The organism is Archangium violaceum, assembly GCF_016859125.1.
GTDB classification, from domain to species: domain Bacteria; phylum Myxococcota; class Myxococcia; order Myxococcales; family Myxococcaceae; genus Archangium; species Archangium violaceum_A.
The window spans coordinates 6659011-6889696 of record NZ_CP069338.1 but is presented as its reverse complement, the minus strand read 5'-3'; the positions used below and the strand labels follow the sequence as shown (position 1 = coordinate 6889696).

At 68.0% G+C, this 230686-nt stretch carries 195 protein-coding genes, 1 other RNA gene and 3 pseudogenes (2 of these 199 running past the window's edge); 99 read left to right on the top strand and 100 right to left on the bottom strand.

All coding sequences use genetic code 11. The features are described 5' to 3' along the window. Nucleotides 1-168, top strand: the end of a protein-coding gene (gene dsrP / locus JQX13_RS29560; RefSeq protein WP_203402828.1) for a sulfate reduction electron transfer complex DsrMKJOP subunit DsrP. 1119 nt of this gene lie to the left of the window's left edge; the window shows 168 of its 1287 coding nt (coding positions 1120-1287); its start codon lies off the left edge, out of view; its stop codon occupies nt 166-168. A 162-nt stretch (nt 169-330) separates the two neighbouring features. Here the strand turns inward: dsrP and JQX13_RS29555 are convergent, their stop codons facing one another. Next, nucleotides 331-1401, bottom strand: coding sequence for a patatin-like phospholipase family protein (locus JQX13_RS29555; protein WP_203402827.1), 1071 nt, complete (start codon nt 1399-1401; stop codon nt 331-333). A gap of 169 nt (nt 1402-1570) precedes the next feature. Between JQX13_RS29555 and JQX13_RS29550 the strand changes: the two genes are divergently transcribed. Beyond that, a complete protein-coding gene (locus tag JQX13_RS29550; protein ID WP_203402826.1) occupies nt 1571-2566 on the top strand; it encodes a fatty acid desaturase in 996 nt (331 codons plus the stop codon). A 54-nt stretch (nt 2567-2620) separates the two neighbouring features. Here the strand turns inward: JQX13_RS29550 and JQX13_RS29545 are convergent, their stop codons facing one another. Continuing rightward, nucleotides 2621-3292 carry an HAD family hydrolase gene (locus tag JQX13_RS29545; RefSeq protein ID WP_203402825.1) on the bottom strand — a complete coding sequence of 224 codons (672 nt, stop codon included), beginning with the start codon at nt 3290-3292 and terminating at the stop codon, nt 2621-2623. Between the two features lie 349 nt (nt 3293-3641). On the opposite strand from JQX13_RS29545, the gene JQX13_RS29540 reads away from it, so the two are divergent. From JQX13_RS29540 to JQX13_RS29520, 5 genes are all read left to right on the top strand, one after another. Continuing rightward, a complete protein-coding gene (locus tag JQX13_RS29540) occupies nt 3642-8921 on the top strand; it encodes a hypothetical protein (RefSeq protein ID WP_203402824.1) in 5280 nt (1759 codons plus the stop codon). Beyond that, on the top strand, nt 8921-14671 hold the full coding sequence (locus JQX13_RS29535; RefSeq protein WP_239015376.1) for an alpha-2-macroglobulin: 5751 nt from the start codon (nt 8921-8923) through the stop codon (nt 14669-14671). Before JQX13_RS29540 ends, JQX13_RS29535 begins: the two co-directional genes overlap by 1 nt. After that, a complete protein-coding gene (pbpC, locus tag JQX13_RS29530; protein WP_203402822.1) occupies nt 14661-17024 on the top strand; it encodes a penicillin-binding protein 1C in 2364 nt (787 codons plus the stop codon). Before JQX13_RS29535 ends, pbpC begins: the two co-directional genes overlap by 11 nt. A gap of 190 nt (nt 17025-17214) precedes the next feature. Beyond that, a complete protein-coding gene (locus JQX13_RS29525) occupies nt 17215-17529 on the top strand; it encodes a hypothetical protein (protein WP_203402821.1) in 315 nt (104 codons plus the stop codon). Nucleotides 17530-17685: 156 nt separating this feature from the next. After that, the gene (locus tag JQX13_RS29520; protein WP_203402820.1) at nt 17686-18462 is read left to right on the top strand and encodes a thioesterase II family protein; all 777 of its coding nucleotides are present in this window, start codon (nt 17686-17688) and stop codon (nt 18460-18462) included. A 70-nt stretch (nt 18463-18532) separates the two neighbouring features. Here the strand turns inward: JQX13_RS29520 and JQX13_RS29515 are convergent, their stop codons facing one another. Further along, entirely contained in the window at nt 18533-19342 is an 810-nt protein-coding gene (locus tag JQX13_RS29515; RefSeq protein ID WP_203402819.1) for an SDR family NAD(P)-dependent oxidoreductase, read from the bottom strand. 96 nt (nt 19343-19438) lie between these two features. Between JQX13_RS29515 and JQX13_RS29510 the strand changes: the two genes are divergently transcribed. From JQX13_RS29510 to JQX13_RS29500, 3 genes are all read left to right on the top strand, one after another. Further along, nucleotides 19439-20326: a LysR substrate-binding domain-containing protein gene (locus JQX13_RS29510; protein WP_203402818.1), complete on the top strand. Its 888-nt coding sequence runs from the start codon at nt 19439-19441 to the stop codon at nt 20324-20326. Nucleotides 20327-20529: 203 nt separating this feature from the next. Continuing rightward, the gene (locus JQX13_RS29505) at nt 20530-21162 is read left to right on the top strand and encodes a hypothetical protein (RefSeq protein WP_203402817.1); all 633 of its coding nucleotides are present in this window, start codon (nt 20530-20532) and stop codon (nt 21160-21162) included. Between the two features lie 866 nt (nt 21163-22028). Next, a complete protein-coding gene (locus JQX13_RS29500) occupies nt 22029-22991 on the top strand; it encodes a hypothetical protein (RefSeq protein ID WP_239013928.1) in 963 nt (320 codons plus the stop codon). A 62-nt stretch (nt 22992-23053) separates the two neighbouring features. Here JQX13_RS29500 and JQX13_RS29495 read toward each other — a convergent pair whose 3' ends face one another. Both JQX13_RS29495 and JQX13_RS29490 read right to left on the bottom strand, forming a co-directional pair. Continuing rightward, the gene (locus tag JQX13_RS29495) at nt 23054-25267 is read right to left on the bottom strand and encodes a M4 family metallopeptidase (RefSeq protein WP_343211020.1); all 2214 of its coding nucleotides are present in this window, start codon (nt 25265-25267) and stop codon (nt 23054-23056) included. A 118-nt stretch (nt 25268-25385) separates the two neighbouring features. Beyond that, the gene (locus JQX13_RS29490; protein WP_239013927.1) at nt 25386-27473 is read right to left on the bottom strand and encodes a M4 family metallopeptidase; all 2088 of its coding nucleotides are present in this window, start codon (nt 27471-27473) and stop codon (nt 25386-25388) included. 276 nt (nt 27474-27749) lie between these two features. Between JQX13_RS29490 and JQX13_RS29485 the strand changes: the two genes are divergently transcribed. Next, entirely contained in the window at nt 27750-29042 is a 1293-nt protein-coding gene (locus JQX13_RS29485) for an AAA family ATPase (RefSeq protein WP_203402814.1), read from the top strand. A gap of 1 nt (nt 29043) precedes the next feature. Here JQX13_RS29485 and JQX13_RS29480 read toward each other — a convergent pair whose 3' ends face one another. Further along, nucleotides 29044-29922, bottom strand: coding sequence for an alpha-ketoglutarate-dependent dioxygenase AlkB (locus JQX13_RS29480; protein WP_203402813.1), 879 nt, complete (start codon nt 29920-29922; stop codon nt 29044-29046). A gap of 126 nt (nt 29923-30048) precedes the next feature. Here JQX13_RS29480 and JQX13_RS29475 point away from each other — a divergent pair, with 126 nt between their 5' ends. Beyond that, nucleotides 30049-30870 (top strand): methyltransferase domain-containing protein, encoded by an 822-nt coding sequence (locus tag JQX13_RS29475; RefSeq protein WP_203402812.1) that lies wholly within the window; start codon nt 30049-30051, stop codon nt 30868-30870. A 47-nt stretch (nt 30871-30917) separates the two neighbouring features. Further along, on the top strand, nt 30918-31769 hold the full coding sequence (locus tag JQX13_RS29470; protein ID WP_203402811.1) for an alpha/beta hydrolase: 852 nt from the start codon (nt 30918-30920) through the stop codon (nt 31767-31769). Between the two features lie 3 nt (nt 31770-31772). Here JQX13_RS29470 and JQX13_RS29465 read toward each other — a convergent pair whose 3' ends face one another. Both JQX13_RS29465 and JQX13_RS29460 read right to left on the bottom strand, forming a co-directional pair. Continuing rightward, a complete protein-coding gene (locus JQX13_RS29465; protein ID WP_203402810.1) occupies nt 31773-32432 on the bottom strand; it encodes a hypothetical protein in 660 nt (219 codons plus the stop codon). Then, nucleotides 32429-33037 (bottom strand): RNA polymerase sigma factor, encoded by a 609-nt coding sequence (locus JQX13_RS29460; protein ID WP_203402809.1) that lies wholly within the window; start codon nt 33035-33037, stop codon nt 32429-32431. The genes JQX13_RS29465 and JQX13_RS29460 overlap by 4 nt, the downstream gene beginning before the upstream one ends. A gap of 346 nt (nt 33038-33383) precedes the next feature. Here JQX13_RS29460 and JQX13_RS29455 point away from each other — a divergent pair, with 346 nt between their 5' ends. Genes JQX13_RS29455 through JQX13_RS29440 form a run of 4 tightly spaced genes read left to right on the top strand, consistent with a single transcriptional unit; the run spans nt 33384 to nt 41363 of the window. Continuing rightward, nucleotides 33384-35030 (top strand): SulP family inorganic anion transporter, encoded by a 1647-nt coding sequence (locus JQX13_RS29455; RefSeq protein ID WP_203402808.1) that lies wholly within the window; start codon nt 33384-33386, stop codon nt 35028-35030. A 27-nt stretch (nt 35031-35057) separates the two neighbouring features. Next, nucleotides 35058-38444 (top strand): YbcC family protein, encoded by a 3387-nt coding sequence (locus JQX13_RS29450; protein WP_203402807.1) that lies wholly within the window; start codon nt 35058-35060, stop codon nt 38442-38444. Further along, nucleotides 38431-39855, top strand: a complete 1425-nt coding sequence (locus JQX13_RS29445; RefSeq protein WP_203402806.1) for an NADH-quinone oxidoreductase subunit 5 family protein — start codon at nt 38431-38433, stop codon at nt 39853-39855. The genes JQX13_RS29450 and JQX13_RS29445 overlap by 14 nt, the downstream gene beginning before the upstream one ends. Next, nucleotides 39855-41363, top strand: a complete 1509-nt coding sequence (locus tag JQX13_RS29440) for a complex I subunit 4 family protein (protein ID WP_203402805.1) — start codon at nt 39855-39857, stop codon at nt 41361-41363. Before JQX13_RS29445 ends, JQX13_RS29440 begins: the two co-directional genes overlap by 1 nt. A 27-nt stretch (nt 41364-41390) precedes the next feature. Here JQX13_RS29440 and JQX13_RS29435 read toward each other — a convergent pair whose 3' ends face one another. After that, complete coding sequence (locus JQX13_RS29435) at nt 41391-42347, bottom strand: bifunctional 5,10-methylenetetrahydrofolate dehydrogenase/5,10-methenyltetrahydrofolate cyclohydrolase (protein WP_203402804.1); 957 nt, start codon at nt 42345-42347, stop codon at nt 41391-41393. A gap of 157 nt (nt 42348-42504) precedes the next feature. Here JQX13_RS29435 and JQX13_RS29430 point away from each other — a divergent pair, with 157 nt between their 5' ends. Further along, nucleotides 42505-44130: a carboxylesterase/lipase family protein gene (locus JQX13_RS29430; protein ID WP_203402803.1), complete on the top strand. Its 1626-nt coding sequence runs from the start codon at nt 42505-42507 to the stop codon at nt 44128-44130. A 72-nt stretch (nt 44131-44202) separates the two neighbouring features. Here the strand turns inward: JQX13_RS29430 and JQX13_RS29425 are convergent, their stop codons facing one another. Continuing rightward, on the bottom strand, nt 44203-45924 hold the full coding sequence (locus JQX13_RS29425) for a bifunctional metallophosphatase/5'-nucleotidase (RefSeq protein ID WP_203402802.1): 1722 nt from the start codon (nt 45922-45924) through the stop codon (nt 44203-44205). A 167-nt stretch (nt 45925-46091) separates the two neighbouring features. On the opposite strand from JQX13_RS29425, the gene JQX13_RS29420 reads away from it, so the two are divergent. Together JQX13_RS29420 and JQX13_RS29415 are read left to right on the top strand one after the other, a co-directional pair. Next, complete coding sequence (locus JQX13_RS29420) at nt 46092-46592, top strand: SixA phosphatase family protein (protein ID WP_203402801.1); 501 nt, start codon at nt 46092-46094, stop codon at nt 46590-46592. Between the two features lie 118 nt (nt 46593-46710). Then, entirely contained in the window at nt 46711-47838 is a 1128-nt protein-coding gene (locus JQX13_RS29415) for a Na/Pi cotransporter family protein (protein WP_239013926.1), read from the top strand. On the opposite strand, the gene JQX13_RS29410 is transcribed toward JQX13_RS29415, so the two are convergent. After that, on the bottom strand, nt 47805-48914 hold the full coding sequence (locus tag JQX13_RS29410; protein ID WP_239013925.1) for a glycosyl hydrolase: 1110 nt from the start codon (nt 48912-48914) through the stop codon (nt 47805-47807). The genes JQX13_RS29415 and JQX13_RS29410 overlap by 34 nt on opposite strands. Nucleotides 48915-49328: 414 nt before the next feature. Here JQX13_RS29410 and JQX13_RS29405 point away from each other — a divergent pair, with 414 nt between their 5' ends. Continuing rightward, nucleotides 49329-49775 (top strand): STAS/SEC14 domain-containing protein, encoded by a 447-nt coding sequence (locus JQX13_RS29405; RefSeq protein WP_203402799.1) that lies wholly within the window; start codon nt 49329-49331, stop codon nt 49773-49775. Nucleotides 49776-49844: 69 nt separating this feature from the next. On the opposite strand, the gene JQX13_RS29400 is transcribed toward JQX13_RS29405, so the two are convergent. Continuing rightward, nucleotides 49845-50717 carry an NAD(P)H-binding protein gene (locus JQX13_RS29400; RefSeq protein ID WP_203402798.1) on the bottom strand — a complete coding sequence of 291 codons (873 nt, stop codon included), beginning with the start codon at nt 50715-50717 and terminating at the stop codon, nt 49845-49847. After that, nucleotides 50714-51163: a nuclear transport factor 2 family protein gene (locus JQX13_RS29395; protein WP_203402797.1), complete on the bottom strand. Its 450-nt coding sequence runs from the start codon at nt 51161-51163 to the stop codon at nt 50714-50716. Before JQX13_RS29395 ends, JQX13_RS29400 begins: the two co-directional genes overlap by 4 nt. Nucleotides 51164-51289: 126 nt before the next feature. On the opposite strand from JQX13_RS29395, the gene JQX13_RS29390 reads away from it, so the two are divergent. The 5 genes from JQX13_RS29390 to JQX13_RS29370 all read left to right on the top strand — a co-directional run bounded on the left by JQX13_RS29390 (nt 51290) and on the right by JQX13_RS29370 (nt 56384). Further along, nucleotides 51290-52252, top strand: coding sequence for an AraC family transcriptional regulator (locus JQX13_RS29390; RefSeq protein ID WP_239013924.1), 963 nt, complete (start codon nt 51290-51292; stop codon nt 52250-52252). 16 nt (nt 52253-52268) lie between these two features. Further along, nucleotides 52269-53360, top strand: a complete 1092-nt coding sequence (locus JQX13_RS29385; RefSeq protein ID WP_203402795.1) for a hypothetical protein — start codon at nt 52269-52271, stop codon at nt 53358-53360. 126 nt (nt 53361-53486) lie between these two features. After that, complete coding sequence (locus tag JQX13_RS29380; RefSeq protein WP_203402794.1) at nt 53487-53912, top strand: hypothetical protein; 426 nt, start codon at nt 53487-53489, stop codon at nt 53910-53912. Between the two features lie 72 nt (nt 53913-53984). Then, nucleotides 53985-55103, top strand: a complete 1119-nt coding sequence (locus tag JQX13_RS29375) for an isopenicillin N synthase family dioxygenase (protein WP_203402793.1) — start codon at nt 53985-53987, stop codon at nt 55101-55103. A 60-nt stretch (nt 55104-55163) separates the two neighbouring features. Then, on the top strand, nt 55164-56384 hold the full coding sequence (locus tag JQX13_RS29370; protein WP_203402792.1) for a BMP family lipoprotein: 1221 nt from the start codon (nt 55164-55166) through the stop codon (nt 56382-56384). Nucleotides 56385-56397: 13 nt separating this feature from the next. Here JQX13_RS29370 and JQX13_RS29365 read toward each other — a convergent pair whose 3' ends face one another. Continuing rightward, entirely contained in the window at nt 56398-57264 is an 867-nt protein-coding gene (locus JQX13_RS29365; RefSeq protein ID WP_203402791.1) for a tetratricopeptide repeat protein, read from the bottom strand. Between the two features lie 83 nt (nt 57265-57347). After that, the gene (locus JQX13_RS29360; protein WP_239013923.1) at nt 57348-57842 is read right to left on the bottom strand and encodes a MarR family winged helix-turn-helix transcriptional regulator; all 495 of its coding nucleotides are present in this window, start codon (nt 57840-57842) and stop codon (nt 57348-57350) included. Nucleotides 57843-57909: 67 nt separating this feature from the next. Here JQX13_RS29360 and JQX13_RS29355 point away from each other — a divergent pair, with 67 nt between their 5' ends. After that, nucleotides 57910-58308: a nuclear transport factor 2 family protein gene (locus tag JQX13_RS29355; protein ID WP_203402790.1), complete on the top strand. Its 399-nt coding sequence runs from the start codon at nt 57910-57912 to the stop codon at nt 58306-58308. Nucleotides 58309-58320: 12 nt separating this feature from the next. Here JQX13_RS29355 and JQX13_RS29350 read toward each other — a convergent pair whose 3' ends face one another. The 6 genes from JQX13_RS29350 to JQX13_RS29325 all read right to left on the bottom strand — a co-directional run bounded on the left by JQX13_RS29350 (nt 58321) and on the right by JQX13_RS29325 (nt 62955). Beyond that, nucleotides 58321-58524, bottom strand: a complete 204-nt coding sequence (locus tag JQX13_RS29350) for a YbdD/YjiX family protein (RefSeq protein WP_203402789.1) — start codon at nt 58522-58524, stop codon at nt 58321-58323. Between the two features lies 1 nt (nt 58525). Next, on the bottom strand, nt 58526-60589 hold the full coding sequence (locus JQX13_RS29345) for a carbon starvation CstA family protein (RefSeq protein ID WP_203402788.1): 2064 nt from the start codon (nt 60587-60589) through the stop codon (nt 58526-58528). Between the two features lie 87 nt (nt 60590-60676). Further along, the gene (locus tag JQX13_RS29340; protein WP_203402787.1) at nt 60677-61243 is read right to left on the bottom strand and encodes a hypothetical protein; all 567 of its coding nucleotides are present in this window, start codon (nt 61241-61243) and stop codon (nt 60677-60679) included. Nucleotides 61244-61278: 35 nt separating this feature from the next. Further along, a complete protein-coding gene (locus tag JQX13_RS29335; protein ID WP_203402786.1) occupies nt 61279-61515 on the bottom strand; it encodes a hypothetical protein in 237 nt (78 codons plus the stop codon). A 134-nt stretch (nt 61516-61649) separates the two neighbouring features. Further along, nucleotides 61650-62279: a DUF2267 domain-containing protein gene (locus tag JQX13_RS29330; RefSeq protein WP_203402785.1), complete on the bottom strand. Its 630-nt coding sequence runs from the start codon at nt 62277-62279 to the stop codon at nt 61650-61652. A gap of 88 nt (nt 62280-62367) precedes the next feature. Further along, complete coding sequence (locus tag JQX13_RS29325; protein WP_203402784.1) at nt 62368-62955, bottom strand: TIGR02265 family protein; 588 nt, start codon at nt 62953-62955, stop codon at nt 62368-62370. Between the two features lie 208 nt (nt 62956-63163). On the opposite strand from JQX13_RS29325, the gene pheA reads away from it, so the two are divergent. From pheA to JQX13_RS29300, 5 genes are all read left to right on the top strand, one after another. Further along, entirely contained in the window at nt 63164-64030 is an 867-nt protein-coding gene (gene pheA, locus JQX13_RS29320) for a prephenate dehydratase (RefSeq protein ID WP_203402783.1), read from the top strand. Next, on the top strand, nt 64027-64998 hold the full coding sequence (locus tag JQX13_RS29315; protein ID WP_203402782.1) for a pirin family protein: 972 nt from the start codon (nt 64027-64029) through the stop codon (nt 64996-64998). The genes pheA and JQX13_RS29315 overlap by 4 nt, the downstream gene beginning before the upstream one ends. Nucleotides 64999-65074: 76 nt before the next feature. Further along, complete coding sequence (locus tag JQX13_RS29310) at nt 65075-65302, top strand: hypothetical protein (protein WP_203402781.1); 228 nt, start codon at nt 65075-65077, stop codon at nt 65300-65302. Nucleotides 65303-65407: 105 nt separating this feature from the next. Beyond that, a complete protein-coding gene (locus JQX13_RS29305; RefSeq protein WP_239013922.1) occupies nt 65408-66571 on the top strand; it encodes a glycerophosphodiester phosphodiesterase in 1164 nt (387 codons plus the stop codon). A gap of 189 nt (nt 66572-66760) precedes the next feature. Next, nucleotides 66761-68572, top strand: coding sequence for an AAA family ATPase (locus JQX13_RS29300; RefSeq protein WP_203402780.1), 1812 nt, complete (start codon nt 66761-66763; stop codon nt 68570-68572). Here JQX13_RS29300 and JQX13_RS29295 read toward each other — a convergent pair. The 7 genes and pseudogenes from JQX13_RS29295 to JQX13_RS29265 form a co-directional block, all read right to left on the bottom strand. Continuing rightward, a pseudogene (locus tag JQX13_RS29295) lies at nt 68472-68972 on the bottom strand (M24 family metallopeptidase); the annotation flags it as partial. The gene JQX13_RS29300 and the pseudogene JQX13_RS29295 sit on opposite strands and share 101 nt — an antisense overlap. A 49-nt stretch (nt 68973-69021) precedes the next feature. After that, nucleotides 69022-71211, bottom strand: a complete 2190-nt coding sequence (locus JQX13_RS29290; protein WP_203412257.1) for an ATP-binding protein — start codon at nt 71209-71211, stop codon at nt 69022-69024. A gap of 165 nt (nt 71212-71376) precedes the next feature. After that, nucleotides 71377-72411 carry a prenyltransferase gene (locus JQX13_RS29285; RefSeq protein ID WP_203402779.1) on the bottom strand — a complete coding sequence of 345 codons (1035 nt, stop codon included), beginning with the start codon at nt 72409-72411 and terminating at the stop codon, nt 71377-71379. 157 nt (nt 72412-72568) lie between these two features. After that, nucleotides 72569-72820 (bottom strand): hypothetical protein, encoded by a 252-nt coding sequence (locus JQX13_RS29280; RefSeq protein WP_203402778.1) that lies wholly within the window; start codon nt 72818-72820, stop codon nt 72569-72571. A gap of 255 nt (nt 72821-73075) precedes the next feature. Then, nucleotides 73076-73936, bottom strand: coding sequence for a hypothetical protein (locus JQX13_RS29275; RefSeq protein WP_203402777.1), 861 nt, complete (start codon nt 73934-73936; stop codon nt 73076-73078). Nucleotides 73937-73978: 42 nt separating this feature from the next. Continuing rightward, nucleotides 73979-75607, bottom strand: coding sequence for a serine/threonine-protein kinase (locus JQX13_RS29270; RefSeq protein ID WP_203402776.1), 1629 nt, complete (start codon nt 75605-75607; stop codon nt 73979-73981). 554 nt (nt 75608-76161) lie between these two features. Further along, complete coding sequence (locus JQX13_RS29265) at nt 76162-76572, bottom strand: trypsin-like serine protease (RefSeq protein WP_239013921.1); 411 nt, start codon at nt 76570-76572, stop codon at nt 76162-76164. Nucleotides 76573-76712: 140 nt separating this feature from the next. On the opposite strand from JQX13_RS29265, the gene JQX13_RS29260 reads away from it, so the two are divergent. Next, the gene (locus JQX13_RS29260) at nt 76713-77729 is read left to right on the top strand and encodes a hypothetical protein (RefSeq protein ID WP_203402774.1); all 1017 of its coding nucleotides are present in this window, start codon (nt 76713-76715) and stop codon (nt 77727-77729) included. 83 nt (nt 77730-77812) lie between these two features. Here the strand turns inward: JQX13_RS29260 and JQX13_RS29255 are convergent, their stop codons facing one another. From JQX13_RS29255 to JQX13_RS55560, 5 genes are all read right to left on the bottom strand, one after another. After that, the gene (locus JQX13_RS29255) at nt 77813-78427 is read right to left on the bottom strand and encodes a hypothetical protein (RefSeq protein ID WP_203402773.1); all 615 of its coding nucleotides are present in this window, start codon (nt 78425-78427) and stop codon (nt 77813-77815) included. Nucleotides 78428-78717: 290 nt separating this feature from the next. Beyond that, nucleotides 78718-79746, bottom strand: a complete 1029-nt coding sequence (locus JQX13_RS29250) for an Rpn family recombination-promoting nuclease/putative transposase (RefSeq protein WP_203402772.1) — start codon at nt 79744-79746, stop codon at nt 78718-78720. Between the two features lie 177 nt (nt 79747-79923). Then, nucleotides 79924-80592 (bottom strand): hypothetical protein, encoded by a 669-nt coding sequence (locus JQX13_RS29245; protein WP_203402771.1) that lies wholly within the window; start codon nt 80590-80592, stop codon nt 79924-79926. Nucleotides 80593-80657: 65 nt separating this feature from the next. Then, nucleotides 80658-80957: a hypothetical protein gene (locus JQX13_RS29240; protein WP_203402770.1), complete on the bottom strand. Its 300-nt coding sequence runs from the start codon at nt 80955-80957 to the stop codon at nt 80658-80660. Between the two features lie 113 nt (nt 80958-81070). Beyond that, a complete protein-coding gene (locus JQX13_RS55560; protein ID WP_203402769.1) occupies nt 81071-82003 on the bottom strand; it encodes an AraC family transcriptional regulator in 933 nt (310 codons plus the stop codon). Nucleotides 82004-82330: 327 nt separating this feature from the next. Here JQX13_RS55560 and JQX13_RS29230 point away from each other — a divergent pair, with 327 nt between their 5' ends. Then, on the top strand, nt 82331-83014 hold the full coding sequence (locus JQX13_RS29230; RefSeq protein WP_203402768.1) for a hypothetical protein: 684 nt from the start codon (nt 82331-82333) through the stop codon (nt 83012-83014). Nucleotides 83015-83155: 141 nt separating this feature from the next. Here JQX13_RS29230 and JQX13_RS29225 read toward each other — a convergent pair whose 3' ends face one another. After that, a complete protein-coding gene (locus JQX13_RS29225) occupies nt 83156-84676 on the bottom strand; it encodes a multicopper oxidase family protein (protein ID WP_203402767.1) in 1521 nt (506 codons plus the stop codon). A gap of 476 nt (nt 84677-85152) precedes the next feature. Between JQX13_RS29225 and JQX13_RS29220 the strand changes: the two genes are divergently transcribed. After that, the gene (locus JQX13_RS29220; RefSeq protein WP_203402766.1) at nt 85153-86031 is read left to right on the top strand and encodes a phosphatase PAP2 family protein; all 879 of its coding nucleotides are present in this window, start codon (nt 85153-85155) and stop codon (nt 86029-86031) included. Nucleotides 86032-86590: 559 nt separating this feature from the next. On the opposite strand, the gene JQX13_RS29215 is transcribed toward JQX13_RS29220, so the two are convergent. Further along, complete coding sequence (locus tag JQX13_RS29215) at nt 86591-87157, bottom strand: VOC family protein (protein ID WP_203402765.1); 567 nt, start codon at nt 87155-87157, stop codon at nt 86591-86593. A gap of 133 nt (nt 87158-87290) precedes the next feature. Beyond that, complete coding sequence (locus JQX13_RS29210; RefSeq protein WP_203402764.1) at nt 87291-87956, bottom strand: TetR/AcrR family transcriptional regulator; 666 nt, start codon at nt 87954-87956, stop codon at nt 87291-87293. A gap of 301 nt (nt 87957-88257) precedes the next feature. Between JQX13_RS29210 and JQX13_RS29205 the strand changes: the two genes are divergently transcribed. Next, entirely contained in the window at nt 88258-89190 is a 933-nt protein-coding gene (locus JQX13_RS29205; protein WP_239013920.1) for a glycoside hydrolase family 19 protein, read from the top strand. On the opposite strand, the gene JQX13_RS29200 is transcribed toward JQX13_RS29205, so the two are convergent. The 3 genes from JQX13_RS29200 to JQX13_RS29190 form a co-directional block, all read right to left on the bottom strand. After that, nucleotides 89133-90290 (bottom strand): peptidylprolyl isomerase, encoded by a 1158-nt coding sequence (locus JQX13_RS29200; RefSeq protein WP_203402762.1) that lies wholly within the window; start codon nt 90288-90290, stop codon nt 89133-89135. The genes JQX13_RS29205 and JQX13_RS29200 overlap by 58 nt on opposite strands. A 41-nt stretch (nt 90291-90331) precedes the next feature. Then, nucleotides 90332-91549: a hypothetical protein gene (locus JQX13_RS29195; RefSeq protein WP_203402761.1), complete on the bottom strand. Its 1218-nt coding sequence runs from the start codon at nt 91547-91549 to the stop codon at nt 90332-90334. A gap of 159 nt (nt 91550-91708) precedes the next feature. Continuing rightward, nucleotides 91709-92611 (bottom strand): LysR family transcriptional regulator, encoded by a 903-nt coding sequence (locus JQX13_RS29190; RefSeq protein ID WP_239013919.1) that lies wholly within the window; start codon nt 92609-92611, stop codon nt 91709-91711. A 101-nt stretch (nt 92612-92712) separates the two neighbouring features. Between JQX13_RS29190 and JQX13_RS29185 the strand changes: the two genes are divergently transcribed. Together JQX13_RS29185 and JQX13_RS29180 are read left to right on the top strand one after the other, a co-directional pair. Next, entirely contained in the window at nt 92713-93348 is a 636-nt protein-coding gene (locus JQX13_RS29185) for a glutathione S-transferase family protein (protein WP_203402759.1), read from the top strand. A 126-nt stretch (nt 93349-93474) separates the two neighbouring features. After that, on the top strand, nt 93475-94377 hold the full coding sequence (locus JQX13_RS29180) for a pyridoxamine 5'-phosphate oxidase family protein (protein ID WP_203402758.1): 903 nt from the start codon (nt 93475-93477) through the stop codon (nt 94375-94377). A 19-nt stretch (nt 94378-94396) separates the two neighbouring features. Here the strand turns inward: JQX13_RS29180 and JQX13_RS29175 are convergent, their stop codons facing one another. Together JQX13_RS29175 and JQX13_RS29170 are read right to left on the bottom strand one after the other, a co-directional pair. Next, a complete protein-coding gene (locus JQX13_RS29175) occupies nt 94397-94600 on the bottom strand; it encodes a hypothetical protein (RefSeq protein WP_203402757.1) in 204 nt (67 codons plus the stop codon). Nucleotides 94601-94678: 78 nt separating this feature from the next. Beyond that, nucleotides 94679-95293: an HD domain-containing protein gene (locus tag JQX13_RS29170; RefSeq protein ID WP_239013918.1), complete on the bottom strand. Its 615-nt coding sequence runs from the start codon at nt 95291-95293 to the stop codon at nt 94679-94681. A 1049-nt stretch (nt 95294-96342) separates the two neighbouring features. Here JQX13_RS29170 and JQX13_RS29165 point away from each other — a divergent pair. The 8 genes from JQX13_RS29165 (at nt 96343) to upp (ending at nt 105084) form a co-directional block, all read left to right on the top strand. After that, nucleotides 96343-100326, top strand: a complete 3984-nt coding sequence (locus tag JQX13_RS29165) for an amino acid adenylation domain-containing protein (protein ID WP_203402756.1) — start codon at nt 96343-96345, stop codon at nt 100324-100326. Nucleotides 100327-100354: 28 nt separating this feature from the next. Beyond that, the gene (locus JQX13_RS29160; protein ID WP_203402755.1) at nt 100355-100579 is read left to right on the top strand and encodes a tautomerase family protein; all 225 of its coding nucleotides are present in this window, start codon (nt 100355-100357) and stop codon (nt 100577-100579) included. 20 nt (nt 100580-100599) lie between these two features. Beyond that, nucleotides 100600-101556, top strand: coding sequence for a pseudouridine-5'-phosphate glycosidase (locus tag JQX13_RS29155; protein WP_203402754.1), 957 nt, complete (start codon nt 100600-100602; stop codon nt 101554-101556). 63 nt (nt 101557-101619) lie between these two features. Then, nucleotides 101620-102258, top strand: coding sequence for an HAD family hydrolase (locus JQX13_RS29150; protein WP_203402753.1), 639 nt, complete (start codon nt 101620-101622; stop codon nt 102256-102258). Next, complete coding sequence (locus JQX13_RS29145) at nt 102255-102725, top strand: DMT family transporter (protein ID WP_203402752.1); 471 nt, start codon at nt 102255-102257, stop codon at nt 102723-102725. Before JQX13_RS29150 ends, JQX13_RS29145 begins: the two co-directional genes overlap by 4 nt. 3 nt (nt 102726-102728) lie before the next feature. Next, on the top strand, nt 102729-103178 hold the full coding sequence (locus tag JQX13_RS29140; protein ID WP_203402751.1) for a DMT family transporter: 450 nt from the start codon (nt 102729-102731) through the stop codon (nt 103176-103178). Beyond that, a complete protein-coding gene (locus tag JQX13_RS29135) occupies nt 103175-104374 on the top strand; it encodes a questin oxidase family protein (protein WP_203402750.1) in 1200 nt (399 codons plus the stop codon). The genes JQX13_RS29140 and JQX13_RS29135 overlap by 4 nt, the downstream gene beginning before the upstream one ends. A gap of 26 nt (nt 104375-104400) precedes the next feature. Continuing rightward, a complete protein-coding gene (upp, locus tag JQX13_RS29130) occupies nt 104401-105084 on the top strand; it encodes a uracil phosphoribosyltransferase (protein ID WP_203402749.1) in 684 nt (227 codons plus the stop codon). A gap of 378 nt (nt 105085-105462) precedes the next feature. Here upp and JQX13_RS29125 read toward each other — a convergent pair whose 3' ends face one another. Beyond that, nucleotides 105463-105813, bottom strand: coding sequence for a DUF1428 domain-containing protein (locus JQX13_RS29125; protein ID WP_203402748.1), 351 nt, complete (start codon nt 105811-105813; stop codon nt 105463-105465). A 386-nt stretch (nt 105814-106199) separates the two neighbouring features. Here JQX13_RS29125 and JQX13_RS29120 point away from each other — a divergent pair, with 386 nt between their 5' ends. Next, nucleotides 106200-106457, top strand: a complete 258-nt coding sequence (locus JQX13_RS29120) for an amphi-Trp domain-containing protein (protein WP_203402747.1) — start codon at nt 106200-106202, stop codon at nt 106455-106457. A 29-nt stretch (nt 106458-106486) separates the two neighbouring features. Here the strand turns inward: JQX13_RS29120 and JQX13_RS29115 are convergent, their stop codons facing one another. Further along, entirely contained in the window at nt 106487-109369 is a 2883-nt protein-coding gene (locus JQX13_RS29115; RefSeq protein ID WP_203402746.1) for a YncE family protein, read from the bottom strand. Nucleotides 109370-109702: 333 nt separating this feature from the next. On the opposite strand from JQX13_RS29115, the gene JQX13_RS29110 reads away from it, so the two are divergent. The 5 genes from JQX13_RS29110 to JQX13_RS29090 all read left to right on the top strand — a co-directional run bounded on the left by JQX13_RS29110 (nt 109703) and on the right by JQX13_RS29090 (nt 118741). Beyond that, entirely contained in the window at nt 109703-112450 is a 2748-nt protein-coding gene (locus JQX13_RS29110; RefSeq protein ID WP_203402745.1) for a LuxR C-terminal-related transcriptional regulator, read from the top strand. A gap of 221 nt (nt 112451-112671) precedes the next feature. Next, a complete protein-coding gene (locus JQX13_RS29105) occupies nt 112672-113196 on the top strand; it encodes a glycine cleavage system protein R (RefSeq protein WP_203402744.1) in 525 nt (174 codons plus the stop codon). Nucleotides 113197-113564: 368 nt separating this feature from the next. Next, nucleotides 113565-113690: a YgaP-like transmembrane domain gene (locus tag JQX13_RS29100; RefSeq protein WP_203402743.1), complete on the top strand. Its 126-nt coding sequence runs from the start codon at nt 113565-113567 to the stop codon at nt 113688-113690. Between the two features lie 557 nt (nt 113691-114247). Further along, nucleotides 114248-115819 (top strand): CocE/NonD family hydrolase, encoded by a 1572-nt coding sequence (locus tag JQX13_RS29095; RefSeq protein WP_203402742.1) that lies wholly within the window; start codon nt 114248-114250, stop codon nt 115817-115819. A 273-nt stretch (nt 115820-116092) separates the two neighbouring features. Then, the gene (locus JQX13_RS29090; protein ID WP_203402741.1) at nt 116093-118741 is read left to right on the top strand and encodes a glycoside hydrolase family 97 catalytic domain-containing protein; all 2649 of its coding nucleotides are present in this window, start codon (nt 116093-116095) and stop codon (nt 118739-118741) included. A 42-nt stretch (nt 118742-118783) separates the two neighbouring features. Here the strand turns inward: JQX13_RS29090 and JQX13_RS29085 are convergent, their stop codons facing one another. Next, complete coding sequence (locus JQX13_RS29085; RefSeq protein ID WP_203402740.1) at nt 118784-119218, bottom strand: Lrp/AsnC family transcriptional regulator; 435 nt, start codon at nt 119216-119218, stop codon at nt 118784-118786. Nucleotides 119219-119354: 136 nt separating this feature from the next. On the opposite strand from JQX13_RS29085, the gene JQX13_RS29080 reads away from it, so the two are divergent. The 3 genes from JQX13_RS29080 (at nt 119355) to JQX13_RS29070 (ending at nt 121329) form a co-directional block, all read left to right on the top strand. Further along, the gene (locus JQX13_RS29080) at nt 119355-119918 is read left to right on the top strand and encodes a cysteine hydrolase family protein (RefSeq protein WP_203402739.1); all 564 of its coding nucleotides are present in this window, start codon (nt 119355-119357) and stop codon (nt 119916-119918) included. 83 nt (nt 119919-120001) lie between these two features. Next, nucleotides 120002-120619: an ArsR/SmtB family transcription factor gene (locus tag JQX13_RS29075; RefSeq protein WP_203402738.1), complete on the top strand. Its 618-nt coding sequence runs from the start codon at nt 120002-120004 to the stop codon at nt 120617-120619. Beyond that, the gene (locus tag JQX13_RS29070; RefSeq protein ID WP_203402737.1) at nt 120616-121329 is read left to right on the top strand and encodes a CPBP family intramembrane glutamic endopeptidase; all 714 of its coding nucleotides are present in this window, start codon (nt 120616-120618) and stop codon (nt 121327-121329) included. The genes JQX13_RS29075 and JQX13_RS29070 overlap by 4 nt, the downstream gene beginning before the upstream one ends. Before the next feature lie 15 nt (nt 121330-121344). On the opposite strand, the gene JQX13_RS29065 is transcribed toward JQX13_RS29070, so the two are convergent. The 3 genes from JQX13_RS29065 to JQX13_RS29055 all read right to left on the bottom strand — a co-directional run bounded on the left by JQX13_RS29065 (nt 121345) and on the right by JQX13_RS29055 (nt 123923). Beyond that, complete coding sequence (locus JQX13_RS29065; RefSeq protein ID WP_239013917.1) at nt 121345-122130, bottom strand: acyl-CoA desaturase; 786 nt, start codon at nt 122128-122130, stop codon at nt 121345-121347. A 74-nt stretch (nt 122131-122204) separates the two neighbouring features. Continuing rightward, a complete protein-coding gene (locus tag JQX13_RS29060; RefSeq protein ID WP_203402736.1) occupies nt 122205-123614 on the bottom strand; it encodes an acyl-CoA dehydrogenase family protein in 1410 nt (469 codons plus the stop codon). Between the two features lie 159 nt (nt 123615-123773). Then, entirely contained in the window at nt 123774-123923 is a 150-nt protein-coding gene (locus JQX13_RS29055) for a hypothetical protein (protein ID WP_203402735.1), read from the bottom strand. 69 nt (nt 123924-123992) lie between these two features. Between JQX13_RS29055 and JQX13_RS29050 the strand changes: the two are divergent. The 3 genes and pseudogenes from JQX13_RS29050 to JQX13_RS29040 form a co-directional block, all read left to right on the top strand. Continuing rightward, nucleotides 123993-124886, top strand: a pseudogene (locus JQX13_RS29050) (glycosyltransferase); the annotation flags it as partial. Between the two features lie 63 nt (nt 124887-124949). After that, on the top strand, nt 124950-126494 hold the full coding sequence (locus JQX13_RS29045) for a substrate-binding periplasmic protein (protein ID WP_203402734.1): 1545 nt from the start codon (nt 124950-124952) through the stop codon (nt 126492-126494). A 105-nt stretch (nt 126495-126599) separates the two neighbouring features. Continuing rightward, entirely contained in the window at nt 126600-126878 is a 279-nt protein-coding gene (locus tag JQX13_RS29040; RefSeq protein WP_203402733.1) for a hypothetical protein, read from the top strand. A gap of 88 nt (nt 126879-126966) precedes the next feature. Here the strand turns inward: JQX13_RS29040 and JQX13_RS29035 are convergent, their stop codons facing one another. Both JQX13_RS29035 and JQX13_RS29030 read right to left on the bottom strand, forming a co-directional pair. Further along, nucleotides 126967-129120 carry a putative metal-binding motif-containing protein gene (locus tag JQX13_RS29035; RefSeq protein WP_203402732.1) on the bottom strand — a complete coding sequence of 718 codons (2154 nt, stop codon included), beginning with the start codon at nt 129118-129120 and terminating at the stop codon, nt 126967-126969. A 346-nt stretch (nt 129121-129466) separates the two neighbouring features. After that, entirely contained in the window at nt 129467-129967 is a 501-nt protein-coding gene (locus tag JQX13_RS29030; RefSeq protein ID WP_239013916.1) for a MarR family winged helix-turn-helix transcriptional regulator, read from the bottom strand. A gap of 123 nt (nt 129968-130090) precedes the next feature. Here JQX13_RS29030 and JQX13_RS56510 point away from each other — a divergent pair. Further along, nucleotides 130091-131013: pseudogene (locus JQX13_RS56510) on the top strand (alpha/beta fold hydrolase). 13 nt (nt 131014-131026) lie between these two features. Here the strand turns inward: JQX13_RS56510 and JQX13_RS29020 are convergent. Next, nucleotides 131027-131275 carry a hypothetical protein gene (locus JQX13_RS29020; protein WP_239013915.1) on the bottom strand — a complete coding sequence of 83 codons (249 nt, stop codon included), beginning with the start codon at nt 131273-131275 and terminating at the stop codon, nt 131027-131029. A gap of 70 nt (nt 131276-131345) precedes the next feature. Here JQX13_RS29020 and JQX13_RS29015 point away from each other — a divergent pair, with 70 nt between their 5' ends. Continuing rightward, nucleotides 131346-132365 (top strand): SRPBCC domain-containing protein, encoded by a 1020-nt coding sequence (locus JQX13_RS29015; protein ID WP_239013914.1) that lies wholly within the window; start codon nt 131346-131348, stop codon nt 132363-132365. 123 nt (nt 132366-132488) lie between these two features. Here the strand turns inward: JQX13_RS29015 and JQX13_RS29010 are convergent, their stop codons facing one another. The 3 genes from JQX13_RS29010 to JQX13_RS29000 form a co-directional block, all read right to left on the bottom strand. Further along, complete coding sequence (locus JQX13_RS29010; RefSeq protein ID WP_203402729.1) at nt 132489-132770, bottom strand: hypothetical protein; 282 nt, start codon at nt 132768-132770, stop codon at nt 132489-132491. A gap of 81 nt (nt 132771-132851) precedes the next feature. After that, a complete protein-coding gene (locus JQX13_RS29005; RefSeq protein WP_203402728.1) occupies nt 132852-134000 on the bottom strand; it encodes a DNA glycosylase AlkZ-like family protein in 1149 nt (382 codons plus the stop codon). A gap of 27 nt (nt 134001-134027) precedes the next feature. Next, nucleotides 134028-134615 carry an adenylate/guanylate cyclase domain-containing protein gene (locus JQX13_RS29000; protein WP_203402727.1) on the bottom strand — a complete coding sequence of 196 codons (588 nt, stop codon included), beginning with the start codon at nt 134613-134615 and terminating at the stop codon, nt 134028-134030. A gap of 825 nt (nt 134616-135440) precedes the next feature. On the opposite strand from JQX13_RS29000, the gene JQX13_RS28995 reads away from it, so the two are divergent. Beyond that, complete coding sequence (locus JQX13_RS28995) at nt 135441-135686, top strand: hypothetical protein (RefSeq protein WP_203402726.1); 246 nt, start codon at nt 135441-135443, stop codon at nt 135684-135686. A gap of 38 nt (nt 135687-135724) precedes the next feature. Here JQX13_RS28995 and JQX13_RS28990 read toward each other — a convergent pair whose 3' ends face one another. Continuing rightward, nucleotides 135725-137605 (bottom strand): hypothetical protein, encoded by a 1881-nt coding sequence (locus JQX13_RS28990; protein WP_203402725.1) that lies wholly within the window; start codon nt 137603-137605, stop codon nt 135725-135727. Nucleotides 137606-137714: 109 nt separating this feature from the next. On the opposite strand from JQX13_RS28990, the gene JQX13_RS28985 reads away from it, so the two are divergent. Beyond that, nucleotides 137715-138131, top strand: a complete 417-nt coding sequence (locus JQX13_RS28985; RefSeq protein WP_203402724.1) for a hypothetical protein — start codon at nt 137715-137717, stop codon at nt 138129-138131. Between the two features lie 142 nt (nt 138132-138273). Beyond that, the gene (locus JQX13_RS28980) at nt 138274-138993 is read left to right on the top strand and encodes a dienelactone hydrolase family protein (protein ID WP_203402723.1); all 720 of its coding nucleotides are present in this window, start codon (nt 138274-138276) and stop codon (nt 138991-138993) included. 140 nt (nt 138994-139133) lie between these two features. Here the strand turns inward: JQX13_RS28980 and JQX13_RS28975 are convergent, their stop codons facing one another. Further along, the gene (locus JQX13_RS28975) at nt 139134-139928 is read right to left on the bottom strand and encodes an AAC(3) family N-acetyltransferase (protein ID WP_203402722.1); all 795 of its coding nucleotides are present in this window, start codon (nt 139926-139928) and stop codon (nt 139134-139136) included. A 330-nt stretch (nt 139929-140258) separates the two neighbouring features. Between JQX13_RS28975 and JQX13_RS28970 the strand changes: the two genes are divergently transcribed. Together JQX13_RS28970 and JQX13_RS28965 are read left to right on the top strand one after the other, a co-directional pair. Then, nucleotides 140259-141053, top strand: a complete 795-nt coding sequence (locus JQX13_RS28970) for a siderophore-interacting protein (protein ID WP_343211018.1) — start codon at nt 140259-140261, stop codon at nt 141051-141053. A gap of 166 nt (nt 141054-141219) precedes the next feature. Further along, nucleotides 141220-141804: a hypothetical protein gene (locus JQX13_RS28965; RefSeq protein ID WP_203402720.1), complete on the top strand. Its 585-nt coding sequence runs from the start codon at nt 141220-141222 to the stop codon at nt 141802-141804. A 718-nt stretch (nt 141805-142522) separates the two neighbouring features. Here the strand turns inward: JQX13_RS28965 and JQX13_RS28960 are convergent. From JQX13_RS28960 to cml, 4 genes are all read right to left on the bottom strand, one after another. Beyond that, the gene (locus tag JQX13_RS28960; protein WP_203402719.1) at nt 142523-142981 is read right to left on the bottom strand and encodes an EVE domain-containing protein; all 459 of its coding nucleotides are present in this window, start codon (nt 142979-142981) and stop codon (nt 142523-142525) included. After that, nucleotides 142978-143322, bottom strand: a complete 345-nt coding sequence (locus JQX13_RS28955) for an antibiotic biosynthesis monooxygenase family protein (RefSeq protein WP_203402718.1) — start codon at nt 143320-143322, stop codon at nt 142978-142980. Before JQX13_RS28955 ends, JQX13_RS28960 begins: the two co-directional genes overlap by 4 nt. Before the next feature lie 39 nt (nt 143323-143361). Then, nucleotides 143362-143868: a MarR family winged helix-turn-helix transcriptional regulator gene (locus tag JQX13_RS28950; RefSeq protein ID WP_203402717.1), complete on the bottom strand. Its 507-nt coding sequence runs from the start codon at nt 143866-143868 to the stop codon at nt 143362-143364. Between the two features lie 176 nt (nt 143869-144044). Beyond that, entirely contained in the window at nt 144045-145298 is a 1254-nt protein-coding gene (cml, locus tag JQX13_RS28945) for a CmlA/FloR family chloramphenicol efflux MFS transporter (protein ID WP_203402716.1), read from the bottom strand. Nucleotides 145299-145645: 347 nt separating this feature from the next. Between cml and JQX13_RS28940 the strand changes: the two genes are divergently transcribed. Next, nucleotides 145646-146878 carry a cytochrome P450 gene (locus tag JQX13_RS28940; protein ID WP_203402715.1) on the top strand — a complete coding sequence of 411 codons (1233 nt, stop codon included), beginning with the start codon at nt 145646-145648 and terminating at the stop codon, nt 146876-146878. Nucleotides 146879-147137: 259 nt separating this feature from the next. Here the strand turns inward: JQX13_RS28940 and JQX13_RS28935 are convergent, their stop codons facing one another. Then, the gene (locus tag JQX13_RS28935; RefSeq protein ID WP_203402714.1) at nt 147138-148724 is read right to left on the bottom strand and encodes a Kelch repeat-containing protein; all 1587 of its coding nucleotides are present in this window, start codon (nt 148722-148724) and stop codon (nt 147138-147140) included. 533 nt (nt 148725-149257) lie between these two features. Between JQX13_RS28935 and JQX13_RS28930 the strand changes: the two genes are divergently transcribed. Together JQX13_RS28930 and JQX13_RS28925 are read left to right on the top strand one after the other, a co-directional pair. Beyond that, nucleotides 149258-150013: a hypothetical protein gene (locus tag JQX13_RS28930; protein WP_203402713.1), complete on the top strand. Its 756-nt coding sequence runs from the start codon at nt 149258-149260 to the stop codon at nt 150011-150013. Then, nucleotides 149919-152009, top strand: a complete 2091-nt coding sequence (locus JQX13_RS28925) for an FAD/NAD(P)-binding protein (protein ID WP_203402712.1) — start codon at nt 149919-149921, stop codon at nt 152007-152009. Before JQX13_RS28930 ends, JQX13_RS28925 begins: the two co-directional genes overlap by 95 nt. A 210-nt stretch (nt 152010-152219) precedes the next feature. Here the strand turns inward: JQX13_RS28925 and JQX13_RS28920 are convergent, their stop codons facing one another. The 4 genes from JQX13_RS28920 to JQX13_RS28905 form a co-directional block, all read right to left on the bottom strand. Continuing rightward, nucleotides 152220-152417 (bottom strand): hypothetical protein, encoded by a 198-nt coding sequence (locus JQX13_RS28920; protein WP_203402711.1) that lies wholly within the window; start codon nt 152415-152417, stop codon nt 152220-152222. Between the two features lie 218 nt (nt 152418-152635). Continuing rightward, the gene (locus JQX13_RS28915; RefSeq protein WP_203402710.1) at nt 152636-152818 is read right to left on the bottom strand and encodes a hypothetical protein; all 183 of its coding nucleotides are present in this window, start codon (nt 152816-152818) and stop codon (nt 152636-152638) included. Between the two features lie 11 nt (nt 152819-152829). After that, the gene (locus JQX13_RS28910; protein ID WP_203402709.1) at nt 152830-154908 is read right to left on the bottom strand and encodes a sodium-translocating pyrophosphatase; all 2079 of its coding nucleotides are present in this window, start codon (nt 154906-154908) and stop codon (nt 152830-152832) included. A gap of 826 nt (nt 154909-155734) precedes the next feature. Beyond that, nucleotides 155735-156814: a terpene synthase family protein gene (locus JQX13_RS28905; protein ID WP_203402708.1), complete on the bottom strand. Its 1080-nt coding sequence runs from the start codon at nt 156812-156814 to the stop codon at nt 155735-155737. A gap of 318 nt (nt 156815-157132) precedes the next feature. Here JQX13_RS28905 and JQX13_RS28900 point away from each other — a divergent pair, with 318 nt between their 5' ends. From JQX13_RS28900 to JQX13_RS28885, 4 genes are all read left to right on the top strand, one after another. Then, entirely contained in the window at nt 157133-158989 is a 1857-nt protein-coding gene (locus JQX13_RS28900; RefSeq protein WP_203402707.1) for a methyl-accepting chemotaxis protein, read from the top strand. A 167-nt stretch (nt 158990-159156) separates the two neighbouring features. Further along, the gene (locus tag JQX13_RS28895) at nt 159157-161601 is read left to right on the top strand and encodes a beta-mannosidase (protein ID WP_203402706.1); all 2445 of its coding nucleotides are present in this window, start codon (nt 159157-159159) and stop codon (nt 161599-161601) included. Between the two features lie 403 nt (nt 161602-162004). Then, nucleotides 162005-163795, top strand: coding sequence for a hypothetical protein (locus tag JQX13_RS28890; RefSeq protein ID WP_203402705.1), 1791 nt, complete (start codon nt 162005-162007; stop codon nt 163793-163795). A gap of 243 nt (nt 163796-164038) precedes the next feature. Further along, complete coding sequence (locus tag JQX13_RS28885; RefSeq protein ID WP_203402704.1) at nt 164039-164713, top strand: LysM peptidoglycan-binding domain-containing protein; 675 nt, start codon at nt 164039-164041, stop codon at nt 164711-164713. Nucleotides 164714-164804: 91 nt separating this feature from the next. Here JQX13_RS28885 and JQX13_RS28880 read toward each other — a convergent pair whose 3' ends face one another. After that, the gene (locus tag JQX13_RS28880; protein WP_203402703.1) at nt 164805-164972 is read right to left on the bottom strand and encodes a hypothetical protein; all 168 of its coding nucleotides are present in this window, start codon (nt 164970-164972) and stop codon (nt 164805-164807) included. Between the two features lie 425 nt (nt 164973-165397). Here JQX13_RS28880 and JQX13_RS28875 point away from each other — a divergent pair, with 425 nt between their 5' ends. Continuing rightward, nucleotides 165398-165556: a hypothetical protein gene (locus tag JQX13_RS28875; RefSeq protein WP_203402702.1), complete on the top strand. Its 159-nt coding sequence runs from the start codon at nt 165398-165400 to the stop codon at nt 165554-165556. 61 nt (nt 165557-165617) lie between these two features. Here JQX13_RS28875 and JQX13_RS28870 read toward each other — a convergent pair whose 3' ends face one another. Beyond that, the gene (locus JQX13_RS28870) at nt 165618-165770 is read right to left on the bottom strand and encodes a hypothetical protein (protein ID WP_203402701.1); all 153 of its coding nucleotides are present in this window, start codon (nt 165768-165770) and stop codon (nt 165618-165620) included. A 330-nt stretch (nt 165771-166100) separates the two neighbouring features. Here JQX13_RS28870 and JQX13_RS28865 point away from each other — a divergent pair, with 330 nt between their 5' ends. The 3 genes from JQX13_RS28865 to JQX13_RS28855 all read left to right on the top strand — a co-directional run bounded on the left by JQX13_RS28865 (nt 166101) and on the right by JQX13_RS28855 (nt 167499). Then, on the top strand, nt 166101-166691 hold the full coding sequence (locus JQX13_RS28865) for a hypothetical protein (protein ID WP_203402700.1): 591 nt from the start codon (nt 166101-166103) through the stop codon (nt 166689-166691). 221 nt (nt 166692-166912) lie between these two features. Beyond that, nucleotides 166913-167260 (top strand): chitosanase, encoded by a 348-nt coding sequence (locus JQX13_RS28860; RefSeq protein ID WP_203402699.1) that lies wholly within the window; start codon nt 166913-166915, stop codon nt 167258-167260. Between the two features lie 68 nt (nt 167261-167328). Beyond that, nucleotides 167329-167499 carry a hypothetical protein gene (locus JQX13_RS28855; protein ID WP_203402698.1) on the top strand — a complete coding sequence of 57 codons (171 nt, stop codon included), beginning with the start codon at nt 167329-167331 and terminating at the stop codon, nt 167497-167499. Between the two features lie 66 nt (nt 167500-167565). On the opposite strand, the gene ssrA is transcribed toward JQX13_RS28855, so the two are convergent. Beyond that, nucleotides 167566-167929, bottom strand: a transfer-messenger RNA (tmRNA) gene (gene ssrA, locus JQX13_RS28850). Nucleotides 167930-168132: 203 nt separating this feature from the next. Between ssrA and JQX13_RS28845 the strand changes: the two genes are divergently transcribed. From JQX13_RS28845 to omp85, 5 genes are all read left to right on the top strand, one after another. Beyond that, a complete protein-coding gene (locus JQX13_RS28845) occupies nt 168133-169491 on the top strand; it encodes a M16 family metallopeptidase (RefSeq protein ID WP_203402697.1) in 1359 nt (452 codons plus the stop codon). Then, on the top strand, nt 169491-171113 hold the full coding sequence (locus JQX13_RS28840) for a M16 family metallopeptidase (RefSeq protein WP_203412253.1): 1623 nt from the start codon (nt 169491-169493) through the stop codon (nt 171111-171113). The genes JQX13_RS28845 and JQX13_RS28840 overlap by 1 nt, the downstream gene beginning before the upstream one ends. A 145-nt stretch (nt 171114-171258) precedes the next feature. Further along, on the top strand, nt 171259-173022 hold the full coding sequence (locus JQX13_RS28835; protein ID WP_203412252.1) for an OmpA family protein: 1764 nt from the start codon (nt 171259-171261) through the stop codon (nt 173020-173022). Between the two features lie 113 nt (nt 173023-173135). Then, nucleotides 173136-174458, top strand: coding sequence for a pyridoxal phosphate-dependent decarboxylase family protein (locus JQX13_RS28830; RefSeq protein WP_203402696.1), 1323 nt, complete (start codon nt 173136-173138; stop codon nt 174456-174458). 87 nt (nt 174459-174545) lie between these two features. Further along, on the top strand, nt 174546-175898 hold the full coding sequence (gene omp85, locus JQX13_RS28825; RefSeq protein WP_203402695.1) for an Omp85 family outer membrane protein: 1353 nt from the start codon (nt 174546-174548) through the stop codon (nt 175896-175898). Nucleotides 175899-175905: 7 nt separating this feature from the next. Here omp85 and JQX13_RS28820 read toward each other — a convergent pair whose 3' ends face one another. After that, complete coding sequence (locus JQX13_RS28820; RefSeq protein ID WP_343211017.1) at nt 175906-176514, bottom strand: TlpA family protein disulfide reductase; 609 nt, start codon at nt 176512-176514, stop codon at nt 175906-175908. Further along, entirely contained in the window at nt 176511-177581 is a 1071-nt protein-coding gene (locus tag JQX13_RS28815; protein ID WP_239013913.1) for a CFI-box-CTERM domain-containing protein, read from the bottom strand. Before JQX13_RS28815 ends, JQX13_RS28820 begins: the two co-directional genes overlap by 4 nt. 113 nt (nt 177582-177694) lie before the next feature. On the opposite strand from JQX13_RS28815, the gene JQX13_RS28810 reads away from it, so the two are divergent. From JQX13_RS28810 to JQX13_RS28800, 3 genes are all read left to right on the top strand, one after another. Continuing rightward, on the top strand, nt 177695-178027 hold the full coding sequence (locus JQX13_RS28810) for a hypothetical protein (protein WP_203402693.1): 333 nt from the start codon (nt 177695-177697) through the stop codon (nt 178025-178027). A gap of 91 nt (nt 178028-178118) precedes the next feature. Next, complete coding sequence (locus tag JQX13_RS28805; protein WP_203402692.1) at nt 178119-179336, top strand: S1C family serine protease; 1218 nt, start codon at nt 178119-178121, stop codon at nt 179334-179336. A gap of 142 nt (nt 179337-179478) precedes the next feature. After that, nucleotides 179479-179745, top strand: coding sequence for a vegetative protein (locus tag JQX13_RS28800; RefSeq protein ID WP_203402691.1), 267 nt, complete (start codon nt 179479-179481; stop codon nt 179743-179745). Here the strand turns inward: JQX13_RS28800 and JQX13_RS28795 are convergent. Continuing rightward, on the bottom strand, nt 179742-180530 hold the full coding sequence (locus JQX13_RS28795) for an RNA methyltransferase (RefSeq protein WP_203402690.1): 789 nt from the start codon (nt 180528-180530) through the stop codon (nt 179742-179744). The two genes, JQX13_RS28800 and JQX13_RS28795, sit on opposite strands and share 4 nt — an antisense overlap. Nucleotides 180531-180578: 48 nt before the next feature. Between JQX13_RS28795 and JQX13_RS28790 the strand changes: the two genes are divergently transcribed. Together JQX13_RS28790 and JQX13_RS28785 are read left to right on the top strand one after the other, a co-directional pair. Further along, a complete protein-coding gene (locus tag JQX13_RS28790) occupies nt 180579-181169 on the top strand; it encodes a hypothetical protein (protein WP_203402689.1) in 591 nt (196 codons plus the stop codon). A gap of 46 nt (nt 181170-181215) precedes the next feature. Next, nucleotides 181216-182172, top strand: coding sequence for a phosphoribosylaminoimidazolesuccinocarboxamide synthase (locus JQX13_RS28785; protein WP_203402688.1), 957 nt, complete (start codon nt 181216-181218; stop codon nt 182170-182172). 135 nt (nt 182173-182307) lie between these two features. Here the strand turns inward: JQX13_RS28785 and purB are convergent, their stop codons facing one another. The 14 genes from purB to rimP all read right to left on the bottom strand — a co-directional run bounded on the left by purB (nt 182308) and on the right by rimP (nt 198183). Further along, nucleotides 182308-183621 (bottom strand): adenylosuccinate lyase, encoded by a 1314-nt coding sequence (purB, locus tag JQX13_RS28780; RefSeq protein ID WP_203402687.1) that lies wholly within the window; start codon nt 183619-183621, stop codon nt 182308-182310. Further along, nucleotides 183618-184562: an ABC transporter substrate-binding protein gene (locus JQX13_RS28775; protein ID WP_203402686.1), complete on the bottom strand. Its 945-nt coding sequence runs from the start codon at nt 184560-184562 to the stop codon at nt 183618-183620. The genes purB and JQX13_RS28775 overlap by 4 nt, the downstream gene beginning before the upstream one ends. After that, nucleotides 184559-186133: a serine/threonine protein kinase gene (locus JQX13_RS28770; protein WP_239013912.1), complete on the bottom strand. Its 1575-nt coding sequence runs from the start codon at nt 186131-186133 to the stop codon at nt 184559-184561. Before JQX13_RS28770 ends, JQX13_RS28775 begins: the two co-directional genes overlap by 4 nt. Before the next feature lie 218 nt (nt 186134-186351). Then, nucleotides 186352-186807 (bottom strand): dUTP diphosphatase, encoded by a 456-nt coding sequence (gene dut, locus JQX13_RS28765; RefSeq protein ID WP_203402684.1) that lies wholly within the window; start codon nt 186805-186807, stop codon nt 186352-186354. Nucleotides 186808-186967: 160 nt separating this feature from the next. Continuing rightward, the gene (pnp, locus tag JQX13_RS28760; protein ID WP_203402683.1) at nt 186968-189148 is read right to left on the bottom strand and encodes a polyribonucleotide nucleotidyltransferase; all 2181 of its coding nucleotides are present in this window, start codon (nt 189146-189148) and stop codon (nt 186968-186970) included. A gap of 396 nt (nt 189149-189544) precedes the next feature. Further along, on the bottom strand, nt 189545-189817 hold the full coding sequence (gene rpsO, locus JQX13_RS28755; RefSeq protein ID WP_203402682.1) for a 30S ribosomal protein S15: 273 nt from the start codon (nt 189815-189817) through the stop codon (nt 189545-189547). A 133-nt stretch (nt 189818-189950) separates the two neighbouring features. Continuing rightward, entirely contained in the window at nt 189951-190271 is a 321-nt protein-coding gene (locus JQX13_RS28750) for a hypothetical protein (RefSeq protein WP_203402681.1), read from the bottom strand. A gap of 9 nt (nt 190272-190280) precedes the next feature. After that, on the bottom strand, nt 190281-191150 hold the full coding sequence (gene truB, locus JQX13_RS28745) for a tRNA pseudouridine(55) synthase TruB (RefSeq protein WP_203402680.1): 870 nt from the start codon (nt 191148-191150) through the stop codon (nt 190281-190283). A gap of 5 nt (nt 191151-191155) precedes the next feature. After that, nucleotides 191156-191515: a 30S ribosome-binding factor RbfA gene (gene rbfA / locus JQX13_RS28740; protein ID WP_203402679.1), complete on the bottom strand. Its 360-nt coding sequence runs from the start codon at nt 191513-191515 to the stop codon at nt 191156-191158. Further along, nucleotides 191512-192123, bottom strand: coding sequence for a DUF503 domain-containing protein (locus JQX13_RS28735; RefSeq protein WP_203402678.1), 612 nt, complete (start codon nt 192121-192123; stop codon nt 191512-191514). The genes rbfA and JQX13_RS28735 overlap by 4 nt, the downstream gene beginning before the upstream one ends. 88 nt (nt 192124-192211) lie before the next feature. Continuing rightward, the gene (gene infB, locus JQX13_RS28730; RefSeq protein WP_203402677.1) at nt 192212-195496 is read right to left on the bottom strand and encodes a translation initiation factor IF-2; all 3285 of its coding nucleotides are present in this window, start codon (nt 195494-195496) and stop codon (nt 192212-192214) included. Between the two features lie 71 nt (nt 195497-195567). Then, complete coding sequence (locus JQX13_RS28725; protein WP_203402676.1) at nt 195568-195909, bottom strand: DUF448 domain-containing protein; 342 nt, start codon at nt 195907-195909, stop codon at nt 195568-195570. A gap of 44 nt (nt 195910-195953) precedes the next feature. Further along, nucleotides 195954-197639 (bottom strand): transcription termination factor NusA, encoded by a 1686-nt coding sequence (nusA, locus tag JQX13_RS28720; protein WP_203412250.1) that lies wholly within the window; start codon nt 197637-197639, stop codon nt 195954-195956. Between the two features lie 61 nt (nt 197640-197700). Continuing rightward, nucleotides 197701-198183: a ribosome maturation factor RimP gene (gene rimP / locus JQX13_RS28715; RefSeq protein ID WP_203402675.1), complete on the bottom strand. Its 483-nt coding sequence runs from the start codon at nt 198181-198183 to the stop codon at nt 197701-197703. A 215-nt stretch (nt 198184-198398) separates the two neighbouring features. On the opposite strand from rimP, the gene JQX13_RS28710 reads away from it, so the two are divergent. From JQX13_RS28710 to JQX13_RS28685, 6 genes are all read left to right on the top strand, one after another. Next, nucleotides 198399-199202: a carbon-nitrogen hydrolase family protein gene (locus JQX13_RS28710; RefSeq protein ID WP_203402674.1), complete on the top strand. Its 804-nt coding sequence runs from the start codon at nt 198399-198401 to the stop codon at nt 199200-199202. Nucleotides 199203-199299: 97 nt separating this feature from the next. Beyond that, nucleotides 199300-199749, top strand: coding sequence for a FecR family protein (locus tag JQX13_RS28705; RefSeq protein WP_203412249.1), 450 nt, complete (start codon nt 199300-199302; stop codon nt 199747-199749). Beyond that, nucleotides 199746-200633 (top strand): LysM peptidoglycan-binding domain-containing protein, encoded by an 888-nt coding sequence (locus JQX13_RS28700; protein WP_203402673.1) that lies wholly within the window; start codon nt 199746-199748, stop codon nt 200631-200633. Before JQX13_RS28705 ends, JQX13_RS28700 begins: the two co-directional genes overlap by 4 nt. A gap of 18 nt (nt 200634-200651) precedes the next feature. Then, the gene (locus tag JQX13_RS28695; protein WP_203402672.1) at nt 200652-202352 is read left to right on the top strand and encodes an HD domain-containing phosphohydrolase; all 1701 of its coding nucleotides are present in this window, start codon (nt 200652-200654) and stop codon (nt 202350-202352) included. Nucleotides 202353-202434: 82 nt separating this feature from the next. Beyond that, the gene (locus JQX13_RS28690; protein WP_203402671.1) at nt 202435-202773 is read left to right on the top strand and encodes a DUF971 domain-containing protein; all 339 of its coding nucleotides are present in this window, start codon (nt 202435-202437) and stop codon (nt 202771-202773) included. A gap of 16 nt (nt 202774-202789) precedes the next feature. Beyond that, a complete protein-coding gene (locus JQX13_RS28685; RefSeq protein ID WP_239013911.1) occupies nt 202790-204538 on the top strand; it encodes a protein kinase domain-containing protein in 1749 nt (582 codons plus the stop codon). Between the two features lie 18 nt (nt 204539-204556). Here JQX13_RS28685 and JQX13_RS28680 read toward each other — a convergent pair whose 3' ends face one another. From JQX13_RS28680 to JQX13_RS28660, 5 genes are all read right to left on the bottom strand, one after another. Next, on the bottom strand, nt 204557-205093 hold the full coding sequence (locus JQX13_RS28680) for a ClpXP protease specificity-enhancing factor SspB (RefSeq protein ID WP_203402669.1): 537 nt from the start codon (nt 205091-205093) through the stop codon (nt 204557-204559). 31 nt (nt 205094-205124) lie between these two features. Further along, nucleotides 205125-205607, bottom strand: coding sequence for an SsrA-binding protein SmpB (gene smpB, locus JQX13_RS28675; protein WP_203402668.1), 483 nt, complete (start codon nt 205605-205607; stop codon nt 205125-205127). A gap of 13 nt (nt 205608-205620) precedes the next feature. Beyond that, the gene (gene panC, locus JQX13_RS28670; RefSeq protein ID WP_203402667.1) at nt 205621-206475 is read right to left on the bottom strand and encodes a pantoate--beta-alanine ligase; all 855 of its coding nucleotides are present in this window, start codon (nt 206473-206475) and stop codon (nt 205621-205623) included. Between the two features lie 3 nt (nt 206476-206478). Continuing rightward, nucleotides 206479-207381, bottom strand: a complete 903-nt coding sequence (gene panB / locus JQX13_RS28665; RefSeq protein WP_203402666.1) for a 3-methyl-2-oxobutanoate hydroxymethyltransferase — start codon at nt 207379-207381, stop codon at nt 206479-206481. Nucleotides 207382-207546: 165 nt separating this feature from the next. Further along, entirely contained in the window at nt 207547-208191 is a 645-nt protein-coding gene (locus tag JQX13_RS28660) for a deoxynucleoside kinase (protein WP_203402665.1), read from the bottom strand. A gap of 205 nt (nt 208192-208396) precedes the next feature. On the opposite strand from JQX13_RS28660, the gene JQX13_RS28655 reads away from it, so the two are divergent. Continuing rightward, the gene (locus JQX13_RS28655; protein WP_203402664.1) at nt 208397-208678 is read left to right on the top strand and encodes a hypothetical protein; all 282 of its coding nucleotides are present in this window, start codon (nt 208397-208399) and stop codon (nt 208676-208678) included. Nucleotides 208679-208682: 4 nt separating this feature from the next. Here JQX13_RS28655 and JQX13_RS28650 read toward each other — a convergent pair whose 3' ends face one another. From JQX13_RS28650 to JQX13_RS28625, 6 genes are all read right to left on the bottom strand, one after another. Further along, a complete protein-coding gene (locus tag JQX13_RS28650; RefSeq protein ID WP_203402663.1) occupies nt 208683-209081 on the bottom strand; it encodes a hypothetical protein in 399 nt (132 codons plus the stop codon). An 87-nt stretch (nt 209082-209168) separates the two neighbouring features. Next, nucleotides 209169-209999 carry a 16S rRNA (adenine(1518)-N(6)/adenine(1519)-N(6))-dimethyltransferase RsmA gene (gene rsmA / locus JQX13_RS28645; RefSeq protein WP_203402662.1) on the bottom strand — a complete coding sequence of 277 codons (831 nt, stop codon included), beginning with the start codon at nt 209997-209999 and terminating at the stop codon, nt 209169-209171. A gap of 12 nt (nt 210000-210011) precedes the next feature. Next, entirely contained in the window at nt 210012-211016 is a 1005-nt protein-coding gene (gene tsaD / locus JQX13_RS28640; RefSeq protein WP_203402661.1) for a tRNA (adenosine(37)-N6)-threonylcarbamoyltransferase complex transferase subunit TsaD, read from the bottom strand. A gap of 28 nt (nt 211017-211044) precedes the next feature. Further along, the gene (locus JQX13_RS28635; protein WP_203402660.1) at nt 211045-213681 is read right to left on the bottom strand and encodes a response regulator; all 2637 of its coding nucleotides are present in this window, start codon (nt 213679-213681) and stop codon (nt 211045-211047) included. A gap of 264 nt (nt 213682-213945) precedes the next feature. Next, nucleotides 213946-218712 carry a J domain-containing protein gene (locus JQX13_RS55555; protein ID WP_203402659.1) on the bottom strand — a complete coding sequence of 1589 codons (4767 nt, stop codon included), beginning with the start codon at nt 218710-218712 and terminating at the stop codon, nt 213946-213948. Between the two features lie 33 nt (nt 218713-218745). Continuing rightward, nucleotides 218746-219249 (bottom strand): tRNA (cytidine(34)-2'-O)-methyltransferase, encoded by a 504-nt coding sequence (locus tag JQX13_RS28625; protein WP_203402658.1) that lies wholly within the window; start codon nt 219247-219249, stop codon nt 218746-218748. An 18-nt stretch (nt 219250-219267) separates the two neighbouring features. Here JQX13_RS28625 and JQX13_RS28620 point away from each other — a divergent pair, with 18 nt between their 5' ends. Both JQX13_RS28620 and JQX13_RS28615 read left to right on the top strand, forming a co-directional pair. Then, complete coding sequence (locus JQX13_RS28620; protein WP_203402657.1) at nt 219268-219624, top strand: DUF192 domain-containing protein; 357 nt, start codon at nt 219268-219270, stop codon at nt 219622-219624. Nucleotides 219625-219749: 125 nt separating this feature from the next. Next, nucleotides 219750-220514, top strand: coding sequence for a Stp1/IreP family PP2C-type Ser/Thr phosphatase (locus JQX13_RS28615; RefSeq protein ID WP_203402656.1), 765 nt, complete (start codon nt 219750-219752; stop codon nt 220512-220514). A gap of 3 nt (nt 220515-220517) precedes the next feature. Here the strand turns inward: JQX13_RS28615 and JQX13_RS28610 are convergent, their stop codons facing one another. Further along, nucleotides 220518-221546, bottom strand: coding sequence for a sugar phosphate nucleotidyltransferase (locus JQX13_RS28610; protein WP_203402655.1), 1029 nt, complete (start codon nt 221544-221546; stop codon nt 220518-220520). A gap of 22 nt (nt 221547-221568) precedes the next feature. Further along, the gene (locus tag JQX13_RS28605) at nt 221569-222606 is read right to left on the bottom strand and encodes an aminoglycoside phosphotransferase family protein (RefSeq protein ID WP_203402654.1); all 1038 of its coding nucleotides are present in this window, start codon (nt 222604-222606) and stop codon (nt 221569-221571) included. A gap of 299 nt (nt 222607-222905) precedes the next feature. On the opposite strand from JQX13_RS28605, the gene JQX13_RS28600 reads away from it, so the two are divergent. From JQX13_RS28600 to JQX13_RS28590, 3 genes are all read left to right on the top strand, one after another. After that, a complete protein-coding gene (locus tag JQX13_RS28600) occupies nt 222906-224270 on the top strand; it encodes a pyridoxal-phosphate dependent enzyme (RefSeq protein ID WP_203402653.1) in 1365 nt (454 codons plus the stop codon). A 101-nt stretch (nt 224271-224371) separates the two neighbouring features. Then, nucleotides 224372-224968 carry a manganese efflux pump MntP family protein gene (locus tag JQX13_RS28595; protein ID WP_203402652.1) on the top strand — a complete coding sequence of 199 codons (597 nt, stop codon included), beginning with the start codon at nt 224372-224374 and terminating at the stop codon, nt 224966-224968. 131 nt (nt 224969-225099) lie between these two features. Continuing rightward, nucleotides 225100-226629, top strand: a complete 1530-nt coding sequence (locus JQX13_RS28590) for a DUF4403 family protein (protein ID WP_203402651.1) — start codon at nt 225100-225102, stop codon at nt 226627-226629. A gap of 13 nt (nt 226630-226642) precedes the next feature. Here the strand turns inward: JQX13_RS28590 and JQX13_RS28585 are convergent, their stop codons facing one another. After that, nucleotides 226643-227098: a VOC family protein gene (locus tag JQX13_RS28585; protein WP_203402650.1), complete on the bottom strand. Its 456-nt coding sequence runs from the start codon at nt 227096-227098 to the stop codon at nt 226643-226645. 90 nt (nt 227099-227188) lie between these two features. Beyond that, nucleotides 227189-228331, bottom strand: a complete 1143-nt coding sequence (locus tag JQX13_RS28580; RefSeq protein WP_203402649.1) for a cystathionine gamma-synthase — start codon at nt 228329-228331, stop codon at nt 227189-227191. Nucleotides 228332-228465: 134 nt separating this feature from the next. Here JQX13_RS28580 and JQX13_RS28575 point away from each other — a divergent pair, with 134 nt between their 5' ends. Then, on the top strand, nt 228466-229452 hold the full coding sequence (locus JQX13_RS28575; protein WP_203402648.1) for a class I SAM-dependent methyltransferase: 987 nt from the start codon (nt 228466-228468) through the stop codon (nt 229450-229452). 24 nt (nt 229453-229476) lie between these two features. Here the strand turns inward: JQX13_RS28575 and JQX13_RS28570 are convergent, their stop codons facing one another. Beyond that, on the bottom strand, nt 229477-230686 hold the 3' portion of the coding sequence (locus JQX13_RS28570; RefSeq protein ID WP_203402647.1) for an IMP dehydrogenase. Its footprint extends 332 nt past the window's final position; the window shows 1210 of its 1542 coding nt (coding positions 333-1542); its start codon lies beyond the right edge, outside the window; the stop codon is at nt 229477-229479.

Here is a 230686-nt window from a genome sequence, read left to right as displayed (position 1 = left end):
GAGTGGAAGATCACCGCGGGCATCTGGGCCTTCGGGCTGATGGTGCTGACGGTGGCGGTGAAGGTGGCGCTCCCGGTGCTCAGCGGACAGCTCGCCGCATCTCACGCCGAACTCGGGCACATTTCCCCTCTCCCTCCGGGAGAGGGACGGGGTGAGGGTATCGGGTGAACCCGGGTTGAACCCCCCTGTCCACACCGTGTGCCACGGATTGAAGAACGGGCTCGGATACCCTCACCCTGACCCTCTCCCGAGGGGAGAGGGAACTTGCGAACGCTCCACGAGTCCCTCCGGTCGCGGAGATGAAACCGTCAGGCTCACCCCTGACAGGACCTACTTCGGAGGACTGAGCGGCTGGATGCGTTCGGCCAGCTTCCCGCTGGCGAGCAGCTCGCGGAACTCGTCTCCCATGCGCTCGCTCTCGGCCAACACCTGACGCCAGGCGCGCAGCCGCTCGGTGTCCGGCATGCGGACGAAGTCATCCCGGTCCGGGATCTTCCCATTCGGCAGGCGCGCGACGAGCTCGGGTGACGGAGAGATGAGCAGCGCCCGGCGGAAGTTGGTGGGCCCCGCGCGCCGCCAGGGCAACGACTTGTCGAACCAGCCGGGCACCACGTACGGGTAGAAGTGCGGGTAGAGCACCAATCCCTCCCCCGGGCCGAATTCCAGATCGAGGTGGTAATCAATCACTCCGCCATCCCGGTAGATGCCAACCCCGGCGCCGGGGATGCGCACCCCACTCAGCACGAGCGGGATGGACCCAGAGGCCAGGAGCGCGGGGCGCAGGTTCTCCCGAGTCAGGGGCAGGTGGACGGAGGGGAGGTCCGCGAGTCCCGTGAACGGGCTGGTGTCCCCCGCGCTGTGGAAGATGACGCGCTCCATATGGAGCCCCAGGGTGCGGCGGCTCACCAGGTTGCCCAGGGCGCCGAGCGTGAGCCCCAACAACTGGGCATGGCGCTGCTCGCTGGCGGTGAGGCCCCTGCAACGGGTGGTGAGCACGTGCAGCCGCGCCCACGGGTGGCCGAGGATCTGCGCCTCCCCCTCGGGGCCCAGGACCGCGTCCAGGATGCGCTGGCTGGTGGTGCTCACCAACGCCGTGGAGGGCTTGGGCGGGTAGCGCTGCTCGACGTACGCCTCCGCGAACCGATCCAGGGCCGCCACGGGATCCTTCAGGGCGAGGCACGCCAGCCGCCAGCTCCCGATGGAGGAGCCAATGAGGTGGAGCGGGCGGGTACGAGCCTGGAGGAACTCACCGAACAGCACCCGATCCAGCCCGGCCAGCACCAGCCACTTCGGACCGCCCGAGGCCCCGGGCAGGATGTCGATGTCGTCCGCGCGCAGGCCGCGCTCGCGAATCAGCCGCAGCGCGTCGGGACCAGCCAGGAGGGTGAGGCTCGATTTCATGGCCGGGGGGATATAGAGATGCCGCTCTTTTTTCCAAGGTTCAATTCTTCCACCTGGGAACAGGCCTTCACCCTGGAATGACGGGGGGTTGCAATGACGCGTAGCGTCGAGCACGAGGGCTGTGAGAAGCTGCGCGCGCCCCCCACCTCGTATGTCGAAAGGAAGCGTCTTGAGTCAGTCGCGCCCCCTGGAGTTTGCCCGTAGCACGGAGAAGGAGCCGCACCTCGAGCGAGCCCGCGCCATCCTGCGCGCGCACCCCGAGATCAAGGATCTGTGCGGTCCCACTCCCATCACCGCCGTGTTCGTCCTGCTGCTGGTCGCGGGGCAGGTGGCAATTGCCTGGGCCCTACGAGATTCGCCCTGGTGGGCGCTGTTGGCCACCGCCTGGTTGGTCGGCGCCTTCATCGATCACGGCCTGTGGGTGCTCATCCACGAGTGCACCCACAACCTCGTCTTCCGCAGCCCGCGCCTCAACGCCGCGCTGCAGCTCTTCACCAACCTGCCCATCCTCTTCCCGGCGGCCGCCTCGTTCCGCAAGTACCACCTCATCCACCACCGCTTCCAAGGCGACGTGGAGCTGGACGCGGACCTGGCCACCCCGTGGGAGGCGAAGCTGATTGGCAACTCGTTCTTCGGCAAGGCCTTCTGGCAGCTCAACTTCTGGGCCTTCCAGGCCATGCGGGTGCCGAGGCTGCGGCGCGTACCGTTCTTCGACCGCTGGTACATCGCCAACATGACGATCCAGCTCGCCTTCATCGGCGCGAGCTATGCGCTGCTCGGGCCCCGGGCGCTCATCTACATGTTCCTGTCGTCCATCTTCGCCATCGGCCTGCACCCGCTGGGCGCCCGGTGGATCCAGGAGCACTTCCTCGTCAAGCCGCCCCAGGAGACGTACTCGTACTACGGGCCCCTCAACTGGGTGGCATTCAACGTCGGCTACCACAACGAGCACCACGACGTGATGCGCGTGCCCTGGACGCGCCTGCCCAAGGTGCGCCAGCTCGCCCCCGAGTTCTATGAGTCGCTGCACTATCACCGCTCGTGGACGGCGCTGTGGCTGAAGTTCCTCTTCGACCCGTCCCTGTCGCTCTACAGCCGCATGACGCGCAGCGGCGGCTCGGGAGACGGCACGGTGCAGGCCGAGGAGGCCTCCAAGGCGGCGTGACGGGGTGGAGCACCGACGGGGCCCTCATGCTGGAGGGCCCCGCTCGCTCCCCCGTCAATTGTCCAGGGCGAGCGGCGATTCGGAATACCGCGTGAGCAGATCCAATGGTGTGCCGAACACGGCGAGCGCGCCCGCGGATCGCAGGTCCTCGTCCGAGAAGCCGCCGCACACCAGCCCGATGCTCCTCATCCCCAGGCGCACGGAGCCCTCGACGTCGTAGGGCAGGCCGGAGATCGTCAGCGTGTCGTCCGTCCCATCGAGGCCCAGGAGGCGGATGGCCTCCGCGGGAATCTCCTCGCTGAGCCGGGTGTGGTCCACCTCCGCGTCCGTGGTGCTCGCGTCGATGAGCCCCTCCGCCCCGAGCAGCTCGATGTAGTGCTCCAGCTCGTCGGGGTCCGCGGTGGAGGCCAGGGCGATCTTCCACCCCTCGTCGCGCAGGTGCTGGAGCAGCTCGGTGGCTCCGGTGAAGGGCCGCACCTGGGAGAGGTACTGCTCGTGGAAGAGGGCGCGGTGGAAACTCGCCAGCTCCTCGGCGTAACGCTCGTATTCGTCCTCGGGGAGGAATACGGACAGGAACTGGTCTCCGTTGCGGGCCATCTGCGCGAGCACTCGAGGCAGCCGCACCTGACGCCCGTAACGCGCCAGCGCTTCCTGCCACGCGCGCGCGCGCAACACGTTGGTGTCCACCAGCGTTCCATCCACCTCGAAGACAATCGCCTTGGGCAACGCAACATCCTCCGCAAGCAAGCTGCGCACTCCAAACGCCTGCCGCCGGACCAGAAAGTCCGAGCCCTGGCCGGGAAACGCTGGCGGAGGTCCCCGCCCACCTCTTGAAGGAGCTCGCGCCCGTCCTCCCCGCCCCCCGGCGAGCAGGCAGGAGTGATTGGGACACCGAGGGTCTGGCGGAACGACGCGGGCAACGGGCCACGACGGCGCGTCCCCACGACCGCACTCATCGTCCTACTGGCGCACTCCGCGTCCTACCGGGGCCGCATTGGGGTGGCCTGACGATTGCTGCTATGGAAAATCGCCTGGCCGCGCCCATCCCCGCGCGGCGCCTCTCTCCGAGGCCTTCATGTTCCTCACACCGCTGTCGGTTTCCCTCCTGGTGCTGCACGCCGTCAGCATCTCGCCCGCGTCCGTCCCGGCGCGCGGCAACCAGGAGACGCTCGTCACTCTCGATCGCGCCTCGCGCGTGGTCATCACCGCGCGGACCCCGGCCGGGACGTCCTGCGAGATCGTCGATCAGGTGCGTGGCCCCTTCGCCAGCAGTGGCGCCGCGGGCAGCGCCAACTGCGAGCTGGACCTGCTGCTGGACGCGGGCACCTACAAGCTGCGCCTGGCCTCGAACACGAAGGGCAAGGGCACCCAGGGCAAGGTGGACCTCAGGGCCGTGGCCTATACGGAGGACAACGCCCAGCCGGTGCGGCTGGAGCCGGGCCGTGACGTGCGCCAGGTGCTCGCCCCGCGCCACCAGGCCTCCTTCTGGCTCCAGCTCGACGAACGCCAGCCCGTCACCCTGCGTGTCTCCGGCCGCACCGCTGGAGACGTACGGCTGTGGCGCAACGGCGCATGGCTGGAGCCCGTCGAGGTGAGGGATGCCTCCACGCAGCCGCGCGCGGGACAACCCCAATATGAGTGGTGGCTCGAGGCCATGCTCGACCCGGGCACCTACCTGCTCACCACCTACGGCACGGCCCCGAAGGAGTGGACCGAGGGCCAGGAGGACAACACCCTCTCCGTGGCCTACGGCTTCCCGGCGGTGCCCGCGGGCCGCTCGCTGAGCGTCACCCTCCCGCCCTGGGGCCTGTCCGCCGTGGAGCTGCCCCCGGGGCCCTCCGCCCTCTTCCTGTCGCGCGAGGGCAACGCCCAGTCCTCCAGCCGCGTGAGCGTGCATCCGCTCTCCCCCGAGGGCGCGAGCAACGTCTCTTCCGCCGAGGCGGGCTGCCAGATTCAGGGCAAGGCGCTCGTCCCGCAGTGCGGCACGACGGTGCGCGGCGAGGGCCGTCACGTGGCCCTCCTGCGCGGCGAGCCCGGGACGAGGCTGATGTTGCAGTGGGCCCCTCTGGAGACGGATGACACCTTCACGGACGGCAGCTACGGCGCGGGCTCGGTGATGCCGCGCTTCAACGCGCCCTCCTCCGGCGAGTACCTGGTGGGCCTGCACGAAGTGCCACTGGACCCGGACAGCACGCCCCTGGGGTGCATGCTGGAGACGTGGGTCCCCGGGGCCTCGAGCTGGAATAGCGGGAACTGGGTCCCCACCTCGTACGCCGACATGCCCGAGGTGGGCCCCGAGCGCCCATTCCGCCGCGCGTTCAACTACGACGGCGCCACCGCCACCGTCTGGTTCCGGGTGACGCGCTCCGGGCGCTACGTCTTCTCCACCAGCGGGGACCGGAAGGGCCGCTGCGAGCTGTACCTGGTGGATGGCGCCCGGCGCACCCGCCTCGTCGAGACGGATCCGAAGGCGCAGACGTGCCGGCTCCCCTATACGGCCTCGCCCGGCGTGTACGAGCTGAAGCTGTACGGCGGCACCGAGGGCATCGAGCGGCTCACGCTGGCCCCCGAGGGCAAGGAGCCCCAGGTGGATACCCCCACCCGCACGTCGTGCCTCATGCGAGACGTGGAGCTGGAAACGGGCGCCGCCTACCGCATCGTCGCCAACCGGAGCACGAGCGGCTCCATGCGCGGCCTCGTCCTGCGCCCGCTCCCCCTCGCCCTCTCCGAGCCCCTGCCGGTGGTGCTCGACGGTCCGGGCCCACTTCAGCTGCCCCTGGCCCAGGGTGGCGCCGCCGAGGTGCGCTCGTCCGGTGGCGAGCCCTTCACCTGCACCCTGGGCGGCAATCGGGTGGAGGCGCGCGAGGGGCGCTGCCAGCTGCCGTCCACGGGCGGCACGCTCACGCTCAGCCATGCGGGCAACGCGTCCATCAACCTGCTGGTGCATCGGCCCGCGCCGCCCGCGCCGCCGCTGCCCCCGCTGAGTGCGTACTCGCCGACCTTCCCGCCCCTTCCCGCACTGAAACCCTCCGAGCCCGCCTGGTTCGACTTCGAGCGCGGGCAGTCGCACTCGCTCACCTTCGACGTCAAGAAGGAGGGCCTCTACCACGTGACGACGCTGGGCCTGCTGTCCACCGCGTGCAGCATCCGCACGCCTGTGGTGCCGCAGGTGGGCAGCGCCAACGGCGGCGGGCGCGGGCGCAACTGCCTCGTGTCCACCTACCTGCGGCCGGGCCGCTACCTGCTCACCGCGAGCACCACGGGACAGAGCAGGGGCCGAGGCGGCGTGCTGCTCGAGCGGCGTGAGGTGAAGACGGCCGAGGGCGTCACCGCCGACGGCGAGGCGTTCTTCCGTGTCGCAGCGGGAGACCTCATCCAGCAGCGGCTCACGGTGCCCCGCGCGAATGACTACACGCTGTCCTCCGCCGCGCCGGGCGCGAGCCTCCAGTGCCGCCTGGACGACGCCAAGGGCTGGCCGGTGGTGACGGTGCCCACGCCCTGCGAGCAGACGCTGAGGCTCGGCAAGGGCACGTACCTGTGGACGCAGCTCCCGCTGACGGTGGAGTCCATGCGCCGCACCGCGCTGGAGCGCGTGGAGCCCCCGGTGGTGCTCTCGGGCAACAAGACGCACGCGGTGCTCTTCAACAAGTGGTACCGGGCGGCTCTCGGCAAGGACGGCAAGGATGAGTTCTCCTTCGAGGTGCCGGCGCGGATGGACGTGGCCTTCACGCTCACCCACGGCATGCAGGGGCGGCTCTACGCCGTCGCCGCGGATGGCGCGCTCAAGCCCGTCGAGGTCATCGCCCCTCAGACGACGTACACGCCCCCTCCCCCGCCGCCTCCGCCCGAGCCGGAGCCCACGCCGGAGGAGTCCTATGAGTCCTCCGACGAGTACTCGGAGGAGTCCTCCGAATCCTACGAGTCACTCGAGGAGGAGAGCGCGCCCACCGCGCTCGTGGAGCCGCTGCCAGCGGCGAACGCACCGGCCCCCGAGGGCCAGTCCCTCACCCTCGAGCCCGGACGCTACAGGCTGGTGGCCGAGCACAGCCGGGGGGACGTGGCCATCTCCTACGCGCTGTACCTGCGCACCGAGGTGCTCGCGCCTCCCATGGCCAAGGACGTGAGCGTCCCCGGCCGCATCCCCCTGGTGCTGTCCGAGGACGGCACGCTGCGCCTCTTCACGCGTGGCAGCACGGACGTGCGCTGCCGCCTCTTCGATGACTCGGGGCGGCTCGTGGTGGAGAGCTCGGACCACGGCGCGGACTGGAACTGCGCCATCGCCGAGCCGCTCCCCAGGGGCGGCTACACGCTGGTGCTGGAGAGCCAGACGCAGCAGCCCGGCCCCACCCGTGTCTCCGTGAAACTGGCCCAGGTGTCCGACGCTGGAGTGCTCGCCGAGGGGGGCACGCTGAACGTGGGCACCGGCGTGGTGCGAGCCACGTTGCCGCCCGTGCCGGCGGAGGCGCTGCAGCAGGTGGCCCTGCGTGCCAGGGCGCCCTTCTCGTGCGCGCTGGAGGACGAGCGTGGCGCGGTGGTGTCGCGACAGATGGACACCCGCGAGTGCCTGATGCTGCTGAAACCGGGCACCTCGCCCTGGCGCGTGCGCGTGTGGACGCTGGGCCAGCCCACCAAGGTGAGCACGGGCGTGGCGGCGCGGCCCCTGCGTCCCTTCGGGGGGAAGATTCCGGCGGGTGAGGCCACCAGCGCCCAGGTGCCGGCGCCCGGCCGCTACGCGACGGGCCGCGGCGTCTACTGCCTGCCCGCGTCCGAGCAGGGCCCCCTGAATCCGTGCGGCCCCGAGGCATCGCTGAATGCCGGGGACTGGGTGTTCGGCGTTCCCGGCGCCACCGCCGAGACGAAGCTCTCCCTCTCCGAGCGAGTGGACACACTGGAGAACGTCGAAGAGGAGCGCGCCGCGTTGACGCGGGAGATCACACTCCAACGTCAGCGCACGAAGCGGGAAGCCCTGCACCTGCTGCGTGTGAGCGTGCCCTTCGGCGACCCGGCCTACCCGGCGTGCCGGCTGGACGGGGGCGTGGCCCAGCAGCGCAGCTCCGTGTGCTTCGCGGCGACCGGCTCCACGAAGGAGTCACTCGCGCGCTGGTGGACGCCCGGAGGCGAGAAGGGCGAGGCCACCGTCACGCGGCGCTCCGTCCCCGTGCCCACCTCGTCCGTGCCGCTGACGCCCGGCCTCCAGGAGCTGTCGTGGAGCAGCGGGCCCGGCCTGCGCCTGGTGATGCCCGACGAGCCGGTGCGCGTGCAGCTCTCCCTCCCCCAGGGCGCCTGGGCCGTGCTGGTGGATGGCAAGGGCGCCGCGGTGGACCTGTGCTCGCCGGGCGAGGCGCTCTCGCGCTGCCTCCTGAGCGGCACGGGTGGCGCGGTGTTCGTCTGGTCCCCAGCCGAGTCCCGCGTCCAGACGGAAGTCATCGCGGTGGAAGCGGCGAAGCCGTCCGTGCCCCTCGCGACCCTCTTCGAGACCATGGCCCGCGTGCCCGGCCAGCACCTGCTGCACTTCGGCACGTCGGACGCCCCGCGCCAGCTGAAGGTGACGGGCGCGGAGCGGTGCGTGGCCGCGCTCGATGACGGGACGCGGCTGGAGGGCTGTGAGCTCCAGGTGCCTCCGAACCACGGCGGCAACCTCCTGCTGGAGACGAACCCGGGTGGCGTGCGCGCGGTGCTCGCGCCAGCGGCCGGGCTGGCCACGGCCCTGCTGCCGCCCGCCTCCAAGGGGAAGGTGCCCGAGCTGCCCGCCGCGAAGGCCCTGCGCCTCTCTGGCGCGACCCTGGAGCGCACCTTCACCGTGCCCGCCGACGCCGTCGTCCACCTGCGCGGCGACTCGGGCGTGTGCGGCCTCACCCGGGACACCACGGTGCTCGCGGTGGCGGGCCTGGAGCGCGGCTGCGCCCTGGATCGGCTGCTCGAGGCCGGCACCTACCGCATGGTGGTGCGTGGCTTCGCTGGCCAGCCCCTCTCCGGCGCCGTCACCTGGACGCACGAGCCGGTGAAGGAGCTGACCGAGGGTGTCTCCCAGGAAGAGAGCTGGGTGGCGCCGGGCCAGACGCGCTACTTCCGCTTCAACACCGAAGCGGCCGGAAACGTCGGCCTGGGGCTGCAGGTGCCCGCCGAGCTGCTCCAGTGCACCGTGCTCGACACCACCCAGCGCGTGTTGGGCGAGGGCTGCCAGCAACTGCTCTCCCTGGAGAAGGGCACGTACCTGCTCGCCATCCACGCGCCCCAGACACTGGCGCGTCCCCTCCCCTTCAAGCCCGTCCTCGTGGGACTCGCCGGCACCCGGACCGACGTCCCCGAGGACTACCTGCGTGACTTCTTCAATCGCATCGGAGCCAACCCGTGATGCGCCTCGTGAACTCCGTTCTCTGCCTGCTCCTGCTGCTCGCGGCCGTCCCCGCGCGAGCCCAGGAGTACCGTCCGGCCGACGAGAGCCAGCGCCCCGAGGGTGGGGGCGTGAAGCTCCTCCCCGACCAGTTCCTGCGCGGGTTCGATCCGGTCACCGTCTACTTCTCCGACAACGTGGGGCCCGGCAAGCAGAGCGCCGATGATGGCGCGAAGCTGCTCAAGGTGGTGCCCTCGTGGCCCGGCCAGTGGTTCTGGGCGGACCGCAAGACGCTCCAGTTCCGCCCCGCCGAGCCCTGGCCCGCGCTGGCGCGCTTCTCCTTCGAGGCGAACGGCGCGCGCAAGGTCCTCACCACGATGATGTCGGCGCCCTCGAGCATGTCGCCGTCGCCCGACAGCACGGACCTGAGGCCCTTCCGCACCTTCACCCTCACCTTCCCGCAGGCGCTGCCGCTCGACTCGCTGCGCAAGATGCTCCGGCTGGAGGTGAGGGAGCTGCCGGGACTGGCGGACTCGCCCACGCGGGTGCTGAAGGACTGGACGCTGTCGCAACTGCCGCGCGGCAGCCAGCGCGAGCAGGCCGTCTACGCCATCACCCTCGAGGAGGACGTGCCCGAGGGCAAGCAGCTGCGCGTCAACGTCAGTCTCGCGCTGGGCGACGAGGACAAGGTGCTGTGGGTGGGCCGGCTGTCCACGCGGCCCGCCTTCCACCTCCAGAAGGTGCAGTGCGGCGCGAGCCTGTTCTCTCTCACGGGAGGCGCCTCCACGCCCCGGGACATGGCGCTCGCGTGCGGCAACCAGGGAGACCTGCCGCAGCTCGTCTTCTCCGCGCCGGTGGAGGGCCTCACGCTCACCGCGCTCAAGAAGCTGGTGCGGCTGGAGCCCGCGGTGCCGGACCTGCACTTCCAGTCCTACGGCTCGCGCGTGGCGCTGCGAGGCAGGTTCGTACCGGACACGCTGTACCGCATGCGCATCGGCGCCGCGCCCATCCGCGACGACAGCGATCGGCCGCTGAGGGATCCAGGGGACCTCCAGGTCTTCTTCCACCTGGACTTCAAGCGCCCCTTCCTGCGCTGGATGCAGGCCACCGCGGTGATGGAGGCCAAGGGCCCGCGCATGCTGCCGTTGCAGGGTTACGGTGACGCGCGAGCGGACGTGCGCATCTACCGGGTGGATCCGCTCCACCCCGGCCTGTGGCCCTTCCCCAACCGCCCCATCGTCATCAACGAGGAGAGCGCGCCGCCCTTCCCGGGCGAGGAGCCCGAGGTGAAGGCCATGCCCGGCTACATCGGCGAGGACGAGCTGAGATCGCACATCCGGCTGCTGGGCTCGCCGCTCGTCTCCACGCTGGTGGACCTGCCCCTGCCCAAGCGCGGAGGCACCACCACCTTCGGCCTGGACCTGGCGCCCCTGCTCAACCCGGTGGTGGGCAAGGTGCGGCCGGGCACGTACCTCGTCGGACTGAGGCGGCTCACCGGCGCGCCCGAGCGCTCCTACGTCCGCGTGCAGATCACCAACCTCTCGCTCAGCACGGTGGAGGAGCGGGACAAGGCCGTCTTCTTCGTGCGCACGCTGGACGAGGCGAAGGTGGTGAAGGGCGCGCGCATCGTGCTCGAGGGTCATCGCCGCGTGACGGACCCGAACAACCGGAACATCACGCGCGAGGAGCCCTTCAAGACCGAGCTCACCACGGACTCGGGAGGCCGGGCGAGCCTCGGTCCCCAACCGGACTGGGTGCGCATCGAGCGCGTCACCGTGCGGAACGGCGAGGACCTGCTCGTGTTGGATCCCCGCGAGCCTCCGGCGTCCTTCGCCAACAACCACTGGTCGCCGTCCTCGGGCTGGCTGGAGTGGTTGACGCAGCAGACACCTCCGCCCCAGAACGACGGGCTGCGCGGCTTCCTCTTCACGGAGCGCCCCATCTACCGGCCGGGCGAGAAGGTCTACATCAAGGGCTTCCTGCGCAACGAGGTGGGCGGAGACTTCGTGGCCCCCGAGGACGCGAAGAAGTACTCGCTGCGGGTGCAGGGGCCGGGGGAGCAGGTCTGGAACCTGCCGCTGACCTTCACGGCGCTGTATGGCTTCTCCGCCGGGTTCCAGGAGAACGACGTGCCCACCGGTGAGTACCAGGTGGTGCTCGACGAGGTGCGTACGGGACGGACGCTCGCGACCCGCGGGTTCAAGGTGGAGGCCTACCGCATCCCCACCTTCGAGGTGCAGCTCTCCAGCCCCGCGACGGCGCGCCTGGACGGGCCCTTCAAGGTGAAGGCGGTGGCGCGCTACTACGCGGGCGGCAACGTGGCCGGGCAGCCCATCTCGTGGACGGTGACGCGCCGCCCCTACTACTACGTGCCCAAGGGGCGGGAGGGCTTCCTCTTCGCCTCCAGCACCCAGTTCGCCCGCGAGGGGCAGAGCCGCGCTCCGGAGACCATGACGCGCAACGCGGTGCTGGACGACAACGGCGCCGACGAGATGAGCGTCAACCCGGCGCTGGACCTGGACGGCTCGGCGCGCATCTACCGCTTCGAGGCCACCGTCATCGGCGCGGACAACCAGCCCGTCTCCTCCGCGCAGGAGGTGAAGGCCCTGCCGCCCTTCGTGCTGGGCATGAAGCTGCCGCGCTACTCGGACAAGCCCTTCACGCTCACGCCGGAGCTCATCGCCGTGGGCGTGGATGACAAGCTGGTGAAGGGCCAGGAGGTGCTGGTGCGCCTCTACAAGCGCATCTGGCACAGCCAGCTGCGCGAGACGCACTTCGCCACCGGCGAGGCCAGATACGTCACCGAGCAGGAGGACGTGAAGCTCGCGGAGAAGATAATCACCACGGAGGAGAAGCCCGTCACGCCCGCGCTGGAGCTGAAGGAGTCCGGCGTGTACGTGGTGGAGCTGGTGGCGCGCGACAAGCTGGGGCGCGTGCAGACGCTGACGGCGGACCTGTACGTGGGAGGCCAGACGCCCATCGCCTGGCAGAAGTCGCGCCAGGGCGTCTTCGGGCTCGTCCCGGACAAGACGTCGTACAAGCCGGGCGAAACGGCGCGTCTCATCATCCAGAGCCCCTTCCAGGAGGGCCGCGCGCTGGTGGTGGTCGAGGAGCCGGGCGGCAATACCTACACCTGGCACGACGTGTCCGGTGGCAAGGCGGTGCACGAGCTGGCCATCCGTTCCCAGCACGTCCCCAACGTGCCGGTGCACGTGCTGTTGATGCGCGGCCGGCTCGGCGAGGGAGACAAGGACGACTCGCGCTACCGGCCGCAGACGCTCGGGGCCTCCGTGGACGTGAAGGTGGAGCCGGTGCGCAACCAGGTGGCGGTGGAGCTCAAACACCCGGAGACGGCGCGTCCCGGGGTCACCGTGCCGGTGGAGCTGACGCTCAAGGACGACCAGGGCAAGCCGCTGGCCGGCGAGGTGACGCTGTGGCTGGTGGACGAGGCCGTGCTGTCGCTCGCGCCGGAAGCGACGCTCCACCCGCTCGACGAGCTCATCAAGGAGAACTCGCGCGGCACCACACTGCGCGACACGCGCAACAGCCTGGTGGGCAAGCTCTTCGAGCAGGAGGAAGACCCGGGCGGTGACGGCAGCGAGGACGAGGAGATGGAGGGCGGAAGCAAGCGCGTGGTGCGCAAGAACTTCCAGACGGTGCCCTACTACCAGGCCACGCTGCAGGTGCCGGCCTCCGGCAAGCTGACGGTGCAGGTGCCGCTGTCGGACGACCTCACCAACTTCCGCGTGCGCACGGTGGCCATCTCCGGGCTGCAGCGTTTCGGCTACAAGCAGACGGTGCTGCGCGTGCGGCTGCCGGTGCTGGTGCAGCCGCAGCTCCCGCGCTTCGTGCGCCAGGGAGATCGCTTCTGGGGCGGCGCGGTGGGCCGCGTGGTGGAAGGCAATGGCGGACCCGGCTCGGTGAAGGTGCGCGTGTCGGGCCCGGCGGAGCTCCAGCCGCTGAACCAGAACGTGGAGTTGCAGACCAATCGGGCCATGAGCTTCGTCACCCCCATCACCGTGAAGAACGCGGATGTGTCCGAGCCGCAGTCCCTCCAGGTGCGTGTGGACATCGAGCGCAAGTCGGACAAGGCGGGAGACGCCTTCGAGGTCCAACTGCCCGTGCTGCCGGACCGCACGGTGGAGCACTTCGCGTACTTCGACACGCTGAACGCGGGCAACGTCACGCTCAAGCCGCTGCCCGAGCCGGCGCGTCCGGGCACCGCCTCGCAGGACGTCTTCATCACCGCCATCCCCGGCGTGCTGGAGCTGGTCTCCGGCCTGGAGTACCTGGCCGGGTACCCGCATGGCTGCCTCGAGCAGAAGCTGTCGCAGCTCTACCCGGACGTGGCGCAGGCCGCGGTGCTTCGCGAGCTGGGCATCCGCACGCCCTTCGGCAAGCAGCTCAACGGCAACGTGCAGCGGCTCCAGGAGGAGATGGAGCTCTACCAGGACGAGCAGGGCCTGATGGCCTTCTGGCCGGGAGGGCCGGGCGACGTGCAGGTGACGGCCCAGGCGGTGGAGTTCCTGGACGCGGCACGGCGCGCGGGGCTGAAGGTGGACGAGAAGCTGCAGACCCGCGCGGTGGAGGGACTCAAGCGCGTGCTGCGCAGCGACTACCCGGGGCTGGTGCAGGAGTGGCGCTACAGCCAGCAGACGGCGGCGCTGCGAGCCCTCACCCGCGTGGGCGCGCTGGACGAGCACTACCTCATCGATCTCTTCCAGCTGCGCGAGCGCCTGGACATCCAGAGCCTGGCGGACCTGGCCACGACCATGTCCACCCAGGCCACGGTGTACCGCGCCAATCTGGAGGTGCTGCGCAAGGAGCTGTGGGACAGCGTCATCATCAAGCTCAAGAACGGCAAGCCCGTCTTCGAGGGCCTCGAGTGGCGGCGCGAGGCGTGGGGAGGCTACGGCTATCTCAGCTCGCGGCCCTCGAGCGTGGCGGCCGTCTTCGAGGCGCTGGTGCTGCTCGACCCGGCCGAGCCGCGGCTGGACCAACTGCGCGACGCACTGCTCTCGTACGCGAGCGCGGAGTCGGGCTTCGGCAGCACCTTCGAGAACAGGCGGGCCATCGGCGCGCTGGGGTTGTACCTGTCCAAGGCGAAGCCCGCGGTGCCGAATACCACCGCGAAGCTCTCCTCGGGAGCCACCCTCGAGGTGGGCAAGGACGCGAAGACGGCCCGCGCGGAGGTGGCCAGCGACGCGACCCTGACGGCCACGGTGAAGGGCGGGCCCGTGGGCATGCGCGTGGAGGCCCGGTACGTGCCATCCACGCCGGGGGACAGGGTGGCTCCGCTCAAGCAGGGTTTCATCGTGTCGCGCGGAGCCACCTGGCTGCACGCGGACGGCTCCGAGGAGACGCGCTTCGAGGACAAGGCCGGAGACGTGCAACAGCTGAAGGTGGGCGACATCCTGGAGCTACACACGCGCATCGTCACCGAGGAGGGGCGCAACCACGTGGCGCTGGTGGTGCCCTTCGCCGCGGGACTCGAGCCCCTCAACCCGGAGCTGGCGAACGCCTCGTCGGACGCGAAGCCCTCGCAGACGGACTCCCTCACCCCGGCCTACGTGCAACGCCTGGACAACGAGGTGCGCTACTACTTCCTGCACATGCCGCGAGGCACGCACACCTTCCACTTCCGGGTGCGCGCCGCCACCGAGGGCTCCTTCGTGCACCCGGCGCCCTACGCCGAGCTGATGTACCGCGAGTCGGTGCGAGGCCGCGGCGAGGGCCTGCGGATCGTGGTGAAGGGAGAGCATGAGAAGTAGGAGGACACGCTGGCGGGTGGCGGCGGCGCTCGCCGTGGTGCTGGCGGCGGGCGCGTGGTTCGCCTCCGGCCTCCAGGATGGGCTGCTCGGCTACGAGCCCTCGCGCCTCGTGCTGGACCGGCGGGGCGCGTACCTGGGCGAGGTGCCCGGAGCGGGCGGGGAGCTCGGCTACTGGCCGGTGCCCTACGTGCTGCCCGAGCGCATCGTCCAGGCCACGCTCATCACCGAGGACCGGCACTTCTACGAGCACCCGGGCGTGTACCTGCCGTCGGTGGCGCGAGCCCTGAAGCAGAACGTGAGCAACCTGCGCGTCATCTCCGGCGCGTCCACGCTGGCCATGCAGGTGGCGCGGATGCAGACGCCCGGGGAGCGCACCGCGGGGCGCAAGGTGCGCGAGGCGGTGGAGGCACTGCTGCTCGTACACGGGCACGGCCACGAGAAGGTGCTGCGCCAGTACCTGGCCATCGCGCCGTACGGCAACCGGGTGCACGGGGTGGTGCGCGCCGCGCGCCTCTACTTCGACAAGCCGGTGGAGGACCTGTCTTGGGCACAGGCGGCCTTCCTCGCGGGCCTGCCGCAATTGCCCGGGCGGATGAACCCATACACCCAGGAGGGACTGCGGCGCGCCCTCAAGCGCAGCCACCGCATCCTCCGGGCCCTGCACGCACAGGGGACCCTCTCGCGCGAGGAATTGGAGCAATCCCTCCAGGCGGACCTGGGACTGGTGCCCCGGCCCCAACGCATGCCCGAGGCGCTGCACGCGGTGCTGGAGTGGAGCGAGCTGGCCCGAGCCCGTCTCCAACCCATCTCCACGGCGACGCTGGACCTGGAGATTCAATCGAAGGTGGCGCACATCCTCCAGCGCAACCTCAACCCACTGGATGGCTCGGGAGCGGGCAATACGGCCGCGCTGGTGGTGGACACGGAGACAGGCGACATCCTCGCGTACGTGGGCTCGCGAGACTTCTTCGACGAGGAGCACCGGGGCGCCATCGACTTCGTGAAGCAGCGGCGCTCGCCGGGCTCCACGCTCAAACCCTTCCTCTATGGACTGGCCCTGGAGAAGGGCATCGTCACCGCCGCCACGGAGCTGGCGGATACGCCCATGGACGTACGGGTGGAGAACGGCCGGAGCTACATGCCGGAGAACATCAACCACGCCTTCCTGGGTCCCATGCTGCTGCGCGAGGCACTCGGCAATTCACGCAACATCCCCGCCCTGCGCGTGCTGGAGCAGGTGGGGGTGGAGCCGGCGCTGCGCTTCCTGGAGAAGGCGGGCGTGGGAGGCATCTCGTACGAGCCGGACCGCTACGGCCTGGGGCTGGCGGTGGGCAACCTGCACGTCACCCTGGAGGAACTGACGGGGCTGTACATGGTGCTCGCACACGAGGGGGAGACGCGCCCGCTGCGGCGCTTCGCCGACGAGCCGATGGCGCCCTCGCGCCGGTTGATGACACGCGAGGCGGCACAGCTGGTGCGCCACATCCTCGCGGACCCGCTGGCGCGGCGGCCGACGTTCCCCGTGGGCAGCACGCTGGACTACCCCTACGCCGTGGCGGTGAAGACGGGCACCAGTCAGGGCTACCGCGATGCGTGGGCGGCGGCCTTCAGCGATCGGCTGCTGGTGGTCGTATGGGTGGGCAACCATGACTGGCGCCGGATGAACGGCGTGGGCGGACTGCTCGGCGCGGCGGGCGCGGTGCATGAAATCCTCGATGCGGTGATGCCCGGGTGGCGCCCGTACCGGCCGGTGCTCGACAGCTTCCCGCCCCCCTCGGGCGCCCTCGCCATTGACGTGTGCCCACTCTCCGGCCGGCTGGCCGGGCCGGAGTGCCCCCACCGAAAGAGCGAGTGGTTCGTCCCGGGCACGGCCCCGACACAGACGTGCCCCTTCCACGCACGCGTCCGGCTGGACCGGCGCAATGGCCTGCTGGCGGGCCCCACCTGCCCGGAGCGCGAGGTGGTGACGCGGGTGATGCTGGCCCTGCCGGAGGAGTACGAGCGGTGGGCATGGAAGCAACACCTGGACATCGCGCCGCTGCGGGAGAGCCCGTTCTGCCCGAGCCGGCCCGAGGAGGTGGAACCCAGGGTGGCCATCCGCGAGCCGAAGGGACTGGTGCGGCTGCTCTACGATCCGGACACGCCGGCCTCGGCCTCGACGCTGCGACTGGCGGCGGACGTGACACCGAGCACGGAACCCATCGTCTGGCTGGTGGATGGGGTGCCGGTGGCCACGGTGACCTATCCGCACGAGTTCCGCTGGAGCCTGCGGCCCGGACAACACGTCATCACCGCGGCGATGGTGCACCGCCCCCAGGTGAGCCAGCCGGTGACGGTCATCGTGGAAGATTGACCCTCCGCGGACGCGGGGCTCCCCGGGGCTCCGGAACGGATTCAACAAAGCATCTTCTTTTCGAGGACAAGACAAGACAGACGAGCGCCGGAGTGGACTCGTAAGCCCCCTTGCGCCGGAGTGGGCTCGTGAGAACCCTTGCGCCGGACCGGGCCGGTCCTGGTCCATCAACGTGCAAAGGAGTTCATCCGTGTCACAGCTTCGTCTCTCGATCGGCGCGCTCGTCATCGCCGGCAGCCTCTTCACCGCGGCTTGTGGTCCGCAGCCCGAGGATGCCGCCGTGGAGTCCGACGCCTCCACCGTGCGGCAGCAGGAGGGCGCCGAGGCCACGCCAGTTGCAGGCGTGGAGGAAACCGAGGAGCGGAAGAAGTGCGACTACAAGGATCCGAACCTGCGCTACGTCTCGCGCGATCCGGCCACGTGTGCCGCCATCCTCTTCGTCTGCGAGGAGGGGGAGACGACGTTCTTCAATGAGTGCGGCTGTGGCTGCGCGACGACCCCGTAGCCCGTAGACCCCTGGCCCTGTCGAAGGAGCGACCCGGCGGGCCGGGGTTCTGGCCGGGGCCCCTCCCGGGCCTACCAGAACCTGAGAGGGACCCCGCGTGCAAAGGGGGGGTATTGACGAGGCCCACCTCCACTCCGCAGCATGGAAGTCACCCTCATGCGCGTACCCCCCGTCTATCGCCGTTGGGTTACCTGCCCCGTGCCACGCCCGCAGGCGAGCTTGCGGTTGTTCTGTTTCCACTTCGCGGGAGGGGATGCCTCCATCTTCCGGCTGTGGACCACCCAGCTCCCCGCCTCGGTCGAGGTCTGCCCCATCGAGCTGCCGGGCCGCGCCACCCGCCGCGCCGAGCCCCCCATCACCCGGTTCCCCGAACTGCTCGAGAAGCTGGCGGGCATGGTGCTCCCCTTCGTCAAGCAGCTCCCCTTCGCCCTCTTCGGGCACAGCTTCGGCGGCATCACCGCCTTCGAACTGGCGCGCTGGCTGCGCCGCAACGGCGGGCCCATGCCGACCCGGCTCTTCCTCTCGGCCTGCCCCGCCCTGCACCTCCGGCAAGCGCCCCCGTCCCCCATCACCCACCTGCCGGATACGGAGTTCCTGGAGGAGGTCGCCACCCGGTTCGGCACCCCCCGGGAGGTGCTCACCAGTGACGATGTTCGGGACACGGTGCTCCCCGCGCTGCGCGCGGACCTGAGTGTCGGAGAGAGCTACCGGTACCAGCCCGAGCCGCCGCTGGACGTGCCCATCTCCTCCTTCGGTGCCCTGCAGGACCCGGAGGTCAGCCAGCAGGAGGCGGAGGCGTGGCGGCATCAGACCACCGCGGACTTCAGCCTGCGCATGTTCCCTGGCAACCACTTCTTCCTCTCGGCCGAGCGGCTCCGGCTGCACAAGGCCATCGTCGAGGATCTCCAGCTCCCGGCGGCAAAGGGCGGCTGAGCTCCATCATTCCTTCGGTGTATCGTCGCGCGAGTGGCTCGAATGACATCCTTCGACGGGTTCTGGCCAATCAACGCATCCCAGCGATCGTGAACCCGCCGTCGACGAGGAGCGACTGACCCGTGACGAAGCGTGCCTCCTGGGTGCAGAGCCAGACGGCCACGTCGCCGACGTCGGCCGGTTCTCCGAGGCGCCTGGCCGGTGTGAACGCAACGAACGGCCTGGCCATCTCGTCGTCGACGGACCGGCGAAGCATCGGAGTGTCGATGATCCCCGGGTTGACATTGTTGACGCGGATGCCCTGGCCGGCGACTTCCAGAGCCACGGCCCGGATCATCGCGTCGAGCGCGCCCTTGCTGGCCGAATAGACGGACGAACCCACCGCTGCGCCCTTGGCCAGCCACGACGACGTGTTCACGATGGCGCCGCCCGAGCCCCGCCGGAGCATGGCGGCGATCTCGTATTTCATGGAGAGCCAGGCGCCCTTCAGGTTGATGGCCATCACCTGGTCGAAGTCGGACTCGGACAGGTCGGCGATGGGAGCGAACGCGCCCTGGATACCCGCGTTGTTGAAGGCGCAGTCGAGCCGGCCGAACCGCTCGAGCGTGCCTTCCACGAGCGCCTCGACGTCCGCCGCGCGCGCCACGTCGGCCGAGATGGCGAGGGCCTTGCCGCCCTCTGCTTCAACACGGTGCGCCACCTCGTCGAGCTCCGTCTGACGGCGACCCGCCAGGACGACGCTCGCGCCCTCCCGGGCGAAGGCGAGCGCTGCGGCGCGACCGATGCCGGTGCCTCCGCCGGTCACGAGCGCGACCTGGCCTTCGAGCCGGCGGGATGGGTGGATGACGTGCGATGTTCGCGGTTCGGTGATGCCGGACATGGATGCCTCCGTTCGATGGATGAGGCGAAGGTATTCGGCGGGACCGCTAGCGATAACGCGCTGACTTCCGTATGTACTGATGGCCAGGAGCCATCAATGCGCGGGTCCGAATTCGCCGAACTAGCCGCCTTCGTCGCCGTCGCGGAGGAGCGCAGCTTCCGGCGCGCGGCGGCGAGGCTGGGCATGAAGCCCTCGACCCTGAGCCATTCCTTGCGCGCTCTCGAAACCCGGCTCGGCGTGCGGCTCCTCAATCGGACGACGCGAAGCGTCTCGCCGACCGAGGCGGGTGAGCGGCTGCTCTCACAGCTCACGCCAGCCTTTGGCGACATCGCGAGAGCCGTCGATACCGTGAACGATTTCCGCGGCAGGCCGACGGGCACGGTGCGGCTCAACGTGCCGCGGATGGCCGCGATGATGGTGCTGGCGCCGATGCTCGGCCGGTTCGCGCGAGAGTACCCAGAGGTCACGCTGGAGGTGGCGGTCGAAGATGGATTCGTCGACATCGTCGACCGGCGGTTCGATGCGGGGATCCGTCTCGGCGAGAACGTCGGGCGGGAGATGATCTCCGTGCGGGTCAGCCCTGACATGCGCACCGCGGTTGTCGGCTCACCCGCGTACTTCAGAGAACATGCACCGCCGCGAACCCCGTCCGACCTGAAGAAGCACCGGTGTATTGGCTATCGCCACATCTCCAGCGGAGTGGTCTACCGCTGGGAGCTCGAGCGTGCGGGTGAAATACACACCCTCGCCGTCAGCGGCCCGCTCGTGCTCGACGATCCGGACCTGATGACGGCGGCTGCCCTGGAGGGGGTGGGACTCGCCTACGCGGTCGAAGCGCATGTCGCCGAACACCTGCGCCAGGGACGGATGCTCCGAGTCCTCGAGGATTGGAGCCCAGCGTTCCCCGGCTTTTTTCTCTATTACCCGAGCCGCCGACACGTTCCGGCGGCGCTGCGCGCGTTGATCGAGATGCTGAAGGTCTGAGTCTGGCCCGGGTGCGGCGAGCACTATCTGGCGGCGTACTACCGGAACATCAATCACCGCGCCTTCTTCCCCTTCTCCATCGTGGAGCGTCGAAGGAGGAGAAGCAAGGACAGCCCGGGAGAATAGAGGCAGCCCCGCTTGTAGGGCCAGGTTCGACCCGCTACCTTGGCCCGAGGAAATGCAACCTGGATACTGACCCAAAGATGATGGCATCCAAGTGGCTGTTCTCCGTTCTGAAGTTCGTTCACGAGTACTACGGCATCCTGTTCGCGGTGGCGGTTCTCACCTTCCTGGTGGCGGGGGTACTCCTCCGAAAAACGGCCCCCCGCGCCAGGGCAGGTGGCGTGGTCCTCGTGGCCCTGCTGGCGGCGTATGTCTACCTGGGGGTGGCGGGCTTCGACACGCTGGCTGTCTGGATCCAGCGCAACGGGGTGGAGGGAGAGGTGGTCCTCTCCCGCCAGGAACCCTCGAGCACGTTCGTCAATAAAAGGCGGCTCTACAACTTCGTCGGTTTCCTCAAGCGACGGGGCAGCGAGGAGCTCCATCCCATCGAGTTCCTCGAGACGAACGTCCTGCAATCGCCCGAGGTCGAGGGTTTCCATCCACGGGTTGGCAAGACGTACCCGGTGCGTTTCGTCGAGACCTATCCGGACTTCTTCGTCTTCGACCACGGAGGCGCGCAAGGGGCGGCGCTCGCGCAGGAGTGCTACGCGCGCTCTCGAAGACAACCAGACCTCGTGGCGCGCAGTCAGCTGAAGCCAGGAGACGCCGCGCTCCAAAAGGAGCTCCTGGAGAACGGTACGTTCATCATCGAGAAATGCGGCCAGGTGTTCTGAGCGCCGTGAGGACGGAGCCGTTTCAAATTCTCTGACATCGACCCGGCTCTATCGCCTATCCGGTTCGGGGGAAGCCTCCACATTCCCAGTACAGGCCCGGACAATGTCCGCCACGGAGGTGTGGGGCTCCAAGTGGAGGTAACCCCGGTCGCAGGAGAGGAGCCAGTCGCCCGAAGGCACCGGGGACCGTCTGCCTCGGGGTGTTCCTCGACCAGTGCTCCAGGCCAACGCAAGCGCAGCAATCGGGCGAAGTCCCCAGGCGGGATGCTCCAACCAGAGCGGTCCAGCTCTTGCGGAATGGACTCGAAGAAAGGCACGGCACGAGCGTCGTTGGTGATGACCTCGAGCCCGACGGCTGGCGTGTCCGGGTCCTTCAGGATGGCGGCATACCTTCGGAATTGAGCGAGTTCTTTACCTCGGATGGCCTGGCGAATGCCCTCACCACAGCTCGAGCCATGGACAAAGGGACTGCTGCCGGGATTTTCGACGAACTTCACCTCTAGCAGGTGTGCATCGCCATGCCTGACCCCATCAGCCCATCTTCCGCGAGGCGGCCATCCGTGAGACGGGCGCGGAGGCAGTTCCACAGAGGCCATCCTCCAAGGCTCTGGCATCTGCGGAGGAGGCCAGCTGGAGGCCAAGGCACTTGAGGAGGAGTTTCATGCTGCCCACCATCCCCCCGCCTCCCTCCGGCCGAACGGCGCTGGCTGCACAAGGCGCTCGTCGAGGAGCTCCAGCTTCCGGCGGGACGGAGCCGGCGGGGTTTCGCAATTTCCGTGACGGCGCCGCTGTTTCCGGTCATCTACCGCCCACGCCGCCATGCCTCGCTGGTCACACCAGGCAGGCGACCCCCGAGGACCCCTCACGTGCTCATCCGCTACACCGATTGGAAGAAGCCCACGGACGCGGCCTACGCGTTCCAGCTCCGCGCGGCCTTCTCCCCGGAAATTCCCGCGGCGGGCCTCCAGCGTGACATCCGGGCGGTCGCCCGCGAGGTCCTCGGAGCCGATGAGGCCGACCGCTTCGAGCAGCGGGTGCACCGCTGGTCCGGCCCGGAGAACGAGGTTGGAGACGCGGGCGAGAAGCCCTACACGGGCCAGCAGCTCACCTTCGAGGAACTCCCCTGGCGCGGTGCGCTCACGATGCGGGACATGGACTCGGTGCTCCGGGGCAACGTCCTGGTGATGCGCGGCCACTCCGGCCAGGCCGACTACCTGCTGCGCGATCACCACATGCTCGACGTGGCCCTGTACCACTACCGGACCACCGGCGAGCTGCCGCGTGCCCTCTTCCACGCGGATCGCCACTCGGACTGGTGCAAGGATAGCTACCTGGAGGCACGCGTCCCGCCGCAGGCGGCCACCTGGTGGAAGCTCTTCGAGGGACTGAAGCGGCCGGAAGACTCGGCTCCCGTCCTCACCGAGCAGGACATCTTCTTCACCACCGCCAAGGCCGAGTCGACGGCCCGGATGACCGGCCGCGACGTGGGCTTCTCCACGCTCGTCCCCTGGTTCGTGGATACCTCGGAGCTTCACTGGAGCCGAGTGCTCGCGCGGCCCGAAGTGGTCCAGGCCGATTGGGTGTCGCTGGACCTGGACTACTTCCAGCCCGCGCCCCAGTTGCGGCTCAGCAGCGGGCTCCTCCGAGACCCGCGCTTCCACGGGATGATGGAGGGCGCCCGGGTGCGCGTCTTCGTGCTCTCGCCCCAGTTCACCAACGGCGGAGACAAGATCGACCCCTGGGAAATCCAGGGCAGCGTCCACTCGTCGCTCCGGCTGTTGAACCTGCTGCGCCAGCTCCCCGGGAAGGTGCGGCTCCAGCACCCCTGAAGCACGACGGGCGGCCCCTCGAGGAGAGCCGCCCGCCGCTCAACCCATCCTGCCCGCCGGAGCTACGGCTGGGTGTAGCTGATGGTCAGGTTGTACGTGCCCGCGGAGGCCCCGCGCACCATGACGTACGCGGTGCTCTGGCCGGACGGTACGGTGAGCGAGCACGTCTCCGAGGCACCGGACGCGTTCGAGCGGCAGTCGAATTTGCTGGTGGTGGGCGCCGAGCCGAAGCGCGCGTACAGGTCGGGGTTGCCCGTGCCCGTCATCGTCACCGAGAAGGTGGTACCCGCCAGCACACTGTAGGGCCCGAAGTGGACGTTCTCGCGACGGGCCACACTGCCGCTGGCCGTCTGGCTCACGGGCGTGCCCGTACCGCCACCACCGCTCCCGCCACCATAGGTGCCTTCGAGCGTCACGCCCGAGTAGGCCGAGTAGGCGTTGAGCATCACGTACCAGGTGCCGGCCTGCGGGTTGGTGAAGGAGCAGCTCTCCGTGTTGCCACCCTTGTACGGACGGCAGTCGTAGGCGCTGGAGCTGGGGACGGCGCCGTAGCGCACGTACAGGTCCGCGTCACCCGTGCCGCCGCTGATGTCGAACGCCAGGCTGGACTGACCGGCGGGGACCTCGAGCGAGTAGTACTTCTTGTTGCCGGAGCTGCCGGAGAGGCCGCTCACCGCCACGCCGTTGGTCAGCGCGGTGACCACCGGGGGAGGCGGAGGCACGCCCACGGCCTTCCACGCCTCGGTCACCGCCGCAGACTCCGCCGAGCCCGCTCCGTAGAGCGCCTCGGCCGCCTGCACCGTGTACGTCTTGGCCTGCTCGAACGTAGTGCTGGCCGTGAAGAGGTCCGTGTTCGCCTTGTAGAAGATGCGCCCGGCCTTCTCCGGTCCGATGGCCGGCACCGCGTTGCTCGTCTTGCCTCTCGGGTGCGTGCCTCCCTTGGACAGCAGCGAGAACACCAGGTTGCTGATGCCCGAGCTGTAGTGCACGTCCTGCCCGCCGTAGTCCGCGTAGAAGTCGAGCGAGACGCCATCCTTGGCCGGATCGTCCATGTAGCGCAGGGCGTCGTTCGCGGTGCCCGGCGTCCAGATGTCCTCGCCAACCATGAAGACCTCCGCGTCCACGGCCCAGTCGCGCGTCCAGCTCTCGCACACACCGGCGAAGATGTCGGACATGGACTCGTTGAGGCCGCCGGACTCTCCCGAGTAGATGAGGTTCGACTCCGTGTCCGTCACGGCGTGGGTGAGCTCGTGCACGGTCACGTCCAGGTCCTTGCCCAGCTCGATGGAGTCCACGCCATCGCCATCGCCGTACACCATCTGGGTGCCGTCCCAGTAGGCGTTGACGTAGTTGCTGCCGTAGTGGACGGTGCTGATGAGCGTGGCGCCCGCGTTGTCATACGAGTCGCGGCCGAACAGTGTCTGGTAGCAATTGTAGGTGGCGCCCAGCATGTCGTAGTTCATGTCGACGTGCGCGTCGCCAATGGGCGCCTGGCCCTCGCTGCGCTTGAGGGTGCCCGGCGTGCTCGAGCCGTTGTTGGCCGAGTACACCTTGCGGTCGAGCGCGGAGTGGATGAGCGGGTTGACCAGCAGGAGGCCGCCGCGCTGCGCGTCCACGTAGACGAGATCATCAGCGGGCATGCCGTCGCGCTCGCCCTTCACGCGCACCTCGTAGGCCAGCCGCGGCTCCGGGCTGCCCTCGGCGCGCAGGTAGACGAGCCTCGTGCCGCTGGCGGAAGCGCCCCGCGCGGTGGAGCCCTCGATAGCCACCTTCAGCGCCGCCTCGGGGGCTACCTTCGCCTCGGCGGATACCTTCGAGCCGTCCCGGGCCGAGCCGTTGGCCGCATAGACATTGTTCGCCGCGTCCACGTGCAGCACCAGCTCGCCCCCCACCACCTGCAGGCCGTTCTTCATCTGCTGGAAGCGCAGGTGCCGGTGGCCCTGGGCGTCCACCGTGGCGCGCTTGAGCACCAGGTCGTTCTCGTTCAGCCGGAACACCGGAGCGACGGTGGCGAGCGCCTCACGCACGTCCACCTCCGCCGAGGAGCGCAGCGCCCCGGAGAGCTGGGAGGCCCGGCCGAGCTGGCCTCGGATGGAGTAGGGAACCTCTCCGTCGGTGCCGAGCACCCGGGCCCCCTGGATGCGGGCCAGCGCGGACTGGATGTCGGCGTCATCACCCGTCTGGACGGGCGCCTCGCCCTCCTGCATCGCCCCGCACGCGGCCAGGCTGGCACCCAGCCACGCCGCGAAGAACGTCCTCGAGAACCGGTTGCTCACGAAGCACTCCCTCTGTGGAAGAAGGAGCTTTCTTGACATACCTGTTACATGAGCATCAAGGCGCTATGATGTTTTACAGGAATTTTTCTGATAATGATGTGTGATCGCGAACGCGGAGCTACGGCTGGGTGTAGCTGATGGTCAGGTTGTACATACCCGCGGAGGCCCCGTGCACCATGACGTACGCGGTGCTCCGGCCGGACGGCACGGTGAGCGAGCACGTCTCCGAGGCATCGGACGCGTTCGGGCGGCAGTCGAACATGCTGGTGGTGGGCGCCGAGCCGAAGCGCGCGTACAGGTCGGGGTTGCCCGTGCCCGTCATGGTCACCGTGAAGGGGGTGCCCGCCAGCACGCTGTAGGGCCCGAAGCTGACGTTCTCGAGCCGGGCCACGCTACCGCTGGCCGTCTCGGTCACGGGCGCGCTCGTGTAGAAGCCCTTGAGGGTGACGCTCGAGTTGGCGTTGAGCATCACATACCAGGTGCCTGCCCGCGGATTGGTGAAGGTGCAGGTCCCCATGTTGCCATCCGAGCTCGGACGGCAGTCGTAGGTGCTGTAGTCGGGGACGGCGCCGTAGCGCACGTACAGGTCCGTGTCATCCATGCCGCCGCTGATCTCGAACGCCAGGCTGGACCGACCCGCGGGCACCTCGAGCGAGTAGTACAGCCTTCGACCGGAGATGCCTTTCACCGCCACGCCGTTGGTCAACGCGGTGACCACCGGCGGCGGTGGTGGCACGCCCACGGCCTTCCACGCCTCGGTCACCGCCGCAGACTCCGCCGAGCCCGCTCCGTAGAGCGCCTCGGCCGCCTGCACCGTGTACGTCTTGGCCTGCTCGAACGTGGTGCTGGCCGTGAAGAAGTCCGTGTTGGCCTTGTAGAAGATGCGGCCCGCCTTCTCCAGTCCGATGGCCGGCACCGCGTTGCTCGTCTTGCCTCTCGGGTGCGTGCCTCCCTTGGACAGCAGCGAGAACACCAGGTTGCTGATGCCCGAGCTGTAGTGCACGTCCACGCCCGGGAAGTAGTCCGGGAAGTAGTCGAGCGAGACACCGTCCCTGGCCGGATCGTGCATGTAGCGTAGCGCATCGTACGGGTTGCCCGGCGTCCAGGTGTCCTCGCCGATCATGAAGACATCCGCGGTCGTGGACCAGCCGCGAAACCAGCTCTTGCACACGCCGGCGAAGATGTCGGACATGGACTCGTTGAGGCCGCCGGACTCTCCCGAGTAGATGAGGTTGGACTCGTACTCGGTCACGGCGTGGGTGAGCTCGTGCACGACCACGTCCAGGTCCTTGCCCAGCTCGATGGAGGTCACACCGTCGCCATCGCCGAACACCATCTGGGTGCCGTCCCAGTAGGCGTTGACGTAGTTGCTGCCGTGATGGACGGAGCTCACGAGCGTGGCGCCCGCGTTGTCATACGAGTCGCGGCCGAACAGCGCCTGGTAGCAATTATAGGCGACACCCAACCTATCGTAGTTCGTGTCGGTGTGCGGATCGCGAATGCGATCCTGGCCTTCGCTGCGCATCAGGATGCCCGGCAAGCACATGCCGACGGTGGTCCGGTACACCTGGCGGTTGAGCGCGGAGTGGATGCGCGGGTTGACCAGCAGGAGGCCGCCTCGCTGCGCATCCACGTAGACGAGATCATCGGCGGGCATGCCGTCGCGCTCGCCCTTCACGCGCACCTCGTAGGCCAGCCGCGGCTCCGGGCTGCCCTCGGCGCGCAGGTAGACGAGCCTCGCGTCGCTGGCGGAAGCATCCCGCGCGGTGGAGCCCTCCACGGCCGCCATCAGTGCCGCCTCGGGAGCCACCTTCGCCTCGGCGGATACCTTCGAGCCGTCCCGGGCCGAGCCGTTGGCCGCATAGACATTGTTCGCCGCGTCCACGTGCAGCACCAGCTCGCCCCCCACCACCTGCAGGCCGTTCTTCATCTGCTGGAAGCGCAGGTGCCGGTGGCCCTGGGCGTCCACCGTGGCGCGCTTGAGCACCAGGTCGTTCTCGTTCAGCCGGAACACCGGGGCGACAGTGGCGAGCGCCTCACGCACGTCCACCTCCACCGAGGAGCTCAGCAGCCCCTGCTTCTGGGAGGCCCTGCCGAGCTGGCCGCGAATGAAGTAGGGAACCTCTCCGTCGGTGCCGAGCACCCGGGCCCCCTGGATACGGGCCAGTGCGGACTGGATGTCGGCGGCGTCAGCACCCGTTCGCACGGGTGTCTCGCTCTCCTGAAACACCCCGCACGCGACCAGGCTGGCACCCAACCACACCGCGAAGAACGTCCTTGAGAACCGGTTGCTCACGAAGCACTCCCCCTTGTGGAAGATGGTGCTTTCTTGACATACCCATTGCATGGTCCTCAAGGCGTTGTAATGGTTTACAACTATTTCACCTGATTTCGGAGTGCCGTCGCGGACGCGAGGCTCTTGGCGGCTCCAGAACGAGCTGACACCGTGCGCGGTTTTTCACCATCCTCGCGAGAGCCCTCCATGAAGCTCACGAAGCTCAACATCCACGGGTACCGGGACGTCGCGCCAGGAACGCAGCTCGTGTTCAGCCCGTCGCTCAACCTGGTGCTCGGCGAGAACGGCACCGGCAGGACGACGCTGCTGGACCTGCTCTCGCGCGTCCTCGCCTCGGACTTCTCCGGGCTCATCCGCGAGGAGTTCTCCCTCGAGTACACCCTCGCCTTTCCCGGGATGGAGCTGCGCGTCCGCGTCCGGAACGCACGCCCCTCCGCCGCGTCGCGGAATGGGGATACCTCGCGCGCCGACCTGGCGCTCCTGCCTCCGCGCTCCCCGGAGAACGGGGCGGAATTCGAGCCCTTCATGGAGCTGAGCATCCAGCTCGAGTCCCCCTCCTCCCTGCTGGTGATGCGCTCGGATGCCGTGGGCGTGTCCTGGGAGGTGGATGGGCAACCGGTCTACTCGCAGACCATGCACTGGTCCCTGCTGGATCGCACCGTGTGGGTGGTGCTCTTCATGACGGCCCAGCGGCTGGAGCCCGAGCTCCGGGAGCGGCTCAAGGAGCTCCTCCGCCACACCTTCCTGATGGCCCCCGCGCGCTTCGACGAGTCGCTCGGAACGTTCCAGCAGATGGGCACCACCCAGTATGGAATGGAGATGCGGGGCGACGAGGTGTTTCCCCTCGGACTGATGTCGCTGCCCAGGTGGTTGCCGGGGCTGCTGAAGGAGCGGGCGGAGCAGGCGCTCTCCGCCGGTTTCATCGACATCCGCCACGATGAGCTCGAGCAGGGCTTCCTCGCGCGGTTCGTCGCCCTGGCCGGGTTCACCTCGGGGAAGTTCCGGGTGGAGCTGCTCAAGCAGCGGAGATACGAGGGCGGCGAGCGCCTGGAGTTCGGCCACTTCAGCTGCGGCTTCACCCGGCGCGACGGCTCGGTGCTGACACAGGAGCAGCTCGGCCACGGACAGAAGCGGCTGCTGTCCTTCCTGTACTACCTGGATCTCAACGAGGACTTCGTCATCGCCGACGAGCTGACCAACGGCCTGCACCCGCGCCTCGTCGAGGCCTGCCTGCGCCACCTGGGCCCCCGGCAGTCCTTCGTCACCAGCCAGAACCCGGCCACGTTCGAGCACGTCCCGCTCGGGTCCGCCGACGAGGTGCGTACCTCACTCATCCACTGTGGGACCGAGCTCCGGGACGGGCGCGAGTGGAAGGCCTGGTCCAACCCCACGCCCGACGCGGCCACGCGGCTCTTCGGCGCACACCAGCGGGGAGACACCCCACTCGGCACGCTGCTGCGCCAACACGGGCTGTGGTGAGTCAGGCCCCCGCCTTCCGCGCCCGCTCGAGCTCCGCCCGGAAGAAGGCGCTGTGCCGGGCGAGCGTCTCCATGTAGGGCAGGACGTCCTCGCGGGCCTCGGGAGACAGCAGCGCGTAGGGCGTCACGTGTGCGTCCGGCACGTAGCGGAAGGTGAGGTTGATGCGCCGCGTCTTGAAGTCCGGCATCTCGGGCGGGAGCGTGTGGCCCGCGCGCGTGTCCACCCGCTGCACCCGGTGGAAGGTCTGCTCCTTCCAGCGCGCGCCCCCGAAGAGCTGCAGCGCGCCATCGTCGAGCCACTGCTCCAACACCACCTCGTCACGCTCGCCCGGACGGGTGGAGGTGACGAACTGGATGAGCGCGCGCTCGCCGAAGGACAGCGAGGCCACCGGTCCCGGCTCGAAGTCCTTGTGCTCGCCCACGCGCGCGGTGTCCACCCAGCGCCCGTCCTCGAGCCGGCTGCCGTAGAAGTTCACCAGGCAGGTGTTGAGGTGCCAGCCGGGGGGCATGTCCGGGCCGCGGAACATGCGGCGCGCGAGCTGCTCCACCTTCTCCACCTGGCGCTGGAGCACCGCCGGGAAGGGCTCGGCCTTCACGCAGCGATCCTTCACCCCCTTCGGCGGGCGGTAGTAGTCGAGACAGGCGAACTGCCAGTTACCCAGCCAGTACACCGGCCGGAGCAACCGCCGCTGCGCCTGCCCCGGAGGAGGAGGGAAGTGTTTGGAATAACGCTCCTCCCACAGCGGGTGCAGGCTCCCGAGCCAGGAGAGGATCTCCGCCCGGTCCGCCGCCGAGAGGAAGCTCGCGTTGTAATGGTGGCCCGGGGTGCGCTGGCGAGCCTTGAGGGCCAGCGAGCGGCCATAGCGGGGAGGAGGAACCATGTCCCTCCACTACCACAGCGCTCATGGCACGGGGCACCGTCGGTCCCAGGACAGTCCCACCCGATTCAACGGGGGGTGAGATCCACCTGGAAGCCGCCGACGCAATGTGCGGAAGGGAGGGTACCCGTGGCAGACAGAGCGAGCCTTGCGTTGGACTTTCGCAACATCGACCGGACCGCGGCTTCCACCGAGGCTGTCCGCTTCCTGGACAACCTGAATGCGACCCAGCAGGTCCAGGAGATACAGCGACTGACGCACCGCCTGCTGGGCGCGTGTGAGGGCGCGCACGTCCTGGACGCCGGCTGCGGGGTGGGTGACGTCACCCGGGAGTTGGGCACCCTGGTGGGCAGGACCGGCCGGGTGACGGGGGTCGACCTGAGCGAGAACATGGTGGCCGAGGCCCGCCGCAGGACGGAGGGCACGGGACTGCCCGTGGAATTCCGGCACGGCGACATCCACCGGCTGGACCTCCCCTCGGAGAGCTTCGACGGGTGCCGTGCCTCCCGCGTCTTCATCTACCTGGAGGATCCCCGCCAGGCGCTCAGCGAGCTGTTGCGGCTCACACGACCCGGGGGCACGGTGGTGCTCTTCGAGCCGGAGATGGACAGCCTGGTGCTGGACGGGCCGGACCGGGCCGTGGTCCGGAAGCTGGTGCACTTCTGGGCCGATCAGCTCCGCAATCCCTGGGTGGGCCGGCGGATTCCGGGCCTGTTCCGCTCCCTGGGAGTGAGCGAGCTGTCCTTCACCCCGGTGGCCGGCACCTGGACGATGAGCACGATGGAGACGTTCGGCCTCCATTCCATCCTGGAGAAGGCCGTCCAGTCGGGAGTGGCGACCGCCGGGGAGGTGGCGGAGTGGCTCCGCTTCATGAAGGAGCGGGACCAGGAGGGGAGCTACTACGGCGCGATGACGGGCATGGTGGTCCGGGGCATCAAACCGGTCGCCTGAGGCGCCCTCCCCGCCCGTCGCCCTCGCCTAGAATGGATTCCATGTCGATGGAGCACACGCAAGATACCGTCGGGAGCGCGGGGGGATTGAAGCTGTACTACCAGGCGTGGAAGCCCCCGGGTCAGCCGCGCACGGTGGTGGCCATCATCCACGGCATCGGCGAGCACAGCGGTCGATTCAAGAACATCGTCGACTACCTCGTGGCGCGAAGCCATGCGGTGTACGCACTCGACCTGCGGGGCCATGGGCGCTCCCCGGGACAGCGGGGACACCTGATGTCGTGGTCGGAGTACCGGGAGGACGTGAAGGCCTTCCTCGGGAGGATCTCCACCCGGGAGCCCGGCCGGCCCCTCTTCATCTACGGCCACAGCATGGGCGGGCTCATCGTCCTGGACTACGTGCTGCGGCACCCGGAGGGCCTGAGCGGGACGATCATCAGCGGCCCCCCGTTCGAGTCCGTGGGCGTGGCGACCCCGCTGCTGGTGACCTCGGCGCGAATCCTCTCACGCCTGTGGCCGACCTTCGCGCTCGACGTGCCCCTCGAGGCCGAGGCCCTGTGCAAGGACCCCACGGTGGTTGCCCACTACCTGGGCGATCCACTCGTCCACCGCAGGTGCTCGGTGCGCTGGGCCGCGGAGGCGCTCGACGCGGGCGAGTGGGTGAAGGCCCATGCCGCGGACCTGCGCCTCCCGCTGCTGATGCTCCATGGGGAGGAGGACCGCATCAACACCGCCGCCGGTACCCGCCGCTTCTTCGAGTCCGTGAGCCTCGCCGACAAGGCGCTGCACCTGGTTCCCGGCGGCTACCACGAGCCCCACAGCGACCCGGGCTACGAGCAGGTGCTGCAACGGGTGGAGGACCATCTGCTCTCGCACATGCCCGAAGCGGCCCGGCCCTGAAGCTCAGTGGTCCGCGACCACGACGAAGTGCTCGTGCACCTGGCGGACATCCGAGGCGTGCGAGACGCGGAACTCGTACCGCCCGGGCTTGTCGATGCGCACCCGCAGTGGCAGGGCGGAGTCCCCGGTGTCGGCGGTGAACTCGTGCACGCAGCGATCCCCTTCACAGCCCACGAGCTGCAGCGAGGGCAGGTGCTGGGCGTGCCGATGGAAGTCCACCTCGGCCGGCGCCTCCAGACGGACCATGGCCGGCTCTCCGGAGTGCACGCCGTGGCTCCAGGGAAGCTCCAGCCAGCCAGCACCCTCCCCAGGTATCTGGAAGGACACCTGCCGGGAGGGAAGAACCTCGGCCTGGAGCTCCGTGCCCCCCATCACGCTGTCCACGCCGTCCACCTTCACCGCGAGCACGAGCAACGTGCAGGCCAGGGCCGCCCCCAGGAGCATCCGGATCTCCGGGTGATGGGCATGCGTGCGCTCGGCCAGTCCCTTGCGGCGGCCCTGAGTGGAAGCCGAGCCCGACGCCCTGGCGGCCTCGGCCTGCTGGAGTGCCGACTGGAGACGGAGCTGGAGACGGCCGGAGGGCCGCTCGTTGCGAAGCGCGGATAGGGCGGAGTGGGCTTCCTCGGGCAGAGGGGGAAGGTTCTTGCCATCGTTCGAGCTCACGGACGTCCTCCTGCGCTGACGACCTGCGCTTGTTGGGCCACCATGGACTTGAAGCGCTCCCCCAACTGGGCGCGGCCCCTGAAGTGACGGCTCTTCACCGTCCCCACTGGAAGGTCCAGGGATTCCGCCACCTCTTCATATCCCAACTCTTCCACGTCACACAGGAGGACCACCAACCGGAACTTCTCGGGCAGGGAACGCAGACACCTCATCAACAGCTCCGCCTCTTCGGACTGGCACACCTGGGTCTCCGGGCTCGGCTGCTCCGTCCCTCCGGTGAAGAGAGAGCCGAGCACCGACGAGGCGCCCTCCAGGACGGAGTCCAGCAACGAGCGGCGCCGGGACACCGCGCGCCGACTCTCCACGAACTGGTTGCGCACGATGCCGCATAGCCACCCGAAGAAGGAGCCCCGCTGCTGATAGCTGTCCCGATGGAGGAAGGCACGTACCAGCGAGTCCTGAAGCAAATCCTCCGCCTCCTGTTTGTCACGGCACAGGGTCATGCAGAGGCGATGGAGCCGTGGCAGCAGAGGCTCCACCTCCAGTTCGAAGCGCGCACGCGCTCCTCCCGCCTCGCCTCCTTCATTTCCAGAGCCCCCGCTCATCGGCGCCCCACCCCGGGCGCGCCACGTTCGCCACAGCCTCGCGAACCCACTTTTCCCATCAGATGGAATGAACCCCACGATGGTTCCCAAATTTCAATTCGTCCCATTTCAAATCCCGATGTGCGCCTGACACGCCCTTCAACCAATCGCCTGGAAGTGCCGTGGTCCGCTGTAGGACAGCCAGGGTTCATACGCATTCCTGCATAACAACCAACCAACCAGGAAAGACACCTCAAGAAGAGATTCCGGGAACCGTCACGCGGCTCGTTCCGTCCCCTTTTCTTCGTAAGGCCTTGGCGGCCCTCGAACGGCCATCAGGCCGCGTGAATCAGGAGGTTCGACCCCCATGCAACCGCAGCACGCCCCCTCTTCTCATCCCTCCGAGTCCGAGGGCCGCTCCGCCTGGAAGAGCGACATCGTCTCCGGCTTCCTCGTCTTCCTCATCGCGCTGCCGCTGTGTCTGGGCATCTCATTGGCGAGCGGCTTCCCGCCCGTGGCCGGCATCTTCACCGCGGTGATCGGCGGCGTCGTCTCCTCCTTCCTGGGAAGCGCCCGTTTGACCATCAAGGGTCCCGCTGCGGGCCTCATCGTCATCGCGCTCGGCGCGGTGACGGACCTGGGCGGCGGAGATGCGCAGCTCGGCTACCGCCGGGCGCTGGCGACCATCGTGGTGGCGGCCGTCCTGCAGATCCTCTTCGCGGCGCTGCGCACCGGCACGCTGGGGGACTTCTTTCCCTCGTCGGTGGTGCACGGAATGCTCGCGGCCATCGGCGTCACCATCTGCTCCAAGCAGCTCCACGTCCTGCTCGGTGTGACGCCGGCCGCCAAGGAGCCGCTCCACCTGCTGGCGGAGATTCCCCACAGCCTCGGGAAGATGAATCCGGAGATCGCCCTCATCGGCGTCATCAGCCTGGTCCTCCTCTTCGGCCACGCGATGCTGTCCAAGCGGGTGGCGGCCCTCAAACGCGTGCCCGCGCCCCTGCTGGTGCTGCTCGTCGCGGTGCCGCTGGGCCTCCTCTTCGACCTGGACCACGAGCACACCTTCACCTTCTCCAGTGAGGTCTTCTCGGTGGGTCCCAGGTTCCTGGTGAACCTGCCGAGCAACCTGCTCACGGCCATCACCTTCCCGGACTTCTCCGCCGTCCTCTCGTCGACGTCCATCAAGTACATCGTCATGTTCGCGCTGGTGGGCAGCATCGAGTCGCTGCTGACGGCCAAGGCGATGGACATGCTGGATCCGGAGAAGCGCCGCTCGAACCTGGACAAGGATCTGTTCGCCACCGGCGTGGGCAACCTGCTCGCGGGCCTGATCGGTGGCCTGCCGATGATCTCCGAGGTGGTCCGCAGCTCGGCCAACATCGGCTATGGGGCGAAGAGCCGGCTGTCCAACTTCTTCCACGGCCTGTTCCTGCTGCTTCTCGTGGCGTTCGCGCCCATGATCATCCACCGGATTCCGCTGGCCGCGCTTGCCGCCATGCTCGTCTTCACGGGCGTGCGGCTGGCCTCGCCCAGCGAGTTCGTGAAGACGTTCCGCATCGGCGCCGAGCAGCTCCTCATCTTCACCTTCACGCTGGGCGTGACGCTGGCCACGGACCTGCTGGTGGGCGTGGCCTCGGGTATCGTCCTGAAGATGGTGGTGCACCTGCTCAATGGCGCGCCGCTGGCCGGCCTCTTCCGCCCGGAGATCGAGGAGCACAATGCGGAGGGCCAGGTGGTGCTGCGCGTGCGGCACGCGGCCGTCTTCACCAACTTCCTCAAGCTCAAGAAGCAGCTGGCGCGGCACGCCCAGGCACAGCACGTCGAGGTGGACCTGACGGACGCGAAGCTGGTGGACCACACGGTGATGGAGCGGCTGCACGAGCTGGAGGGTGAGTTCTCCCGCGAGGGCCGCCACCTGCACATCCGCGGGCTCGACCAGCACCGCAGCCTCTCCGCGCACCCGCTGTCCGCGCGCAAGAAGGGACCCAAGGGCACCCTGGGACTTTCTTCCTGAGCAGAACCCGTTCCCCCCTCCATACCCATGAGCCACTCCCACTCCCCCACTCCGCTCGCGGCGGCTCGCGGCCAGCGACTGAGTGACGTCCTGGCCCACGCGGGCCATCTGTTGCCGGCCCAGGGCCCCATTGGCGTGTTCGTGCACCACAACACGCTGCACGCCTTCCAGCACCTGCCCTTCCACGAGGCGCTGGCCACCGCGAGCGCCACCTTCGAGACCGAGGCCTACCTCCCCGAGTCGCGCTACCGCGAGCTGTACCGGCGCGGCCGCATCACCGACGAGGACTTGAAGGCGGCCCTGGCCGAGCGGGAGACGGGAGAGACGCTGGCGGACATCTCTCCGGCCTCGCTCTCGCGCATGGAACTGGAGCTGCTGGCCCTGCTCCACCCGCTGCCCGAGGAGACGGCCGCGTCCCTGCGCTGGCGCCTGGCGGAGCTGTCCGCCTCGTACCGGCTCCGTCCCGACGTGCCGGAGGCGGCGCGCCAGCGGCTGCTGAAGCGCTCCACCGCGGGGCTGCGCCAGTGGATGGATCGCCTGGGGCGGGATTGGACGATGACCGACCTGGCGGTGGCCCTGGTGGAGCCCTCGATGGAGGCGGCCATCCGCGCCGCCGCCGCCGAGCCGGGCCGCGCCATGGCACCCCAGGCAGCCCTGCGCCGGATGGGCATCCCCGACACGCGGGCCACCGCCTACCTCGAGCGGGTGAAGGCCCGGCTCGACGGGACGACGGTGCTCACGGTGGAGGGTTGGCTGGGGGCCGAGGCGACGCTCGCCGTGGAGGCCCTGGCCGCCGCCTTCGGTGGAGACGGGAGCCATCCTTCGCTGCGCGAGCGCCTGGAGCGGCAGCCCGAGACCTTCGCGGTGAGCGCCCTCTGGTCCGCCTGCCGCACCCCGCTGCTCCCGGCGAGGACCCGGGGCGAGGAGAAGCTGGAGAAGGAAGAGGTGCGCAGCCACCGCGAGGTGCTGCGGGCGGCCACCGGGGAGGACGTGAACGAGCTCGTCAACCCCCAGCTCATCCGGGCCTGCTCCGCCTTTCTGGACGAGGGCGTGTCGCACTGGAACATGCCGGACCGCGAGCACGGCCTGTTCGCCGCCTGGAGCGCTCTCGAGCGCACCGGACTCGGCGTGCTGCCGGACTGGCTCGAGGGGCTCGAAGAGGAGCTGGAGCAGCTCGCGCACGCGGGGAGCTCCCCGCGCGACGTGGTGCTCGCCGCGCTCGACGAGCTCGGTGTGCCCGAGGCGCAGTGGGAGCCCTACCTGACCCGGGTGTTGCTCGCGCTGCCCGGGTGGGCTGGCATGTTCAACCGGCTGGAGACCAACCCCGCGGACCGGCCCGCCGGCTCGCCTCCCGCGCGGCTCATGGACTTCCTCGCCGTCCGTCTCACGCTGGAGCGCTACGCGCTGCGCTCGGTGGCCCGGCGGCGCCTCGACTACCGCGGCCCCCTATCGGGGCTGATGGAGCACGCGCGGCGCGTGGCCACCCATCAACCCGCGGCCCTGGAGCGCCCGGCCGCGGAGGGCAGCTGGCGTCTCTTCCAGCTCCTGCAGCTCGCGGGGCTCTCGGCGATGGAGGTCTCCGACTTCCCGCTGCCCCGGCGTCAGGCCCTGCTCGCGTGGCTGGAGGCCTTCGACGCCCAGGCGCGCCGCCGCGTGTGGCAGGAGGCCTACGAGCACCACTATCGGATGGAGATCCTCCAGGGACTCGCACAGAACCGGCTCCGCCCGGAGTCGGCGCGCACGGTGAGCGCTCCACGCTTCCAGGTCATCTTCTGCATGGATGACCGCGAGGAGGCCATCCGCCGGCACTTCGAGGAGCTCGATCCGCGGCACGACACCTTCGGCATCGCGGGCTTCTTCGGCGTGGCCATCGACTACCGGGGCCTGGACGACGCGAGCCATGCCTCGCTGTGCCCGGTGGTCGTCACCCCCGCGCACGTGGTGGAGGAGCACCCCCACCCGGAGCACGGCCACCTGGCCGAGGCCCGCGCGAGGCTGCGCGCCCTGTGGGCTCGCTTCGACCACTGGCTGCACAACGGCACGCACGCGCTGGAGCTCGGCTGGCTGCTGACGCCGTTGCTGGGCCTGCTCTCCGCGCTGCTGCTGCCCCTGCACATCTTCTTCCCGCGCGGCGTGAGCCAGGCGCGCAAGGCGCTCGCCGCGAGGATGCTGCCCACCCCGCGCACGCGGCTGACGAGCCTGCGCGAGCAGGCGGAGAGCGCCACCGTGGCCGCCGCCACCGAGAAGGCGCGGGGCTTCACCATCGCCGAGAAGGCGACGCGGGTGGCCACCTCGCTGGAGAACCTGGGCCTGGTGGACGGCTTCGCCGGTCTGGTGGTGGTGCTGGGCCACGGAGCCATCAGCGTCAACAACCCGCACCAGTCCGCCTATGACTGCGGCGCCTGCGGTGGCCGCCACGGCGGTCCCAACGCGCGCCTCTTCGCGGAGATGGCCAACCGGCCCGAGGTGCGGGCGAAGCTGCGCGAGCGCGGCATCCACATCCCCGACACCACCTGGTTCATCGGTGGGCTGCACAACACCACCACCGACGAGGTGGTGCTCTACGAGACGGACGCCGTGCCCGAGTCCCTGCGCGGCGAGCTCGCCGAGCTGCGCAAGGCCCTGGACACCGCGCGCACCCTCTCCGCGCACGAGCGCTGCCGGCGCTTCGAGTCCGCTCCGCTCAGCCTCCCCCCCGCCGCGGCGCTGCGGCACGTGGAGGGGCGCGCGGCGGACCTCAGCCAGGCCCGTCCCGAGCTCGGCCACGTCACCAACGCCACCTGCGTCGTGGGCCGCCGCTCCCTCACCCGTGGCCTCTTCCTGGACCGGCGCGCCTTCCTCATCTCGTACGACCCGACGCGCGATGCCACCGGGTCCATCCTGGAGCGCATCCTGGTGGCCGCGGGCCCCGTGGGCGCCGGCATCAACCTGGAGTACTACTTCTCCTGCATCGACAACGACCGGTACGGCAGTGGCACCAAGCTGCCCCACAACCTCACCGGCATGCTCGGGGTGATGGATGGGGTGGAGAGCGATCTGCGCACGGGTCTGCCGCGCCAGATGATCGAAATCCACGAGCCGGTGCGCCTGCTCATCGTCGTGGAGGCGAGCGTGGCGGTGCTCTCGGGCATCTACGAGCGCCAGCCCATCCTCCGCGAGCTCATCGGCAACGAGTGGGTGCAGTTGGTGAGCGTGGATCCGGTGACGGGCGAGCAGCAGCGCTTCACGCCCCGGGGCTTCCAGCCGGTCACTCCGCCCCGGAAGCCGCTGCCGGTGGTGGCCGCCTCGCCCGATTGGTACCGCGGGCACCGGGACTTCCTGCCCCCGGCGCTGATCGACCTTCCCCTGGGACGCCCGGCCGCCACGCACCGCGTCCCCTCCTCTTCTGGAGAGTCCGTCCATGTCGCGCATTGAAGTCATCGAGGTGGGGTGGCTCGCGGCCACCGTACCGCTCTGGCCCCTGCTGGCCTTCCTGCTGCTCGGAGGCGTGATGCTCATGCACCGTGCGCCCCGGGAGCGCACGGTGGTGCGGTGGGTGTTGGGGGCGCTGTGGCTGTCCCTGGGCTGCTCGGTGGTGACGGCGGCCAGCCTGATGCTGCACCACCAGGACGTGTTGGAAGTGGAGGTGGGCCGGTGGTTCTCCGCCGGCGATTACAGCTTCATGGTGTCGTTCTTCGTCGACCGGCTGTCGGCGACGATGATGGTGCTGACCAGCGCCATCACCCTGCTCATCGGCCGGTTCTCGGTGAACTACCTGCACCGCGAGCCCGGCTTCGCGCGCTTCTTCCTGCTGCTCGCGCTGTTCGCCACGGGGATGTTGCTGTTGGTGGAGAGCGGCAGCATCGACCTGCTCTTCGTGGGCTGGGAGCTGGTGGGCCTCACGTCGGCGCTGCTCATCGGCTTCTTCCACGAGCGGGCGACGCCGGTGCGCTCGGGGCTGAGGGCCTTCACCATCTACCGTCTGTGTGACATGGGCCTGCTGGTGGCCGTGGTGCTGCTGCACCACTTCGCGGGCTCGGCCGAGTGGGCGGACGCGCTCGGGGATCGGCCCTGGCCGGGCCCGGCGGTGACGATGGGCGTGGTGCCGACCACGGTGCTGGGGCTGTGCCTGATGGTGGCGGCCATGGGCAAGTCGGCGCAGCTGCCCTTCAGCAGCTGGCTGCCTCGCGCCATGGAGGGCCCCACTCCCTCGAGCGCCCTCTTCTACGGTGCGCTCTCGGTGCACGCGGGCCTGTACCTGCTGCTGCGCGTGGCGCCGTTACTGGAGCACGCGCCGGTGGTTCGCATGGCGCTGGTGGGCGTGGGCCTGGTGACGGCCGTACACGCCACGCTGGTTTGGCGCGTGCAAACGGATGTGAAGAGCTCGCTGGCGTACGGCGTGCTCACGCAGGTGGGCCTGATGTTCGCGGAGGTGGGCCTGGGGCTGTACCTGCTGGCGCTGGTGCACCTGGTGGCGCACGCCTGCCTGCGGTGCCTGCAGCTGCTGCGGGCCCCGTCGGCCCTGCGTGAGGTGCAGGCGCGGCGCGCCGCCCTGCGCGCGGCGAAGCCCCCCACCGTCGCGGTGGCGCACCATGTCCTGCCCGAGGGAGTGCTGCGGCGATTCTATCGCCTGGCCCTCGAGCGCTTCGGCCTGGAGGTGCTGTACGCGCGGTGGGTGACCGGTCCGCTGCTCCGGGTGGGCCAGGGGATGGACAGGGCGGAGCGGCGTTGGGTGGGCGCGCTGAGCGGGTGGAGGCCGAGCAACGGGCCGGCCCTTCCCCCTCAGCAGCCCGGGATGAGGCCCGCGGAGCAGTCGTCGGGCGGTCAGTCGACAGGAGCCTTGTGATGCGGACCCTTCCTCTTCTCTCGATGTCGGTGGTACTGCCGGTGCTGGGCGCGGTGGCGCTGCGGTGGGTGCGTCAGCCCACGCGGGCCCGCCAGGTGGCCACGGGCGTGGCGGCACTCACCCTGGCCCTGACGGCCGCCGCGGTGCTCCTCTTCCGGAGCGGCCAGCAAGGACCCCAGTTGCTGGAGTCGTGGTTCCGGGTGCCACTGCTCGGCATGGTGTTCGAACTGGGCCTGGATGGGGCGAGCGTGCTGGCGCTGCCGCTCGGCGCGTTGATCACCCTGGGGTTGATGGCCGGCCCGCGCCAGTCGCTGGACGGGAGCACGCTCGTCTCGCTGCTGCTCACCGAGAGCGCGACGTTGGGCTTCTTCTGCGCGCAGGACCTGGCGCTGATGCTCGCCTTCTTCGTCGCCATGCTGGTGCCGGTGAGCGTGCTCGTCTCCCGCAGCGCGAAGGCTCAGCCGGAGGCGCGAGCGCTGCGCACCTTCCGGACCTACATGCTCGCGAGCACGCTGCCGCTGCTGGCCGCCACGGTGATGGTGGGTGTGGTGGGCTGGCGCGCGGGGGTGGAGACGCCGTTCGCCCTGACGGAGCTGCTCGCGCGCGGAGTGCCGGCCCCGTGGCAGCAGACGCTCTTCGGGCTGTTGCTCCTGGCGGTGGGCGTGCGCATGGCGGTGGTGCCCTTCCACTCGTGGCTGCCCGTCCTGATGGCGCGGGGCCCGTACGGACTGAGCCTGGTGGTGAACGTGCACGCGGGGCTGTGCCTGCTGGTGCGCGTGGTGATGCCGCTGCTGCCGGCTCAGTGGACCCACGCCGGGCCGCTGCTGGGCGTGCTGGGCCTGGGCGGCGCGCTCTATGGCGCGGTGCTGGCGCTGGCGCAGGTGGACCTGCGGCGCATGGTGGGCTTCCTGCTGGTGAGCCAGTCGGGCCTGATGCTGGCGGGGCTCGCGATGGACAACACCCAGAGCCTCTCCGGAACACTGCTGCAGAGCGTGGCCGTGGGCATCGCGTTCACGGGGCTGATGCTGGTGGTGCGTGCCATCGAGGCGCGCACCGGTACCACGGACATGACGCGGCTGGGCGGGCTCGTGCGCCGTAGCCCGCGCATGGCGGCCTTCTTCTTCCTGCTGGGCTTCGCCAGCCTGGGCTTCCCCGGCACGCTGAGCTTCGTGGGCGAGGACCTCCTGCTCCATGGCATCCTCGAGACCCACCCCCTGGTGGCGCTGCCCCTGCTGCTGACCACCGCCATCAACGGCATCACCCTCTTCCGCGCCTTCCAGCGCACCTTCCTCGGAGCGCCGGCCCATGGCCACGCGACGGCGCTGGAGACGGTGGAGGATCTACTGCCGCGTGAGCGGTGGGCGGCGCTCGGGACGGTCGCGCTGGTGTTCCTGGGCGGGGTGCTGCCCGGGCCGCTGCTGCGCCTGCGCGAGACCCACGTGCAGTCGCTGGTGGAGCGCGTGGCCCCGGGGGAGGGGCACGCGGGAGGAGCCCACGCCGAGCCGTGAAACGCCGGGCCCGGCCACCTCGAGGACTCAGGGCTGAGCCGGGCCCTGATGGAACGTGTAGCCGAGGCCCCCCGCCCCCACGGCGAAGCGGGCCGCGCGCACCGTGTTCTCCATCAGCGCCGCCACGGTGATGGGGCCCACGCCTCCCGGAACAGGGGTGATGGCCGACGCGATCCCGCTCACCGGCTCGAAGTCCGCGTCGCCCACCAGCTTGCCCGACTCCGTCACCCGCGTCGCCACGTCGATGAAGACCACGCCCGGCTTGAGCATGTCGCGCGTGATGCGGTAGTCCGCGCGTCCCACCGCCGTCACGACGATGTCCGCCCGCGCGAGCGCCTCCGCTTGAATCTCCTGGGAGACGTGGCGGTGGAGCCAGGTCACCGAGGCATCACAGATGCGGCCGCCGAGCAGCAGCATGATGGGCTTGGAGGTGATGTCGTTGCGCCCGATGACGACCGCGCGCTTGCCGCGCGTCTCGATGCGGTAGTAGTCCATCAACCGCTTCACGGCCAGGGCGGTGGACGGCAGGAAAGTGAGGCGGCGCGTCCGCGCCCGGTACAGCTCGGCCACCGAACCGGCGGCGATGCCGTCCACGTCCTTCTCGGGCGGGATGGCATCCAGGACGTCGAACTTGTCGATGGGGTCCGCCCCGCCGCTCGCGTCCGGGTCTTCGATCTGCCGCGGGAGCGGGAGCTGCACGAGCACGCCGTGGACGTCCTTCCCCGCGCCGATCCGCGCCACCTCGTTGCGGAGCGCGGCGGGCCCGATGTCCGACCTGAGCAGGACGTGCTGTGCCTTCATCCCGAGCCGCTCGCAGGACTGGATCTTCCGTCCCACGTACCGGGTCGAGGCGGGATCGTCTCCCACCTGGACCACGACCAGGCTCGGAGTCGTACCGTGGCGAGCCTTCAGCTCGTCGATCTCGGGCATCAACCGGCGCTCGATTTCCTCCACCACCGGCTTTCCGTACAGGAGCACAGCCATCGTCTGTTCACCTCGCGTGATGGCCGCTGCCTATACCGGGCTACCGGGTGTCGACGCCAGCGCTGATCGCCGGCCCTTCCCGCAGTCGACTCGGACGACGCGACTGCTGTCCACGGCGGGTCATTTTGGTATGGCATCCGGCCAGGAGGAAGGAAACATGCGATTTGGAAGCAGACTCATTGGCATGCTCGCGCTGCTCCTGGCGAGTGGCTGTGCCCACAAGCAGATCGCGACCGAGAACAAGGGTCGCGAACTGAAGAACGAAGGTCCGGTCATCGTGGACACGAAGAGCGGCCAGGTGCGAGGCGCGCTCTCCGAGGGCATCCGCGTCTTCAAGGGAATTCCGTACGGCGGGCCCACGTCGGGGAAGAACCGCTTCATGCCGCCGGTGCCGCCCGAGCCGTGGAGTGGCGTCCGGGATGCGCTCGAGTACGGCCCTCGCTGTGCCCAGCGCAGTGCCATCGGCACGGCGGTCGCGCGCGAGGTCGTGGCGGCGCTCGTCACGCCCGACAACCCGGCCATCAGCGAGGACTGCTTGTTCGTCAACGTCTGGACCCCCGGCGTGGCGGATGGCGCGAAGCGCCCGGTCATGGTCTGGATTCACGGCGGCGGCTTCGTGGAGGGCTCCGGCTCGGCCTCCCTCTATGACGGAACCGCGCTCTCCCGGCGCGGTGACGTGGTGGTGGTCACGCTCAACCACCGGCTCGGGGCGCTGGGGTACCTGTACACGGGCGGAGCCAACACGACGTCGGGCAATGCCGGCATGCTGGACATCGTCGCGGCGCTCCAGTGGGTGCGCGACAACATCGCCGCGTTCGGCGGGGACCCCGGCAACGTCACGATCTTCGGCGAATCGGGCGGAGGCATGAAGGTGACGCTCATGCTCGCCATGCCGGAGGCGAAGGGGCTGTTCCACAAGGCCATCAGCCAGAGTGGCGCCCTCGTGCGCGCGTTGCAGCCGGAGCAGGCGGCCGCCCAGGCGGGGCTGCTGATGAGCGAGCTCGGGGTCAAGCCCGGAGACCTCGAGGCGCTGCAGAACCTCCCCGTCGAGAAGGTGCTCGACGCCCAGGCCGTGGTCATGAAGAAGAACCAGGGGACGTTCACCTTCAACTCGCCCTTCACCCCGGTGGCGGATGGACGCGTCCTGCCCGGCAATCCGTTCGACCCGGCGGCCCCCACCGTCTCGGCCGAGGTGCCGCTGTTGATCGGCACCACCAGGGACGAGATGACGCTGTTCCTCTTCGGGCTCCCGGGGATCATGACCGACGGCATGGCGCGCTCGGGCATGGGACGGCTGGCGGGTGACGCGAAGGACCGGGTCTTCGAGCACTACCGCGGCCGCATGCCGGACGCGTCGGCCAAGGACGTGCTCATCGCCGCGGGCAGCGACATGTTCCGCGCGCCGTCACTCCTGGTCGCGGATCGCAAGGTGGCCCAGGGCGCGGCCCCCGTCTACATGTACCTGTTCACCTGGGAGACGCCGGTGCTCGAGGGCAAGCTCAAGGCCACGCACGCGCTCGATATCCCCTTCGTCTTCGATAACGCCGACCTGGTCCCGAGCCTCACCGGAAAGGACCCCGAGCGCTTCAAGCTGGCCGAGCAGATGAGCTCCGCGTGGATTGCCTTCGCGCGCACCGGCAACCCGAACCACCCCGGCCTGCCCGAGTGGCCGGCCTATACCACCGAGCAGCGCGCCACCCTGATCTTCGACCTCCCGGCCCGGCTCGAGAATGATCCGAGGCACGAGGAGCGCCAGCTCTGGCAGAGCCTCCTCACGAAGTAGGCAGGGCGGCCGGGTCCGTCTGGGAGACGGAGCGCCCCCGCCATGCCGGGCAGGAGGCGCTCCGCCGCTCTCTCAGGGAGTGACGGAGATACGGCCCAGGCCGGGCGGGGTCAGCGGGCTGTTGGCGCGCAGGTAGACCTCGAGGGCGTCCACGTCGATGGGGCCGGTGCGCAGCTCCTTCCCCTCGGTGAGCGCCGTGAGCCCATCGCCGCCAGCGGCCATGAAGTTGTTCGTCGTGACGCGGTAGCTCGCCGCCATGTCGAGGGGCACGCCGTTGAGGGTGATGGAGGCGGGATCGATCTTGTCTCCCTGGGGACCCGAAGCTTTCCAGGTGAAGGAGAAGCCCTCGGAGACCTGAAGGATCGAGGGACTGCCGGTCGCCGGGAACTGCTGCTCCAGGACCCTTTCGATCTGTGCGCCGGTGAGCGTCATCGTCACCAGGTTGTTGGCGAAGGGCTGCACCGTGAAGACCTCACCGTAGGTGATGTCTCCCGCGGCGATGTCCGCGCGAACGCCACCCGGATTCATGAGGGCGATGACGGCGCCCCCCGTCTCGGGCTTGCTCGTCGCCGCGAGCATCGCATCCGCGATGACGTTGCCGAGCACGGACTCACCCGAGCCGCCCGCCGGCAGCGGACGCACGGGAGCCTTCAGATCCGCCGGGGTATTGCCGATGACCTTGTCCCGCAGGGGCGCGGACTTGGTGACGTAGTCGTTCACCAGCGCCTCCACGGCGGTGTCCGCGGTTTCACGCGTGACGATGACGTTGCGCGCGGTCGTCTCCACCACGTCGCCCGAGGCCGCGTCCAGGACGAGATCGATGTCCGTGACGAGGCGCCCGTTGCTGGCCGCGCTGGTCACGTGTTTGCCATTGATGACGCAGGTATACGCCTGGTGCGTGTGGCCGGAGACGACCAGATCCACCTCCGGGTCGAACCGGTTGACGATGTCCACGATGGGACCGGAGATCCCCGGGCACTCATTGTACCGGCCCGTGGGCGATCCACCCTCGTGCAGCACCACCACGACGGCCTTGACGCCCTGCTCGTGCAACTCCGGAATGAGCGCGTTGACGGTGTCCGCCTCGTCATGGAACGACAGCCCCGCGATGCCGGTGGGAGTCACGATCCCCGGAGTGCCCTCCAGCGTCATCCCGATGAAGGCCACCTTCACTCCGTCGAACTCACGGATGTCATAGGCCGGGAGGAGCGTCCGCCTCGAAACGGTATCCGTGAAGACGTTGGCGGAGAGGAACTTGAACTTCGCGCCGCTGAACGGCGTGCCGTCCTGGCATCCATCCACCGGATGGCAGCCACCAGACTGCATGCGCAGCAGCTCTCCAAAGCCCTCGTCGAACTCGTGATTGCCCACGGAGTTGATGTCCAGGCCGATCTGGTTCATCGCCTCGATCGTGGGCTCGTCATGGAAGAGCGCGGACGTCAGCGGCGAGGCTCCGATCAGATCGCCCGCGGAGACGACGACCGTATGGGGATTCTCCTCCCGGAGCTTCGAGATGTGGTGCGCGAGGTACGCCGCACCGCCCGCGTCCACGAATTTGGACGGCTCCGCCTCGATGCGGCCGTTGCTACCCGTGGGCTTCTCCAGGTTGCCGTGAAAGTCGTTGATGGCCAGGAGCTGGAGGCGAACCTGACGGTTCTCGGGCGGGGGCTTCGGCTTTTCTTCCCCGCAGCCGGAGTCGAGGACGAGCAGCGAGCCAGAGAACAGGGCTCCGAGCAGCAGGAGGGTGCTGGAGCGCTTCGGGTGACGAGTGGACGAGGTTGGCAGGAGGTGCATGGCAGGAGGGGACGTAGCCGAAAACCCATCCCAGTGGAACCACCCATCCCGTGACGATTGGACCAATCCCCCGCCTCTGTGGAGTTGTGGAACGGGAGTCATCGGGCGCCCTGACGCAGGAACGTTGCTTGCCCTCGATGCGTGAGGAGCCTAGGGACGCGTCCGCCATGTCCTCCCATCAGATGCCCCTGATGTTCGTCCGCCACGCGGCGGCCGAGGATCACCACCGCCTGGGTGACGAGTTCCGCCCCCTCTCCCTGGAAGGCCGTGCCAGCTTCCGCACCCATGCGCGCAAGCTGGCGCGCCTCACGCCCATGGCGGGAATCGCCACCAGCCCCCTGGTCCGCGCGATCCAGACCGCGGAGATCCTCGCCGAGGCCTTCGGCCTGAACCAGGTGGAGGTCCACCCGGAGCTCGAGCCCCGCCGCAACGCCCACAAGCGCATCCTCCACCTCGCCCGGGAGCTGGGAGCGGGCTGGATGCTGGTGGGCCACAATCCCTCGCTCGCCCGCGCGAGCGCGCTTGCCCTGGAGCTGGATGAGCTGCCGGGCAAGCTCCGCAAGGGGACCGTGCTCGCGCTCTACCCGGAAGGCAAACGCTTCTCCCTGGCGTGGATGGCGGCGCCGGGCCGCTACATCCTGCGCCCGGAGGAGCTCCAGGCCGGGTAGGACGCGGCCCGCTTGCCGGGCGAGGAGGCACCTGCGTTCACACAACTGGCACATCCCTCCACTCTCCGCGCCCGGAGGGCGAGCTTACCTCTGGCCCGAGCCCACTGGAGGAAAGCCCGTGCGACCCAGCTCCCCGTCATTCATCCAGAACCTCACCCGCCGCCTCCCTCCCCTCCTGGTGATGTTGCCGGCGCTGGGACAGGCCGCCACGTCGGACGGAGGCGGCCAGGGCGCCTCCGGGCCAGAGCCCTTCGAGCTCACCATGGGATTGATCGCGGGGCTCGTGCTCTTCCTGTTCGGCGTCTCGCGGCTGGCGCTGGCGTTGAAGGGGCTCGCGGTGGAACCCGCCAGGCGCTTGTTGGGGAGATTCACCCGCAACCGCTTCGCCGGGGTCCTCACCGGGACGGCGGCCACGACCCTGCTGGACTCGTCCTCGGTGACCATCATCATGGTCATCGCCCTGGTCGACGCGGGCCTCATCAGCTTCGTCCAGTCCCTGGGTGTGGTGCTGGGCTCGAACATCGGAACCACGTTCGGCGCGGAGATCGTCGCCTTTCAAATCGGCAAGTACGCCCCGGTGGGCCTCGCGGTGGGCGCGCTGCTCCTCGCCTTCGGCCGGGGCGCGCGCTGGAAGAACGCGGGGTGGGTGGTGTTCGGAATGGGGCTCTTGTTCTTCGGGCTGGACCTCATCGAGGAGGCCATGTCCCCCTTCAAGAACCATCCGCCCTTCCTGCGGTGGATGCGGGAATTGGGGAAGAACCCGCTCCAGGGCGCGGCGGTGGGTGCGCTGTTCACCATGCTCATCCAGTCCTCATCGGGGACCATGGCCATCGTCGTGACACTGGCCAGCCAGGGCCTCATCTCCCTGCCGGCGGGCGTCGCGATCATGCTCGGAGCGGAGCTCGGGACGGTGTCGGACACGCTCATCGCCACGATCGGACGCAGCCGCCAGGCCATCCGCACGGGGGTGTTCCACTTCCTCTTCAACCTCATCACCGCCACCCTCGGCGTCCTCTGTGCGTCGCGGCTCGTGGACCTGTCCCGGTGGATTTCGGGCGATGCCAGCGTGGGCCGGCAGATCGCCAACGCCCAGGTCATCTTCAATGTCCTGGGCGTCCTCCTGTTCATCGGCTTCTTGCCCCTCATCGCTCGCGCGCTGAAGGTGCTGATTCCGGACCGGCGGACGGAAAACACCTCCTCGCCGGCCCTTCATCAGGGCGTTTCGCCAAACACCTCCACCTCATAGATGGAATAGCCATACCCCGAGCTCCGCTTCGTTCCGTGGATCCTCAAGAACCGGCCATTGGCGGAGAGGCCCGTGAGGTCATCCACGCCTCCATCACCAGACACCACCGAGGCCACGGGCGTCCACGTGGAGGCATCGTTGGAAACCTGGAGCTGGTAATCCTTGCCATGGGCCGCTTCCCAATGGATCTTCACCCGGGAGATCTTCTTCGAGGAGCCGAAGTCGAGCACGAGGTACTGAGGATCAGAGAAGGCACTGCTCCACCGGCTGATCATGTCCCCGTCGATGGCCTTTTCCGGACCCGTGCCACTGTTCTCACTGGACGAGGACATGGCCAGGACAGGCGTCAACCGGCCACCCTGGGAGCCAGACGGCAGGCTGACGTACAACTGCCCCAGCTCCGTCAACTGACCCGAGGCACCGAGCAGGTTGATGTGGGGGATCTCGTTGTTCCGCCCGGAGAACCAGGCGTAACGGAAGACAGCGGGCTCGTTCTCCAGGTAGTTGACCGCGTCGGTCATGTACTTCTTCTGCACGGCCAGGGTGATTTGATCGTGCGGCATGTCCCCGCAGGCGAACTCGGTCAACCAGATGGGCTTGTTGTATTTCTTGAAACGGCCGATGTACCACTGGAGCGCACTGAGATCGCACGCGTACCAATGGACGGCGATGTAATCCACCTTGCAGTTCGTGCAGGCGGCGAAGAACGCATCCAGGTAGGCCACCGGATCGGAATAGGTCACGCCTCCTTCCGACACACACTCTCCGCAGTAATTGACGGCGGGCGACACCAGCTTCAGGTTCCTGCGGCGGGCCACCTCCTCCAGAATGGGCCAGAGCGCCGCGGCCTGACTGGGAGTCTTGTTGGCCTGCCACCTGAAGTTGGGCTCATTGAATCCCAGCAGGTACTCGGCCCCCGCGGGAATGGCGGCGGCCAGCTGGTCCGCGTTCGGCGTTCCACCCCAGACCATGGGCGCGAAGGACACGCCCAGGGAGGCATAGACACCCGCGGCCCCCGCATCGGGCGTGGACGCCCAGTTGTACCACCAGCTCATACCCACGGAGAGGGCCTTCATGTCCTCCGCGGAGTGATACCCATAGGCAACGCCCCTCTTCACGCTCCGTGTCTGGGCTTGCGCGGGTTGGCTGGCCAGGAACATCAACAGCAGAACCGAGACTCCAGATCGAAAGACGCCGGACATCATCTTGACTCACTTTCGCACAAGGACGCGCTTTCCACTCAACACGAGTATATCAAGTAAAATCAACTAGAATTGAAGTACCCGCAAACCTCGTTTCCAGCACACACCGCGTCCGAGTTCCAGCACGGTGAGTCAGTGTCATGAACAAAACCTCGCGCCGCGTGCGCCGGCGGCGAACACAAACGTCCCTGGCCACCTCTGCCCCCATGTTGGAGCAGTCTCGAATTCGCTTAGAATGGAGCAGTCCCTGACCAGAGTTCTTTCGCTCCATCCGAGGGGGGAGAGCGCATGCCCGTCACCTTCGATGATTCACTCTGGCCGCTGCTCATCACCCGTTACGTGGGGACCATGTCGGACATGGAGTACGAGAAGAGCCTCGAGCGACTGTCCAGCTTCCTCCAGCGGCGGGAGCCGTTCTTCATGCTCATCGACACGAGTCGCTCCGGCATACCGAACAACGCGCAGCGCCAGCGGCAGGTGGAGTGGAGCCGGATCCACGACGAGCTGGAACGAACGTGGGGGCGAGGATCGGCATTCATCGTCACCTCGCCCTTCATACGGGCGGCCATGAGCCTCTTCTTCCATGTCCGCCCTCCGGGGACACCCTATGTCATCGTCTCGGACATGGACTCGGCGCTGACATGGATCCTCGCCCGGATGGAGAGCACCGGCTTCACGGCGGAGGCCGCGCGCGTGCGAGACCAGTTCGGCTCGCACACCTGGCACACCGGCTGAGCACCAGGTGTGTGAGCGGACTCAAGCGGGGACCACGTCCACGGGAAGCGTCGTGAGCCCACAGCGCGCCTACTTCCAGAACGAGGAGTGCGCCCGCGCGAACGCCTCGAAGGGGCGTGGTTCGCGGCCGGTCACCCGCAGGACGGTCTGCGTCACGCGGGCTTCGGAGCCCTGGCGTATGGACTCCTCGAGTTGGGCGAGGAGCACGGCGTAGCGTTCCGGAATCCCCGAGTCCGCCATGTGCCTGACGATCTCATCCGACCCCACCTTCACGTGCCGCATCGGGCGGCGCGCCACCTCGGAGAGCACGGCGGCGATGTCGTCGTAGCTCAACGCCTGGGGGCCGGTGATGACATGCGCGGTGTCATGGGACTTCTCATCGGCGAGCGCCCGGACGCCCACCTCCGCGATGTCCCGGGCATCGACGAACCCGACGCGACCGTCGCCCGTCGCCGTCACGAGCAGTCCCTCGCGCTTGAGGCTGGCCCCCTGGTGGTGCCGCTCATTCACGAAGTTCTGCATGAACCAGGACGGCTGGAGCACGGCCCACTCCGGCACCCGCTCGCGGAGGGCCCGGTGCACCGTCCCCAGCCCCGGGCTCCCTTCAGGGATGGCCGAGGAGCTCAACAGGACGACCCGCCGGACTCCAAGCTCCACCGCGCGATCGATGAACGGCAGCATGAGGACTGAGGGGTCATCGACCGCCGGCGGGGCGATCAGATACATCCGGTCCACACCGGCCAGCACGGCTTCGTGGCTGGACGTATCGGCCCAATCGAAGCGCACGTGCTCGGCGGTGCTGTCCGCGGGGCGGCTTTCTCTCGCCGCGCTACGGACGGTGAAGCCGAGCTCCGCCAGACGCGAGGCGATGTGCCGGCCCGTGTTTCCTGTCGCCCCCGTGACGAGGACGCGGAGGGAGTCTGTCTTTCGCGAAGTATTCATGACGCATTCACCGCCTTGCGCAGGTTCTCGTCTCCCCCGAAGGCCTTGAGTCCCGGGACGGGGTTCCAGTACTCCCGGTAGAGCACGATCCGTCCGTTCCGCGTCTTCACCTGCATGACGTAGTCCTGCTCGTACCCGCTGCCCGTGGCGGCGATGGTCGCCGTGCCGTGGGCCTCCGCGAGTGCGACGTCCGGGTCCGTCGTGACGTGGCGCTGGACCTTCGTGAAGGTGAGCCCCACGAAGTGCTTCGGCGTGTCCTTGAAGTAATGGCGGATCGCCTCCTTGCCCTCCAGGCGCTCGGGCAGGCCGAGCCCCTTCGCATAGGGGAACTCGACGACCGCGTCCTCGGCGAAGAGCTCGAACCAGCGCTCGATGTCCGTACCGATGAGCGACAGATGAGCGTCCATCAAACTGGCTGCATCACGAGGGGATGTCTGGTTTGCCATGAGTGGCTCCTGATTGAGATGGACGTAGAGTGCGCCTGGCGCTATGGACTCTCAATGCCAGTTCGTCCAAATGAATTAGTCGAGCGTCCAGACCCGAGGGCGGGTCACGTCGATGTCGTCTCGGACGTGCTCGAGACGATGCGGTTCTCCACCCTCCTCTTCGGCTGTGTCGAGCTGGCCGCGCCCTGGGCGATGCGCGTCCCGAAGAAGGAGACCTCGTCCTTCTACGTGTTGCCGCGAGGCAACATGAGGCTCAGGGTCGACGGACTGGAGACGCCCCTGCTCCTGTCGGCGGGGGACGTGGTGCTGGTGCCCCATGGCGCGGAGCACGTGGTCGATGATGGCTCCCGGCGCACCCTCGCTCCGAGGGACTTCATCCCCACGGAGCAGTTGCGCGGGCCCGTGCTGACGCAGCACCGGCTGGGCGGCGGCGGCCCGGGCAGTACGCTCGTCGTCGGCTGCTTCCATTTCAGCGTGGGCGCGCACAGCCCCCTGCTCAGCGCGTTTCCCCCCGCCATCCACATCCCCGCGCACGAATCGCGAGCCGTGCCCTCGCTGGCCGCGACCGTGCAGCTCATCGCCGCGGAGAGCTCGGCCCCGAGCCAGGGCAGCTCCATCGTCCTCGGGCGGCTCGCCGATATCCTGCTCGTCCAGGTGCTCCGCATGCGAGCGGGCACCGCGGGCCTCGAGGGAGCGGGGTTGCAGGCCCTGGCGGATCCCGCCATCGGAGCCGCGCTCGGGCTGATCCATGGGAGGCTGGCCGAGCCCTGGACGGTGGAGCGCCTCGCGGCCGCGGTGGGGCTGTCACGCTCGGGGTTCGCCGCGCGCTTCCACGCGCTCGTGGGAGAGCCCCCGCTGCAGTACCTCGCCGGATGGCGGATGGCGAAGGCAGCGCAGTGGTTGCGCGAGTCGAACGACAGCATCCCCCAGATCGCGGAGCGCGTGGGCTATGCCAGCGAGGTCGCCTTCCACAAGGCCTTCAAACGATGGCATGGCGTTGGACCCGGTGCGTACAGGAGGGCCCAGGGCGAGGACCGCGGCGGCCCAAGCGACCCTTCTGGCGACAACGAGCGGACCGCCAGTTTGTGAAACAATGGTGGCCATCGTGAAGACCTTCCGCGCTCCCCTGCTCGCCTCGCTCCTGCTCGTGCCCATGACCCCGGCTCACGCTCAGGAGGAACGCCCCACCCCGACCCCGGCAGCGGTCGCGGCACCGGTCCCGGTCCCGGTCCCGGTCCCTCGCGTGACCGAGGCCACCCTGTCGTTGCTCGAGCCCGCCGGGGAGGGTTGTGAGTGGGCCCAGCTCGACGCCCTCTCCTCCGCGCGCCGGGTCATCGCGAAGCTCGCGGTGGACTGTCAGGGCGCGGCGACCGCGTTGAGCCGGGATGGCAGACGCGGCGTCGCACGGTTCTGGCGCGGCGGTGTCAGCGCCCCCGTGGTGGGCAGGCCCACGTTCCCCGAGAAGTTCCCCTCCCCCGCGTTCCGCGACCGCCTGTTCCTCGTGGACGTGGCCACGGGCAATGCCGAGGAGCTCCCGCTGCCCCCCTCGGGCGAGCTCATCGAGTTCGGCTTCGATGCCGGTGGCCGGTTGCTCGGGCTCAGCATCCAGATGCCCACGCCCGACCAGGCGCGGGCGGGTGCGGTGGAGGTCGATGGGACCACGATCCGGCTCGCTCTCGGCGGCAGGGGACGCCCGCTGCTGGCCCATGCCTTCGCCTGGCAGGGTGGGACGTGGACGCGGCTGGACGTGAAGGCGACCAACGAGCGCTCCGGCACCGGCGTCCTCGAGCTCCGCAAGGAACTCGGTGAACGCTCGAGCCGCTCGTTGGATCCGCGCTTCACTCCCGAGGAAATCGAAGACGACGCGTTGCTCGACAGGTTGTACGAGCTCACTCCGGAGCAACCCGACGGCGAGTGGGCCAGGTTCGAGCGCGGCGGCCACACGTTGGCGATCTGGGGCACGCCCTTCGGCGATGAGCTTCTGGCGACCGGTCTGCTCCGGCGGGTGGAGAAGGGAAAGGCGGTGGCACTCCCCAACCTCCCCTACCGCGCGAACGACCTGGTCAGCATCCAGTCCCGGGGACCCTTCCTGCTCGTCTCGCTCGCCGATTCCGGCGGACACGCGCGCATGTACCGGGGCAGGAAGCTCGTCTGGAGCTCGGAGAACGCACGGGCGGTGACGTTCTGGCCCAGGTGAGCAACCTGCTCGAGAGAGGAGCCTCCACCAGCGTATTCCCCAGGGAGTGCCCGGGTCAGGAGGGGGGCCGACCGCTTCTCGGAGGCCCTCCCCATGGATAGATCAATCCAAGAGACAGAGGCGAACATGCGAAAGAGCATCCTGACAGCCGCGATCATGGCGGTGGCCTGGGGCGCGGCGGGGACGGCCAGCGCCCAGCAGAGCAACCATGACCTCCAGCAGCCACTCATTGGCAGCTACCAACTCCAGCAGCCACTCATTGGCAGCTACCAACTCCAGCAGCCACTCATTGGCAGCTACCAGCTTCAGCAGCCACCCCTTGGCAGCTATCAACTCCAGCAGCCACTCACCCGCCACTACGACATCCTGACGGATCCTCCTCGCGGCTATTACTTCGAGCAGACGCCGCTCGGCGGCTACTACCTCCAGCAGCTGCCCTCTCGCGGCTACTACTTCGAGCAGACGCCGCTCGGCGGCTACTACCTCCACCAGACGCCCCTGGGCGGCTATTACCTCCAGCAGCCGCTCGGCGGATACGACTACCTCCGATGAACCCAACAGGGGAGGTTCTCCACTGAGAGCGTATTCCTCGGAGGGGCGAGGCACGATACACCTGGGGTCGCCATGGCAGAGACCCCGATGAACATCCCCACCGTCGACCTCACCGACCTCTCGTCGAACGACCCGGCCCGCGTCGAGCGCGCGGCAGCCGCCCTCCGAGAGGCCTTTGGTGTCTTCGGCCTCGTGTACGTGAAGAATCACGGTGTCGACGCCCAGGCGCTCGCCCGCTTCTACGACGCATTCGGCGAGTTCGTCGCCCGTCCGGCGGAGGCCAAGAAGCCCTACAGCCGAGCGGACATCTGGTACCAGCGTGGCTGGACGCCTCCGAACACCGAGGTCGCCGTCGCGAGCAACGGCCAGCCGGACTTCAAGGAGTGCTACTTCGCCGCGCCCTACCCGACCGACGAGAGCTCGGCGCTCGAGTTCCCGAAGCTCTACCCCGAGAACGTATGGCCCCCCGATGCCCCGCCATACTTCCAGGAGGGGCTCCTCTCGCTCGGCCGATCGCTCCATGAGGCGGGACTCGCGCTCCTGCGAGGCGCCGCGGTGGCGCTCGGACTGCCGGAGGCCACGTTCACGGACGTGTGCCAGCGGGCCCCCCACGTCACGCGCGCGCTGCAATACCTGCCCCTCGGCGCCTCACAGGTGAACACGGGCATCCTCTGGGGCGAGGAGCACACGGACTTCAACCTGCTCACGTTGCTGCCCGGTGGCCGGTTCCTGGATCCGAAGGGACAGCCAGCCCAGGGGCCCGATGACAAGAGCGGGCTCTACCTCCGCACGCGCGCGACACCCGAGGAGCCGAAGGGGCGCCTGGTGCGCGGGACCGCGCCTGCCGGGTGCATCGTCGCGCAGGTGGGCCAGCAGCTGGAGATCCTCACGGGAGGCACGTTCCTCGCGACCCCGCACGTCATCACCGCCCCCGGCGTCCCCGGCTGGCAGCGTCAGTCGGCCGCCCACTTCATGCACGTGCACACGAGCACGGTGCTCTTCCCGCTCTCGAGGTTCCGCACGCCCGAGGCCATCCAGAACTACGCGCCGCCGGTGCTCGCGGGCACCTACGACATCAAGACCCTGGTGGACATCGGCCTGGCCCCCCCGAGCGCGCTCGACCAGCTCGGTTACCGCCACTACGACCGGCTCAACCGCATGCGCGCGGGGGGCTCCGGGGCCCAGGGATAGGCCGGTCACGTCCGGCCTGGCGCGTTACCAAACCGGTAGGGCCGTGCTAGGACAAGGGGTATGCGCCCGAGCCCCCGCTCCCTGCTCCTCGCCCTGTCCCTGCTGTCCGCCTGCAAGAGCCACAAGGAAGAGCCCTCCGCCACTCCCGCGAAGCCCGCGGCCCAGGCGAGGACCGCCGACGCTCCGCCCGACACCCAGGAGACGAAGATCGGGCTCGTCCTGGGACTCGGGGGACGCGGGGACCAGTCCTTCAATGACTCGGCCCTGCGCGGGCTGGAGGTGTGGGCCTCGGGCGTGAAGTACGAGGAGGGCGGGTACAAGGACGTCTCCGCCCGTGAGCGCCAGGCCTCGCTCCAGGAGTCGCTCGGGCAGGACATGGCGCGGAGGAACCTCCAGGTGACGCCGCTCGGCATCACCCCCGTCGTCCTGCAGAGCCGGGTGGCCGAGGACTACGAGCCCAACCTCCAGTTGCTGGCGGATCAGGACGTGTCCCTCTCGCTCGCCGTGGGCTTCATGCTGGAGAACGCGGTGGAGACGGCGGCGAAGCGCAACCCGGACATGCATTACCTCCTGGTCGACAGCCCCCTGCTGTCCGGACAGAACGAGCCGTACACGCTGCCCAATGTGCGCACCGTCGTCTTCCGCGAGGAGGAGGGCTGCTACCTGGTGGGCGCGCTGGCCGGGCTCGTGACGAAGACGGGCAAGGTGGGCTTCGTGGGCGGCATGGAGATTCCGCTCGTGAAGCGCTACGAGGCCGGCTTCCGCGCGGGCGTGGCCGCCACCAACCCCAAGGCCACCGTGGTGGCCAACTACACCGGCGGCTTCACCAACTTCGCCCTCGGCAAGCAGGTGGGACAGGATCTGCTGGTGAAGGACGCGGATGTCCTCTTCGCCGCCGCCGGCGTGGACGGTCTGGGTGCCATCCAGGCGGTGAAGGAGGCGCGCGACGGGGGCAAGCCCGTCTACGTCATCGGCGTGGACTCGGATCCCTCCCATCTGGCGCCCAAGGCGGTGCTGTCCGCCGTGGTGAAGCGCGTGGACCTGGTGGTGTACGAGGCCATTCGCGATCAGGTCCAGGGCCGCTTCCAGGGAGGCAACCTGTCACTGGGCCTGAGCGAGGGCGGCATCACCTACGCCCCGGTGCGGCTGGACTTCCCCGGCAAGGACGAAGCGCTGCGCAAGCTGGAGGAGCTGAAGGCGAAGATCATCTCCGGCGACATCAAGGTGCCCACCCACCCGGATCAGCTCCGGGCGGCGGGCGAAGCCTCCGGCACCCCTTGAGCCCCTACCCTGCTCAAGGAGCCTTCGGAGCGGTCCCGAGCGCCTGACAGGCGGGAGCGAGCCCGAGCCCGCACGCCTTCTGGATGAGCTCCCGGGAACGCTCGGGGTTCTTCGCCACCCCGTTCCCCTGCTTGTGGGCGATGCCGAGGTTGAGACAGCCACCGGCCACGCCCGCGTCGCAGGCCTTCTCGAAGAGAGTGACGGCCCGCTTCATGTCCCGCGTCACGCCGTTGCCCGCCATATAGGACACGCCAGCGCTGTTGCAGGCGGGCATGTTCCCCGCGTCGCAGGCCTGTGAGAGGAGCGTCGCGGCGCGTGCCGGATCCTTGTTCACCCCATTGCCGTTCGCGTAGGCGATGCCGAGGCTGAAGCAGCCATCGGCGTGACCCCGGCCGCAGGCCTTCTCGAAGGCGGTGGCGGCCCGCGCCGGATCCTTCTCCACCCCGAGCCCCGATGCGTAGGCCCGGCCGGTGTTGAAGCAACCCTTCGCATCATCCGCCTTGCAGCTCTTCTCGAACAGGGTGACGGCCTGCTTCGGATCCTTCTTCACCCCCACGCCTTCCGCGTAGGCGATGCCGAGGTTGTTGCAGGCATCCAGGTAACCCTTGTCGCACGCCTTCTTGAAGAAGGTGGCCGCGCGAGCTTCATCCCTGGCCACGCCCACGCCCTGCGCATAGGACAGGCCCAGGTTGAAGCACTCCATCGAGTCGCCCTTCTTGCAGCCCTTCTCGTGGAGCTTGAACTGGCGGACCAGCTCCTCATGGCCGAAGAACGCCTCCGCCTTCTCGGCCTCCTTCGTCGGTGCCGTCTGCTTCGGCGCTTCATGTGCGACACCCAACGTCCCCGACAGGACGATGGACAGGGCGAGCGAACGGAACATGTGGAAGACCTCCCGGGCACGAGGGCCCATCGCGGGAGGTGGATATACCCAGGATCGCCACGCTCGCGAAGAGGCCAGGCTCCTCAGCGCGGCAACCGGACCTTCCGGGCCCGCACGGCCTCCGTGCCCCCCAGGGAGTCGAGCACGTTCGCCAGGAGCTTGCGCGCCTCCTCCACCGCGCGGCGCCCCTGGCTCCGCCGGAGACGCTCCTCGAGCCCGGCCCTCACCGCGCGGCTCTTGTCGACGGCGGCCTGTCCTCGCGCGGAGAGCCGCACCCGCCGCACGCGCGCGTCATCGGACCGCGTCTCCTCGACGTAGCCCAGCTTCTCCAGCTCGGCGACCGTCTTCGACGCGGCCTGCTGCGTCACCTCGAGCAGCGCCGCCAGCTCGCTGATCGACCGGGAGCCACCCAGCAGGTGCTGGAACACGAACCCGTGCGCGTAGCGCAGGCCCGTGAAGCCCGCCGCATGAATCTCCTCGAGCACGACGTCGTTCACCCTCATCCCCACGAAGAGGGCGAGGTGGCCCAGGTCCAGGGACCCGGGCTCCACGGGGGCGGCTTCCTTCCGGCGCGGCATACAAGGGGATCTTGCATCCACAACCCAGGTTGTGCAACCTCGGTTGTGAATCAGATGGGAGCCAACCATGTCCACGACGAATCTCGAGTTCGCGCGCCGTTACCTCCGAGCCATCGAAGAGGGGGCGACCGGAGAAGCGCTGAGCGCCTTCTTCCACCCGGAGGTGACGCAGCGGGAATACCCCAACCGGCTCGTCCCCTCCGGGGCGACGAGGGACCTGAAGGCCCTGCTCGAAGGCGCGGAGCGAGGCCAGAAGGTGATGTCCGCCCAGCGCTACGACATCCGGAACGCGGTGTCCGAGGGCGACCAGGTGGCGCTCGAGATCGACTGGAGCGGCACGCTCGCGGTGGCGGTGGGAACACTCCCCGTAGGAGGCACGATGCGCGCCTCGTTCGGAGTGTTCCTCACCTTCCGCGACGGCCGCATCTTCTCGCAGCACAACTACGACTGCTTCGAGCCGTACTAGGAAGCCAGGCGTTCAGCAGCAGCGCCCGCCGCTTCCCCGGTAGCGGGCCTGCATGCGCTCGTTGAAGAACTCCTCGTAGCTCATCACGGCCCGCTCCGGATGGTGCAGGCGCATGTGCTCGACGTAGGTGTCGTAGTCAGGCACGCCGATGAGCAACCGGGCGGTCTGCACCGCCCGGCTCCAGAACCGCTTCAGCCTGTCGCTCCCGTCGCGCATGTCACTGGCTCACGGTCGCCACGGGGACGTGGGGCGTCTCCTGGGCGGAGGGGGCGGTCGAGCGGCGGGCGGCCAGCGCGGCCCGGAGGCCAAACGCGATGGTCGCCACCACCAGCAGCATGAACAGGACGGTGAGGGTGGCGTCCACGTAGTCGTTGGTGATGACCCGCTGCATGTCCTCCAGGGACGTCGCTGGCGCCAGCACCCTGCCCTGCTCGGCCGCCGCCGAGAACGCGCGCGCGTGGGCGACGAAGCTGACCCGGATGTCTCCGCCGAACACCTTCTGCCAGCCGGCGGTCAACGTGCAGATCACCAGCCACACCGTCGGAATCGCGGGGATCCACAGGTAGCGCTCGCGCTTCATCTTCACGAGCACCACGCAGGACAGCGTCAGCGCGATGGCGGCCAGCATCTGGTTGGCGATGCCGAACAGCGGCCACAGCGTGTTGATGCCGCCCAGCGGATCCACCACGCCCTGGTAGAGGAAGTAGCCCCAGCCCGCCACACAGAGGGCCGTGGCGATCATGTTGGCGCTCCAGGACTCGGTCTTCCTCAGCGGTGCGTACACCAGGCCGGCCAGCTCCTGGATCATGAAGCGGCCCACGCGCGTGCCCGCGTCCACCGTGGTGAGGATGAACAGCGCCTCGAACAGGATGGCGTAGTGGTACCAGAAGGCCATCATCCCCTCGCCGCCCACCAGTCCGTGGAGGATCTGCGCCATGCCCACCGCCAGGGTCGGCGCGCCACCCGCTCGCGACAGGATGGACGTCTCGCCAATCTCCCGGGCCGTCTGGGTGAGCACCTCGGGGGTGATCACGAAACCCCACTCGCTGATCGTCCGGGCCGCCTGCTCCGCGGTGGTGCCAATCAATCCGGGCGGGGAGTTCATGGCGAAGTACACGCCCGGCTCCAGCACCGTGGCGGCGATCAGCGCCATGATGGCGACGAAGGACTCCATCAACATCGCGCCATAGCCCACCATGAGCGCCTCGCGCTCGTTGGCCAGCATCTTCGGTGTGGTGCCCGAGGAGATGAGCGAGTGCCAGCCCGACACCGCTCCGCACGCGATGGTGATGAACAGGAACGGGAACAGGTTGCCGGAGAACACCGGGCCGGTGCCATCCACGAACCGGGTCACCGCCGGCATCTTCAACTCCGGCGCGGCCAGGACGATGCCCACCGCCAGCACCACGATGGTGCCGATCTTCAGGAACGTCGACAGGTAGTCGCGCGGCGCCAGCAGCAGCCACACGGGCAGCACCGAGGCGCAGAAGCCGTAGGCGATCAGCATCCAGGCCAGCGCCTTGCTGTCATAGGTGAACAGCGGCGCCAGGGACGGCATGTCGGCGACCCTGCCTCCCATCCAGATCGACAGCATCAGCAGCACGAAGCCGATGACGGACACCTCGAGCACGCGGCCAGGACGGATGTAGCGGAGGTAGAGGCCCATCAGCAGCGCGATGGGAATGGTCATGGCGACCGTGAAGGTGCCCCAGGGGCTGCCGGTCAGCGCCTTGACCACCACCAGGGCCAGCACCGCGAGGATGATCATCATGATCATCAACACGCCGATCATCGCCACCACACCGGCGGCCGGACCCATCTCCATGCGAACCATGTCGCCCAGCGACTTGCCGTCGCGGCGGACGGACAGGAACAGGATCATGAAGTCCTGCACCGCGCCACCCAGCACCACGCCGAAGAGGATCCACATCGTGCCCGGCAGGTAACCCATCTGCGCCGCGAGCACCGGACCCACCAGCGGACCGGCGCCCGCGATGGCGGCGAAGTGGTGGCCGAACAGCACCCACTTGTCGGTGGGCACGTAGTCCAGACCGTCATTGCGGCGCTGCGCCGGCGAGGCGCGGGTCGGGTCCAACCGCAAGGCCCTCTCGGCGATGAACCGGCCGTAGAAGCGGTACCCGAGCATGTAGACGGCGACGGAGGCCACCACCAACCAGGTGGCGTTGATCGTCTCTCCTCTGTGCAGGGCCACCGTCCCCAGACAGAACGCCCCCACGATGGCGAGCAGTGCCCACCCCAGCTTGCTGACAACACGACCCATGTACCCCTCCACTCGGCTGACGGTGGCAACGTTCGCCCCGGGACCGGGCCGGGTCAATGCTGGAGAGCCCCCGTGTTGGCCTTGCGTCTACTCCGAGGAGCCGGAACCGCCGCGCTCGAGCTGGCGGATGATGTCCAGGAGCTCGTCCTGCTCTTCCTGGATGACGAAGACGCCGTCCTCGGCGGGCGCGGGCCCGGGCGGAGCGTCGTCCCGCGCGACGCGCTTCGGCCTGGGCGGAGGCGGCCGGGGAAGGGGCTCGGGTCCCGCGGGCGGGTTGACTCGGAGTGAGGGAACGGGCGCGGGAGGAAGCTCGGCCGGGGCCTCCTCGGCGGGGGAAGGCAGGTGCCAGTCCGTCTTCCGGTTCAACCACTCCGCGTAGCGGGTGAACGTCCAGGAGCCATCGGCGGCGCCCGTCTCGATGGCGGAGGGGAGCTTGAAGAAGAACCCCTGGCGCACGAGGCTCCTCACCGGGGTGCTCCCCATGAGCACCTCGCATTCCGGCACGCGGATGCCAAGGTCCGGGCGATAGCGCAACCGCTGGCACACCACCCCGACGAGGCAGTCCGCGAGTTGGGCCCACACCGCGCCCTGGACCTCCGGGGGAAAGGCGGACACCAGGCGCTGGAGCGCCTCGGCGGTGCTCGAGGAGTGCACGGTCGCGAAGACGAGGTGCCCCGTCTCCGCGGCGTTCAGCGCAGGCCTTCCACCGTGCGCGAGACATCATACGAACAGCGCTCGATGAACCCGGGCCAGTCGGAGTCGCCGATGATGTCGCGCGCCATCGAGGTGAGCGTCGAGGCCGGTATCGCCTCGCCGACGAGCCGCAGCGCGCCTCTCACCCGGAGCGCCATGGGCATCTCACCCTCGAGGTGGATGTCACTCGCGCCCTGCTCACGGGCGAGTCGGATGAAGGTTTCGATTCCCACGTGTTTCCCCTCCTGCCACGGGCCGCTTCAGCAACCGGCATGCCGTGTCAGCGCGAGGGCTCACGGAAGGCGAGCACCCCACGGGACTGCCGGGATGTCCGGGGCTCGCCCGTACTCCGCGACAGATTGTCCGCTCAGTCCTCTCCCTCACTCAATGAGCGACTCGAGCCCTGACGCCCGGCCGCGAGCGTGTCCTGCTCCCTCTCCTGGGTGAGCCCCCTGGAACTGGAGAGCTTCGTGTCCTCGTGTGGGTTGTCCGCGCGCAGCACGGAGTGCGTATGCGCCCGCTCGGGCCGGGCCTCGGACAAGGGGTGGTGACTTCCCGGCCGGCCCTCGGCGAGCGTGCGACGGCTCGGGTCGAGGTGGACATGCTCGAAGGGCTCGTCGGGCTCGCGCGGCATGAGGAGGGCGCTCATCGGCTCGGGCAGGGCCTCCCGGAGCCGGTGCAACACGCCGGGGGACAGGGTCTCCGCGAGAACCTGGCAGACGACGCCGGTGTGCTCCACGGCGAGCCCGAGCCGGACCTGAGTCCGCTCCGCGACGCGCGCATGGAGCTCCGCGAGGTTGAAGACCTGATGGGGACTCACATCGCGCAAGCTGGCGGCCAACGAGGCGGGAAGGTCATCCACCAACGCCTGGATGACGGGCCAGCTCAACCGCTCGCCCAGGACCTCGAGCACCGCGCGAACCACGCGCTCCGCTGCTTCCACACCGGGCAACCCGCCGCGCTCGGCGACGCGGGACAGGAGCTCTTCACGGGTCATCGTCATCCTCCTCGCAAGTCTTCTCGAAGAGGAAGATGTGTGCCCGGCATGAGGGCGTCCACCGGGCGGGCAGGCCCCGGTACGGGTCTCACGACCAGGAGAAGTCGTATTCGCTGTCGAGCGGCCCCAGCACCCGGCCCTCGACCCGCGGAAGCTGAGCGCCCAGCCGCGTGAGGACCTCCAGCATGGCGCCCTCGTGGTACGGCATCGGCAGGAAGCTGCGCCGCATGATGAGGATGCCGCGCTTGGGACCCAGCCAATCCACCGAGCGCTCGCCGTAATTGGACGTCACCTTGTAGATGGCCTGGATGCTGGAGGAGATGTGCTCGTCGTCGCTGCCCGTCCGCGTGTGCATCGCGGTGCCCACCGTGGAGGACATGAGGCCCACCGCGGCCCTCTGCCCCAGGAGGCGCAGCACCTGCTCCGCGCCTCCATGCCGGGCACTCAGCTCCCGCACCGCGGTGAGGGTCAGCTGGATGAGCAGGGTGACGGGGTAGTTCACGAAGTCCAGGAGCCGTTGCTGGCCGAGCACCGCCTGACAGCTCCTCAGGGCCGCCTCGTCCCCGAGCGAGCGGACCGTCTCCAGGGTCCGGTTGAGGAACATCCCGCGCGCGGTGTCCTGGGAAGTCGCCAACTCCATCAGGTGCTCCATCGCCCGCACCCAATCCATCTGCATTGCGTTGCCCCGGCTCGTCCTCGTGTCCCTACCCGCCCATCCTGCCGTCCTCTCCCATGAGACCCCATGACATGGAACAGGGCCACACCCGGGTCTCATCCGACGGGCCGGGGGAGAGACACCCGAACGGACCGTACGAGATGTTCGTACGAAGTGTCCGGGCGATGCGTTACCTTGCCCTCTGGCGGAGAAGGGATTGCACCCACCCATGAAGACGATTGCCTATCTCGGTCCCCCCGGCACATTCAGCGAGGAAGCCGCGCTCTCCTGGGGCGGCCCCGAGGATCAGCTCCTCCCGCTCGCCAGCATCCCGGCCGTCGTCACGGCCGTGGAGACCGGCGCCGCGACTTTCGGTGTCCTCCCGCTCGAGAACTCGCTGGAGGGCTCCGTCACCACCACGCTCGATCTGCTCATCCGGGAGACCTCCCTTCGGATCAGCAGTGAGCTCGTCCTGCCCGTGCGCCACATGCTCGCGACACGCCCGGGGCTGCAGCTCCACCAGGTGCAGGTGCTCCATGCCCACCCCCAGGCGCTCGGCCAGAGCCGCCGTTTCGTCGAACGCTGCCTGCCCGGCGCCGCCACCGTCGCGGCCCTCAGCAACTCCGCCGCCCTCACGGATGCGCTGAGCGACTCACGCCCCGCCGCCGCCATCACGACCCGCCGCGCCATCGAGCTCCAGTCCGCTACCACCCTCGCCCACGACATCCAGGACCATCCCAACAACCAGACACGGTTCATCCTGCTCGGCTCCGAGGACGCGGCGCCCACCGGCCAGGACCGCACCTCACTGTGCTTCGCCATGCCCGAGAACCGGGCGGGCTCCCTGCTCGACGCCCTGCAGGTACTCGCCCAGGCCCGCATCAACCTGACCCGGCTCGAGTCCCGTCCGGCCAAGGAGATGCTGGGCGACTACATCTTCCTGGCCGACATCGAGGGTCATCGCCTGGAGCCGCACGTGGCCGCCGCCCTCCAGCGGCTGCAGGGGCAGACCTCCTTCTTCAAGGTTTTTGGCTCCTACCCACGCTACCGCCCGTCCACACCGGAAGCGCCGGCTCGACTATCATCCCCCCCATGAGAACGACGACGCGTCGGCGGTTCCTCATCGACTCGATGCTGGCGACGGTGGCCGTGGCGGCGGGATGCCGCTCCGGAACCGAGCCCGCCTCGCAGGCTCCCGCGTACATCCCCACGTCCGACCGGAACGTGGTGCGGACGCTGCCTGGCATTCCGACGACGGACGGCGCGGGTGTGCGGCTGACGCGCGTCATCGGTCAGCCCACGCTGCGCAACCTCGATCCGTTCCTGATGCTCGATCGCTTCCACTCGGACGATCCGAACGCGTACATCGCCGGCTTCCCCTCCCATCCCCACCGCGGCTTCGAGACGGTGACGGTGATGCTCGACGGCTACATGCGGCATCGTGACAGCCGGGGGAACTCGGGGCTCATCCGGGGTGGCGGCTCGCAGTGGATGACGGCGGGACGCGGCATCATCCACTCCGAGATGCCGGAGCAGGAAGCGGGGCTGATGTCTGGCTTCCAGCTGTGGATCAACCTGCCCGCGAAGGAAAAGATGTGCCCCGCGTACTACCAGGACCTCGGGCCGGAGCAGCTCGCCGAGGCGAAGCTCTCATCGGCGGGGAGCAGGATGCGGGTCATCGCTGGCAGGCCGAACGATCTCGCGGGTCCCGTGCGCGAGCGCCCGACGCAACCCACGCTCCTGACCCTGACGCTGGAGGATGACCAGCCCTTCGAGCTCGAGCTACCGGACGCGCACACCGCCTTCGCGTTCGTCTACACGGGAGAGGTCGACTTCGGTCCGGAGGCGAAGAGGAAGACGGTGCGCGCGGGGAACCTTGCCCTCCTCGGCTCCGGCAAGCGGCTCCGCCTTCGCGCGACGAACCAGCGGAGCGCGGTGCTCGTCGCCGCGGCGAAGCCGATCGGGGAGCCCATCGTCCAGCATGGCCCGTTCGTGATGAACACCGAGGCGGAAATCCATCGGGCCATCCAGGACTATCGCAACGGCGTGCTGGACAAGGCGTGAGCCAGGGGTCCTCGGACTAGATCTTGACGCGGCACACCTTCACGAGGAGGGTCGGGCGCGAAATCCTACCGTCGATATGTCCGACCGGCTCTACCTGGCGCACTACCAGGACGGCGTGCGGGTGCTGGACGTGTCCCAGCCCGAGCACTCAAGGGAAGTGGCGTACTACAACACCTGGAGGGAAACGGATCCGTACCGGGGGCTCAGCTTCTTCGACGGCGCCATTGGAATCCGCCGGCCCGGTGACGGTTACCTCTACGCCATCGACCTCTCTCGCGGCCTGCTCATATTCCCCGAGCCGTAGAGCTTGACGACGTATTCCCGCTTTATTCACTGTTCTGTCACCTGCTGGTGCTACGTCCGCCCGGCCTTCCAGGACGTACGCACTCCACAACCCCAGGAGACACACTTGCACCCATCCACCCCGCGTCGCCATCCGCTTCGCTCCTCGCTTCGTCTGTCCGCCGTGCTGCCGTTCGCGGCGGCGTGCGCCCTCGCACTGACCGGCTGCCCGGACGATGGTGGCGGCAATCCCCCGCCCGCCGCCACCAGGGCGCTCGTGGTCGGTCATCGTGGCGCCAGCGCGCTGCGGCCGGAGCACACGCTGGAGGCCTACCGCAAGGCGGTCGAGGACGGTGCGGACATCATCGAGCCGGATCTCGTGTCCACGAAGGACGGTCATCTCGTGGCCCGTCATGAGAACGAGATCTCCGGCACCACGAACGTGGCGTCGGTGGAGGAGTTCGCGGGCCGCAAGACCACGAAGACGATTGACGGCGTGCAGCTCACCGGCTGGTTCACCGAGGACTTCACGCTGGAGGAGCTCAAGAGGCTGCGCGCGCGTGAGCGGATTCCGCAGTTCCGCCCGGCCAATACGCAGTACAACGATCAGTTCGAGGTCCCCACGCTCGCCGAGGTGATCGCCCTGGCCAAGGAGCTGTCGGCCGAGACCGGGCGCACCATCCACCTGTACCCGGAGACCAAGCACCCCACCTACTTCCAGGAGATTGGCCTCGCGATGGAGGACCGGCTGATCGCCGAGCTGAAGAAGGACGAGTTCACCGCGAGCACCGCCACGGTCTACATCCAGTCCTTCGAGGTGGCGAACCTGAAGGAGATGCACGCGAAGATCGGAACCTCGCAGCCGAACTGGAAGCTGGTGCAGTTGATGGATGAAGGGACCGCGAAGCCCTATGACTTCGTCAAGGCGGGCGACCCGCGCACCTACAGCGACCTGATGACCGAGGCGGGCATGAAGGAGATCGCCACCTATGCCAACGGCGTCGGGCCCTACAAGCTGAGCATCATCAACGTGGACGACGCGGGCAACTTCCAGCAGCCGAGCGCTCTGGTGCGCAACGCCCACGCGGCGAAGCTGGTGGTGTTCCCGTACACCTTCCGCCCGGAGAACAACTTCCTGCCCGCCCCGCTCAAGGCAACGGGAGAGGCCAGCACGCGCAGCGAGTCCGGAGCGATCAAGGAGATCCACGCGTACCTCGCGGCCGGCATCGATGGGTTCTTCACCGACGACCCCGCCGTGGGCCGTCAGGCCGTGGATACCTACAAGCCTTGAGCTGAAGGCTGAAAGGCCTCGAGGCTCTCTTTCTCGAAAAGAGAAGAAGCTCGCCCGGGTTCGATTCTCCCGGGCGAGCCTGTTTTTGGAAGTATGGCCCCACACCCTCGCAGCCGCGGGTGCTGGAAGGCTGTAAGTGATTGGAAGGAACGCTGGACTCGGCCAGGAGTGGTTGCTACTCGTTATTACTTGGACGATTGGCGCATCGAGCTTCTGGGCAGTGCTCGGCTCAACAGCGGGCGCAATGGCTCACGGCCGTTGGAGCGGAAGACGGCGGCCCTGCTCGCCTATGTCGCATTGGAAGGCGAGACGGCGCGAGGGAAACTGGCGGGCCTGTTCTGGCCGGAGTCCCGCGAGGCCACCGCGCGCAACAATCTGTCTCAATTGCTGAGACGCCTGCGCGAGCTGCTGGGAGAGTCCGCCGTGGAGGGCCGAGACACCGTGCGGCTCCGCGAGGACCTGCTGGTGGACGTGAGGGAGCTCGTACGTGGCGAGCCCACATGGATGGACAGCCCGGGTGGCGAGCTGCTCGCGCAGCTGAGCTACGACGGGTGCGAAGCGCTGGAGGGCTGGCTGCGCGCCACCCGCATGCGGGTGATGAGCCTGCAACAGAAGTCCCTGGAGGCGCGGGTCCTGCTCGAGGAAGGCGAGGGGCGGCTGCCCGCTGCCCTGGAGGCGGCGCAACGGATGATCCTGCTGGAGCCCACCTCCGAGAAGGCGTTCCAGCACCTCATGCGCCTCCATCACCAGCTCGGGAACCGGCGTGCCGCGTTGCAGGTCTGGTACCAGTGTGAACAAGTCCTGGAGCGGGAGCTGGGGACCCGGCCCTCGGCCGAGACACGCCAGCTCGTCCACGACATCCAGAAGGAGCCCATCCCGCCTCCCCACAGCCCTCTCGCGAGGCGGGCGCTACCGCTCGCCGTGGTGCACCCTCCCCTGCTCGCGGGGCGCGAGCGCGAGTGGGTCCGGATGGAAGAGGCCTGGGCCGCGCGCCGACCGATGTTCGTGATAGGGCCAGCAGGCGTGGGCAAGTCCCGGCTGCTCATGGACTTCGCCCGCTCCCGGGGGAGCTGGCTGCTGCTGACGGCCCGGCCAGGGGACTTCGACGTGCCCTATGCCACGTACGTGCGAGGCGTGCGCGAGGTGTTGCGGCGCAACCCGGGTCTGGTGCTGGAGGATTGGGTACGGCGCGAGCTGTCGCGGCTGCTCCCGGAGCTGAGCGGGGAAGCCCTGCCCCTCCCACTCAGTCCGGAGGAAAGGGCCCGCGTCTTCGCCGCCGTCGTCCAACTGGCGCGCCTGACGCTGCGCGGGTTCGACACCATCGCCTTCGATGATGCCCAGTACATGGACAGAGACAGCAGCGAGCTGAGCCTCTACATCCTCGCGCAGCTCCAAGACGAGATGTCCACCGGGCGTTTCCCGCTGATCACCCTCAGCCAACGCACCGACGAGACCATCTGGAGGGGCGAGCGGCTCCGTCAGGTGGCGGATGCCGGCCTGGGAGAGTGGATCCAACTCGATTCACTCGCACCGCAGGCGGTGCGCACCCTGCTGCGAAGCATGGAGGTCCCCGCTCTGGAGCGGATGGCGGAAGACATCGCCCGCTACACCGGGGGCAATCCGCTCTTCGTCGTGGAGACGGCCAGACACCTCGTCGAGTCCAACACGCTCGAAGGGGATTTCCCCGCGGGACTGCCTCCGCCGGGGAGGGCCCGCTCCATCATCCAGAAGCGACTGGCCCGCTTGTCCCCCGAAGCGCTCCGGCTGGCGCAGGTGCTCGCGGTGGCCGGGGTGGACCTCCCCCTGGGGCAGGCGGCGGCGGTGTTGGAGACTTCCGAGGAGCGATTGGTGACGGCCTGGCGGGAGTTGGAGGAGGCCGCGCTCGTCCGGGGCGCGTGGTTCAGCCATGACCTGGTGGGGGAGGCCCTCCTGGCCGATCTGTCTCCATCCATCCGGGAGTTGCTCTCCGCACGGCTGGCCCGGCGAAACACCCAGGCGTGAGCACCTCGAACCCCTCGCGCGTCACCAGCAGGGTGTGCTCGAACTGGGCGGAGAGGCTCCCGTCCACCGTCACCACCGTCCACCCGTCCGGCAACACCCGCACGTCCGGGCGCCCGAGCGTCACCATGGGCTCGATGGTGAGCACCATCCCCGAGCGCAGCGTGATGCCCGTCCCCCGCTTTCCCACGTGGGGCACATGGGGCGGCAGGTGCATCTGGCGGCCAATGCCATGTCCCCCGAACTCCCGCACCACGCCGCACCCCTCCGCCCGCGCCAGTTCCTCGATGGCCGCGCCAATGTCTCCCAGCTTCGCGCCGTGGCGGACGACGGCCATCCCCGCCTCCTGGCACCGGCGCGCCACGTCCACCACGTGCCGGGCCTCCTCGGACACCTCGCCGATGCGGTGCACACCGTGCGGAGTGTCGGGGCGGCTCGGCAGGAGCCGCTGCTCATACCTCCGTCTGGACCGGGTGGTAGGGGAGCTCCAGGGTGAACGTGGCGCCACACCCGGGCCCATCGCTGTGGACGGTCAAGGAGCCGCCCAGCTCCTGGGCCGCCAGGGCACTGGAATGCAAGCCGAAGCCGTGCCCCTCCTCGCGCGTGGTGAAGCCATACTGGAAGATGCGGGTGAGCATCTCCGGCGCGATGCCCATGCCGTTGTCATGGATGTCGATGCGGACGCGGTCCGAGGAGGCTTGCTCCATCGTCACCGTCAGGAGCCGTTCGCTCGGTGCCACCGAGTCCATGGCATACTTGGCATTGCTGACCAGGTTGACGAGGATCATCATCGTCTTGTGTTTGTCCGTCATCACCGGGGGAAGGGAGGCGATGTGGCGCTGCACCTTCACCTGGTGACGGGCGAGCCCGGCCGAGTTGATGCGGATGGCATCCTCCACCAGCTCCGACAGGGAGACCTGCTCGTGTAGCCGGGGTGTCCGGGCGTAGTTCTGCTGTACCTTGACGATGTCACCGATGTGCTCAGTATAGCGGCCCACGTCATTCAGCAGTGAGACGAGCTCCTCGCGATCCTCCAGCAGGTTCTGCCCCAGCTTGTCCAGGAAGGGCATGAGATGGCGCCCGCGCTCGTCCTGGGTGAGGAAGGCGGTGAGGTCGGTCTCGCGCTCCTGGAGCATGTGGGCCACCCGGCCCACGTGCTCGAGCCTCATCCCGCTCATCCGCTCCTTGGCGATCTGGGCCGAGGTGTAGACGCTGTTGAGCACGTTGCCCACGTTGTGCAGCACGTTGGTGGCGATCTCCGCCATGCCCGCTCGCCGGGCCGTCTGCAGCAGCTGCGCGTGGAGCGCCTTGAGCTCGCGGGTGCGCTCCTCCACCCGCTGCTCCAACCCTTCGTTGGCCTGGCGCAGGGCCTCCTCGCGCCGCTGGACCTCGTCGGCCATGAGCTGGAAGGCGCTGGCCAGTTGTCCCAGCTCGTCGCGGCGTGCGGTGTCCAACGCCACCTTGAAGTCGCCGGCCGCCACCTTGTCGGTGGCCTGGGTCAGCGCCTTCAAGGGGCGGGAGATCTGCTGTTGGAGCACCTGGTTCATGATGATCAGCTCCAGCAGCAACGACAGGATGCCGAGCAGCAGGACGAAGCGCGCCGCGAGAAGGGCGGGCTGGGACACCATGCTCTCGGGCAACACGGTGGCGAAGTACCAACCGGGGCCTCGCAGTTGCGTCACGGCGACGTACTCGCCGTACTCCGGGAGCTCCAGCATGCCCTGCGAGGGCTCACGGTTCTTCACCCGCTCGAAGATGCCGCGCAGGTGGGCCGCGCTCTCCAGGGAACCGAGGCGACTGACAGCGAGGTCGGGCTGCGCGGCGGCGCTCAGGATGTTGTAGGAGGTGGTGAAGCCCTCCAGTTCCAGCTCGGGATGAGCGATGAGCTGGCCATCCTCGCGGAAGAGGACGTTGTAGGCACCGGGCAGGTGGTCGTTGATGGTGCGGGTCATCAACTCGTCGAGCAGGACATCGTGGCCGATCGATGCGACATGGCGGCCATCCAGGTCCAACGGCGTCGACACCGAGGCCATCCAGATCCCGGAGACGGCCTCCAGGTAGATGCCGGTCCAGGCGGTCTGCCTTCGTGGGTTGTTCTCGGGCAGGGTGAGAGGGAAATCCTCGTAGTCGAGGATGGAGAAGCTCGGTTTGAGCTGCTGGGTCCAGGTGGGAGCCCACGGCCAGAAGCCCAGGATCGCCCCCTCCGGCAGGTTGATGTAGGTCGTCCTGAATCGGAGATGGAGGACGGGCCCGTACCAGGTGAGCACGTCGTACGCGGCCATGAACCGGGTGCGGAACCCGGCATCGAGGACCACGTGCGGGGGAATGAAGCCTTGCACCATCCTCGTCCCATCGAGGAGCTCCGGCTTGTTTCGAACCGTTCCATCGGGCAGCCGCACGAACAGGCTGTCGAAGCGGGCGCTGACGTCTTCCCGCGCGAGCGCTCGAATCCTCTCCTCCAGGGCCTTCTTGAGGAAGGCGTGGTTGTCCTCCGCCAACAAGAAGATGGACTGCTCCCGCTGGCTCCGCTCCGAGACATGATGCAGCAACTGCTCGAGGACCTCCGCACGCAGGGTGTAGAGCATGTGGAGGTAGCTGAAGAGCGTGGAGAGGGCGATGACAAGCCCGATGCGTGCCCCCATCTTGAGGAGCGTCGATCGGGCCAGCGGGGCTCGAGGGCTGGAAGATGGAGGCATGGAAAGACGCGCTGTGTCGGGCTGAGACACGAACCATGCCGTGGGTATTCCCTCATGTGCTCCTGCGAGGGATTGTCTGCCGGATTGGCGGGAAGGGAGGCAGGAAGACCCTCACGTCGCCATGTCGAGGGGCGTGGCGCTGGCTTGCTTCCGCTTACGGCGGGCCAGCGTGCTCAGCAGGATGAAGCCTCCCAGATAGAGGTACAGTGGGAAGAGCTCGAGGGCGAAGAACGAAAAGCCCGGCTTGAGAAGGATCATCCCGATCAGCGCGGCGGAGCCCCCCAACCCATTATGGGTGGAGGCCACGTAGGGGATGATCCACATCGTCTCCTTCTTCTTCCAGGCCCCCCGCTGAAGCTGCCAGGCGTAGCGCAACCCCATGAACGCCGTGGTGGCCACGGAGAGGAGGACGACACCCGGTACGCCCACCAGGTAGAGTGGAATCAACGAGAGGTACGCCACGACCATTCCGACGCCGTGGATCTTCACGGCGCGCTCGATTCCGATCCGCACCACCAGGGTCTTCTTCCAGGTCGTCGCGTCGCTCTCCCAGTCCGCCATGTTCATGACCATCATCCGGATGTATTCGATGATGCCGAGCGGGATGAGCACCAGCAGCAGTGGATGGGGTTGCAGTCCACCGCTCTGGAGGCAATAGCCGAGCAGCGGAACGAGGGTGTTGAGCACCAGGGTGACGGTGAACTCGCCCAGGCCCAGGGCCTCCAGCTTGAGCGGCGGTGCACTGTACTGCCAGGAGAAGAAGATGGCACCCAGGCACAGGAGGCGGGCACTGAGGGTCGGCATGAGCAGGGCGAGCACGAAGGACACCCCGGCCAGCACATACGCGATGCGCAGGGAGTGCTTCGGCTCCATGAGCCCCTTCACGAGGACCCGGCTGCCGCCGGTCCATGGAGAGGGAGTAACGTTGGCCCGGTCCGGCTCCAGGTCGTAATACTCATTGCAGTAGTGCGTCATCAGGTGGGTGATCCACGTGAAGAGCACACCGTGAATGAAGTGAGAGGCATTGATGGTGCCTCCCGACACGGTGGGGATGATGGCTCCCACCGTGTAGAGGATGGGGCTGTACAGCAGGAACTTGACGCGGCCGAGTGCCAGCAGGTGCTTGAAGGGGGAATGCGTGTTCATGGTGCGCCCGATGATGCCACGGCGCGTCATGAACTGGGAGTGAATACCGGATTTTCCAGGAATCGAGAAATAGAACTCGATTCTCGATATCAGTCTGGCCCCCACCTGTAGCCCCGAAAGCCACACGGCGGGCCCGTTCTGTGACACGGGACCTGGCCTACTGGGCGGGGGCGTGCTCCGCGTTGTCCACGATGGAGCGGGCTCCCGCGGCGTGGGCACAATGCGCACAACAGTAGAAGGTACCGTTGGCCTCGATGCCGTGGCCCAGCACCTTGCAACCGCAGTGATCGCAGATGGGGGCCAGCTTGTGGATGGCGCACTCGAAGCTGTCGAAGGTGTGGGTGACGCCTGCGGTGATGACCTGGAAGGCCAGGTAGTACTCGTTGCCGCAAACCTCGCACTTGGCCATGGGATCCTCCTGGGAGAACAGTGGATCCTCACAGGCCCCGAGGCGAGCCTTCTGCCCCCAGGTCCCAGCCGCTCGCGACCGCCGCTGGTCCCCTCCCGGCTCTCCAGACGGGCGCCTGGCCGCCCGCCTCGGGTGACGGCTGCATCAGGAAGCGATCCCACTCCTGCTGGGAATTGCTCGAATGCTGCTGGTTGGCGTGTTCTCTATATCCCAGACATCCTTTGATAAACAAAGGAACCAGGGGATCAACCCTTTTCAAGGATTTGAACTGGAGTCAGGGAGTGATGGCTCCCACGGCAGCACGAAGCTCGTGACGAGCAGAGCGCCCGAGACCCCGGCGAAGATGCCCGAGAGCGCGAACCGGGTATTGGCACTGCTCCGGAGCTTCATCGCCTCCGCGTGGGTCCAGGCGGAGACGCCCGGGGCCCGCTCCTCCTGGAGCCGCGAGGCCTGGGCCAGGCCCAGCACCAGGAAGGTGACGGCCGTCACGGCGGAGGCCCCGGCCCCTATCCGGGCGACGGACACGGGCAGCGGCGTGGGCCGGGTGAACGCGGTCATGTCGGAAGACGGGTAGGCCGAGGGAAACAGGTTCGGCGCCCGGGGGGCATCCAACGGCCCGAGCGCCTCCGCGACGGAGGTGTCCTCGCTCTCCGAGAAGGTCTTCGCGAGCTCCTGGCTGGCGCGCTGGAAGGCCGAGTCCAGCTCCGTGGGCCGAAGGGCGGACGCGGTGTAGCTGCGCTTGAAGAGGACCTGGCCCTCGCGCGTTTCAATCACGGTGATGCGCATGGGCAGGTCGTCGAAGACCTTGCTCGAGTCGATGGTCACCACCGCCGCCACCCCGAGGTCGCGGCCCAGCTTCACGAAGCACTCGGGCTTGCCCTGACAGGACTCCGGGGTGCGCCGCTCACCGAGTCGGGAGCGCGCGTCGCCCGGCTCCATGGCCACCGGCAACCTCGCTTCCCACAGGGCCCTCGAGAGCCGATCCGCCACGGCGGCGGACTCGATGGGCGTGAGCCCCTCGCTACGGGACATCATCACCACCAGCCCCTTCGCGTCGGTCCTTTCCGCCGGAGCGGGGGTCTGCGCGACGAGCAACGCCAACACCAGGGAGAACATGAGGACGCATGCTGGCACACGCCGCGCCCTGGGGCGAGGACGTCAATTACCCAGGTACTGGCGCTCCCAGATGTCGAGGTTGAGATTCACTTCCTTGCGCTCGTCGGCGGTCGACGCGCGCTCCGCCCGGACGCGAGCCTTCCTCAACAGGCGGCGCGCGCTCTCCTTCTCGTCCGAGGACAGCGAGCTCGCGCGCAGCTTCCGCTCCAGGCGCTCGATGCGCACGAGCAGGAGCGGCTTGCGCTCGGTGTTCACCCTGGGCGGCTCGCTCGCGCGGGGCGCCACGCCCCGAATGACCTCCGGCGCGGGCGCGGGGCCGGGGTTGGCGGCCCGTTCGAGCGTGGGCTCGGGCTCGGCGACCGGCTCGGCCAGGGGAGGCTTCACCGGAGTCTCGGCCACGGGAGCGGAGATGGGAGCGGGCACCGCCACCGGCTCTGGGGCGGGCTTCCGCAGCCAGAACACCGCCACGCCCGAGGCGAGCAGGAGCGACCCGGCGGCCACGCCCATCGCCACGAGGGCGTGGGACCGCGGCAACGTACCGGGCGGGCCGATGCTCACGGGCGGCGCTTCCCGCGGGGGGGTGGGGGCGGGGGCCGGTTCCGCGACGAGCATCGCGAGGCTCCGCATCTCCCGCGAGGCGCGCGGCCCGGGCGGGAGGGGGAGCGAATCCGCGACCTCCTGGAGCCCGGCACGCACCTCGTCCGCGGTGGGGCGTGCCTCGGGTGACTTCTCCAGCAGCTTCAGCACGAGCTGTGCGAGCGCGGGGGGCAGCTCCGGCCGCAGCTCGAGCGGCGAGGGCGGCGTGTGCTCCAGGTGGTGGACCAGGTACTCCGCGGGGACCCGGGCCGTGAAGGGCAGCTTCCCGGTCAGCAGCTGGAAGAGAATGATTCCGAACGCGTAGAGGTCCGTCCGGGCGCTCACCGGATCTCCACGCACCTGCTCGGGCGCCATGTACTCCGGCGTCCCGATGATGAGCCCGTTCAGCGTCTGCTGCGGGAGCGGCTGGCCGCTCGACATCTGTTTGGCCAGACCGAAGTCCAGCACCTTCACGTAGGAGCCGCCGCCGGGCTGCCGCACCAGGAAGATGTTGCTGGGCTTGAGGTCGCGATGGATGACGCCCGCGCGATGCGCGGCGGAGAGCGCGTCCAGCAACTCGTCCGCGAGCCGGAGGGCCTCCTGCACGGACAGGGCCCCCTTGCGGCTGAGCCAGGTGTCGAGCGGGCTTCCCTCCAGGTACTCCATGACGAAGTACTGCCGGCCATCTGGCATCTGGTCGAAGCTGAAGATGTCGATGATGCCCCGGTGGCGGATGGCGTTGACCGCACGGGCCTCCGCCAGCAGCCGCTCCACGTACAGGGACTGATCGTCCACCTCGGGCCGCAGGACCTTGATGGCCACCTGCTTGCCAATCAGCGGCTGCTCGCCCCGGTAGACGATGCCCATGCCACCGATGCCGATCTGCTCCTGGATGACGTACTCGCCCAGTTGCATCCCGATGAGCGGATCGGTGGGGGGCGTCCCCCGGGACGCCGAGGCCGCCTGGAGGGCCACGATGTTGTTGAGAGATGGACGTGTGGGAGCCTGGCTCTCCACCACGCCCCCGGGCGGAGCGCCCACCGGGCCCGGCTGGGGCCTCAACTGCGGGCGCCTGGAGGCGTCGTCACCGAGCACCGTGCCGTCGTGAGGGCACTTCTCGGTACCCTGGGGAACGAGCAGTCCACAGGTGGGACACTCTGGGGAAGGGGGCGAGGCCATCGAAACAGGCCGGGACCTTACCAGAGAACCCACTCCGTGGCGGCGGAGACATAGGCTCTCCTGCCTGCCTGGCGGCCTGCTTCCCTCAACACCTGGGGCGTGTCGGCGGGCATCCGCCATCCAGGCCCGCGTCCGCCCCCGTGTTGGAGCCCCCATCCCGAGTGTCTCCAGCATCGGATTGCCCGGATACAACGCAAAAGCCTTCACTCCCGCAGACGTACGGCTCGCCTCCGGGGCCACTCAGCCCCGAGCAATCCGCGGCCGTCGAGCAGGAAAAGGACTTGTCGGGAAGGTCGATGCAGTGCAGGGACGACAACGCCCCCACGGTCAAGGCCAGCAAGGGCCTCCAGCGCCACACTCGCGTGTTCGTTGTCACTCCGATTCCCCGTGGACGATCCCGGGCGGACCATAGCCCGAGGAGTCCGAGAGGGACCACCCACCGGGGGTTGAATGACAGGAACTCCCGCGTGTCACCTGCGGGAGTTGTCCTGGATCTTCAGCTTCGTCTGCCGGAGCGCATCGGACGAGGAGCCATAGGCGCCCGTCCAGCCCCACCCGGAAACGATCGCGTCGGGGAACTGGTAGCTCGAGGGGATGCTCACGGACGAGGACAGCGCGATGAGGGCCACGTCGTCCACCGGCGCGCCGCCGATATAGCGGAAGTTGGGGTGCAGGACGAAGCGGCTCACGGTGCGAACCTGCTCCGTCGCAGCCGTGACCGAGACCCGGTGATCGCCCAGGACGACACGTATGGAGGAAGGGGAACCCCCCTCCACACAGTGCCCCGCGATGAGCACCCACTTGCGGTGGATGGGCGCGCCACCACACCCATCACGACCGCGGAGCCGAGAACCACGACACACAAATGTTTCTTCATGCATCCTCCTCATCGACCTCGTGGGCTGATGCCTCATACGCGCTGCATTATCAAAACGAAGCAACAGGACACCTGCACTCCGTGTGGATTTGGTGTATTGGGGCGTCTGCCTTCGTTGTATCCCCCCCCCACGAGGAGTCCCTGATGCGTCGTCTTGGCCAAGCCCTTCTCGCAGTGAGTCTGTTCGCCGGCTGCGGTGGTAGCGAACTCGAGCCGTCCTCCCCTACCCTCGCGCAGCAGCAGGCGCCGCTCACCAGCACGGATGTGGATGTGGCGCCGGAGTGCCAGGGCCTCCTCGGCTTCGTGAACACGGCGTCGTTCCAGACGCTGGACAAGTACCTGCCGAGCGACGTCGCCAACAACCTCGTCACCCGGCGCACGACGTCGCCGTTCGTGTCCCTGGCGGATGTCTCCTCGGTCCGTCTGGTCGGTCCGACCCGGCTCGAGCAGATCGAGGGCGGTGCCCGGACCGAGGGGTTCATCGGTCCCAGCTGCGTCGGCATCATGGACGGGCTCGCGGTGTCCACCGATGACGCCGCCGCGATCGTGTCGCTGGTGAACACCATCAGCGACTCCGAGCTGCATGACGTCCTGCCGGACGCGTGGAATGGCGCCGTGAACCTCCTCAACCTGCGCCCGTTCACGTCGGTCCAGGCCATCTCCAATGTCGCGGGGATCGGCGACAAGAGCCTCCGGAACATCCGGAACTCGGCCACGCTGAGCCGGCCCCTCGAGGCGCTCATCGCCGCGGCGAACGCGGCGCCGGGTAGTGGTACCTACGGCGCGAGCATGGCCCGCCACTTCGACTGGTGGCAGGTCGTGACGACGTCTGGCAGGTACAACTACGGTGGGCTGGAGTGCTTCGGGCTCGAGCCGAGCAGCGTCCCGGATGGCGCGACCCTCCGGCCGTACCTGGCCGACGCCGCCGAGGTGCGTGCCGCGGTCGACTACGCGGTGTCCGTCGCCAACCAGCGCAATCAGATCCCCAGCAGCGTGATCTCCGCCGGCCTGGCGAACCTCGACGCGCTGACCGCCGGGCGCTCGTTCAAGGGTTGCTCCTTCGGCTACGCGGACGACCCCTGGAGCGGGCACACCGTCCACATCTTCGTCGACACCGTGAACGGCTTCAGCCTGCTGGTCGATACCTACTGGGCCGAGTGAGCCCACCGCGCTCCGGCGCGAGCAGGTGACGCCTGGGGGCGACCTCGGGCGTCACCCCCGATGCTCCGACGGAGGCGGCTGCCTCACGGCTCGAGGGATTGGGGCAGGCGTGGCTTCGCGGATACCGGCAGATAGCACTTGCCCTGGTACTCGGCCTGCTCCTCGTGGCACGGCGGACGGCGCTCCAGCGCTACCCAGCATCCGCCGTTGATCACGACCTCGTCCCGCCGGGTGTTGCAGGGGGGTCTGGACTGGCCCTGCAGTGGCTTGTCTGGAAGAGGATAGGCGATTGCCGCCGGGTCCCGCTCACCACCGGCGGTCAGGAACGAGGACCGGACCCCCGCCTCCGCCGGGCTCGCGACGACAGGAGCCGAAGGCACCGGTGCGGAAGAATCCATCGAGCGACTCGCTGAACCCCACCAGAAGCCCCCGCCCAGCACGAGCAGGACGAATCCCGCGGCGGCCAGTCCTCGCAGGATGGACAGCCCCCTCGGCCACGCCATTCGTTCGCGAGTCAGGTGGCCGCGCACCCGAGCGCTGTGCCCCACCGCATCGAGGCCCGCGAGCAACAGCAGCAGCATGTCGGTCAGCTCCGACAACCGGCCCGAGACAGGCGCCCGCTCCATCTCCAGCGCGACGAAGGGAGGCGTGACCTGAACGTGGACACGTAGCTGCCAGTTCCTCTTGGGACGACCCATGGAGCGAGCCCCTGGCATCAACACCAGGGCCGGAGCTCCCGTCCGAACGTTGTGGGCCTCGTGGATGGGACCCAGCTCCGCCGCGTGCTTGCGGCGTCTGCCGAGTTGGAAAGGTCCGAACCGCCTGCTCCCGCCGCGCGTCGTTGTACTCATGGCCGCGACCTGTACCACGGCGCGCGTCATCTCACATCACGCAACGCGAGAGGTCAGGTCCTCGCGGCCCGAGAGCTCGAGCCACGCGGGAACTCTCTCGACGGATGAGTTACCCAGGAGCATTCGGGCGGGCCCATCTACTGAGAGCGGTCGCTCAGCACATCGGAGAGGGAAGTGGCGTTCAGGGAGCGATCGAACCAGAGGTCGAGGACCGCCATGTCCGTGCAGGTGAGGACGCGCTGTCGGGTCTCCTCGTCGACCTGTACGCCCCGCGCGGTGAGGATTCGCAGGATGGCCTCGGCACGTCCGCGAATCAGACCCTGTTGCAGACCCTCCTCCCGGCCTCGCGCCAGGCCCTGTTGAAGTCCCCGCTCGATGAGTTGTTCACCATAGCTGCGCATCAGTTCCTCCGCTCGTTGCCCATCCAGCACCGAATGTAACACCCGCCCGGCCACTTCATGGACGGCCTCGTCCCCAACCCACAGCAGGTAACGGATGAGCACTACCAGATGCTCGGCTCCTTCCGGGCTTGCCTGTACCTGCGCGAAGAGCGCACCCCAATCCGGCAGCTTCCGAGCCAATTCTCCGGTACGCCCGTAGCGCAGAACCAGCCAGGCCAGCCGGGCCAGCGGTGGGCCAGGGCGTGCTCTCAGCGCCTCTTCCCGCCCGGCCGTCAAGTCATCGAGCAGGTACTCGAAGCGCGGCACCAGCGCTCGCCAGCGCTCCCGCATCCCCTCTCCTCGCGGCAGGTCGAAGAGCTCTTCCACCTGGCGCGGCGCCGTCCAGGCTCCATCCGGCCCGTGATACATCACCAACGGGACGATGAGCGGAAGCCGTTCACTCTCCGGGTGCTCCTGGCGCCAGCGCTCCACCTGACGCACGACGTAGCGCAGCATGCGCAGCGCCATCCACCTGTCCACCCGGGACTGATGTTCCAGCAACACGTACAGCAGCAGCGGGTGGCCCGTGTGCAGCCGAGCCGTGAAGAGCAGGTCGCTCTCGGTCTCCCGCAGCTCCGGGTCCACTACGCTGCCGGGCTCTCGTCTCAGGGACGACCAGTCCACCTCGGAGACGACATGCGCGGGCAACACGGCGCGCAACTCGGCGGCGGCCCGCTCGGGGTGGCCGAAGGTGTAGCGGGCGAAGAGGTCATGCGGTCCAGACATGGCGAACCGCGTCCCAAGCATGCGGCGGGCCAGGGACGCGGCACGGCACCGCACGGGTGTCTCCCGCACAGAAGTGGCAGAACGAATCCTTTGACACCTCTCGGGAGACACCTCGCGGGTGGCATCCCCTGGCGTCACCCTCGAGATGGATGAACGCCAGGGGACGCACCCCACCGCTCACGCCATGGAGGGCGAACCGGAGTAGACGCGAGCCTGGCTGCTCGTGGCGCCCACCGGGGCCGCCATCACCACGAGGTCCAGGAAGCTGTCATTGCTCAGGCCATTGCCCGAGTTGTCGTTCATCACCAGGTTGGGCTTGAAGATGATGGTCCACGAGTAGCTGTCGCCCGTGGTGTCCTTCACGCTCGACAGGGACAACGTGGAGTTGCCGGCGTCGACCGAGAGCGTCTGGACGTGGTGGTCCGTCTTCTTGCCGTAGCTGAGCTGGAAGCCCTTGATGAAGACCCAGGCGTTGTCCATGGGCGCGGGCTGCTTGTCGATCGTCACCTTGAGCTCGCTGTCTCCGGGCTTCCAGGTCTGCTGCTTGAACTGGCAGCCGTCCTCCTTCGTCCGGCCCATGCCCATGATGTAGAGCGTCCCACCGCCCGAGTGACCGCTGTCATCCGTGATGGACACATTGGCGGTGACCTCGAGCGTCGACGAGGGAAGGTTGTTGTTCAGCGGGAAGTCCACCGAGGCCTTGATGGTCTTCACCTCGTGGTCGTCACCGCCGAAGCTGGTGTCGAAGCCCGCCAGGACGGCATACCGCTCCAACACGTTCTGCCCGAAGTCGATGGTGGTCTTCTGCCCGTTCTTCGCCTGGGTATTCGTGAAGATCAGTGACATGGTGATGGCTCCAGAAATATGTGCTCGTAAAGGGTTTCGTGTTCTTGGATCCGCCAGACCGCGCGTCAGCGGAACTGGACCGGGAAGGCGGCCGTGAACGCGACGCTCGCCTTGTTGTTGGACGCGTCGAACATGGTCCCGGTGACCAGGGCCGAGCCCGTGGATCCATTCTGCGAGACGCCCTTCGCGTACCCCTGCACGGAGCGCAGGTGGTGATCCTCCCCCTTGCCGAAGCTGGCGAAGAAGGAGCTCATCGCGGCTCCGTAGGACTGGATGACGCCCTCACTGGAAGAAAAAGAAACCCTGGTCGAGACATCCTCGAAGCCGTTGCCGGTGGTGGTGGTGCTCCTGACGTCGTTGCGCATGTGCGGGACCCCCTTGTGAGTTGTTCCCGCGCGAAGAAGTAGCCTCGAACGCTCGCCGCGACGGTATCCGCCCGCGCCAATTCGATTGACCGGGCGCGCCACCCCCGGCCGCCTCATGGCAGTGCTTGCCGGTACTCCCCAGGAGTCGAGCCCGTCCAGCGCTTGAAGGCGCGGTGGAACGCGCTCACCTCGGAGAAGCCGAGGAGGAAGGCGACCTCGGCGATCGACTCCTTCGATTCGCCCAGGTGGCGCAACGCCAGCTCGCGGCGGACCTCGTCGAGGAGCTGTTGCAACGACGTGCCCTCCTGTTTGAGGCGGCGCTGCAGGGTGCGCTTGCTCAGGCGCAGGCGCTCGGACAGGACCTCCAGCGAGGGCTCTCCGCGACGCAGCTCATCCAGCAGCACGCCGCGCACGCGCACCAGGAACGTCTCCTCGGGCGGAAGCTCCTGGAGCAGCCGGCGAAGATGGCGCTCCATGATCTCCGCCATCGAGGGATCCGCGCCACGTTGCGGCAGCGCGAGCACGCGGCGGGGCAGGACCAGCTCGGAGTGGGGCTGGCCGAACGCCAGCGTTTCTCCGAAGGCGCGGCCGTGCGCCGAGAGCTCCGCCGGGGCCGAATGCTGGAACGACACGGAGAGCGGCGAGACACGCTCCCCGGTCAACTTGCGGGTGAAGCGCAGCACGGCGAAGAGCATGCATTCGACCGGGTGCCGCATCACGTCGGGCGGGATGTCCTCCTCGACGAGGAAGCGGAGCCGCGCGGCGTCCCCCTCTTCGAGGAGCGCGAGCGTGGCGCGCTGATTCACGAGCCGGAAGAACGTGACCAGCCGGCGCAGTCCCTCCCCCAACGTGGCGCTGCTGTGCATGGCATAGCCGAGCGCCCCATAGCTGCCAGACTGGATGTGCTCCGCCGCCGTGATTCCGAAGGAGGGATCCGCGCACGACTCGGCCGCGACGTGCCACAGACGGAGCGCGAGCAGGGCCGGCACCCGGCCCTCGGGAGCCAGGAGCGCCTGGGGTTCCAGACCGACCTCGGCCAGGAGCATGCTGGGAGACAGGCCTCGCGCGACCGCGGCGGCCAGAACGAGCCGAACGTTATCGACAGAGGCAGTACCCATCGCGGAGCCGGGAGACTAGCGCATCGCTGGAAGCGGCGGAGAGCCGTCCGCTCCCTCGACAGGTCGCGAAGTCGCGGTGCCCCCGGGTCGGAGGGTGTGGGCACCACCCGGAACGAGGTGACCCGGGCGGGTAGGTCCTCCACGGGATTCCTCCTCTTCTCCTGGGAGCGCTCTCGGGCCTCCACCCGGGCCGGACATGTCAGACCCGAGCGGTAGTGTTGCTTCATGTCCAACACCGGCAAGGAAGGGGCTTCCGTGGCTGATTCCCGTGAGAATCCGTGCGTCTCGGTCAACAAGCTGGGCCAGTACCTCACCGCGCGTCCCGCGCTGCGCAAGCGCATCATCCACGCCCAGAAGCACCCGTGTGATCCCAAGTACCTGCGCTACCCGGAAGCCGCCCAGGCCATCGTCGAGTTCCTCTGTGGCGGCAGGGACGAGGCCATCCTCCGTCACCACCATCACCGGCTGCTCAACGTCATCCCCCAGTCGGACTTCGACGCCCACCGACTGGCGCTGTGCGCCGAGGCCCTCCATCACTTCCGCCGGGCCTCGGGCGAGCTGGCACTGACCCACGCGGTGGCCAGCCCCGCGGACGAGGGACTGCCGCCACTCGCACTGGCCGGGGTGGCCATCAACGTGCGGCCGGAGATCCTCCTGCGCAGCATGGATCGCCACGGGATGATGCGCTCGGGGCTGCTCAAGCTCTACTTCTCCAAGCACACGCCGCTGGACGAGGCCTCCGGCCAGTACATCGCCACGGTGCTCCAACTGTTCGCCGAGCAGAACCTGAAGCAGCAGGGCGAGGTGGACCACCGGCTGGTGCGCGTCTTCGACGTGTTCGCCGGCAAGGTGTTCGTTGCGCCCAGGGCCCAGCAGCGGCGGCTGGGGGACGTGCAGCTGGCGTGTGAGGAGATCGCCGCGCGCTGGGACATGAACTGAGCCCCGGAGCGCTTGTCACGGAGCGGGGCCCCCACCCGGGAGGACCCCGCTCGGACAGGCTCGGCTATCTCAGAGGTCGCAGTACTGCGGGTACCGGCTGCACGGGTAACAGATGCCGCCGGAGCCCAGCTCGGCTCCGTGTCAGTGGGTGTGCCCCCCTCCGCCGTGGCCCCCTCCGCCGTGCGAGCCCGTGCTCCCCGGCAGCACGACCTCCATTGCCTCCATCATCCCAAAATCCCCATGGTCCAGGATGTGGCAGTGGAGCATGAACACCCCGATGTAGCGCTCGTAGCGGGTGCGTAGCTGGAGGGTCTCGCCGGCCTCCACGAAGATCGTATCCTTCCAGACGCGCTTGTCCTTCTCCCCCTTGAGCCCCTTGAGCTTGATGGTGCACTGGAAGGGATTGACGTGGATGTGGAAGGGATGGCCCTCCGTGGCGAAGCGCGGATCGTTGGGATGCGCCGGGGACGAGACCTCCCACAGATCCACCCCGCCCAACAGGAGCCTGCGGGGCGGAGCACCGGGATCGAAAGGCTTGCCATTGATCAGCCCCACGGGAGGCACCGAGTCGATCCGGAGCTCGAAGGCCGCCTTCTGGTGCCCGGTGATCTCGCAGTCCTCGATGTCCTCGAGAGGGGCCAGAGGCGCCAGCTCCTTCTCCGTGGGCAGCATCATCTCGACTCGAGGTCCCTTCACCACGATGCGGGCCAGAGTCCTGCTCACGGCCTTCACGTCCTGGCCCCCGTCCACGAGCCAATAGGTGCCCTCCGGTAGGACATTGCCAGCATTGTCGGTCGCGCGCACCAACACGTCCGCGCGGTACCCGGGGTGCATTTCGACCTCCGCCACCGGATCGATGCTGCCCGTCGTGATTCCATCCAGAGCGATCAGGTATTGGGGCAGGGTCTCCTCGATGCCTGTCTTGGGATCTCGCCTGACCAGCTTGAGCTGGAGCTTCGCGCGGAAGCCCGCGTGGATGAACCGCCAGCGCTGGACCTCTCCCGGCCTCATCTGGAGGGTCGGCTCGACCTCGCCATTGAGGGTGAAGCGCCGCTGCATCTTCTCCCAGACGCCGGGGACGAAGACGGGCACGCCATCCACCACGTCACCGGGCTCCACCTGGCCGAGCTTCGTCTGGTCGTTGATGACGTAGGGAATCTGCTGGATGACGAAGATCTTCTCCGGGGCCGCCTTGATGGCGGGAACCTCGTCGATGTCACCACGGATGATCAAGGCACCCGCCATGCCGTTGGAGACCTGGATGGCGGTCGAGCCGTGCACGTGGGGGTGATACCAATACGTCCCCGCGGGATGATCCTTGGGGAGCTTGATCTCGAACTGGAACTGCTGGCCGGGGACCAACTCGATCATCACGTTGTCCGAGTTTCCAGCGGGCGAGACGTGCAACCCGTGCACGTGGAGGTTGGTCGTGGTGAAAACGGATGGCATGCCGTGCTGGTGGTCCATCCCTGGCATGTGCGGCGCTTCGGGGAGCTGGTTGTCCAGGAGGATGTTCAGCGTGTCACCCGGGCGGGCCTCGATGACGGGCCCCACCAGCTTCCCGTTGTAGGAGCGCAGCCTGACCGTGTCGAACCCCTGGGCCGTCCCATCCATCAAGACCCTGGCGATCTTGTTGGTGGCGTACTTGACCTCCAACTTCACGTCCACCTCTCCCGGAACGGGATGTGGATGCTGATGGGGATGTTGATGTTCCGTATGCCCGTCGTGCCCCGCATGCGGGGGGGCATGCCGTGGCCCATCATGCCGCCTCGGGAAGGCATTTGGAGGCCGCGCACCTGTGCCGCTCTTCATGAATCCCATGATTCTCTCCCACATATCCCTGTCCTCGGAGGCCGAGCCTGTCTCCGCACCCGGCCATCCATTGGAGAGAAGGACCTGGAGCGAAATGTGACAGACGGCCCTGAGCGCCTGGCGTGGCGGCCCTGGGTCTCCTGGTGACTCGAGTCACCGGGGAGAACCGAATCTGGGACATCATCGCCACCGGGAATGACACCGTGTCCGCGTAGGCCCAGGACGAAGAAGGCAGCCCGTTGGCCCCGGCTACGAGCGGACGTCCAGGGGCACTGCCGCCCGCTCATGGCTGGGTAGGCCGCGGAGCCCTGCATAACTCGGCGGAAGTGAGCACCCTGTTCGACTTCCTCTGGGGACCATGGCCGATCATCGCCCTCCAGTCGTGGGTGGGGGCCGCGCCCTTCTGGACGTCCCTGGCCCACCTCGTGTCGCTGGTGGGGGACACCGCGGGAGCGCTCGTCCTCGTCTCGCTGGTGCGCTGGAGGGCGGGACGCATCGCGGCGCTGGAGTTGGCCGGGCTGTTCATGCTCACGGGGCTGGTGGACCTGGCGCTATGGGAACTCGTCGGCCTGCCGCGCCCGGATGACCCACGCATCGTGGTGCGCGCGGACCCCGCCGTGTCCTCGTTCCCGAGCGGGCACACCGTGACGTCCCTGGCCCTCCTCGGTTGGCTCGCGCTGGGAAGGCAGCTTCCCCGTGCCGTGCCGTGGGTGGTGGTACCCCTGGTGATGCTCGCACGCCTCTACCTCGGGGCGCACTACCTGGGCGATGTGCTGGGGGGGGTGCTCATCGGGCTGCTGCTGCTTGGGGGCTACACGCGCCTGTGGCCCACGCTGCGGCGCTGGGGAGAGCGGCGCAGCATCCGGTTCTTCGCGTCATTCGGGCTCGGCATGGTGGCCACCCTGGCCTGCGGAGTGCTCCTCTTCGGAGGAGACAGGCGGGCCTGGCAGGTGCTCGGGTTCGCCGCGGGCCTCGTGGTGGGAGCCCTGCTGGAGCACAAGCCACGGGGGAATGCGCCAGCCCCCGGACCCCACGCCCGGACCCCGCGCGAGATGGCCCTCGGAGGCGCCGTGCTGCTCGCGCTGCTGGCCCCCGCGCACCTCGGCGCGGCGCCGCCCCTCCAGGGCCTGCTCTACTTCCTGGCGATGCTGTGGGGGGCCCTGTTCTACCCCCCTCCTGCATTTCGGGCGTCGAGAGGCCCCTGATGAGTGCGTCGTGCCGTCCGGAAGCGGGCGCTTCATCCGCCAGGCAATACGAAGTGTTCGACACCTTTTCGGGGCCAGGCCCAAGCGTGGGAGCGGAGGATGTGCTCGTGGCGGATGGGCCGCAGGCACTGGCCCGTCCGGGAGCTTCGGTGCGAGAGGCGGAGCGGTTGCTACGGGCTCCGGGACGGACTCCGGATGTGCTGCCCGAGCCGGGACGTCCGTTCTCTCCGGCTCCGTGCGGGGGGGGCCGTAGGCGCGCCGCTCACGGTGGATGCGCACGGGTGGCTGCGAGAGGGGCGCATCCTGGACCTGGCGAGGATGTGGTGAGTGCCGCGCGCCTTCTCCCATGACGATGCCGCCAGGAAGTCGTAGCCCACGACACGACGAAGCTGGTTGAGCGCCACGGAGGAGGACAAGGCCCGCATCAGCAGGTCCCTCCCCCACCGCACCACCGGGTTGCGGAGGTAGCGGATGGACCCACAGCCCACCAATCCCCCCGCCGATGATGACGACTCCGCGTGATTGCATGATGCCCTCCCCCGTTGCCCGGCTCGTGCCCTCAGCGGAAGAACTCCTCGGGCACGGTCTCGAAGCCGCGCGCCTCGGCCTTCGTGTGTGCCCTCGCGAGCTCCGAGGGCCGCTCACCCGCGCGCAGGCGGCCGAGCAGCTCCCGAGGATCGATGTCGACACCGATCGGGTTGATGTCGAAGACCTCCGACTTCATGAAGCGCGCCGCATCTTCCATGTGGGCGAAATTGTCGACCAGCAACTCGATGTGATTGCCATCCGGATCGCGGTAATAGAGCGACGTCGTCGGGCCATGGTTGACGCTCCAGAACGGGGTGATCCCAGCGCGTTCGAGGCGCTCGTACGTGTCGAGCAGCCCACTGAGGTCCGCGAAGGTGAACGCGACGTGCTCCAGGCCACGCGTCTTCGGCCCGGACTGCTCGCTCGCCCCCGTGTTCACGATGCCGACGCGGTGGTGCTCGTCGTCGTAGGCGAGGAAGCACACCTCGCCGTTGTCGTAGGACACGGTCGCTCCGAGGACGTTGAGGTACCAGTCACGCATCTGCTGGAAACGACCGGTCCGCAGGACGATATGGGACAGCTTCGTGGGTGAGGTCATCGCGTCTGTCTCCCGAAGAAAGCAACGCTTCCGTTGCGTTATTCGGGTAATAAGGGGCCGAGACAATCGCAACGGTACCGTTTCAATTGTCCCGGCAGGGCAGCGCCGCCTGGCGCGCGGCACGCCCGCACGCTCAGCCCCGCTTGCCGCCACCCGGAGGGGCCTTGCCTTTCGAGACCCTCTCCTTCTTGCTCGTGCTCTTTGGGGCCTTGTCCTTCACGTCGGCCGGTCCGACGTTCGCCACGATGGTCCGTAGCGCATCGGCCAGGTCCTTGCTCGATGGAGCGTGCTCCGGATCGATCAGCCACTGAATCAGCAGGCCGCTCATGAGCGCCTGGTAGAACGAGCCGACCGCCCACGCCGTCCCGTCGGCGGTGGCATCGAGGTTCTGGAACAACCGGGCCAGCCCGATGCGCCCCTCCTCCAGACCGGAGGCGAGCTGCTGGCGGACCTCCGGCACGTGCTCGGCGGTCGCGTAGGCCTCGACACTCGCGGACAACATCCTCCGGTATTTGGGGAACAACTCGAGCACCCGCCTCCAGTTGGCCTCGAACCGCTCCAGAGTCGTGGCCTCGGGAGGGACCTCGGCGGCCAGCGCGCGATGCATCTCCTCCCCCAACTCCTCAATCGCCTGGAGGATGGCCGCATTCAGCAGCGCCTCGGTGGATTTGAAGTGGTAGCCGATCGCCGCCAGGCTCGTCCCCGCCTCGGCGGCGATGTCGCGTGCAGTCGTCCGCGCGTACCCCTTCTCGTACAGGCAGCGCTTGGCTCCAGCGAGCAGGTCCTCACGATTTCCCATGGCGGGGAGTTCCATCACTTCGTCCAGGGCCGCAGCGGAGAGGTCCTCCCCAGGCTCGCGACCTTCACTGGCTGAGAAGGGGGGCTGTGAGGGGCCGCAAGGCGCTGTTGGCGAGCTGGAAAAGGTGGAGCTCCTGTGCCAGTCGGAGATGAGCAACGATATCGCCAGGGATACGGCTCGAAAGCGCCATAAAACCCGAAAAAATAAAGGAGCCACTCAATAGGCCGCGTAGGGCAGGCCAACCGTCCACCCGCCGTCCCAGACGGCGTCCCAAACCTCAATGACAGAGGAAAATCTGGATATGCGTCAGGGATTTTGTGACATCTCGAAGAAGTTCTTGCTCGCGGCGATGCTGTTCTCTTCCATGACGATGGTACTTGTTCCGCAGGCGGCGGAGGCGGCGTGTCGAGGCGCCTGGGCGGAAGGAACGGCTTACAGCGCGGGAGATGTCGTCACCTACGGTGGCGCGACCTATACGGCCCTCGTCACGCATACCCCTTGCGCGGGTTGCGGCTGGGATCCCGTCGCTGCGCCGTCGCTGTGGTCGACGGGCGGTAACTGCGATGGCGGAGGCAATGGTAACGGAGGCGGCGGTGGCGGTGGCGCCAGCCCGGGGGTGGGCGGGGTCCTCAGCCCGGGCATGTTCTACAACATGTTCCCCGACCGGAACCTGTTCTACTCGTTCGAGTCATTTTTCGCCGCGGCGTCGACCTTCCCCACGTTCGCCACCACGGGCGACATCGACACCCGCAAGCGCGAGGTGGCGGCCTTCCTCGCCAACGTCGCGCACGAGACCGGCCACCTCGTGTACGTCGAGGAGATCAACAAGAGCGTCATGTGCGACACCAGCTGGGGCCCCCCGGGCTGCGGCTGTGCGCCGGGCAAGTGGTACTACGGACGGGGTCCTCTCCAGCTCTCGTGGAACGGCAACTACTGCGCCGCTGGCAACGCGCTCGGGTTGGATCTCATGAACGACCCGGACCTGCTCTCGCGGGATGCGGTCGCTGCCTGGCGAAGCGCCCTCTGGTTCTGGATGACGCAGACGGGCGCGGGCTCCAGGACGGGACACGACGCCATCGTCAGCGGAGCCGGCTTCGGTGAGACCATCCGCACCATCAACGGGGCCCTGGAATGCAACGGCCGCAACCCCGCCCAGGTGCAGAGCCGCGTGAACAACTACCTGAAGTTCACGAGCATGCTCGGCGTGAGCCCCGGCGCCAACACCGGCTGCTGAGGAAGAGAATCGAGGCCCGTGAGCTCCACCCGTGACATCACATGCTCCAGCGCCCTGGTGTGCAGGAGCAGGTGGGTGAAGCGCTCGGCCAGACCCGGCGTGGACCGCAACAACGGCTCCACGCCTTCCGGGGGGAGCCCAGCGGCCTCGGCGAGGAGGGCCCCCAGCTTCTCCACATCCTCTGCATCCGGCTGGAGGCCATCCCTGACGCAGATGGCACGCAGCGCCACCGCCACGCGCAGCCGCAACTCGGCGTCGCGCCGTGTCAGCGGATCCTGGCTCCAGCCCCGCCACGCCTCCTCCATTTCCTCCAGGGTGAAGTTCTTGCTCGCGAGCACGGGCTGCTCCAGCTCCAACCACCGCAGGCGGATCTCCTCGTCCACCAGGCGCTCCGGTATGTCGACCTCCGTCCGCTCGACCAGGGCATCGAGCACGCGTTCCTGGAGCGCGAGCCATGCCTCCTCCTCACGCTCATCGGCGAGCGCCTCGGCGATGTGCCGCATGGCTTCCTCGAGCGTGGCCCCCAACCCGAGCCGGGGCAGCAGCTCGGGTGACTCGAAGTCCAGGGGCTGCAACTCGTACGCGGCCTTCACATCGACGAGGAATCGCGCGGTCGCACCCCGCAGAGCCGCCACGCCATACGTGTCCGGAAGCTGAAGCTCCACGGCCATGGACAGGCCCACCCGAGCGCCCACCAGGCCCTCGAAGAAACCCGGCAGGAGCGGATCCTCCGCGACCAGCACCCGCCAGTCGACGCGCACGGAGAAGGGAATGAGCGCGCCGTGGGCGTAGCCGATGACGTCCAGCAGGACTTCATCCCCCAGCGCGACCCTTTCATCCGGCGCGCGCTCCCGACGAGGGGCGCGCTCGTGAAAGAGGGCCTCCAGGCGCTCCAGGAGATCCTCCCTGGTCACCGGCGCGGGAGGAATCGCCGCCACGCGGAGTCCTTCCAGGGAAGGCGCCGGGACGTCGGGGAGCGTCACGGCGGCGGGTCCCTCGAGGGCCCTCATTCCTGGCGCACGCTTCAGCAACATCCGCCCCTGCAGCTCCCCCAGGGACCGGCCCGTGTCTCCGCGATCGTCTTCCGGCATCGTTGGCATGCTCCACCTTCCTGGTTTCACGTCGTCTGGGAGGGACCCCCTCAATCGAAGGGGTTCAACCAGCCCCCCACCTTCTTCGCACCGGACTTCAGGCCCGAGCCCACCTTCTCGAGGGCCTTCTCACCCATGTCGGAGCCCGCGAGGCTGGAGAGGGTGGAGATGACGGCGCCGCCCTGGCTCAGGCCCGGGATGTTCGTGGCGGCGAGGACCGAGCCCGCGGCGGTGATGGCGGCGGTCGTCTTCTTCAACCCGGAGGCATCGCTGAACAGTGTGGCGCCGGCCGTCGCCACGTCCGCCGCGGCGATCCCGGCGTTCAAGCCCGGAACGAAGCGGCCTCCCGTGCGCATCGCCAGGCCCGCGGGCCCACGGCCCTTGAGGACGGCCTGGGTCGTATTCTGAACGTCCTTGGCCACCGATTTGGCCAGCTTCCGCGAGTCGGGGGCATTGCTCCCGAGATTCCGCTCCGCGAGCCGCTCCATGGTGCGGATGTCCCCCCTGCCCTGCGGCTTGCGCACGCGGGAGAGGAGATCCCGGGTCTTGGAACCCAGATCCGTGCCCGTGGGCCGGTTCCAGGGAGCGATGGCCTGCTTCGTCATGTCATCCGCCAGCCTGGCCGCCTGAGAACGGAGCCGGGCCGCGGCGGGACCAAAACCGGCGCGAGCCGCGCGCTCGTCGATGGCGGCCCTGGCGGCGGTCCGCACGTTGAAGGCCTCGGCGCGCAACGCACGGAGGTCCCCGAAGCCCTTGGCGCCATTCATGGCCACGGAGGCGGCGCTCGTGGTGGACGCGATCGCCGTGGAGACGTCCCCCTTGCCCCGCACGACATCGCGCCAGTCCTTGGCGGCCGAGGCCACCGCGAACGGCAACTGGGCAGCGCCCAGGACGCCCGCGCCACCCGCCATCCCCCGCGTGGCGGGGGTGTTTCGCGCCGTGACGGTTTGCATCTTGGGGTCCGATCCGCCGAACTCCAGCGGGCCGAAGGACTTCCTTGCCCCACGCACGTCCCGGGCGTTGAACATCATGGCGACGTCCGCCGGGAGTTTCACCGTATTGCCCCAGCGGCCGACCTGCTCGTTGATGTCGGCCATCCCGTCCAGGGTGTCATTCTTGGCCTCGGGCTTCCTGGCCTCTGGCTTCCTGGCCTCGGCCTTGGGCGGGTCCCTGCGCGCCAGGTCCGCTGCTGGACGGCTGGGTTTGGGCTCGGGCTTCTTGGGACGAAACGTGGTGCCGCGTTCGACAGGCCGCATGATGGGACTCATGGGTGAGAGCTCCAGGGGGCAGAGCTCGCGACATGCGAAGCTCAATCCGGAGACACGCGCCGAAGCCAGGTGGCGCACACGGTGCCGGAGATTTTCGCGGACACTCCCGTAAGCCCTCGAACTTCCGAGCCTTTCCCTCCTTGATGGGAGCGCTGTCCCTCAGGGGTTCAGCGACTTGTCGGCCCGGAGCCGGTCGACCGCGAAGTCGACGAAGGCGCGCACCCGCGCATTGGCACGCCGTCCCTCGGGGTACACGACGTGGATGGGAATCGGCGGAGGTTCGAAGTCCTCGAGCAGAATCTGGAGCTGCCCCGCGCGCAGCTCCGGGGCGATTTGATAGGAGAGCACCCGCGTCAACCCCCGCCCGGCCACCGCCGCGGCGATGGCGACCTCCGAGGTGTTGACGATCAGCTTCGTGGGAGGACTGACCGTCTGCCCCCTGGCTCCCGACGCGAACGACCAGGCCGGCTCGGCGGTGCTGGACGAGAACATGTAGACCTCGAAGCGCGAGAGCTCGGCCGGGGTCCGGGGAATCCCGTGCTCGGCCAGATACCGGGGCGACGCACAGACGACCCGCCGCACCGAGCCCACCCGCACCGCGCTCAACGACGAGTCCCCCAGGTGGGCGATCCGGATGGCGACATCGAGCCCCTCTTCCACGAGGTCGACGACGCGATCCACGAGCAGCATTCGCGCCATGACGTGCGGATGCCGGGCCAGGAAGTCGAGAAGGATGGGCGCGACGAACATCCGCCCGAACATCATGGAGGCCGTCACCCGGAGCTGCCCTCGCGGCTCGGTATGAGCGCCCGCCGCCGAGGCCTCGGCCTCCTCGAGCTCTCCGAGGATGCGCTTGCAGTCGGCGAGGAACCGCGTGCCCGCCTCCGTCAGGCGCACGATGCGCGTCGTGCGATGAAGGAGCCGGGTGCCAATGCGTTCCTCGAGCGCCGCGATGGCCCGGGTCACCGCGGGCGGAGACATCGCCAGACGCCGGGCCGCGGGCGCGAAGCCCGCTTCTTCCGCCACCGCGACGAACACGCGCAGGGTCTCGAGACGATCCACGTGATCATTCCGCGGCGTGGAATGGTCCATTGTCAAGAACGCTCATTCCGCTTCCGGGAGGTAACGCGCATCTTCTCACCCGAAAGCGAGGCCCAACGTTCATGACCCCTTCCCTCCGACCCATCCGTCTTCATCGCCATGCCCTGTCCGGTCATTCGCACCGCGTCGAGCTGTTCCTGTCCCTGCTGAAGCTCCCGGTCGAGCGCGTCGACGTCGACCTCGCCAGCGGTGAGCAGAAGTCCCCTGAATTCCTGGCCAGGAATCCGTTCGGCCAGGTACCGGTGCTCGAGGACGGCGAGGTGACGCTGGCCGACAGCAACGCCATCCTCGTCTACCTCGCGACGCGGTATGACCCGTCGGGGCGTTGGCTTCCGCGCGAGCCGGTCGCGGCGGCACGGGTGCAGCAGTGGCTCTCGATCGCGGCGGGGCCGCTCGCCTCGGGTCCCGCGGCGGCGCGCCTGGTCGCCGTGTTCGGCACGAAGCTCGACGCCGAGCGCGCGAAGGCCATCGCCACCCAGCTCTACTCGGTGCTCGACCTGTATCTGGCCACCCGGAGCTTCCTCGTCGGGGAGGAGCCAACCCTCGCCGACGTGGCGCTCTACTCGTATACCGCCCACGCTCCAGAGGGCGGCGTGTCGCTCAAGCCCTACGGCAACATCCGGGCGTGGCTCGCGCGCATCGAGGCGTTGCCCGGCTTCGTGCCGATGCAGCGGACACGAACCGCGTTCGCGGCCTGAGCCACCACGGGAGACCATGCCATGCCACCGGATGCTCCGAGATCTCCCGGTGTACCCCCACCGGGATGGCCCCTCGAACGGTCACCCTTCCACGCGGGTGAGCAGGCCGTGCAGGAACGGATCGGGATGCGCGAGCGCCTCGAGCAGACGGGGCGCAGGGTCATCCGCCCGTTCATGCCGGACCAACACCGCGAGCTGTTCCGCGAGCTCCCCTTCCTGCTCGTCGGCAGTCTGGATGACGAGCGACGTCCCTGGGCATCCATCCTCGTGGGACGACCGGGCTTCGTGAGCTCGCCGGATCCCAGGACGCTCGTGGTCTCCGCCCGCCCTGGCTTCGGAGATGCCCTGGGCCGGAATCTCGTCCCGGGAGCGCCCCTCGGCCTTCTCGGCATCCAGCTCGAGACCCGCCGCCGCAACCGGATGAATGGGACGGTGGTGGAGCTCGACGAGGACCGGTTCACCGTCCGGGTCGAGCAGAGCTTCGGCAACTGCCCGAAGTACATCCAGGCCCGGGAGCCTGTCTTCGTGGCCGAGCCCACGCGCGTCACCGAGCCTCGGCCGGTGCGGCAGGAGGGCCCGTTGCTATCGGAAACCAGTACCGGGCTCATCGCGCACGCGGACACGTTCTTCATCGCGACGGCGTCCCCGGCCGCCCGCGGGGGTGAGCCAGTCGAAGGCGTCGACATCTCGCATCGCGGAGGCAAGCCCGGCTTCGTGCGAGTGACGGAGGAGGCGGGCCGCACCGTCCTGACGGCCCCGGACTTCAGCGGCAACCGTCATTTCAACACGCTGGGCAATCTGGTCCTCCACCCGCGCGCGGGCCTGCTGTTCGTCGACTTCACCTCGGGCGGGCTCCTCTCCCTGACGGGGGAGACGGAGATCGTCTGGGAGGGGCCCGAGGTCGAGGCCTTCCTGGGGGCGGAGCGGCTCGTGCGCTTCCGTGTCACGGAAGGCACGTGGATCGACAATGGCGTGCCGCTCCGATGGTCCGCGCCACGGCCCGCGCCACAGCTCGATACGACCGGCTGACGGAAGAAGGCCGCGGCCCTCATTCTCCGGCCTTCGCCGCCCGTTTCCCCGGAGCCACCTCCTCGGTGCGCAGGAGCAGTGCGGCTTCGGCCTTCGGCAGGATGCGCAGCTGGAATTGCCGCTGGTTCCCGTCGTCGCGAGAGAAGACTCCCCGGTCCGTCACCAGCAGGAGCGCCGTGGGAGCCACGTAACGTGCCGGTGAGCGGAAGCAAACCACTTTCATTCCCGCCTGGGTGTCATGGTTGAGTCATGCGGGTTCCCTATTCGAGTCACGGTCCCAACCGCACCGTCCTCCAGGTCCTCAGGCACCGAACCAGCCCTTCTGGCGAGCCTCTTCGAGCCGGACTTCCAGATAGTCCCACAAGGCCGGACAGCCCGCATTGATCGGCGGAGCGATACGGCGAACCACGCGCTCATGACTGACGCCATTCTCGCGCCAGCTTTGACCCTCGTTGGCCAGGTTCAGCAATACCGGCATGGCCCGGTCCACGGCATGGGCGAAACGGGCCTCCGGCGTATCTCCCTGCTCGAACTCGCGCCATAGCGCCAGGAAAGCCGCGCCTTGCGGTTCCGGCAGCATCCCGAAGATCCGCGTGACCGCCGCCAGCTCGGCCGCCTTGCGCTCCTCCCAACCCCCCTCGGCGTACACCAGGGTGTCCCCGGTATCGATCTCGCCAATGTCGTGAACCAACAGCATGCCGACCACCCGGTTGATATCAATGGCGGTCCCCGCATGGTGCGCCAGCGAGGTGGCCATCAGCGCGATCTGCCAACTGTGCTCCGCGGAGTTCTCATAGCGCTCGAGGCCCAGCGGGCGGGTTTTGCGTGTCACTCCCTTGAGCTTGTCCAGCTCCAGAATGAACTCGATGATCCGTCGCATGCCGCCGTCGTGAGAATCGACCCGCTTTTCATCCACCGTCGTGCCTCCAGGAGCCATCTGGGCGGCCCACTCTACTATCCCCACGACGGGCGACATCCCCAGCAACGCCCCACCCCGTGACGGCAGCGTCACGGTGGACATGAACGACCTGGAGTACGCCCCCTGGCCGGCCGCTGGGCGGCCCACCGGCTCCAGCGGCGCGGAGCCACGGGGGTTGTCGGCCTGGAGGGGAGGCGGGCAACCCCCCGTGGTGCGTTCGCACTCCTTCATCCCGCCCGGTCCGTCACATCCCCGCCCCATCCTCTCTACCGCTGAAGCAGGAGGCAGAACCTCGAGGACCGGTCTTCGTCGCCGACACACCGAAGGTTCGGAATGCGCTCCAAGAGCCGGGGAGGACACCCGTTGGACCCGGCCGGGCGGTCAGGATGCCGTGCCCGGAAAATGTCCATCGTGGGAAGTAGCAATACGGAGCGGACTTGATTGTCAAATCAACCGCCCATCCACCCTCGACAAAATCTAGCAATGTCGTGGAAATCACATTTCCATGGTTTTTCCAGTTCTTGACATGTTATGACGCAACGGGCAGTAACCGCATTCGAAGAGACGAGAGAGTCGAAATGGGGCCGCAATCCGAACCACAGCACACGAGATAGACAACTTGCCGGTCCTCGTGGAGGAAGGAACTGTTTCCATCCGGGTGAGCCTCGTGGAGAGGATGTTCTCTCCATGAGAGGCAGAGAACGTCCTCGAACAGCATGAGACACGAGGAAGCGCGTGGGGCCCGTCGTGAGTTGGACGGCCTGACGTCACGTGCGCCTCGTCGGGCATGACTTCGTGGCTCTCCGCGAATGCATTCAGCGACACCTGCGTGAAACTCGAGCGCCACGAATATGTACATTGACGACATACTCTCTTTTTGAGAGTGGATAAGAAACTAATTCAGACGAATTTCGCGGCGAGAAGTAATGGAAATCGCGCCGCCTGATTCTTTGCGCCCGGACATCTGGTGTCCGAGCTTCGCTCCAAGGGTATTGGGCCGCGCAGTGGGCTGTCCGTGCTCGACCCTTGGCCCAGAGGAACCCCGAATGAAGAGTCATTCTCTTGCCTTGAAGGAAGACGTCTTGGCGAACACGCATGCCGTGACTGTCAACAGCGAACCCGATTCGCGAATCAACACCATCTGCTTGATCGCGCCGGAAGAGAAGAACCTGGTCACGAGGAAGTTCAACGAAACGAAACGGGAATTTCCCACGGACAAGTGCCTCCCGGATTTACTCTGGGAACAGGCGCGGGCGCGGCCCGAGAGCGTGGCGGTTGTCCATGAGGACGAAATCCTCACCTACCGCGCACTCGCGGAGCGGAGCTCGGAACTCGCGGTCTATCTGCAACATCTCGGTGTAGCACTTGATGACTGCGTCGGGATGTTCGTCGAGCCATCGATCGACTTGATGGTGGGCGCTTGGGGAATCCTGTCCTCCGGCGGCGCCTATCTGCCGCTGTCTCCAGAGTATCCCGAGGAACGACTGCGCTACATGATCGAGGACAGTCGTACGAAGGTCATCTTCTCCCAGGAGGGACTCGAGACGCGGCTGGCGGAGCTGGCGCCGAGGGGAACCCGGATCGTCACCCTGAACGATGCGGCGGAGTTCGCCCGCGCCCACACGAAGCTCGGCAAACGCGAGCCCGACACCGGCCCGCGCCCGAACAATCTGGCGTACATCATCTACACCTCCGGCAGCACGGGCAAGCCGAAGGGGGTGATGATCGAGCATCGCAGCATCGTCAACCAGATGCACTGGATGAAGACCGTCTACAAGCTGAATGGAGAGAAGGTCGTCCTCCAGAAGACCCCCATGAGCTTCGACGCGGCCCAATGGGAGATCCTGTCTCCCAGCTGCGGCAGCAGGGTCATCATGGGAGGCCCCGGCGTGTACCGGGACCCCGGCAGGCTGATCGAGACCATCTGCCGGAACGAGGTGACCACGCTGCAGTGCGTTCCGACCTTGCTGCAGGCCCTTCTGGACACCGAGGAGCTGCACCGGTGCGAGTCGCTCACGCAGATCTTCAGCGGAGGGGAAGCCCTTTCCAGGAACCTCGCGCTCCAATGCCTCGAGGCGATGCCGAGGTGCGAGCTGGTCAATCTCTACGGCCCGACCGAGTGCACCATCAACTCGTCCGCCTTCACCGTCGACCGGACGACCGTCAAGAACGGTCCGAATACGATCTCGATCGGTATGCCCGTGCACAACACGCAGTACTACATTCTCGACCAGCACCGGGCGCCGGTGGCCGTGGGTGAGATTGGAGAACTGTTCATCGGTGGAGTCCAGCTCGCGCGAGGCTACCTGCACCGGCCGGACCTGACCGCGGACAGGTTCATCGACAACCCGTTCAGCACGGACCCTCGGCATACCCGGCTGTACAAGACCGGCGACCTGGCATTCTGGAACGCCGATGGCTCCGTCCAATTCGCCGGCCGCGCGGACAACCAGGTGAAGCTGCGGGGCTACCGCGTCGAGCTGGATGAGATCCGGGTGGCCATCGAGACCCACGACTGGGTCAAGAACGCGGCGGTCATCGTCAAGAACGATCCCCGCACCGGCTTCCAGAACCTGCTCTCCTTCATCGAGCTGAACCCGAAGGAAGCCGCGCTGATGGATCAGGGCAACCATGGCGCCCACCACCAGTCGAAGCAGAGCAAGCTCCAGGTCAAGGCGCAGTTGGCGAACATGGGGTGCCGGGACAGCGCGGAGCTCATCGGCAAGAAGGTGGTCGACCTCCCCGGGAAGACGCCCACCCAGGAGCAGCGGCGCCTGGTGTTCGCGCGCAAGACGTACCGGTTCTTCGAGGGCGGAGACATCAAGAAGGAGGACATCCTGCGGCTGCTCGGAGAGCAGGTCACGGGCACGTCCTCCCGAGGCCTGGAGGCACTGAGCTTCGCCGACCTCGGAGAGCTCCTGCGCTACTTCGGGCAGTATCTCAGTGAAGAGCGGCTGCTGCCGAAGTACGGCTATGCGTCGCCAGGGGCGCTGTGCGCGACGCAGATGTACTTCGAGCTGAACCAGATCGGGGGTCTGAAGCCGGGGTACTACTATTACCACCCCGTGCACCATCAGTTGATCCTGATCCGGGAGAAGGCCGGACGGGCCACGGCGCAGGTCAAGCTCCACTTCATGGGGAAGAAGCGGGCGATCCAACCCGTCTACAAGAACAACATCCAGGAGGTCCTCGAGATCGAAGCCGGCCACATGGTCGGTCTGTTCGAGAAGGTCCTCCCCCGTTACGGGCTGGGCATCAGGGAGCTCGAGTACACGCCCAGCACGAGGGACAACCTGGAGTGCGCCGATGAGGACTACTACCTCGGTACGTTCGAGCTCGTCCCGTATGCGCATGCGGGGGCGCGGCCGGACGACTCGCTCGAGCTCTACGTCCAGGCCCACCCTGGAAGGATCGCCGACCTGCCGGCGGGCCAGTACCAATACAAGGATGGCGGTCTGGAGAAGATCTCCGACGAGCTCGTCCTGAAGAAGCATGTGATCGCCATCAACCAGCGGGTCTACGAGAACGCGAGCTTTGGAATCACGGTGATCAGCAAGGCCCGCAAGGACTGGATGCGATACGTCGAGCTCGGCAGGAAGCTCCAGCACCTGCAGATGAACGATCTCCAGTTCGGGTTCATGTCCTCGGGGTATAGCTCCAAGTCCGGCAACGATCTGCCGTCGGCCAAGAGGATGGAGAACATCCTGAAGGCCTGCGGCCGGGAAGCAGGGCCTTCCTACTTCTTCGTCGGTGGCCGCGTCAGCCAGGAGCAGATGCTCAGCGAGGGCATGAAGGAAGACTCCGTCCACATGAAGGGGCCCGCGGAGCTGATCAAGGATGACCTGGTCAACTTCCTGCCCGACTACATGGTGCCCAACAGGGTCATCATCCTGGACAAGATGCCCCTCACCGCCAACGGGAAGATCGATTTCAAGGCGCTGGAGAAGACGAATGTGGAGCTCGTTGAGCGGCCGTTCGTCGCGCCGCGGACGGCGGTCGAGGAGCGGATCAGCGTCCTCTGGAAGAAGGAGATGAAGCGGGACAGCGTCTCCGTGCAGGACGACTTCTTCGAGTCCGGGGGCAACTCACTCATCGCGGTCGCACTCATCAACAAGCTCAACAAGGAGTTCCGGACCTCGCTCCCACTGCAGGTCGTCTTCGAGTGCCCGACCATCGAGAAACTCGCGCTCAAAATCGAAGGTGGAAACGCCGACCCCTCCTCGCGTCTGGTGCGGCTGCAGGCCGAGGGCACCAGGAAGCCCATCTATTGCTGGCCCGGCCTCGGCGGCTACACCATGAACCTGCGGTTGCTCGCCAACAAGATGGGAACGGAGCGGCCCTTCTATGGCGTGCAGGCGCACGGCATCAACAAGGACGAGACGCCCTACCCCACCATCAAGGAGATGGCCGCGGAGGACATCAAGCTCATCAAGCGGCTTCAGCCGGTGGGGCCCTACACGCTCTGGGGGTACTCCTTTGGCGCGCGGGTGGCCTTCGAAAGCGCCTATCAACTCGAGCAATCCGGCGAGCGTGTGGAGCACCTGTTCCTAATTGCCCCGGGGATGCCGAAGGTCCGGGCACAGGACGAGTCGCTCCACGGCAGCGCGCCGACCTATGAGAACAAGGCCTATGTGACGATCCTCTACTCGGTGTTCGCGGGGAGCATCACCGGCCCCGCCCTGGACGAGTGCTTGAAGGTCGCCAAGGACGAGGAGAGCTTCGCTTCCTTCATCAGTGGAAGATTCGAGAATCTCGACCCGGACCTGGTGAAGAGGATCATCAAGATCGTGGCGCAGACCTATGCGTTCAAGTATGAGTTCCGCGAGCTGGCGGAGCGGAAGATCAATGCTCCGATCACGATCTTCAAGGCCCACGGGGACGATTACTCGTTCATCGAGAACAGCAGTGGGTACTCGGCGAAAGCTCCGGCTGTCATGGACCTCGAAGCCGATCACTACGGCCTGCTCAAGGAGCCGAGCATCGGAGAGCTCCTGAAGATGATTCGCTACCGTCTTCGGGCCGAGGGGTAGTAAACCAGCAACAACGAAGGAGAGCAGCGTGCCGCACATCAACATCAAGTACTTTCCTGTGCCGCTCAGCGAGCAGAAACAGTCCGAGCTGGTCGCGGCGGTCACCCAGGCAGTGAAGAGCGCGTTCGGATGCGACGAGGGGGTCATTTCGATCGCCCTCGAGCCCGTGGAGAAGGAAGCCTGGAATGAGCGGGTCTACGTTCCGGAGATCGTGAACCGCAAGGACCTGCTGCGCAAAACACCCAACTACTGAACCCTGATTCGAAACGAGAAATGACGATGCGCCGCAATTCCCATGGAAACGTCCCGCTGGTGTTCAGCGAGGAGGTTTCGGACGCCCTCAGCGCCGGTCAGCCCGTGGTTGCGCTGGAGTCGAATGTCATCACCCACGGCTTGTCGTATCCGGAGAACGCGGCCACCGCCCGCAAGGTGGAAGCCGCCGTCAGGGCCGGAGGTGCGGTTCCCGCGACGATCGGTATCGCGGATGGCCGCATCCTGATTGGAATGACGGACGCGGACATCGAGCGTTTCGCGTCGACGCCGGGTATCCCGAAGGTCAGCAGCCGGGACATGCCTGTCGTCCTGGCGGGAGGGGGGATGGGCGCGACGACCGTTGCCTCCTCCCTCGTCGTGGCGGACCTGGCGAACATCCCCTTCTTCGCTTCGGCCGGCATCGGCGGAGTGCATCGCGGTGCGGAGCGGACCATGGATATCTCCTCGGATCTGATCCAGTTCACCCGCTCGAAGGTCGCGGTCGTCTGCGCGGGAGCGAAGAGCATCCTCGATCTGGGCCTGACCATGGAGTTCCTCGAGACGCATTGCGTGCCGTTGATCTCCTACGGCTCCGACGACTTCCCCGCGTTCTACTGTATCTCCAGCGGCATCCGCAGCCCGCACCGGCTGGATGATGAAGCGATGATCGCCCGCGCCATCGAATGGCACTGGGCGCTGGGCAACCACAGCTCGATCCTGATCACCACTCCCATCCGGAAGGAAGACGCCATCGACAGCCGGGAAGTCGATGCGGTGATCTCGAAGGCGATGCTCACCGCGGAGAAGGATGGCGTCAGGGGAAACGCCATCACGAAGTACCTGATGCGCGCCGTGGACAAGGCCACCGAGGGAAGATCCGCCAAGGCCAACATGTCGGTCCTCATCAGCACGGCGGAACTGGCGGGCCGTCTCGCGGTGGCGCACGCGCGGCACCGCCGGGAAACCCCGTCTCAATAGAACCTCACATCCCGAGAGACCGCGATGATAGACGCCGTTATTTTTGATCTGGATGGAACATTGGTGGATACACCCCGAGCGATCGTCGAGACGTTCACGGCGGCTTTCGCGTCCATGGGTATCCAGGGCCAGGACCCCTCGGCCATCCGGGCGACCATCGGGCTTCCGCTCGAGCGGGCGTTCAGCAAGCTCCTGGGCGTTCCGCTGGATGACGGCCTGGTGGCCCAGGGCGTGAAGCAGTATCAGGTCTTCTACAAGGAACTCATCCTGCCCAGGGCGGGACAGTTGATCTTCCCCGGAGTGGCGGACGGATTGGCCACCTTGCACGCGCAGGGGCTTTCCCTGGCCGTGGCAACGAGCAAGTTCTACGCGAGCGCCGACGCCTTGTTGAAGGCGGCGGGGCTTCGTGAGCCGTTCAGCATGGTGGTCGGCGCGGACCAGGTGAAGCAGCCCAAGCCACATCCGGAGATGGGCCAGCTGATCATGCAGAAGCTGGGGGTCCCAGCCGAACGCGCGGTGATGGTCGGAGATACGACCCACGATCTGTCCATGGCCCATGCGGCTGGCATGCGCTCGATCGCGGTGACCTACGGCGTACACAGCCTGCGGGAACTGGAGTCGTCCAGCCCGACCTGGATCGCCCATGGCTTCGATGACGTGCTGAAGTGCGTCCAGGCGGAGAACGGGAGCCGGGGTTCATGAGGGGCCGTTCGACGGACTGGTTGCTGGCGATGGCGGGAGGCGCGCTCCTCGCGTTGATGATCAATTACAACAGCCTCCTGGCGAAGCACACCACACCGGTGTTCGCATCCTGGGTGGCTCACGGCCTGGGAGCGGTAGCGGCTTTCGCCCTCGTCGTCCTGTACTCGAGGCTCTTCCGCTCCCCGGGAAAGGAGATGGAGCCGCAGCGCGCGAAGGTACCTCTCTGGTTCTACCTGGGAGGTATCCCCGGTACGCTCACGGTGATTCTGGCCGCGGTCACGGTGAACAGCGGCTTGTCACTCTCCGGCACCATCGCGCTCATGCTGCTCGGACAGGTGCTCTTCGGGCTCGTGTCTGACTACTTCGGACTGTTTCGCACCCCCAAGCGGCGTATCGTCGCCACGGACTTCCTCGTGGCGCTCTGTATCCTCTCGGGAAGCGCGCTCATCATCTTTGGCAGAGCGTAACCGGTGATCGCCTACATCCTGCTCGCGTTCTTCAATGGTACGGTCATCGGCACGAGCCGCGCGATCAACGGGCGGCTGGGTGCCGAGATCGGCTCCGTCAAGGCCTCTCTCTGGAACCACCTCATCGGCTTCCTGTTCCTCACCCCGGCGCTTCTCCTGCTGGGAGGATGGAAGTTCGAGGTCATCCCCGAGGCACCAGCGTCCGCGTATATCGGCGGATTCTTCGGAGCGCTCTTCGTCGCCGTCAACAGCTACGTGTTTCCCAGACTGGGGGCGATGAACGCCTCCCTTCTGGTGATCAGCGGCCAGATGATTTCCGCTGTCCTGCTCGATTACCGGAACCAGGGCGTGGCCCCCACTGTCACCCGGTGTCTGGGAGTCGTCATCGTGCTGTTCGGCGTCTATCTGACCCGGGCGGCAAAAAACCCTCGCGTCAAGGACAAGTCCCAATGACTGATTCCCAAGTGATCGATGAGCTGCTGAATGACAAGTCCCACCATATCGAGTTCAATGGGCATCTGACCAACCATGTCAAACATGCGGTCGTCGCCCTGGCGGGGCTTGGCGCATCCGCGGAGAAGATCAAGGCGTACTATGACAACTACGCGAAGCTGACGCCCTATGGCTACGGCCTGGAGGCGCCGAGGACCTCGAAGCATACGATTTCGGAGGACAACTGGGAGCGCTTCTTTGGCAAGCGCACCAGCTACTCCTCCTATTGTGAGTTCTTCGACCGGAAGGAAAAGGAGCTGGGCATGGACGAGCTCCTGCGGCGGTATCTCCCAACGCTGCTTCCCGGCTGGGTGGGAGCCTTCACCCATGCCACCATCCACCTGGGATGGGCGCTGGACGTGAACCACCGCTGGATGACGATCGAAGGTTTGGCCTACATGGCCTTCTCGTATGTCTCGTGCCACCCGGAGAGAGCCTCGGTCAAGAGCGACCGCTACCAGGGCGAGCAGGCCGTGGACTCCCTGCTTCGCATCGCGGGCGTCTGGCAGGGTGACCATGAGGCGCTTCATCGCTGGGCCGAGGCGCTGGTCTCCGATACCGCGGCCGGCCTGGCCGGGGGCATCCATCCCGAGCTCGCGCGGTCGGGACTGCAGTACCGGATCGCCCGGATGTCCATGGAAGGGCACCCACTGATCTACGAGCTCCCCGCCTGGCTCGAGGCGCAGGATGTCTCCACCAGCTGGGAGCAGCTGTACTACGTGACGACCCTGATCTACCTGGCCATGCCAGGAAACTTCGTCCTCCTCCACCTGATCACATCGCTGCACGCGATGGAGCAGATCGCCAACCGGCTCCCCGAGGAGCAGCGCAAAGGCGTCGTCAAGAGCTTCTGGATCGGGATGCTTTGCATCATGTTCTCCCGTGCGGACTTCCCGCGGAGGACGAAGCTGGCGGCGCTGCACGCGACGTTCAAGGACGCGGTCGATCCCGTCCAGCACCCGGTGATGCGCCAGGATTGGGAGCAGATCGCGGCTCGGTCGTTCGAGGAGGAAGAGGAGCACAACCCCAAGCTGGTCTATGTACTGAAACGGGTTTGGGAACGAACCGGGGGGCGCTCGATCTACCGCTCCGCGGCCGCGCAATTCACCACCACCCCGGAGCTGCCCAAGTCCTTCGAGGAGCCGCCCACGGAGTAACTCCGAGCATCGAGAGATTCGCCACCATGTCAGACACGACGACAACCCCATCGATTCAAGAGTATCTCGGCAAGAACGTGCACCTGCTGCCTCAAACGAAGCAGCTGCGTGCGCTGCACACGATCATCCGCGACCGGACCGCGCGCCGGGAGGATATCGTCTTCTATTCCCGGCGGATCTTCCGCCAGCTGCTCGAAGCGGGCCTGAACTTCCTGCCTTTCGAGTCGTGGGAAGTCGAAACACCCGTGGGAAGGAAGTACGACGGCTTGCGCTTCGCCCCGCAGATCTGCGGGGTCTCCGTGATCCGTGCTGGTGAGAGCATGGAAGCGGAGCTGCGTGAGATCTGCAGGTCCATCCGGATCGGCAAGATCCTCATCCAGAGGGACAAGATCACCAAGCTGCCGCGTTTGTATTACTCGTCCCTGCCCAACGATATCGCCCGGCGCCACATCCTGCTCATGGACCCCATGCTGGCCACGGGCGGGTCCGCGCTCGCCGCCATCCAGGTGCTCCTCGAGCGGGGTGTTCCCGAAGAAAACATCGTCTTCATCAACCTGCTCACGGTGCCCGAGGGCATCACCGCCCTCTGTCGGCGTCATCCCAAGGTGAAACTCGTGACGTCCTCGATCGAGGAACGTCTGAACGAAAACGCCTACATGCTGCCGGGTATCGGCGATTTCGGTGATCGGTTCTTCGGTACGGACACCTGACCCGCTGTAGCAAGGCACGTCGCCGCGACCCTCCCGCGCCTCGTGCCCCGCAACCGCCGCCACCTCTTCCGGTACTCCCGGGTGGACGGTGCAAGGCTTCAACAGCCTGCTCCTGGGCGTGTTGAGCTGGGGCGAGGGATGGCACAACAACCACCACCCCTTTCCACGCTCGACCCGGCTGGAAATCCGCCGGTGGGAACTGGACCTGGGTGGGCGTTCCTCACGCTGATGCACTTGCTGGGGCTGGCCACCGGCATCCTCCTGCCGGGTGAGCACGCATGCGCCCACCACGCCCGGCTGATTCCCGCGGAGGCACCGGTGCCGGGACGACGCGGAGAGCACGAGGTGTCACAACGAGTTCTGTGACACCTTCCCTGCTCAGGAGTCGAGCAGGACCGAGAACCCGCCGTAGATCATGCGCTTGCCGTCGAAAGGCATGCCCTCGAGCGCCTTCATGCGCGGATCCTCCATCATCTTCTTGTTGCCCTCGTCGCGGGCGGCCTTCGATGGCCACTCGATCCACGAGAAGACCACCGTCTCACTGGTTTCCGCCTTCACCGCCCCCTTGAAATCGGTGACCTTTCCATCGGGCACATCGTCGCCCCAGCACTCGACGACGCGGGTCGCGCCATATTCCTTGAACAGCGGCAAGGCCTTGGCGGCCATCGCCCGGTAGGCGTCCTTGTTCGCGACGGGCACTGGGATAACGAATCCATCAATGTAGCTCATGGCGTCTCTCCTTCTTCGATGGGTCCGCTTCTCGCCTTTTCGGCGCCGCTGCGAGCCCAGCGAGCCGTGCCTCGCCCGCCTGTCCCTCCGACAGCGCCTGGAGCCGACCAACTCAGGGGCATCAGAGCGGAACCTTTCACCCGATACCTTCAGTCTGGCGGCCCACGTCCGCAATGGGTCGGGAGCCGACGAGCGGGGGCAGGCCGGTGAGCGCTACGTCCGAGCCCCGACACGCAGCACGTCTCGCTCGGAGGGGGTTGGCTCCTCTTGGCCCACGCCTGGCGCCGCGCTCCGTTGGGCCCAGCACGGTCACGCGAAGGCTGTACCCCGAGCACGATTCCCGGCAACCTCTGCTCCGCACCACGAATGAACCAGGTGGAGAAGACATGCCAAAGCGCCCGGAGCGAGACATCGAGAAGCGCTATCCGCGGAAGGAGTTCGTCGCCAAACTGAGGAGGTTGGCGGATGCCATCGAGGCCGGTGAGGCCTTCAGCATCCAGGTTGCCGGCGAGCGCTTGCGCATCCCCGCGGATGCGCTCTTCAACATCGAGCACGAACGCGAAGGGGGCGTGGATGAGCTCGAGTTCCAGTTGCGTTGGAAAAGAAACCCCGCCTCCGGTAGGACAACCGGGGGCGGGGCATGACGGGCAGGGAGACCTGCCTCACTCGCCGGCTACTGGCCGTCGAGCTTGCCGTCCAGGTTGCGGTCGATCGCGATGCGCACACCAGAGCCCGGCGGAACCGCGGTGAAGGTCACCTCCTGGCCTGCCTTGGTCGCCAGCGCGCGGAGGGCCGTGGTGGTGATGTTCGCGGTGCCGTCGTCGGGCTTCCACGTCCCCGCGCTGCGATCGTAGAGGAAGCCCTTCTGCTTGCCGCCCACGACCGCCTTCGCCACCAGGTCGGCCTCGTAGGTGGAGCCGCCCAGGACCTTCGACACGAACGGCGCCTTGGCGCGCGCGATGAGCAGGTCGATGCGCGAGCCCACGGCGGCGGCGTTCGTCGACGTGAGCGTCACCTGCTGGCCCACGATGGGCGCCAGGTCGGAGTCCACCGCCAGCATGAAGGCCTCCACGTTGCGGCGGTCGTTGTCGCCCGGGAAACCCACGAGCGGCCCACCGACGCCGGTGTTGGAGAACACGATGGCGCTGAAGAAGCGGAACAGGGTGTCCACCGCGCCGTCATGCGTGAAGCCGAAGCCGCGGATCTGGTCTCCCATCTGCCCCGTCTCCGGATGCTGGAAGAAGCTGCTGTCCGGGAAGCCGAACATGCCGACCTTCGTGTACATGTTCCGCACGTGGGGAATCTTCATGATCTGGCTGATTCCCTCGAAGCTCGAGCGGCCGTCGGTGCCATAGAAGCCCTGCGAGGCGTCAATGGTGTGGCAGCCGTTGCAGTTGAAGCCGGTGTCCGAGCCAATCGCGAGGCCGTCCACGCGACGGCTGCCAAAGTAGAAGTCGCGGCCGGCCTGCTGGGCGGTGGTGAGCGAATTGTCCAACTTGCGGATGGGATTCGGCGGCAGCTGAACCTGGAGCTGGAAGGCGGTGAACTTGTTCATCTCCTCCTCGGTGGGCATCGAGGCGCGGCCGAGCAGCCCCTCGTACGCCACGATGAAGTTCTTGAACGACACGTCCTCCGCGTCCGAATTGATGCCGAAGAAGCCGTTCGAGCGGTCACCCCGCCAGTGCATGGCGCCCGAGTTCGCCATGCCGCGCAGGGTCTGCGTCGTCATGGGCCCCTTCATCGGGTGGAACTGGTGCTGGTCGCCGGTGCCGTTGATGGGCGAGCCCGGGTGACCGGTGAGCAGCTGGAACGCGCCGATCGCCAGATCGCTCGCGAGGCGCTTGTCGATGGGGTTGGAGGACACCTCGTCGTCCGGGTTGCCCAGATCCCAGGCGAGCTCGTCCTTGTCGCCGAAGATATGGCAGCTGGCGCAGGACGCCTCGCCGTTGGCGGAGGAGAAGTTCGCGTCGTACAGGAAGGGACGGCCCTCCACGACAGAGGCGGGCTCCGGATTGTAGAGAGCGGCCGAGGCCAACTGCTTCTTGGTGGCGAGGTCGATGACCTTCACCGCGTTGTCGAAGCGGGTCATCACGTAGAGGCGGTTGCGAGCCTCATCCAGCACCAGACCGCTGGGGCCGCCGCCGCTCACCGGGATGTAGTTGGCGCTCGCGGTCTTCGGGTTGAAGGTGTCGGCCTCCAGCGCCGCGGTATCGAAGACACCGACCTTGTTCGAGCTGAACGCGGCCACGTACAGCTTCGTGCCGTCGCTCGAGATCGCCATCTCCGTCGGGGTGGAGAGGCTGTGATTCTTGGCCGTGGGATCGAACCCGGGGGAGTTGGCCAGCTTCGAGTAGTCGATGTGCTTGTTGAGGTGGCGGGGGTAGACCGTTCCCCCGGAGATGACGGAGATGCGCATCTTCGCGATGTTGCCCTGCACCGTGCTGCCGCCGAAGACGCCGGGACCCTCGAAGCGCGTGAGGTTGTTGGCCTCGCTGTTGGTCGCGTACACCACACCCGTCTTCGGGTTGGTGGCCAGGTTGAAGATGGTCGTGCCCACGCCCGTGTAGAAGGCCTTCTCCTGCAGGTTGTCCGCGTCGATGGCGAAGACATCCTTGTCGGGCAGGTTCAGGCGCACGCCGTTGTTCCAGTTGCGGCCGAGCGTGTCCTCCCACTGGCCGGTGGTGCTGTTCCACTTGACGATCAAGCCGGTCTCGGGCGCCTTCGCGCCCGCGACGTTCGTCCGCGGACCGGGCAGACCGCCCGGAAGGAGGTTGTTCCCCCACGGCCACGTGTCGGGGAAGACGAGACACATGCCCGATTTCTCGAACCCGTCGCACACGCTGTCCATGTTGACGGTCGTCGTCTGGTTGCCGGACTGGGCGATGGCCGCATAGACCGTCTTCTTGTCCGGGCTGACGGCGAGGCCACGCGGCGTGTCGCCAAAGAGCGTCACGATGCGCACGGGCGTGCCGCCCAGCGTCGTTCCCAGGGAGGCCGGGTTGAAGACCCAGACGTCCGCGCGGCCCACGCCGGGTGTGGTGAGCTGCGGGTCGCCCGCGCCGGGGACGGAGGCGATGGACGGGTCGGTGCGGTGCTGGCCACGGTGCGCGGTGGTGATGAACGCATAGCCCTTGCTGCCAGCGAACACGATGTCGCGCGGCTCATCGCCGACGAGCAGCGTACGCACCACGCGCGGAGTCCCCTCCAGGCTCACCACGCTGATGCTGTCCGAGAGGTGGTTGACCACCCACACCTCGGTGTTGCCGCGCACGGCGACCGAGACCGGCTCGAGGCCGACCGGCACCTCGGCGATGAGCGACAGGCCGGAGGCGGTGACCGAGAAGACCTCCAGGCGATTGTCCGGCGTGTTGACTGCGAAGAGCCGCGTCCCGTCTGGCGAGAGGGCCATCGGACGTACGTGCGCGCTATCGAACTCGATGAACGATGGCGTCTGGGCGGCGGCACTGGCCGAAACCAACATCGATACGGCGGCGCACAACGAAGCAACTCGAGCGCGCCATCGGCTCAGGCTCGCGCCCACTTGCTGGGTACCCATAGGTGGACCTCCTCGGCGGGGTAAGCGTTGCAGTTCGGACCGCAACGGACGGGGAGTACCAAGCGACGCCGCGACATCGCCCCCACCAAAGGGAGGGGAAACACCCCCACCGGCTCGCGAAAACCCCTGTTGACGCAATGCGTCTTGGGCAAACCGACCCCTCGGATGACGCATCACATCACAAGGACTGTAAAACTCTATTTCCACGAAATAAGGGCGAAATCCCGGAATCCATGGTCTAATTGACCCAGAAATCAATCGGCCCAGGGGGATGTGTCAATGCCGAGCCTTCGAACCGCAACGAGGAGTCGTCGTGCGTCATCGCCTTTCCTGATGGACGTCGCGGAGCATGCGGCACCGTTCGGCGAACATCTCTCGCACCTGCTGCCGACGAAGCTCTCTCCGCCGCAGACGACCTCCGTGCTGGTGGCGCGTGGCGCGCCGCTGAGGAAGATGGACCGCGGCGTCAGCGGAAAGCTGGTGCTGGTGACCGCGCCGCTCGGCTGGGGCAAGACGACGCTGCTGACGCAGTGGTACCATGAGGCGCGCGCGCAGCGGCTGTTCGCCTGGCTGTCGCTCGATGAGCTGGACAACGCGCCCGAGCGGTTCTTCTCGTATCTGGTGGGGGCGATTCGCCGGGCCGCCCCGGACTTCGACGCGTACATCGCGAGTCAGCTCGACGCGCAGGTGGAGCTCCCGCTCGACCACGCCATGTCCGTCGTGCTGCGGAGCCTGTGGAACCTGGGACGCGAGCTGGTGGTGGTGCTCGATGACTTCCACGTGCTGCGCGAGCGCGCGCTGGTGCGGGCCTTCTCGTACCTGCTCGAGCACTCGCCGCCGCACGTCCACTGGATCGTCTCGTCACGCAACCTGCCCGAGCTGGACCTGGCGAAGCTCAAGCTCACCGAGCAACTGGTGACACTCGACAGCCGCGACCTGAGCCTGGATGGCGAGGCCATCCGCGAGCTGGGACAGCGCCTGTGTGGAGCCGAGCTCGCGCCCGATGACGTCGAGTACCTGCTCTCCCGCACCGAGGGATGGGTCGCTGGCGTGAAGCTGGCGCTGCTCTCGGTGGGCGAGCACGCGAGCGTGGGTGATGCACTGCGCAGGACCATTGGCTCCAACCGCGACGTGGCGAGGTACCTCGCGGACGCGGTGCTGCGCGAGCAGACCGAGGAGGTGCACGAGTTCCTGGTGCTGAGCTCGGTGGTGGACCAGCTCAACGGGGACCTCTGCAACGCGCTCCTGGGCATCACCCATGGCCCGGCGTTGCTGGCGAACCTCGAGCGGGCGCAGCTCTTCATCCAGCCGCTCGATCCCCAGCGTCAGTGGTACCGGTACCACGCCCTGTTCCTCGACTTCCTGAGGACCCAGCTCGCGTGCGACTTCGGCGACCGCATTCCCTGGCTGCATCGGGCGGCGAGCGCGTGGTTCGCCGAGCACCAGCGGCCGGACGAGGCACTGAAGCACGCGTTCGCCTCTGGCGACCGGAGCTGGTGCCTCGAGCTCACGGCGCGCTGCGCGGAGGCGTGGATGCGCGAGGGGGAGATCGCCTCCGTGCTCCACTGGACGGAGAAGCTGACGGAGGAGGAGCTCATCCGCTCGCCGGCGATCTGCGTGGCACACATCGCGTGCCTCATCCTGTCCCGGCGCTACACACAGGCCTCATCGGCGCTGCAGGACGCCCAGCACCGCCTCGCCGCCGCGTACGTCACGACCGACCCGGTGCGCGAGCGGCTGTCGAAGCAGCTCGAGCGCCTCACCCTGCTCCACTCCATCCTGTCCGGCTCGGCCCCGGGCTCCAGCACCGAGCTGGACGCGTGGTCGGGTCATGAGGACCCGGACGTCTTCATGGCGGGCGCGCTGCTGGCGGCGAAGGCCTACCAGGCGCTCCGGATGAACAGGTTCGATGCGATGCGCCGGCTCGCGCTGAGCGCGCGAGAGACCCTGCAGGGACTCAACAGCCCCTTCATCAACGGCTACACGGACGTCATCATCGCGCTGGCGGACCGGGCGCAGGGGAACATGAAGGACGCGGCGGAGCGGTGCGAAGCGGCGTTCGCACGGGAGAGCCGCGGCCGGCGCAACCCGGTGTGGGTGAACGCGGCGACGGCACTGGCAAGCACCCGCTACGAGCAGAACCGGCTCGACGAGGCAGAGGCGCTCTGCACCGAGGTGCTGCCGCTACTGCCGCAGGCGCCCGCGTTCGAGACCTTCGCGATGGCCTACCTCGTGCTGGCCCGAATCAAGTCCATCCGCGGGAAGAACACGGAGGCCTGGCAGCTCCTGGATTATCTCCACAGCGTCCTCGAGTGCGGTCACCAGACGCGCTTCCTCGCCCATGTCTGCGGCGAGAAGATCCGGCTCTGCCTGATGGAGCAGGCACCGGAGCGCATGAGGGCGGTGGCGCAGGAATTTGGCCTGGGCGAGCGCATGCGGCGCGGAGAGTGGAGCGAGCGGCGCTTCTACGACGAGACCTGGGAGCGGCTCGGGCTCGCGCAGGCGTGGGTGCTGATGGCTCGCGGGCGGTACGGCAAGGCGCATGCGCTGCTGGAGACATTGCGTGCCAGCGCTCATGACGTGGGCTACGTGTGCCGGGAGAGCTCGCTGCTCGCGGCGATCGCGGTATGTCACTGGCGTGCCGGAGACCCCACGGCGGCGTTCGCCGCGCTCAACCGGGGCATCGCGCTGGTGCAGCGGTTCGGCTTCAACCGCGGCGTGTTCGACGAGACGCCGGGGCTACAGGAGGTCATCGTCGCGGCCGCCACCCAGCGGAAGCTGAGCCACGTGCTGCCCTCCCGGTACACCGAGCGGTTCCAGGACGTGCTCTCGGCGGGGAGGAGTGAGCCGCATGAGTTCGCGCCCCCCCCCAGCGCGCCGCTCGAGCCGCTCACCGAGCGCGAGCTCCAGATGCTCAAGCTGCTCGCGCAGGGGCTGAGCAACCAGGAGATCAGCGAGCGCTCCAACGTGGCGCTCTCCACCACGAAGTGGCACCTGCGCAACGTGTTCGCCAAGCTCGACGTGACCACCCGCACCGCGGCCATCGTGAAGGCACAGGAGCGGCTCCACCGCAACCTGTGAGGTGCCGCGGGGAGGGGTGGCCCAGGAGAAGCCAAAGCGCATGCTGCCCCGCCGCGAGGAAGAGGAGCAGCAGCAGGCCCGCCACCAGAGTGCGCCGCTGGTGGCTTCGAACGACAAAAAAACCTCGGACAGGACGACGGAACGTCCGCTTCTGACAGGTCGAGCCCACTCCGCGCTGAATGCGCGTTCGAGCCCCCGAGCAGGGTTGTATGGTCCCGGCCATGCCTCAGCTCATCGTCACCGCGGTTGGTCCCGATCGCCCTGGGCTCGTCGCCGATCTCACCCGTCACGTGTATGACGTCGGCGCCAGCCTCGCCGACAGCCGCATGGTCAATCTGCGCGGCCACTTCGCCCTGCTGGCCCTCATCGAGGGCCCCCCCGAGTCGCTCGCCTCGCTCCGGAGCAAGCTCGAGAGCGAAGGCACCGGGATGGGGCTCCGCCTCGAGATGTATGAGGCGGCCGCCGCCACCTCCAGCGCCTCCGGCCGCGTCCCCTACCGGCTCAAGGTCTACAGCAACGATCAGCCCGGCATCGCCTCCCGAGTGACCGCGCTCCTCCGTCAGCACTCCATCAATATCGAGGAACTGGAGACGCGGATCGAGTCGGCGCCCTTCGCGGGGACGCCGCTCTTCGTGCTCGAGGGCGTCATCACCCTTCCGCAGGGCACGAGCGCCCGCAGGATGCGTGAGGAGCTGGCGACGCTCGGCGAGAAGATCGGCTGTGACATCGACCTCGACCCCATCTGAGGCAGGGAGCCCAACGGGGCCGCCACGGTGTCAGGTGCATTGCGCCTGGAGTGAGTTCGAAACAGACCGGGCTGCGGCCTGGAAGCCGGGGGGAGCCATGTCCAATGGTTGAGCCCCCAGCGATCGCGGTCCGGCCTGTGCGGTAGCCTCAGGAGCCGCTCCAGTGTGTGTGCGGGCACGTACGAGTTCGGTCGCCTGGTGAAGCGCTGCTCGAGCTTCTCTCCCAACGTCATCAATGCCACGCCGGCGGCCCCAGCCAGCAATCCCATGCCAAGTGTTCGTCCCAGCATGCGGGTACGGTAGGGCGGCTCCGGCTCCCGGGCATTGGGCGGGTGGGGGGTGAGGCGCTCTCCAGCAGGCTACTTCGGATGCGCGGTCGCCAGGGGCGGCTGCCGGGACTGGTCGCGATGATGGGCGGCGCACTCCTGGCCGAGACGGCCATCACCCGGGTGTGCCCCCTCGACCGGCTGCTGGGCCTCGACACCCGACGGTGATCACCGGGATGGGGATGACCCGAACCATTCCCCAGGACCCGGTCGAGGTGACGCTCGCCTAATGCGCTGCACCGCGTGCTGGGCCTCCAGGACCGTCGCTTCCAGACGCTCTACCATTTCGCCGTAGGCAGGCCGGTGGAGGACCCCCGCCTGCGCACCGCGCCACCGTACGCGCACCGCGGATGAGGGATGGCTCATCGTCCAACTGCTCCATGACCGAGTCCGCCACGAAGAGGCAGGCGGGAACGGCCAGCATGGGGAAACCAAGGCGCATGCCGCTCCCATCCCATCATCTCTCGGGTGTCCACGGAACCGGGCGACTCCCAGCCATTCCTTCATGACCCATGGCCGCGCGGCTGCGACGCCCCTCCTTTGGGAGGGGGCGAAACAGAGCCAACCCCTCTAGGATCGCCATTTATCGGAGCTGCGGTCCGGCGAGTTGCTGGCACCGAAGCGAATAGGGCGAAGTCTGTGAATCGATGACTTTGGATTGACATTCAAATCCGCATCTACCTGTCAGTGTCGTGTCCGACCACTACCCCCTGCAGGAGGAGTGCATGTCCTGGCTGCGTGCAATCGCAGTATCCGCGGTTCTATCGCTGTGCATTATCGCCACTCCCGCGTCCGCGTCCTCGTCCCTGCGTATCGTCGACATCACCACGCGAGATGGAGTGAATCTCAAGAGCATCGTCTATACGCCGGATACGCCGGGGCGGTACCCGGCCATCATCTTCATCACCAGCTGGGCGATGCCCAACCTGGAGTACTTCGTGCAGGCACAGCAGTTCGCCGATGCCGGGTACGTGGTGGTCTCGTACACCCCGCGAGGCTTCTACGCGTCGGGGGGCGCCATCGACACGGCGGGGCCCAAGGACATCGGCGACCTGACCGAAGTCATCAACTGGACGCTCGTCAACACCCCCGCGGATCCGGCTCGCATCGGTGCGGCGGGCGTCTCCTATGGCGCGGGGATGGCGCTGATTGGCTCGGCCTTCGATTCGCGCATCCGCGCCGTGGCCGCGTTGAGCGGCTGGACGGACCTCACGTACTCGCTGTTCTCGAACCAGACGCGCCATCTGCAGAGCGCCGGGCTGCTGGCGCTCTCGGCGCAGCTGACGGGACGGCCGTCGGCGGAGCTGCAGCAAGCCCTCTCGGACTTCTTCGCCAACCAGAACGTACCCGACATCATCGCCTACGCCCAGGTGCGCAGCGCCGCGACGTACCTGGAGCGTATCAACGCGAACCGCCCCGCAATCCTCATGGCCAACGCGTACGGCGACAGCTTCTTCGGGCCGAATCAACTCACCGACTTCTTCACCCGGCTGTCGGGTCCGAAGCGGCTGGAGCTCCGCCCGGGTGACCACGCCATCGCCGAGCTGACCGGCATCCTCGGCCTGCCCAATGACGCCTGGACGAGCACGCGTCGCTGGTTCGACCAGTACCTGCGTGGCGTGAACACGGGCATCGCCTCGGAGAACCCGGTTCAGCTCCAGCTCCGGGGCCAGGGCTCTTATGAGTCGTACCCGTCGTGGAGCACTGTCTCGACGAGCACCGCGCGCTACAACCTGAGCGATGTGCACTGGTGGAGCAAGGAGGGCGAACTCGCGGCGGGCTCGCAGACGGACTGGAGCGCAACGATTGTCGCGGGCGATGACACCGTCGCCAACGGAGGCCTGTTGATGCTGACGAACGGCGTGGAGGCCATCACGGGTGAACCCCCCATGGCGTGGATTCCGGCGGTGGACCGGTCCAACGCGGGCGTCTGGCAATCGGACTGGCTGACGAGTCCGCAACGCGTGCGCGGAGCCGCGCACCTGCGCCTGACCGTCACTCCGGGCAGCTCCGGGCAGACGACAGTCATCGCCTACCTCTATGATACGGACTGGGGAGGAACGGGGAGCCTCGTCACGCACGTCGCGGTCACGCTCCGAGACGCCGTCGCTGGCCAGCCCCATACCGTGGATGTGGACTTCCCGGCGACGGCCTATGACGTTCCAAGCGGCCATCGCCTCTCGCTCGTCATCGATACCGTCGATCCGCTCTACGCGGACAAGGCGCCGAGCTTCTCCACGATGAAGTTCTCCTCATCGACGAGCAGCCCGTCCTATGTGTCTCTGCCGTTGAAGTGAAACGAGGCACGCTGGAAATGAGAACGCCACGCCGGAGAAGTCCTCGGCGTGGCAAGGCCAACGAAACGGCAGCCAGATTCGGGCTGTCGTTGTGTCGGGTGTCGTGCGGAACGCATCCCCTGCATCTTCACAGCTCGACACCGAAGGAGCTGTTCTCCATGATTTCACGGTGATGCCAGGAATTCCCACCGTCGAGCATTGGAGAACAAGTTGAAGCGGACACCGCTATCGAGAATCAAGTCTTCGCGGGTCGCCGGAGCTGCTACGGCGCTCGTGCTCAACACCGCGGTCCCGGCGATCGGCTTCGCCGCTGAAAACCCCATCCGGACGATCATCGCGGAGAGATCCTGGACGATCACCGCGCCCAACGTGGGTGCACCCTCCGCGAGGGTGGAGCTCAATCCCTCGAGCGGAACACTGACCCTGTCCGCGTTCCGGGGCGTCCAGACGGTCCTTGCTCCGGCGGCGGTGGGTCTGCAAACCACCCAGGCCGATCTCACCCGGGGGCTGAGCCCGCTGGGGCGCAGCGATCGCACGGTGCTCGAGCAGTACGCCATGACGACCGGGAAACGGCGCGTACGCTCGTCGTTGATGACCGAGACACGGCTGGCCTTCGCGAACGCCAACGGTGCGCGTCTGGATCTGCTCGTACGGGTCTCCGCGGACGGAGTCGCCTACCGTTACGAGGTTCCCGACCCGACCGGGGTCACGGTGACGGGAGAGGCGTCCGCGTTCTCGGTGCCGGCCACCTCCACCGCGTGGCTCCTGCCCTACAACGCGCAGTACGAGCAGGCCCGGATCGAGACAACGGCGGGCGCCGCGCCGGCCCGTGACTACGGCTACCCCTCCCTGTTCAAGGTCGGCGACAGCTTCGTGCTGCTCACCGAGTCCGATGTGGACGGCCGCTATGCGGGCAGCCGGCTCGTGCACAAGGGTTCCGGCTCCTACCAGGTCGTGCTGGCCGACGCGCAGGTCCACTCCCCGGGAGCGCTGCGGACCCCCTGGCGCACCGCGATCATCGGCGACCTCGCGACGGTGACCGGGTCGACCCTGGTGGATGACCTCGCCTCCCCTGCCCGGTTCACCGACACCTCGTGGATCCACCCCGGCAAGTCCGCCTGGTCCTGGTTGAGCGAGAATTCGAGCCCGGGCAACTTCGAACGGCAGAAGGCCTACGTGGACTTCGCCGCGCGCAACGGCTGGTCCTACGTCCTGGTCGACGAGGGCTGGAGCAGCACCTGGGTACCCGAGCTGACCCGCTACGCACGCGCCAAGGGGGTCGACATCCTGCTGTGGTTCCACTGGACCCGGCTGGACACTCCTCAGGAGCGCGATTCCTGGCTGCCGCTGGTGCGGTCCTGGGGCGTCAAGGGCGTCAAGGTCGACTTCATGGAGTCCGACTCCCAGTCGCGCTACCAGTGGTACGACGCCGTGCTGGAGCGGACCGCGCAGCTGCGGCTGATGATCAACTTCCACGGCTCGACGATCCCACATGGTCTGGCGCGCACCTGGCCGCACGTGATGACCATGGAGGCCGTCCGGGGTGCGGAGAACTGGCCGTCGCCGAACACCAACCCCGTGCAGGTCTTCACCCGCAACGTGGTCGGCTCGATGGACTACACCCCGGTCACCTTCGAGGCCGCCAACCGGGAGGCGTCGATCGCACACGAAGTGGCGCTGTCGGTGGCCTACGAGTCCGGATGGCAGCATCTCGCCGACAAGCCGGAAGTCTACGAGCGCCATCCGCAAGCGCTGCGTTTCCTCAACCAGGTTCCGACGGCGTGGGACGAGACCCGGTTCGTGGCGGGCAACCCCAGCAACGAAGCGGTGATCGCCCGGCGCAGGGGGGACCGGTGGTTCGTAGGGGCGATCGCGGCCGGTGAGCCGCGGACGGTCTCCGCGCCGCTGCGCTTCCTCGGCGCGGGCCAGTGGCTCGTGGAGGTGGTCCGCGACGACGCTGGCGAGCAGCGCACCGACGTGCTCAGGGACCGGTGGATCATGGGCTCGTTCAACACGCTATCGGTGAACGTGCGCCGCCACGGCGGGTTCGCGGCGATCATCTGCCGCTATAGCCCGGGCCGACAGACCTGCGACGAGCCCATCCGGCAGGTTCCTCCGAGCGGGCTGACCGTCACGCCGACCGGGCCGGTGGATGTCGAGAGCGGGTCCATCCTGGAGGTCTCCGGCACCTTCACCGCTCCGGCGAGCACGTCGATCCGCGACGTCACATTCAGCGTTCGTCCTCCCATCGGCTGGTCGTCCCTGGGCGAGGAGCTCACCCGGTCCTCCATGGCTCCCGGGGAGAGCCTCCAGGGGCGCTGGACGGTCCGGCTCGATCCGGGGGGTGGAAACGGCAGGTTCGGCAACATCGACCTTCCGATCGCGGCGGAGTTCCGGTTGCCCGGCGATGCGGCGGGCACGCCACGGGTGCATGTGGAGCAGGCCCTGCGGGCCTTCGTTCTGCCGCCAGCACCCACCGGGAGCCCCTACGTCAGCGCTCTTCCGTTCCTCTCCGAGACCAATGGGTACGGCCCGGTCGAACGAGACCGGTCCAACGGCGAGGCGGCCAGTGACGACGGCAATCCGCTGTCCATGGGAGGAGTCACCTACGCCAAGGGCCTGGGCACGCACGCGCCCTCGGAGGTGTCGATCTACCTCGGCCGGAACTGCCAGAGCTTCACGGCCGACATCGGGCTCGACGACGAAACCACTCAGACGGGCTCGGTGACCTTCAAGGTGCTCGGTGATGGCGGGGTGCTGTATGACAGCGGCGTCATCCGGGGCAAAGGACCGGCCAGGCCGCTCTCCGTCGGCGTCTCCGGCGTGCGCATGCTGAGCCTTCAGGTCACCGATGGCGGCGACGGCAAGAACTTCGACCACGCCGACTGGGCGAACGCCCGGTTGTCGTGCGACGAGTCCTAGCGACTCCGCTCGCTCGAGAGGAGGCCGACAAGGTCGGTGGTGTCAGCGCCGGTCCAGGTGCACGGCGAGCACCGGTGCGGTGGTGACGGTACGCACCTCGGGGAGGCGGGCCACGCGCTCGCGCAGTGCATTCAGGGCCGTCATGTCGGGGACGCGCACGCGGATGAGCATGTCGAGCTCGCCGGCGAGCGACTCGACGCTGAGCACCTCCGGCAGCTCGCGCACCAGGGGAGCCACGCGGGGGCACGCCGGCCCGTCCAACCGAACGAAGAGGTAGGCGTCCACCCCGGCCGGGGGCCCGCCGCTGCCCCGCCGGATGGTGTAGCCCTGGATGATGCCGTCGCGCTCGAGCCGGGCCACGCGCTCCTGGACCGCGGAGCGCGAGAGGCCCACCTTCGCCGCCAGCTTGGTGGCGGACTCCCGCCCGTTGGCCTCCAGCAGGGCCAGGATGCGCCCGTCCAGCTCGTCCAGCGCCATGTCTGTCGTCTCCCTCCTCGGGTGGACCCGTTCCCGGCGCCCACCGGCACTCCGCCGGCGGACCGGCACTTCGCCACCTGTCGACCGGCGGCCTTCCTCCCTAGGGTGCCGCTTCCCCACCCACGGGAGCAAGCACATGGAACTCCACGACCGCGCAGCGCTCATCTCCATCGACGTGCAGCAGGGCTTCGACGACCCGTCCTGGGGCCCACGCAACAACCCCCACATGGAAGCTCACGGACTGCGGTTGCTCGCGGCCTGGCGGCGCTCCGGGCGGCCACTCGTCATCGTGCGCCATGACAGTCCCTCTCCCACTTCGCCACTGCGCCTGGGGCAGCCGGGCAACGCGCTCAAGCCGGGCTTCGAGCCGCTCGCTGGCGAGCCGCTGCTCACCAAGACAGTCAATAGCGCCTTCATCGGCACCGACCTGGAGGAACGCCTGCATGCGGCCGGAGTGCGGCAGGTCGTCCTCTTCGGCATCGCCACGGACATGTGCGTCTCCACCACCGCGCGCATGGCGGCCAATCTGGGCTTCGACCTGGTGGTGGTGGGGGATGCCTGCCACACCTGGGCGCAGCGGGCACCGGATGGCACCCTGTTCGACGCGGACACCATGCACCGCGTGCACCTCGCCACCCTGGCGACCGAGTTCGGCCGCGTGGTGGACACCGCCGACGTGCTGGCGGCCCTCGCGGCGTAGGCGCGGGGTCGAGAAGACGCCGCCGGGGTGGTTCATTCCATAAAACATGGAATTTGGAATGATGGCGCGTTACGATGCCCGCCATGACACTCCCTCGGAACTCCGCCCGGACGGGTCGGCGGGCGCTGGCGGCACTCGCTTCACCCGCGCGACATGAGGTATTGGGGGCGCTTGCTGAAGGCCCCGCGACGGTCCGTGTCCTGGCGGAGCGGCTCGGGAGGAGCCGGCAGGCCCTGTACCACCACCTGGACGTCCTGGAGCGCGCTGGAGTGGTGCGGGTGGCCGGCGAGGTGGGCGAGGGCAGGAGCCGCGAGAAGCTCTATGCCATACACCCCGAGGGTCTCCAGCTGACGGACGCCCCCGCCTCCCCGGGAGAGGTCCGGACGGCGGTGCGCGCGAGCCAGGCGATGCTGCGCCTCACGACTCGCGAGGTCGCCGCGGCCATTCTCGCCAGTGGGCTGCGGCGGGACGGACCCGAGCGCGAGCTCATGGCGGTGCGCGCGAAGGTCCGACTGAGCGCCCAGAAGCTCCGCCAGCTCAATGAACACCTGGACGCGATTCATACGATGCTGACCTCCACGGGCGATGCCGGAAAGGAGGACGCGCTGTACGCGGTGACGCTGATCCTCACTCCCGCGCGTGAAGCGGGACTCGGAGACGCAACCCGGAAGCGCGCCCCGGCGCGACGGAGTGGACGATGATGCTCTCGAGCCTGGACCACCTGATGGCCGTTGGGCTCGTCGTCGCCTTCCCCCTCTATGGCTCGTGGAGTCAACGGGTGCTCGTGCGCGCCACGGCGGAGGGTCGACCCGACGCGAGGATGAGGGACTACCTCCTGACGATGTTGACGCTGTGGTCCCTTGTCCTGCTCACGCTGCTCCTTTGGGGGAGCGCCAACCGGCCGGGGTCCCTGCTGGGGCTCGTGTTCTCGGGCGGCACGGGGGCGCTGGTCGGTGCTGGCGCCACCGTGCTCGCGCTGCTGCTCCTGCTCTCCCAGTGGCACGTCATCAACCGCCTGGACGACGCGGGACGCGCGCAACTCGCCGCACAGATGGGCTCTGTTTCGACCCTCCTTCCCCAGACCTCACGCGAGTACCGGACCTTCCAGGCGCTCTCGGTCACCGCGGGCATTTGCGAGGAGGTGCTCTACCGCGGCTTCCTGCTCTGGTACGCGGCGGTGTTCTTCGGAGTCTGGCCCGCCGTCATCCTCACGGGGCTCGTCTTCGGTCTCGCCCACCTCTACCAGGGGGCCGCCGGGGTGGTGAAATCCACGGCCGTCGGCCTGCTCCTCGGCGCGCTCTACGCGACCACCGAATCCCTGCTCTGGCCCATCCTCATCCATATCGCGATCGACCTGCAGGGTGGCGCCATCGGATGGGCGCTGAGTGGAGCGCGGCGCGAGGCCGTTTGAGGCGGCCAGGGGGGTTCAGGTCGTCTCGCCGAGGCGTTCGGGCTCGGGGTAGACGGCGCGCTGGGGCGTGGCGATGTGAATGACTCCAAGCCGGGCGAGCACACGCATCACCTGCCAGGTGGGGTCCAGTTCCCAGCGGCGAGCGGCGAAGTCGGGGCTCATCCCGTACTTGTGGTGGTTGTTCTGGAAGAGCTCGCCCATGCAGAGGATGTCCACCGGCAGCGTGTTGCGCGAGTCATCGCCGTTGGAGAAGTTGCGGTAGCCATATTTGTGGCCGCACCAGTTGACGATGGCTCCGTGCACCGGGCCCATGACGAAGTGGATGGGCAGCAACAGGAACTGCCAGGGGCTGGTGGCGAAGGCGACGTAGAAGGCGGTGTAGAGCGCGCCCCAGGCGAGACGCATGACCCAGGACTGGCCAAGCGTCCGGTCCACGAGCGGCCATTCCGGGTAGCCCCCGAGGAAGCGCGGCTCGGGCTGCTTCCGGTCATAGGCGTAGTCGTCATAGCGCTTCTTCGTGTGGAGCATCATCCGCAGCGCGTTGGGGTGGAAGGAGGGGGCGTGCGGATCCTTCTCGGTGTCTGAGAAGGCGTGGTGCTCGCGGTGGAGAATGGCGTAGCCGCGCGGCGACAGGAAGCTGGCGCCCTGGACCAGGTAGGTGAGCAGATGCATCGCACGCTCGGTGCGCGGCCCCATGGTGAACATGCGGTGCGCGGCGTAGCGGTGCTGGAAGAGGCTCTGGAAGAAGACGCACAGAACCCAATGGGCGGCGAAGAAGGCGTAGACCATGCACCCATCCATGCATGGTCCTCGTCATGGGTCTGTCACGAGGGGGGATCATTACATCGTTTCGTATGCCGTTGGACAGTTCGTGTTCAGGCGACCGAGGCCATCTTCCCGTTGGCTTCGGCGAGCAACTTCTCGGCGAGCTGGCGCTTGCCATCCGCGTCGAGCTTCTTCAGCTCGTTGTTCAGCACGCGCTCGTTGAGCGACTGGTTCCAGTAGTCGAGTGACTGCGTGCCGAGCAGAGCCATCTTGCCGACGAACTGACGCAGCACCTCGTTGGTCGGGCCCATGACCCAGCCCGCCTTGGCGTCGCGCAGATAACGCTCGATGCCAAGCGCCGGCTTGTAGCCCGTGCCGCCACAGGCATGCAGCATCTTGTCCGAGACATGCGCGACGTTCTTCGCGGCGATGAACTTCACCTGCCACATCCAATGCAGGTACTGGGAGCGGGGCAAGGCGGCCGGATCCTTGTGCAGGGACCAATCGCAGTTGTTCGTGACCGCATCCATCGCCTGGCCCATCTGGTAGTCGAGGGCGCGTGCGGCGTTGGTGTCCATGATGCATTCGCCGATGTAGTCCTGGATGGTCGGGTAGTCGGCGACGCGCATGCCCACGTCGACGTGGGTCTTACGGGTCGTGTGGTCCTTCGCGATGTCGATCATCCCCAGCGCGATGCCGTTCCAGCAGGCGGACGAGCACAGGAGGAAGAAGGGATCGACGCACTCGTCGTTGGACGTCGCGCCGTCACCGATCGGACCGACCAGCCGGTCCTTGGGGATCTCCACATCGTCGATTTCTATCGGGCCGGATTGATTGCCGCGCAGCCCCAGACCATTCCAGTTGGCGGGGTTGGATTTCACCTCGTCGCGCAGGATGAGGAAGCAGGAGAGGTTGGCGTAGTTGCCGCCGAAATCGGGACTGGTGGTCTGCACGATGTACCAGTCAGCGAAACCACCCGAGGTGGTCCAGGAGGCCTTCTTGCGCACGCGCCAGCCATTCGGTGTCTCCTCGGCGCCCGACGAGACCGGATACCAGAAGTGCGAGCCGGTTTCAGGGTCGGAATAGGACAGCGTGCCGATGAGACAGTCCTTGTCGATGCGCTTGAAGATGTCCTGCAGTACCGGGTTGTCGTGATGGCGGAGGAGACCGGCGGCGACCGCGCCCAGGTGCATGGTGTAGCACATGGCGGTGCTCGCACAGCCGTAGCGCGCGAGGGTCTCGACGACCATGGCGGCACAGACGTGGTTCTGCCCCAGGCCCCCCAGCTCTCTTGGCACGATGAGCCCGAGCAGTCCGAGCTTCGCCAACTCCTGGAGGTTCTTGCGCGGATAGACGAGCCGCGCATCGCTTTCCACGGCATTCACGCGCAACGTGGTCCGGCAGAGGTCGATCAGCGCGGCCTGAAGCTTCTTCTGCTCGTCGGTGAGGAGCCATTGTGGATCGAACTCGAATCCCAGGCCCCAGAACTCCTCACGACCCCACATCTTCTTGTTGCTCATCCGTGTCTCCCTACTTGCTGATACGATGGCTCCAGTCACTGTGTGGCGCTAATCAATGTACCATGCACGCGCGAGCCCCGGGTGACAGGATGAGGAGGAGCGACACCATGACCCTGATGCCACCATGATCCTCCTCCTCCTCACCGCCACCAGTGCCCTCTATACGCTCACCATGACCTTGCTGCTGGTCCGGGTCATGCGCGCCCTGCCCCAGCTCCAGCGATTGAACGCGCCACCGTCCGTGCGGTGGCCTCGGGTGTCGCTGGTCATGCCCGCGCGTAACGAGGAGGGCACGCTGGAGTCCGCCATGCGCTCCAAGCTGGGGAACACCTATCCGGAGCTCGAGTTGGTGCTGGTGGAGACCGCTCGACGGATGCGACGGGAGCCCTCGCCGACCAGTTCGCCCGCACCGAGCCCCGGCTCCAGGTGGTGCACGTCGAGCACCTGCCGGAGGGCTGGCTCGGCAAGGTCCACGCCATGCAGCGGGGGATGGAGCGCGCGAGCGGCGAGTGGGTCCTCTTCAGCGACGCGGACGTCCACCTGGCCCCGGGAACCCTGGAGAAGATCGTCGCCTACGCGGAGCACGAGGGGCTCGACCATGTCACCGTATTGCCGGAGATCACCTGCTCCGGATTCGTGCTCCAGATGGCGCTCGTCTCCATGTTCCGGCTCCTGTGCGTGAGCACCCGGATGTGGGCGGTGTCCGATCCGCGCTCGTCCGCCACCATGGGGGCGGGCGCCTTCAACCTCGTACGCCGCTCGGCCCTGGAGCGCACGCCCGGGCTGGAGTGGCTGAAGATGGAGATCGTCGACGACATCGCGCTCGGAATGATGCTCAAGCGCTCCGGCGCGAAGCAGGCCGTGCTCAACGGCCGCAACGGCGTGAGCCTCGAGTTCTACCCGTCCCTGGGCGCCTTCACCCGAGCGCTGGAGAAGAGCGGCGCGTCATTCCCCTTTCCCGCGCTCCTGCTGGGCCACCTGAGCCTGGTGGTGTTCGAGTGCGGGTTCCTCGCGGGAGTGTTCTCGGGACGCCCCGCGCTCGTCCTGCTCGGGGTGGGAACGTGGGCACTGGGAGCCGTGACGACCTGGGCATTCAGTGTCTGGTCGGGCTTTCCCCGAGGACCCGCCCCCCTGGCCTTCCTGGGCGTCCTGCCCGCCGGCTGGGCATCGCTCCGCTCGGCCGTGCTGGCACTCGTGCGAGGGGGCGTCATCTGGCGGGGGACATTCTACCCGACGTCCGTGGTGCGCGCCGGACAGCGCATGGGGCGCTGACGGCCGCCCCGCTCCGTCCATCCTGGGGTAGCATTGCCTGTACTCATCCAGAGGGGGGAATTCATGAAGAGTCATATGCGAGGGTGGCTCGCGCTGGGAGCGCTGGCCGCCCATGTCTCCACGGGCGCGGGCTGTAGCTGCAACGGAACGGAGAAACCACCCGAGAAGGCCGTCCCCGCCGCGGCCCCCACACCTCCCCAACCGCTGCGCGTGGCACTGGCCGGGTCCTATGTTCCTCTGCACTTCCAGCGCGCGGGCCAGATGGAGGGCCTCGAGGCGGACCTCGCGCGGCTGATAGGCCAGCAGCTCGGGCGGCCGGTGGAGTTCATCAACCCGCGCAGCCTGTCCCTGGACAGCGTGAGCGCCATCGCGCAGGGCAAGGTGGACCTGGGTCTCAACTCCATCTCGCCCACCGAGGAGCGACGGCGGCGGGTCGACTTCACGCAACCCTACGTGACGCTCTCCTACCGCTTCGCGGGTGAGGAGTCCTGCGAGGCGATGGTGCCGGATGACGCCACGGCGCTGGCCGAGATGACAGGGCGGGTGGCGGTGCCCAAGGGCCCCGCGCTCGAGGCCGCGCAACGCGTTCTGCCCCAGGCGACGCTCGTCCCCACGTCCTCGTCCAAGCTGGCGGTGGCGGCGGTCCAGCAAGGCGAGGCCGACTGCGCCCTCGATGAGGATGTGGGCCTGCTGCAGTCCCTCGAGGGCACCTCCCTGCGCCTCATTGGGGTCGAGGCGGGTCAATCCCCACTGGCCATCGCCGTCCCCAAGGGCCAGGCCGCCGCCTATGACGCGGTGTTGCGCGGACTCCAGCCCCGGCTCGCCGAGCTGATGACGAAGTGGCAGCCGGGTCAGATGAAGGCGCCCATCGCCGGACTGGAGGACGCGGAGAATCTCGGCGTGCTGTGCAACGTCCTCCAGCAAGAGGTGGAGCTGAGAGAGGCACCCGAGTGGTCCGCCCCGGTCCGGGAGTCCTGGCCCTGTGGGACGGTGGTGGAAATCCTGCGAGAGAGCGAGCACCGCACGCCGGCGCGCCAGGACGACGGGAGCGGATTCCGCGAGTACTTTGACGGCCTGTGGTTCCAGGTGCGGGTCGCCGCCAATGGCAAGCGCGGATGGGCCTATGGCGACAACCTCTTCAAATGGCTCCGAGCGGACGATCCGGACTCCTCGAAGAGCTGGGGCCTCGACCGGGAGCTGATTGGCCGCAAGGTCGCGGGCCGGTATGCCTTCGGGGTCGCGCTCGACCAGCACTCTCCGAGCCCCGAGGAGGATGGTCCCGAGATGGATGAAGATCTGGCCCTGCCCTTCCTCTACATGAAGGGCGCTCCGTTCGTCGCGCCGATGCACCTTCCCTCCCCCCGCCCGGACGCCTTGTGGGCCCACATTCACGATTCCGCCCAGTGGATGTTCCTGGTGCTCAACTCCGCGGGAGGTTCGAGCACTCTCCAATCCATCTCCGCCAGTTCCATGGGAATGGTCAGCTACAAGGTCCGCATGAAGGTCGGTATCGGCTACCAGGACGGGGGAGCCAGGGCGACGTTCACCGGGGAGTTCGCCGAGAACACGCCCCAGGTGAGCCTGACTTCCATTTTCAGGGATGAGTGAGACGCCCCTCCCCTTGGAGCGTTGACCCCTTTCGAGGCCTTTGCGTGCATTCACGTTGGCTGGCGGTCGTGGCGATGTCCGGGCTGTGCATGGGGCGTGGTCGAGGTGGAGACGAAGGCGGAGGTCGTGAACAACGCGGTGTGCGACTCCGAGGCGCTCTCGGGCAGCACCACCATCAGGTCGGGCGGCCACACCGCCCTCATCCAGTACGATGGCGCCACGGATTGCGAAGACGCCAGCACCGTGCGGTGGAGCCTCGATGGGAAGGCCATGGCGGAGATGGAGGGCGTCCGCTGCTCGGTCACCAGTGGCCCCGCCTTCTCGGCGTGGAGCGTGGCCCTGCTCGGCGCGCTGAGGTTGATGCGCCGCCACGCACGGCGCTGAGCGGCTGCGAGCCCACTCCGTAACGCTCGTCCCGGTCCGGGTGCTCCAATGTCGCGAAGCTCTTTTCGCTCCAGGCGCGAGTGATTGGCTACAGCGGGCACTGCGTGTCGGTCGCCGGGCTGATGATGCTGGAGCTGTTGATGGCGCAGGGCCTCACGGACCTCAGCCGGATGTGGCCCGCGGCGCCTCCGCCTCCTCCGCCGCCTCCCTTGGCACTGACGCCCACGTCAGTCCCCGCGGTACCAGCGCCAGGAGTCCCGCTCAGCGCACCTCCGTTGCCGCCCTCTCCACCTGCCTGGGAATCACCACTTCCGCCAGCAACCTGACTCCCCGAATCCACGGAGCCATCCGCCCCCACCTTGCCATTGCGCTGGAGGCTGGAGTGATAACCACTGCCCTCCCCACCCCCTCCTCCATTCGCGGTCAGCCGGCCCGAGCTGCCGAGATTCAGCTGGTAGGCCTCGAGCAACACCTGGCCGCCACTGCCTCCTCCGCCTCCCCCTCCTGCCTGGCCACCGTTGGCGTTGCTGTACTGCCCTCCGCTCCCGCCCCCCGCGCTGGCGGAGACGCGTTGGTTGACCGTGAGCGTGCCCGCCACGGACAGTTGCACGGCTCCTCCTCCCGCCCCTCCCTGCCCTCCCAGGGCCTCCGCGCCTCCGCCCCCTCCTCCGCTCCCTCCCGAACAGCCGCCAACGAGTGGGACGAAGGAATCTCCCCCCGTACTCCCGCCATCGCCACGCTCCGAGCCAGAAGACGTCCCATTGCCTCCAGGAGCACCCGCGGTCCCCCCTCCAGCGCCTCCTCCACCTCCACCCACCAGGTTGCTGTACACGCCCCCCCTGCCACGTCGCTCCGTGCAGGCCGACTCCAAACCGCCGCCCGCGCCGGGCAGCGTGCCCCGAGCATTGGCGAGGATGTTCTGGTTCAGCGTGGCATCTCCGTAGACAGCGAGGATGACGGGGCGGTTGCCCACGAGCCGCAGATTCCCGCCCAGATTCAGGTTCGACAAGGCGAACAGCACCATCCCGTGGCCCTGAGTCAGTTCAATGGGGGCGGGCGGATTGCTGACGCAGCTCTCGGGAGTCCAGCTCAACGCCGTCGAGTCGAAGGTGACTTCACACGTCGTGGTCAGCGGCAGGATGCTCTCCGTGGGGATGGCATCCGGATCGAAGTTGCTCGGCACATAGGGGAAGCGGCTGCACCTGCCGTCGGAGGCCCGGCACACCCCAGATCCGGCTCCACCCGCGAGCGTGCACGCGGCGTTCACCTTGCTGGGGTCCGGCTCCTCGGTGCAATTGCCGAGCGCCGTACAGCCTCCCGTCACGCGGAAACAGATGCTGGAGGCCATGCACGGGGTCTGGGTGCCCAGACACACTCCCGTTCCGCTACACACATCGCCCGTGGTGCAGGCATCACTGTCATCGCAGCTCACGGAAGCGGCCTTGGGGGTGTACTCGCAGAAGCCGGTGGCGTCATTGCACGCCCCCACGCTCTCGAAGCACGTCGACTCCGGCGTGTTGCACTCCTTGCGAGTGACGACGCACTGGCCCGTCTCCTGGGAGCACGTGGCGCCCAGGACGCACGCCCCAGCGGGCTTCTCGCACCGCACTTCCTGCCCCTTGCACTGCGCCGACACCCCCGAGCCCTCACAGAAGTCGTCCGTGGTGCAGGCGTTGCCATCGTCACACGCCTTCTGCTGGCACTGGGAGTCCTGACAACCCTTGAAGCCGTTGCAGTCGTAGTCCACCGCGACGCTGCACCGCTCGGCGGCCCCCGGGTACACCTCGGCGCTCGTGTCGTCGCAGTCCAGCCCATTCACCCCCGCTTCGCGCGCGATGAAGGAGTCCCCGTCATCGTCCTTCGCCCGCAGCGTCGCCTCGAAGGCGGCGAAGTCCCCCAGGGGCACCGGGATGGGCTGCGAGGAGAGTTGCTCCACCAGGGAACCGGAGCACGCCTCGCCCGTGGAGCCATCGAAGGACGACACCTCCAGGGTCAGCTCCCGTCCCCACTCGGGCTCGCGGAACACCGCGACGAGAATTTTCCTCGCGTCCGGATCCTTGAACTGGCGCTGGAGGATTTCCGTCTGGCCCTCATGCCCCTGGGTGTCCCTGGCCACCACGCGCAGGCACGCCGGCCGGTAGGAGCCGTAACCCACCGTGACCCGCACGGCCCCTTCGGGAGGAGCCTTCTCGCGGCAGGCAACGAACGTCAAGAGCAGTCCCAATATCCAGAGTCGACGCATGCCGTGAGTCTACCGAGCCTGGGCGCACGAGATCAGCCGGAGATGGGTCCGATGACGGAAACGCGGCAAGGCGAGCCACCCCGCTCGGAATGGCTCGCCCAATCTTGTCGCCAGTGGGCGAGTACACACAGGGCTCATGGTGTGCCTCGTCGTAGTAGCCAATCGTGTAGACGGTGCCGTTCGCCTGCGTCCCGTCTCAGAAAATCAAATTCACATCGGGTTTCCCCCAAGGAGGCCCGCTTGTCCGTACGTCGCGGTTTCTGTCAACGCTCCGGCCATGACCGCCCTGCCCTCCCCCTCCTCGAGCTTTCCCTGGCCCGGCCGCGTCCTCGAAGGGCCCGCCGCCCTACTCCCCGGTCCCTGGGGCTTCCTCGCGCTCCAGTTGCTCCAGGGCCTCGAGCAGCTCGCCCAGCGTCTCGTGCAACGCGCGCATGCGCTGCGTACCCACCTTGCGTGCCAGCTCGGTCTCGAGCTGATGCAGCACCTCGAGCCCGTGGGCAATGGCTCCCATTCCCCTGGGCGTGAAGCGCACCCGGCGCGCCCGCTTGTCGTCGGGGTCGGGCGCCAGCTCCAGCGTCCCCTGCTGTACCAGTTCCTCCACGAGCTGCCCCACCGCCTGCTTCGTCACGCCCAGCCGCCGCGCCAGCTCGGTGAGCCGCGTGCCCTCCACGTCGATGTGCGCCACCAGCCGCGTGTGCGCCGGCCTCAGCCGTGCCTGCGCCTCTCCCTCCCGGTTCACCCGCGCCACCGCCCGCTCGTCCAACAGCCGCGCGCATTTGAGCAGCAGCTGCCCCACGCTCGCACGCTTCGCCGCCTCGAGCTGCTCCCAACCTTCCTTCACTCGCATTCCCACCCGCACCATTCTCCCCGAGACAATTGGTCAAGTCCACTTGACCAATTAGACAAGCGGGCTTTACTATTCAAGGAGTGGAGGCGCTCCTCATCCTCCGCTTTTCGCTGGGGGTGCACCATGCAGGCCCTGACCGTCTCTTCCCCCACGTCCTCGAAGACGCTCGCTCCGCGGTCCGTCCCCTCGTGGCTGGACACCGGGAGCTATCCGTTCGACCACCGGTACCTGGAGCTCCCACAGGGCCGCATGCACTACGTGGACGAGGGACGCGGCCCCACGGTGCTGTTCGTTCACGGCACCCCCACCTGGTCCTTCGAGTGGCGGCACCTGATCCAGGCGCTCTCCGCGACACACCGGTGCATTGCCCCGGACCTGCTGGGGTTCGGGCTCTCCGAGCGGCCCGAGCACTTCGACTACAGCCCCGAAGCCCACGCCCGGGCGCTGGCGGCCTTCGTGGACAGGCTGGGGCTCGAGGACTTCACACCCTGGTCGTGCATGACCATGGCGGTCCCATCGCGCTGCCGCTCGCCCTCGAGCATCCCGAGCGGGTGCGTCGGCTGGTCATCCTCAACTCGTGGATGTGGAGCTTCGAGCAGGAGCCGGACATGGTGCGCCGGGCACGGCTGGTGAGCGGCGCGCTGGGGCGCTTCCTCTACCGCCAGCTCAACTTCTCACTGAGATTGCTGATGCCTTCGGCCTACGGCGATCGGCGCAAGCTCACCCCGAGCATCCACCGCCAATACCTCGCGCCCTTTCAGGACAAACACGCGCGTGACCAGGTGCTCTGGGCGTTGGCGCGCGCGCTCACGGGCTCGAGCGCCTTTTACGCCGACCAATGGGAGCGCCGGCAGCGACTCCAGGGGAAGCCCGCGCTCATCCTCTGGGGCCTGCGGGACACCGCCTTCCAGCCTCCCATGCTCGAGCGCTGGAAGCAGGCCCTGCCCGAGGCCCGGGTGGTGAAGCTCGTGGACGCCGGCCACTGGCCTCACGAGGAGGAGCCCGAGGCCGTGCTCCAGGAGTTGCGTGCCTTTCTCGGGGCGTAGGCTCGACCTTCGATCAGGGCTGTGCGGGCAGCAGCAGTGCGTCCCGGACCTCCGCTGGCGGGTTCGCGCCGAGAGCCAGATAGATCTCGAACCACGCCAGATAGGAGCGCCAGGAAGGAGCACGCTGGTCGATGAGGGCTCGTCGCGCCTGGCCCAGACGCTTGGGCACGTCGAAAGGCACCTGCGTGTTCCCATCCGAGTGCAACTGCGCCGCGAACCCCTGTAACGCCCAGCCGAGCCAGCCCCTTCTGGGTCTTCTCACGGTAATGTCCGCGGGCGCCGGAGCGCGGATACGTACCGCATTCCGAAAACACCACAGGAGCCCGAAGACCATGGCGACGAAACAGAGAGGGCTGACGCCCATCGACGCATACCTGGCGGGACTGGAGGACCCGGCGGCGAAGAAGACGCTGGGGGCGCTGCACATGCAGCTCCGCAAGCTGCTCCCGGGGGCGGTCGAGACCATCAGCTACCGGATGCCCACCTTCAAGGTCGACGGGAACGCCGTGGCCGGCTTCGCCTTCTTCAAGACCCACTGCGGCTACTATCCCTTCAGCGGCAGCGTGGTGCCGGCGCTGAAGGCGCAGCTGGACGGCTACGCCACGTCGAAGAGCGGCGTGACCTTCCCGCCCGACAAGCCGCTCCCGGCGAAGCTGGTGAAGATGCTGGTGCAGGCACGGCTCGCGGAGATTGCCTCGAGCGGGAAGAAGCCCTCGGCCACGAAGAAGAAGGCGAACGCGAAGAAGGCGCTCGTCACCGACCGCGTGACCGACAGCGCCGTGAAGGAGGCGACCGGGCGGGACTGGAAGGGGTGGACACGCGTGCTGGACGCGGCAGGGGCAGGCGAGCTGAACCACAAGCAGCTCGTCGCCTACCTGGCCCGAGAGGTGGAGTCCACGTGGTGGCGGCAGTCCATTGCCGTGGCGTACGAGCAGGCCCGCGGCAAGCGGGTCGTGGGCGAGACGGCGGCCGCGGGCTTCCAGGTGGGCGTGGTGCGCACGCTGCCAATGAGTGCCCATGAGATGTGGGAGCGGGTTGCAACACAAGCGGAGCGATGGCTCGGTGCCGGCGCGAAGCTGACTCTCGAGCCGGGGGCGGGTTATGAGGTTCCCAAGCGCCGTGGAGCACCCGGCGTACGCGGCGAGGTCCGGGTGGTGAAGCCCGGGCAGCGCATCCGCATGACCTGGCAGCCAGACGGCTGGAAGAAACCCGCGACGCTACAGCTCACGCTGATGCCGAAGGCGCGAGGCGTCTCCTTCCACGTGCACATGGAGAAGCTGCCGGACGCGAAGGCCCGCGAGGCGATGCGCGAGCACTGGTCCAGGGTGCTCGAAGGCCTCGCGAAGGAGTGACGACGGATTCAAAAGAAAACCCCGGGTCGCATGTTGGCGCCCGGAGCCTGGTTCTTCGTTTCCACCGACGGCTGCCGTCACTCAGGATGGGGAGGTGTAGTTGTCGCTCCCCCTCAACGTCTGCTACAGGTGCGAGGCCCCATCGATGATGCGGGGATGATCCGTCTGGTAGCGCCTCATCCGTTCGATGGACTCACCCCGCAGGCTGTTGGCCCGTTCGGCGGACTCCTGCGAGTCATAGATGGCGACCACCATCGAACTGGTTTCCCCCGTGCGCAGAGCGTACATGTCCTTCGCCCCGGCGACCGCGCGGTGCTTCGGCAGCAGGGACTCCTTCAACAAGGACATCGCCTCGTCCGCATCCGCCTTGCTCTCATAGCCACCAAACGTGACCCGAGTGTACATGGCTCTCTCCTATGGGCGAACTCGCGATCTGACTGCTCCTACCTCACCGGGCACAGACTCCTCCCAGAGAATCTTTCGTGATCAAACAGGGTGCGCGACACGCTGGACCGGTCCGCCGCGAAGACATTGCGCCAGACGCTCCCTCGCGATGACCAGGAGCATGGGCAGCTCGCCTTTCAGCGGGTTGAAGCACTCGAGAACCACGTCCTGACGCTTCTTGTCCCAGGTCCAGCAGCCGACCACTTCCCCATCGGCCACGATACTCGCACGCGCTTCGCCAATGGCATTGAAGAGCCTCGAATAGTGACGCACGTCGACATACCGCGCCCTGCTCGCGGCATAACCCTTGAGGCTGGGATCCTCGTAGGCGAGCAGCCTCACCCAGGGTTCCCGCGGGAGCGAGGAATCGAGCATGGCTTCTCGCCCACGTCGACTCATCAGGAACGAACCCTCCAGGCCATCCACACGGACCCGGACCGCGTCCGATCCGAGGTGCGCGATACACCGCCGGATGACCCCCTGACTCAACCCCGACCACCAGCAAAGGTCCTCTTCCAGTGCAGGCCCGTAACCATCGATGTAGAAGCGGACGAGTTGCCGCTGCGCTTCCTCGGGCTCGATCGAGTCCAGGGAAAGTCCCGCGTAGTGTTGTCCGGTGTCCGCGTAGTAGCGCTCCTCCTGGCCCCAGTGCTCACTCTGGTTGAGGTAGCAGAGGCGTCCGCGCTCCCAGAGTTCCTTGATGGACGCACGCACCGCGGCAGTCAGCACGTCCTTTTCCAGACGGCAGCGACCTCGTACGAAAATCTCGATCTCTCGTGAGGAACGCTCCCGCCCCTGCACCGCGAGCATGACCGCGTCTTGCAACCGGCGAATCTGTCCTGGCGATAGCCCAAGCTTTCGATAGAGCCGGTCGCACTCCGCCACGCGGAACCCCAGGGTCGCCTGATGCACGACAGGGGCAAGGGCCAGCGGCACCGTGTGGAGCGTCTTGCGCATGCAGCGCAGCTTGATGAAGCGGCGCGCCACATGGAGCTCATGGCGGAGCCGCGGGACCGAGAAGTCGACGACCCTGTTGTGCAGTGCCACGAACGGAGTCTGGAGGCGCGCGGAGTGGACCCCCACCAATGTCTGTGCAACCTGCCCTATCTCCGGGGCCTGGGCCCCGGGGGTGACGTGCTGTCGCGCGAAGGAATAGTGCCGCAAGAGGGCAAGCGAGATTGTGTGCTCCATCACCGGCATTCTTCTCACACCCGAGCCCTACAGGCCATGGACGGCTTGCGGCTCCGGGAATCCCTTGACGTTGAATGCGCCCAGCGGTCGCAGCCGCATCTGGCATGCCTGCGCGAAGGAATTGGAGACCAGAACCGGCTCGCCCAGTTGTTCGCAGAGCGACTCGATGCGCCCAGCCAGATTGACGGCCAACCCGACCGCGGTGAAATCAAGTCGTGCGGGTGTCCCCAGTGCCCCATAGCACAGCTCACCAACACTCAGCGCGATGTCGAACCGGATGGGCCTCAATCCCCTCTCACGTCTTGTCTCATTGAGCCCGTCGACACACGCCATGGCATCCCGAGCCGCCAGGACGGCGGCCCCACAGGCTCCCGTCAGTCCCTCTTGATGCTGGCTCGCGCGGAAGGTGGCCAGCACCGCGTCTCCCAGGAAACGGATGATTTCTCCTCCATGGGCCTCGATGGCGCCCCCAACGCAGGCCAGATAGTCGTTCAGAAGCGCCACCATGCCTTCCGGAGACAGCACCTGACCATGCTCGGTGTAGGAGCGCAGGTCGCAATACCAGACGACGTCCTCAGCGGAGCTGACACCACCGGGGCGACCCAGCCCCTCCATGACCAGGCTTCCCGCGTAGCGCCCCATCCATATGGAGCACATGCTCCGCATGGCCGCACGAGGGAGGACGAGGCAGTCCGTGACACCGTATCTTCGAAGCCCCAGGGAAGGCCGTGACGCGCCTCCGGCCATCTCTCCCGCCCCGCGGAACCGACAGGGTTGCGCCTGCGCCAGGTCGAGTTTCTCCAAGCAGCGGGACAGCCAGGAAGCGAAACGCTCCGGAACGGGCAAACCCGGCGGCGCGCCCCAGGCATGCAACCTCGGCGCACCCCGTGGGGCTGCGCGAGCACGGAAGCAATCACCCACCGGAGTCGCAGCCCATGACGGAGGGCCTCCTTCCCGAACCCCTCCAACAAGCGGCCCGGGTCCTCGTGAAGAACGCCTTGGGTGAGACACCAGGAGGCCAGCTCGTAACCTTCCGGCGCGTGTGCGGGAGCATTTCCCGACGCCCCGATGTGCGGATCACCGTGGATCACGCCGCGCGCAAGCTGATGGAGACGTCGGACTTCGCCTGGGAGATGGTGGAGACCCTGGCCCGGAGCCCGGACGAGTACGTGGCCGGGAGCATCCTCGACCAGCACCCCGAGTTGCTCCCCGCCCGACTCCGCCCCCGCTATGCCGGAATCGTCCTCCAACTGGCCAGGCACCCGGAGGTGGACGTGCGACGCAACGCCATTCAGGCGCTGACCGCGTGGGCCCCGGGCTTCGAGGAGCAGGTGGCCCGGAGCACGGCGGCGTACCTCCAGGACCGCTCCGTCCGCGCCGGGTGGCGAGATGCCGTCAAGGCCCTGGTGTCGGTGACGCGCGACGGGACTGGCTTCGAGCGTGCTCGCCTCGGACCTGTCGCTGTGGCCCCCGGCCGCCCGGCTCCGAGTCCACCCCCTGGGCTGGGACGACGCGGCCGCGGTCGCGGATGTGGTACTCGGGCTCGCGGCGGAGACGCGCGAGGAGCCGCTCTTCGCCCAGATGCTGGCGTCCACGGTATCCGCCTATCACCGTGGCGGAGTGAGTCCCTCGGGGAGCTCACCAGGGGGAGTGGAGCAAGCGATTGGGCGAGCCCGTCGCGAGTGACTCCCGTTGGGCGAAGCGGGCCCGGTCCTCCCGAGCCCTCACACCGCCGCGCGAGGCCGAGACACGATGAACCACACGACGAGGCCCACCAACAGGAGCCATCCCGCACCGATGGCAAGGGACCGGAAGTGCGCATCGCGGGCCCTCGCGCGAGCGTCCTCCTCGATGAGGTGCCGCGCGGCGGTATTGCCCGGCTCCAGCGCGAGCGCCCGCTCCGCGTAGGCCACCCGAATCGACCGCGGGTGGCCGTCGATGCTGGCCATGTAGATCCGGGCGAGCTCCGGGCGGGTAGCCTCCCCCACTCGCGCCTCGATCCGCGCGAGCTGCATGTCCACATACCGATCCCTCCAGTTGGACAGGAGGAGCCGGGCCAGCTCCGTCAGCTCCGGGTCCAGGTCGGCCTCATGCTCGTGGCCGGAGCGTGGCACTTCGATGCCTTCGAGCGCCCTGTCCACCATGTCCAGGTTCCGCGCCCGGGTGGCCACCTGCGCGAACCGGGCATGGGCCACGGCGAGTTTCGCGCGCTGCTCGCGCCCCCGCGCCTCCTTCGCGGCCTTCCCCAGGAGCGCCAGCGCGGAGTCGAACAGTTCGTCGCGAACCGCGGCGTCGACGGCGTCCAGCGTCGCCTGGAGGGCGCCCATGCGCTCCGAGCGCAGGTGCTCATGGATGGCGCGCGCCAACGCCCCCGTGTCGGCGGCGTCCCCCCTCAGCCCCAGCTTCGAGGCCCGGGCCCGAAGCGGTGCCCGCACCACGCCGCTCCGAGCCACCAGAAGGGAGAGGACGGCATCTTCCAGCGGGCCCAGCTCCTCGCCCAGTGCCCCCACCAGCGCGACGTTCGTCTCCTTCTCCGGCATCGCGGAGAGACACATCCTCAGATCCACGCCCTCCACACGCGTCACGCCCAGCCCCAGGACGAGTGGCAGCGCGTCTGGAGTACGGCTCGCGCAGAGCACCCGGAGGGTCTCCGCCGCGGCGGGCCCACGCAGCACGTCCACGAGTTCCTCGGTCGTCCACTTGCGCAACAAGGCCCGCGCCGCGTTCCGCTGAGGGCCTTCCCGGTACGCCACCGTCACGAGCGCCGGGACGGCCAGCGCCGGCTGGAGGTCCCTCACCGCGTCCTCCACCACATGCTCCAGCGTCGCGCCCGAGGCGAACAGGTTCGTCATCGGGTGGTCGGGAAGCGCCTCGCGCAGCGCTTCGAGTGAGGGCCAGTACCAGGAGTAGTCCGGGCCGGACTCCAGCACGGAGAGCAGCAGGGGGACGTCCTCCCCCGTCCCGACGCGGCCCAGCAGGCGCAGTGCATACAACGGGGTGATGCCCTGGCCGAACGCCTCGGCGATGCCGAGGGGCCCGCCGGCCACCCACTTGCGCACCTCCTCGCGGACGAGCGTCGCGTCCGGCCCCAGCTCGGGGAGGATTTCCGCCGCCACGGCCAGGTCCACCCGTCCCTTGGAGTTGGACAGCATCAACAGGGTCCGGGTGAGGCCCTGCGTCCGCGCCGGGCTCGCCGCCACCCGGTAGCGCACCAGGGCAGCGGTGGGCCTCTCTTCGAGTGCCGGCAAGGGAGGCGCGTAGATGAAGTGCACCGTGGTCGGCCCGCGCGCATTGAAGATCTGCATGTAGTGCTCGCGCCTCACCACGTGTGTCGTCGAGTCCAACGTGAGGTAGCCCAACTCGAGGCTCACATCGAACAGCTCCAGGTCCAGGTGGTTGTCCACCTTGATGGCCTGCTCGTAGATGGGCTTGAACGGGCCGCGCGAGTGGTTCCGACTCAGGGACATCCGGCCCGAGACGTCCACGATGCGGACATACCCCTCGTCGACCTGCGTGTACCGGGAAGGCGCGCCGCTCTCCCCGTCGGCCCGGGTCACCGTTGGCGCGAGGAGGAGCAACACCGCGACGAGGAAGGGCCCACGCATCCCGCCAAGACTACCCGCCCGTCACCTCCCCCTCCAGGCCAGCCGTCCCAGCCCGTGCCCTTCGACCGCGCGCCAACAGTCGCGAGCGCTCCCGGTATGCTCCTGGCGCATGGCCCCGCCCCAAGAGCTCGAGTCCCGTATCCAGCCGTTGAGCGAGGCACTGACGTCGGAGCGTTCCTCCGGTGAAGTGCGCTTCTCCCTCGCGGCCCAGGGCGAGGACGAGACGGACCTGAAGGCGCTGGACGAGCGCGCGAAGGAACAGGAGTTCCGCCCCCTGGGCGACTCGTGGAGGCCCCTCTCGCGCGTGGAAGCGGAGGCCCTGCTGGGCCGGGTGCCGCACCTGGCTCTCGCCTATGACTCGGAGTCCCTGGAGCCAGAGCGGGCCCGGGAGCTCGTGGCGCGCTTCTGTGACCTCTTCGGGCCCGAGGGCCGCTTCTTCAGCAACGCCGATGCGACCACTCCCACTCGGGCGGCTGGTCCTGCAACCCCCTCACCTGGGCCACCTTGGATAATGGACGAGGACTGAGAATGAAGTGTTCCGTACGTCCGGCACCTCCCCTGCTCGTGAGGCCTTCCTCGCGACGGGCATTCTTGTTCTACCCTCTGGCACCGGCCATGGTCCGCGGGCGCTGCCATGGGAGCCATCAACCGGAAGAGGAAGCAAGACGATGAGCGTACGTGGCGAGTGGGTCGAGCTGGGCGATGGACTGCGGGGTTATTACGCACGCCCCGAGGGGGCAGGACAGTTCCCGTCCGTCGTGATCTACATCGAGGCCTATGGCCTCAACGATCATTTCAAGCGGCTGACCGAGCGCTTCGCCGATGCGGGCTTCGCCGCGGTGACGCCGGACCTCTATGACGGAGCCGTCTACGCGTACGACGATCTGCCCAACGCCATCGCTCACCTGAAGCGGATGGACGATGACACCGTCCTGGCGCGGACGGAGAGGGCGCTCGATTTCCTGGCGGCCCGGGAGGAAGCCGACTGGACCTCGGTCGCGGTGATCGGATTCTGCATGGGGGGGCGTTATGCGTTCCTCGCGAACGCCGCGCTGGCGTCGCGGTTCAAGGCGGCCGCCGCGTTCTATGGCGGCGGCATCGGCCCGGTCGAGGACGCCTTCGGCCGCAAGACCCTGCTCGATCGCGTGGGGGACATGCGGGCGCCGATTCAACTGTGGTACGGCGCGGAGGACCCCTTCATCCGGCCGGAAGAGCATGGGCGCATCGCCGAGGCATTGAGCAGGGCGGGCAAGCAATACACCCTGTCGGTGTTCTCCGGGGCCACCCACGGTTTCTTCTGCGAGGACCGGGAGAGCTACGACAAGGACGCCGCGCGGAAATCATGGCGTGCCACCACGGCGTTCTTCCACGAGCACCTGGGAGCCTGACGGCGCCAGCAGCACGGTTCACTCTCTCGCCCATCGTCCGGACATGACAACCCAGAAGCCGCAGATGCGGACGTGGTGGGCCGAGTGCGCCGCCGTCATCCGCCAATATGACGAGATGGAGTCCCGCCTCACGGCCTCCGTTAGCGAGCGGATGCTCGACCTGGCGGGCCGACGCTGGCGCGCGCCTGGTCGCACTCCTCGCAGTGCTCCTCCGGTGAACACAGGAACACGAGAGGATCCGACGCGAGCAGCCCGACCGCCGTGGCGACGATGTCCCGTGAATCGCACAGCCGCGCCCGGGCGTGGCCCACGAGGCCCTCGTGCTGCAACGCGCGCGCGCGCAGCGGCTCGTCGAGCAGGTTGAAGCCCCGGCAGCAATGGTCGGTCTCGGGGATCATCACGGTTCGTACGGCACCGTCCACCTCGACGACGCAGGGATGCTCGACGGAGTAGGGCACGCCCGCGAGGGCCTCCGCCAGGTGCAACGTCGTGTTCTCGCTGTGACCCACGCCGAGGAGCAACACCTGTCCGGCGAGGTCATGTACGCGGCCCACCGGGCTGTCCGGGCCGTGCGGGGGCGACAGGGGCTGGGGTGCGCAGATGCGCTCGGCCATCGGACCCACGGCCGCGAACGAGCCACCCGGATGCGTGCTGCGCCGTACACCCGGCTGTCTCCAGAACAGCTCGGCGGTGATGCCCATGTCGCAGGTTGGCGTCGACGCGGGGTCGAAGACCGTCTCGCCGTCGGTCATCGTCGGCATGACCAGCGTGCCCTCCTCCCCGAGCGCGGACCTCAGTGCGTCAATCAGCCCCAGCGGGCCTCCTTCGATGGGCCGCACCGCCCTGAACGACGTGTGGACGAGCAGCACACCACCCGGGCGTACGCCCAATGCCCGAAGCTGGGCGACCACCTGAGCGACTCTCATTTCCGTCATCGCGTTGCTCCATCCGCTGGCTCCGGGGCCAGTGCGTTGGAACTCTACGATGTCGGCCCGCCCCGGTGTCGGGCCACCGCCGGTGTCGGCGTGCCATGGAGGAATCACTCGAGCAGCGCGCTCACGCTCGGCGCTACGGGTGGACGGGGCGGGGCATCCGGTTGAAAGGCAAGAGCCCGCTCCGGGCCAGGACAGGCGCAGCGGAAGAAGAAGAATGAAGAGGCGCTCGCAGCAGGACTCGGCGTCGCCATTCCGGCGGATGACCGACTGCCTGCCCCCGGCGGTGCCTCTCGGTTAGATTCGGCCCCGATGAATACACGTGAACGAGTCGTGAGAAAGGGACCTTTCCCCATCAAGGTCCGTATCCTCGAAGTGCTCCGGACAACCCGCATCACTCCGAACATGGTGCGGGTGACACTCGGAGGAAAAGACCTGGAGGGCTTCCGGAGCGAGGGCGCGGACGACCATGTCCGGGTATTCTTCCCGGCCGAGGGTGAGCGGATGCCCGTCGTTCCGACTGGAATGGGGCCTCGGGGCCTGGAGTTTCCGCCGGACAAGCCGCGGCCGGCGCTGCGCGATTACACGCCCCGGCGCCATGATCCGGTCGCGGGGGAACTGGACATCGACTTCGTCATCCACGGCGCGGGGCCCGGCTCCACGTGGGCGGCCCAGGCGAAGCCGGGTGACATGCTGGGTATCGCCGGCCCACGTGGCTCGATGGTGGTCACCTATGACTTCGACTGGTACCTCTTCGTCGGAGACGAGACCGCGCTTCCCGCCCTTGCCCGCCGGCTCGAGGAGTTGCCCGCGGGGGCCCGTGTCATCGCCTTCGTCGAGGTCCCCGACGCCTCCGCGCGGGTGCCGCTCCAGACCCGGGCCCAATTGGACCTGACCTGGCTGTACCGGGAAGGAGCCAGACCCGGCTCGACGAACCTCCTGGAGAAGGCCGTTCGTGAGTTGTCCTTTCCGCCGGGCGACTACTTCGCCTGGGGCGCGGGGGAGTCCACCGTCATGCGCACGTTGCGCCTGCACCTGCTCAACGAGCGGGGCATGAACAAGGCGTGGATGAGCGTCACGGGGTACTGGAAGCGGGGCGTGTCGGACCACGACCACGACGAGGAGTGAGCGCCCTTCCGGCTCATCCGAAGAGTCCCTGAACCGAGTGAACCGAGCTGGCGTCGCGGGCTTTCGTGAGCGCGCGGCGTCAGCTTCTTCCGCTTGCTCATGTAGACGCCTCTGGGAAAGCGGGGCTTTCCTCCAGCGCTCCGAGCGGCTATGGCATCGGGACTCCATGAGTACTCCGTCCGTGCCGCTATCCATCGAGGCCCGACAGGCCGAGTTCGAGCATTGGATCCACCAACAGATCGTCTCCGCCTCCCGCTGGGGCTTCGGGTGGATCTTCACCGGGATGGCCTTCATCCTGGTGGGTGGGCAGAGCTTCCTGAAGCAGATCGACATGGGAGAGCGACTCGAGGCCATGGCGTTTCCCGGACACCTTCCGCTCTGGGGACTCATGGCCATCGTGTTCGGGGTGCTCCAGCTCATACGCGCACCGCGGTACTACAGGCGGCTGCGGCGCATCGTGGCCGCGAGACGGCCGGTGACGATGTACATGACGATCCGCATCGAGAAGAGTTCCGACTCGACCCATGAGTACGCGGATCTGCGCCTGGAACGGAACCGGACAGCGCCCACCCCGGACATCGTGGTCTCTCTCGCGACGCCCCCCTGGCCCGGGGGAAGCGCGCGGATCAAGGAGACGCCCAGGGACCAGCGAGTCCAGGTCCACGGAGCGCAAGCACGCGGTCCGGTGGTCATCGAGACCGAGTGGGGCTTCTTCTGGCCATCCAGCGACTTCTCGACGAAGTACCCCTGACCCGGCCGCGCTACAAACGCGGGGAGGTTGCCAGCCCCACGGAGACATTACCGCGAAGGTAGTCGCCACTAGCGAGGGCGCGTGTACCGTCGGCGGCTGTACCACCTCCCGCCGGAACCGCTCCCATTCCTTCTCCACGTGCACCTCCTGGTTCGTGGCCCGGAGGCCTGAGCAATTTTACCAAGCCCCCCTGCTCCCCTGAGGCGCCCCTGCTGGCGGGACGGCCAGGGCCGACGTGTGCCCCAAGGGGGCTGCGCGGTGAGTGCACCTCGTCCATCGCCTCGCGCCGTCTCTAGACGGGCCCGGACGCTTCGTACGTATCAATTTCAACATGACGATGACCGGCGGGTGGGAGGAGCGAGACGTGGCACGGAATACGGGACCTCGGGGCAGGGTATGCCGCCGGTTGGGGATGGGTGCGCACGTCCACGCTCACGCCGCCCCTCGAAGCATGAGAGGCGTGCGGTGCGGAGACTTCCAGCGGAGATGGGAGACAACCCCGCCTCACTGCTGGCGAAGGCGAGCAAGGTGGGGAGCGCATCGGACCACGCTCGCTGCCGCATCCCCGAGGGGAGCACGCCTGGGCAGGCGTCGCCTGCCCGTCCCGTCACGGCGGTTGAAACGCGGTGGGCCGCGGGGGACCCACGCCGTCGAAGTCGGAGCCGAGGCCCACGTGGCCGATGTGCTCGGCCACGTCCTCCACCTTGCCGGGAAGGTGTCAAAGGTCTACCTGGACGGACAGGTGGAGCTGCTCCTCGCCCAGCATCTCCCGGGACAGCAGCCGGAAGTCCTGCTCGGGCAGTTCGAAGTGGCCACGGCGGAAGATGTAACCCCAGCGCCGCACGTCCTCGATGAAGCTCAACCGCCCGAGCAACGGGCGGATGGGCACCTCGCGGCACGGGAGGAAGGCCACCGCCCGACGGAAGGGTTTGAAGCCTCCACCCATCTCCACCTGCTCCACCGGTGCCTCTTCCACGCGGCCGATGGCCGTGAAGGCCTGGCAGGGCTCCTCACCCTCGAAGTGCCTCCGCGGCGAGTAGTAGATGACCCAATCCCCCGGAGCCACGCGGCGCAGCGGCGCGGCCTTCCCGTGGCAGGCCTGCGCGAAGCCCCCCTCCACGCCCGTGCGCACGTGGTCGCACGAGGCCACCGCCACCCAATAGCGCCGCTCCCTCACGGAACACTCCTTGCGTGCACGGAGACCACCTCATAGAGGTGCGGCTCGAACTTCTGGACCAGTGCCGCCGCGGCCCGCATGTGATGCTGCGCCTCCGGGTTGCGCAGCATGGCCTCGAAGTGCTCACGGCTCGCCCACTGCGCGTAGTTGGCCACACGAGTGCCATCCAGGCCCCGGTGGATGTTCGCCGAGACGAAGCCCGGCAGGTGCCGCATCACCTGCTCCGTCGCGTTCTCCAGCAGCTTCACCAGCTCCGCCTGCCGTTCGGGCTCCACGGCGAAAACGTTGATGAGGGTGCACAGCCCACTGCCGGGCTCGATGCTCGTGGTGGTCACTTCCATGTGGTTAGCCTCCTAATCATCTGGTCAAAAAAAAGAGACTCAGGGGTCCCGGACGTGGGGAATTCCGGCGGCGACCTTCGCGAGCAGTCGGGTGAGGTGCTGGCGCTCCTCGGTGGACAGGCCCGCCATCAGCGCGGCCGTGCGGCGATAGTGGTCCAGGAGGATTCCCTCCAGCCGCTGGCGCCCCTTGGCCGACAGCCGCACCAACGACATGCGCCCATCCTCCGCGTGCGCCCTCCGCAGGATGAGGCCCTCCTTCTCCAGCCCGTCCAGCAGGCCCGTTACCGTCGCGCGCGTCACCCCCGTGCGCTCGGCCAGCTCCGCCGGGCGCAGCTCCTCCTCCCGCTGCAACGTCATGAGGACGATGAAGCGCGCCTGCGACAGGCCATGCCGCGCGAAGTGCGTCCCGTAGGCCGCCTCCACGTCTCCCGAGACCCGCAGCAGGGCGAGGCACGTCTCCACGGCCGACACATCCGACCCCGGGTAGCGCTCCGCATCCTTCTGGAGGGCCTCGTGCTCCGGGAGCTGTTTCAGTTCGAGAGCCATCTGATTAGGAGCCTAACCATCTGGACGCCGGCGAGCAACGGAAAACACGGCGCCTGGGAGGGCGGCCTGGGCAGGCGTGTGCAGCCTGCCTACCCGACCCGAGCACCTCGAGCGCGGCCCGCGGCCCGAAGGGAGCGAGGCCGCGTGCCGCCCCGCTCCCTCCCCCTCGCGGTTGCCTAATGAGAGCGCACGTCGCTGGCCGTGGGCTGGGCCTTCTGATGCAGGATGGGAGGTTCCCCCTGCCTTCTAGAATCCACCCACCTCCTGAAACCCAGCGTGGCGAGCGCCATGAGCGTGCAATAGGCAACCAGCGGCCATGCCGTGTCGCCAGGCAAGAGAACCACCAGTGCCGTCCCCACCGCACCGACGATGAGGCTTTCGATGCAGTAATAGAGGGCGGTCGCCGTGCCGGCGACATGGCCAAAGTCCTGGAGTGCGCCATTCGCCGTCACCGAACAGGTGAAGACGATGCCAATCGCGATGAGCCACATCGGTGGGATGAAGACCCAGAAGGACGGAGCGGCGGTCAGCTCCCCAGTCGCCAGGAGTGCCGCCCCCAGGAGCAACAGTCCCATCCCACGAACGAGGCTCCCGGCACTCCCCCACCGCGCCACGAACAGCCTGGCAAACCGTGTCGTCGCGATCATGACGAGCGCCACCGTGGCGAACACAAGGCTGAAGCCGAGCTGCGAAAAGCCGACTCGATCGATGAGGACACGGGGTGCCGTCGAGAAGAAGACGAAGAACGCGCCCATCGCCGCGCTGAACCCGAGCGTGTAGCTCCAGAAAGGAAGGTCGGTGAGAATCGGCCCGAACGCCACATGCGGCCTGATTCCGTTCAGGGGCCTCGTTTCGTTCCACTTCGGCAACGCATTCAGCGCGGCGATACCAACGAGGACACCCAGCAGGATGAAGTTGGCACGCCAGCTGAGATGATCGGAAATCAGGGCGCCGAGGACCGGTCCCAGTGCCGGCACGAACGCCAGCATCGAACCGAACAGGCTGTAGATGACCGCTCCTTCCGGGCGATCCGCATAGACATCGCGCACCGTCGCGAAGGTGGCAACGAGTGCCGCTGCCGCCCCCAGGGCTTGGAGGATACGAAGGCTCACGAAGGCCGCCGCGGACGTGGTGCCAGCAAGCAGGAAGGAGGCAATGCCAAACAGGACCGCACCGCCGAAGAGGACGGGGCGGCGCCCCATCCTGTCGGAGATCGGCCCGAACACGAGTTGCCCCGCGCCCAGGACGACCATGTAGAGGCTCAGCGTCAACTGAACGACCTCGGGCGAGGTGGCGAGAATGGCCGGCATTTCCGGCACCACCGGCAGATAGAGGTCCATGGCCATCGACGCCAGCAGGTCGAATGGGGCCATCAACAGCAGTGCAACAGAAAGCGAATGAGTCCAGACTGGACGGTTTTTTTGAGGCATGACGATATACCCGCGCAAATGAGGGACATTTGGCGGCGATCTGCCTCTCCAGGACGTTACTCGTGGATGTCTAAAGCAGATGGCCGCAACAACGACTTCCGTTGTTGTTGCGGCTCAATGGTCTGCGGACTTAGCGCTATCCATGTCGATACCCCGGTGATGAGCGCATCGTCCCCCATCATGGCGAATGAAGCAACATCCACCTGTGTCGAGGGCGCTCCAGCGCGGGTCTGCTGTCGCAAGGCACGTCGCGGCCCTGGAAGAGGGTTTTTGGGGAGAGAATCAGCGGGGTCCGCCGCTTCATCCAGAGGCGCCGGTGAATACCCGCACGAGGAACCATGATGGGCATGCCGATGGAAGTTGCCGACCCCTACGGGCTGCTGAGCCCCGAGCGGAGACAGAACCCCTATCCCTTCTATGCCCGGCTGCTGCGTGAGGCGCCCGTGCACTTCAGCGAGCCGTGGGAGGCCTGGGTGGTGACGCGCCACGCGGATGTGAACGCGGGCTTCCGCGACATGCGCCTGTCATCGGTCCGGACGGGCATGTTCTCCCAGGGGATGCCCGAGGAGGTCCTCCGGAAGCTGGAGCCGATGGGCCGCAACATGGCCTCGTGGCTGCTCTTCCATGATGCGCCCTCGCATACGCGCCTGCGCTCGCTCATCAACAAGGCCTTCACGCCGCGCATGGTGGAGGCGCTGCGTCCTCGCATCCAGGCGCTGGTGGAGGAGTTGCTGGACGCGGCGAGGGGCAAGGAGCGGATGGAGGTCATCTCCGAGCTGGCCAACCCGCTGCCCGTCATCGTCATTGGCGAGATGTTGGGGCTGCCGCGGGAGGACCGGTACCGGCTCAAGAAGTGGTCGGACAAGCTGGCGAGCCTCATCGGCACCGGCCGTCCGACGCTGGCGGAGGTGGAGGGGGCGCTGGGAGCCATCCTCGAATTCGAGGACTACTTCCGGCCGCTCCTCGCCCGGCGGCGCACCCAGCCGGGCAATGACCTGTTGAGCGCGCTGGTGCAGGCGGAGGAGCAGGGCAACCTGATGAGCGAGCAGGAGGTGCTGTCCACCTGCACCCTGGTGCTCTTCGCGGGTCATGAGACGACCACGAACCTGATTGGCAACGGGCTGCTGGCGCTGCTGCGCCACCCGGACCAGTGGGAGCTGCTGCGAGGCGCGCCGGAGCTGCTACCGGACGCGGTGGAGGAACTGCTGCGCTACGACTCGCCGGTGCAGTTCACGAACCGCGTGGCGGCGGTGGACCTGGAGTTCGGAGGCCACACCTTCCGCAAGGGGGATCGGGTGATACTGATGATAGCGGCGGCGAACCGGGATCCGGCGCACTTCCCGGAGCCGGACCGGCTGGACGTGCGGCGCGAGCAGCTGCGTCACCAGGGCTTCGGCATGGGCCCGCACTACTGCGTGGGCGCGGCGCTGGCACGCGTGGAGGCACAGGAGACCTTCGCCGCGCTGCTGCGCCGCTTCCCCCGAATGCAGGTGGCTCCAGGGGTCTTGCCGGAGTTCGTGGACAACGTGGGCTTCCGCGGGCTCCAGTCGCTGCCGGTGGTCCTCGAGCCCGCGGCCTGAGAGGGGACCGCCGCCGAGCAGGGGCAGCCCGAGAGGGCCGGGGGGATACGGGGGGAGTGGAGGCGGGGACCGCCCCGGGTGGTGCGCGCGCGAGCATAAAGCCAGAGAAGGTGTCAAAGGACGCGAACACCCTCCCCCGCCTGGGATGGTAGCGGCGGAGGAAGCCGGACGAGTGGGAGCGGTTGCTGGAGCAGCTCCCCACCCCGGAGCGGCATCCCACCGCCTGAGCCTCGTCCGGCTCCGGACCGCCGGTCCTCGTTCAGCGCGTGTAGCGCTGCACGGTGGAGACCGCGGTGCTGGAGGTGGAGCCGCCCGTCACCAGCACCTCACCCGTGTGCAGCATCGTCGCGGCATGGCCCTGGAGCGGCGCCGACAGCGCGCCCGCGGACATCCACGCGTCCGTGGACGGATCATACAGGTAGGCCTGTCCGCCCGCGGTCGTCACCAGCACCTCGCCCGAGTAGAGCATCGTCGCGCTGACGGCCGAGGCCCCGCCCGGGAGGATGGCGCCCGGGGTCCAGATGTAGCCGCTGTACGGGTCATGGATGTCGACCACGTCGTGGCCTCCGCCGATGATCAACACCTTGCCCGAGTAGAGCCGGACGGCGAGGTGGCCGGAGCGCGCCCGCGGCATGCTCGTGACGAAGGTCGTCCAGGTGTTCGTGGCCGGGTCGTACTCCATCGCCTCCCGGCGCGCGCTCGAGGCCGAGGTGCCACCCGTCACCAGCACCTTGCCCGAGTAGAGCTCCGTCGCGGTGTGGCCCGCGCGAGCCAGGGGCATGGGGGCGGCCGGGCTCCACTCGTTCTTCTCCGGATCGTACACGTCCACGGAGCTCGTCTCACCGGTGGTGGAGTGGCCACCCACCACCAGCACCTTGCCCGAGCCGAGCACGGTCATCGTGTGGTTGCCGCGAGGCTGGCTCATGGTGCCCGCGGACGTCCACGTGCCCGTGGCCGGGTCGAACACCTCCGCGGTATTGCTCCAGCCCGCGTTGCTCAACCCACCCGTCACCAGCACCTTGCCCGAGGGCAGCGAGGTGGCGGCATGCAGGGTGCGAGGGAAGAGGGGCGCGCTCGTGAGCGCCGACACGTCGAGGTAGGGGTTGTACACCTCCGCCGAGGCGCCGCTCACCACCAGCACGTCTCCCGTGCCGTTGAGGAGGGTCGCGGTGTGGCCGGAGCGCGCGTAGGTCAGGTTGCCGTTGGCGGCCCAGGTGCCCGCCTGCTCCTGCGTCCGGGTCACCGAGACCACGATGTTGGGCGCCGTGGTGCTGGTGAAGAAGTCCGGGTACGTCGCGACGAAGTACTTGCCGCCGAAGGACGTCTCCTCGGGGAAGTTGCCGCCCTTCTCGCCCTGGACCTCGAGGGTGGTGCCATCGCTCTGCAGGGACAGTTCCCCGTCGACATAGCTGGGGCGGGATTCGAAGTGCGACTGGAGGGTCACGGAGCGCACCACCGCCAGGGTGTCCGGCGCCAGGTGACGGATCTCCAGCCACGAGCCAGCGGAGCCGCTCGGCGAGTACCGGTTCGTGTATCCGACGGCGACCCCCAGGTCATTGGCGGCGAGGGAGAGATGGGGTGGGGCGTAGCCGCCCGGGAGCTCCACGCTCGCCGCGCCCCACGGGCACGAGGCCGAGGCCTGCCGGGTGATGACGGGCACGTACGTGGGCGGATAGGGAGGGGCGATCTCCCTGTACGAGAGGGTGAAGGTGCACCCGCGCGAGACACCGGTGGTCAGCGCGGCGGCGCTCGTGACGAGCTTGCTCGGGTTTTCAGCGGTGGGTCCGCCACAGGCCGGCATCAAGAGGGCGACGGCGAGGGAGGAGACGAGTTTCACGGTTCGCATACGGTGTGGATCCTGTCGGGATGCTGCGCCAACGACGGCCGTGCGCAGCGGCCCCTACTTTCCGCTTTTCTAACTATTTCGTCTATTTGTATTTTTCCCGGAACATCGGACTTCAACCCCTCCCTCCTCCGCGAGCACCCGTGGGGAGACCATGAAGCGTTGGTCTGCGCCCTCGAGCGAGTGCGGAGCCGAAGCCGCAAGACAGTTCCTTGAATTCCCAGTGATGATGGCCACTGCCCGATGGGTAGCCAATACCTTGCCACCCTCCTGGAGGGCATGAACTTCGAGGAGCGCCAACACGACGCTGACATGTCATGAGTCTCCAATGACGCGTCAGCCCCCATGTCGGAAAACACCAGGGAGCAAGGCTCCTTCGTACATTCCACTCGTTGTCCCTGGCACACTTCATGCTCAGGGGCTCAGCGACAGGATCCCCTGTTCCACCCACGTTTCCATGCCGTGAGTCTCTCCTTCATCCACGAGGGAGACCGCGAGCACTGTCGCCGTTTATGCGAACGAAAACTCTATTCCTGGTGTCGTCCTCTCATCTGGAAATCTGCGATTTCTCCTTCAAGTACCAATCCCATGCCAGGATTCGCATCGTCCTCCTGGAGTATGCGAATCGGCTCGAGCGGATACCGCCGCATGTCCGCGAGCACATCGACCACTTCCATGTCTGTGAGAAGGAGGAGCCCGACAATCCCCGTTCCGGATTGAGCGTCAGCTCGACTGCCGCAGCCATTCAGGCGGAGCGCTCTCACCGTCCCAGCGACGAGTACCACCTCCACACCTTCTCCGAGCTCGACAACTACCTGGTCAGCAAGCTGCGCGAAGCCCTCAAGATTCCTGGCACCGGGCCGGAGATGCTCCTGCCGTTCCGAGACAAGAAGCTCATGAAGCAACGGGTGCTCCAGGCGGGCCTGCGGACCCCCCGCTTCGAGCCGCTCGACGTCAGGCACCTGGAGTCCGAGGTGGATTCCTACTTCTCGGACCTGCGCCGCGCCTACGGCATTCCCTTCGTCTGCAAGCCCATCCATGCCGCGGACGGCACCGGGGTGCACATCGTCAAGCGCCTCGAGGACTTCCGGCGCGTGCGGCAGCACCTCCAGCGCTTCGACTCCGTCTTCGAGATCGAAGAGTTCATCCAGGGAATACCCTACCATTGCGACTTCCTGCTCCGTGGGGGGCGAGGTCGTGTTCTCCGGATGCGGGGAGTATTTCTTTCCCAACGCCGAGGCCTCCCGGGGGAAGCTCATCGGCAGCATCATCCTACCGCCGCAGCACCCTGAAACGCTGACACTGACCTCATTTGGCAGCCAGTGCCTCGCGGCCCTGGGCCATGGGGACGGCGCGGTCCACATGGAGGTCCTCAAGACGCACTCCGGTGAGCTGCTCCTCCTGGAGGCCGGAGCCCGGCCGCCGGGAGTGGACGCCTGCAGCGCCTACGAGAACGCGACCGGTGTGAATCTGCTCTCCCTGGCGCTGAAACTCGAGCTGGGGCTCGATTTCTCCGTCCCCAAACCTGCCCAGCGCTCGGCCTTCTGGGGGCACATCCCGGTTCGCCAAGGCGAGGTGTCCGAGGTCGCCCGGCCCGTCACCCGGGGGAGGCTGAACCTCGCCCTGAGCGTCAAGCAGGGGGACGTGCTCGAGAGCAGCTCCTCCTACCCGAAATCCATGGGGAAGTTCATCGCCCATGGCAGGGACTTCGAGAGTCTTCAGCGGGACTTCCGGCACCTGAAGCACTTCCCCTTCGTCACGATGAAGGAGGACCGCCTCACCCGGAAGCAGATCGGCGTGATCGGCGCCGGGCTCATGGGCACGTCCATCGTGGTCCAGCTGCTGGACCGCATCCTGGAGAGGCGGCTCGACAACGTCGACATCACCCTCTTCGAGCGAGCCCGGAGGTTCGGCCCCGGGCTCGCCTACTCCACGACATCCGACTCGAGCCTGACCAATACCCCGGCCGGGATGATGTCGATCTACCCCCAGGATGACAGCCATTTCATCGCCTGGACCCGAGCCAACCAGGCGCGGCTGGCTGGTGAGTTTGGCGCCCTCTTCCCCGTCACGGAGAACGCCTTTGTTCCCCGGAGGCTCTTCGGACTCTATCTGGAGGAGCAGCTGGCATCCGCCCGGGAGAGAGCCGAGCGTGCCGGCGTCGTCCTGCGCTTCATTCCCAGCGAGGTCGTCGACATCCACGTCAACAACCCGGAGGAGTGTGTGCTGGAGACGGCGGAGGGGGAGCGGTATCACGCCACGGACGTCGTCTTCGCGATCGGAAACCAACCCACGCAGAACTTCACCCACCTGGAGCGCTACGAGAACTACTTCTCCTCGCCCTACCCGGAGCACCTGCTGCAAGAGCGCATCGACCGGAACGCGCGGGTCCTGGTGCTTGGCTCCCGCCTGAGCGCCATCGACGCCGTGCTGACCCTGGCCAGTTCCGGGCACCGCAACAGAATCACCGTCGCGTCGAGGGAGGGACTCTTCCCCGCCGTCCGCAGCCACATGGACAAGAATCACACCTCCCTGAACCCGGAGGCCCTCCTCAACCGGATCCAGAACCAGGGCCAGCACCCCATCCAGGCCTATCTTCAGGCCCTGCACCTGGCCCTGGAGGAGATCTATGGACGCCCCCTTCCGGACGACTTCCTCGAGCCCTCCGCGAAGGACGGGAGGAGCGAGCTCCAACGCGCCTTCGAGCAGAACGGGGACAACCTGGCTCACTGGCAGAAGCTGGTCATGTCCATGCTCGAGTGCATGGAGACGATCTGGCCGTTCTTGAGCATCGAGGAGAAGGAGTCGTTTCCAGCGAACGAGTACAAGAAGCTGCTCCGGTACATCGCCGCGATCCCAGCCGTGAACGCACGCAAGTTGCTGGAGTTGTTCACCTGCCGCCGTCTGGAGATACACGCCCGGTTCCAGTCGGTGGAGTATGACGAGCGCTCCGGCCGCTTCATCGCTACCTACGCGAACCGCTCCCCGGAGTCCTTCGAAGTGGTCATCAACGCCACGGGAACGGGCCGGAGCCTCCTGAAGTCCAGCTGGCCCCTGGTCCCCACCATCAGCAAGCGCGACGTCTTCGAGTTCAATACCTCCGAGCACTTCTCGGTCCACCGGGAGACGCTGCGGGTGAGGACGAAGTCACCGATGTCCACGCGCTTCTACGCGCCCGCGACGTGCTGCCGGGGGGAGTTCGCCATCACCAACTTCATTGGCATCTGCCTCATGCACTCCAAGCTCGTGGTCGACGACCTCCTCGGGCAGCCGGGCAGAAGCACATGAGCATGCTCCATCAGCGCCTGGGCCTGGTGCTGAACGTCTCGCGCCGACGTCGAATCACTCGATGTCGGCGACGACGGCCGGCTTGTGGCGGGCCCGGTTTCGCCAGACCGCACAGGAGGGTGGCTCCGATGTAGGTCCACAGGTCATGGCCGCGCCTGGGAATCCAGTCGCCCCGACCCAACCCCTCGCCTCGAAACGGCGAAAATCCAGTCAGAGGGACGGCTGCGCCCGCTGCAGCAGGGCCTCCACCTGGCGCTGGAGGACCTGCAGTTGCTGGAGCTTCTCCCTCAGCGCCTCGCGCATCTCGAGCTGGTCGGTGTGGAGGATCTCGTCGTGCAGATCCTCGGTGCTTTCGGCCAGGCAGGAGTGGAGGAGATCGACCTGCTGCGGGGAGAGCTCCAGGACCATGGGACACCTCTCTGTCATCGGAACAGCGAGAGCATTCCTCCCCCACACCCGAGGGAGCGGGTGCGAACGCGCGCGTCAGGCCCACCCAGGGGCCGATGCTGCTGCTCCTGATGCCTGGCGCGCAGGCGGTCGCGGAACACGATGAAGCGTAACACGCGCTCGTCCACCGCGCCGGGGCCCTGTCCGACATCTCCTGGCGAGGTGTTCGGTGTCCTACGTCAGCGGCTCGAGCCGCTGCCGGGGGGCCGCGCGTCCGTCCGGCGCGCACCACCACCGGCCAGGTCCGTCCCGATCCGCCCCGTATCCAGCCGGGACCCCGAGGCACCGCTCGGCCGCTTGGGGAGGAACCATGGTGCGAACTGCCGCTCGCGGTGCGGCGCCTCGGCCTCGAGGCGCCGCACGGAAGCGCTGACTACCTGAGCGCGATGAGGGAGGCCACGAGCAGCGACACGACGCTCATGACCTTGATGAGGATGGCAACGCCAGGACCCGAGGTGTCCTTGAACGGGTCACCCACCATGTCGCCGACGACGGCGGCCTTGTGGACGAGCGAGCCCTTCGCGTGGCCCGGCAGCTTGCCCTTCTCGATGTACTTCTTGGCGTTGTCCCACGCGCCACCCGCGTTGGCCATGTAGAGCGCCATCGTGGCGCCGACGACGAGCGCGCCGGCCAGGAGGCCCGCCAGCGCCCCGGGCCCCAACAGGAAGCCCACCAGCGGCGGGGCGACGACGGCGATGAGGCCCGGGAAGATCATCTCGCGCAGGGCGCTCTTGGTCGAGATGTCGACGATCTTCTTGGGGTCCGGATCGGCCTTGAGCTCCATCAGCCCCGGAATCTCGCGGAACTGGCGGCCGATCTCCTCGACGATGGCGCCCGCCGCGCGGCCCACGGCGAGCATCGTCGAGGCGCCCACCAGGAACGGGAGGATGGAGCCCAGCAGCATGCCCACGATGACGTTCGGGTTGGTCAGCAGCAGGCTCATCTCCGGCATTCCGGCGGCGACGCGCGTGTGGTTGACCTCGAGGTTGAACGCCGAGAAGAGCGCGATGACGGTGAGCGTCGCCGAACCAATGGCGAAGCCCTTGCCGATGGCCGCCGTGGTGTTGCCCACCGCGTCCAGCTCGTCGGTGATGGCGCGCACTTCGGGGCCGAGCCCCGACATCTCGGAGATGCCGCCCGCGTTGTCCGAGATGGGGCCGTAGGCGTCCACCGTCATCACGACGGCCGTGCCACCCAGCATGCCCACGGCCGACAGCGCGATGCCGTACAGGCCGAGCGCCCGGTCCGCGATGTAGGCCACCAAGGCGATGGTGGCCATGGAGATTCCCACGCTCTCCATGCCGACGGCGAGGCCGCGGATGAGGTTGGTGCCCGCGCCCGTGATGGAGGACTCCGCGATGCGCTGCACCGGCGTGGACGAGGTGTAGTAGTCCGTGACGAGGCCGATGATGGCACCACCGAAGGCGCCCGCGGCCAGCGCCACGGTGATCGACTGGGAGAGGCCGAACACCTGCATCATCACGAACGACAGCCCCACCAGGATGACGGGGGGCAGGATGAGGGCGCTGCGCAGGACCTGCGCGGGGTTCATGTGCTTGAGGGCGCGCGCGATGAAGATGCTCAGCACGCTGACCACCAGGCCCACCGCGGACAGCACGAGCGGGAGCACCACGCCCGCCACCTTCGCGCTCCCAATCGCCGAGGGGTCCACCACGAGGCGGGAGAGCTCCGACGCATTGGCCGTCAGCGCGATCGCCATCGCGGCGACGAGGGCGGCCACCATGGACTCGTAGATGTCGGCGCCCATGCCGGCCACGTCACCCACGTTGTCGCCCACGTTGTCGGCGATGACGCCGGGATTGCGCGGGTCGTCCTCGGGGATGTTCTCGATGACCTTGCCGGCGATGTCGGAGCCTACGTCGGCGGCCTTGGTGTAGATGCCGCCGCCCACACGCGCGAAGAGCGCGATGGAGCTCGCCCCCACGGCGAAGGAGTGGAGGATGGAGGAGAGATGCTCACTCCCCTTGAACGCGTAGTAGACGCCGCCCATCCCGATCAGGCCCAGGCCGGCGACGGCGAGCCCCATCACGGCGCCGCCGTCGAGGGCGACCAGGAGCGCGTTCGGCTTCGAGCCGGTGCGCGCGGCCTGCGCGGTGCGCACGTTCGCGTAGGTCGCGGCCTTCATGCCGATATAGCCCGCGAGCAGCGAGAGGAACGCGCCCAGCACGAAGCTCGCGCTCGCCACCCAACCCAGCAGAAAGCCGATGATCACCGCGATGACCGCGCAGTAGACCGCGAGCACCTTGTACTCTCGGACGAGGAACGCCATCGCGCCTTCACGGATGTAGCCCGCGATGCGGTTCATCGTCGCGTCACCGTCCGGGAGCGACTTGACGCGGAAGTAGAAGAACGCAGCGAAGAGCAGCCCCACGGCGCCGATGACGCCCGGTGCGACTGCCCAGAAATTCGACTCGAGACTCGACAACTCCATCGATCCTCCAGAGCAGTACCGGGGGCCTGCCCTCCGGGTCGCTCGTGTGCCGCAAAATTTGTACGGAGGGCCTATACGGGATTTCAGAGCAAGAGCGTAGGAGGAACAGGCGGTCTTTTCGTGCGCCTGCCCGGCCAACTCGTTGCGAATCCGGCCGCACTCGCGGTATGAGCCGGGCGCCGCACGCCCCCTCCCCTCCCCGTCTTCTCGCCTCCGGGGCGGACTCCTCCCTCGCCCCCCTCAGCCCGCGGTGACCCTTGCGCGGGAGTCAGCTTCGGCGCCGTTTCCGGCAGTCCCAGGCGCCGTGCCTCAGGCTGGCTCTCACGCCACTCGGCTCCCCCCGGTGGGGGCAGAGCCGAAGCCACAAGAGGCGTATTGTATTAGGAGAGATTGGGGCACTGTTAAGGACAGCGGGTGCGTGCCGAGGGTCGGAGGAGGGCCGCTGACGGGTGTCACGCGGGCTGGCTCACCACCGCCAGCATGCGCGCTCTCAGGGCCATTTACTCCGACCAGCGCTCGAACCGAAGCTCGACCGACCCGAGCTGGAACCGAAGCTGGAACCGCCGGAGCTGAACGAGGAACTGATGGACGAGCTGCGAGACCCGTCGTGCTTCTCGCGCCCGAGCTCCTTCAGATACTCGACCTCGGCTCGGGCTCGCGAGGCGGCACTCCTCGCTTTCTTCCGTGCCTCGAGCTCCTCCACGAAGCGGAGCGCCCTGTCCCAAGCCGCCTGCATCTCGGTGAGAAGCTCGGGGGCTCATCCGCACCTCGCACGCGCGGCTGCGAGAGTTCACGTCCAGCGCGAGTGCCTTTCGCAGCAAGGCGCCTACGCGTTCCAGTGATGGAACTCCTGTTTCATGTAGACGTTGCGGCAGAAGCGCCCCGTGCGCACCACCGACCTGCCCCACTCCTCGAGGCACGAGGGCAGCATCGCCGTGAGGGACTCCAGCTTGCGCAGGTGCCGACTCGAGCGGGTCACGGCCTCGAGCTCGGCCTCCGCTTCGCTCATGCCCCGCTGCATCAGCAGGGTGAGACCATTGAACTTCCCCTCGCGGTACTCCCGGTCGAAGCTGCGGATGTCATTCGTCCAGCGCACCAGCAGACCCAGCTCGCGCAGGATGGCCTCGATCAGCGGATCCTCCGAGAGGTCGTGCTCGACCTGGGGGTTGAACACCATGAAGACGGCCGTGGCCCACATGGGGAGGGAGATGGTCCACTGACCCACCTCGAGGTACTCATCGAAGCCCGGCAGCGTCCGCTTCGTCTGGTACAGGCGCTTGGTGAGCAGTTCCACCTGGTGGCCGCTGATCATCCGCCGGAAGTGCTCCCGCCAGAGCCAGCCGAAGCGGACCGCTCCCTCGGCGGCCATCAGCTCATGGGTCAGCTCCCGCAGGGCGGCCCCGATGCACTCCGCCTCGCCGCGCGCCACGTCCCAGCTCTCGGTGTCGGGGGCCTCCACCGTCAGCAGGTAGCGGTCCACCATCCGCAGGCTCTCGTCATCCGTGAGCTCGCCAATCTCCCCATCCGCGATGTCGTCGATGGCGAAGGTGATGAGGCCCACCTTGGTGAGCAGCACGTTCTGCGCGAAGGTCGAACCTGGCAGGGCGGCGACGGCCCCCACCAGCGCGGTGGACTGCAACCGCGAGGGCGCGATGGCCGGGTAGCGCTCACACCACTCGGCCAGCGCGGGCACCAGCTTGTCGCACAGCTCGAGCACCCGCGCCCGCGAGCCCCGGGGAAAGAGCTCGAACTCCTCGGCGGAGTACTCATTCTTCAGCGTCCGAGTGACCTCGAAGTGCTTGCCACGGGTTCCCACATCCGACGTGGAAACCGTGGGTTCGCTCAGCCATGCGTCCCCCATCGCATCCAGGGTGGGGCGGGGACGGAGTACGTATGAAGAGGTCATCGCGAAGGTGTCTTTCACACACACCCGCCCTTCTCAAAAGGATTTTTATGGGCTGACGAGAACGAGTGCTCACACCTGAATGGAGCTCCGACGGTTCGTAACACCTGAGTCCTGGTGGCTCCGTTTTCCGAGCAAATGAGAACAATGGGGGCAGCGAGAACGTCGGCTTCTCCGCTGTCCTTGAAGAGTTGACCCTGGGGTGTTGACTCCACACGTCACTCCATGACAGTCCCACTCACTTGGGGGACGAGATAGTCCCGAGGAGCCACGGATTGGCCCGAGTTGGGGCGCATCGAAGGGGGCGCGGTGACTCATCAGATGAACACAGTGGACATGGCGGATGCGCGGCAACAAGGGGCGCTCGTGCGCCGCATCTTGTTGTTGTTGATCGGCTCGAACGTTCCCCTCACACCCTTCTCCACCTACACGGCGAGCCTGTTCGTGGGGCTCGAGCGGCCGCAGGACGTGCGCGTCGTGCTCGCCATGCTGGCCCTGGTGGTGCTGGTCAACGCCAGCCTGGTGCTCTTCCTGGTGCTCCGCTTCCTGGTGCGGCACACGTTCGCGGTCCTGCCCACGGATGGTGACGGTCGCCGCCTCGTGCGCATCCTCAAGCTGCCCTCGCGCATCGCCTTCTTCTGCGTGCAGCTCACCTGGTTCCACGCCGGTGCCACCTTCATGATCGGCGTGTGCGTGATGACGGGACAGAGCCTGGAGGCTGTCATTCCCGTCACCGCCATTGCCTCCGCCTTCGGCGTCCTGCTGTCCATCCCCATGGTGCCCATCATCGAGCACTGGATGATGAAACACGCCCTGGCGGAGCAGGAGCGTCTCGGCGGCTCGCGCGTGGCCGGGGGCGGCTACTTCTGGCCACGCCAGTCCTGGTACCTGCCCTACGCCGTGGCCAGCGCGCTGATGTCCACGCTCTTCCTGGCCGGGGTGGTGGTGGTCATCAAGATCAACCGGGTCCAGGAGCAGTTCGCCAGGACGCTCGAGGCGCAGGGCTCCTCGCTCATGGCCGAGCAGATGCGTCAGACCTCGGGGGAGCTCATGCGGGAGCTGGGCCTGCCGTTCCTGGGTCTGCTCGCGCTCGTCTTCATCTGCCCCACGTTGGTGGCGTGGCTGCAGGTGTGGCGGCAGTCACGGGCGATGCGCACGGTGCGCGAGGCCATCGAGGCTCTGGCCACGGGGGCTCCCGAGACGCCCGCGTGGGTGTCCACCGACGAGGCCGGAGACCTGGCGGACGGCATGAAGTCCGTGCTCGTCAAGCTGCGCGAGATTCCCCGCACGCTGCTGTCCTCGGCCAACCGCCTGTCCGAGGCGGGCTCCAGCCTGAGCAGCGCGACCGAGCAGCAGCGCCAGAGCATCACCCTGCAGGCCTCCGCCCTCCATGAGGCCCATGTGACGTCCGAGGAGATCAAGCAGACCTCGGAGACGGCCGCCCAGAAGGCCGAGGCCGTGCTGCAGGTGGCCACGCGGGTGGAGGAGTTGGGCCGCATTGGCGAGCAGGCCCTGAAACAGAGCCTCGAGGGGCTGGCCACCATCCGCCAGTTCGTGGATGGGATGCGAGACAAGGTGTCCCGGCTGGGGGCCAGCGCGCGGCAGATCGGCATCATCACCACGACGGTGAAGGGCATCGCGGATCGGTCCAACATGCTGGCGCTCAATGCGTCCATCGAGGCGGTCCGCTCGGGAGAGCATGGCAAGGGCTTCGCCGTGGTCGCCCGGGAGATCCGTGGCATGGCCGATCAGTCGATCCACGCGACGGTCCGCATCCGAGACATCCTCGAGGAGATCAGCGTCGCCATCAACGACGCTGTGGACATGGGCGAGAAGGGGGCGCAGCAGCTCGAGGACGGAATGCAGATGGTCAAGCGCTCCAGCGACAACTTCCGCGAGGTGGCCGACATCGTCCAGCAGAGCTCCGCCAGCGTCCGGCAGATCTCCGTCACCGTCCGCCAGCAGAACGACGGCATCTCGCAGATCTTCACCGCCATCCGGCAACTCTCCACCATCATGGAAGAGACGGTCGGCCGCATCGAATCGACCCAGCATGCGTCACTGATGCTGAAGTCGGTGTCGGACGAGGTGACCCAACTCGCGCGCGCCTACGAGCATGGGCAGCGGATGGAGCCTGCTGCCCCAGGCCGCCAGGGACCCAGGCCTCACCGGGTCTGACCGCTCCGGCCCGGATGGGCCATGTCCTCCAACCGTAGCGCCGCCTCGAAGTCGCGCGGCGTGGCGTTGAGCCCGTGGTCCTCTGTGAGCCACGAAAGGGTTTGGGCGGGCGTTGGATACGCCCCCCCTCCGCTGGGCCCCTGTCTGTCCCCTGCTCGGAATACAAAATGCCTGAGACCCCCCAAATCGACCTTGGTGGCGTCTGGTCACTCGAGGCCGAAGGCCAGCGGCCGGACCTCGAGATCTCCATACCGGGCGACGTCCATTCCGCCTTGCAGGAACAGGGCGTCATACCCGATCCCTACTTCGGCAAGAACGAAGCCAAGGTGCAATGGGTGGCGCACAAGGACTGGAGGCTCTCGCGCAGCTTCCGGCTGGACGCTTCCGATTTGGATGGAAGCTGGTATCTCGACCTGGATTTCGTCGATACGGTCGCGACCATCCGCGTCAATGGCGAGAGGGTGCTGGAGGCCAACAACTGCTTCCGCCGCTATCGGCCCGACGTATCGAAAGTCCTCGTCGCGGGAGAGAACACGATCGAGGTGCTCCTGCATTCCCCAGTCGAGGCCGGCAAGGCGATCCATGATCGGCAGCCCTTCGAGGTGCCATGGACCAGGAACTCGCCGATTCCATACGGAAACATGTTGCGCAAGCCGCAATGCCACTTCGGCTGGGACTGGAACATCGCGCTCGCGCCGCTCGGCCTCTACGGCACGGTCAAGCTGCGCAAGCTGGACCCGGCGCGCATCGAACATCTCATGGTCAAGCAGCGCCATCTGGCGAATGGCTCGGTCGAACTCGATGTCGTCCTGACCCTCTTCGCCGTAGACCCTTGCGTGCTGCCGGTCGAATTCGAATTCGACGGCGAGACGGTGCGGCTCGATTGCGGTGTGAATGCCGGCGAGACGGTGCTCCACCAGCGCTTCGTCGTCGAGCGGCCGCGCCTCTGGTGGCCCGCCGGCAGCGGCAAGCAGGAGCTCTACGAGCTCAAGGTCACCATCCCTGGCGAGACCGTAGCCCGCCAGGTTGGCATCCGCACGCTCGAGCTCATCACCGACAAGGACGAGGCAGGCGCCCGCTTTGCCTTCAAGGTCAACGGCCGCGAGATCTTCTGCAAGGGCGCGAACTGGATTCCGGCCGACGCGCTCTTCTCCAAGACGAGCCCCGAGAAGACGGAGGCGCTCCTGCAGTCGGCGGTCGACGCGAACATGAACATGATCCGCATCTGGGGCGGCGGCTTCTACGAGCACGACTGGTTCTACGACCTCTGCGACCGGCTGGGCCTGATGGTCTGGCAGGACTTCATGTTCGCCTGCAATCTCTATCCCTCGACGCCCGAATTCCTCGACAATGTCGCGGCCGAGGTGGACTACCAGGTGCGGCGGCTCTCGCATCACGCCTCGATCGCGCTCTGGTGCGGCGACAACGAGCTCGTGGGCGCGCTCACCTGGTTCGAGGTCTCCCAGAAGGACCGCGATCGCTACCTCGTCTCCTACGACCGGCTGAACCGGACGATCGAGGCCGCCGCGAAGAAGGCCAATCCGGAGCTCATCTGGTGGCCGTCGAGCCCGTCCTGCGGCTATCTCGATTTCCGCGATGCCTGGCATGCCGACGGCTCCGGCGACATGCATTTCTGGTCGGTCTGGCACGAGAACAAGTCGTTCGACCATTATCGCAAGGTCAAGCCACGTTTCTGCTCGGAATTCGGCTTCCAGTCCTATACGTCGAACCTGCAGATCAGCCGGTTCGCCGACAAGAAGGACATCAACATCGCGTCTCCGGTGATGGAGGTGCACCAGAAGAATCCTGGCGGCAACGAGCGCATCGCGGGCACCATGTTCCGCTACTTTCGGTTTCCAAAGGACTTCTCCAATTTCGTCTATCTCTCGCAGATTCAGCAGGGCCTGGCGATCAAGACCGCCGTCGAATTCTGGCGGTCGCTGAAGCCCCATTGCATGGGCACGCTCATCTGGCAGCTCAACGACACCTGGCCGGTGGCCTCCTGGGCGAGCCTGGATTACGGCGGTAACTGGAAGGCCATGCATTATCAGGCGCGGCGCTTCTTCGAGCCCGTCAGCATCTTCGCGATCCCGTCAGCCGACGGCAAGGTGATCGGCATTGCCATGGTCAACGACACCCCCCAACCCACCGAGGTTTCGGCCGAGTTCTTCACCGTCTCGATGGATGGCCAACGCTCGCCGCTGACCACCGCGCGCGGCACCTGCCGGCCGGATGCCGCCTCCACGCTGATTTCGCTGCCAGCCGACAGCGTGCCCGAGGGGAGCCTGCTCGTGTGGTCCTATTCAGCTTCGAACGGTTCGTCGGGCAGGGGGCACCACGTCAGCGGCACCTACAAGCAGCTCGAACTGGAGCCGCCGGGGCTCACTGCCCACTCGGTCCTGAGAGCCGACGGCAACTACGAAATCACGCTTTCGTCCAAGGGGCTGGCACTCTTCGTGATGCTCGAGGCCGATATCGAGGGCCGGTTCTCCGACAATGCCTTCGATCTCACCGCGGGCGAAAGCCAGACCCTCTTCTTCACGCCGGCAGAACAGGGGGCGGAAGCGGAATTCACCATCCGCGACCTCTATTCCTGCCAGGCGGTCGACTGAGATTCGAATTCCGAGCGGTCCCCGCGCCTGACGCATGGAAGGATATAATCGAGGACCTGACCGGCGGTAGTAATGGTGCCCCAGAACTCCGCACCCGCGGCCTGCCCCGGTACGTAGAGCGGGACTTCGCCCGGTACCTGGGACGAGCTGCTCGTCGCCTTCTCGTGCAAGGGACGAGGGGTGTCTGTGCCGCTACGGGGTGCGCGGCGCGCTGGCGCTGGAGCGTTTGAAGCGGGCGGAGGATGGCCGGCACCGGATGAAGCACCCGCTGCCGGACGGCACCACACACCTCTTCTTCACCGGGTTGGAGTTGTCACCCGGTTGCACGGTGTCTTCCCTTGAGCAGGAGACAGGGAAAGCCCGGACTTCCGGTGCCTCGCAGCTTCCTGGTAACATGGCGTCCATGCTGAACATGGACTTGGTGGCGCGGCTGGCCGCGTACGCAGCGGGCCTGGAAGAAGACAGCGCGGAAGACTTCGTGCGTGAGTCCCTGGCGCGTACGGAGCGGGACGGCGAGGAGGAGACCGTCGCGTGGTTGGAAGCGTACATCCGGCACATCGACCAGGACCGGGCGGCGCTCTTCGGCCAGCACATCGACGCGCTGCACGAGGCCCAGCGCCAGGCCGCCATCACCGTGCAGACCGCGGTGCGTGGCTGGCTGGCCCGCCGGGAGTTGGAGGCGAAGCGCCGGGAGGAGGCCGCCGCCACGAAGATCCAGGCGCTCGTCCGCGGTCACCTGGCACGCCAGGAGGCCCAGGAACTCCGGAAGCAACACGACGCCGCCACGAAGATCCAAGCCCTCTTCCGCGGGCAGCAGGCGCGCAAGCAGGTCCAGAAGCTCCGGGAGCAGCACGACGCCGCCACGAAGCTCCAAGCGCTCGTGCGGGGCTATCAGCAGCGCAAGGAGTACCTGGAGCTCAGGACGGCCACCGTGCAGTTGCAGGCCCAGTTCCGGATGTGGCAGGCGCGGCGTGAGCTGGAGGAGCTGAAAGCGGAGAAGCAGCGGCGCGAGGAGGCGGCGACCCTCTTCCAGTCCGCGATCCGCGGGTGGGCCCAGCGCAATAAGTATCAGGCCACGCTCAAGTTCTACGAGGACCAGGAAGACGACACACGCCTCGTCAACAACCCGGCGCTGCGGCTCAACAGCACCGTGACGCTGGCGGGCCACCGCGTGCTGGCGGTCTACATGGCCGTGGTGATGGACAAGCTCAAGATGTTCTACCAGGACGCGCACAAGCCCGTTGTCCCGCGAAACAAGAACCTGGTGCAGGTGGACACCCACCCCACGAAGGACGGCTGGCTGACCGCCTGGGCGAAGCTCGCCTGGAAGGAACTGTACGCCTCGCAGGACACGCGGGACAAGCCCGCGAAGGTCTCGGGCGAGAGATTCCCCTGCATCGGCCTGGTGAAGATCAACGGCGCGAAGCAGCACTTCATCGAGGAGAAGCTCTGGGTCAAGGTCGGACGCACGGACCGGGCCACACGCTACAACGACCTGGGTGACAGCCTCGCCCTGACGAAGAGCGCGAAGGAACGGGCGCGGGGTATCCGCAAGGTGCTCACCGGCGACCTCACCGGCGTGGCTGACATCGAGATGGAAGCGGCGCTGGCCATGCTGGGCGCGGAGACGGCGCGCAATCCCCGCTCCTATGGCGTGGGCCTGATGCTGCTGGACCTGGTGGAAAACGAGGTCAAGTACGGCAACGGAAAGTCCTATAATTGGAAACTCATCCTGGGCTCCAACATCCATGGGGGTGAGAGCGAGGACCAGTACGAGGAGCGGAAGACAGGCTACCGGTGGGACCACGGCAGCAAGCGCTGGGTGGTCGTCGACGCGGACAAAGCCAACCGCTGGAGTCAGTTCAACACGACACTGAGGAACCAGGCGCCGCCCAAGTTCCACAACTCCCCGGTGAAGGCGCTGTGGGCGGGCAAGTGGCCCATGTCCCCGTCCGCCTCCATGTCCCTGGGCGGCTACGACGTGGCCGTTCCCACCAGTGACAGCGACCTCAACGCCGTGCAGTACAAGGAGCTCAAGACGATCCTCAAGTGGTACCGGTTCGTCATGCGCGGCATCGACGTCGCCGCAACCAACACGAGCGACGCCGAGGACCAGCTCACGAAGCTGTTCCGCCTCCGGCTGCTGTCCACCCGGGTGATGGACAACACCTATCTGAAGCAGAACTGGGTGTAGCCCGCCTCAGGGCACGCGGTGCTAACCCATCGTGCGCGCCGGACGGGACGCGGGCGTACGGCCAATGCGTCCAGAAGGGCTATGCGCCGTCGACGTGCGCGGAAGAGAAGTAACCCGGCCCGTCGCACGCGAGGAGCCTCTTGTCCTCCCTGTGGTTTCAGTCCGGGTGAATTTTAGGAGCCTGGGAAATTCAGGCGAAACTCCGCGACGGACGTCACGATAATCGTTCCAGGAGATCGCGACATGTCCACCTACCGCATTCGCCAGGGCGACACCCTTTCGGCTCTTGCATCCCGTTTCAGGACCAGCGTCTCGGAGTTGGCGCGCATCAACAATATCGCCAACCCGGACCTCATCTACGCGGGCAATACCCTGCGCATCCCTGGCCACGCCCGGAACGACAGCTTCGAGCCCGCCAGGGGCGGTACCCGTGGCGGCACGAGGGGCCCCGGTGGATCGGGGCGCAGCGGCGGCGCGGGGGACACCGGACAAGTCGCGGGGAGCCAGGGCGCCGGAGGCGCGATCAGGGCAACTGCCGCGATGCACAAGCTCGCGAGCGCGGGCCGTGCGGCCGCGCTGAGCATGGGCGGGTACAACAGCCAGGGCCTGTGCGCTACCGGGGTGAGCAGGGCCATCCAGAACGCCTTCGGCTTCAAGGTCTGGGGCAACGGCAACCAGATCGACAACAACCTGCCGCGCGACAAGTTCAAGCAGGTCGACATGTCGCTGGAGGAGGCGCTGAAGATTCCGGGCCTCGTCCTCACCTGGGAGAAGACCCCGTCGCGGCTGGGCAGCATCTACGGCCACACCGCCATCACCACTGGCGACGGCCGTTCGTCCGTGAGCGACTTCATCGAGCGCAATACGCTTGGTGCCAGTGGCCGTAGCGGGCTGAAGATCTTCATGCCGACGATGTAACTCCCGCCCCACGGCGGAACACCCTCGCAACCGTCGCCCCGGGGCTGTCGGCCGGAAGTGCTGTCGTGTCCACACCCTGGTGCGGTCGTTACTACCACGCGGCCCCTTGCCGTGGTGCCGGGCGTCCGTAGTGATGGACGCGCCAGACGAGGTTCGCCGGGATGACCTTCTCCGTCGTGCCCTTGTAGTTGCCCGTCACCACGATGGGCTTCTTGAGCCGATCGACGGTGATGACCCCGGGATCCGAGCGCGGCGACACGGCAATCGGTATTACGCAGTTCTAGAAACAGGGAATGGGCGTCTCGATGGGTTCTCAAGATGCCAGTGAGATCGCGCGGATTGGAGATGTATTGAAGAAGAAGCTTGGACTCTCTCTCCAGAAGCCGCGCTGATTTCACGTCCGCCACCTAACGAGGATGCGCGGGTCGCCTGCGGGGACCAACTTGGTTCTTGGCGGACCAGCTCGGTCGCACTACTGCGCGACGATGTCGATCATCTTTGCTTTGAACTCCTTGTCGCGCATCACTTGTCAGCACGAAGCTCATGAAGAAGGTCGAGACAAGTGGCCCGGGCGGAATCACGGGCTGTTGCCCTGGAATGCGAATGACACGCAAGGGCAGGCCCCCAGCGCCCATCGCGTCCAGGGTGAGGAGTTGGGGAGGCGAGTGCTGAGGAGTGCGACGCATGAGGGGACCTCGGCCCGTGCAGAATCGAAATGTAGCCGTCCAGGCCGGCGTCCGTGGCCTGCACGAGCGGCGCGGCCGCCATGAGCGCCGCCAGCAGCGCCGGCCGCAGGCGACCGCCGGGGCGGCGCGCGACGTGCTCATCGGAGTGAGGAAGTAGGGCCCTCCCGGGCCCGGCCGGTCGGCGGCTGTCGAGCGCGGGACGGGAGGGAGGGTTCACGTCACGGGTTGTTGCAGCGAGCGTCAACTTCCAGCGCCCGCCCGCGCTCCCCTGTCACGGCACGGACGAAGGTCGCCGCATAGATGATGCCGGCCTCGTCCACTCCGACGTCGGTCCGGCCCGTCGCCGCCGCCTGGGCCAGCTCTCCCGCCACGGCCAGCTCGCGAAGGGGCGGAACGCCGTTCGAGGAGCTCCGGCGTCAGCCGGAAGCAAAGGCATTCATCGCCGAAAGTGTGGTCGTGTGTGCAGACGTAGTCGTCGCCCGCGCGGCCTACGACCGTGGAACCCGCCACCCTTTCGCAGACCCGCCGGCCGACCCGGTACCCGAAACTGCCCGTGAGCACGTAGGAGATGCTCGTGGTTTCGTGCAGCTCGGTGAAAGGCATCGCCGAGGGGCCGGCCTCGCACTTGTAGGCTCAAGCGCGCGAAGTAGACGCCGGGTGCTTCCTTGGGCAAGGCTATCAGTGAAAGGAGCATTACCAGAATGACCCGTCTCGGTTCGCGATGGATGTTGGCAGGGTTGCTCGCTGGGGGTGTGGCAACCCAGGTCGGCTGCGGTGACACCCCACAGGCTCAGGAAGCACTGTCTACGGAGGCAACGGAGCGAGGAGATGCGACCGGAGAGCGGCGCGCGTCCAGCACGTGCATCTATTCCATCTGGGGCTGGGGCCTCACTGTTCTGAAGGATCAGCGGACCAACATCATCAACTATGAGGGAGATCTTGAGATCCAGCTGCGATACCACGCCAACGGCGTCGCCTCGCCCCGATTGCCGGAAGCCTTCGAGGACGTCCGCTATTATCGGGTCGAGTATCCGCAGGACTACGACCGTCCTGCCTACATCACCGACGTTGTCTCTTCCGTCGAATCTCCCGTCACGATCACGCTCGGCGCTGAGCTCTGGGAGATTGAAAACGGACTTCAGGGGGCTACGGATTACGGCACCGCTTCCGGTTCCATGACGTTGAACTGCATTGATGAGGCCATCGATGGGCAAGTGGACGTGAGCATTCCCGGGGACAGCAACCTGGAGAAGACGGGGCTCGTCCGGGTCACTTTTGGCGCATACAGATAGCCGCACGCGCCTCCTGACTGCGCTGTATCCGCACATGTATTGAGGTACATGAAAGAGCTCGAACTGCTCGAGGCGGCCTTTTTGAAAACCAAGGAGCCACAGGGCGACACGAGCAACTCGAGCCGAGGGCTCCTACCCGGATGACTGGCGCGCCAGCGCGAAGGAGCCAGCCTTCCGAGCGTCTCAGGACCTCGTCGCCGACAGCTCTACTCCTACCCGCAATGGAGCACGCCAGCGGTCTGGGGCTCGCCACCGCGCTGTCGCAGGCAGTGCTCTACGGCACCATCATCCAGCATGGAGAGGAGGGCAAAACCAGCCTGACCGATTTGATCGCAAGAACCCACCGAGCGCTCGGAGTCGGCTCGCCCGTGGAGGTGGGCGAGGAGGGCTGGCTGCGTCAGTTCGTCGCGCAACGTTACGCGGTACTGGATGGCACCGACGTCGAGCATGAATCTCGAGGACAGGTCGAGCAGTTCCGTGAGCTGCTGGACCATGGGAACCTCTACCTACAGGGTCCCATCACGACCGTCCCCACCGTCACCGGGTACACCGTCTACACACTGCCGTGAACTGGAGGCGCTGGTGGACGTCAACGCCACCGGACGCTACGCACTCCAGGGCATTGCGACGCTCCGGAATGGGGAGGCCGTCGGTCTTCTATGGAAACACTACGCTCCACCCCCACACGTTGGGGCGGCTCGTCATCGCCACGCCCTACGACTCCTACAAGCGGCTGGTGAAGGACACGGAGACGCTCTGCCTGCGGCACCGGCGGGGCCATGACCTACGCCGGACCATGCTCGCCTGATGTTTGCTCGGGGCCTTGCTCCGGAAAACAAAAGGCCCCAGGTTCCGGAGAACCTGGGGCCCTGAAGAGTGGAGGCGGCGGGAATCGAACCCGCGTCCGAAAGCCTTCCGTCCTTTGACCCTACGTGCGTAGTCCGCGGTTTGTTACGTCCCACAGACTCCCACGGACGGGATTCTGTGAGCCGGTCCTGGATGATCTCACCGCCGAGAGTCCAGGCACCCTCGACGGCCAGCCCGCATTATGACGGTCCTACCCCACCCCACGGGCCGAGAGCGGGAGGACCGCGCACTAGGAAACTGCTAGTTAGGCAGCCAGCGCGAGCTCAACGTTGTCGTTGGCTTTTGTGTCTTTGTCGGCGGTTTTACGAGCAACCAACAAGCTCGGCACGCGTCTCGAACTTCCATGCCCCCGTCGAAACCAGGTCGCCCCCTTCGGGCACTTCAACTTCGTTCACTTCCTCGTTACTTCATCCACCATAACCGCTGACGGCGCCCGGTCAATCCTTCTGACGTCTCGGAGCGTCGTCCCCCAACATCCCGCCACGACGCCCGCCCGCTCGTGGGAATAGCAGGTAGCTTGCGCGGTTCTCGCGGCCCCCCACCTCGTGGGTGCTTCAGCGACATGAGGACACGCATGCATCGAAGGTTCTTCCCCCTCCTGCTCCTCCTGCTGGGAGCGGCCCTCCCCGCGGCAGCCGCCGAGCAGGCCGCCTCCCCCTTCTTCCCCTACCCCATGAAGGTCGACCGCCTGCCCAACGGGCTCACGGTCGTCCGCGTGCCCTTCAACTCGCCGGGCCTCATCGCCTACCAGACGGTAGTGCGCGTGGGCTCGCGCAACGAGGTGGAGCCGGGCAAGACGGGCTTCGCCCACTTCTTCGAGCACATGATGTTCAAGGGCACGAAGAACTTCCCCGAGGGTGAGCGCGAGAAGGTCATCAGCACCTACGGCTACGACGACAACGCCTTCACCTCCGACGACGTCACCGTCTACCACTCGTACGGCCCCACCGCCGGCCTGGAGAAGCTGGTGGAGATCGAGGCCGACCGCTTCCGCAACCTCGAGTACTCGGAGCCCTCGTTCCAGACCGAGGCGCTCGCCGTGCTCGGCGAGTACCACAAGAACGCCGCCCAGCCCTTCCTGAAGATCGAGGAGGAGCTCGCCCGCACCGTCTTCACCCAGCACACGTACGGGCACACCACGCTCGGCTACTACGACGACATCAAGGCCATGCCCCAGGCCTACCAGTACAGCCGCACCTTCTTCGAGCGCTGGTACACCCCCGACAACGTCCTCCTCGTCATCGTCGGCGACTTCAACGACGACACGCTGATGCAGGCCGTGCGCAAGCACTACGGCCCGTGGAGCAGCAAGAGCGCCACCGTCAACGTGCCCACCGAGCCGCCCCAGAAGCAGGAGCGCTCCGTCCACATCGACTGGCCCCAGAGCACCCAGCCCCGCCACATCTACGCCTGGCGCACGCCGGCCGCGCGGCTCGACACCGCCAACGCCGCCATCCAGACCGTGCTCGCCGACTACCTCGTCGGCCCCACCAGCCCGCTCTACAAGCAGCTCGTGCTGGACAAGCAGTTCGCGCAGGAGCTCTACAGCGACTTCACCATCCACCGCGACCCGCACCTCTTCAGCCTCGTCGCCGTCCTCCAGGAGGAGGGCCACCGCGCCGCCGTCCGATCCGCATTCAACGCCGCCGTGCGGGAGCTCGCCACCGGCAAGGTGGACGCCAGCCACGTGGAAGCCATCAAGAGCAACACCCGCTACGGGCTCCTCATGGGCATGGAGACCGCCAAGTCCGTGGCCACCCAGCTCTCCTGGTACGCCGGCATCTACGGCTCGCCGGACGCGCTCGCCCGCCACTACCAGAAGGTCTCCGAGGTGAAGCCGGCCGATCTGATCGCCTTCACCCGCAAGTACCTCACCGCCGCCAACCGCACCCAGCTCTCCCTCACCCCCAAAAAGGCCGGAGGTCAGAAGTGATGCGCCCCTTCGTGTCCCGCTCCCTCGCCCTCTCCGCCGCGCTGTGCCTCGGCGGCTGCGCCACCACCTCCCAGACCACCCCCACCCCCGCGCCCGAGCAGCCCTCGCCCCAGGCCGAACAGCAGGCGCAGGCCCCCGCTCCCGCGGAGCCCCTGGCGCCGACCACCGTGCCCGCGGTGCCCCTGAAGCAGCCCGCCCCCATGCAGGTCGTCGTCCAGGCCAACCCGGCCAGTCCCATCGTCAGCTTCCGGCTCGTCTTCCACTCGGGCTCGGTGGATGACCCGAAGGGCAAGGAGGGCATCACCGCCCTCACGGCCGACCTCCTGTCCGAGGGAGGCACGCGGAGCCTCACCTCCGCCCAGCTCCTCGAGGCCCTCTTCCCCATGGCCGCCGAGCTGAGCGCCTCCACCGACAAGGAGTTCACCGTCTTCTCCGGCCGCGTCCACAAGGACTTCCTGCCGCGCTTCCTCGACATCTTCACCGACGTGCTCCTCGCGCCCCGCTTCTCGCCGCAGGAGTTCGAGCGGCTGCGCGCCCGCGCCCTCAGCGACGTGCGCAATGGGCTGCGCAGCGAGAACGACGAGTTGCTCGGCAAGGTCGCGCTCGACGCGCTCCTCTACGAGGGCCACCCCTACGCGCACTTCGTGGGCGGCACCGAGAAGGGGCTCGAATCCATCACCCTCGAGGACGTGAAGGCCCATGCCGCTCGTGTCTTCACCCAGGACCGGCTCGTCATCGGACTGGCCGGCCCCGTGGACGACACGCTCCAGAAGACCGTCGTCTCGCGCCTGTCCGCGCTCCCGGCCACGGGCGCCCCGCGCGTGGAGTTGCCGCCCGTGCCCACCACGGGTGGCCGCGCGCTCGTGGTGCAGAAGCCCACGCTCTCCACCGCCGTCTCGATGGGCTACGTCACCCCGCTGCGCCGGGGGGATCCGGACTTCTTCCCCGTGGCCTTCGCCCTCTCGTACCTCGGCGAGCACCGCCAGTCCTCCGGCGTCCTCTTCAACGAGCTGCGCGAGAAGCGTGGCCTCAACTACGGCGATTACGCCTACGCCGAGCACTTCATCGAGCACCCCGGCACCACCTACAACCGCACCAACGTGGCGCGCACCCAGCAGGACCTCACCCTGTGGATCCGCCCCGTGGTGCCCGTCAACGGGATGTTCGCCACCCGCGGTACCGTCTACTTCCTCGACCGGCTGGTGAAGCAGGGCATTCCCCAGGACAGGTTCGACCTCAGCCGCGGCTTCCTCATGGGCTACACCCGCCTGTGGGAGCAGACGGATCAGCGCCGGCTCGGGTACGCCATCGACTCGCTCTTCTACGGCACGCCCGACTTCCTGGAGCAGTACCGCGCCGCGCTCGGGAAGATGACCCCCGAGTCCGTGCACGCCGCCATCCGGCGGCAGCTGCGTCCCGAGGCCCTCAACTTCGCCTTCGTCACCCAGGACGCGCAGGAGCTCGCGAAGCAGCTCGAGGAGCAGCCGCCCTCGCCCATCACCTACGCCTCGCCCAAGTCGGCCGAGCTCCTGGAGGAGGACAAGGCCATCATCTCCCAGCCCCTGCCCGTCCGGCCCGATGCCATCCAGATCGTTCCCGCTCAGTCCTTCATGGAGAAGTAGCGCACGGCTGTAGCGAGCGGACACTTCCGTAGGGGTTTTCTTCCACCCCTCGGAAGTGGATGGTATGGACCCAGCCAAAGGCCCGAATTTCCGGGCCTGTCCCTGGGAGCGGTCCTTGCGAAGCGCAGCAACCCGACTCGCAGTGATGTGCCTGCTGCTGGCCGGCGCCGCTGCGTCAGCACAGCCGGACGCCTTCACGCGCGGCTTCGACGCCGTGCCCCTGAAGGCCACCCCCGCCCAGAAGAGCGGCATCGCCCTCGAGGGCGCCTCGCCGGAGCCCGCTGGGAGTTTCCGGGGCGCCCTGCTCTTCGACTACAACCACGGCATCCTCGCCCTCAAGCTCGGTGACGAGAAGCTGGGTGACCTCATCCCCTACCGGCTCGACGCCCACGCGCTCTTCGCCTGGCAGCTGCACCGCCGGCTGGAGATCGCCGCGGACGTGCCCTTCACCCTCGTGCAGGGGGACCGGTTCCAGTTGCTGCGTGATGCGCTCGCGGCCCCCGACTTCCCCGGCGCCGCCGGCGTGAGCGCCCAGGGCTTCGGCGACGTGCGGCTCCAGCCCCGCGTCTTCCTCCTGCTGCCCGAGGAATTCCCCGTGGGCGTCGCGCTCTCCGCGGAGGTGCGCCTGCCCAGTGGGGACGGTGACAGCTTCCTCGGTGAGCGGGGTGTACTCTTCGCTCCGCGGCTCGCCGTGGAGCGCGCCTTCGGCCCGGTGCGCGTGCTCGGCAACCTGGGCCTGCGCCTGCGCTCCGCGCCCGGCCAGTACCTCAACCTCTACGTGGGCAACGAGGTGACCTTCGGTGGCGGCGCGGTGGTGGACCTGCCCAACATCGGCCGCCTCACCGACGTGCAGGCCATCGCGGAAATGCACCTGGCCACGCCCACCACCGCCCCCTTCAACTTCAGCCAGGCCGACTCCCTCAAGACGCCCTGGGAGGTGCTCGGTGGCGTGCGTGCCCGCATCTTCGGGGGCTGGGGCCTGGAGCTGGACGTGGGCCGGGGCGTGACGCTCGGCAGCGGCTATGGCCGCGAGGCGCTGCGCGTCATGCTCGCCCTGCGCTACGACGAGACGTTCCTCGACTCGGATGGCGATGGTGTCCGCGACTCGCTCGACAAGTGCCCCACCGAGGCCGAGGACTCGGACGGCTTCATGGACTCCGACGGCTGCCCCGAGCCGGACAACGACGGAGATGGTGTCGTCGACGGCGAGGACCAGTGCCCGAACTCCGCTGGCGACAAGTCCCAGGGTGGCTGCGGTGATTCCGACGGCGACGGCGTGCCCGATGGCCAGGACCTGTGCCCCGACCAGCCCGGTCCCGCGGGTTATGACGGCTGCCCGGATAGCGACGGCGACGAGGTGCCCGACAACGTCGACAAGTGCCCCGACCAGTCCGGCGCCGCCGAGGCCGATGGCTGCCCCATCGACAACCCACCGCTCGTGGTCATCGAGTCCGACCGCATCCGCATCAAGGGCAACATCCTCTTCGAGACCGGCTCCGCGACCATCCAGAAGCAGTCCCTCAAGCTGCTCGACGAGGTGGCCATCGTGCTCGAGCGCAACCCCGAGCTCGGGCCCGTCCTCATCGAGGGTCACACCGACAACGTCGGCTCCGAAGCGCTCAACCTCAACCTGTCCCAGCGGCGGGCCCAGTCCGTGTTGGACTACCTCGTCTCCAAGAACATCGAGGCCCACCGTCTGCGCGCCAAGGGCTTCGGTGAGTCCAGGCCCATCGCGACCAACGCCACCTCGCTCGGACGCGCCAAGAACCGCCGCGTCGACTTCCGCCTCATCAAGTCCGAGATCGAGACGCCCGCGCGCACCGTGCCGGCGGAGAAGCCAGCGGAGAAGAAGGGCGCGGGCGACAACAAGGGCACCGGCGTCAACAAGGGCGGCGCCGGAAAGCAGTGAGGGGCTCGTCCGCGGGCAGGTCCGGGGGTAGGTGACGCCCCCCCCCGGAGCGGCTCCCGGGGCCTTTCACCTATAGTGCCGGGAGCAACACCCTTCCCACTCCCGGAGATGAGATGTCGAAGAGCCCCCGCCTGTCTTCCCAGGGTCTGAGCCACCAGGACGTGCTCGCGAGGATGCGCGAGATGCGCACCGAGGATGCTCACTGGAAGGAGGGGCGTACGTGGAGCCTCGTCTACAACGCGGGCGAGGACGTGCGCCGCGTCGCCGCCGAGGCCTACACCGAGTTCATGTCCGAAAACGGCCTCAGCCCGCTGGCCTTCCCCAGCCTGAGGCGCTTCGAGTCCGAGGTGCTCGCCATCGCGGCGGAGCTCTTCCATGGCGACACCGCCACCGGCACGATGACGTCCGGAGGCACCGAGTCCATCCTCATGGCCGTCAAGACGGCCCGCGACTTCGCCCTCGCCGAGCGTGGCATCTCCGAGCCGGAGATGGTGATGCCCGCCTCCGTCCACCCCGCCTTCCAGAAGGCCGCCCACTACTTCGGGGTGAAGCCCATCAACGTCCCCGTGGGGCCGGACTTCCGCGCGGACATGGCGGCCATGCGCGCCGCCATCAATCCACGCACGGCGCTCGTCGTCGGCTCGGCGCCCTCATACCCGCAGGGAGTCATCGACCCCATCTCCGAGCTCGCCGCCCTGGCCCAGGAGAAGGGCGTCTTCTTCCACGTGGATGCCTGCCTCGGTGGGTTCCTCCTGCCCTTCGCGAAGCGGCTCGGTTACGACATCCCCGACTTCGACTTCGCCGTGCCCGGCGTCACCAGCCTCTCGGCGGACCTGCACAAGTACGGCTACGCCGCCAAGGGCGCCTCCATCGTCCTCTACCGCACGCCCGAGCTGCGCCGGTACCAGTTCTTCACCTATACGGGCTGGAGCGGCGGCATCTACGCCTCGCCCTCCATGGCGGGCACCCGTCCCGGTGGGGCCATCGCCGCGGCCTGGGCCGTCCTCAAGTACCTCGGCGAGGAGGGTTATCTGCGGCTGGCCCGCACCGTGCTCGACACCGCGAAGGTGCTGCGCGAAGGCATCGCCGCCATCCCCGGGCTCGAGCTCCTGGGCAAGCCGTCGCTCAGCGTCTTCGCCTTCTCCTCGAAGACCCTGGACATCTACGCGCTCGGCGATGCCATGGAGGCACGCGGCTGGAAGCTGGATCGCCAGATGAGGCCCCCCGCGCTGCACCTGATGGTGACGCCCGCCCACGCCGCGGTGGTGGAGCCCTTCCTCGCGGATCTGCGCGCGTGTGCCGCCCACCTCGCCTCCGGTGAGCCCGCCCCGGACGGAAGCGCCGCCATGTACGGCATGCTCGGCGCCCTCCCCGATCCCAAGGAGGCCGAGGGCTTCATCCTCCAGTTCATGGACTCCCTGTACGGAAACGAGTGAGGGGACGCCTCCCGCGGTACGCGGAGGGAACCTCGCACGGACTGGCCGTGGCCTGAAGCCGCGGCCCCGAAGCACCTGGAGACGTTCATGTATCCGATCCGGACGACGTGGGCAGTGGTGCTGACCGCCGTGCTGACCTGGGCCCCGGCGTGGGCCGAGGAGCCTCCACACGAGGCCATCGAGCCCCCCGTGGCCGGAGTGACGCCACCTCCCACCGAAACGCCTCGGACGGGATGGCGCGTGATGGGCCTTCCGCTGGTCAGCTTCAACAGCGACGAGGGCTTCGGCTATGGCGCGCGGCTCATGTTGGTGGACGCGGGCGATGGCACCCAGCTGCCCTACCGGCATTCCGTGGTGGCTCAGTTCTTCCAGACGACGAACGGGGTGGCCCAGCACCGCCTCATCCTGGATTCGCCCCGCTTCCTCTCATCGGAGTGGCGCCTGGGCATCAACCTGGGCCTGCTCAACGACCGCTTCTCGCCCTACTTCGGGCTGGGAGGCACCGCGGCTTATGAGCCGGCGTTCGCCGGGTGCGAGGATCGCGAGGCGCTGAAGTCGGACCCGAATGCCTGTCCGGGCAACCCGGACTTCCGAGGCCTGCGCTACTACAGCTTCGATCAGCGCACCCTCCCGAGCCTGGTGCTGAACGCGCGCCGGCCGCTGAGCGGACCCTGGCAGGTGGCGCTGGGCTATCGCTTCCGCATCACCTCGGTGCGCACGCGTTACGGAACGGAAGAGCTGGGACAGGCGAGGGACTCGCGGCTGGTGGAGGATGCCCGGGCGGGGTTGATCTCGGGGCTGACTGGGAGCGAGGACGGGGCGACCACCTTCCGCACGGCGGAGGTATCGGCGAGCCTGCTGCTGGACACGCGCGACAACGAGCCTGCCCCAGTGCGCGGCATGTTCCACGAGCTCGCGCTGCGTGGAGCCGCCACCCCGACGGGAAGTGCCTCCAGCTACTGGGGGGTGACGGCCAACCTTCGCTTCTACCAACCGCTGTTCAGCGAGCGGCTCGTGGTGGCCGCCCGGCTCTTCCTCGATGTGATGGGCGGAGACGTGCCTGTCTTCCTGCTCACCTCGTTCGGCGGCGTGGAGTGGCTCGAGGGCTGGAGCGGCATCGGCGGCATGTACACCGCACGCGGCATCCTGAAGAACCGGCTACAGGGGCAGGCGAAGGCGCTGGCCAACGGCGAGGTGCGGTGGAAGTTCCTCTCGGTGTCCCCATGGCGGCAGCACCTGGACTTCACCGTCGTCGCCTTCCTCGACGTGGGACAGGCCTGGACGGACCTCCGCCTCGCGGATGGGGGCGATCCACGCTACGGCGTCGGTGGCGGGCTGCGCATCGCCTGGGAGAACGACTTCATCCTCCGCGTCGACTACGGCCTCAGCCCTCGTGACGGCACCACGGGCTTCTACCTGGACTTCGGCCACCTGTTCTGACCGCACCTCAGAGCTCGAGGGCGCGCTCGATCCGCCGGCGCAGCGCGTCCTCCGTCAGCATGCCCCGCTGCGCGTCCACCACCCGGCCCTCCCGGTCCAGGAAGTAGAGCGTCGGCAGCGCCGTCACCTGGAACACCGCCGCCACCTCGTCCGGGGCGTACACCACGTACTGCCCCAGCTCCGGCATGCGGCTCACCACGAACTCCTGCACGAACAGGGGCGCGTCCGGCATCTCGTCACGGCTCGCCGCCACGAACACCAGGCCCTTCCCCTCGTACTCCTTCGCCAGCTTGATGAGCGAGGGCATCTCCGCCTGGCACGGCGGGCACCACGTCGCCCAGAAGTCCAGCATCACCACCTTGCCCTTGAGGTCCGCCAGCGACAGCGTCCCCCCCTCGTACTTCTCCATCTTCACCGGGGGCGCCGCCATCCCGTCCGAGGCCAGCCGCTGCCGCATCGCCTCCTGCACGCCCAGGTACCCCAGGCCCGCCATACCCAGCAGGCCCGTCACCACCAGCAACACCTTGCTCCACCCATGGCGCGCCGGCGGCTGCCCCGCGCCCTCCTGCCCCGCTCCCGACTGCTGCCCGGCGTCCGTGTTCCGCTGCTCCGTCACGTGCTTCCGCTCCTCGTCGTCTTCAACACCCGGTGCACCTGCTTCAGCACCCGCCGGACTTCCCGCCTCACCCCCGGCCTCTCCACCACCCACCGCGCAACCCCTGGCCCATACCGATAGTAGACCCGGATGAATTCCCGTCCCCACCCGTGGCGGCGCAGCACCTCGTCCCGGAACTCCCGGAACGCCACCAGCTCCGGCGCGCCCTCTCCGAACGCCGCCGTCACCACGAAGCACGAGCTGGCCGGCGAAATCCACATCAGCCGGTTGTTCGTCAGGTTCACCACCGCCTTCAGCTCGCGCGCCTCGGTGTACAGGAAGACCAGCAGATCCCTTCGTGCCACCGGGAACTCCTCGCCACTCGCCTCCTCGAACTCGATGCGCGAGCTGCCCGAGCCCCGCACCTCGTCCACCGTGAAGAAGAAGCGCTTGGAGCTGCTCCTGTGCTCGATCTCCAGCCCGCGCAGCTCGCCGAAGTACGCCAGGAAGGGCGTGTTGCAGGCCGGACAGACGTAGCGGCGCGTCCCCGGCCCCGGCACGTACCCGAAGTCGTTGATGCGCTTGCAGCCCGTGTTGGGGCAGATGAGCTTCACCTGCGCCACTGATTCCTGCCTCGGGTCGTACCGCGAGGCCCCCGACGTCCGATCATACACCGGCGGGGCCACCGTCTCCTTCGTTCCGAGCGCCCGCGTGGGATGCGCCGCGCGCTCCAGCTCCAGCGCCCGCCGCCACGCCTCCTCCGCCCGCACCAGCCGCCCGTCCGCCGTATGGCACAGCGCCTCGCCATGCGCCCGCAGCGCCGCGAGGATGCGCTCCGTGGCCTCCCACCGCCCCGCGTCCCGCTCCACCGCCAGCCCCAGGGCCAGCACCTTCTCCAGCTCCGGCAGCAGCGACTCCGCCGCCTTGCGCGCCGGATCCTCCGCCCGGTGGTACACGGGCGGCTCCGGAATCCGGGCGAACAGCGCCAGCGCCTGGGCGCGCAACTGCTCCTGCGCCTCCTGCGCTCGCGGAAGGGACATCGACTCCGCCCTCTGCCGGGCGGCCTGGAAGAGCTCGTCGGGCTGCAAGGCCGCGCACATTAGAGGGCGCCCCGCCCGCTGTCAGCGACCAACCCACCCCCCCACCAGAAACTGGCCAGCTCCCCTGCCTCGGTGTATGAGGTGGTAGGAGGATGTGAACAATGGACTTCCTGAAGTTCCTGGTGTGGACGGGTTGCGCGGTGGGACTCGGGGTCTTCCTGGCGACCGGCAGCATCGAGGGGCGGACGCCACTGGAGTACGCGCAGCTGCAGTGGAAGCGCCACGTGCAGCCATCCGAGGTGGATCGCCAGGTGGACCGGGTGAAGGACGGCGTGCGCGACGCGCTCGACGACGCCAAGGACGCCGTCAACCGGACGACGAAGAAGGCCTCGAAGCAGATCTCGAAGCCAGCGGCGGCGGCGCCGGCACCGCGCGAGCGCATCACCAACGAGGATCGGGCGGAGATCGACCGCATCATCGCCCAGAAGAAGTAGCCTTCCCCACCCTCGCCGATCGCCCCGCTTCCCCTCCGGACTCCGCCTCCCTAGTTTCTCCCGAGGTGGGCTGGGTGGGAGGCGCGGGACGATGATCGGTGGACGGTGGTGGGGGAGTGTCTCGCTGGCAACGCTGCTGTGCACACTGGGCGCACCGGCGTGGGGCGCCCGGCATGGGGGAGAGCAGCCAGACCGGCTGTGGGTGGAGGCGGCGCAGCGCTCCGTGCGCGAGCAGCGTTCCGCCCTCAGTCAGGTGGCCCAGGCGTCCCTGCCCGCGGTGGTGTCCATCACCACACGTCAGGCGAGCACCGGCGCCGACATGGAGGGCGAGGCCCAGAAGGGCATCGGCTCGGGCCTCATCATCCATCCGGACGGTTACATCCTCACCAGCGCCCACGTCATCGAGGGCGCGGAGGACATCACCATCTCCGTGCTCTCCGAGCGCGGCTACCCGGAGGAGTACCCCGCCGAGGTGGTGGGCGAGGACGAGCGCACGGACTTCGCGCTGCTGAAGATCAAGGCCCCTCGGAAGTTGCCCGTGCTGAAGCTGTCCTCGGCCTCGCGGGTGGAGGTGGGGGACTTCGTGGTGGTGATCGGCAATCCGTTCGGATTGACGCACTCGGTGACGGCGGGCGTGGTGAGCGCCAAGGGCCGCACGGACGTGACGCCCAACGGGCGCGACGGCGACTTCGACTACATGCAGGTGGACGCCTCCATCAACCCGGGCAACTCGGGCGGGCCGGTGCTGGACGTGCACGGGGACGTGGTGGCCATCGCCAACGCCGTCAACGTGGCGGGCCAGGGCATCGGCTTCGCCATCCCGGTGGACATCGCCAAGGCGGTGCTGCCGCACCTGAGGAAGTACGGGCGCGTGCGGCGCGGGTGGATGGGAGTGTCCGTGCAGGACTGCTCCCCCGACGTCATCGAGGCCTATGGGCTGACGAACCCCAGGGGCGTGGTGGTGTCGGAGGTGATGGACGGCGGCCCCGCCTCGCGCGCCGGACTGCAGGTGGGGGACGTCATCGAGGGCCTGGACTCCGCCCGGGTGGATCGTGCCCACAAGCTGCGCTGGCAGGTGGCTTCCCGGGGAGTGGGCCGCAACGTGGTGCTCCGCGTCCGGCGCGGAGATCGGCCCCTGAAGCTGAAGGTCAAGCTCGAGGACATCCCCGGTGATACGGAGCCCGTCGCGCCCACCCTGGCGGGTCCCGCTCCGGCGGCCCACCCGGACGGAGAGCCCGCCACGGGAGGCAGCGGCCTTCCAGGGGAGGCGGACGGACAGGCGCCCGGCAGGAGCGCCCCCTCTCCTTGAGAATGGAAACGGGGGGTGCGCCCGCATCCCCGCCTGCCTCCTTGCGTTCCGGTACGGCCAGCGCTACAGACAGCGCCTTTGCACGCCCCGCGGGTCACACCCATGGTGACGCGAGGCACCGTTACGCAACAGGAGCATTTCCATGGCTGAAGCACAGAAGACGACCCTCAAGCACTGGCCGCGCGTGGCCAAGGGCGGTGGCAAGAAGGCCTGCAGCGTCGAGGGCTGCAAGCGTCCCTACCGCGCCAAGAGCTACTGCTTCTTCCACTTCAAGAAGTGGCGGCAGGGCGAGCTCCCGCACTCCCGTTACCGCACCTGCTCCAAGCCGGACTGCCGCGCCAAGACGTCCAAGGCCGGCCTGTGCGAGAAGCACTACGGCGAGGTCTACAAGAAGGCCGAGGCGGCCTAGCCGTTCGGGTCGGTACCTCGCGAGGGCGCTCCCTTCCCGGGAGTGCCCTTGCTCCCGCCCATCGCTCGTCCCAGGTGCTTGAAGGCCGTGAGCCACAGCTCCGCCTCGCGCTGGGTGAGCTCCGCACGCAACAGACTCCGCTCCAACTCACGCAGGATATGATCCGGTGCCTGCGGGTTGAGGAACTGCGCCTCCAGCATCACCTGGCGCATCCGATCGCCCAGCGCGCGCACCGTCCCCATCCTCGCGCCCTGCTGCTCCGGCGCGAGCGGCGGTGCCACCTCCTCCGCGGGCTTCCGGCCCTCGCGCGAGCACAGGTAGAGCAGCACCGCCGCCGCCTGCGCCAGGTTCATCGACGGCTGCACCTCGCTCGTGGGGATGACGAGCAGATCCGTGCAGAACGCCAGCTCCTCGTTGGACAGGCCCCGCTGTTCACCGCCGAGCACCAGCGCCACCCTCCCCCGCCGGCTCTGCTCGGCCAGCCGCGCCACCGCCTCCTCCGGGGTGAGGGCCGTGCGCCCCTCGATCTGGGTGCGAGAGGTGGTGCCAACCGCGTACACGCAATCCTTGAGGGCCTCGGGAAGGCTCTGGGCCACGGCCATGGCCTCCAGCACGGCGTCCCCTTTGACGGCCAGCCGCTCGGCGCCTCGGAAGGCGTACGTCCTGGGATCTGAGAGGATGAGGCGCGAAAAGCCGAAATTGGCCATCACCCGGGCCACCGAGCCGAGGTTCTCGGGTGATCGTGTCTGGTGGAGGATGACGGTCATGTTTCCGGCCGTGAGCATGCCTCCGAGTTTAGCTTTCCGAGTCAGACCCGCCCCGGTATATTCCCCATGATGCGTCGCTGGGTCGCTGGCCTGCTCCTCTCTCTCGTTACCCTGACCGGTTGTGGCGTCGGGGGTGCCCCCGTGCGCGCGTCTCCCGGCGCGAGACAGGCACTCACCAGTCCACCCGAGCTGCTCGAGTTCGAGAATCCTTCCACACGCCTGGAGCTGTTCCGCGAGGTGGCCCGCATCTCCGAAACGGAGGCGGGTCAGGCCGCGCAGGCGCCGGTTCTGTTCCCCATCACACAGAACGGGGAGCTGGTGGCGGCGCCGGGAGTCGAGGCGCGCACGGATCTGCTCCAGTCCCCGGACGCGGGAGCGCAGCTGCTGCTGAGCTTCGACGGACGGGTGGGTGAGCGCTGGCCGGAGGATCGCCGCGAGAGCCTGCAGGGCCTGTCCGAGCGCGAGGCGGCCGAACTGGTGGCCCGGACGCTGCTCGACCACTGGAAGATCAATCCCTCGGGAGTCGTGCAGGTGGACCGGGCCTCGGGCGCGCCGTACGCGGTGGCATACGTGGACGGCATGCTGCGCATCAATCCCGCGTTCCTGTACATGGCGGCGGCCCAAGGTCCCGCTTCCCTGCCGGGCGCGGTCCAGTAGAGTCGCGCCTCCTTCACGCCCCGTATCGGGGCCCGAGGCGCCTCTCGTGAACACCTCCGCACTCCACGCGCAGCTTCCGCATACGCTCCGGCAGGTGAACCTGCCGACCCTGGGCCAGCACTACCAGGGGAAGGTCCGTGACACCTACCGCCAGGGAGACCGGCTCATCCTGGTCACCTCGGACAGGTTGTCGGCCTTCGATCATGTGCTGACCACCATCCCCTTCAAGGGCGAGGTGCTCAACCGGCTGACGACGTTCTGGTTCGAGCGCACGAAGCACATCGTCCCCAACCACGTGCTGGACGTACCGGACGCGAACGTGACGGTGGCACGAGCCTGCCAGCCCTTCGCGGTGGAGGTGGTGGTACGCGGGTACCTGACGGGCAGCCTGTGGCGCGACTACCAGAAGGGGACGCACACCGCCTACGGGGTGCCCTTCCCGGACGGGATGCGCAAGGACGAGGCCTTCCCCGCGCCCATCATCACCCCGTCCACCAAGGAGCAGTACGGCAAGCACGACGAGCCCATCTCCGAGAAGGAGATCCTGGCGAGGAACCTGGCGAGCGCGCGCGACTGGGCCCGCATCACCGAGGCGGCCCGGGGGCTGTTCCTCGAGGGCCAGAAGTGGGCGCGCACGCGCGGGCTGATCCTCGTGGATACGAAGTACGAGTTCGGCAAGGTGGGCGACGAGCTGTACGTGATCGATGAAATCCACACGCCGGACTCGAGCCGCTACTGGGTGGCGGACGAGTACGAGGCGCGCTTCGCGAAGGGCGAGGATCAGCGGATGCTGGACAAGGAGAACATCCGCCAGTGGCTGATCCGCGAGCGGGGCTTCCAGGGCCACGGCACGCCGCCGGCGATTCCGGACGACGTGCGCGTGTCGCTGGCGGAGAAGTACCTGGCGGCCTACGAGCAGATCACGGGCACGCCGCTGGCGCTGGAAGTGGGAGACGTGCACGCGCGCATCGAGAAGAACCTGAAGGCGCGCGGCTATCTCTAGGAGAAAAGGCTCCTCACCCGCCCCCCTCTCCAAGTTGCACGGAGAGGAACCAGGTTCGACCCTCTCCCGCTGGGAGAGGGCCGGGGTGAGGGTACGAGGTGAACCCGGGTTCCCCCCGGTGCACCCCCAAGCCGGCTACTCGCTGCGGCCGAACACGCGCTGGAAGATGTCGTCCACGTGCTTGATGTGGTAGCCGGCCGAGAAGCAGTCCTCGATCTCCGCGGGCGTCATCACCTCGAGAAGATCCGCGTCCTCGAGCAGCGACTTCCGGAAGGACACGCCCTGCTCGAACATGCGCATGGCGTTGCGCTGGACGATGACGTACGCGGCCTGGCGGTCCATGCCCTTGCGAGCCAGCTCCAGCAGGAGGCGCTGCGAGTTCACCACCCCGCCGAGCAGATCCAGGTTCTTCTGCATCTGCTCGGGGTAGACGCGCAGGTTCTCCATCAGCCCGGAGAAGCGGTGGAGCATGAAGTCGGCGACGATGGTGGCGTCCGGACCGATCACCCGCTCCACCGACGAGTGGGAGATATCCCGCTCGTGCCAGAGCGCCACGTCCTCCAGGGCGCTCAACGCGTAGCCGCGCAGCAGCCGCGCCAGGCCCGTCAGGTTCTCCGAGAGGATGGGGTTGCGCTTGTGCGGCATCGCGCTCGAGCCCTTCTGGCCCGCGGTGAAGGGCTCCTCGGCCTCGCGCACCTCGGTGCGCTGCAGGTGGCGGATCTCCACGGCGAACTTCTCGATGCTCGCGCCCAGCAGCGCCAGCGCGGAGAAGAACTCGGCATGCCGGTCACGCTGGACGATCTGGCTGGAGGCTGGCGCGGGCGTAAGGCCCAGCTTCTTGCAGGCGTACACCTCCACCGTGGGAGGCAGGTGCGCGAACGTGCCCACCGCGCCGGAGATCTTGCCCACGGCGATGACCTCGCGAGCGCGGAGGATGCGGGCCTCGGCGCGGCGCAGCTCGTCGTACCAGATGGCCAGCTTGTGCCCGAAGGTGATGGGCTCGGCGTGGATGCCGTGGCTGCGGCCCATCATCACGGTGCGCTTGTGCTCGAAGGCGCGCTTCTCCACCGCGGCCATGGCACGGCCCACGCCCTGGAGGATGAGGTCCGCCGCGTCGCGCAGCGACATGCCCAGCGAGGTGTCCAGCACGTCCGAGGACGTCATACCCAGGTGAAGCCAGCGCGCGCTCGGCCCGATGCGCTCCTCCATGAAGGTGAGGAACGCGATGACGTCGTGCTTGGTGGTGCGCTCGATCTCCTCGATGCGGGCGGCATCGGCCTCGGTGAAGTCACCGGCGCGGGAGAGGCAGTCCTGAAGCGCCTCGCGCGGCGCGATGCCGTGCTCCACCATGCCCTCCAGCGCGGCCAGTTCCACGTCGCGCCAGCGGCGCAGACGGGCCACGTCGGTCCAGAGGGAAGACATTTCCTTGCGGCTATAACGCGGAATCACTCGAAGACCCTCACGGGGAAGTCCCGCTTCGCCGCGAACCGGAGCAGCTCCAGCACCACGTCCCTGGAGCCTCCCAGCTTGCCGGCGGCGGAGAGATTGACGGCGAGATCCAACCCCTCGGGCTGCGCGACGGCCAGCGCTCCGGGGTCGACCTTCTCGTGGATGATGCGGTTGGCCAGCCGGCCCGCCTGCTGCCCGATGGCGGTGGGGCTGGGAGCGAGGGCCAGGGTAGCGCCCTCCTTCACCTGACTGGGGGTGAGGCCCACCAGCGGCAGGCGTTGGGTGGTGGCGAAGGAGATGAGCTCCTGGACGACGGAGGCATTGCCCACCGTCTTGTCGGCCACCATCAGGAGCGCGTCCACCTTGTCCTTGGAGCCGGCGAGCACCTTGTCCGCCTTGCCCCGCGAATCCGCCGCGAGCGGCACGATGGACAGGCCGAGCGGACCCGCGGCCGACTGAGCCGCCTCCACGAGGCCGGTGGAGAAGCGCGGATCATGCAGGATGCCCACGCGTTTGGCGGAGGGAGCCAGGGACTGGAGGGCGGCCAGCTCGGGACGGAAGTCGCTGGTGAGCGCGATACCGGTGATGTTGGGGCCTTCCAGCCCGTACTTCTCGTAATAGGGCACCATGGCGAAGAGGACGGGGACGTCCTTGCTCAAGGTGCGGCGGGCGGTGTTGGCGGCCAGGGGCCCGATGGCGAGCACCAGGGCCGGCTTCTGAGCGGCGACGCGCTGGAAGGCCCGGGTGGCCGCCTGGGTGTTGTCCTCCAGCAGCACCTCCACCACCTCGGCGCGGACCTCGGCGCTGAAGCCGGCCACCACCGCCGCGTAGGGCGCGAGCCCGGCGGACTTCACCACCACCACGCGCGGGCGAGCCGGCTGCGAGGCGGCCACCAGCGGCACCCACAGCGCCAGCAGGACGAGCCACCCCCACCGCCTCATCGCTTCACTCCCCTGGCCCCTGGGGCCGAACCCGATGTGTCCCCGCTCTGCCGGGCCGCCGAGGAGCCCTGTTGGGAGACCTGACGCATCTTCAGCAACCCATAACCCCCCGCCGCGCCCAGGGCGAGCCCCGCGAGCGCCAGCAACACCAGCCGCACGGAGGAGGAACTCGAGCGGGACGACTTCAGCGCGGGCATGGGCGCGCTCCGGGGAGCAGCCTTGCCAGGAGGGGGAATCGAGGACCGGGACTCGGCACGAGCGACCGGAGCGGGAGCGGGAGTGGAAGCGGCAACAGGAGCCGGAGCCGGCGCGGGACGAGGCTTTGGGGCGGGAGCCGAAGCGGCGGGCCTGGCGCTCCCCATGATGGCGGCGAGCGTCGCCGAGTCGAGCGGCTGGGTCGCATCCGGAGGCTTCTGTTCCTCCTTCGCCTTCGCGGCCAACCGCTGCGCGATGCTCTCAGCGGACAGGGGCTCGGTGGGCCCACCGGAGACGTTGGGAATCTCCAGGGTGGGCGAGCTCCAGGTGGGGACCTCCAGCAGGGTCGCCTTGGAGGACTCGGGGGGAGGACCGCCCGCCACGACGGGCACCTGGATGGTCGGGGCGCCCAGGCTCGGCAGCTCCGACGTCGGCACGGGAGGAGGAAGCATGTCCGAGCGCGGAGGGAACGCCGTCGCCAGCTCGGCGGTGAGACTGAAGGGCACCGGATTGGGACGCGGACGGGAAGGGGCTGGCGTCTGCGCACCCGCCGAGGGCTTCGCCGAGGGAGCGCGCGGACGCGCCAGGGCCGCGGTGAACTCCGCGAGGAACTCGCCCGCCGTCTTGGGCCTCGCGAGCGGATTGGCGTTGGTGGCGCGCCGGTAGAGGGCCTCCAGACCGGGCGGCAGCTCGGGGTCGTAGGCCAGCAGCTCCGGCGCCTGTCCCTCGTCGGGCGTCTGACCGGTGAGCAGCTCGCCCACGATGACGCCCAGCGAGTAGAGGTCCATCCGCGTATCCAGCTCACGGCCCTCGGAGTACTCGGGGGCGACGTAGCAGGCCACGCGCCCGACCTTCTGGGCCTGGACGAAGGGCAGACGCGGAATCCCCAGCGCCAGCCCGTAGTCCGTCACCTTCAGCATGTCCGGCAGGACGATGATGTTCTCCGGCTTGAGGTCCGAGTGCGGCCCGTACTTATGGGAGCTGTCCAGGGCCTCGGCGAGCTGCGCCAGGAGGGGCTCCACCTCCTTGGGGGTGAAGCGCTGCCCCTGCGCCGAGCGCTGCTCGATCATCCGCCGCAGCGTCATGCCCTCCAGCAGCTGCGTGGTGAAGAAGGGCCGGTTGCGGTCCTCCCCCTCCTCGTAGACGCGCACGTGGTGGGGGTGGGTGAGCTTCTTGCCCGCGCGCAGCGACAGGGAGAACTGGGTGCGCTCCTCGGGCATCTGCACCAGGCGGGGGTTGATGATCTTCAGCGCGATCTCGACGTCCATCTCCTGGTCGAGCGCGCGGAAGACATGGCCGACGGGACCCGGTCCGATCACCTCGCGAATGGCGTAGCGTTTGGCGAAGACGTCCCCTGGCTTGTAGGGAGCCTCCACGGTCGCCCCGCGACGACGAGGCCCAGCCCCTGCCGCCGCCCCGGTGAGCTTCAGCCCACAGGTGCCGCAGGATTCATTGGCATCGGGAACATGGCTGCCGCAGCGGTAGCAGAGCAAGGCGGTCGGACTCCCGGAGGTGGGGGGCAGTTGCGGGGCCTCCAGAAGGCACCCGCAGCCGTCTTACCGCGCCGCGCTGACAATCGGCAAGGAACGCCGGGTCACCGTCCCGTCGAGCCGAAACCGCCCTCTCCCCGCTCGGTGGTTTCCAGTAGCTCCAGCTCCAATAGGGACACCCGAGACACGGGTGACACCACGAGTTGGGCGATGCGCTCGCCGCGGCGAAGCGTGAAGGGCTCCTGGGAGAGGTTCACGAGGAGCACCTTGACCTCTCCGCGGTAGTCCGCGTCCACCGTCCCTGGCGAGTTCAGCAGGGTGATGCCGTGACGCAGCGCCAGTCCCGAGCGGGGCCGGAGCTGGGCCTCGTAGTCGGGAGGCAGGGCCAGCGCCAGGCCGGTGGGAACCGCCGCGCGCTCCATGGGCCCGAGGGTGAGCTCCCCATCGATGTCCGCCCGCAGGTCCATCCCCGCGGCGAGGGCGGTCTCATAGCGCGGCAGGGGCAGCGGCTCCGGGTGGGTGCGCACGCGGCGGACCCTCACGGTGACAGGTAAGGACATATCCGACAAGGTAGCACCGTGAGACGGACAGGCCAGCTTTCAGGCGGGAGCAAAGCAGAACGCCCTCCTCCGCCGGAGCGAAGAGAGGGCGTTCCGTGAGCCCTCCCCTCTCCCTCTGGGAGAGGGAAAGGGTGAGGGTATCCGTCACCGTGTTCTCGAATCAGGCCTTGGCGCCCGGCTGGGTGGCCTCGGGGGACGCGGCGGCGGGGGTGGCCTCGGCGGCGGGGGCGGTGCCCTGCTGAGAGGCGGCGCGCTCGGCCATGGCCTCCTTGCGCGACAGGCGGATCTTGCCCGTCTTGTCGATGCTGACGACCTTCACCAGCACCTCATCGCCCTCCTTGAGCACGTCCGACACGCTCTTCACGCGCTTGTCGGACAGCTCGGAGATGTGGATGAGGCCGTCGGTGCCCGGGAACAGTTCCACGAAGGCGCCGAACTCGGCGATCTTCCGCACCGTGCCCGTGTAGATCTTCCCGATCTCCGCCTCGCGCGTGAGCGCCTGGATCATCGCGATGGCCGACTTCACCGAGTCCACGTTGGAGCTGGCGATGTCCACGCGGCCCGAGTCGTCGATGTTGATGACGGCACCCGTGCGGGCGATGATGTCCTTGATCACCTTGCCGCCCGGCCCGATGACGTTCTTGATGAACTCGGGGCGGATCTGGATGGTGGTGATGCGCGGCGCGTAGGCGCTGATCTCCTTGCGCGGCTCGGCCATCGCCTTGAGCATCTCGCCCAGGATGTGCAGACGGCCCTGACGCGCCTGCTCCAGCGCGCGGCTCATGATCTCCGTGGTGAGACCGGTGATCTTGATGTCCATCTGGATGGAGGTGATGCCCTTCGAGGTGCCGCACACCTTGAAGTCCATGTCGCCCAGGTGGTCCTCGTCACCGAGGATGTCCGAGAGGATGGCGACCTGGTCCCCCTCCTTCACCAGACCCATGGCGATGCCGGCCACGGGCGCCTTGATGGGCACGCCCGCGTCCATCAGCGACAGCGTGCCGCCGCACACGGAGGCCATGGACGAGGAGCCGTTGGACTCGAGGATGTCCGAGACGAGCCGCACCGTGTACGGGAACTTCTCGCTCGCGGGCAGCATGTTGCGCAGCGCGCGCTCGGCCAGGGCGCCATGGCCCACCTCACGCCGGCCGGGGCCGCGCAGGGGCTTGGTCTCGTTCACGCTGAACGGGGGGAAGTTGTAGTGCAGCATGAACTTCTTGAAGGACTGGCCGCTGAGCAGCTCCAGCCGCTGCTCGTCCTCGGAGGTACCCAGCGTCGTCACCACCAGGGCCTGCGTCTCGCCACGGGTGAAGATGGCGCTGCCGTGGGTGCGCGGGAGCACGCTCACCTCGCAGGTGATGTTGCGCACCTCGGCGTGACCACGGCCACCGATGCGGCCACCGTTCACCGTCAGCGTGCGCATGTGCTCGTACTTCAGGTCCTCCACCACCTGCTTGGCGTGCTTCTCCACCTGGGAGGTGTAGCCCTCGCCCAGCTGCTCCTTGAGCTTCGCCAGGGCCTCCTTCTTGGCCTTGGAGAGCGCCTCGTAGCGGGCCGCCTTCTCCTTGATGGTGTAGCCGTTGACGATGCCGTCCCAGGCCAGCTCACGAACCTTGGACTTCAGGTCCTCGGCCACCGCAGGGATGCGGTCGTAGTTGCGCACCGTCTTGTTGAGCGCGCGCCGCAGCTCGTCCTGCAGATCCAGGGCCGGCTGTGCCGCCTGCTTGCCGAACTCGAGCGCGGCCATCATCTCCGCCTCGCTCACCTCCTCGGCACCGCCCTCCACCATCACGATGGCCTCGCGGCTCACGGCCATGACGAGGTCGATGTCGGACAGCTCGCGCTGCTTGAGCGTGGGGTTGGCGATGAGCTTGCCGTCCACGCGGCCCACGCGGATGCCCGCGATGGGGCCGTTGAAGGGGATGTCCGACACCCACAGCGCCGCCGAGGCGCCCGTAATGCCGTGGATATCACCCTCGTGCTCCGGGTCCGCGGAGATGACGCTCGCGATGACCTGGGTCTCGTAGGCGTAGCCGTCCGGGAAGAGCGGGCGGCAGGAGCGGTCCACGATACGGCTGGCCAGCGTCTCCTTCTCCGTCAGGCGCCCCTCGCGCTTGAAATAGCTGCCGGGGATGCGGCCGGCCGAGTACAACTTCTCCTGGTACTCCACCGTGAGCGGGAGGAAGTCCACGTCCTTCTTCTCGCGCGCGCTCACCGCGGTGACGAGCAGCATGGTGTCGCCGTAACGAACCACCACCGAGCCGTCCGCCTGCTTGGCCATGTGGCCGGTCTCGATGGTCAGCTCGGTGTCGCCAATCTTGACGCTCTTCTTCAAGTGCATATCCGTCTTGCCTCGTACTTCCTGGGTGGCCCCGTGGACGCGTGCCCTGCCTTTTCCAAAAGGTGAGGGCCCACGCGCCTCGATGCGAGGCCTGTGGGGTTGATGCGGTCACCGGGCCTGGAACAGGCGGATACGGGCAACCGCGACTTGACTGCGGTGGGGGCGCTTCGGAAGCGCCGGCAGGGATGCGTCGGAGCTTTGATCCCTGATCGCGCGGGCCGACCCGGCTGCACCACCGGTCGGCCCGTCCGAACGGAAACCAAAACCTCCGTCCACATCACGCCCTTGCCTCCTCCCTCGCCCCTCCTCTTCGCTGGACTGAGTGCTGCGTGCTGCAACTGCCTGGAACGACTCGGGGCGCTGCCCTGAGAGCCAGCGCCCCGGTTGACTGCGGGCCTACTTGCGGATGCCGAGGCCCTCGATGAGCTTCTTGTAGCGGTTGGTGTCCTTGCTCTTCAGGTAGTCGAGCAGGCGGCGACGCTGACCCACCAGCTTGAGCAGACCGCGGCGGGAGTGGTGGTCCTTCTTGTGCGTCTTGAAGTGCTCCGTGAGCATGGTGATGCGCTCGGAGAGCAGCGCCACCTGGACCTCGGGGGAACCGGTGTCCGACTCGTGGGTGCGGAACTTCGCGACGACCTCTGCCTTACGGTCCTGATGCAATGCCGACATGTTCTTCCTTGGCTTCTGTCCCGCTCCGGGGTGGGGTACTGCGGTTGCCACGGTCCGCGGAGGGGTACAGACCGGGCTTCCTCCTACTAACGAATCGGTGGCTTATAAGCATCGCCTGTGCGGGCGGTCAACCTTAAGCGCCCGGCCGTACGCCTGGAGACGGACGGGAGAGACTGAAGAGGATGAGGCGCCCTCCAGTCGACAGTCCCGTCCCCCCGGAGGACAGATCCACCAGAGAGGGCTCGTCCAGCGCCACCTGCACGAAGAGGCCTCCGGTGACGGGCTGATCTCCCGCGAAGTGCTGGCGCAGCAGGGGGTAGAGGCGCAGGAGCGTTTCCAGGATCTCCCCCACCGTGGTGTTGGCGGGCACGCCGAGGGTGACCTCGCGCCGCCCCTCGAAGAGAGCCCTCAGGGAGGGTGGCACCACCACGGTGACGTCGAGGGCCGGGGCCACGATGGGCTGTCAGACGAGCACTCGCAGGTAACGCAGCCGGCCGCGCACCACCTCGGCCACGGCGAGCAGCGCGCCCGAAGGGTCCACCACGCGCACGCGGCCCGGATGGGCGGGGGCCTCCACGGGGACACCATGGGACACCCGCGCCGCGTCCTCCGCGCTCACCCTCACCGCGGGCAGGTCGGTCAGGGCCTCGGACACCGGCAGCAACCGCTTCGCCAGGGCCTCGGGCTCCCGAGCCAGCGCGGCCAGGTCCGCCAGCGGCAGGGAATGGGCCAGGGTGAAGGGGCCGCTCGTGGTGCGCCGCAGCGCCTCCAGATGGGCCCCACAACCGAGCGCCCGGCCGATATCGTAGGCGAGCGTCCGGACGAAGAAGCCCTTGGAGCAGCGCACGGACAGACGGAGCTGGTTGGCGTTGAAGTCGCGCAGCACCAGCTCGTACACCGTCACCTGACGGCTGGCGCGCTCCACCTCCTCGCCGGCACGGGCGAGCTCGTACAACCGCTTCCCGCCCACCTTCACCGCCGAGTACATGGGCGGCACCTGCTCGAAGGAGCCGCGGAAGCGCCCCAACACCTCCTCGAGCACCGCCGTGGTGAGGGAAGGAACCGGCGCCTCGGCCACCACCTTGCCCTCGGCGTCCTGGGTGTCCGTCTCCGCGCCCAGACGCACGACGGCGTCATAGGCCTTGTCGCCCTCGGTGATGAAGCCGGCCACCTTCGTCGCCTCGCCCAGGCACAGGGGCAGCACCCCCGTGGCCATCGGGTCCAGTGTGCCGGTATGGCCCACCTTCTTCACCTTGAGCAGACCCCGGACCTGCCGCACCACGTCGAACGAGGTGGGCCCCTTGGGCTTATCGATGACCAGGACGCCGTCCATGCTCGCTACCAGCCCTCCTTCTCCTTCACCTCGCGCAACAGCCGCTCGATGCGGTCACCCCGCTCCAGCGACTCGTCGAAGGTGAAGAAGACTTCTGGCGACACGCGCAGGTTCACCGCCTCGGTGATCTCCCGACGGATGTAGCCCTTGGCGGCCTCGAGCCCCTTCTGGGTCTCCTTGCGCTCCTGCTCGGTGCCCATCATCGAGTAGTAGACGCGTGCCGTCTTCAGGTCCGGCGACACCTTCACGCCGGTGATGGTGATGAAGCCGATCCGCGGATCCTTCAGCTCGCCCCGGGTGAGCATCCTCCCGAGGGCCACCTGGATCTCCTGGCCCACGCGCTCCGGCCGATTGCTGGTACTCATTTCTTCTCCCAATCCCTCGGGTTGCGCAGGCTGCGAGCACGAGCCCGGGCCTCCTCCAGCGACACCGACCCCTTGGAGTCCGAGCCCCTTGCTGGCCGACGGCTCTCCCGCCCGTCGTGCCGACGCTCCCAGTCTGCCATCCCCTCGGCTTCGGCCATGGAGCGATCTCCACGACCCATCCCGGCGATGAGCTCCTCCAGGTCCGCCTCCGGCCCCGCCTCCTCGCCGTCCTCCCCACCTTCCTCGTCGAACTCCTCCGACTCCTCTTCCCGCGCGGTCCGCTCGGCCGACAGGGGACGTCCGGGCGTATAGAGCCTATCCCCAAAGGCCATGATCTCGGTCTGTCGGGAGATGAGCGGCGCCACGTACATCTCCTCCACGAAGTGGATGATCTTCTCCATCTGCTCGTCGACATGACGGCGGTCGTTGCCCACCACCGCCAGCGCGAGCGTGGCCTTCTGCCACAGATCTTGATCATCGACCTCGGCCACCGCCACGTTGAACCGGGCCTTCACCCGGTCCGTTATCCGGCGGAGAACCTGCCGTTTGGCCTTGAGGGAACCACTCTCCGGAATCTGCAGGGTCAGACGCGCGACACAGACGAACATGACACAAAACCCTCGTCCCGGTGACCGCGCCTGGAACGGCGGGCCACCGGGAACATCCCGGTGGTGGAAGACAGCGGCCGGAGAGGGACTAGCTCAGGCTCGGCCGCGTCTCCTCGATCTCGTAGGCCTCGATGATGTCGCCCGGCTTGAGATCGCTGTAGTTCTCGATGCCGATACCGCACTCGAAGCCCTGGGCGACTTCCTTCACGTCGTCCTTGAAGCGACGGAGCGAGGCCATGCGGCCGGAGAACAGCTGCTTGCTGTCGCGCAGCAGACGGACGAAGGCACCACGCTTCATCACACCGTCGAGCACCGCCGCACCGGCGATGGTGCCCAGCTTCGGCACGTTGAAGGTGTTGCGCACCTCGGCGCGACCCAGCTTGCGCTCGGTGCGGATGGGCTCCAGGAGGTCCTCCATGGACTTCCGCACGCCGTCGATGAGCTCGTAGATGATGCTGTACGTCTGCAGCGTCACCTCCTGAGCCTTGGCGGCGGCCTCGGTGCCGGACTCCGGCTTGACGTTGAAGCCCACGACCATGCCCTTGGAGGCGGCCGCACGCATCACGTCGCCCTCGGTCATGGCGCCCACGCCCGAGTGGATGACCTCCACGCGGACCTTGTGGGTGGAGAGCTTCTGGACGGCCTCCTTGACGGCCTCGGCCGAGCCCTGCACGTCCGCCTTGATGACGAGCCGCAGCTCCTTGGGGCCACCCCCCGCCTTGGTCTTGGCGAAGAGCTGCTCGAGCGTCTCGCGGTTGCTGGCCTTGCCCAGCTCCGCCTCGCGGTCCTTCATGGCGCGGTGAGCGGCGATCTCCTTGGCGGCCTTCTCATCGGCCACCGCGTTGAGGGTGTCACCCGCGGTGGGCACGCCGGACAGACCGATGAGCTCGGCGGAGTAGCCCGGGAGCACTTCCTTCACGGACTCGCCACGGCTGTTGTTCATGGCGCGCACGCGACCGAAGTGGGTACCGGTGACGACGGCATCGCCCACCTTGAGCGTGCCCTCCTGCACCAGCACCGTGGCCACGGGACCGCGGCCCTTCTCCAGCTTGGCCTCGATGATGGCGCCCACCGCCGGACGGCTCGGATTGGACGTGAGCTCGAGCACCTCGGCCTGCAGCGCGATGTTCTCCAGCAGCAGGTCGATGCCCATCTTCTGCTTGGCGGACACGGGGACCATGATGGTCTCGCCGCCCCACTCCTCGGGCACGAGCTCGTGGTTGGCCAGGTCCTTCTTCACGCGGTCCGGGTTGGCGCCGGGCACGTCCATCTTGTTGATGGCGACGACGATGGGCACCTCGGCGGCCTTGGCCTGCTTGATGGACTCCACCGTCTGCGGCATCACGCCGTCGTCGGCGGCCACCACCAGCACCACGATGTCCGTCACGTTGGCGCCGCGGGCGCGCATGGACGTGAAGGCCTCGTGGCCCGGGGTATCCAGGAAGGTGATGTCACCGCGCGACGTCTTCACCGAGTAGGCGCCGATGTGCTGGGTGATGCCACCCGCCTCTCCGGCCGCCACGTTGGCGGCGCGGATGGCGTCGAGCAGGCTCGTCTTGCCGTGGTCGACGTGACCCATGACCGTGACCACCGGCGGACGGGCGCGCTCGTCCTCGGGACGCGCCTCCACCTCGGGCAGGAAGTCCTCGACCTCGAAGCCGGCCTTCTCCACGCGCCAGCCATAATCGGTGGCGAGCAGCTCGGTGGTCTCCGAGTCGATGATCTGGTTGGCCGTGGCCATCTTGCCCAGGCCCATCAGCTTCTTGATGAGCTCGGCGGTGCGCACACCCATGCGCTGCCCCAGGTCGGACACGGAGATGCCCTCCTGGATCTTGATGACCTTCTTCTCCTCGGCCATCTGGGTGATCTGCGTCTTGGCGCCCTTCTTGGTGGGCTTCTTCTTCTTGCCGCGCACCGGGATGGTGACGCGACCCCACACCAGATCGGAGATCTCCTGCTTGGACGGACCGCCCTCGGCGGCCGAGGTCCCGCGCTTGCCGCGCCCGGCCTTCTCCTTCTCCTTGTTCTTGGAGACGTCGACGAGCTCACGGCCGCGACCCAGGTGATCCGGGACGACCTTGTACTCGCGCTTCTCGCCGATGGCGCTCTTGCCCGGCGCCATGGGGTACTGCTTGCCCTGGCCACCGGTGGGCGTCACCCGGCGGACCTGGATGAGCGGACGCGAGATGACGACGGCCTGGGTGGCCGTGGGACGCAGCGAGCGCGGATCCTGCGCGACCTGCTGGTGGGGCACGCCGCCCACCATGACCTGCTGACCCGTCGCACCCGGAGTGGCGCTGGCCTGAGCACCCGCCGACGAGGCACCCGGAGAGGAAGGACGCACCGGACCCGAGGACGGGCCGCTGCGCTGGTACTGGCTGGGGCCACCACGCTGGTACTGGCTGGGACCACCGCGACCCTGCTGACCGGGACCACCCGGACGACCCTGCTGGCCGGGGCCACCGCGACCCTGCTGACCGGAACCACCCGGACGACCCTGCTGGCCCGGACCACCGGGACGGCCGGAACCCATACCGGGCCCACCCGAGGAGGGACCCCGGTGGGGACCAGAAGAGGGATGCGAAGGCGTCCGGACAGAAGGTGGGACCGCCGAAGGCGGGCGGGTAGACAAGCTGGGTGACTCCTTGACAGAGGAAGGCGGCTGAACAGGGGCCGCCGGAGGCGGGGTGACGGCCCGCGGGGGTTCCGCGGCCCGAGGCACCTCGGGGGAAACAGGGGAAGGCGGCGCCGCGGGGCGCGAAGGCTCCGCGGCGGCAACGGGCTGGGCCTCGGCACGAGGTGCCTCGGCGACAGGGGCCGCAGGAGGCTGCGTCGTGGCGGGGCGCGGAGGCTCCGCGACGGCCGCAGGCTGTGCCTCGGCACGAGGAGCCTCGACCGGGGCGGCCGGCGCAGCGGCCACGGCGGCCGGAGCCTCCGGGGCAGCGGCGGGCGCCGTCGGCGCGGCGGCACGCGACTCCTCGACGGGAGCAGCGGGAGGTGGCGCCACGGCGGCCGGAGCCTCCGGGGCGGCGGGTGCCGCCGACGCGGTGGCACGCGGCTCCTCGGCGGCCACCGACTGCGCGGAGGCGGACGAGGTCTCCTCGGCCGTATCGCCGGCCGAAGGCGTGCTCGAGGGGGCCTTGCGGCGCACCACGAAGCCCTTCGCCGCAACCGGCGGCGTGGCCTGCTTGGGCTTGCGCTTGTCCAGGATCTTCTGGACCGCGGCAGTGGCCTGGTCGTCCTCAAGCGAAGACGAGTGGCTCTTGACGTCGTAGCCGAGCCCGACGAGCTCGGTCACGACCTCTTTGTTATCGAGCTCGACCCCATGGTCCTTGAGCTCCTTGGCAATTTCGTGAACGCGCTTCTTCGACATACCTTGCTTGGCCTTTTGCTCCGCCGGCTACCGGGCGCAGCACCCTAATCCAAAAATGTGTGCGAGTGGTGCTAACACCCACTCCCCCCGGCCGCTCCACCCTGTGCCGGGCCCGACTCCAACGCCTGTCCCAAGGCCGACGGGTCGACCGCCCCCGCCCTCCCCCGGAAGGCTCTGGCAAAGGCCTTCCGCTTCACTGCGGCCGCCAGGCAACCGGCCCCACAGAGGTAGGCACCCCGACCGGGGAGCTGCCTCTTCCTATCCACCACCACCACGCCCCCTGGGCCCACCGCCAACCGGGTGAGCTCCTCCTGGACCCGCCTCCCGCCGCAGCCGATGCAGCTTCGCACCGGTCCGGCGTTGGCCGGGAGTTCTTCTTTTCTTCTAGTACCGGAACGAGCCTTCAGGCGCATCCCCCCTGCCGTCCAAGCAAGCTTACGACCTCACCCCGACCCGATTAAGCACCCGCCGGCTCGGCGGCCTGGGCGGACGAAGCCCCGCGCTCGGCGTTGAGCTCCGCCCGGAGCCGGGCCTCCTCCACCAGATAGTTCTCCGCCGCGCTCTTGAGCTGGCGGGCCTTCTTGATACCCACACCCGGCACGTCACCCAGCTTCGCCAGGTCCTTCTCGTTGGCGAGGTCCTCCACCGTCTTGTACCCGGCCAGGGTCAGCTGCTCGATGGTCTTCTCGCCCATGCCCCTGACGCGGGCCAGGCGCTCGGTCTGACTGAGCTCGTCCGGATGACGGCGGGCCTCGGCCTGCCGGGCCTGCTCGCGCTCGCGCTCCATGCGCGACAGCTCCGCCGCGTCCAGCGACATCTGCTTGCGGGCTTCTTCCTGCATCGCGGGGATGCGCGCCGGATCCATGCCCGGAATCTGGCCCAGCATCTCCGGATTCGCCTCGGCGATGTCCTTGGCCTGACGGAAGCCATGGGCGTACAGGGTCTCCACCAACATCTCGTTGACACCCGGAAGGGCGCCCAGCGAACGGTTGGCGAACTCACGCATCTCGCGAACCCGGCTCTCGCTGTTGATGTCCAGCTTCCAACCGGTCAGCTGCGCCGCCAGCCGCACGTTCTGCCCGCGACGGCCGATGGCCAGCGACAGCTGGTCATCCGGCACGATGAGCTCCATGGCGTGGTTGGCCTCGTCGATGATGACGCGGCTCACCTCGGCCGGAGCCAGCGCGGCGCACACGAAGCGCGCCGGATCCTCGTCGTAGGGGACGATGTCGATCTTCTCGCCGCGCAGCTCCTGCACCACCGCCTGCACGCGGCTGCCCTTCATACCGACGCAGGCGCCCACCGGGTCCACGTCCGCGTCCCGGCTGGAGACGGCGATCTTCGCGCGTCCGCCCGGCTCGCGCGCCGCGGCCTCGATGACCACGATGCCCTCGGCGATCTCCGGAACCTCCATCTCGAACAGCTTCGTCAGCAGGTTGACGGAGGCGCGGCTGAGGACGATCTGTGGGCCCTTCGACTCGCGCAGCACGTCCAGCACGTAGGCCTGGACGCGGTCGCCGGCGCGGTACGTCTCGCGCGGCACCTGCTCGCGCACCGGCAGCACCGCCTCGGCGCGACCCAGGTCCACGATGATGTTGCCGCGCTCGAAGCGCCGGGCGATGCCCGTGACGATCTCGTTCTTGCGGTCCCGGTACTCGTTGAAGACGTTCTCGCGCTCGGCGTCGCGGGTACGCTGGAGGATGACCTGCTTGGCCGTCTGGGCCGCGATGCGTCCGAAGCCGCGCCGGAACGTCTTCAGCCGGAGGATGTCCCCGTACTGATCGTCCTGCGCCTTGGCCTCCGCCGCGTCCTCGTCACGGTAGAAGATCTGGAACACGAGCTCGTCGCCCGGCTCCACCTCCATGCCCTTCTTGTGCGCCTCGTCGAGGGAGATCTGATTCACCGCCTGAACGGGATCGGTGATGGCCTCCACCACGGTGATGGCCTGGAAGAGCTCCACCACGCCCTTCTCCGGGTCGTACTTGGCCTCGAGGTTGCGCTCCTGGCCGAAGTGCTTCTTGGCCGCGGTCGTCATCGCGTCCTCGAGCGTGGTGATGAGCACGCTCCGGTCGATGCCCTTGTCCTTGGCCACCTGGTCCAGGACGAGGTTGAGGTTGATGTTGGGGTTGGCTGGCGTGGGCATCATCTTCTCCGAAAGGATCCACGGGTGCGCCCGCGCGAGGACGCACCCTGTATGTGGACTGCTAGAACTCGAACTCCAGGTTGGCCTTGGCGATGTCCTTGAAGGGAATGCGGAAGCTGCCCGCACCTTCCACGTCCACGGAGATGGCGTCGGCCCCCACCTCGGTGAGCGTCCCGGAGAAATTCTTGCGCGGCGGCTCCCCGATGGGGCCGAAGGTCTTCACCTTCACCTTCTGGCCCTTCACCCGCTCGTAGTGCGCGGGCTTCTTCAGGGGACGGTTCACCCCGGGGCTGGAGACCTCCAGGTTGTACTCGTGGGGAATGATGTCCTCCACGTCCAGCACCGTGTCCACCGCACGCGAGACCTGCGAGCACTCGTCCAGACCTACCCGCCCACCCGGCTTGTCGATGAACAGGCGGAGGACCCAGCCCTCGCGCTCGCGGACGAACTCCACCTCGAGGAGCTCCAGCCCCTCGCCCGCAACGAGGGGCTCGAGCAGCTCCTGCGCCCTTGCCTCCACCGATTGCTTGATGTTCTCCGCCATAGGCCGCTTGAAGACTCCGGACTCCAAAAACGCGAAAAGCGGGCGCGACGGCCCACTTTTCGAGGAACTGCATCGAAAAATGTTCGGCGGCGTCCGTAACACACGCCCCCTTGGGGTGTAAAGGATGACGCACCCCTTGTCCTGCCATCCAACAGTCCTCCCGGGGGTAGGGATTCCCAGGGTTTCCGTGGACGGAGACCGGTTATAACGCCCCCATGCACCTCATTGCCGCAGCCCAGATGGTGTCCACCGCGGACAAGGCTCACAACCTGGAATCGGCCACCCGGCTCGTCCGGCGTGCGGCCGACCTCGGAGCGCGCCTGGTAGGCCTGCCCGAGAACTTCAGCTGGATGGGTCCCGAGGCCGAGCGCTCGGGGGCCGCCGAAACCCTCGAGGGACCCACCCTCTCGCGCATGGCGGAGCTGGCGCGCGAGCGTCGCATCACCCTGCTGGCGGGCTCCATCCTGGAGAAGGGCGCGCCCGGCGGTCGCCTCTACAACACCACCGTCCTCTTCGGGCCGGACGGCTCGCGTCTGGCCGTGTACCGGAAGATGCACCTCTTCGACGTGGACGTGGGCGATGGCACGCCCTACCGCGAGTCCGAGGCCGTGGCCCCGGGCACCGACGTGGTGGTGGCGGACACGGAGGTGGGCCGGCTGGGCCTCTCCATCTGCTACGACCTGCGCTTCCCCGAGCTGTACCGGCGCCTGGCGAAGGACGGGGCCACCCTGCTCGCCGTGCCCGCCGCCTTCACCCTCATGACGGGCAAGGACCACTGGGAGGTGCTGCTGCGCGCGCGCGCCATCGAGAACCAGTGCTATCTCTTCGCCCCCGCCCAGGGAGGGCGGCACTCGCCCCAGCGCGTCACCTGGGGCCACGCCATGGTGGTGGACCCCTGGGGACTGGTGACGGCCCGGGCCTCCGAGGGAGAGGGACTCGCCGTGGCGCCGGTGGACCCCGACCTGCTCGCCCGCATCCGCAAGAATCTGCCCTGCCTGCAACATCGACGACTGGACTGAACCGGCCGAGCACATGTGACCGGGCCGTTGGGTCCCGGGTCCAAACCCCGGTACACTGCGGACCGGAACTCATCTCGTGAACAGTCGCTGGTCCTCAATGGTGTTCGTCCTCTCGCTCGGGGTGCTCTCCGTGGGCTGCCCCGCCGACGAGAAGCCCACGGCCCCGGTGCATGCGCCGGCCGTGCCTCCGCCGGTGCGCCGCGCCCAACTCAAGGGGCTGCAGGGGGACGTGAAGGTGAAACGCGCGGCGGGGGATGAATGGCTCCCCGCCCAGGAGGGCATGCCCCTCTTCGAGAACGACAAGGTGCGGACCGTGGCGGGCGCAGGAGCACAGGTCGTCTTCGCCAACGGCAGTATGGTGAACCTGGGCGAGGACGCGTTGATTGGAATCGCGGAGACGCGGCGCAGGCCCGGCCAGGAGCGCACGGACCTGACCGTTCTGCGCGGGCGCGTGGACGCCGAGTTGGAAGATCCCGCGCGCCAGTCACTGTCCGTCACCACGCCAGCGGCCACTGTCCGGGCCGGAAGGGAGATCGTGTTCCAATGAAGAGTTCCCTCCTGCTCGCCCTGCTCACGCTGGCGCCCACCGAGGTGGTGGTACGCGATGGAGAATCACTCGCCCAGGTGGCCCAGCGCGCGCTGGGAGACCGCGGCGGGGCCAGCGAGTTGAAGGCCCTCAATGGTTTGAAGGACGACGCGGTCGCGCCGGGCACGAAGCTGAAGCTGCCGGGCGCGGACCGGGCCCGAGCGCAGAGCGTGCTGGAGACGGCACGCAACGCGGTGAAGCACGCGGACGCCCGGATGGCCCGGCGCGAGGAGGCCGCGGCCAAGCTGAAGGAGGCCGAGACCCACTTCCAGAGCGCCCGCTATCAGGATGCCGCGAAGGCGGCCGACGGGGCCTGGAAGCTGCTGTCGGAGAGCGCCTCGCAGCCCACCGCCTTCACGGTGGCCGTGGACGACACGGGCGCCACCACGGTGAAGTCCGTCTCCGGGCAGCCGGTGCGAGTGGAGGCCGAGGGCGTCACGCGTCCGGTGCTCGTGGGAGAGAGCGTGCGCGTGGAGAAGGGCCAGCCGCCTCCCGTGCCCCGTGCTCCGCTGGGCGTGCCCCACCCGACGCAGCCCGCGGACAAGCTGAAGCTGAGCGTCCAGTTCGCCAAGGGCGGCCAGGGCCCCATCACGCTGGCGTGGCAGGCCGTGGAGGGCGCCGAGGGCTATGAGGTGGAGCTGATGCCCCAGCGGGGTGAGAAGCGCGTGCTGTCGGCCTCCGCGACGCAGCTCAAGGTGTCGCTGCCCGCGGGGAGCTACCGCTGGAGCGTGCGCGCGCTCGCCCGGGAGCAGCGCTCCGAGGCCTCGGCCGAGCGGGGCTTCGAGGTGGCGGAGGCCCCGGCCAAACCCATCAACCTCCAGGTGCAACCCTCGAAGTGGAAGTAGCGCGGGAGGAGCGTTCCCATGCGGCTCTTCAAGACCATCCTCCTGTTGATGCTGTTGGCCAGCCTCGTGCCCACGGTGATGGTGGGCCTGCTGTCCGTGTCCGACACGCGGGAGCTGCTGGTGCGCGATGCCCAGGAGCTGGCACAGGAGCGGGCCAAGCAGCTCAAGCTGAAGGCGGAGGGCTTCCTGGCCGAACCCACGCGCGCGGTGCTGAGCATGGCGCGCGTGCCCCACTTCTTCACCCTCCCGCTGGAGCAGCAGCAGACGTACCTCAGCGCGTTGCTCAACCAGCGCCGGGAAATCCAGGCCCTCACCCTCTTCGGTCCGGATGGCAAGCGGCTGCCGAAGCTGCAGGCCTTCGCCGTCAATGACGTGCCGCCCACGGCCCTGGCCGAGCACGAGGCCCGCGCCACGGCGCTGCTGGAGGGAATCGGCGGCCTGCGCTTCGCGGACGTCGCCTGGCGCCCCAGCGGCGAGGCGGTGGTGACGTTCGCCGTCCCCGTGGGCGAGCCCATCAAGGGCTACATCGCCGCGGACGTGTCGCTGGCGGAGCTGCAGACCATGCTCGCCCAGGAGCGCGTGGGCAGCACCGGCTTCGTCTACCTCGCCGACGCCAAGGGCCACGTACTCGCCGGCGGTGGCGGACTGGAGGCCAACCAGGACGTCTCCCAGCGGCCCGTGGTGGTGCACCTGCTCCAGGGCCTGGCGCGCACCCCGGACACCGACATCCTCCACGTGGGCAACTTCGGCGAGGGCGACGAGGCCGTGGTCGCCGCCTATGCCACGCTGGCCGATCCGCACTGGGCCATCGTCTCCGAGCAGCCGGTGGCGCTCGCCTACAAACAGGTGGAGACGATGGAGCGGCGGCTGCTGCTCACCGTCCTGGCCGCCACGCTGGTGGCCCTGGTGCTCGCCGCCTTCTTCTCGCGCAGCGTCACCCGCCCCCTCAAGGGCTTCATCCAGGGCGCCCTGGAGCTGGCCCAGGGCAGGTTCGGCCTCGAGGTCAACGTCCCCCAGAAGAACGAGCTGGGCGAGCTGGCCCGGACGTTCAACTACATGAGCAAGCAGCTGCTCGCGTACGACCACGAGAACCGCGGCCTCTACGAGAGCCTCGAGCAGGGCTACCTGGAGACGATCGTCGCGCTGGCCAACTCCATCGACTCCAAGGACTCCTATACGCGCGGCCACAGCCAGCGCGTGGGCGACGTGGCGGTGGAGATCGGCCGTGAGATGGCCCTCTCCGAGCGCGAGCTCAAGCAGCTGCAGTTCGGCGGCATCCTCCACGACATCGGGAAGATCGGCATCGTGGAGTCCATCCTCTGCAAGCAGTCGCGGCTCACCGACGAGGAGATGGCCATCATGCGCGAGCATCCGGCCATCGGCGACACCATCATCAAGCCCATCAGCTTCCTGCAGGCCATGCGCGCCTGCGTGCGCAGCCACCACGAGCGCTGGGACGGCACCGGCTACCCGGATGGGCTCAAGGGAGAGGACATCCCCCTGCTGGCCCGCATCGTGGCGTGCGCGGACACCTTCGACGCCTGCACCTCCACCCGCCCCTACCAGAAGGCCATGCCCCTGGAGAAGGCCGTGGAGATCCTCGAGAACCTCAGCGGCAAGCAGCTCGATCCCGCCGTGGTGGCGGCGCTGCGCCGGGTGCTGGAGAAGAAGGGCGTGCGCGTCGAGGGCCACCGTCTCCCCGTCAAGCTGGCCTCGTGAATCCCCCGCCTTCCCCTCCCCTTGCAGGCGCACCGGATGGTAAGCAGCCCCCAGACTGTTCTGGCCCTGAAAGGGGAACCTTTTGAGCTTCTGGGATCGCATCAAACCCACCACGCGCCCCGTGTCCGCCACGGAGGCCGCGCTGTCTCCGGATGGCACCCGGTTGGATCTCACCTGGGAGGACGGGGTGAAGACGAGCGCCAGCGCGCAGCTGCTGCGCCAGCAGTGCCCCTGCGCCGGGTGCGTGGACGAGTGGACCAACAAGCGCACGCTGGACCCGGCCCGGGTGCCCGCGGATCTGCGCATCACCCAGGTGCAGCCGGTGGGCAACTACGCCCTCTCCTTCGTCTTCAGCGACGGACATGGCACCGGCATCTACCCGTGGAAGCTGCTGCGCGAGCTCACCCCGCCCCAGGGTTGAGGTCCCGGAGGAACCCGTGAACGAGTCCCGCTACCGGCTGGTGCGCCCCCTGGCCACGGGAGGAATGGCGGAACTGTTCCTGGGCGTGGCTCGCGGCGCGGAGGGCTTCGAGAAGACCGTGGCCATCAAGCGCGTGCTGCCGCACCTGGCGCGCGAGCCCACCATCGCGCAGATGTTCCTCGCCGAGGCGCGGCTGGCCACCCACCTGCAGCACCAGAACATCGCCACCGTCTACGACGTGGGCAACAGCCCCGAGGGCCTCTTCCTGGTGATGGAGCTGGTGGACGGCTGGGACCTGGGGGTGCTGCTCAGGCACACCGCCCGCGGAGACCAACGCTTCCCCCCACATCTGGTGGCCTTCATCGGGGCGCAGGTGCTCGCGGGCCTCGTGCACGCCTACCGCCGCGTGCACAACGGCCGCCCCGTGCTCACCGCCCACCGGGACGTCTCGCCCTCCAACATCCTCGTCTCGCGCGAGGGCGAGGTGAAGGTGACGGACTTCGGCATCGCCCGCATCGAGGGCCTGTCCATCGGCACGCAACCCGGCACCTTCAAGGGCAAGCTCCCCTACTCCGCTCCGGAGGCACTGCAGGGCAAGCCGGCCAACGACCTGAGTGATCAGTTCTCGCTCGGCATCGTCCTCTACGAGCTGCTCGCCGGACGGCACCCCTTCGGCGACACCACGGAGGAGCCGATGGCCTTCGCCATGGCCATCACGCAGCGCGAGCCCCCGCCCCTCACGGACATCCCCGCGCCCCTGGCCGCGGTGGTGAAACGCGCCCTGGCCAAGGTGCCCGAGGCCCGCTTTCCCCGGCCCGAGGACATGGCCGAGGCGCTGGCCCGCTATCTCGCCCAGGCCGGCGAGCCCGCCACCTCGCCGTCCCTGGCCACGTTCATCGCCAGCCTCAACCCGCCCCTCACCCGCGTCCAGCAGACGGAGTCCTCCGAGCAGCAGCGCAGCCTGGATCCGACCGTCCGGCGGCCCTCGCTTCCCACCACCCTGGCCGTGAATCCCTCCTTCGCGCTGGAGTTGACGGAGGAGTGGAGCGAGAGGCCCGGAGGGCCCGCGCTCAGCGCGAGCGGCCGGCTCATCGTGCCCACGGTCCCCGCCCCAGAGCCTGTCCCGGCTCCCGTCACGGCCCAGGCGCCGGTCCCCACCCCAGTCCCCGCCGCCGAGCCTCTCCGGACTCGAGAGCCCCACTGTCCCCAGTGCAACGCGCGCCTGCCCTCGGCCCAGGCCTCGTGCAGCCGCTGCGCCCGGCAACTGGCCCCGGGGCTCTCCCCTCTCGCCGAGGAGCTCCCGCTGGCCAGGCCACGAACCCGCCCTGGAGCCGCGGCCCCGCGCTCGGTGCTGGACATGCGGGAAGAGGAGTTGGAGCTGGCCGAGCGGGGCCCGAAACGGGGGACCGAATACCAACCGCCCAAGCACCGCCGCCGGTGGGGCTCCGCGGTGGCCACCGTGGCCGCGTTGCTGCTGCTATCAGGCGCGGCCGTGCTGGGAATGCCCTACCTCCGGCCCCTGCTGGCCAGACTCCGCGAATCGACGGGCACGAAGGAAATGCCCCTGCTCTCCATCCAGAGCGAGCCCTCGGGCGCCCTCGTGATCGTCGACGGCGTGGAGTTGGGCACCACGCCCCTGGTCATCGACAACACCTACCCCGAGGGGGAGATCTCCGTGAAGCTGACGCTCAAGGGCTACAAGCCCTGGAAGTCCCGGTTCACCGGCGGTCAGCCCGTGTCCCTGGAAGCGAAGCTCAGGCGCTGAGCGCGCGAGGCTCCGCCCTCACTTCACCAGGCGCAGGTGCCCACGCCTCGGAGCGGGCGGCTCGTCCTCGGGAGGACCCTCGGACTCGATCGGGGTCGCGACGGGCGGCTCCTCCGGTGGCTCCTGCCGCGCCACCTCGCGCAACACGGCCCGGGGGCGCTGCTCCACCGGCGGGGCCGACTGCTCCGTCACTGACTCCGGCATCGGCGCCTTCGTCGTCACCATCGTCTGCTGGATGAGCTCGGGCGGCATGTCGTCCGGGTACATCCAGAATTCCTTCGTCACGTGACTGGTGATGGCGAAGAGCGCCGACCAGGGCACCGCCACCGTGAAGCGGCTCCCCGAGAAGCTCAGGGTGCAGCGCACGCCCCACTCGCCCACCGTCAAATCCGGTGGATCGAACCGGTAGGACAGGTTGAGGCGCAGGTGCGACTCGTTGCGCAGCGAGGGCGGCACGAGGACCCCCGGACGACGCGCGTCCAGGTGGATCATCACCATGCCCTTATCCAGTGCGGCCAACAGCCGCGCCTTTTTCTCAGGACCTTTCTTGTCCATCGACGTGCGCTGAGCGGGTGAGGGGGGCGTTTCAGCGACGGCGCATCGCCCGGTCCATCTCCCGCTTCGTCTCCCGTTCCTTGATGTCCTGCCGTCGGTCCTCGTGCGTCTTGCCCCGGCACAACCCCAACTCCACCTTCGCCCGGCCGTTCTTGAAGTACAACAGGAGCGGGATGATGGAATAACCCCGCTCCCGAACCTTCGTGGTCCACCTGTCGATTTCCTCGCGGTGCATCAGCAGCTTGCGACCGCGGAGGGGCTCGTGGGTGAAGAAGCTGGAGGGATTGTAGACGCCGATGTGGGCATTGAGCAGATACAACTCACTCCCCTTCGGCAGGGCATAGGCGTCCGAGAGGTTGGCCGTCCCGGCGCGCAACGCCTTCACCTCGCTCCCGGAGAGTTGAAGGCCGGCCTCGACCTTCTCGTCCACGGTGTAGGCGGCACGCGCCTTGCGGTTCTCCGTGATGATCTTGATGCCGGGTTCCGTCCCGCCCTTGCCCTTTCCTCCCGCCATACGCTCGCGTCCTCTAGCCTCCGATGGGCTGGTTGTCGATCAGCCGTGTGGTACCGACGAAGGCCGCCACCAGCATCCGGGCCGGTTGGCCCGGGGTCACGGCCGGCAGCGGGGTCAGCGAGGTGGCATCCACCAGTTCCACATAATCCTCGCGCAGGTCCGCCGCCTCCAATTCCCGACGTACCACACCCACCAGAGCTGAAGCCTCGCGGGTTCCGCTCCGGTAGAGGGCCTGGGCCGCCGTCAGGCCTCGCGACAAGGCGAGCGCCCGCTTCCTCTCCTCCGGCGACAGGTAGGCATTGCGCGAGCTCATGGCCAGCCCGTCCGGCTCGCGCACGGTGGGCATGCCGATGATTTCCACCCCCAGGTGCAGGTCGCGCGCGAGGGCGCGGATGACCTGGAGCTGCTGGTAGTCCTTCTCGCCGAAGAGGGCGAGGTGGGGCCTGAAGAGGCACAGCAGCTTCGTCACCACCGTGGCCACGCCCTTGAAGTGGCCGGGCCGGCGCGCGCCGCACAGGCCCTGGCTCACCTGCGTCACCTCCACGTACGTCTGGAAGCCCGGGGGGTACACCTCGGCGGGCACGGGGGCGAAGACGGCCTCCACCCCCGCGCTGGCACACCTGGCCAGGTCCCCCTCCATGTCCCGCGGGTAGCGCGACAGGTCCTCGTTGGGGCCGAACTGCGTGGGGTTGACGAAGATGGAGGCCGCGACGACGTCGGCACGGGCACGCCCCTCGCGCATCAGCGAGATGTGTCCGTCATGCAGGAAGCCCATGGTGGGCACCAGGGCCAGCCGGCGGCCCGAGCGGCGGATGGACTCCGCCCACGCGGCGGTCTCGGCGACAGTGCGAAGGACGAGCGGTGCCATGGGCTAGACCGGAGCTCCGTACACGGGACCCATCTTCTCGGCGCCCTCGGCGGGCGCGTCCGTCGTGGACTCCGGAGGAGCCGTCACGAGGCGGATGGGCTTGGACTTGAAGGAGTGCTCCTCGTCCGGGAACGTGCCCGCGCGCACTTCGGAGAAGTAGGCGCCCACGGCCTCGGTGATGGAGCCGTGGAGGTTGGCGTAGCGCTTCACGAACTTGGGCTTGAAGTCCGGGTTCATCCCCAGCAGGTCGTAACAGACGAGCACCTGGCCGTCGCAGTACCTGCCCGCGCCAATGCCGATGGTGGGGATGGAGAGGCGCTGGGTGATCTGCCGCCCCAGCTCCAGCGGCACGCCCTCGAGCACCAGGGAGAAACAACCGGCGCGCTCCAGCGCGAGGGCGTCCTCGAGGATCTTGTTCGCGGCGTCCTCGTCACGGCCCTGCACCACGTAGCCGCCCATCTTGTGCACCGACTGCGGCGTGAGGCCCAGGTGGCCCATGACGGGGATGCTGGCGCGGACGATGGCGGAGATGACGTCGGCGAACTCGGCGCCGCCCTCCAGCTTCACCGCTCCCGCCTTGCCCTCCGCCACCAGCCGGCCGGCGTTGCGGACCGCCTCCTCCACCGACACCTGGTAGCTCATGAAGGGCATGTCGGTCACCACCAGCGCCCGCTTCGTCCCGCGGTTGACCGCGAGCGAGTGGTACACCATCTGGTCCATCGTGACCGGAAGGGTGGAGTCATGGCCCTGGATGACCATGCCCAGCGAGTCCCCCACGAGCAGCACGTCCGCCCCGGCTTCATCGAAGACGTGGGCAAAGGTGGCATCGTAGGCCGTGACCATGGTGATCTTCTGGCCGCTCTGTTTCAGGCGCTTCAGCGTATGGATGGTGACCTTGTCCTTCATGGTTCACCTCCTCTGGGGGTGAGGGTTCAATGTCCTGCCGTGCATGCATGACCGCCCCTCGCCGTCCCCTGGGGGATCGCCGGAAGCCGCCATCGGTGACACTCTAACGCCCTCGAAGCATCGCGGGGGCTTCTCTTTGAGGGCAGGCAGGCAATCGAGCCCCACTCAGGGCCGCTTGCTCCCCGTCGGGAGGTAGTGCTGGGTGCCCTGACGCGCCCGGTCGATGGCGCCCAGCAGCCCCTTCAGGTCCCCCTCGTCGTGGACGAAGTCGATGTCCGACGTGTCCACCACGAGCAGCGGCGTCTCCGTGTAGTGGGAGAAGAACTCGTTGTACGCGTGCACCAACTCTTCCAGGTAGCCGGCGTCGAACTGACGCTCGAACTCGCGACCGCGCTTCTTGATGCGGTGGAGCAGCACGTCCAGCCGCGCCTGCAGGTAGATGACGAGGTCCGGCCTCGTGACGCGGGGGCTGAGCGCCTCGAAGACACGCTCGTAGAGCGCCAGTTCGTGCGAGTCCAGCGTCAGGCACGCGAAGATGCGGTCCTTGGCGAACAGGTAGTCGCTGACCGTCACCGAGTTGAACAGGTCCGGCTGGAACAGCTCCTGCTGCTGCTTGAAGCGCGAGAGCAGGAAGAAGATCTGCGTCTGGAAGGCGTACTTCTGCCGGTCCGCGTAGAAGTTGGCGAGGAAGGGATTCTCCTCGACGATCTCGAAGATGCGCCGGGCCGAGAAACGCTCGGCGAGGATGTTGGAGAGGCTCGTCTTGCCGACGCCGATGGGCCCCTCGACCACGATGTAGCGGTTGTCCATCCGCTTCGAGACCTCCGACTGCAACGGAAACCACGCACCTACCTCTTCCACCGGCGGGCGCGGGGCGCGGAATAGAACACGGGAGTGGCGGCCGGGCAATGATCGCGCTCTCCGGGGCATCGCCACGCTTGACGGCCTGATGGGCGTCCACTACCAGGGGCCCACGCGCGGTGCGGGAGACGCGGACGCGTGGGGACAGAGGGAGATGAATCGACGGCAGCGCGCGAAGACGGTCATCGAGCTGGAGCCACGCCGGACCACGGCCACCGACACGGCCCGGTCCCCCGAGAAGACGGTGGAGCCTGATCCGCTCTACGGTGTGGTCCTCCTCAAGACGGCCCTGGAGCTCAAACGCAGGCGGGACGGTTCGCCCGAGGAGATCCTCCGCGGCGTCCTGGCGCGCATGCGGCTGCCCGAGGACGAGTTCCGCGCCTGGCTCGCGCAACAGGGAGAGCTGTCGAAGGTGCTCGGCGGCGGCGAGTCCTGAGCACCTAGCGCTCGGCCAGCCACCCCTGGAGCTCGTTGTCCACCGCGCTGCCGAGCGACTTGCAGAACGCGTACTCGGTCCGCAGCCGCTCCACCGGCGTGGCCGCCTCGAAACGCCGCGTCTCGAAGAAGAGCGCGTACACCACCTTGTCGCCGACCTTCGAGCGGATGCCCAGGTACTCGCCCTGGACGTCCATCTGCGGCAACAACATCCGCTCCAACGAGCGGTAGACCTGAGCCATGTCCCGGGTGGCACCGACGAAGGTGTTCTCGTCGAGCACGGGGATCGGACTGGGATCGCCCCAACGCAGTAGCACCACCCCATCGGGGCGGGCGAACACCGCGTACACCACACCGAACCGGTTGAGCACCGGCTCCAGCGCCTCCAGTGGCAGGGGCTTCATCAATCCTCTCCGAGCCACTCTTTCGTTAACACCAGAGTGGCTCGGACGCCAAATCGTGGCGCCCCTTCGGGACTACCCACCGCGGGACTACCCACCAACGGGACCGAGCGCGCGCTCGATGGCGGCGAACTCCTCGGACGAGAGCGTCTCCGCGCGCCGCATCGGATCGATGCCCGCCGTCTCCAGTGCCCGCTGGAGCTGCTCCGTCGAGCCCAGCGACTTGTCCGACTTGAGTGAGTTGAAGAGCGTCTTGCGACGCTGCGCGAACCCCGCCTTCACCAGGCGGATGAAGCGCGCGCCATCCACCACGGGAGCCAGGGGCTCGGGGCGGCGGATGAGCCGCAGCACCGCCGAGTCCACCTTGGGCGGCGGATGGAAGCGACGGGCGTCGATGTCGAAGAGGTTCTCCGAGGTGAAGTAGAGGCCCAGGATGGCGGTGAGCAGGCCGTAATCGCGCCCGCCCGGCTCGGCCGCGAGCCGATCCACCACCTCCTTCTGCAGGGTGAAGACCGCGCGCGTCACGTGCTCGCGCTGCTCCAGCACCTGGAAGAGGATGGAGCTCGTCAGGTGGTACGGGAGGTTGCCGGCGACCTTCACCTCGGGCGCACCCGCCACCTCGGCGAAGTCCACCGTGGCCGCGTTGCCGTCCACCACGCGCACGCCGGAGATGGCCTCCTTCTCCAGCACGGAGATCATGTCCCGGTCCTTCTCCACCGCCGTGACGCGCGCGCCGGTGGCGGCGAGGAAGCGCGTCAGGTGCCCCAGGCCCGGGCCCAGCTCCACCACCGGCTCGCCGTCGCGCAGTTCCAGCGCGTCGGCGATGGCCTCCAGGATGTCCGGGTCGCCCAGGAAGTTCTGACCCCAGCTGTGCTTGGCCCTCAGGCCATGACGCTGGAGGATGTCACGAGGTGTATCCACGAGGGTGTCCCTTCACATGCGCCAGGCCGGATCCGCGGACAGGTTGAAGTCGCCGCGAAGACCCCGGCGCCAGGCCTCGTAGCCGGCCACGGCGATCATCGCGCCATTGTCCGTGCACAACCGCACCGGCGGGAGGTAGAGCTGCAGGTTGCGATCCGCGGCGCGCTCCTGGCACAGCGAGCGCAACCGCGAGTTGGCCGCCACGCCTCCGCACACCACCAGGCGCTTCAGGCCCAGCCGGCGCGCGGCGGCGACGAACTTCTTCGACAGCGCGTCCGCCACGGCCTCCTGGAAGGAGGCGCACAGGTCCGCCAGCTCCTGCCCCTCGGGGACGCCGTGCTTGCGCACGTGGTGCAGCACCGCCGTCTTCAGCCCGGAGAAGGACCAGTCGAAGTTCTCCGCGCCGGGCAGCGCGCGGGGGAACCGGATGGCCTCCGGGTTCCCCTTCTGCGCGAGCTGATCGATGGGCAACCCACCCGGGTACGGCAGGCCGAGGATGCGCGCCGTCTTGTCATAGGCCTCGCCGGCGGCGTCGTCGCGGGTGCTGCCCACCAGCCGGTAACGGCCGTAGTCCTGCACCTCGTAGAGGCTGGTGTGACCACCGGAGACGACGAGCCCCAGGAAGGGCGGCTCCGGCGCATCCTCCAGCAGCCGGATGGCGAGCAGGTGTCCCTCGAGGTGGTTCGCCCCGACGAAGGGCTTGCCGGTGGCGAGGCTCAGCGACTTGGCCACCTGCACGCCCACCAGAAGGGCCCCGATGAGACCGGGCCCCGAGGTGACGGCGATGAGGTCCACATCGTCGAGCGTCTTGCCAGCCCGGGTGAGGGCCTCGTGCAGGACGGGCATGACCTGCACCACGTGGTTGCGGCTGGCGAGCTCCGGCACCACCCCACCCCAGCGACGGTGGATGTCCACCTGGGTGGAGACGACGTCGGCGAGCACGCGCCGGCCGTCCTCCACGAGGGCGGCGGCGGTCTCATCACAGGAGGTTTCGATTCCGAGTACGAGCAAGGGCATCCTCTCTACCAGGAGCCCGCCGCCCCGCCTACTGTCCGAGCGACTTGAGCGCGGCGCGCACGTCGTTGGCGTACTGGCCGGAGGGCTCCAACAAGAGATAGCGCTTGTAGGCGTCGATCGCCTTCTTGTCCTGCTGGACCATCTGCCGGCCCATGCCCAGGCACAGCCACGCATGGGCGTTGTTGGGCTGGTCCTTCAGCGCGTCCTCCAGGAGCTTGACGGCCTCGCGGTAGCTCGAATCGCTGCGCACCAGGGAGATGCCCAGGCCCGCCTTCGCCTCGGCCGAGTCCGGCTTGAGGTTGAGCGCCTTGCGGTAGGCGAAGGCCGCGGCCTTGTAGCGCCCGGTCGCCTGGAGCCTCTTGGCCCGGCGCGCCAGCTCGGCGTACTGGGCCTCGGGGCTCAGCTTCTGCGTCTCGGCCTGCTCCGGCTCGTCGTCCTTGTCGTCATCCTCCGCGGGCGGGGTGCCATTCGCGGCGACGGCCGGCTGCTCGGTGGCCTGGGAAGGAGTCCCCGCGTCGGGCACGGGCGTCTGGGCCGCGGTGGCCGGCTGCTCCGGCTGGGCCTGCGTCTCGGGCGGCTTCGTCTCCGGCGCCTTCGCCTCGGGCACCTGTTTCTCGGGCTCCGGTGCCTTCACCTGCTCGGTGGGCGCGGGCTTCGACTCCGGCGGAGGCGTGGGCGTTCCACCCGACTGGCCGAACACCACCACCGCGGCGGCCACGGCGATCGCCACGACCCCGAGCCCGATGTAGAGGCCGGTACGCTTCGGCTTCGGCAGCCGCACGTCCTCATCCACCGGCGCCTTCCTGGGCGCCTGCGTGGGCCTGGGTGTCGGGCGCGGCCTGGGCTCCTCCGCGGGCTTGCTGGCCACCGCGGGAGCGGGCTTGGGCTCCGGCTTGGGCTCTTCCGCGGGCTTGGGCGCGGGCGCGCCATGACCCGGGTACGGCGGGAGCGCGAGCTGGGGCTTCTCGGCCGGCTTCTCGACCGGAGTCTCCGCGGGCTGCACGGCGACGGGAGCGGGCACGGGGGCCGGCGGAGGGGTCTCCTGGGCCGGAGCTTCAGGCTTCAGCCCCGTCACCAACGTCACCTCCTGGGCCGGAGTCGCGGGCTCCGGAGGAGGCACGGGCGGCAACGGATTGGGAGCCACGGCGGCGCCACCGAAGATGGGGCCACGCGACGAGGACTCCGGCTGCTCCGCGGGAGCCGGGGGCGTGGGCGGAAGAGGCGCGGGCGTGGTCGCGGGCGCGCTGGCGGACGCCGGGGCACGAGGCGCCGGAGACCAGCCCGGACCCCAACCTCCCGCCGAGCCCAGGCCATCCACATCCACCCGGTTCCAGTCGAGCAGCAGGCTCCGCCGCTCCATCTCCTTCGCGCGGTGGGCCGGCGCCGGATCCACGAGGAACGCCGAGCCCTCGGCCGTGCGCGGGGGCGCGATGATGTCCGTCTCCGGAACGTTCTGAGGGCGCTTCCTGGCCTCGAAGACGACGACATTGGCGAGCTGAGGCTGCGACTCCGGCGTGGCCTGTGGCTCCGGCGCGGCCTGTGGCTCCGGTGCGCTCACGGGCTGGGCCACCACGGGCGCGACCACCGGGGCCACCGGGGTCACGGGAGGCACCGCGGGCGCCACCGGCTCCGGAGCCGGCTCGGCGGGAGCACTCGGCGCCGGCGCGTTGTGGAGCCACTCCTCGATGCCGGGCTTGCCACTCTGCACGGGCTCCTGCGAGACGCTGCCCAGTTCGCGGATGAGGCCCTCGAAGTACAGCTTGCTGATGATGCCCAGCGCCGCCAGATCGTCGAAGTCCGAGTCCTCCACCACCCGGCTCAGGCTGCGCTTGCCGTCGAAGAGGCGCAGCAGCCCGTTCACCTCGTCCGGAATCTCCGAGAGGCGATCCGCCAGCTGGTGGTAGTCGATCTCGAACACCGTCTCCAGCGGCGGGAGCTGCTCGAGCATGCGGCCCCACTCGTCCAGCCGGCGCATGCCCTCCATCAGCAGGCCCTGGGTGGAGACCTCGATGCGCTCGGGCCGATCCAGCGCGGTGAATTGAACCTCGAACTCACCCTCGGTGGCGTTGAGCAGACGGTAGAACGCGTTCTCGCCCTTGAGCCGCCCCATCTCCGCGTCGATGACGCGGCCTTCCTTGAAGTAGATGGTGGCGACCCGGTCTCCCTTGATGGAGATGGTGCCCGTCTTGCGGCCGATCTCGAACGTCTGGACCAGGTCCACCACGCCCATGTCGGCCAGGTTGCCCGCGAACCCGCCCTTGGTCGTCTCGCGCCGCTCGATCCTCTCCTTGTCCGCCTTCTGGAGGATCATCGTCACGCGCGTGACGATCTCCTTGATGTAGATGGGCTTGGTCAGGTAGTCGTCGCCACCGAGCTCCAGCCCCTTCACCTTCGCCTCGACCGCCTTCTGGTTGGTGAGGAAGACGAAGGGGATGTGCTTGTAGCGCTCGTCCGTCTTGAGCGTCTTGCACAGCTCGAAGCCGTCCATCTCCGGCATCTTCGTGTCGGCGAGCACGAGGTCCGGCGGGCTGATCTGCACCTTCTCGAGCGCGTCCTTGCCGTGGACCGCTGTCGTGACGGAGAAGCCGGCCTTCTTGAGGCTGACCTCCATCACACGGAGACTCTTCGGGTCACCATCGACCAGGAGCAGGTGCTGCTTGGCCACGTTCGAATGCCTTTCGCTGCGGACGGCCGAGTGAGGGCGCCCGGCGCGGAGAATGGTGGATGATCATGCCCGCTCTCCAGGCATGTCAATAATGGTGGAGGGGACTGGGAACCCGCCCTGCATGCAAGGAAACGGGCCCCTGGAACGGCAGACTCGGAGCCCCCGCCCGAGGTCCTACCGAGCGAGCGCACTTGCCAGGAAAGTCCCAGCCTGTCCACCCCGCGATACTTGGAGCGGCAAGGGAGGAAGCGTCCGAACCGGACCTCAGCCGAAGAGGCCGCCCTTCTTGTTGGGAGGTGGATTCTTCTTGCGCATCTCGATGAGGCGCAGCTCCTGGTTGGCCTCGAGGTGCTTGGGGTTGGCACGCACCGCCTCGCGGAAGTGGCGCTCGGCACGCGCCACGTCCCCCTCGACGCGAGCGATCACCCCGAGCTGGTAGTGGGCCCGATCACACTTCGGGTCCAGCTTGAGCGCCTCGGCCATCATCTGCTTCGTCTTGGGGACCTCCGCCTTGCGCTGGGGGTCCATGTAGATGGCCCACGCGCGGGCCGCGAGGTACACCGCCTTGGGCTGCGTGTTGAAGGCCCGCTCGAAGTGTTCGGCCGCGGCCACGAAGTCCCTCTTGCGGAAGAGGACCTCGCCCATCTTGAAGAGCTCGTTCGGGTCCACCCCCGAGGACGAGCCGCTCCCCTGACTCGAGCCCTTGGAGCGCAGCTCCTGGAGGTAGGCCGCGCGCTTCGCGTCGTCGTAGAGGACCTCGTAGGCCTCGCGGATGGCCTCGAAGACGGTCGTCATCTTGGGCGCGAGCTCGGAGAGCGCCGGAGGCAGGCGATCCGGGTGGAAGCGCTTGGCGAGCCCGAGGAACGCGGTCTTCACCTGCTCCCGCTTCACGTCCGGGCCGATGGCGAGGCCCAACGTGGTGAAGTGGTCCCGCTTGTCCTGCACGTCGGAGTAGCGCTTCTCGATGAGCTGGGCGAGCTGCTGCTCGGGACTGAGCGGAGCCGGCTCGCCGGGAGACGGAGGTGGTGCCGCGGGAGCAGCCGGAGCCGGCACGGGGCCGGTGAGCTCCATGGCACGCTGGAGCAGACGCTGGCGGCGGACCTTCGACTCCTCGTCGGAGGGCTCATCCGCCAGGTCTTCCTCGCTGAAGGACAGCTCGTCCCATGCCTCGGGCTCCTGGGGGTCGGCGCTCTGGACCGAGGCCGCCGCGGTGACCGGAGGGGGCGCGGGGGCCACGGGTTGGGGCGCGGCCCCGGAGGAGGGCTTGGAGGTGGCCGCCGTCTGGGGAACCTCCGTGAGGACGAGCGATTCCAGGTGCGCGTCGACCTGCTGCAGCGCGGCCTCGAACGAGGCGTTGATATCACCAGGGACCTCGCCGGAGTTGGCGTTGTCGAAGGTGACGATGCGCCAGAGGTCGTCATCGCTCGTGGGCCGAGGCGCGTCCGGCCCCAGCCGGAGCGGCTGCATGGAAGCGGGAGGCGCTCCGCTACGGGCGAACAGGTTCGGAGGAACGGAAGCCGCTGGAGCCGGCGCACTGACGGCGGGCATCGGCGCGCTGACAGGGGGCATCGGCGTCCTGACGGCGGGCATCGGCGCGCTGACAGGGGGCATCGGCGCGCTGACAGGGGGTGAACGGAGCCCCGGAGGAACCGGAGCCCGCGCGCCGGCGGTGGGCGAACGGAGCCCCGGAGGAACAGCGGCCCGAGGAGGCGCCACGGGCTGCGGTCTCGCGGTTGGAGGAGGCGCGATAGGCGCGGGCGCGGCGGGCGTCGTCGGCTCGGGAGCCTCGAACTCTGCCCAGAAGTCCAACTCGGCGCCCTTCCCACTCACCGGAACCTGGGACGCGGGAGCAGCGGCAACCCGAGCGGGAGAGGGAGCGGGTTCCTCGGTGAGCCACGCCTCGGGAGGAGCGGCCCCGGCCCTCCGCATGGCCTCCTGCATGTCCTGCAGCTGCGCGGCATGAGCCTGCTCGCGCGCGAGACGGAGCGCGGCCGAGTCCTCCTGCACGGGCAGTTCCACGCTGCCCGGAGTCCTGGCCAGTTCCAGTTCACCCGACCCAGTCGCCGACCCGGCTTCGCTCGGGAACGCGTCGAACCAGGCCTCCGAGGCGGGCGCCACCTCGGAGAGGGAAGCCTCGATCCGGGCACCCGACATCGTGCTCGCCGAGGTGGATGCACCAGTGAGATAGCTGACATCGAACGGACGCGCGGGCTCCGGGGACTCGTCAGGCGACGCGGTGAGGATCAACTCGCCATCCTGCAACTCGGCCGCTTCGGCGATGCGCGCCACGTCCGACAACTGGGAGACCTCGGAGAGGCGCAGATGCTGAGCAAGGCGCTGTGCCTCCGCTCGACTCCTCTCCTCCGCGATACGCGCGGCCTCGGCACGCCGAGATTCCTCTGCCCGACGAGCCTCTTCGGCGCGGCGCTTCTCCTCCGCGATACGCGCTGCTTCGGCGCGCCGAGCCTCCTCTGCCCGACGAGCCTCTTCGGCGCGGCGCTTCTCCTCCGCGATACGCGCGGCCTCGGCGCGCCGAGCCTCTTCAGCGCGGCGAGCCTCCTCCACAGCACGCGCCTCTTCCTCCGCCCTGAGCCGTGCTTCTTCGGCCAGCCGAGCTTCTTCGGCCAGCCGAGCCTCTTCCGCCAGGCGAGCTTCTTCCTCCGCCCTGAGCCGGGCCTCTTCCGCGAGGCGGGCCTCTTCGGCCAAGCGAGCCTCTTCAGCGCGACGAGCCTCCTCCGCCAGCCGAGCCTCTTCGGCCAGCCGGGCCTCTTCGGCCAGTCGCGCCTCTTCCTCCGCCCTGAGCCGGGCCTCCTCGGCGAGCCGGGCCTCTTCGGCCAACCGCGCCTCTTCCTCCGCCCTGAGCCGGGCCTCTTCCGCGAGGCGGGCCTCTTCGGCCAGTCGCGCCTCCTCGGCCAGTCGCGCCTCCTCGGCCAGTCGCGCTTCTTCGGCCAGTCGCGCCTCTTCCGCTAGGCGGGCCTCTTCGGCCAGTCGCGCCTCCTCGGCCAGTCGCGCTTCTTCGGCCAGTCGCGCCTCTTCCTCCGCCCTGAGCCGGGCCTCTTCCGCGAGGCGGGCCTCTTCGGCCAGTCGCGCCTCTTCCTCCGCCCTGAGCCGGGCCTCTTCCGCGAGGCGGGCCTCTTCGGCCAGTCGCGCCTCTTCGGCCAGTCGCGCCTCTTCCGCGAGGCGAGCCTCTTCGGCCAGTCGAGCCTCTTCGGCCAGCCGTGCCTCTTCCGCGAGGCGGGCCTCTTCGGCCAGTCGCGCCTCCTCGGCCAGTCGCGCCTCTTCCTCCGCCCTGAGCCGGGCCTCTTCCGCGAGGCGGGCCTCTTCGGCCAGTCGCGCCTCTTCCTCCGCCCTGAGCCGGGCCTCTTCCGCGAGGCGGGCCTCTTCGGCCAGTCGCGCCTCTTCGGCCAGTCGCGCCTCTTCCGCGAGGCGAGCCTCTTCGGCCAGCCGCGCCTCTTCCGCGAGGCGAGCCTCTTCCGCGAGGCGAGCCTCTTCGGCCAGCCGTGCCTCTTCGGCCAGCCGCGCCTCTTCCTCTGCCCTGAGTCGAGCCTCTTCGGCCAGTCGCGCTTCTTCGGCCAGTCGCGCCTCTTCCTCCGCCCTGAGCCGGGCCTCTTCGGCGAGGCGGGCCTCTTCGGCCAGTCGCGCCTCTTCCGCTAGGCGAGCCTCTTCGGCCAGCCGCGCCTCCTCGGCCAGCCGCGCCTCCTCGGCCAGCCGCGCCTCCTCGGCCAGCCGCGCCTCTTCGGCCAGCCGCGCCTCCTCCGCTAGGCGAGCCTCTTCCGCTAGGCGAGCCTCTTCCGCTAGGCGAGCCTCTTCCGCTAGGCGAGCCTCTTCGGCCAGTCGCGCTTCTTCGGCCAGCCGCGCCTCTTCCTCCGCCCTGAGCCGGGCCTCTTCGGCCAGCCGCGCCTCTTCCGCTAGGCGAGCCTCTTCGGCCAGTCGCGCTTCTTCGGCCAGCCGCGCCTCTTCCTCCGCCCTGAGCCGGGCCTCTTCGGCCAGTCGCACCTCTTCCGCTAGGCGAGCCTCTTCGGCCAGCCGCGCCTCTTCGGCCAGCCGCGCCTCTTCGGCCAGCCGCGCCTCTTCGGCCAGCCGCGCCTCCTCCGCTAGGCGAGCCTCTTCGGCCAGCCGGGCCTCTTCCGCGAGGCGAGCCTCTTCGGCCAGTCGCGCCTCTTCGGCCAGTCGCGCCTCTTCGGCCAGTCGAGCCTCTTCGGCCAGTCGAGCCTCTTCGGCCAGCCGGGCCTCTTCCGCGAGGCGAGCCTCTTCGGCCAGCCGTGCCTCCTCAGCCAGCCGCGCCTCTTCCGCGAGGCGAGCCTCTTCGGCCAGCCGTGCCTCCTCAGCCAGTCGCGCCTCTTCGGCGAGCCGTGCCTCCTCCTCGCGCCGTGCCTCTTCCTCTCTCCGGGCCCGCTCGCGTGCCTCCCAGGCCTCGATGGACAGAGACTCGACGAGGCCCTCGCGTTGGAGGACGTGGAGCAGCACCTCCTGGGCGGGCGTCAGTCCCTCCAGGCGCTGGAAGTCCGCCAGCGTCAGCAGCAGGGCCATCTCCTGCGCACTGGCCACCCACGGGGCACACGCCCCAGGCTCCGCGCAGCGGTACATGCGCGGCTCGGAGGCCTCGGCGCCCGCGGGTTCGAGGGCCGCCCGGACGACACGCGTCCCCGCGATGGGGCGGAACATCTCCTCCACCCCGCCCTCCTCGAAAGCGGCGCGCTCGGCGAGCTGGCTCAGCCTCCGCACCTCGCAGAGCACCTGCTGCTCCGCCACGGCCTGCGGCGCCAGCCCGAGTTCCTCCAGCAACTCCTCGTCCGGAGTACCCGCGCTCTGCCGGGCCCACAGCGCATCCAGTTGCTCGGCCCGGATACGCCCGGCCTGCATCAGCGACTGCACCGGAGTCTGGTACCCGAAGCCGAGCCGCGTCCCCACCAGGTCTCCAGCCTGGAGGAACAGGAGCGCTTCGCGCCCACCGGCGTGCAGCGTGAGCCGACCGGTGGCACGGGACTTGTGGGCGGAGTACAGCGTTTCGGCGACCAGCGAGGGGGGCATGCGGCCCCCAGTGTAGTCCGTCCGCCCCTCCTCTCAACTCGGCGTGCCCGCCCGCCCGGCCGCCGCGCCGAATTGCACCTGCCGCAGGGCCTCGTAGGCGGCGATGCCCACGGCGGTGGACAGGTTCAGGCTGCGGCGCTCGGGCAGCATGGGGATGGTGACGGCCGTCCCCGAGCCCCCGGCGACGATGTCCCGGGGCAGCCCCTGCGTCTCCGAGCCGAAGACCAGGTGGTCTCCCTCCTCGAAGCCGGCGGCATACAGGGATGTAGCGGCGCGAGCGGAGAAGAGCCACCGCCTGGCCGAGGGCCACTCGGCCAGGTAGGCGTCGTAGTCCGGGTAGAGTTTCAGGAAGACCTTGTCCCAGTAGTCGAGCCCGGCGCGCTTGAGGTGCCGGTCATCGATGGAGAAGCCCAGGGGCTCCACGAGGATGAGGCGGCAGCCGGTGACGGCGCACAACCGGGCGACATTGCCGGTGTTGGGGGGAATCTGGGGTGAGACGAGGACGAGGTGGAAGGGGCGCGCCAGGGGCTGGAGCATTGGAGTAGAAAGCGCGACATGCGCCTGAGGGTGAACAATGTGACACGAGACCGCCTGTTGGCGGACCGCGCCGAGCGGGCCCTGTCCTTCATGGACCGCTTCGTGGGGTTGATGGGCCGGCGTTCGTTGGCCTTCGGAGAGGGGCTGCACATCGCGCCCTGCAACTCCATCCACACCTTCTTCATGCGCATTCCCATCGACGTGGCCTTCCTCGACGCCAACGGGGTCATCGTCAAGCAGTTCCTGGCGCTGCCGCCCTGGAGGGCGACCTCGGTGTACTTCCAGGCGAAATCGGTGCTGGAACTGCCCGCGGGGACGCTCCAGGCGAGTGGCACCCTGGAGGGCGACCGACTCTCTTTCGAGCAGGTGACGTGAGCCCCGAATGGGCGTGAAGAGGCCAACCTTCCGTGCGCCTGGGGTTTTGACCCCCTTAGAGGCGCTTTGTTAACCTGCCCCTCCGTCCAAGGCACCTACCTGGACACGTTGGAGATCCCCCGAGCATGCGCATCGAGGTTGCTGGCAACACCCACGTCGGGATGAAGCGGAACCACAATGAGGACAACTACCTCATTCTGACCGACGAGAACCTGTGCTGTGTCGCCGATGGGATGGGCGGACACTCCTCCGGGGAGATCGCCTCGAAGATCGCCGTGGAAGAGCTGGCCGAGTTCTTCCGGATGACGTCGCGCGACCAGGACGCCACCTGGCCGTTCAAGATGGAGAAGACGCGCAACTACGACGAGAACCGGCTGGCCACGGGCATCAAGCTGGCGAACAAGAGCATCTTCGAGAAGGCCTGCTCGGACACCAAGTACAAGGGCATGGGGACGACGATCGTCTCGGTGCACTTCACGCAGGACTCGGCGTACGTGGGGCACGTGGGCGACAGCCGCGTGTACTTCTTCCGTCAGGGCGTGCTGACGCAGGTGACCGAGGACCACTCGCTGCTCAACGACTACCTCAAGGCGAAGAAGCTCACGCCGGAGGAGATCGAGAACTTCCCCCACAAGAACGTCATCGTCCGCGCGCTGGGGATGAAGGAGACGGTGGTGGTGGACGTGGCGAAGGTGGAGCCGCAGCAGGGCGACATCTTCCTGCTGTGCTCGGACGGCCTGTCCGGCATGGTGACGGATCCGCAGATGCAGGAGATCCTCGCGCGCACGCCGGAGCTGGACAAGGCGTGCTCGCAGCTCATCGACATGGCGAACGCGGCGGGTGGCAACGACAACGTCACCTGCGTGCTGGCACGCTTCCACGCCAACTGAGGCTCACGGGGTGAGCGGCGCGCTCACCCGGTGTGCCCCCCAAGCCACCACCTCGACCAGCTCCTCTCCGGGAGCGATCTCGGTCCCTTCCAGGACGGCGCAGCGCTCGAGCCGGGCTCCCGCGCCCACGCGGACGTGCGAGCCCACGGACACCGAGGCCCCGACGCGAACCCCTTCGGCCAGGGAGCACCCCCCGTCGAACCAGGCCGGCCCCGTCACCTGGGCCTCGCCCACGCGAGCGGAGGGATTCGCCCAGTAGTTCCCCTGTCCGCGAGGCGCCGAGGCGAGGGGCGAGTCCGCGCCCAACCCGTCCAGCGACACCTGGCCGGACAGCACATCGCGCACGGTGGACAGGTAGCGCGAGGGCGTGCCCAGGTCGGACCAGTACGAGCGCACCACCTCGCCGCGCACCGTGAGGCCCGCCTCCATCATCCGCACGTAGACGTCGCGGTTGATGTCCTCGGGCCCCTCGGGGGACATGAAGTCGAAGACGCGCGGGGAGAGGATGTGCACGCCCGTGAAGTGCCAGGGCGAGAGCCCCTCGCCCCCGGGCCCGAACTTCGCGATGCGGCGCACGTGCTGCCGCGCGTCCATCTCCACCGCGGCGTATTTCTCGTTCTCGGGCATGGGCAGCAGCACCATGGTGGCCGCCGCGCCCGAGGCCCGATGCGCCGCCACCACGGGGCGCAGGTCCACCGGGAAGAGGATGTCGCCGTTGAAGACGATGAAGTCGTCCCCCTCGAGGAAGGGCCTCAAGCCCCGGATGCCGCCACCGGTGCCCTGGATGACGGGCTCGTGCGCCACGTGCAGCGGCACGCCCACGCGGTCACACTCGCCACGCGCGGTGGAGGTCATCACGTCCGGCAGGTGGTGCGTGTTGATGCCCACCTCCCGCACGCCCACGGCCCGCAGCACCGCCAGGTGGTAGCGGAAGAGGGGTTGCCCGAGGAACGGCATGGCCGGCTTGGGCCAGCGCTCGGTGAACGGACGCAGGCGCGTACCCAGCCCCGCGCAGAGGACCATGGCCTTCATGTGCGACCCCTCCCCTCTCCTGTCAGCCCAGCTCGGGGACGTACTTCGCCACCAGCTTCCGCAGCCCGCTCAGCTCCGGCCGCAGCTCGAACGCATCCCGCACGTAGCGCAGCGACGCGGGGATGGACACCAGGAAGCCCGGGTTGCCCTTCACGCGGTTGATGAACTCGAAGCGGCCCGCGTCCTTCAGCTTGCGCTGGATGGTGAGCAGATCGAAGAAGGCCTTGAAGGACTTCGGCTCGATGCGCTCGCCCGTCAGCTCCGCGAAGGTGGCGATGTAGCGGTCGAGCATCGTGTCCACGAAGCCCCGGTCCAGCTCCACGTAGCTGTCGCGCAGCAGGGCCACCAGGTCGTACTGGCGCGGACCCTGGAGGGCGTCCTGGAAGTCGATGACCACCAGCTCGCCGTCCTTCATCATGATGTTGCGGCTCTGGTAGTCGCGGTGCGTGAAGCCACGCGGCGCGGCGGCCAGCTGCTTCGCGATGTCGCGGAAGGTGCGGTCCAGCTCGGCGCGCTCGGAGTCGGTGGGCTTCTTGCCGCTCCACACCTCGAGGCCCCACTCGCGGAAGTGGTGGAGCTCCCAGTCGTAGAGGTCCTCGTCGAAGGCGCGGGTGAAGGCGAGGCAGTCCGGCTCCGGATGGCGCTCGGCCTGGGCGCGCATGCGGGCCAGCAGATCCACCGCGCGGGTGTAGAGGGCCTGGTTGTTCTTGCCGCCCTCGAGCGCCGCCTCGAAGGTGACGTCGCTTAGGTCCTCCAACACCATCATCCCCTCGGGCTCGTCGTAGCCGAGGATGCGCGGCACGCGGATGCCCAGCTTCTCCAGGTAGCGGTGGACGTTGACGAAGGGCAGCTCCTTGGGCGGCTCACCCTTGGAGGCCTCCTCGCTCTTCTTCGAGGCATCCAGGGGCATCACCATCACCACCCAGCTCTCGGGGGCGGTGCCCACGCGGTAGTACGAGCGGTTGCTCGCATCACCCTTGAGCTTCTTGATGGGAGCCTGAGACACGGGGCGGCCGATGGCCTTCCCCACCTGGTCGCGCAGCGCGGCCTCGATTTCCATAAGTAGACGCTTCTCCTGGATGTGTGTGGAGGAGGCGCGCGAGTATGGGAGTGCCACGCAGCGGGGTCAAAGCTCCTGTGAGGGAGACTTCGAGACCGGTCGCATCCCCAACATGCGAGATCAGGGCCGGGTGGTTGCCCGCTGCTCGAACCGTGCGGTTCGCCGCACCGTGTCGGAAAGACACGAGGGGAGGCGCCTGTTACACACAGGGAGTGGGCAGGCAGCCAACCAGGGTCGACCGGCATGGGCCGGACGGCTATAAGGACGCGCCGATTACCCCACCCCAAGCGAGCCTTCCGATGGAAATCCACGACACCATTCTCTCCGCGATCGGCCACACGCCGCTGGTCAAGCTCAACCGTCTGGTCGGGCCCAACGACGCGACCGTGCTGGTCAAGTGCGAGTTCATGAACCCGGGCGCGTCCATCAAGGACCGCATGGCGCTCTACATCATCGAGAAGGCCGAGAAGGAGGGGAAGCTCAAGCCCGGCGGGACGATCGTGGAGAACACGTCCGGCAACACGGGCATGGGCGTGGCGCTGGCGGCGGCGGTGAAGGGCTACAAGTGCATCTTCACGATGCCGGACAAGATGTCGCTGGAGAAGATCAACCGCCTGAAGGCGCTGGGCGCGCAGGTGGTGGTGACTCCAACGAACGTGCCGGCGGAGGATCCGCGCAGCTACTACGAGACGGCCAAGCGCATCCACCGGGAGACCCCGGGCGCGTTCATGCTCAACCAGTACCACAACCCGGACAACATCGAGGCGCACTACAAGCTGACGGGTCCGGAGATCTACGAGCAGACGGACGGGAAGATCGACTACTTCGTGTCGGGCCTGGGGACGGGCGGCACGATGAGCGGCGCGGGCAAGTTCCTGAAGGAGAAGATCCCCGGCCTGAAGAACGTGGGCGTGGACCCGGAGGGCTCGGTGTACGAGGGCTACTTCAAGACGGGCAAGCTGACGGAGCCGCACGTCTACAAGGTCGAGGGCATCGGCGAGGACATGCTGTGCGGTGCCATGGACTTCAAGGTGGTGGACGACATCCGGCAGGTGGATGACCGTCAGAGCTTCGTGGCGGCGCGGCGGCTGGCGCGCGAGGAGGGCATCTTCGCGGGCGGCTCGGCGGGCGCGGCGGTGCACGTGGCGGTGCAGCTGGCCAAGGAGGTCGGCAAGGGAAAGACGATCGTCGTCGTGCTGCCGGACACGGGCATGAGCTACATCAGCAAGTTCCACTCGGACGAGTGGATGCGCGACAACGGCTTCCTGGAGGAGAAGGGCGCGGGCACGGTGCGCGACCTGCTCAACGGCAAGCGTGACGTCATCACCGCGCGCAAGGGCGAGCGCGTGGATCAGGTGGTGGAGACGATGCGCAACCGGGGCATCAGCCAGATGCCGGTGCTGAGCGAGGACGGGCGCGCGGTGGGGATGATCCACGAGTACGATCTGCTCAACGCGCTGGTGGCGAACAAGGTGAAGTTCGCGGACACCATCGACGCCATCGTGGCGCCGATGCAGGGCGTGGTGTCGCCGGAGACGAGCCTCAACCGGCTGCGCGAGGTGTTCAATCAGGACAAGGTGGCGGTGGTGAAGGAGGGCGAGAAGGTCCTGGCCATCGTGACGAAGATCGACCTGATCGAGCACATGCACCGCACCACGGCGTAATACCCCTCTCCCCCTGGGAGAGGGACGGGGTGAGGGTATCGAGGACCGCGGGTTCAAGAAGAAGCTTCCGCGAGTCCCGGGTATCAGGCAAAAGGGCCCACATGTCGGTGCTGACCCTTTTGCTGCTCGCGTTGGGCCTGGCCATGGATGCCACGGCGGTGTCCATCGCGAGTGCCCTCGCGGCCCCGCGCGTCCGGGCACGAGACGCCCTGCTGCTCGCGTTCCTGTTCGGCCTGTTCCAGGCGCTCATGCCCGTCATCGGCTGGGCGCTGGGTTCCCAGTTCGCGAAGGTCATCTCCGCCTGGGACCACTGGCTCGCGTTCATCCTGCTCGGGGGAATCGGGGCCAAGATGATCCACGAGGCCATCACGCATCATCACCCGGGGGTCCCCGACGCGCCGAAGCAGGGCGAGCCGCCCCCGGAGCGCAATCCGTTCGGTGCGGGGAGGCTGACACTGATGGCGTTCGCCACCAGCATCGACGCGCTCGCCGCGGGAGTAACCCTGCCCGTGCTCGAGGTGCGCCTGGTGACGGCGGCGGCCGTCATCGGTGGAATCACCTTCGTCCTGTGCCTGCTGGGCGTGAGCCTCGGGCGCCGCTTCGGCGAGAAGCTCGAGGGAAAGCTCGACATCCTCGGAGGGCTCGTCCTCATCGGGATTGGCGTCAAGACGCTCATCGAGCACCTCTCCGCCGGCTGAGGGGCCGCCCCGCGGTCCCACACGGTGGGTGAAGCCACCCCGACAGGGTGAACGCGCATCGGACTTGGGCCCGTGGGCCGTGTTGACGGAGAATGCGCCGCGCCTCCGTCCTTTCGGCGGCTCGGTCTCCCATGCCTTCCTCGCGCTCCCGTCCTTTCTCCGCGCTCCTCGCGTCCCTGGCCCTGCTGTCCTGCAGCGGCCCTCGCATCGAATCGCAGACCCTGCAGCCGCCTCCGCCCGCCACCAACGGTGGCCGCCCGGTGTCGGATCCTCCGCCCTCGCGGATCGTCATCCACACCACCATCTTCCGGGAGGCCCTCACCAAGAAGATGGCGGAGAGCCTGCCGCGCTCGGGCGAGGGCGATGCCCAGCTCTTCGGCGGACAGACGCTCCACTACACCTGGACGCGCGAGCCGGTGGTGCTCAAGTTCGACCGCGGCCGCGTGGTGGTGGGCGTCACCGTGCATGGCCGCTTCAACATGCTCGGCGAGCGGGAGCTGCCCATCACCATCACCATCGCTGGCGAGCCCGTCATGACGGCGGACTTCAAGGCGCTCCTGCAGTCCACCGAGGTGCAGGTGGTGGCCTCGGGGCCGGTGGACGCCGTCAACCGCGCCATCGAGGGCAAGCTGAAGGAGCTCGTCGGCAAGACGCTCGACGAGTTCCGCTTCGACGTGCGCCCGCTGGTGGCCAGCGCCTTCGCCCGGCTCGCCCGCCCCATCGAGATTCCCGTGGGGGACCAGGTCGCCTGCGCCGAGCTCAAGGTGACCAACCTGGAGGCCGCGCCCACCATGCTCGCCGACGGGCTCGAGAAGGACCTGGGCATCGTCGTGCTGCCCTCGGTGACACTGCCCTGCACCCCGGTGGCCAGCCTCGCCGCCGCCCCCACGGATGGCGATGGTGGCACGCCGGATACCGACGGGGGTCTCCAGCAGGCCAGCCTCGACGCCGGCACGCCGGACGTGAACGGGGACACCCAATTCGCCAGCTACACCCCGGGCAGCGCGAGCACGGACGGCGGCACCAGCGTGGATGCCGGTACCCTGACCACGCAAGTGGAGATGCCGCTGCTGCAGAACGTCTCCACCCTGCCCTCCGGCCCCTTCAAGGTCGTCATCCCCGTGGCCGCCCGCTACGAGGAGCTCTCCAAGGCGCTCGAGTCCTCCATGAAGGGACGCCTCTACTTCTCCGCGTCCCATCCCGAGCTCTACATGGAGAACCCCCAGGTCTACCCCTCGGATGACACGGTGGTCATCAAGATGAACCTGGGCGGCAGGGCCAGGGTGGGCAGCTACTCCGTCGGAGTGGGCGGGGAGCTCTTCTTCGCCGGCCATCCGCATGTCATCGACAACCAGCTCTCCGTCCCGGACCTGGAGATCACCCCGGGCACGGCCAGCGAGCTGGTGAAGCTCAAGTTCGCCCTGGACTACCAGTCCATCCGCGAGCAGGCCCGGCAGGCGCTCCGGGTGGACGTCTCCGAGCGGCTCGCGATGGTGAAGGACAAGATGTCCACCGAGCTGTCCTTCGCGGAGGACCTGGGCTGCGCGCGCGGGCAGGTGCTCCGCACCGAGGTGAAGGGCGTCTACCCGCACCCGACCTTCCTGCGCATCTACGTGGAAGTGGACGCGCAGCTCGGCCTCTACCTGCCCTGCAAGAAGTAGCCGGGCCTTCGCGCTACCCGCCCATCTTCTCCATGCGGCGCTGCATCTCCTCGGGCGACACGTCCTCGACGTGCTGCATGAGCGTCCACATGTAGCCCTCGGGGTCCTCGAACTGGCCGCTGCGGTCGCCGTAGAACTGGTTCTCCAGCGGCCGTACGACCTTGCCGCCGGCCTTCACGAAGCGCTCGGCGAGCGCATCGACATTCTCGCTGTAGACGCACAGTCCCACCGGCGTGCCGCCGTAGCCCCTGGCGCTCTTGTTGCCCCACTCGGGCATCTCGTCCGACAGCATGAGCCGCGAGTCGCCGATCTGCAGCTCCGCGTGGCCAATCTTCCCACCCGGCATGGGGAGCCGGTACAGCTCGGTCGCGCCGAGCGCCGCCTTGTAGAACTCGATCGCCCTGGCGGCGTCGCTCAGCGCGATGTACGGCGTCAGGGAGTGGTATCCGTCGGGAATCGCCTTGGGCATGTCTGCTCCTGAGAGAAGCCCCGCGCAATACGGGGAAGGTGAGACTGCGCGGGACCACCTCTCAGGTCAAGCCCCCCTCCGGGGCACGGCTCAGGCCGCGTCGAGCGCGTTCTTCAGATCGTCGATGAGATCCTGCGCGTCCTCGATACCCACGGACAGGCGGATGAACCCGTCGGAGATGCCGAGCATCTCGCGCGTCTCCTTCGGCACCGAGGCGTGCGTCATGATGGCCGGGTGCTCGATGAGCGACTCGACGCCACCGAGCGACTCGGCGCAGGCGAAGATCTTCACCGTCTTGAGGAACGTCCGCGCCGACTCCAGGCCGCCCTTGATGTCGAAGGTCATCATGCCGCCGAAGCCCTTCATCTGCTTGCGGGCGAGCGCATGCTGCGGGTGACTCTCCAGGCCCGGGTAGGTGACCTTGTTCACCTTGGGGTGCGAGGACAGGTACTGGGCCACCTTCATCGCGTTCTGCGCGTGGCGCTCCATGCGCACGCCGAGCGTCTTCACGCCGCGCAGCACCAGGAAGCAGTCCATGGGGCCGGGCACGCCACCCACGGCGTTCTGCAGGAAGTACATCTTCTGCGCGAGCTCCTCGTTGCTGGTGCACACGAAGCCGCCCACCACGTCGCTGTGGCCGTTGATGTACTTGGTGGTGGAGTGCGTCACCACGTCGAAGCCCAGCTCCAGCGGACGCTGGAAGTACGGGGACATGAAGGTGTTATCGCAGACCGAGAGGATGCCCCGCTTCTTCGCCGTCTCCGCGATACGCGGCAGGTCGATGAGCTTGAGCATCGGGTTGGTGGGCGACTCCACCCACACCATCTTCGTCTTCGGGGTGATGGCCTTCTCGAAGCTGTCCGGGTTGGACAGGTCCACCCAGGAGAAGCTCAGGCCGTGGCGCTTGAAGACCTTGTCGAAGATGCGGAAGGTGCCGCCGTACACGTCATCGGACACGACGACGTGGTCCCCGGCCTCCAGCAGGTGCATCAGCATGTCCGTGCCGGCCAGACCCGAGGCGAAGGCAAGGCCGTGCTTCGCTCCCTCGAGGGCCGCCAGGCAGTCCTGGAGCGCGTTGCGGGTGGGGTTCTGTGTCCGGCTGTACTCGAAGCCCTTGTGCTCCCCGGGGCCCGCCTGGACGTAGGTAGAGGTCAGGTAGACCGGCGTCATGATGGCGCCAGTGGTGGGATCCGGCTCCTGGCCGGCATGGATGGCGAGGGTGTCGAAGCGCATGGCGGGGGCCTATCACACTCCCCTCCCCCCCGGGAGTGCCGGCGGGTCCGGGTGCCGCGAGAGGAATGCTTGCCGGGCGGCGGGGACTCGGAGAAGAGGGGGCGGCGGTTTGTACGGGAGAGGACAAGGCGGCCATGACGACAGCGGACCAGGGCTCCGGAGCGGCGGTGGGGATGTTCGAGAACCGCCTGCGCAAGAACGTGCGGCACTTCCGCAAGTGGGCCAAGGCCCGCGGGCTCACCGCCTTCCGCGTGTACGACCGGGACGTCCCCGAGTACTCCTACGCGGTGGACCTCTACGCGGACCGGGTGCACCTGGTGGAGTACCCCCGCCGGCGGGCGCTGAAGAGCCTGGAGGAGCAACGGGCCGAGGTGCTGGCGGCGGTGACGGCCGTGCTGGAGGTGCCCCCGGAGCGCATCCACGTGAAGACACACCTGCCCCAGCCGTGGGGCCGCTCGCAATACGGCCGGGTGGGCGAGGGCTCCGAGCGCATCGTGGTGGAGGAGCAGGGGCTGAAGTTCTGGGTGAACCTCGGCGACTACCTGGACACCGGCCTCTTCATGGACCACCGGCTGACGCGCGCCCGGGTGCGGGACGAGGCCCGGGGGAAGAGCTTCCTCAACCTCTTCTGCTACACGGGCGCCTTCACCGTGTACGCCGCCGCGGGTGGGGCCTCGCGCACGCTCAGCGTGGACCTGTCCAACACCTACCTCGACTGGGCCGAGGACAACCTCGCGCTCAACGGGCTGTCGGATCCGCGCCACACCCTGCTGCGCGCCGATGCCATGGCCTGGGTGCAGGACCAGCGCACCGCGCCCGAGGAGACCTTCGACCTCGTCGTGTGCGATCCGCCGTCCTTCTCCACCTCGAAGCGGATGCAGGGCAGCTTCAACGTGCAGCGCGACCACGTGCGGATGCTGGAGGGCATCCGGGAGCTGCTGTCCCCCGGCGGCGTCCTCTACTTCTCCACCAACTTCCTGGACTTCGAGCTGAAGGACTCCGCCGTGCGCGGCTACGAGGGGGTGGAGGAGCTCACGCCCGGCTCCATCCCCGAGGACTTCCAGCGCAAGGAGATCCACCGCTGCTGGCGCATGGTGGCGCCTCGCGCCTCCCGCCGCTGAGTCACGCGGCGGGAGGTGAGTGGCTCAGGTCTCGCTCGGGACGCTGCGCATGTCCCGGGGGATGACGTCGTGCACGCCGCCCTCGTGGATGCTCACGGACGACGCCACCGTGAGCCGCGCGCGCTGGTAGAGCTCGCGCAGGTTGAGCGAGCCGCAGTTGCACATCGTGCTGCGCACCTTGGCGAGCGTGACCTCCAGGTTGTCCTTGAGCTTGCCGGCGTACGGAACGTAGCTGTCCACGCCCTCCTCGAACTCCAGCTGCGTCTTGCCGCTGCCGCCGTGGTCGTAGCGCTGCCAGTTGCGAGCGCGGTTGCTGCCCTCGCCCCAGTACTCCTTCATGGTCTGGTTGTTGATGCGCACCTTGCGGCCGGGCGCCTCGTCGAAGCGGGCGAAGTAGCGGCCCATCATCACGAAGTCCGCGCCCATCGCGAGCGCCAGCGTCACGTGGTAGTCCTGGCTGATTCCGCCATCCGAGCAGATGGGCACATAGTGCCCGGTCTTCCGGAAGTACTCGTCGCGCGCGCGCGCCACCTCGATGACGGCCGAGGCCTGGCCGCGCCCGATGCCCTTCTGCTCGCGCGTGATGCAGATGGAGCCGCCGCCGATGCCCACCTTGACGAAGTCCGCCCCGGCCTCCACCAGGTAGAGGAAGCCCTCGCGGTCCACCACGTTGCCGGCGCCCACCAGCCCCCTGGCCCCGTAGCGGGACTTCACGAACTCGATGGTGTCGCGCTGCCACTCGGAGTAGCCGTCGGACGAATCGATGCAGAGCACGTCCGCGCCCGCCTCCATGAGCGCGGGCACCCGCTCCGAGTAGTCGCGGGAGTTGATGCCAGCGCCGATGACCAGGCGCTTCTCCTTGTCCACGTTCTCCAGCGGGTGCTCCTGGTGCGCGTCGTGGTCCTTGCGGAACACCAGGTAGACCAGGCGCTGCTGCTCATCGATGATGGGCAGGCAGTTGAGCTTGTGCTTCCAGATGAGCTCGTTGGCCTGCTGGAGCGTGATGCCCGCCCGGCCGCTGTGGATGGCCTCGAAAGGCGTCATCAGCTCGCGCACGGTGGTGTCGAGCGGCGTGTGCCCGATGCGGTAGTCCCGGCTGGTGAGGATGCCATGGAACCTGCCGGTGGGCGTGCCGTCCTCCGTGATGGCCACCGTCGAGTGCCCGGTGCGGCGGGTCAGCGCGAGGGCGTCCGAGAGCCGGGCGTCGGGGCGCAGGTTCGAGTCGCTCACCACG

Excerpts from the sequence above, each read along its gene's own strand:
- JQX13_RS29555 (WP_203402827.1), bottom strand. The coding sequence starts at position 1,401 with ATGAAATCGAGCCTCACCCTCCTGGCTGGTCCCGACGCGCTGCGGCTG.
- JQX13_RS29540 (WP_203402824.1), top strand. The coding sequence starts at position 3,642 with ATGTTCCTCACACCGCTGTCGGTTTCCCTCCTGGTGCTGCACGCCGTC.
- JQX13_RS29535 (WP_239015376.1), top strand. The coding sequence starts at position 8,921 with ATGCGCCTCGTGAACTCCGTTCTCTGCCTGCTCCTGCTGCTCGCGGCC.
- pbpC (WP_203402822.1), top strand. The coding sequence starts at position 14,661 with ATGAGAAGTAGGAGGACACGCTGGCGGGTGGCGGCGGCGCTCGCCGTG.
- JQX13_RS29520 (WP_203402820.1), top strand. The coding sequence starts at position 17,686 with ATGCGCGTACCCCCCGTCTATCGCCGTTGGGTTACCTGCCCCGTGCCA.
- JQX13_RS29515 (WP_203402819.1), bottom strand. The coding sequence starts at position 19,342 with ATGTCCGGCATCACCGAACCGCGAACATCGCACGTCATCCACCCATCC.
- JQX13_RS29510 (WP_203402818.1), top strand. The coding sequence starts at position 19,439 with ATGCGCGGGTCCGAATTCGCCGAACTAGCCGCCTTCGTCGCCGTCGCG.
- JQX13_RS29505 (WP_203402817.1), top strand. The coding sequence starts at position 20,530 with ATGATGGCATCCAAGTGGCTGTTCTCCGTTCTGAAGTTCGTTCACGAG.
- JQX13_RS29485 (WP_203402814.1), top strand. The coding sequence starts at position 27,750 with ATGAAGCTCACGAAGCTCAACATCCACGGGTACCGGGACGTCGCGCCA.
- JQX13_RS29480 (WP_203402813.1), bottom strand. The coding sequence starts at position 29,922 with ATGGTTCCTCCTCCCCGCTATGGCCGCTCGCTGGCCCTCAAGGCTCGC.
- JQX13_RS29470 (WP_203402811.1), top strand. The coding sequence starts at position 30,918 with ATGGAGCACACGCAAGATACCGTCGGGAGCGCGGGGGGATTGAAGCTG.
- JQX13_RS29460 (WP_203402809.1), bottom strand. The coding sequence starts at position 33,037 with ATGAGCGGGGGCTCTGGAAATGAAGGAGGCGAGGCGGGAGGAGCGCGT.
- JQX13_RS29455 (WP_203402808.1), top strand. The coding sequence starts at position 33,384 with ATGCAACCGCAGCACGCCCCCTCTTCTCATCCCTCCGAGTCCGAGGGC.
- JQX13_RS29450 (WP_203402807.1), top strand. The coding sequence starts at position 35,058 with ATGAGCCACTCCCACTCCCCCACTCCGCTCGCGGCGGCTCGCGGCCAG.
- JQX13_RS29445 (WP_203402806.1), top strand. The coding sequence starts at position 38,431 with ATGTCGCGCATTGAAGTCATCGAGGTGGGGTGGCTCGCGGCCACCGTA.
- JQX13_RS29440 (WP_203402805.1), top strand. The coding sequence starts at position 39,855 with ATGCGGACCCTTCCTCTTCTCTCGATGTCGGTGGTACTGCCGGTGCTG.
- JQX13_RS29435 (WP_203402804.1), bottom strand. The coding sequence starts at position 42,347 with ATGGCTGTGCTCCTGTACGGAAAGCCGGTGGTGGAGGAAATCGAGCGC.
- JQX13_RS29430 (WP_203402803.1), top strand. The coding sequence starts at position 42,505 with ATGCGATTTGGAAGCAGACTCATTGGCATGCTCGCGCTGCTCCTGGCG.
- JQX13_RS29425 (WP_203402802.1), bottom strand. The coding sequence starts at position 45,924 with ATGCACCTCCTGCCAACCTCGTCCACTCGTCACCCGAAGCGCTCCAGC.
- JQX13_RS29420 (WP_203402801.1), top strand. The coding sequence starts at position 46,092 with ATGTCCTCCCATCAGATGCCCCTGATGTTCGTCCGCCACGCGGCGGCC.
- JQX13_RS29410 (WP_239013925.1), bottom strand. The coding sequence starts at position 48,914 with ATGAAGGCCCTCTCCGTGGGTATGAGCTGGTGGTACAACTGGGCGTCC.
- JQX13_RS29405 (WP_203402799.1), top strand. The coding sequence starts at position 49,329 with ATGCCCGTCACCTTCGATGATTCACTCTGGCCGCTGCTCATCACCCGT.
- JQX13_RS29400 (WP_203402798.1), bottom strand. The coding sequence starts at position 50,717 with ATGAATACTTCGCGAAAGACAGACTCCCTCCGCGTCCTCGTCACGGGG.
- JQX13_RS29395 (WP_203402797.1), bottom strand. The coding sequence starts at position 51,163 with ATGGCAAACCAGACATCCCCTCGTGATGCAGCCAGTTTGATGGACGCT.
- JQX13_RS29380 (WP_203402794.1), top strand. The coding sequence starts at position 53,487 with ATGCGAAAGAGCATCCTGACAGCCGCGATCATGGCGGTGGCCTGGGGC.
- JQX13_RS29375 (WP_203402793.1), top strand. The coding sequence starts at position 53,985 with ATGGCAGAGACCCCGATGAACATCCCCACCGTCGACCTCACCGACCTC.
- JQX13_RS29370 (WP_203402792.1), top strand. The coding sequence starts at position 55,164 with ATGCGCCCGAGCCCCCGCTCCCTGCTCCTCGCCCTGTCCCTGCTGTCC.
- JQX13_RS29365 (WP_203402791.1), bottom strand. The coding sequence starts at position 57,264 with ATGTTCCGTTCGCTCGCCCTGTCCATCGTCCTGTCGGGGACGTTGGGT.
- JQX13_RS29360 (WP_239013923.1), bottom strand. The coding sequence starts at position 57,842 with ATGCCGCGCCGGAAGGAAGCCGCCCCCGTGGAGCCCGGGTCCCTGGAC.
- JQX13_RS29355 (WP_203402790.1), top strand. The coding sequence starts at position 57,910 with ATGTCCACGACGAATCTCGAGTTCGCGCGCCGTTACCTCCGAGCCATC.
- JQX13_RS29350 (WP_203402789.1), bottom strand. The coding sequence starts at position 58,524 with ATGCGCGACGGGAGCGACAGGCTGAAGCGGTTCTGGAGCCGGGCGGTG.
- JQX13_RS29345 (WP_203402788.1), bottom strand. The coding sequence starts at position 60,589 with ATGGGTCGTGTTGTCAGCAAGCTGGGGTGGGCACTGCTCGCCATCGTG.
- JQX13_RS29330 (WP_203402785.1), bottom strand. The coding sequence starts at position 62,279 with ATGACCCGTGAAGAGCTCCTGTCCCGCGTCGCCGAGCGCGGCGGGTTG.
- JQX13_RS29325 (WP_203402784.1), bottom strand. The coding sequence starts at position 62,955 with ATGCAGATGGATTGGGTGCGGGCGATGGAGCACCTGATGGAGTTGGCG.
- pheA (WP_203402783.1), top strand. The coding sequence starts at position 63,164 with ATGAAGACGATTGCCTATCTCGGTCCCCCCGGCACATTCAGCGAGGAA.
- JQX13_RS29315 (WP_203402782.1), top strand. The coding sequence starts at position 64,027 with ATGAGAACGACGACGCGTCGGCGGTTCCTCATCGACTCGATGCTGGCG.
- JQX13_RS29310 (WP_203402781.1), top strand. The coding sequence starts at position 65,075 with ATGTCCGACCGGCTCTACCTGGCGCACTACCAGGACGGCGTGCGGGTG.
- JQX13_RS29290 (WP_203412257.1), bottom strand. The coding sequence starts at position 71,211 with ATGGGGGCACGCATCGGGCTTGTCATCGCCCTCTCCACGCTCTTCAGC.
- JQX13_RS29285 (WP_203402779.1), bottom strand. The coding sequence starts at position 72,411 with ATGAACACGCATTCCCCCTTCAAGCACCTGCTGGCACTCGGCCGCGTC.
- JQX13_RS29280 (WP_203402778.1), bottom strand. The coding sequence starts at position 72,820 with ATGGCCAAGTGCGAGGTTTGCGGCAACGAGTACTACCTGGCCTTCCAG.
- JQX13_RS29275 (WP_203402777.1), bottom strand. The coding sequence starts at position 73,936 with ATGTTCTCCCTGGTGTTGGCGTTGCTCGTCGCGCAGACCCCCGCTCCG.
- JQX13_RS29265 (WP_239013921.1), bottom strand. The coding sequence starts at position 76,572 with ATGCATGAAGAAACATTTGTGTGTCGTGGTTCTCGGCTCCGCGGTCGT.
- JQX13_RS29260 (WP_203402774.1), top strand. The coding sequence starts at position 76,713 with ATGCGTCGTCTTGGCCAAGCCCTTCTCGCAGTGAGTCTGTTCGCCGGC.
- JQX13_RS29255 (WP_203402773.1), bottom strand. The coding sequence starts at position 78,427 with ATGGGTCGTCCCAAGAGGAACTGGCAGCTACGTGTCCACGTTCAGGTC.
- JQX13_RS29250 (WP_203402772.1), bottom strand. The coding sequence starts at position 79,746 with ATGTCTGGACCGCATGACCTCTTCGCCCGCTACACCTTCGGCCACCCC.
- JQX13_RS29245 (WP_203402771.1), bottom strand. The coding sequence starts at position 80,592 with ATGTCACTGATCTTCACGAATACCCAGGCGAAGAACGGGCAGAAGACC.
- JQX13_RS29240 (WP_203402770.1), bottom strand. The coding sequence starts at position 80,957 with ATGCGCAACGACGTCAGGAGCACCACCACCACCGGCAACGGCTTCGAG.
- JQX13_RS55560 (WP_203402769.1), bottom strand. The coding sequence starts at position 82,003 with ATGCTCCTGGCCGAGGTCGGTCTGGAACCCCAGGCGCTCCTGGCTCCC.
- JQX13_RS29215 (WP_203402765.1), bottom strand. The coding sequence starts at position 87,157 with ATGACCTCACCCACGAAGCTGTCCCATATCGTCCTGCGGACCGGTCGT.
- JQX13_RS29210 (WP_203402764.1), bottom strand. The coding sequence starts at position 87,956 with ATGGGAAATCGTGAGGACCTGCTCGCTGGAGCCAAGCGCTGCCTGTAC.
- JQX13_RS29205 (WP_239013920.1), top strand. The coding sequence starts at position 88,258 with ATGCGTCAGGGATTTTGTGACATCTCGAAGAAGTTCTTGCTCGCGGCG.
- JQX13_RS29200 (WP_203402762.1), bottom strand. The coding sequence starts at position 90,290 with ATGCCAACGATGCCGGAAGACGATCGCGGAGACACGGGCCGGTCCCTG.
- JQX13_RS29195 (WP_203402761.1), bottom strand. The coding sequence starts at position 91,549 with ATGAGTCCCATCATGCGGCCTGTCGAACGCGGCACCACGTTTCGTCCC.
- JQX13_RS29185 (WP_203402759.1), top strand. The coding sequence starts at position 92,713 with ATGACCCCTTCCCTCCGACCCATCCGTCTTCATCGCCATGCCCTGTCC.
- JQX13_RS29180 (WP_203402758.1), top strand. The coding sequence starts at position 93,475 with ATGCGCGAGCGCCTCGAGCAGACGGGGCGCAGGGTCATCCGCCCGTTC.
- JQX13_RS29175 (WP_203402757.1), bottom strand. The coding sequence starts at position 94,600 with ATGAAAGTGGTTTGCTTCCGCTCACCGGCACGTTACGTGGCTCCCACG.
- JQX13_RS29165 (WP_203402756.1), top strand. The coding sequence starts at position 96,343 with ATGAAGAGTCATTCTCTTGCCTTGAAGGAAGACGTCTTGGCGAACACG.
- JQX13_RS29155 (WP_203402754.1), top strand. The coding sequence starts at position 100,600 with ATGACGATGCGCCGCAATTCCCATGGAAACGTCCCGCTGGTGTTCAGC.
- JQX13_RS29145 (WP_203402752.1), top strand. The coding sequence starts at position 102,255 with ATGAGGGGCCGTTCGACGGACTGGTTGCTGGCGATGGCGGGAGGCGCG.
- JQX13_RS29135 (WP_203402750.1), top strand. The coding sequence starts at position 103,175 with ATGACTGATTCCCAAGTGATCGATGAGCTGCTGAATGACAAGTCCCAC.
- upp (WP_203402749.1), top strand. The coding sequence starts at position 104,401 with ATGTCAGACACGACGACAACCCCATCGATTCAAGAGTATCTCGGCAAG.
- JQX13_RS29125 (WP_203402748.1), bottom strand. The coding sequence starts at position 105,813 with ATGAGCTACATTGATGGATTCGTTATCCCAGTGCCCGTCGCGAACAAG.
- JQX13_RS29120 (WP_203402747.1), top strand. The coding sequence starts at position 106,200 with ATGCCAAAGCGCCCGGAGCGAGACATCGAGAAGCGCTATCCGCGGAAG.
- JQX13_RS29115 (WP_203402746.1), bottom strand. The coding sequence starts at position 109,369 with ATGGGTACCCAGCAAGTGGGCGCGAGCCTGAGCCGATGGCGCGCTCGA.
- JQX13_RS29110 (WP_203402745.1), top strand. The coding sequence starts at position 109,703 with ATGGACGTCGCGGAGCATGCGGCACCGTTCGGCGAACATCTCTCGCAC.
- JQX13_RS29105 (WP_203402744.1), top strand. The coding sequence starts at position 112,672 with ATGCCTCAGCTCATCGTCACCGCGGTTGGTCCCGATCGCCCTGGGCTC.
- JQX13_RS29100 (WP_203402743.1), top strand. The coding sequence starts at position 113,565 with ATGCGCGGTCGCCAGGGGCGGCTGCCGGGACTGGTCGCGATGATGGGC.
- JQX13_RS29095 (WP_203402742.1), top strand. The coding sequence starts at position 114,248 with ATGTCCTGGCTGCGTGCAATCGCAGTATCCGCGGTTCTATCGCTGTGC.
- JQX13_RS29085 (WP_203402740.1), bottom strand. The coding sequence starts at position 119,218 with ATGGCGCTGGACGAGCTGGACGGGCGCATCCTGGCCCTGCTGGAGGCC.
- JQX13_RS29080 (WP_203402739.1), top strand. The coding sequence starts at position 119,355 with ATGGAACTCCACGACCGCGCAGCGCTCATCTCCATCGACGTGCAGCAG.
- JQX13_RS29075 (WP_203402738.1), top strand. The coding sequence starts at position 120,002 with ATGACACTCCCTCGGAACTCCGCCCGGACGGGTCGGCGGGCGCTGGCG.
- JQX13_RS29070 (WP_203402737.1), top strand. The coding sequence starts at position 120,616 with ATGATGCTCTCGAGCCTGGACCACCTGATGGCCGTTGGGCTCGTCGTC.
- JQX13_RS29065 (WP_239013917.1), bottom strand. The coding sequence starts at position 122,130 with ATGGATGGGTGCATGGTCTACGCCTTCTTCGCCGCCCATTGGGTTCTG.
- JQX13_RS29060 (WP_203402736.1), bottom strand. The coding sequence starts at position 123,614 with ATGAGCAACAAGAAGATGTGGGGTCGTGAGGAGTTCTGGGGCCTGGGA.
- JQX13_RS29055 (WP_203402735.1), bottom strand. The coding sequence starts at position 123,923 with ATGGCGGACTCCAGCGTGCCCTCCTCGTTACGCGCGGGCATGACCAGC.
- JQX13_RS29045 (WP_203402734.1), top strand. The coding sequence starts at position 124,950 with ATGAAGAGTCATATGCGAGGGTGGCTCGCGCTGGGAGCGCTGGCCGCC.
- JQX13_RS29035 (WP_203402732.1), bottom strand. The coding sequence starts at position 129,120 with ATGCGTCGACTCTGGATATTGGGACTGCTCTTGACGTTCGTTGCCTGC.
- JQX13_RS29030 (WP_239013916.1), bottom strand. The coding sequence starts at position 129,967 with ATGCGAGTGAAGGAAGGTTGGGAGCAGCTCGAGGCGGCGAAGCGTGCG.
- JQX13_RS29015 (WP_239013914.1), top strand. The coding sequence starts at position 131,346 with ATGGCGACGAAACAGAGAGGGCTGACGCCCATCGACGCATACCTGGCG.
- JQX13_RS29010 (WP_203402729.1), bottom strand. The coding sequence starts at position 132,770 with ATGTACACTCGGGTCACGTTTGGTGGCTATGAGAGCAAGGCGGATGCG.
- JQX13_RS29005 (WP_203402728.1), bottom strand. The coding sequence starts at position 134,000 with ATGGAGCACACAATCTCGCTTGCCCTCTTGCGGCACTATTCCTTCGCG.
- JQX13_RS29000 (WP_203402727.1), bottom strand. The coding sequence starts at position 134,615 with ATGGAGGGGCTGGGTCGCCCCGGTGGTGTCAGCTCCGCTGAGGACGTC.
- JQX13_RS28990 (WP_203402725.1), bottom strand. The coding sequence starts at position 137,605 with ATGCGTGGGCCCTTCCTCGTCGCGGTGTTGCTCCTCCTCGCGCCAACG.
- JQX13_RS28985 (WP_203402724.1), top strand. The coding sequence starts at position 137,715 with ATGGCCCCGCCCCAAGAGCTCGAGTCCCGTATCCAGCCGTTGAGCGAG.
- JQX13_RS28980 (WP_203402723.1), top strand. The coding sequence starts at position 138,274 with ATGAGCGTACGTGGCGAGTGGGTCGAGCTGGGCGATGGACTGCGGGGT.
- JQX13_RS28975 (WP_203402722.1), bottom strand. The coding sequence starts at position 139,928 with ATGACGGAAATGAGAGTCGCTCAGGTGGTCGCCCAGCTTCGGGCATTG.
- JQX13_RS28965 (WP_203402720.1), top strand. The coding sequence starts at position 141,220 with ATGAGTACTCCGTCCGTGCCGCTATCCATCGAGGCCCGACAGGCCGAG.
- JQX13_RS28955 (WP_203402718.1), bottom strand. The coding sequence starts at position 143,322 with ATGGAAGTGACCACCACGAGCATCGAGCCCGGCAGTGGGCTGTGCACC.
- JQX13_RS28950 (WP_203402717.1), bottom strand. The coding sequence starts at position 143,868 with ATGGCTCTCGAACTGAAACAGCTCCCGGAGCACGAGGCCCTCCAGAAG.
- cml (WP_203402716.1), bottom strand. The coding sequence starts at position 145,298 with ATGCCTCAAAAAAACCGTCCAGTCTGGACTCATTCGCTTTCTGTTGCA.
- JQX13_RS28940 (WP_203402715.1), top strand. The coding sequence starts at position 145,646 with ATGCCGATGGAAGTTGCCGACCCCTACGGGCTGCTGAGCCCCGAGCGG.
- JQX13_RS28935 (WP_203402714.1), bottom strand. The coding sequence starts at position 148,724 with ATGCGAACCGTGAAACTCGTCTCCTCCCTCGCCGTCGCCCTCTTGATG.
- JQX13_RS28920 (WP_203402711.1), bottom strand. The coding sequence starts at position 152,417 with ATGGTCCTGGAGCTCTCCCCGCAGCAGGTCGATCTCCTCCACTCCTGC.
- JQX13_RS28910 (WP_203402709.1), bottom strand. The coding sequence starts at position 154,908 with ATGGAGTTGTCGAGTCTCGAGTCGAATTTCTGGGCAGTCGCACCGGGC.
- JQX13_RS28905 (WP_203402708.1), bottom strand. The coding sequence starts at position 156,814 with ATGACCTCTTCATACGTACTCCGTCCCCGCCCCACCCTGGATGCGATG.
- JQX13_RS28900 (WP_203402707.1), top strand. The coding sequence starts at position 157,133 with ATGAACACAGTGGACATGGCGGATGCGCGGCAACAAGGGGCGCTCGTG.
- JQX13_RS28895 (WP_203402706.1), top strand. The coding sequence starts at position 159,157 with ATGCCTGAGACCCCCCAAATCGACCTTGGTGGCGTCTGGTCACTCGAG.
- JQX13_RS28890 (WP_203402705.1), top strand. The coding sequence starts at position 162,005 with ATGCTGAACATGGACTTGGTGGCGCGGCTGGCCGCGTACGCAGCGGGC.
- JQX13_RS28885 (WP_203402704.1), top strand. The coding sequence starts at position 164,039 with ATGTCCACCTACCGCATTCGCCAGGGCGACACCCTTTCGGCTCTTGCA.
- JQX13_RS28875 (WP_203402702.1), top strand. The coding sequence starts at position 165,398 with ATGAGGGGACCTCGGCCCGTGCAGAATCGAAATGTAGCCGTCCAGGCC.
- JQX13_RS28865 (WP_203402700.1), top strand. The coding sequence starts at position 166,101 with ATGACCCGTCTCGGTTCGCGATGGATGTTGGCAGGGTTGCTCGCTGGG.
- JQX13_RS28860 (WP_203402699.1), top strand. The coding sequence starts at position 166,913 with ATGGAGCACGCCAGCGGTCTGGGGCTCGCCACCGCGCTGTCGCAGGCA.
- JQX13_RS28855 (WP_203402698.1), top strand. The coding sequence starts at position 167,329 with ATGGGGAGGCCGTCGGTCTTCTATGGAAACACTACGCTCCACCCCCAC.
- JQX13_RS28845 (WP_203402697.1), top strand. The coding sequence starts at position 168,133 with ATGCATCGAAGGTTCTTCCCCCTCCTGCTCCTCCTGCTGGGAGCGGCC.
- JQX13_RS28840 (WP_203412253.1), top strand. The coding sequence starts at position 169,491 with ATGCGCCCCTTCGTGTCCCGCTCCCTCGCCCTCTCCGCCGCGCTGTGC.
- JQX13_RS28835 (WP_203412252.1), top strand. The coding sequence starts at position 171,259 with ATGTGCCTGCTGCTGGCCGGCGCCGCTGCGTCAGCACAGCCGGACGCC.
- JQX13_RS28830 (WP_203402696.1), top strand. The coding sequence starts at position 173,136 with ATGTCGAAGAGCCCCCGCCTGTCTTCCCAGGGTCTGAGCCACCAGGAC.
- omp85 (WP_203402695.1), top strand. The coding sequence starts at position 174,546 with ATGTATCCGATCCGGACGACGTGGGCAGTGGTGCTGACCGCCGTGCTG.
- JQX13_RS28810 (WP_203402693.1), top strand. The coding sequence starts at position 177,695 with ATGGACTTCCTGAAGTTCCTGGTGTGGACGGGTTGCGCGGTGGGACTC.
- JQX13_RS28805 (WP_203402692.1), top strand. The coding sequence starts at position 178,119 with ATGATCGGTGGACGGTGGTGGGGGAGTGTCTCGCTGGCAACGCTGCTG.
- JQX13_RS28800 (WP_203402691.1), top strand. The coding sequence starts at position 179,479 with ATGGCTGAAGCACAGAAGACGACCCTCAAGCACTGGCCGCGCGTGGCC.
- JQX13_RS28795 (WP_203402690.1), bottom strand. The coding sequence starts at position 180,530 with ATGCTCACGGCCGGAAACATGACCGTCATCCTCCACCAGACACGATCA.
- JQX13_RS28790 (WP_203402689.1), top strand. The coding sequence starts at position 180,579 with ATGATGCGTCGCTGGGTCGCTGGCCTGCTCCTCTCTCTCGTTACCCTG.
- JQX13_RS28775 (WP_203402686.1), bottom strand. The coding sequence starts at position 184,562 with ATGAGGCGGTGGGGGTGGCTCGTCCTGCTGGCGCTGTGGGTGCCGCTG.
- dut (WP_203402684.1), bottom strand. The coding sequence starts at position 186,807 with ATGTCCTTACCTGTCACCGTGAGGGTCCGCCGCGTGCGCACCCACCCG.
- pnp (WP_203402683.1), bottom strand. The coding sequence starts at position 189,148 with ATGCACTTGAAGAAGAGCGTCAAGATTGGCGACACCGAGCTGACCATC.
- rpsO (WP_203402682.1), bottom strand. The coding sequence starts at position 189,817 with ATGTCGGCATTGCATCAGGACCGTAAGGCAGAGGTCGTCGCGAAGTTC.
- truB (WP_203402680.1), bottom strand. The coding sequence starts at position 191,150 with ATGGACGGCGTCCTGGTCATCGATAAGCCCAAGGGGCCCACCTCGTTC.
- rbfA (WP_203402679.1), bottom strand. The coding sequence starts at position 191,515 with ATGAGTACCAGCAATCGGCCGGAGCGCGTGGGCCAGGAGATCCAGGTG.
- JQX13_RS28735 (WP_203402678.1), bottom strand. The coding sequence starts at position 192,123 with ATGTTCGTCTGTGTCGCGCGTCTGACCCTGCAGATTCCGGAGAGTGGT.
- infB (WP_203402677.1), bottom strand. The coding sequence starts at position 195,496 with ATGTCGAAGAAGCGCGTTCACGAAATTGCCAAGGAGCTCAAGGACCAT.
- JQX13_RS28725 (WP_203402676.1), bottom strand. The coding sequence starts at position 195,909 with ATGCGCCTGAAGGCTCGTTCCGGTACTAGAAGAAAAGAAGAACTCCCG.
- nusA (WP_203412250.1), bottom strand. The coding sequence starts at position 197,639 with ATGCCCACGCCAGCCAACCCCAACATCAACCTCAACCTCGTCCTGGAC.
- rimP (WP_203402675.1), bottom strand. The coding sequence starts at position 198,183 with ATGGCGGAGAACATCAAGCAATCGGTGGAGGCAAGGGCGCAGGAGCTG.
- JQX13_RS28710 (WP_203402674.1), top strand. The coding sequence starts at position 198,399 with ATGCACCTCATTGCCGCAGCCCAGATGGTGTCCACCGCGGACAAGGCT.
- JQX13_RS28705 (WP_203412249.1), top strand. The coding sequence starts at position 199,300 with ATGGTGTTCGTCCTCTCGCTCGGGGTGCTCTCCGTGGGCTGCCCCGCC.
- JQX13_RS28700 (WP_203402673.1), top strand. The coding sequence starts at position 199,746 with ATGAAGAGTTCCCTCCTGCTCGCCCTGCTCACGCTGGCGCCCACCGAG.
- JQX13_RS28695 (WP_203402672.1), top strand. The coding sequence starts at position 200,652 with ATGCGGCTCTTCAAGACCATCCTCCTGTTGATGCTGTTGGCCAGCCTC.
- JQX13_RS28680 (WP_203402669.1), bottom strand. The coding sequence starts at position 205,093 with ATGGACAAGAAAGGTCCTGAGAAAAAGGCGCGGCTGTTGGCCGCACTG.
- smpB (WP_203402668.1), bottom strand. The coding sequence starts at position 205,607 with ATGGCGGGAGGAAAGGGCAAGGGCGGGACGGAACCCGGCATCAAGATC.
- panC (WP_203402667.1), bottom strand. The coding sequence starts at position 206,475 with ATGGCACCGCTCGTCCTTCGCACTGTCGCCGAGACCGCCGCGTGGGCG.
- panB (WP_203402666.1), bottom strand. The coding sequence starts at position 207,381 with ATGAAGGACAAGGTCACCATCCATACGCTGAAGCGCCTGAAACAGAGC.
- JQX13_RS28660 (WP_203402665.1), bottom strand. The coding sequence starts at position 208,191 with ATGGACAACCGCTACATCGTGGTCGAGGGGCCCATCGGCGTCGGCAAG.
- JQX13_RS28655 (WP_203402664.1), top strand. The coding sequence starts at position 208,397 with ATGAATCGACGGCAGCGCGCGAAGACGGTCATCGAGCTGGAGCCACGC.
- JQX13_RS28650 (WP_203402663.1), bottom strand. The coding sequence starts at position 209,081 with ATGAAGCCCCTGCCACTGGAGGCGCTGGAGCCGGTGCTCAACCGGTTC.
- tsaD (WP_203402661.1), bottom strand. The coding sequence starts at position 211,016 with ATGCCCTTGCTCGTACTCGGAATCGAAACCTCCTGTGATGAGACCGCC.
- JQX13_RS55555 (WP_203402659.1), bottom strand. The coding sequence starts at position 218,712 with ATGCCCCCCTCGCTGGTCGCCGAAACGCTGTACTCCGCCCACAAGTCC.
- JQX13_RS28625 (WP_203402658.1), bottom strand. The coding sequence starts at position 219,249 with ATGCTCCAGCCCCTGGCGCGCCCCTTCCACCTCGTCCTCGTCTCACCC.
- JQX13_RS28620 (WP_203402657.1), top strand. The coding sequence starts at position 219,268 with ATGCGCCTGAGGGTGAACAATGTGACACGAGACCGCCTGTTGGCGGAC.
- JQX13_RS28615 (WP_203402656.1), top strand. The coding sequence starts at position 219,750 with ATGCGCATCGAGGTTGCTGGCAACACCCACGTCGGGATGAAGCGGAAC.
- JQX13_RS28610 (WP_203402655.1), bottom strand. The coding sequence starts at position 221,546 with ATGAAGGCCATGGTCCTCTGCGCGGGGCTGGGTACGCGCCTGCGTCCG.
- JQX13_RS28605 (WP_203402654.1), bottom strand. The coding sequence starts at position 222,606 with ATGGAAATCGAGGCCGCGCTGCGCGACCAGGTGGGGAAGGCCATCGGC.
- JQX13_RS28600 (WP_203402653.1), top strand. The coding sequence starts at position 222,906 with ATGGAAATCCACGACACCATTCTCTCCGCGATCGGCCACACGCCGCTG.
- JQX13_RS28595 (WP_203402652.1), top strand. The coding sequence starts at position 224,372 with ATGTCGGTGCTGACCCTTTTGCTGCTCGCGTTGGGCCTGGCCATGGAT.
- JQX13_RS28590 (WP_203402651.1), top strand. The coding sequence starts at position 225,100 with ATGCCTTCCTCGCGCTCCCGTCCTTTCTCCGCGCTCCTCGCGTCCCTG.
- JQX13_RS28585 (WP_203402650.1), bottom strand. The coding sequence starts at position 227,098 with ATGCCCAAGGCGATTCCCGACGGATACCACTCCCTGACGCCGTACATC.
- JQX13_RS28580 (WP_203402649.1), bottom strand. The coding sequence starts at position 228,331 with ATGCGCTTCGACACCCTCGCCATCCATGCCGGCCAGGAGCCGGATCCC.
- JQX13_RS28575 (WP_203402648.1), top strand. The coding sequence starts at position 228,466 with ATGACGACAGCGGACCAGGGCTCCGGAGCGGCGGTGGGGATGTTCGAG.